Source organism: Spartinivicinus poritis (assembly GCF_028858535.1).
Classification (GTDB): domain Bacteria; phylum Pseudomonadota; class Gammaproteobacteria; order Pseudomonadales; family Zooshikellaceae; genus Spartinivicinus; species Spartinivicinus poritis.
In genome coordinates, this window is record NZ_JAPMOU010000003.1 from 57672 (window position 1) to 288357 (window position 230686).

208 protein-coding genes, 7 tRNA genes, 1 pseudogene and 1 riboswitch (2 of these 217 only partly in view) are annotated in these 230686 nt (G+C 41.4%); of the genes and pseudogenes, 72 read left to right on the forward strand and 144 right to left on the reverse strand.

Annotated features, from left to right (window positions below; genetic code table 11):
- The 7 genes from ORQ98_RS03230 to ORQ98_RS03260 all read right to left on the reverse strand — a co-directional run.
- Positions 1–323: the 5' portion of a CesT family type III secretion system chaperone gene (locus ORQ98_RS03230; RefSeq protein WP_274687347.1), read on the reverse strand. 142 nt of this gene lie to the left of the window's left edge; only the first 323 of its 465 coding nucleotides appear in the window; its start codon is at positions 321–323; its stop codon lies beyond the left edge, outside the window.
- A 176-nt stretch (positions 324–499) separates the two neighbouring features.
- Positions 500–2602, reverse strand: coding sequence for a type III secretion system export apparatus subunit SctV (sctV, locus tag ORQ98_RS03235; RefSeq protein WP_274687348.1), 2103 nt, complete (start codon positions 2600–2602; stop codon positions 500–502).
- Positions 2592–2942: a hypothetical protein gene (locus ORQ98_RS03240; protein WP_274687349.1), complete on the reverse strand. Its 351-nt coding sequence runs from the start codon at positions 2940–2942 to the stop codon at positions 2592–2594. The genes sctV and ORQ98_RS03240 overlap by 11 nt, the downstream gene beginning before the upstream one ends.
- Before the next feature lie 21 nt (positions 2943–2963).
- Positions 2964–3368, reverse strand: coding sequence for a hypothetical protein (locus ORQ98_RS03245; protein ID WP_274687350.1), 405 nt, complete (start codon positions 3366–3368; stop codon positions 2964–2966).
- A gap of 23 nt (positions 3369–3391) precedes the next feature.
- Entirely contained in the window at positions 3392–3766 is a 375-nt protein-coding gene (locus ORQ98_RS03250) for a type III secretion system chaperone family protein (RefSeq protein ID WP_274687351.1), read from the reverse strand.
- Positions 3763–4029: a TyeA family type III secretion system gatekeeper subunit gene (locus tag ORQ98_RS03255; RefSeq protein WP_274687352.1), complete on the reverse strand. Its 267-nt coding sequence runs from the start codon at positions 4027–4029 to the stop codon at positions 3763–3765. The genes ORQ98_RS03250 and ORQ98_RS03255 overlap by 4 nt, the downstream gene beginning before the upstream one ends.
- 66 nt (positions 4030–4095) lie before the next feature.
- Complete coding sequence (locus ORQ98_RS03260) at positions 4096–5031, reverse strand: HrpJ domain-containing protein (RefSeq protein WP_274687353.1); 936 nt, start codon at positions 5029–5031, stop codon at positions 4096–4098.
- Between the two features lie 584 nt (positions 5032–5615).
- On the opposite strand from ORQ98_RS03260, the gene sctN reads away from it, so the two are divergent.
- From sctN to sctU, 8 genes are read left to right on the forward strand one after another with little or no spacing between them, the layout of a single operon-like run.
- Positions 5616–6965, forward strand: a complete 1350-nt coding sequence (gene sctN, locus ORQ98_RS03265; protein ID WP_274687354.1) for a type III secretion system ATPase SctN — start codon at positions 5616–5618, stop codon at positions 6963–6965.
- A gap of 16 nt (positions 6966–6981) precedes the next feature.
- Positions 6982–7455: a type III secretion system stalk subunit SctO gene (gene sctO, locus ORQ98_RS03270; RefSeq protein WP_274687355.1), complete on the forward strand. Its 474-nt coding sequence runs from the start codon at positions 6982–6984 to the stop codon at positions 7453–7455.
- Between the two features lie 41 nt (positions 7456–7496).
- Positions 7497–8060, forward strand: a complete 564-nt coding sequence (locus ORQ98_RS03275) for a type III secretion HpaP family protein (protein WP_274687356.1) — start codon at positions 7497–7499, stop codon at positions 8058–8060.
- Positions 8057–9145, forward strand: coding sequence for a type III secretion system cytoplasmic ring protein SctQ (sctQ, locus tag ORQ98_RS03280; protein ID WP_274687357.1), 1089 nt, complete (start codon positions 8057–8059; stop codon positions 9143–9145). The genes ORQ98_RS03275 and sctQ overlap by 4 nt, the downstream gene beginning before the upstream one ends.
- Positions 9146–9153: 8 nt before the next feature.
- Positions 9154–9798, forward strand: coding sequence for a type III secretion system export apparatus subunit SctR (gene sctR / locus ORQ98_RS03285; RefSeq protein WP_274687358.1), 645 nt, complete (start codon positions 9154–9156; stop codon positions 9796–9798).
- 11 nt (positions 9799–9809) lie between these two features.
- Positions 9810–10073, forward strand: coding sequence for a type III secretion system export apparatus subunit SctS (gene sctS, locus ORQ98_RS03290; RefSeq protein ID WP_180568354.1), 264 nt, complete (start codon positions 9810–9812; stop codon positions 10071–10073).
- A gap of 24 nt (positions 10074–10097) precedes the next feature.
- Positions 10098–10895, forward strand: coding sequence for a type III secretion system export apparatus subunit SctT (sctT, locus tag ORQ98_RS03295; protein ID WP_274687359.1), 798 nt, complete (start codon positions 10098–10100; stop codon positions 10893–10895).
- The gene (gene sctU / locus ORQ98_RS03300; protein ID WP_274687360.1) at positions 10895–11944 is read left to right on the forward strand and encodes a type III secretion system export apparatus subunit SctU; all 1050 of its coding nucleotides are present in this window, start codon (positions 10895–10897) and stop codon (positions 11942–11944) included. Before sctT ends, sctU begins: the two co-directional genes overlap by 1 nt.
- Before the next feature lie 33 nt (positions 11945–11977).
- On the opposite strand, the gene ORQ98_RS03305 is transcribed toward sctU, so the two are convergent.
- Positions 11978–12214 carry a hypothetical protein gene (locus tag ORQ98_RS03305; RefSeq protein WP_274687361.1) on the reverse strand — a complete coding sequence of 79 codons (237 nt, stop codon included), beginning with the start codon at positions 12212–12214 and terminating at the stop codon, positions 11978–11980.
- A 208-nt stretch (positions 12215–12422) separates the two neighbouring features.
- Between ORQ98_RS03305 and ORQ98_RS03310 the strand changes: the two genes are divergently transcribed.
- Positions 12423–12620 carry a hypothetical protein gene (locus ORQ98_RS03310; RefSeq protein ID WP_274687362.1) on the forward strand — a complete coding sequence of 66 codons (198 nt, stop codon included), beginning with the start codon at positions 12423–12425 and terminating at the stop codon, positions 12618–12620.
- A gap of 138 nt (positions 12621–12758) precedes the next feature.
- Here ORQ98_RS03310 and fusA read toward each other — a convergent pair whose 3' ends face one another.
- Positions 12759–14810: an elongation factor G gene (gene fusA / locus ORQ98_RS03315; RefSeq protein ID WP_274687363.1), complete on the reverse strand. Its 2052-nt coding sequence runs from the start codon at positions 14808–14810 to the stop codon at positions 12759–12761.
- A 151-nt stretch (positions 14811–14961) separates the two neighbouring features.
- Here fusA and ORQ98_RS03320 point away from each other — a divergent pair, with 151 nt between their 5' ends.
- On the forward strand, positions 14962–15459 hold the full coding sequence (locus tag ORQ98_RS03320) for a hypothetical protein (RefSeq protein ID WP_274687364.1): 498 nt from the start codon (positions 14962–14964) through the stop codon (positions 15457–15459).
- Here the strand turns inward: ORQ98_RS03320 and sctL are convergent.
- The 16 genes from sctL to ORQ98_RS03400 form a co-directional block, all read right to left on the reverse strand.
- Complete coding sequence (sctL, locus tag ORQ98_RS03325) at positions 15428–16051, reverse strand: type III secretion system stator protein SctL (RefSeq protein WP_274687365.1); 624 nt, start codon at positions 16049–16051, stop codon at positions 15428–15430. The genes ORQ98_RS03320 and sctL overlap by 32 nt on opposite strands.
- Positions 16035–16694: a SctK family type III secretion system sorting platform protein gene (locus tag ORQ98_RS03330; RefSeq protein ID WP_274687366.1), complete on the reverse strand. Its 660-nt coding sequence runs from the start codon at positions 16692–16694 to the stop codon at positions 16035–16037. The genes sctL and ORQ98_RS03330 overlap by 17 nt, the downstream gene beginning before the upstream one ends.
- Before the next feature lie 67 nt (positions 16695–16761).
- Complete coding sequence (sctJ, locus tag ORQ98_RS03335; RefSeq protein WP_274687367.1) at positions 16762–17526, reverse strand: type III secretion system inner membrane ring lipoprotein SctJ; 765 nt, start codon at positions 17524–17526, stop codon at positions 16762–16764.
- A 66-nt stretch (positions 17527–17592) separates the two neighbouring features.
- Positions 17593–17940 carry a type III secretion system inner rod subunit SctI gene (gene sctI, locus ORQ98_RS03340; RefSeq protein WP_274687368.1) on the reverse strand — a complete coding sequence of 116 codons (348 nt, stop codon included), beginning with the start codon at positions 17938–17940 and terminating at the stop codon, positions 17593–17595.
- Entirely contained in the window at positions 17933–18301 is a 369-nt protein-coding gene (locus ORQ98_RS03345; RefSeq protein WP_274687369.1) for a tetratricopeptide repeat protein, read from the reverse strand. The genes sctI and ORQ98_RS03345 overlap by 8 nt, the downstream gene beginning before the upstream one ends.
- 47 nt (positions 18302–18348) lie before the next feature.
- A complete protein-coding gene (locus ORQ98_RS03350) occupies positions 18349–18573 on the reverse strand; it encodes an EscF/YscF/HrpA family type III secretion system needle major subunit (protein ID WP_274687370.1) in 225 nt (74 codons plus the stop codon).
- Entirely contained in the window at positions 18563–18820 is a 258-nt protein-coding gene (locus tag ORQ98_RS03355) for an EscE/YscE/SsaE family type III secretion system needle protein co-chaperone (protein WP_274687371.1), read from the reverse strand. Before ORQ98_RS03355 ends, ORQ98_RS03350 begins: the two co-directional genes overlap by 11 nt.
- Complete coding sequence (sctD, locus tag ORQ98_RS03360; protein ID WP_274687372.1) at positions 18810–20201, reverse strand: type III secretion system inner membrane ring subunit SctD; 1392 nt, start codon at positions 20199–20201, stop codon at positions 18810–18812. The genes ORQ98_RS03355 and sctD overlap by 11 nt, the downstream gene beginning before the upstream one ends.
- Positions 20202–20247: 46 nt before the next feature.
- Positions 20248–22095 (reverse strand): type III secretion system outer membrane ring subunit SctC, encoded by a 1848-nt coding sequence (sctC, locus tag ORQ98_RS03365; RefSeq protein WP_274687373.1) that lies wholly within the window; start codon positions 22093–22095, stop codon positions 20248–20250.
- Between the two features lie 8 nt (positions 22096–22103).
- Positions 22104–22535, reverse strand: coding sequence for a CesT family type III secretion system chaperone (locus ORQ98_RS03370; RefSeq protein WP_274687374.1), 432 nt, complete (start codon positions 22533–22535; stop codon positions 22104–22106).
- Positions 22536–23013: 478 nt separating this feature from the next.
- A complete protein-coding gene (locus ORQ98_RS03375) occupies positions 23014–23862 on the reverse strand; it encodes a helix-turn-helix transcriptional regulator (protein WP_274687375.1) in 849 nt (282 codons plus the stop codon).
- Positions 23863–24851: 989 nt separating this feature from the next.
- On the reverse strand, positions 24852–25757 hold the full coding sequence (locus ORQ98_RS03380; RefSeq protein WP_274687376.1) for a hypothetical protein: 906 nt from the start codon (positions 25755–25757) through the stop codon (positions 24852–24854).
- A gap of 15 nt (positions 25758–25772) precedes the next feature.
- On the reverse strand, positions 25773–26834 hold the full coding sequence (sctE, locus tag ORQ98_RS03385; protein ID WP_274687377.1) for a type III secretion system translocon subunit SseC family protein: 1062 nt from the start codon (positions 26832–26834) through the stop codon (positions 25773–25775).
- Positions 26831–27337, reverse strand: coding sequence for a SycD/LcrH family type III secretion system chaperone (locus ORQ98_RS03390; protein ID WP_274687378.1), 507 nt, complete (start codon positions 27335–27337; stop codon positions 26831–26833). The genes sctE and ORQ98_RS03390 overlap by 4 nt, the downstream gene beginning before the upstream one ends.
- A gap of 11 nt (positions 27338–27348) precedes the next feature.
- Positions 27349–27846 carry a hypothetical protein gene (locus ORQ98_RS03395; RefSeq protein WP_274687379.1) on the reverse strand — a complete coding sequence of 166 codons (498 nt, stop codon included), beginning with the start codon at positions 27844–27846 and terminating at the stop codon, positions 27349–27351.
- A 34-nt stretch (positions 27847–27880) separates the two neighbouring features.
- Positions 27881–28192, reverse strand: a complete 312-nt coding sequence (locus ORQ98_RS03400; protein ID WP_274687380.1) for a hypothetical protein — start codon at positions 28190–28192, stop codon at positions 27881–27883.
- 1365 nt (positions 28193–29557) lie between these two features.
- Here ORQ98_RS03400 and ORQ98_RS03405 point away from each other — a divergent pair.
- A complete protein-coding gene (locus tag ORQ98_RS03405; RefSeq protein WP_274687381.1) occupies positions 29558–30403 on the forward strand; it encodes an HDOD domain-containing protein in 846 nt (281 codons plus the stop codon).
- A gap of 112 nt (positions 30404–30515) precedes the next feature.
- Here the strand turns inward: ORQ98_RS03405 and ORQ98_RS03410 are convergent.
- The 6 genes from ORQ98_RS03410 to ORQ98_RS03435 all read right to left on the reverse strand — a co-directional run bounded on the left by ORQ98_RS03410 (position 30516) and on the right by ORQ98_RS03435 (position 37989).
- Positions 30516–30606: transfer RNA gene (locus ORQ98_RS03410), tRNA-Ser, on the reverse strand.
- Between the two features lie 295 nt (positions 30607–30901).
- Complete coding sequence (locus ORQ98_RS03415) at positions 30902–31090, reverse strand: hypothetical protein (protein WP_274687382.1); 189 nt, start codon at positions 31088–31090, stop codon at positions 30902–30904.
- Between the two features lie 194 nt (positions 31091–31284).
- Positions 31285–31986 (reverse strand): Sir2 family NAD+-dependent deacetylase, encoded by a 702-nt coding sequence (cobB, locus tag ORQ98_RS03420; RefSeq protein ID WP_274687383.1) that lies wholly within the window; start codon positions 31984–31986, stop codon positions 31285–31287.
- A 5-nt stretch (positions 31987–31991) separates the two neighbouring features.
- A complete protein-coding gene (locus tag ORQ98_RS03425) occupies positions 31992–33425 on the reverse strand; it encodes a DUF4139 domain-containing protein (protein WP_274687384.1) in 1434 nt (477 codons plus the stop codon).
- Positions 33426–33442: 17 nt separating this feature from the next.
- Complete coding sequence (locus ORQ98_RS03430; RefSeq protein ID WP_274687385.1) at positions 33443–36562, reverse strand: efflux RND transporter permease subunit; 3120 nt, start codon at positions 36560–36562, stop codon at positions 33443–33445.
- A gap of 32 nt (positions 36563–36594) precedes the next feature.
- Positions 36595–37989 carry an efflux RND transporter periplasmic adaptor subunit gene (locus ORQ98_RS03435; RefSeq protein WP_274687386.1) on the reverse strand — a complete coding sequence of 465 codons (1395 nt, stop codon included), beginning with the start codon at positions 37987–37989 and terminating at the stop codon, positions 36595–36597.
- 191 nt (positions 37990–38180) lie between these two features.
- Here ORQ98_RS03435 and ORQ98_RS03440 point away from each other — a divergent pair, with 191 nt between their 5' ends.
- From ORQ98_RS03440 to ORQ98_RS03450, 3 genes are all read left to right on the forward strand, one after another.
- Entirely contained in the window at positions 38181–38912 is a 732-nt protein-coding gene (locus ORQ98_RS03440; protein ID WP_274687387.1) for a glutathione peroxidase, read from the forward strand.
- Between the two features lie 220 nt (positions 38913–39132).
- The gene (locus ORQ98_RS03445; protein WP_274687388.1) at positions 39133–40584 is read left to right on the forward strand and encodes a dihydrolipoyl dehydrogenase; all 1452 of its coding nucleotides are present in this window, start codon (positions 39133–39135) and stop codon (positions 40582–40584) included.
- 99 nt (positions 40585–40683) lie between these two features.
- Entirely contained in the window at positions 40684–41094 is a 411-nt protein-coding gene (locus tag ORQ98_RS03450) for a CBS domain-containing protein (RefSeq protein ID WP_274687389.1), read from the forward strand.
- A gap of 63 nt (positions 41095–41157) precedes the next feature.
- On the opposite strand, the gene ORQ98_RS03455 is transcribed toward ORQ98_RS03450, so the two are convergent.
- Positions 41158–41364, reverse strand: a complete 207-nt coding sequence (locus tag ORQ98_RS03455) for a hypothetical protein (protein WP_274687390.1) — start codon at positions 41362–41364, stop codon at positions 41158–41160.
- A gap of 298 nt (positions 41365–41662) precedes the next feature.
- Between ORQ98_RS03455 and ORQ98_RS03460 the strand changes: the two genes are divergently transcribed.
- Both ORQ98_RS03460 and ORQ98_RS03465 read left to right on the forward strand, forming a co-directional pair.
- Positions 41663–42184, forward strand: coding sequence for an RNA polymerase sigma factor (locus ORQ98_RS03460; RefSeq protein WP_274687391.1), 522 nt, complete (start codon positions 41663–41665; stop codon positions 42182–42184).
- A complete protein-coding gene (locus ORQ98_RS03465; protein WP_274687392.1) occupies positions 42177–44195 on the forward strand; it encodes a vWA domain-containing protein in 2019 nt (672 codons plus the stop codon). Before ORQ98_RS03460 ends, ORQ98_RS03465 begins: the two co-directional genes overlap by 8 nt.
- 121 nt (positions 44196–44316) lie before the next feature.
- Here the strand turns inward: ORQ98_RS03465 and ORQ98_RS03470 are convergent, their stop codons facing one another.
- Positions 44317–44733, reverse strand: a complete 417-nt coding sequence (locus ORQ98_RS03470; protein ID WP_274687393.1) for a hypothetical protein — start codon at positions 44731–44733, stop codon at positions 44317–44319.
- Between the two features lie 629 nt (positions 44734–45362).
- Here ORQ98_RS03470 and ORQ98_RS03475 point away from each other — a divergent pair.
- The gene (locus ORQ98_RS03475) at positions 45363–45560 is read left to right on the forward strand and encodes a hypothetical protein (RefSeq protein ID WP_274687394.1); all 198 of its coding nucleotides are present in this window, start codon (positions 45363–45365) and stop codon (positions 45558–45560) included.
- Positions 45561–45595: 35 nt separating this feature from the next.
- On the opposite strand, the gene ORQ98_RS03480 is transcribed toward ORQ98_RS03475, so the two are convergent.
- The 7 genes from ORQ98_RS03480 to ORQ98_RS03510 form a co-directional block, all read right to left on the reverse strand.
- Positions 45596–45862, reverse strand: a complete 267-nt coding sequence (locus ORQ98_RS03480) for a hypothetical protein (protein ID WP_274687395.1) — start codon at positions 45860–45862, stop codon at positions 45596–45598.
- Positions 45863–45969: 107 nt separating this feature from the next.
- The gene (locus ORQ98_RS03485) at positions 45970–46449 is read right to left on the reverse strand and encodes a hypothetical protein (RefSeq protein ID WP_274687396.1); all 480 of its coding nucleotides are present in this window, start codon (positions 46447–46449) and stop codon (positions 45970–45972) included.
- Positions 46450–46486: 37 nt separating this feature from the next.
- Positions 46487–49306, reverse strand: coding sequence for an RHS repeat domain-containing protein (locus tag ORQ98_RS03490; RefSeq protein WP_274687397.1), 2820 nt, complete (start codon positions 49304–49306; stop codon positions 46487–46489).
- A gap of 91 nt (positions 49307–49397) precedes the next feature.
- Positions 49398–51884, reverse strand: a complete 2487-nt coding sequence (locus tag ORQ98_RS03495) for a hypothetical protein (protein ID WP_274687398.1) — start codon at positions 51882–51884, stop codon at positions 49398–49400.
- 610 nt (positions 51885–52494) lie between these two features.
- Positions 52495–52731 carry a hypothetical protein gene (locus ORQ98_RS03500; RefSeq protein WP_274687399.1) on the reverse strand — a complete coding sequence of 79 codons (237 nt, stop codon included), beginning with the start codon at positions 52729–52731 and terminating at the stop codon, positions 52495–52497.
- A 141-nt stretch (positions 52732–52872) separates the two neighbouring features.
- Positions 52873–53364 (reverse strand): protein-tyrosine phosphatase family protein, encoded by a 492-nt coding sequence (locus tag ORQ98_RS03505; protein WP_274687400.1) that lies wholly within the window; start codon positions 53362–53364, stop codon positions 52873–52875.
- 175 nt (positions 53365–53539) lie between these two features.
- Positions 53540–55384: a beta-ketoacyl synthase gene (locus ORQ98_RS03510; RefSeq protein WP_274687401.1), complete on the reverse strand. Its 1845-nt coding sequence runs from the start codon at positions 55382–55384 to the stop codon at positions 53540–53542.
- A gap of 287 nt (positions 55385–55671) precedes the next feature.
- Between ORQ98_RS03510 and ORQ98_RS03515 the strand changes: the two genes are divergently transcribed.
- Entirely contained in the window at positions 55672–56664 is a 993-nt protein-coding gene (locus ORQ98_RS03515) for a GlxA family transcriptional regulator (protein ID WP_274687402.1), read from the forward strand.
- Between the two features lie 67 nt (positions 56665–56731).
- Here the strand turns inward: ORQ98_RS03515 and yidD are convergent, their stop codons facing one another.
- Entirely contained in the window at positions 56732–57022 is a 291-nt protein-coding gene (yidD, locus tag ORQ98_RS03520; protein ID WP_274687403.1) for a membrane protein insertion efficiency factor YidD, read from the reverse strand.
- Positions 57023–57474: 452 nt separating this feature from the next.
- Between yidD and ORQ98_RS03525 the strand changes: the two genes are divergently transcribed.
- The gene (locus ORQ98_RS03525) at positions 57475–58044 is read left to right on the forward strand and encodes a hypothetical protein (protein WP_274687404.1); all 570 of its coding nucleotides are present in this window, start codon (positions 57475–57477) and stop codon (positions 58042–58044) included.
- 59 nt (positions 58045–58103) lie between these two features.
- Here the strand turns inward: ORQ98_RS03525 and ORQ98_RS03530 are convergent, their stop codons facing one another.
- From ORQ98_RS03530 to ORQ98_RS03545, 4 genes are all read right to left on the reverse strand, one after another.
- Positions 58104–58523 carry a ClpX C4-type zinc finger protein gene (locus ORQ98_RS03530; RefSeq protein WP_274687405.1) on the reverse strand — a complete coding sequence of 140 codons (420 nt, stop codon included), beginning with the start codon at positions 58521–58523 and terminating at the stop codon, positions 58104–58106.
- Positions 58524–58547: 24 nt separating this feature from the next.
- Positions 58548–59078 (reverse strand): DUF805 domain-containing protein, encoded by a 531-nt coding sequence (locus ORQ98_RS03535; RefSeq protein ID WP_274687406.1) that lies wholly within the window; start codon positions 59076–59078, stop codon positions 58548–58550.
- A gap of 148 nt (positions 59079–59226) precedes the next feature.
- Positions 59227–59730, reverse strand: coding sequence for a hypothetical protein (locus ORQ98_RS03540; RefSeq protein ID WP_274687407.1), 504 nt, complete (start codon positions 59728–59730; stop codon positions 59227–59229).
- A 233-nt stretch (positions 59731–59963) separates the two neighbouring features.
- Positions 59964–61274, reverse strand: a complete 1311-nt coding sequence (locus ORQ98_RS03545; protein ID WP_274687408.1) for a M20/M25/M40 family metallo-hydrolase — start codon at positions 61272–61274, stop codon at positions 59964–59966.
- A gap of 165 nt (positions 61275–61439) precedes the next feature.
- On the opposite strand from ORQ98_RS03545, the gene ORQ98_RS03550 reads away from it, so the two are divergent.
- On the forward strand, positions 61440–63110 hold the full coding sequence (locus ORQ98_RS03550) for an amidohydrolase (protein ID WP_274687409.1): 1671 nt from the start codon (positions 61440–61442) through the stop codon (positions 63108–63110).
- Positions 63111–63130: 20 nt separating this feature from the next.
- Here ORQ98_RS03550 and ORQ98_RS03555 read toward each other — a convergent pair whose 3' ends face one another.
- On the reverse strand, positions 63131–64111 hold the full coding sequence (locus ORQ98_RS03555) for a retention module-containing protein (RefSeq protein WP_274687410.1): 981 nt from the start codon (positions 64109–64111) through the stop codon (positions 63131–63133).
- A 319-nt stretch (positions 64112–64430) separates the two neighbouring features.
- Between ORQ98_RS03555 and ORQ98_RS03560 the strand changes: the two genes are divergently transcribed.
- Positions 64431–64880 (forward strand): universal stress protein, encoded by a 450-nt coding sequence (locus tag ORQ98_RS03560; protein ID WP_274687411.1) that lies wholly within the window; start codon positions 64431–64433, stop codon positions 64878–64880.
- Positions 64881–65005: 125 nt separating this feature from the next.
- Here the strand turns inward: ORQ98_RS03560 and ORQ98_RS03565 are convergent, their stop codons facing one another.
- A complete protein-coding gene (locus ORQ98_RS03565) occupies positions 65006–65773 on the reverse strand; it encodes a thioesterase II family protein (protein WP_274687412.1) in 768 nt (255 codons plus the stop codon).
- Between the two features lie 577 nt (positions 65774–66350).
- Here ORQ98_RS03565 and gbpA point away from each other — a divergent pair.
- Positions 66351–67832, forward strand: coding sequence for an N-acetylglucosamine-binding protein GbpA (gene gbpA, locus ORQ98_RS03570; RefSeq protein ID WP_274687413.1), 1482 nt, complete (start codon positions 66351–66353; stop codon positions 67830–67832).
- A 62-nt stretch (positions 67833–67894) separates the two neighbouring features.
- Here gbpA and ORQ98_RS03575 read toward each other — a convergent pair whose 3' ends face one another.
- The 15 genes from ORQ98_RS03575 to ORQ98_RS03640 form a co-directional block, all read right to left on the reverse strand.
- Positions 67895–77731, reverse strand: coding sequence for an anthrax toxin-like adenylyl cyclase domain-containing protein (locus tag ORQ98_RS03575; RefSeq protein WP_274687414.1), 9837 nt, complete (start codon positions 77729–77731; stop codon positions 67895–67897).
- Positions 77732–78012: 281 nt separating this feature from the next.
- Positions 78013–79035, reverse strand: a complete 1023-nt coding sequence (locus ORQ98_RS03580; RefSeq protein ID WP_274687415.1) for an LPP20 family lipoprotein — start codon at positions 79033–79035, stop codon at positions 78013–78015.
- A gap of 13 nt (positions 79036–79048) precedes the next feature.
- On the reverse strand, positions 79049–80458 hold the full coding sequence (locus tag ORQ98_RS03585; RefSeq protein WP_274687416.1) for a COG3014 family protein: 1410 nt from the start codon (positions 80456–80458) through the stop codon (positions 79049–79051).
- A gap of 10 nt (positions 80459–80468) precedes the next feature.
- Complete coding sequence (locus ORQ98_RS03590; protein ID WP_274687417.1) at positions 80469–81071, reverse strand: penicillin-binding protein activator LpoB; 603 nt, start codon at positions 81069–81071, stop codon at positions 80469–80471.
- A gap of 21 nt (positions 81072–81092) precedes the next feature.
- Positions 81093–81611, reverse strand: coding sequence for an LPP20 family lipoprotein (locus ORQ98_RS03595; RefSeq protein ID WP_274687418.1), 519 nt, complete (start codon positions 81609–81611; stop codon positions 81093–81095).
- Between the two features lie 216 nt (positions 81612–81827).
- Positions 81828–82256, reverse strand: a complete 429-nt coding sequence (locus ORQ98_RS29540) for a DUF6896 domain-containing protein (protein ID WP_425347661.1) — start codon at positions 82254–82256, stop codon at positions 81828–81830.
- Positions 82257–82290: 34 nt separating this feature from the next.
- Positions 82291–82443, reverse strand: a complete 153-nt coding sequence (locus tag ORQ98_RS03600) for a hypothetical protein (protein WP_274687419.1) — start codon at positions 82441–82443, stop codon at positions 82291–82293.
- A 525-nt stretch (positions 82444–82968) separates the two neighbouring features.
- Positions 82969–83313, reverse strand: a complete 345-nt coding sequence (locus tag ORQ98_RS03605; protein ID WP_274687420.1) for an Imm8 family immunity protein — start codon at positions 83311–83313, stop codon at positions 82969–82971.
- Between the two features lie 31 nt (positions 83314–83344).
- Positions 83345–83725, reverse strand: a complete 381-nt coding sequence (locus ORQ98_RS03610) for a hypothetical protein (RefSeq protein ID WP_274687421.1) — start codon at positions 83723–83725, stop codon at positions 83345–83347.
- Positions 83726–84101: 376 nt separating this feature from the next.
- The gene (locus tag ORQ98_RS03615) at positions 84102–85853 is read right to left on the reverse strand and encodes a calcium-binding protein (protein WP_274687422.1); all 1752 of its coding nucleotides are present in this window, start codon (positions 85851–85853) and stop codon (positions 84102–84104) included.
- 165 nt (positions 85854–86018) lie between these two features.
- Positions 86019–86633 (reverse strand): thiamine ABC transporter ATP-binding protein, encoded by a 615-nt coding sequence (locus tag ORQ98_RS03620; protein ID WP_274687423.1) that lies wholly within the window; start codon positions 86631–86633, stop codon positions 86019–86021.
- The gene (locus tag ORQ98_RS03625) at positions 86626–88218 is read right to left on the reverse strand and encodes a thiamine/thiamine pyrophosphate ABC transporter permease ThiP (protein WP_274687424.1); all 1593 of its coding nucleotides are present in this window, start codon (positions 88216–88218) and stop codon (positions 86626–86628) included. Before ORQ98_RS03625 ends, ORQ98_RS03620 begins: the two co-directional genes overlap by 8 nt.
- Before the next feature lie 31 nt (positions 88219–88249).
- On the reverse strand, positions 88250–89239 hold the full coding sequence (gene thiB, locus ORQ98_RS03630; RefSeq protein WP_274687425.1) for a thiamine ABC transporter substrate binding subunit: 990 nt from the start codon (positions 89237–89239) through the stop codon (positions 88250–88252).
- A gap of 127 nt (positions 89240–89366) precedes the next feature.
- A riboswitch (TPP riboswitch) is annotated at positions 89367–89467 on the reverse strand.
- A 190-nt stretch (positions 89468–89657) separates the two neighbouring features.
- Positions 89658–90722 carry a CheR family methyltransferase gene (locus ORQ98_RS03635; RefSeq protein ID WP_342455178.1) on the reverse strand — a complete coding sequence of 355 codons (1065 nt, stop codon included), beginning with the start codon at positions 90720–90722 and terminating at the stop codon, positions 89658–89660.
- 95 nt (positions 90723–90817) lie between these two features.
- Positions 90818–91759 carry a chemotaxis protein CheV gene (locus ORQ98_RS03640; protein WP_274687426.1) on the reverse strand — a complete coding sequence of 314 codons (942 nt, stop codon included), beginning with the start codon at positions 91757–91759 and terminating at the stop codon, positions 90818–90820.
- A 132-nt stretch (positions 91760–91891) separates the two neighbouring features.
- Here ORQ98_RS03640 and flgA point away from each other — a divergent pair, with 132 nt between their 5' ends.
- From flgA to ORQ98_RS03660, 4 genes are all read left to right on the forward strand, one after another.
- The gene (flgA, locus tag ORQ98_RS03645) at positions 91892–92614 is read left to right on the forward strand and encodes a flagellar basal body P-ring formation chaperone FlgA (protein WP_274687427.1); all 723 of its coding nucleotides are present in this window, start codon (positions 91892–91894) and stop codon (positions 92612–92614) included.
- Between the two features lie 84 nt (positions 92615–92698).
- Entirely contained in the window at positions 92699–93016 is a 318-nt protein-coding gene (gene flgM / locus ORQ98_RS03650; RefSeq protein ID WP_274687428.1) for a flagellar biosynthesis anti-sigma factor FlgM, read from the forward strand.
- Positions 93017–93045: 29 nt separating this feature from the next.
- A complete protein-coding gene (locus tag ORQ98_RS03655) occupies positions 93046–93525 on the forward strand; it encodes a flagella synthesis protein FlgN (protein WP_274687429.1) in 480 nt (159 codons plus the stop codon).
- Between the two features lie 158 nt (positions 93526–93683).
- Positions 93684–94427, forward strand: a complete 744-nt coding sequence (locus tag ORQ98_RS03660; RefSeq protein ID WP_274687430.1) for a flagellar brake protein — start codon at positions 93684–93686, stop codon at positions 94425–94427.
- Positions 94428–94447: 20 nt separating this feature from the next.
- Here the strand turns inward: ORQ98_RS03660 and ORQ98_RS03665 are convergent, their stop codons facing one another.
- The 3 genes from ORQ98_RS03665 to ORQ98_RS03675 all read right to left on the reverse strand — a co-directional run bounded on the left by ORQ98_RS03665 (position 94448) and on the right by ORQ98_RS03675 (position 96047).
- The gene (locus tag ORQ98_RS03665; protein ID WP_274687431.1) at positions 94448–95086 is read right to left on the reverse strand and encodes a TIGR04282 family arsenosugar biosynthesis glycosyltransferase; all 639 of its coding nucleotides are present in this window, start codon (positions 95084–95086) and stop codon (positions 94448–94450) included.
- Complete coding sequence (locus tag ORQ98_RS03670) at positions 95079–95780, reverse strand: TIGR04283 family arsenosugar biosynthesis glycosyltransferase (RefSeq protein WP_274687432.1); 702 nt, start codon at positions 95778–95780, stop codon at positions 95079–95081. Before ORQ98_RS03670 ends, ORQ98_RS03665 begins: the two co-directional genes overlap by 8 nt.
- Before the next feature lie 190 nt (positions 95781–95970).
- A tRNA-Arg gene (locus tag ORQ98_RS03675) sits at positions 95971–96047 on the reverse strand.
- A 221-nt stretch (positions 96048–96268) separates the two neighbouring features.
- Between ORQ98_RS03675 and ORQ98_RS03680 the strand changes: the two genes are divergently transcribed.
- Complete coding sequence (locus tag ORQ98_RS03680; protein ID WP_274687433.1) at positions 96269–96841, forward strand: opioid growth factor receptor-related protein; 573 nt, start codon at positions 96269–96271, stop codon at positions 96839–96841.
- Positions 96842–96887: 46 nt separating this feature from the next.
- Here ORQ98_RS03680 and ORQ98_RS03685 read toward each other — a convergent pair whose 3' ends face one another.
- Positions 96888–97838: an isoaspartyl peptidase/L-asparaginase family protein gene (locus tag ORQ98_RS03685; RefSeq protein ID WP_274687434.1), complete on the reverse strand. Its 951-nt coding sequence runs from the start codon at positions 97836–97838 to the stop codon at positions 96888–96890.
- 67 nt (positions 97839–97905) lie between these two features.
- Entirely contained in the window at positions 97906–99072 is a 1167-nt protein-coding gene (locus ORQ98_RS03690) for a tyrosine-type recombinase/integrase (protein WP_274687435.1), read from the reverse strand.
- 106 nt (positions 99073–99178) lie between these two features.
- On the opposite strand from ORQ98_RS03690, the gene ORQ98_RS03695 reads away from it, so the two are divergent.
- Positions 99179–99475, forward strand: coding sequence for a DUF2970 domain-containing protein (locus ORQ98_RS03695; RefSeq protein WP_274687436.1), 297 nt, complete (start codon positions 99179–99181; stop codon positions 99473–99475).
- Positions 99476–99491: 16 nt separating this feature from the next.
- Here ORQ98_RS03695 and ORQ98_RS03700 read toward each other — a convergent pair whose 3' ends face one another.
- Positions 99492–99638: a hypothetical protein gene (locus ORQ98_RS03700; RefSeq protein WP_274687437.1), complete on the reverse strand. Its 147-nt coding sequence runs from the start codon at positions 99636–99638 to the stop codon at positions 99492–99494.
- Positions 99639–100078: 440 nt separating this feature from the next.
- On the opposite strand from ORQ98_RS03700, the gene ORQ98_RS03705 reads away from it, so the two are divergent.
- From ORQ98_RS03705 to ORQ98_RS03715, 3 genes are all read left to right on the forward strand, one after another.
- Positions 100079–101737 carry a nitrite/sulfite reductase gene (locus ORQ98_RS03705; RefSeq protein WP_274687438.1) on the forward strand — a complete coding sequence of 553 codons (1659 nt, stop codon included), beginning with the start codon at positions 100079–100081 and terminating at the stop codon, positions 101735–101737.
- Positions 101721–102230 carry a DUF934 domain-containing protein gene (locus ORQ98_RS03710; RefSeq protein ID WP_274687439.1) on the forward strand — a complete coding sequence of 170 codons (510 nt, stop codon included), beginning with the start codon at positions 101721–101723 and terminating at the stop codon, positions 102228–102230. Before ORQ98_RS03705 ends, ORQ98_RS03710 begins: the two co-directional genes overlap by 17 nt.
- A 305-nt stretch (positions 102231–102535) precedes the next feature.
- Positions 102536–103702: a cation:proton antiporter gene (locus tag ORQ98_RS03715; RefSeq protein WP_274687440.1), complete on the forward strand. Its 1167-nt coding sequence runs from the start codon at positions 102536–102538 to the stop codon at positions 103700–103702.
- Positions 103703–103754: 52 nt separating this feature from the next.
- Here ORQ98_RS03715 and ORQ98_RS03720 read toward each other — a convergent pair whose 3' ends face one another.
- Both ORQ98_RS03720 and sohB read right to left on the reverse strand, forming a co-directional pair.
- Positions 103755–104753, reverse strand: a complete 999-nt coding sequence (locus tag ORQ98_RS03720; protein WP_274687441.1) for a YhdH/YhfP family quinone oxidoreductase — start codon at positions 104751–104753, stop codon at positions 103755–103757.
- A gap of 52 nt (positions 104754–104805) precedes the next feature.
- A complete protein-coding gene (gene sohB / locus ORQ98_RS03725; RefSeq protein WP_274687442.1) occupies positions 104806–105873 on the reverse strand; it encodes a protease SohB in 1068 nt (355 codons plus the stop codon).
- Positions 105874–106169: 296 nt separating this feature from the next.
- Between sohB and ORQ98_RS03730 the strand changes: the two genes are divergently transcribed.
- Positions 106170–106484, forward strand: coding sequence for an SCP2 sterol-binding domain-containing protein (locus ORQ98_RS03730; protein WP_274687443.1), 315 nt, complete (start codon positions 106170–106172; stop codon positions 106482–106484).
- Positions 106485–106587: 103 nt separating this feature from the next.
- Here ORQ98_RS03730 and ORQ98_RS03735 read toward each other — a convergent pair whose 3' ends face one another.
- The 3 genes from ORQ98_RS03735 to ORQ98_RS03745 all read right to left on the reverse strand — a co-directional run bounded on the left by ORQ98_RS03735 (position 106588) and on the right by ORQ98_RS03745 (position 109812).
- Complete coding sequence (locus tag ORQ98_RS03735) at positions 106588–107196, reverse strand: hypothetical protein (RefSeq protein ID WP_274687444.1); 609 nt, start codon at positions 107194–107196, stop codon at positions 106588–106590.
- 12 nt (positions 107197–107208) lie between these two features.
- A complete protein-coding gene (nudC, locus tag ORQ98_RS03740) occupies positions 107209–108036 on the reverse strand; it encodes an NAD(+) diphosphatase (RefSeq protein ID WP_274687445.1) in 828 nt (275 codons plus the stop codon).
- A 78-nt stretch (positions 108037–108114) separates the two neighbouring features.
- Positions 108115–109812 (reverse strand): FimL-related protein, encoded by a 1698-nt coding sequence (locus tag ORQ98_RS03745; RefSeq protein ID WP_274687446.1) that lies wholly within the window; start codon positions 109810–109812, stop codon positions 108115–108117.
- Positions 109813–110361: 549 nt separating this feature from the next.
- Between ORQ98_RS03745 and nhaB the strand changes: the two genes are divergently transcribed.
- Positions 110362–111867, forward strand: coding sequence for a sodium/proton antiporter NhaB (nhaB, locus tag ORQ98_RS03750; protein ID WP_274687447.1), 1506 nt, complete (start codon positions 110362–110364; stop codon positions 111865–111867).
- A gap of 85 nt (positions 111868–111952) precedes the next feature.
- On the opposite strand, the gene dnaQ is transcribed toward nhaB, so the two are convergent.
- From dnaQ to ORQ98_RS03765, 3 genes are all read right to left on the reverse strand, one after another.
- The gene (gene dnaQ, locus ORQ98_RS03755; RefSeq protein ID WP_274687448.1) at positions 111953–112681 is read right to left on the reverse strand and encodes a DNA polymerase III subunit epsilon; all 729 of its coding nucleotides are present in this window, start codon (positions 112679–112681) and stop codon (positions 111953–111955) included.
- Positions 112682–112842: 161 nt separating this feature from the next.
- Positions 112843–113283: a ribonuclease HI gene (gene rnhA, locus ORQ98_RS03760; protein ID WP_274687449.1), complete on the reverse strand. Its 441-nt coding sequence runs from the start codon at positions 113281–113283 to the stop codon at positions 112843–112845.
- 29 nt (positions 113284–113312) lie between these two features.
- Positions 113313–114089 carry a class I SAM-dependent methyltransferase gene (locus tag ORQ98_RS03765; RefSeq protein WP_274687450.1) on the reverse strand — a complete coding sequence of 259 codons (777 nt, stop codon included), beginning with the start codon at positions 114087–114089 and terminating at the stop codon, positions 113313–113315.
- A gap of 64 nt (positions 114090–114153) precedes the next feature.
- On the opposite strand from ORQ98_RS03765, the gene gloB reads away from it, so the two are divergent.
- The 7 genes from gloB to ORQ98_RS03800 all read left to right on the forward strand — a co-directional run bounded on the left by gloB (position 114154) and on the right by ORQ98_RS03800 (position 124662).
- Positions 114154–114933 carry a hydroxyacylglutathione hydrolase gene (gloB, locus tag ORQ98_RS03770; protein ID WP_274687451.1) on the forward strand — a complete coding sequence of 260 codons (780 nt, stop codon included), beginning with the start codon at positions 114154–114156 and terminating at the stop codon, positions 114931–114933.
- Positions 114934–115332: 399 nt separating this feature from the next.
- Entirely contained in the window at positions 115333–117018 is a 1686-nt protein-coding gene (locus ORQ98_RS03775) for a LysM peptidoglycan-binding domain-containing protein (RefSeq protein ID WP_274687452.1), read from the forward strand.
- A gap of 135 nt (positions 117019–117153) precedes the next feature.
- Positions 117154–119034, forward strand: coding sequence for an extracellular solute-binding protein (locus ORQ98_RS03780; protein ID WP_274687453.1), 1881 nt, complete (start codon positions 117154–117156; stop codon positions 119032–119034).
- A 29-nt stretch (positions 119035–119063) separates the two neighbouring features.
- Complete coding sequence (locus tag ORQ98_RS03785; RefSeq protein ID WP_274687454.1) at positions 119064–120935, forward strand: extracellular solute-binding protein; 1872 nt, start codon at positions 119064–119066, stop codon at positions 120933–120935.
- A gap of 18 nt (positions 120936–120953) precedes the next feature.
- Complete coding sequence (locus tag ORQ98_RS03790; RefSeq protein WP_274687455.1) at positions 120954–122036, forward strand: microcin C ABC transporter permease YejB; 1083 nt, start codon at positions 120954–120956, stop codon at positions 122034–122036.
- A 5-nt stretch (positions 122037–122041) separates the two neighbouring features.
- Positions 122042–123067, forward strand: coding sequence for an ABC transporter permease (locus ORQ98_RS03795; RefSeq protein WP_274687456.1), 1026 nt, complete (start codon positions 122042–122044; stop codon positions 123065–123067).
- Complete coding sequence (locus ORQ98_RS03800) at positions 123064–124662, forward strand: ABC transporter ATP-binding protein (RefSeq protein ID WP_274687457.1); 1599 nt, start codon at positions 123064–123066, stop codon at positions 124660–124662. The genes ORQ98_RS03795 and ORQ98_RS03800 overlap by 4 nt, the downstream gene beginning before the upstream one ends.
- Here ORQ98_RS03800 and ybaK read toward each other — a convergent pair.
- Entirely contained in the window at positions 124639–125139 is a 501-nt protein-coding gene (ybaK, locus tag ORQ98_RS03805; RefSeq protein ID WP_274687458.1) for a Cys-tRNA(Pro) deacylase, read from the reverse strand. The genes ORQ98_RS03800 and ybaK overlap by 24 nt on opposite strands.
- Before the next feature lie 411 nt (positions 125140–125550).
- On the opposite strand from ybaK, the gene fabI reads away from it, so the two are divergent.
- Positions 125551–126348, forward strand: coding sequence for an enoyl-ACP reductase FabI (gene fabI, locus ORQ98_RS03810; RefSeq protein ID WP_274687459.1), 798 nt, complete (start codon positions 125551–125553; stop codon positions 126346–126348).
- A 280-nt stretch (positions 126349–126628) separates the two neighbouring features.
- Here the strand turns inward: fabI and ORQ98_RS03815 are convergent, their stop codons facing one another.
- The 11 genes from ORQ98_RS03815 to ORQ98_RS03865 all read right to left on the reverse strand — a co-directional run bounded on the left by ORQ98_RS03815 (position 126629) and on the right by ORQ98_RS03865 (position 136350).
- On the reverse strand, positions 126629–128521 hold the full coding sequence (locus tag ORQ98_RS03815; RefSeq protein ID WP_274687460.1) for a SurA N-terminal domain-containing protein: 1893 nt from the start codon (positions 128519–128521) through the stop codon (positions 126629–126631).
- A gap of 190 nt (positions 128522–128711) precedes the next feature.
- A tRNA-Asp gene (locus tag ORQ98_RS03820) sits at positions 128712–128788 on the reverse strand.
- Positions 128789–128870: 82 nt separating this feature from the next.
- On the reverse strand, positions 128871–129143 hold the full coding sequence (hupB, locus tag ORQ98_RS03825; RefSeq protein WP_163834458.1) for a nucleoid-associated protein HU-beta: 273 nt from the start codon (positions 129141–129143) through the stop codon (positions 128871–128873).
- Between the two features lie 236 nt (positions 129144–129379).
- Positions 129380–131803 carry an endopeptidase La gene (gene lon / locus ORQ98_RS03830; RefSeq protein WP_274687461.1) on the reverse strand — a complete coding sequence of 808 codons (2424 nt, stop codon included), beginning with the start codon at positions 131801–131803 and terminating at the stop codon, positions 129380–129382.
- Between the two features lie 451 nt (positions 131804–132254).
- Positions 132255–133544: an ATP-dependent Clp protease ATP-binding subunit ClpX gene (gene clpX, locus ORQ98_RS03835; RefSeq protein ID WP_274687462.1), complete on the reverse strand. Its 1290-nt coding sequence runs from the start codon at positions 133542–133544 to the stop codon at positions 132255–132257.
- 121 nt (positions 133545–133665) lie between these two features.
- Positions 133666–134304 (reverse strand): ATP-dependent Clp endopeptidase proteolytic subunit ClpP, encoded by a 639-nt coding sequence (clpP, locus tag ORQ98_RS03840; protein WP_274687463.1) that lies wholly within the window; start codon positions 134302–134304, stop codon positions 133666–133668.
- 82 nt (positions 134305–134386) lie between these two features.
- Entirely contained in the window at positions 134387–135751 is a 1365-nt protein-coding gene (tig, locus tag ORQ98_RS03845) for a trigger factor (protein WP_274687464.1), read from the reverse strand.
- A gap of 152 nt (positions 135752–135903) precedes the next feature.
- Positions 135904–135988, reverse strand: a tRNA-Leu gene (locus ORQ98_RS03850).
- Between the two features lie 24 nt (positions 135989–136012).
- Positions 136013–136088: transfer RNA gene (locus ORQ98_RS03855), tRNA-His, on the reverse strand.
- Between the two features lie 75 nt (positions 136089–136163).
- Positions 136164–136240 (reverse strand) — tRNA-Arg (locus tag ORQ98_RS03860).
- A gap of 33 nt (positions 136241–136273) precedes the next feature.
- Positions 136274–136350 (reverse strand) — tRNA-Pro (locus tag ORQ98_RS03865).
- A 297-nt stretch (positions 136351–136647) separates the two neighbouring features.
- On the opposite strand from ORQ98_RS03865, the gene folD reads away from it, so the two are divergent.
- The gene (folD, locus tag ORQ98_RS03870; RefSeq protein WP_274687465.1) at positions 136648–137505 is read left to right on the forward strand and encodes a bifunctional methylenetetrahydrofolate dehydrogenase/methenyltetrahydrofolate cyclohydrolase FolD; all 858 of its coding nucleotides are present in this window, start codon (positions 136648–136650) and stop codon (positions 137503–137505) included.
- 257 nt (positions 137506–137762) lie between these two features.
- Here the strand turns inward: folD and cysS are convergent, their stop codons facing one another.
- Positions 137763–139145, reverse strand: a complete 1383-nt coding sequence (gene cysS, locus ORQ98_RS03875) for a cysteine--tRNA ligase (protein WP_274687575.1) — start codon at positions 139143–139145, stop codon at positions 137763–137765.
- A gap of 20 nt (positions 139146–139165) precedes the next feature.
- Complete coding sequence (locus tag ORQ98_RS03880; protein ID WP_274687466.1) at positions 139166–140869, reverse strand: glutamine--tRNA ligase/YqeY domain fusion protein; 1704 nt, start codon at positions 140867–140869, stop codon at positions 139166–139168.
- A gap of 301 nt (positions 140870–141170) precedes the next feature.
- Between ORQ98_RS03880 and ORQ98_RS03885 the strand changes: the two genes are divergently transcribed.
- Complete coding sequence (locus ORQ98_RS03885) at positions 141171–141668, forward strand: peptidylprolyl isomerase (protein ID WP_274687467.1); 498 nt, start codon at positions 141171–141173, stop codon at positions 141666–141668.
- Positions 141669–141670: 2 nt separating this feature from the next.
- Positions 141671–142402: a UDP-2,3-diacylglucosamine diphosphatase gene (locus tag ORQ98_RS03890; protein ID WP_274687468.1), complete on the forward strand. Its 732-nt coding sequence runs from the start codon at positions 141671–141673 to the stop codon at positions 142400–142402.
- A 442-nt stretch (positions 142403–142844) separates the two neighbouring features.
- Here ORQ98_RS03890 and ORQ98_RS03895 read toward each other — a convergent pair whose 3' ends face one another.
- Positions 142845–143465, reverse strand: coding sequence for a MiaE family protein (locus ORQ98_RS03895; protein ID WP_274687469.1), 621 nt, complete (start codon positions 143463–143465; stop codon positions 142845–142847).
- A gap of 176 nt (positions 143466–143641) precedes the next feature.
- Here ORQ98_RS03895 and ORQ98_RS03900 point away from each other — a divergent pair, with 176 nt between their 5' ends.
- Complete coding sequence (locus ORQ98_RS03900; protein ID WP_274687470.1) at positions 143642–144511, forward strand: universal stress protein; 870 nt, start codon at positions 143642–143644, stop codon at positions 144509–144511.
- A 448-nt stretch (positions 144512–144959) separates the two neighbouring features.
- The gene (acnB, locus tag ORQ98_RS03905) at positions 144960–147545 is read left to right on the forward strand and encodes a bifunctional aconitate hydratase 2/2-methylisocitrate dehydratase (RefSeq protein WP_274687471.1); all 2586 of its coding nucleotides are present in this window, start codon (positions 144960–144962) and stop codon (positions 147543–147545) included.
- 63 nt (positions 147546–147608) lie between these two features.
- Here the strand turns inward: acnB and ribA are convergent, their stop codons facing one another.
- The 3 genes and pseudogenes from ribA to ORQ98_RS03920 form a co-directional block, all read right to left on the reverse strand.
- A complete protein-coding gene (gene ribA / locus ORQ98_RS03910; RefSeq protein WP_274687576.1) occupies positions 147609–148244 on the reverse strand; it encodes a GTP cyclohydrolase II in 636 nt (211 codons plus the stop codon).
- A pseudogene (locus tag ORQ98_RS03915) lies at positions 148236–148655 on the reverse strand (NADAR family protein); the annotation flags it as partial. The gene ribA and the pseudogene ORQ98_RS03915, both read right to left, overlap by 9 nt.
- A gap of 428 nt (positions 148656–149083) precedes the next feature.
- Complete coding sequence (locus tag ORQ98_RS03920; RefSeq protein ID WP_274687472.1) at positions 149084–149575, reverse strand: hypothetical protein; 492 nt, start codon at positions 149573–149575, stop codon at positions 149084–149086.
- Between the two features lie 266 nt (positions 149576–149841).
- Here ORQ98_RS03920 and ORQ98_RS03925 point away from each other — a divergent pair, with 266 nt between their 5' ends.
- The 3 genes from ORQ98_RS03925 to moeB are packed head-to-tail and all read left to right on the forward strand — an operon-like array spanning position 149842 to position 152586.
- A complete protein-coding gene (locus ORQ98_RS03925) occupies positions 149842–150732 on the forward strand; it encodes a PLP-dependent cysteine synthase family protein (protein ID WP_274687473.1) in 891 nt (296 codons plus the stop codon).
- Positions 150729–151175 carry a M67 family metallopeptidase gene (locus tag ORQ98_RS03930; RefSeq protein WP_274687474.1) on the forward strand — a complete coding sequence of 149 codons (447 nt, stop codon included), beginning with the start codon at positions 150729–150731 and terminating at the stop codon, positions 151173–151175. Before ORQ98_RS03925 ends, ORQ98_RS03930 begins: the two co-directional genes overlap by 4 nt.
- A complete protein-coding gene (gene moeB, locus ORQ98_RS03935; protein ID WP_274687475.1) occupies positions 151159–152586 on the forward strand; it encodes a molybdopterin-synthase adenylyltransferase MoeB in 1428 nt (475 codons plus the stop codon). Before ORQ98_RS03930 ends, moeB begins: the two co-directional genes overlap by 17 nt.
- 124 nt (positions 152587–152710) lie before the next feature.
- On the opposite strand, the gene ORQ98_RS03940 is transcribed toward moeB, so the two are convergent.
- The 3 genes from ORQ98_RS03940 to ORQ98_RS03950 are packed head-to-tail and all read right to left on the reverse strand — an operon-like array spanning position 152711 to position 156662.
- The gene (locus ORQ98_RS03940; RefSeq protein WP_274687476.1) at positions 152711–154768 is read right to left on the reverse strand and encodes a transglutaminase TgpA family protein; all 2058 of its coding nucleotides are present in this window, start codon (positions 154766–154768) and stop codon (positions 152711–152713) included.
- 6 nt (positions 154769–154774) lie between these two features.
- A complete protein-coding gene (locus ORQ98_RS03945; RefSeq protein WP_274687477.1) occupies positions 154775–155728 on the reverse strand; it encodes a DUF58 domain-containing protein in 954 nt (317 codons plus the stop codon).
- Positions 155729–155741: 13 nt separating this feature from the next.
- The gene (locus ORQ98_RS03950) at positions 155742–156662 is read right to left on the reverse strand and encodes an AAA family ATPase (RefSeq protein ID WP_274687478.1); all 921 of its coding nucleotides are present in this window, start codon (positions 156660–156662) and stop codon (positions 155742–155744) included.
- 280 nt (positions 156663–156942) lie between these two features.
- On the opposite strand from ORQ98_RS03950, the gene ORQ98_RS03955 reads away from it, so the two are divergent.
- Positions 156943–157320: a hypothetical protein gene (locus ORQ98_RS03955; protein WP_274687479.1), complete on the forward strand. Its 378-nt coding sequence runs from the start codon at positions 156943–156945 to the stop codon at positions 157318–157320.
- Between the two features lie 69 nt (positions 157321–157389).
- Here the strand turns inward: ORQ98_RS03955 and ORQ98_RS03960 are convergent, their stop codons facing one another.
- A complete protein-coding gene (locus ORQ98_RS03960) occupies positions 157390–159204 on the reverse strand; it encodes a cellulase family glycosylhydrolase (RefSeq protein WP_425347662.1) in 1815 nt (604 codons plus the stop codon).
- A gap of 386 nt (positions 159205–159590) precedes the next feature.
- Between ORQ98_RS03960 and ORQ98_RS03965 the strand changes: the two genes are divergently transcribed.
- On the forward strand, positions 159591–159917 hold the full coding sequence (locus ORQ98_RS03965) for an antibiotic biosynthesis monooxygenase family protein (protein WP_274687481.1): 327 nt from the start codon (positions 159591–159593) through the stop codon (positions 159915–159917).
- Positions 159918–160125: 208 nt separating this feature from the next.
- On the opposite strand, the gene ORQ98_RS03970 is transcribed toward ORQ98_RS03965, so the two are convergent.
- The 5 genes from ORQ98_RS03970 to ORQ98_RS03990 all read right to left on the reverse strand — a co-directional run bounded on the left by ORQ98_RS03970 (position 160126) and on the right by ORQ98_RS03990 (position 166188).
- Positions 160126–160428 carry a hypothetical protein gene (locus ORQ98_RS03970; protein WP_274687482.1) on the reverse strand — a complete coding sequence of 101 codons (303 nt, stop codon included), beginning with the start codon at positions 160426–160428 and terminating at the stop codon, positions 160126–160128.
- 237 nt (positions 160429–160665) lie between these two features.
- Positions 160666–161886 carry an O-succinylhomoserine sulfhydrylase gene (locus tag ORQ98_RS03975; protein ID WP_274687483.1) on the reverse strand — a complete coding sequence of 407 codons (1221 nt, stop codon included), beginning with the start codon at positions 161884–161886 and terminating at the stop codon, positions 160666–160668.
- Positions 161887–161895: 9 nt separating this feature from the next.
- The gene (gene purF / locus ORQ98_RS03980; protein WP_274687484.1) at positions 161896–163410 is read right to left on the reverse strand and encodes an amidophosphoribosyltransferase; all 1515 of its coding nucleotides are present in this window, start codon (positions 163408–163410) and stop codon (positions 161896–161898) included.
- A gap of 133 nt (positions 163411–163543) precedes the next feature.
- Positions 163544–164047, reverse strand: a complete 504-nt coding sequence (locus ORQ98_RS03985; protein ID WP_274687485.1) for a CvpA family protein — start codon at positions 164045–164047, stop codon at positions 163544–163546.
- Positions 164048–164361: 314 nt separating this feature from the next.
- On the reverse strand, positions 164362–166188 hold the full coding sequence (locus tag ORQ98_RS03990) for a nitric oxide reductase activation protein NorD (RefSeq protein WP_274687486.1): 1827 nt from the start codon (positions 166186–166188) through the stop codon (positions 164362–164364).
- A gap of 455 nt (positions 166189–166643) precedes the next feature.
- On the opposite strand from ORQ98_RS03990, the gene ORQ98_RS03995 reads away from it, so the two are divergent.
- Complete coding sequence (locus ORQ98_RS03995) at positions 166644–166856, forward strand: hypothetical protein (RefSeq protein ID WP_274687487.1); 213 nt, start codon at positions 166644–166646, stop codon at positions 166854–166856.
- Positions 166857–166968: 112 nt separating this feature from the next.
- Here ORQ98_RS03995 and ORQ98_RS04000 read toward each other — a convergent pair whose 3' ends face one another.
- The 3 genes from ORQ98_RS04000 to ORQ98_RS04010 form a co-directional block, all read right to left on the reverse strand.
- Complete coding sequence (locus ORQ98_RS04000) at positions 166969–168387, reverse strand: cbb3-type cytochrome c oxidase subunit I (RefSeq protein ID WP_274687488.1); 1419 nt, start codon at positions 168385–168387, stop codon at positions 166969–166971.
- Positions 168388–168389: 2 nt separating this feature from the next.
- Entirely contained in the window at positions 168390–168830 is a 441-nt protein-coding gene (locus ORQ98_RS04005; protein WP_274687489.1) for a c-type cytochrome, read from the reverse strand.
- A gap of 232 nt (positions 168831–169062) precedes the next feature.
- Complete coding sequence (locus ORQ98_RS04010; protein ID WP_274687490.1) at positions 169063–169866, reverse strand: CbbQ/NirQ/NorQ/GpvN family protein; 804 nt, start codon at positions 169864–169866, stop codon at positions 169063–169065.
- A 266-nt stretch (positions 169867–170132) separates the two neighbouring features.
- Here ORQ98_RS04010 and ORQ98_RS04015 point away from each other — a divergent pair, with 266 nt between their 5' ends.
- The 10 genes from ORQ98_RS04015 to ORQ98_RS04060 all read left to right on the forward strand — a co-directional run bounded on the left by ORQ98_RS04015 (position 170133) and on the right by ORQ98_RS04060 (position 179032).
- A complete protein-coding gene (locus ORQ98_RS04015; protein ID WP_274687491.1) occupies positions 170133–170444 on the forward strand; it encodes a c-type cytochrome in 312 nt (103 codons plus the stop codon).
- A gap of 223 nt (positions 170445–170667) precedes the next feature.
- Positions 170668–172368: a nitrite reductase gene (locus ORQ98_RS04020; protein ID WP_274687492.1), complete on the forward strand. Its 1701-nt coding sequence runs from the start codon at positions 170668–170670 to the stop codon at positions 172366–172368.
- A 297-nt stretch (positions 172369–172665) separates the two neighbouring features.
- Positions 172666–173019: a c-type cytochrome gene (locus tag ORQ98_RS04025; RefSeq protein WP_274687493.1), complete on the forward strand. Its 354-nt coding sequence runs from the start codon at positions 172666–172668 to the stop codon at positions 173017–173019.
- The gene (locus ORQ98_RS04030) at positions 172980–174290 is read left to right on the forward strand and encodes a cytochrome D1 domain-containing protein (protein ID WP_274687494.1); all 1311 of its coding nucleotides are present in this window, start codon (positions 172980–172982) and stop codon (positions 174288–174290) included. The genes ORQ98_RS04025 and ORQ98_RS04030 overlap by 40 nt, the downstream gene beginning before the upstream one ends.
- Positions 174291–174303: 13 nt before the next feature.
- Complete coding sequence (locus tag ORQ98_RS04035; RefSeq protein ID WP_274687495.1) at positions 174304–174756, forward strand: Lrp/AsnC family transcriptional regulator; 453 nt, start codon at positions 174304–174306, stop codon at positions 174754–174756.
- Positions 174757–174758: 2 nt separating this feature from the next.
- A complete protein-coding gene (ahbB, locus tag ORQ98_RS04040) occupies positions 174759–175268 on the forward strand; it encodes a siroheme decarboxylase subunit beta (protein WP_274687496.1) in 510 nt (169 codons plus the stop codon).
- A gap of 11 nt (positions 175269–175279) precedes the next feature.
- Complete coding sequence (locus ORQ98_RS04045; RefSeq protein WP_274687497.1) at positions 175280–175723, forward strand: Lrp/AsnC family transcriptional regulator; 444 nt, start codon at positions 175280–175282, stop codon at positions 175721–175723.
- A complete protein-coding gene (gene ahbB, locus ORQ98_RS04050; RefSeq protein ID WP_274687498.1) occupies positions 175698–176228 on the forward strand; it encodes a siroheme decarboxylase subunit beta in 531 nt (176 codons plus the stop codon). Before ORQ98_RS04045 ends, ahbB (ORQ98_RS04050) begins: the two co-directional genes overlap by 26 nt.
- Positions 176229–176266: 38 nt before the next feature.
- Entirely contained in the window at positions 176267–177445 is a 1179-nt protein-coding gene (gene nirJ, locus ORQ98_RS04055) for a heme d1 biosynthesis radical SAM protein NirJ (protein ID WP_274687499.1), read from the forward strand.
- A gap of 18 nt (positions 177446–177463) precedes the next feature.
- Positions 177464–179032 (forward strand): nitrite reductase, encoded by a 1569-nt coding sequence (locus ORQ98_RS04060; protein WP_274687500.1) that lies wholly within the window; start codon positions 177464–177466, stop codon positions 179030–179032.
- A 111-nt stretch (positions 179033–179143) separates the two neighbouring features.
- Here the strand turns inward: ORQ98_RS04060 and ORQ98_RS04065 are convergent, their stop codons facing one another.
- Complete coding sequence (locus ORQ98_RS04065) at positions 179144–179929, reverse strand: type IV pili methyl-accepting chemotaxis transducer N-terminal domain-containing protein (protein ID WP_274687501.1); 786 nt, start codon at positions 179927–179929, stop codon at positions 179144–179146.
- A gap of 261 nt (positions 179930–180190) precedes the next feature.
- Here ORQ98_RS04065 and ORQ98_RS04070 point away from each other — a divergent pair, with 261 nt between their 5' ends.
- Both ORQ98_RS04070 and ORQ98_RS04075 read left to right on the forward strand, forming a co-directional pair.
- A complete protein-coding gene (locus ORQ98_RS04070) occupies positions 180191–180460 on the forward strand; it encodes a hypothetical protein (protein WP_274687502.1) in 270 nt (89 codons plus the stop codon).
- A 172-nt stretch (positions 180461–180632) separates the two neighbouring features.
- A complete protein-coding gene (locus ORQ98_RS04075; RefSeq protein WP_274687503.1) occupies positions 180633–181265 on the forward strand; it encodes a hypothetical protein in 633 nt (210 codons plus the stop codon).
- A gap of 83 nt (positions 181266–181348) precedes the next feature.
- Here ORQ98_RS04075 and ORQ98_RS04080 read toward each other — a convergent pair whose 3' ends face one another.
- The 13 genes from ORQ98_RS04080 to leuC all read right to left on the reverse strand — a co-directional run bounded on the left by ORQ98_RS04080 (position 181349) and on the right by leuC (position 198659).
- A complete protein-coding gene (locus ORQ98_RS04080) occupies positions 181349–183901 on the reverse strand; it encodes a hypothetical protein (RefSeq protein ID WP_274687504.1) in 2553 nt (850 codons plus the stop codon).
- Positions 183902–184242: 341 nt separating this feature from the next.
- Complete coding sequence (locus ORQ98_RS04085) at positions 184243–184887, reverse strand: SPOR domain-containing protein (protein ID WP_274687505.1); 645 nt, start codon at positions 184885–184887, stop codon at positions 184243–184245.
- A gap of 3 nt (positions 184888–184890) precedes the next feature.
- Positions 184891–186192: a bifunctional tetrahydrofolate synthase/dihydrofolate synthase gene (gene folC / locus ORQ98_RS04090; protein WP_274687506.1), complete on the reverse strand. Its 1302-nt coding sequence runs from the start codon at positions 186190–186192 to the stop codon at positions 184891–184893.
- On the reverse strand, positions 186182–187201 hold the full coding sequence (accD, locus tag ORQ98_RS04095) for an acetyl-CoA carboxylase, carboxyltransferase subunit beta (protein ID WP_274687507.1): 1020 nt from the start codon (positions 187199–187201) through the stop codon (positions 186182–186184). Before accD ends, folC begins: the two co-directional genes overlap by 11 nt.
- A 172-nt stretch (positions 187202–187373) precedes the next feature.
- Complete coding sequence (gene trpA / locus ORQ98_RS04100) at positions 187374–188171, reverse strand: tryptophan synthase subunit alpha (RefSeq protein ID WP_274687508.1); 798 nt, start codon at positions 188169–188171, stop codon at positions 187374–187376.
- An 11-nt stretch (positions 188172–188182) separates the two neighbouring features.
- Entirely contained in the window at positions 188183–189406 is a 1224-nt protein-coding gene (gene trpB, locus ORQ98_RS04105) for a tryptophan synthase subunit beta (RefSeq protein ID WP_274687509.1), read from the reverse strand.
- Positions 189384–190022 (reverse strand): phosphoribosylanthranilate isomerase, encoded by a 639-nt coding sequence (locus ORQ98_RS04110; RefSeq protein WP_274687510.1) that lies wholly within the window; start codon positions 190020–190022, stop codon positions 189384–189386. Before ORQ98_RS04110 ends, trpB begins: the two co-directional genes overlap by 23 nt.
- Positions 190023–190060: 38 nt before the next feature.
- Positions 190061–190921, reverse strand: coding sequence for a tRNA pseudouridine(38-40) synthase TruA (gene truA, locus ORQ98_RS04115; RefSeq protein WP_274687511.1), 861 nt, complete (start codon positions 190919–190921; stop codon positions 190061–190063).
- A 151-nt stretch (positions 190922–191072) separates the two neighbouring features.
- The gene (locus tag ORQ98_RS04120; RefSeq protein WP_274687512.1) at positions 191073–193970 is read right to left on the reverse strand and encodes a FimV/HubP family polar landmark protein; all 2898 of its coding nucleotides are present in this window, start codon (positions 193968–193970) and stop codon (positions 191073–191075) included.
- Positions 193971–194400: 430 nt separating this feature from the next.
- The gene (locus ORQ98_RS04125; RefSeq protein WP_274687513.1) at positions 194401–195423 is read right to left on the reverse strand and encodes an aspartate-semialdehyde dehydrogenase; all 1023 of its coding nucleotides are present in this window, start codon (positions 195421–195423) and stop codon (positions 194401–194403) included.
- Between the two features lie 67 nt (positions 195424–195490).
- On the reverse strand, positions 195491–196570 hold the full coding sequence (gene leuB, locus ORQ98_RS04130) for a 3-isopropylmalate dehydrogenase (RefSeq protein ID WP_274687514.1): 1080 nt from the start codon (positions 196568–196570) through the stop codon (positions 195491–195493).
- An 18-nt stretch (positions 196571–196588) separates the two neighbouring features.
- Complete coding sequence (gene leuD, locus ORQ98_RS04135) at positions 196589–197227, reverse strand: 3-isopropylmalate dehydratase small subunit (RefSeq protein ID WP_274687515.1); 639 nt, start codon at positions 197225–197227, stop codon at positions 196589–196591.
- Between the two features lie 10 nt (positions 197228–197237).
- Positions 197238–198659, reverse strand: a complete 1422-nt coding sequence (gene leuC / locus ORQ98_RS04140) for a 3-isopropylmalate dehydratase large subunit (protein ID WP_274687516.1) — start codon at positions 198657–198659, stop codon at positions 197238–197240.
- A gap of 358 nt (positions 198660–199017) precedes the next feature.
- Here leuC and ORQ98_RS04145 point away from each other — a divergent pair, with 358 nt between their 5' ends.
- The 3 genes from ORQ98_RS04145 (at position 199018) to ORQ98_RS04155 (ending at position 201855) form a co-directional block, all read left to right on the forward strand.
- Complete coding sequence (locus tag ORQ98_RS04145; protein ID WP_274687517.1) at positions 199018–199893, forward strand: LysR family transcriptional regulator; 876 nt, start codon at positions 199018–199020, stop codon at positions 199891–199893.
- Positions 199894–199896: 3 nt separating this feature from the next.
- Positions 199897–200403: a SixA phosphatase family protein gene (locus ORQ98_RS04150; protein WP_274687518.1), complete on the forward strand. Its 507-nt coding sequence runs from the start codon at positions 199897–199899 to the stop codon at positions 200401–200403.
- Between the two features lie 429 nt (positions 200404–200832).
- Complete coding sequence (locus tag ORQ98_RS04155) at positions 200833–201855, forward strand: sphingomyelin phosphodiesterase (RefSeq protein WP_274687519.1); 1023 nt, start codon at positions 200833–200835, stop codon at positions 201853–201855.
- A gap of 95 nt (positions 201856–201950) precedes the next feature.
- Here the strand turns inward: ORQ98_RS04155 and aroC are convergent, their stop codons facing one another.
- Positions 201951–203048, reverse strand: coding sequence for a chorismate synthase (gene aroC / locus ORQ98_RS04160; RefSeq protein WP_274687520.1), 1098 nt, complete (start codon positions 203046–203048; stop codon positions 201951–201953).
- A gap of 208 nt (positions 203049–203256) precedes the next feature.
- Positions 203257–204192 (reverse strand): 50S ribosomal protein L3 N(5)-glutamine methyltransferase, encoded by a 936-nt coding sequence (gene prmB / locus ORQ98_RS04165; RefSeq protein ID WP_274687521.1) that lies wholly within the window; start codon positions 204190–204192, stop codon positions 203257–203259.
- Between the two features lie 103 nt (positions 204193–204295).
- Here prmB and ORQ98_RS04170 point away from each other — a divergent pair, with 103 nt between their 5' ends.
- Positions 204296–204913 carry a Smr/MutS family protein gene (locus tag ORQ98_RS04170; RefSeq protein WP_274687522.1) on the forward strand — a complete coding sequence of 206 codons (618 nt, stop codon included), beginning with the start codon at positions 204296–204298 and terminating at the stop codon, positions 204911–204913.
- 42 nt (positions 204914–204955) lie between these two features.
- Entirely contained in the window at positions 204956–205498 is a 543-nt protein-coding gene (gene folE, locus ORQ98_RS04175) for a GTP cyclohydrolase I FolE (RefSeq protein ID WP_274687523.1), read from the forward strand.
- A 179-nt stretch (positions 205499–205677) separates the two neighbouring features.
- Here folE and ORQ98_RS04180 read toward each other — a convergent pair whose 3' ends face one another.
- The 6 genes from ORQ98_RS04180 to ORQ98_RS04205 form a co-directional block, all read right to left on the reverse strand.
- Positions 205678–206694, reverse strand: coding sequence for a patatin-like phospholipase family protein (locus ORQ98_RS04180; RefSeq protein ID WP_274687524.1), 1017 nt, complete (start codon positions 206692–206694; stop codon positions 205678–205680).
- Between the two features lie 33 nt (positions 206695–206727).
- The gene (locus ORQ98_RS04185) at positions 206728–207627 is read right to left on the reverse strand and encodes an alpha/beta hydrolase (RefSeq protein WP_274687525.1); all 900 of its coding nucleotides are present in this window, start codon (positions 207625–207627) and stop codon (positions 206728–206730) included.
- Entirely contained in the window at positions 207587–208384 is a 798-nt protein-coding gene (locus ORQ98_RS04190) for an alpha/beta fold hydrolase (RefSeq protein ID WP_274687526.1), read from the reverse strand. The genes ORQ98_RS04185 and ORQ98_RS04190 overlap by 41 nt, the downstream gene beginning before the upstream one ends.
- A gap of 132 nt (positions 208385–208516) precedes the next feature.
- Positions 208517–209002, reverse strand: a complete 486-nt coding sequence (gene sixA / locus ORQ98_RS04195; protein WP_274687527.1) for a phosphohistidine phosphatase SixA — start codon at positions 209000–209002, stop codon at positions 208517–208519.
- A 35-nt stretch (positions 209003–209037) separates the two neighbouring features.
- Positions 209038–209388 (reverse strand): DUF4389 domain-containing protein, encoded by a 351-nt coding sequence (locus ORQ98_RS04200; protein ID WP_274687528.1) that lies wholly within the window; start codon positions 209386–209388, stop codon positions 209038–209040.
- Positions 209389–210414, reverse strand: coding sequence for an NAD(P)H-dependent glycerol-3-phosphate dehydrogenase (locus tag ORQ98_RS04205; RefSeq protein ID WP_274687529.1), 1026 nt, complete (start codon positions 210412–210414; stop codon positions 209389–209391).
- A gap of 774 nt (positions 210415–211188) precedes the next feature.
- On the opposite strand from ORQ98_RS04205, the gene fabA reads away from it, so the two are divergent.
- Positions 211189–211704, forward strand: a complete 516-nt coding sequence (gene fabA / locus ORQ98_RS04210; RefSeq protein WP_274687530.1) for a 3-hydroxyacyl-[acyl-carrier-protein] dehydratase FabA — start codon at positions 211189–211191, stop codon at positions 211702–211704.
- Positions 211705–211716: 12 nt separating this feature from the next.
- Positions 211717–212931, forward strand: coding sequence for a beta-ketoacyl-ACP synthase I (gene fabB / locus ORQ98_RS04215; RefSeq protein ID WP_274687531.1), 1215 nt, complete (start codon positions 211717–211719; stop codon positions 212929–212931).
- Positions 212932–213032: 101 nt separating this feature from the next.
- Here the strand turns inward: fabB and ORQ98_RS04220 are convergent, their stop codons facing one another.
- Both ORQ98_RS04220 and ORQ98_RS04225 read right to left on the reverse strand, forming a co-directional pair.
- Positions 213033–213503, reverse strand: a complete 471-nt coding sequence (locus tag ORQ98_RS04220) for a hypothetical protein (RefSeq protein ID WP_274687532.1) — start codon at positions 213501–213503, stop codon at positions 213033–213035.
- A gap of 66 nt (positions 213504–213569) precedes the next feature.
- Positions 213570–214379 (reverse strand): substrate-binding periplasmic protein, encoded by an 810-nt coding sequence (locus ORQ98_RS04225; protein ID WP_274687533.1) that lies wholly within the window; start codon positions 214377–214379, stop codon positions 213570–213572.
- A gap of 174 nt (positions 214380–214553) precedes the next feature.
- Between ORQ98_RS04225 and ORQ98_RS04230 the strand changes: the two genes are divergently transcribed.
- Entirely contained in the window at positions 214554–215738 is a 1185-nt protein-coding gene (locus tag ORQ98_RS04230) for a hypothetical protein (protein WP_274687534.1), read from the forward strand.
- Between the two features lie 94 nt (positions 215739–215832).
- On the opposite strand, the gene ORQ98_RS04235 is transcribed toward ORQ98_RS04230, so the two are convergent.
- The 14 genes from ORQ98_RS04235 to ORQ98_RS04300 form a co-directional block, all read right to left on the reverse strand.
- Entirely contained in the window at positions 215833–216291 is a 459-nt protein-coding gene (locus ORQ98_RS04235; RefSeq protein WP_274687535.1) for a DoxX family protein, read from the reverse strand.
- Positions 216292–216418: 127 nt separating this feature from the next.
- Complete coding sequence (locus ORQ98_RS04240) at positions 216419–217195, reverse strand: HvfC/BufC N-terminal domain-containing protein (protein ID WP_274687536.1); 777 nt, start codon at positions 217193–217195, stop codon at positions 216419–216421.
- The gene (gene bufB / locus ORQ98_RS04245) at positions 217179–218051 is read right to left on the reverse strand and encodes an MNIO family bufferin maturase (protein ID WP_274687537.1); all 873 of its coding nucleotides are present in this window, start codon (positions 218049–218051) and stop codon (positions 217179–217181) included. Before bufB ends, ORQ98_RS04240 begins: the two co-directional genes overlap by 17 nt.
- A 21-nt stretch (positions 218052–218072) precedes the next feature.
- On the reverse strand, positions 218073–218324 hold the full coding sequence (locus ORQ98_RS04250; protein WP_274687538.1) for a BufA1 family periplasmic bufferin-type metallophore: 252 nt from the start codon (positions 218322–218324) through the stop codon (positions 218073–218075).
- A 373-nt stretch (positions 218325–218697) separates the two neighbouring features.
- Positions 218698–219597: a bile acid:sodium symporter family protein gene (locus ORQ98_RS04255; protein WP_274687539.1), complete on the reverse strand. Its 900-nt coding sequence runs from the start codon at positions 219595–219597 to the stop codon at positions 218698–218700.
- Between the two features lie 154 nt (positions 219598–219751).
- Entirely contained in the window at positions 219752–221668 is a 1917-nt protein-coding gene (gene htpG / locus ORQ98_RS04260; RefSeq protein WP_274687540.1) for a molecular chaperone HtpG, read from the reverse strand.
- 137 nt (positions 221669–221805) lie between these two features.
- Positions 221806–222522: a hypothetical protein gene (locus tag ORQ98_RS04265; protein WP_274687541.1), complete on the reverse strand. Its 717-nt coding sequence runs from the start codon at positions 222520–222522 to the stop codon at positions 221806–221808.
- A gap of 111 nt (positions 222523–222633) precedes the next feature.
- Complete coding sequence (locus ORQ98_RS04270; RefSeq protein ID WP_274687542.1) at positions 222634–223326, reverse strand: DUF599 domain-containing protein; 693 nt, start codon at positions 223324–223326, stop codon at positions 222634–222636.
- A 247-nt stretch (positions 223327–223573) separates the two neighbouring features.
- Complete coding sequence (ald, locus tag ORQ98_RS04275) at positions 223574–224695, reverse strand: alanine dehydrogenase (RefSeq protein ID WP_274687543.1); 1122 nt, start codon at positions 224693–224695, stop codon at positions 223574–223576.
- Between the two features lie 452 nt (positions 224696–225147).
- Positions 225148–226023, reverse strand: a complete 876-nt coding sequence (gene sucD, locus ORQ98_RS04280; RefSeq protein ID WP_274687544.1) for a succinate--CoA ligase subunit alpha — start codon at positions 226021–226023, stop codon at positions 225148–225150.
- 2 nt (positions 226024–226025) lie between these two features.
- Positions 226026–227192 (reverse strand): ADP-forming succinate--CoA ligase subunit beta, encoded by a 1167-nt coding sequence (sucC, locus tag ORQ98_RS04285; protein WP_274687545.1) that lies wholly within the window; start codon positions 227190–227192, stop codon positions 226026–226028.
- A 203-nt stretch (positions 227193–227395) separates the two neighbouring features.
- Complete coding sequence (lpdA, locus tag ORQ98_RS04290; RefSeq protein ID WP_274687546.1) at positions 227396–228838, reverse strand: dihydrolipoyl dehydrogenase; 1443 nt, start codon at positions 228836–228838, stop codon at positions 227396–227398.
- 113 nt (positions 228839–228951) lie between these two features.
- The gene (odhB, locus tag ORQ98_RS04295; RefSeq protein ID WP_274687547.1) at positions 228952–230172 is read right to left on the reverse strand and encodes a 2-oxoglutarate dehydrogenase complex dihydrolipoyllysine-residue succinyltransferase; all 1221 of its coding nucleotides are present in this window, start codon (positions 230170–230172) and stop codon (positions 228952–228954) included.
- Between the two features lie 80 nt (positions 230173–230252).
- A protein-coding gene (locus ORQ98_RS04300) for a 2-oxoglutarate dehydrogenase E1 component (protein ID WP_274687548.1) crosses the window boundary here: on the reverse strand, positions 230253–230686 show its end. 2404 nt of this gene lie beyond the right edge of the window; the window shows 434 of its 2838 coding nt (coding positions 2405–2838); its start codon lies beyond the right edge, outside the window; the stop codon is at positions 230253–230255.

Below are 230686 nucleotides of genomic sequence, written 5' to 3' on the forward strand. Positions count from 1 at the left end.
ATTTTCTCAACTGAGATAGCACGGGCCAACATCACATAACCCGTTCGTTTATCAAGCACCATACTAGAAACCGTATTATCCAACTGAAATAGGTTTAAATGTAATACCTCTTTTAATAGGTCAGCCTGTTGCTCTTTGGTTTCTGGCAATTGGACCAAAGGGGAGTAAAAATAGCCTCGATCCGATTCAGGTATTACCTCAATGATACATTGCGCGCCATTTTCACACTCAAGACAGCAGCACCCATCATCATCCAGTGTCAACTTAGCGTCACTGGTACTGATTTGTGCCAACCATTGGTTGATTGTCTTTACAACATCCATCCAGTTGTTCCCGATTTATTCATGATTTCAGTCGTATATACAACAGTATATATACGGCATATAACCCTTAGCGCCACCGAATGCCTTTCGTACAAGCTCTTTGGCTGGTATTGACGCTCCGGCGGCTCATTCTTGCAACAATTAACATTATTTAGTTGAACTATTACGCACAAACATTATAAAACAATTCGCCCTAAAGGTTGTACATTTATTTCTTCTGTTAACTCTTGAAACGACAGTACAGGCAGCGCATAAAGCTCCGCTTCAATAATTTTACGCACATAACGCCTTATATCCATCGCCACAATTAACACGGGTTTTTTTGCGGCAGTTTCAATGTCACCCACCTGCCGTTTAATACTTGTCAGCAAGTTATCTGTGACCGCTGGGTCTAGCGCTAAATAGCAGCCGGCAGAGGTCTGGCGAATGCCACCACGAATAGTATCTTCTACATACTGATCCAGCATATAACAGGGTAAAAACTGATGCCCGTTACTAAACTTATGGCTAATATAGCGTTTTAAGCTACTACGAACATACTCAGTCAGTTGTACAACATCTTTCTCTTTTTGCCCCCACTCGGCTAATGCTTCTAGCACCTTACGCACATCTCGAATAGAAATTTCTTCAGACACCAAGCGTTGTAATACTTCACTGATTTTTTGAATAGGCAGCAAACGCTGTACTTCTTTTACCAACTCAGCAAACCCCTTTTCCATTTCAGCCAGCAGGTAGCGAGTTTCCTGAATACCAATAAACTCTTCAGCATGTTTTTTAAGCACTAACGACAAATGGTAACTCACCAACTGATCAAGTTGTAAATAGCTCAAATCAGCTTGATCAAACTCAGCCGCATACTCTTCTGCCACCCAACAGGCTGAGGCGCCTGGTAAAAAGTTAATCGGATTATCTGCAGTCAAACCAAATAAGGCTAGCTGCTCAAATGGGCCGGTATACAGTATTTGGCCTTGCTGCCAGAGGCCTTTGGCAACAGGAATTTCTTGCAGGTAAATGGCATAGCTACCAGGCTCCAAATTATCAACGACGCGCACTTGAATACCAGGGAAAGGCACACCTAAATCTAAATAAAGGCTGCGTCTTATAGTAGCAAGCTGCTGTTTGACTTGGTCCAGGTTAACTAATGTTTGTAAATCACTTGCTAAGTCAATTAAGACTGGAACAGTTAAAGCAACCGTTTCTTGCTCAGCTAGTTGTTTGGCTGCAACAGGTGCACTTTCATTGGCTTTATTCGCAGGCATGCCAGGTACAGCATGTTTTTCTGTCAACTCGACGGTGTCTTCAGCTTTCATCAAACCATTAAGTAACCAACCTCCTCCACCAATCACGACGGCTAAACAAATAAACGTAAATGTAGGAAAACCTGGAATGAAAGCAAAAGCAAGCAATAAACCACCACCAATCAAGAGGGCCTTTGGCTGGTTTCCTACTTGTGAGCCAATATCTGCACCTAAGTTAGTGGCTTTTTCTGTCGTTACACGGGTAACAATCATCCCTGCAGTAATGGAGATAAACAGCGCCGGTATTTGCGAAATTAAGCCATCACCCACCGTTAGGATAGAATACACTTGCAGTGCTTCCCCTGCTGGCAACCCTCGCTGCATTACCCCAATGGTTACCCCACCTAGAATATTGACAATAATAATCACCAGCCCGGCTATCGCATCACCTTTCACAAACTTCATCGCCCCATCCATGGCACCATAAAGCTGACTTTCTTTTTCAATCAGAGCACGACGTTCCTTCGCTTCGTTTACATCAATCACTCCTGCACGCATATCTCCATCTATGCTCATTTGTTTACCAGGCATTGCATCCAGAGAAAATCGCGCACTGACTTCAGCCACCCGTTCTGATCCTTTCGTGATAACCAAAAATTGCACAATGGTAATGATTAAAAAGACAACAATACCAACAACTAAATTACCCCCCACCACAAAATTACCAAAGGTGTATACAATTTGTCCGGCATCGGCCTGCAACAAAATCAACCGGGTAGTGGTAATGGATAACGCCAGACGAAACAAGGTGGTTAATAACAATACTGAGGGAAATGCCGAAAATTCCAGCGGACTGCGAATATAGACTGCAATCATCAATAGGACGACAGATATTCCCATGTTAAATGCAATCAATACATCAACCAGTCCAGTTGGCAGTGGTAAAATCATCATAAATACCACTGCTACTAGCATTATCGCCAACAAAATATCATTACGCTGACTCAGCCGGTTTAACAATGATAACCAACTAGCTTGCATGACTATCCTCAAGAATTTTTTTAAGCTTTTGATAACGGGTTTTGGCGGCAGCAACGTGATTAGTTGCCACTAATGCTCGACACTGAATCAACCCCACTTGGTACTTTTCTTGTGGTGTTAATTCTGACTGCTGTAGTAATTTTTCTGCCAAATGGAAGCAGCTTTTAAAACGTTTACTTGCCCAATAAGCACGCAATAGCAACTTATTAGCCAGTAACCATTCAGGTTTCGCCAGTAAAGTCAGATGTAACAAGGGAATTGCTTTACCTGGGTGCTGATATTCGATTAAAAACTGTGCTTGAGCAAGCAAGTACTGCTGCTGTTGTTCAGTTAACTTCATTGATGCTGGATATACCCGTGGTTAAGGCTTCTGTAGTAGTCGAGCAAGCACTTCATACTCCCTACGCCATTTTTTTAACTCAACTAACACTTCATGAGCTTCACTCACTACCCGCTGAGAGGGAGCATTTTTAGTAGGATTTTCCAGTTTGATTGCCGCAGCCAGTTGCTCAATAAGCTGATCAGACAACTTACGTTGCTGGGAAGGCTCCAGCACACGGTTATCTAATTGAAAAGTCCCTAACGGTGCATCAAAAATTGTTTCTGTTGCATGATTTAACTGGCTACCTGCCAGCTCAACTGGCAGTTGCTGTGTAGAGGATGAGTCAGATGGACGCGGGTTTTGTAATGACTGACTGGCGGGGTTAATCGACTCACTGGGGGTTACAGCCGGGTTAGCGGTAATATCCGTCAATGGCTTAACCATACAACAATCCTCTTATACAGCGGTTAACTTGCTCGGCACTTGATGTGCAATTGAATTAGTGTATTAAATAACTGACTTAGTTGATTAATGGTCACTTGCTCTTCTTCTAATAAGCAAAAAAACACTAACTCAGTACTTCCCTTAAGCCCCACTTGAATAGGGAAAGCCATCCCCTGTTGATAATCACAAACTTGGCTAGCCGTTTGTAGCCAAGCATCTCCTAAGGGATAATGCTGACTTAGCAGCACCATAATGCCTGCAGGATGCTGCTCTATATGCAACTGGCCATTTTGTTCAAAATCAAGGCTTAAACAACCAGACTCAACCCAGCCTTGAGCATTAATACCAAACTGCCCAACGAACTCTACTACGGCTTGGTCTACCCACTGCTGAATCATTGCAGCTCATCTTCCTCTTTTTCAATGGCTATATCTAATGCTTCCTGAATAGCCTCCAACAAGTTAAAGCGATGATCCATGTCGTTAAATGCTTCCACTGGAATTTCTCGCACTAACTGTTTAAATTGCTGTAAAAAACCAATAATCTCCTCAGCGTCTTGTAAATTAAGCGCATTGACAAAGTTATCAATATCATTGGCTCTCACCCAGGATTTATCTTGCAATACCAACAGGTCTTTAAAAAACTGTTCTTTGTTATACATGCAACAGCCTAACCTTCACAATACGCCATAAAACCGTTTGTTTTGCACTCTTGTATTACTTTTATGTTAGCCGCCAGCCATTATCCCTTGAGGAGTGACCTGTTGTTGCGGCCGGGAAAATTTACTAAACAACCCGAGTGCCGACTCTCGGATAGTGGTTAGGGTTTTCAGTTTTTGCATTGATGACATAATCAATTGCAATTTAGGCTTTTCAATAGAAGAGTGCTGTGCATTATAATCAGCTGCCAGACCTCTCAGTAATAACTCAATACCTTGTTCTAACTGCCCTTCAGAGCAGTGATTCAGGATATGCTCATAGGCACTCAACAGGTTGTTCGTATCAAAAATAGTTTCCCGATAAAAGTCTTTTAAATTTTGGGCACTATTAAGGGCCTGTCCAGCAGGTGATGATACGACTTGGTTGATATTGATCCCAGCAATAATAGAGGCTTCAGCATTTTCACTACTATTTAAAAGCTGTTCGGCTAGCCCATCAAAATGGTCTTTAGCCATTTGCAATTGCTTTTTATTTTTCAGTTTATCTTTCGCTAGCTTGTCTCTTGCTAGCATTTCACCTGCCAACTGAGCAGCCAATTTCAAGATTAAATATTGATCACTAATATCAGAACTAAAGTTTTTAAGCTGCTGCATAGTTTGCTGTGGGTTTCTAAAGAAACCATCTAACAGGTTTTCAGCAAACCGCCTCATTGTCTCAGCTTGAGGTGTTTTTGCCACTAACTTCAAATAGTCTTCTGCCACTTGCTGTACTGCGGACTTACCGCCAAAACGATCATTAATCTTGCGATTACGCAAACTATCAGACTCACGCTTTTCACTAGCAGCAAATGACATTTCTTCAGCAACAGATGCAGTAAATGGCTTGGCATCTAATAATCGAACTTGTTGACCTTGGTAGTTACCTTGAGCACTACCTGACAAAGGTTGGCCTGAAGTGATAGTGTTACCAAGAGGCTGATTAGTTACTGATGATATATGATTCACTGTTTAAACACCTCTGGCAGTTGTTTTATACCCATTGCGGAGTACGTTACTAAGTGACTAGCCTGTCAGTTTTTTTTACCTTCAGACTATTCCTTTACAAAGGGTATACATCATCCACAGTAATGAGAGCATCGTAATATAACCACGCTCATAACCTTTTACAACTTTACTTAAATCATTTCGCTCAAATGCTATCGTTCAAGCAACCTAGCCAAAATCAATCCAATCTGTCGATTCTTTTTTTATACTCGCATAAAATAATTGATGTTATTTTCTTTCAATTTAAAAATAGGCTACATAATAATTAATCGCCTTAAATTAGCAGTCGCTTTTATTTCACCTAAATAGGTAAATATTTCCTTTTAAAACATCAACCTTTCATCGATTGTAAAAAACCACTTCCTCATATCCTTTAGCCACTGGCCGCGATTTTTTATCTCACTTAAAAGACCTGTTAATATATGTACAACCGTCAACTTAAGCTCAATATAAAAAATTACAACTAATCTAAACAAATCCATTTTTTTTGGACGATATATAATCATCATCTGATATCTACTATTCATGTGTTAAGGAGTCCACCGTTGAGCAGTCAGCGTTTGTTTGCAGAGCAATTCAGCGAAGGACTAAAGAAAACCATTGCCGAAGCCAGTCTAATCAAGACTCATGGCAAAGTTACCCATGTAACAGGCACAATTATTCGTGCCCATATGGCCAATGTGAAAGTTGGCGAGCTTTGCACTCTGTATTGCCCATCAACAGACCAACGTCAGTTAGCAGAAGTGGTTGGTTTTGAGCATCAGCAAGCTCTACTTACGCCGCTTGGAGAACTCACAGGTATTTCATCCAACACTCAAGTGATCGCCACAGGAAAAATGTTGGAAGTGGCAGTGGGAGATCATTTGCTGGGTCAGGTGCTAAATGGGCTTGGCCAGCCCCTGCAAACAGACACACTAAACCCCGCTACACAAGATAATACAAATGCTGTCTATTACCCTATATTAGCTGATGCTCCCGCGCCACTTGATCGACAGTTGATTAATACCCCTCTCAGTTTAGGCGTAAGAGCCCTTGATGGACTCCTTACTTGTGGCGCAGGCCAACGCCTGGGGATTTTTGCAGCCGCGGGCGGCGGCAAAAGTACGTTACTGTCAATGCTAGCTAAAGGCGCCAGTGTTGATGTCATCGTTATTGCTTTAATTGGTGAACGGGGCCGAGAAGTTAGAGAGTTTATTGAACATAGCTTAACCGAAGCGACCCGCCAACGAGCCGTATTAGTGGTAGCAACCTCTGATCGACCAGCAATGGAAAGAGCTAAAGCTGCCTTTGTCGCAACCACCATTGCTGAATTTTTTCGTGACCAAGGCAAACAAGTACTACTATTGATGGATTCTGTTACTCGGTTTGCCAGAGCCCAGCGGGAAATCGGCTTGGCTGCTGGAGAACCCCCTACTCGTCGCGGTTTTCCTCCCTCTGTTTTTGCAACATTACCTAAATTATTAGAGCGTGCAGGTCCTGCTGCCAAAGGCTCAATTACTGGCTTATATACAGTACTTGTAGAAGGTGATGATTTAAACGAGCCTGTGGCTGACGAAACCCGCTCTATTTTAGATGGCCATATTATTTTATCGAGAGAACTTGCGGCGGCTAACCACTACCCTGCCATTGATGTTTTGCAAAGCAGCAGCCGGGTAATGAACCATATTGTCAGCCAAGACCAGCAAATGGCAGCTGGCCAAATAAGACAATGGATGGCTAAGTATAAGTCTGCTGAGTTATTACTCAAAGTAGGAGAATACCAGCAGGGTACCGACCTAGAAACAGACCAGGCTATTGCTAAATGGCCTGCTATCCAAGCATTTTTACAGCAATCGCAAAATCAGCTAACAAGTGTTGAAGAAACCTTTGGTCAACTAATGGCGTTGGCTAATTAATGGAGTTATTTAAATAATGGACTTATCTCAATTACTTGTTATAAAACAGCAGCGACAACAACAGGCTGCTTTGGCTGTGACTCAACAACAACAGCAGGTTGATATTTATAACCAACGGCTTAATCATTGTCAGCAGCAATTTAACCAATACCACCAATGGCGCTTGGAAGAAGAGCAGCGAATTTGGCAAGAAGCAAGTACCCAAGTGATGAAGCGGTTTGAGCTAGACCGTTTAAAAATTCAAATTTCGTTATTACGAGATAAAGAAAATCAATTACAGGAAAAAATAACTGAAGCGGAACAAACCCTTGCTGAAGCAGAACAAACCTTGTCAATGCTAAAAACCAAGCGCCAGCAAGCCACTCAAGCAGAACAACGCTTTGAAGAATTGATTGAGCAATTGCAACAAACTAATGATAAAGTTGAGCAATACAAAGCTGAGCAGGAACAAGAAGAAGTGGCTGAATTACAACAGGCTTTTCAGTCATGAAAATAGCCCTTCATGGCAGCCGTTTTTTTAAATAATTGATTATGAAAATAGACAGTAGTAAATCCAATCGCTCAACAACCTCAGCGGAAAATGCCCGACAGCGTTCAAGCCAGGTGGATAAAGAGCACTTTGAAAAGCAGTTAAATAAGCAACCCAAACAATCCAGTCGCAAAGATGACCTAGAAAAGCAACCCGATACTCTGAGCAGCCTGCCAAACCCATTTATGCTAGCAGCTAGCATTAAACAAGCAGGACCTAGCCATAGCAGCCAAGTGATTGCAGAAGTCAGTCAGCAATTAACAGAGCTTATTACTGAATATAGAAGACAGTTGTCGAATCAATCTACCTTGCAAATTACCCTGAACCACCCCCTATTAAATAATACCCAATTAACCTTAAGCTTAACGAATAACCAGCTACAAATTGCTTTTGCTACTTCGGAAAAACAACAGTACGACTTACTCAATCAAGCATCGACCCAATTAAAAAACCAATTGGCTAAACGCTTTGGTCAAGTATCAGTTGAGCTTGGCCTATCCACAGATACGACTCATCAACAAGGTGCTAGGCCCGACGATATTGCCAAGCGGGAGGAGCATGAGTGACAACCTCAACGGTCGAATTACCCAGTATAGATCGCCACACAGCAACACTGTATCAATTGTTTGCAGGCAAGCAACAGCAGTTTTATTTTCAGTACAACACAGCAACTCACCATGACTACTCCGATCAAGTCGCCTGGTTAAGTGGTGAGCTGTCTTTAACCAATACTGCTGTAGGCATACATCATCCCATTAGCTTACAACTCACTCTTAATGATCAACCTTATCAATTAACGCTTTGCGCCAGCCAAATTGTAGACTGGCTACCCGTTAAACTGGCGCTAGAGCAATGGCGAGTCATGCCTGAAACCATTCAGCTAGGGTTAATTCAAAGCAGCTTAATGCAGTGGATTAATCAGTTGCATCAGCTAGGTGTCAACTTGATGATTGATCCAAGTGCTGTTCAATTTGATAGCGCTCAATGGCAGCCCTCTGCAACAACTGGCTTTTTAACAACGACCGATAACCTTTATTTAAAAGTCAACTGCCAAGAAAGCCGTCAGCTTAATCCCATTAATCTATATATAACTGCTGAACCACAAGCACTCTTGGACCTGCTTCAACAATTACCAAGTGGTGCCCCCTCCTCCACAGCCTCCGAATATATTCAGCAGTCGGTTCACTTACAGTTAGGTAAAACCAATTTAACTAAGCAGCTTCTGTCGACTATCGCACTGGGTGATATTTTATTATTTGACGAGTGCTACTTTACTGAGCAGCGCCTTAAACTGTTAGCTAATCAACAGCCTCTCGCCTGGCTTGCTTATGATGGACAACAAATCATGATTGAACAAATGATACATAACTCTGAACAGCCTTTAGCCGATGACTTAGCGATTAACTCACTTGATGCATTACCCGTAACTGTTTCAATAGAAGTCGGTGAAGTAGAATTAACCCTAGCACAATTACAAGCACTGCAGCCCGGACAAGTGCTTGACTTGCCCTCATTAAATACCCAACAAGTTAATATTAAAGCCAACGGCAAACTAATTGGCACCGGTGCTTTAGTTAACATCGCTAATCAACTAGGTTTGCAGGTACAGTCGTTAGCCTGGCAAAACCAGCAGGCAAACGAAGGAGTATAAAATAACCAATGACTTTACCTGAACCCTTTACGCTAGTCGTAGTTTTAGGGCTTGTATCGCTTATTCCTTTTATTGCTGTTATGGCTACGTCATTTGTTAAGCTAGCAGTGGTATTTTCACTGTTGCGAAATGCATTAGGTATCCAACAAATTCCACCTAATATGGCGCTATATGGTTTAGCACTGATTTTAACCCTTTATATTATGGCTCCGGTTGGTTTTGCTATCCATGATCACTTTATTGAAAACCCAATCAATCTTGAGGATAAACAAGCGATCAGCAAAATTGTTGACAGTGGGTTAAATCCTTACCGAGAGTTTTTGTTAGAACACAGTGATGAAAGCGAGCGTACTTTTTTTAAAGATGCTGCAGCCAATTTATGGCCAAGCAATTACAGTGAGCGACTCAGTGAAGATAGCCTGTTAATTTTAATGCCAGCATTTACCCTATCAGAACTCACTGATGCGTTTAAAATGGGTTTTTTACTGTATTTACCCTTTATTGCCATTGACTTGATTATATCGAATATTTTGTTGGCAATGGGTATGATGATGGTTTCTCCTGTCACTATTTCATTACCATTTAAGTTACTGTTATTTGTGTTACTAGATGGCTGGACTCGGCTTACTCACGGCCTGGTGTTATCTTATTAGAGAATGAACCAATGACCGAAGCAGAAATCGTTCAATATTCAGCCCAGGCTCTGTTATTAGTATTGATACTTTCGTTACCACCCATTATTGCTGCGTCATTAATTGGTACGCTGGTGAGCTTAATCCAAGCTCTCACCCAAATTCAAGAGCAAACCCTATCATTTACGCTTAAATTGATCGCGGTTATTGTGACTTTATTTATTACTGCTCGCTGGTTGGGTATAGAACTTTATAATTATGGGCTAAATATATTTGATGCGATGGTTAATGTGTAAGGCCAGCAACCAGGGAACCATTATATGAATGCACTGGCCCACCTGACCGATATTCAGGCAACCGTATTAAGCTATGCGCTTGCCCTGCCCAGACTCATTACCTTTTTTACTATTTTGCCTGTTTTTAGTAAAAAGTCATTAGGAGGCGGACTCATTCGTAACGGGGTTGCCTTGAGTTTTGCTTTGTTTGTTTTTCCATTAATGCCAGACTCAGCAGCCCTTGCAACAAAGCCTGACTACTGGCTACTTTCATTACTATTTAAAGAAGTCGCGCTCGGTTTGCTACTGGGCTACTGTGCTGCAATCCCATTCTGGGCAATAGAGGCAGCCGGTTTTTTTATAGACAACCAACGGGGAGCTACATTAGCCAGTGTGGTTAACCCTAGTTTAGGTACCCAAACATCGCCATTAGGCTTACTGCTTAGCCAGGCTATTATTACTTTATTTTTTGTCGGTGGTGCAGCCTTAGTATGCCTAAAAGGGTTATTTTTAAGTTATAAGCTTTGGCCTGTCGGTGCATTGCTACCTGCATTTACTACAGATGGCGTTTATTTTTTCCTGAAACAGCTAGACATAATAGGTTATGTGGCCGTGTTACTGGCTGCACCAGTTATTATAGGGATGTTTCTCAGCGAGTTTGGACTGGGTTTAATTAGCCGATTTGCCCCCCAACTCAATGTATTCTTTCTGGCAATGCCAGTTAAAAGCGCAGTGTCTCAAGCTATTTTAGTGGTTTACCTTGCAATACTAGTTGCCATTGCCGGTGAACAGTTAATAAATATCGATCTCGTGTTTGATAAGCTTTATTCCGTCATCCAATAATGAGTGAAAAAACAGAAAAGCCTACCCCAAAAAAAATTCGTGACGCACGAGAAAAGGGGCAAGTAGCCAAAAGTAAAGAAATCGTATCACTGGCATTGCTGGTCGTTATTGTGCTGTTGTTCTGGCTAATGAGTGACTACTATTTAAGCCATCTAACAGAGTTAATCACACTTCCTGCAAAATTTCTCGATGCTCCCTGGCAACTGGCGCTGAGTGAAGTAGGTAAAGGCATTTTAACCGAATCATTTTATTTACTTGCTCCAATTTTTACAGTGGTCTTTATTACTGGCATATTATCTAATAACCTGCAATTTGGTTGGCTGTTTTCTTTTACCCCCATTAAACCAGAGCTTAAAAAAATCAACCCCATTGAAGGAGCCAAGAAAATTTTTGCCAAAAAAAACCTGGTAGAATTTTTAAAGTCAGTCATTAAAATTCTGACTTTAAGTATTGCTATTTATTGGGTCATTCGCGCCAACATGCAAGACTTAGTTAAAATTGTGCATTGCGGCGTAGAATGCAGCATCCCATTATTAGGCGCACTATTGCTCCAGTTATTTATCGTTGTACTGGTTGTTTTTGTCATACTGGCAGTATTAGATATGGTGTATGAGAAGCATCACCATGAAAAAGAACTTAAAATGTCGAAGGATGAAGTAAAACGAGAATATAAAGAAACAGAAGGCAACCCTGAAATAAAACAGCAAAGAAAGCAAATCCATAAAGATTTACTGGCGTCTAATATTGTCGACAATGTCAATAATGCCAATTTACTGGTGACCAACCCTACCCACTTCGCCGTTGCTTTATATTACAAACGTGGAGAAACAGATTTACCCAAAGTGACAGCCAAAGGAACCGACTCTCTAGCTCAGCATATGATAAAACTTGCAGAAGAAGCCAATGTTCCTGTACTAAGACACGTCTGGTTAGCCCGTCAGTTATCAGCTAAAGTAGGCGAAAGTGAGTTTGTCGCCAGTGAGCTACTCGCCGCAGTTGCCGAAGTCATTAAATGGGCAGAGCAAATTAAAGAAACTACCGAACATTAGAGGCAGAAACACCGCTAATAATATTTTCACTCTTTACTGTACTTTATAACCCTGCTCTGCTCTCAACTCAATCAATTGTTGAAAACGATAAAATGCTTGATTAAAACTATTAAAGGCTTCGTATTTATCACAGGCTACTTGCTTTTGATGCTTTGCCAATCCAGATATCTGTCTAATTAACCAATGATTAGTCAGGTCGTGCTCCAGTTTTAAAATAACAAAAAGAGCGGGTATTTGATTAGGCGCTTCTTTGGTCAAGTATACGTACATAGCATCCATTCCTGAGCGGTTTCATTGATTCGCTTACTTGAATTATGGTCAATATCTCACAAAACTGTTAGATAAATTACGAATGGACTAATTACAAAAGATTGAGTCATTATTTTTATTAAATATTTATTGCCAAAATATTTAATAAAATCTCCAAACAAATAATAGTTTTATTTATAAAGTATTTTAATTAAGCAACCAGCTGCATATGGAAACAGCAACATTCAATGAAACTAAAGGCATTATTGTAGAAGATTGTTGTAACAACTACGCAGAAACTGTTATTACCCGCCATGATGGTTCTGAGTTTGTATTATATATTGATCAAACCAATCAAAGTAACAAGGTATTTTCAACAGAGCTGATGGAGTACTGGTCTTTAGCCCGTAAAGAGCAAACCAGTTAAATAGCGGCCAAATATACAAATATATTTGCTTTGACAAGTTGACTACTGTGAAACTTGTGGTAGCGCTTTCAATTGCTATAAAAGCGCTACTGGATCCATAGTAATAATGTCTATCATGGGTAACAAAGAATAACCTAACTAAGAGGCTTCTTTATGATGATGGTACTCTTTTATCAGCGATTGCTGTAAGTCACCTGGTACAACCCCATAGTGACTGAATGTCATTGAATAAAAGCCCTCGCCACCCGTTAATGATTTTAACCTGGACTGATAATCACTGATTTCCCTTAACGTCACTTGCGCTTTAATTTTGATTTTTCCACCAGGCAAGGCTTCAGTACCACTAATAATTCCTCTAAAGCTGGCAATATCCCCAGAAATATCCCCCATACATTGGGCTGGCGCCGTTATTTCCAAATTCACGGTTGGTTCTAATATAACCGGTTTTGCTTTATCAATTGCATCTAAAAAGGCCTTTTTACCAGCTGATACAAAGGCAATTTCTTTTGAGTCAACCGGGTGATGTTTACCATCATAAACAATCACTCTAACATCCTGTAGTGGATAACCTGCAATGGCTCCACCTTCCAACACCTGTTTTACTCCTTTTTCTACAGCAGGAATAAACTGCGAGGGAATAACCCCACCGGTAATTTGATTAACAAACTCAAAACCCACGCCCCGTTCTAGTGGCTCGACTTTAAGAAAAACTTCACCAAACTGCCCTGCTCCACCGGTCTGTTTTTTATGACGACTGTGGCCAGCAGCAGGCTGAGTAATAGTCTCTCGATAAGCAATACTAGGGGGCCGGGTTGCGACTGCCACATTCATTTGTTGGTGCATTTTTTCTAATATTATTTTTAAATGAAGTTCTCCTTGGCCACGAAGGACCATTTCATTCATAGCCACTCGCTGCTCCACAACCAACGTTGGATCTTCTGCCACAATTTTATGCAGAGCATCTGATAACTTTTGTTCATCACCTCTTCTGACCGGTTCTATTGCCAAACCATGCATAGGAGGAGGTAAATCAATCGGTATTAAATGGTAATGATCCTCATCATGAGAATCATGTAATACATTGTCGTATTCTATTTCATTCACTTTTGCCACTGCACAAATATCACCTGGTATTCCCTTACTGATTTCCTGACTTTTTTTACCTTGTAGTTTTAGTAGGTGAGATACCTTAAATGCTTTTCTATTATCACCGATAAAGAGTTGAGTATCTGGCTTAATGGTACCCTGATGAATACGAAACATGGCGAGTTTCCCCACATAGGGATCAACAGCAACCTTAAATACATGAGCAATCACATGCTTATCAGGGTCAGCAACCACTTTAACCTGTGTTACTTTTTCCCCCTCACCTTTAACAAACTGAGGTAAATTACTTTCTAGTGGGCTTGGCATTAATTGTTTAAATATTTGTAATAATTCGTTAATACCCGCACCTGTTTCAGCTGATGTAAAACAGATAGGGATAAGATGATTCTCTCGTAGTGCTTTTTCAAAAGGATCATGTAATTGACTAGGGCTGAGTGACTCCCCTTGCTCCAAATAAAGCTCCATTAATTGATCATCCACTTCCACAACCTGATCAATCAACTGGTTATGTGCATCCTCAACCGAGCTAAAGTCTGTCTGTTTACTTTCATCAGGAGAAAAATAGCAATCAGTTACCGCTTCGCCATTCTTCACAGGTAAGTTTAATGGTAAACACTCTTCACCAAATGTTGTTTGAATTTGTTCTATAAGTTCTTGGTAATTTATCTGCTGACTATCTATGTGATTAACAATAATCATCCTACATAGTTTAAAGTGCTTAGCAGATTCCATTAACCGCTCAGCCACCATTTCAACACCTTCAGCAGCATTAATCACCAGTGCAGCAGCATCAGCCGCAGCCAGTACACTCATCGCCCGAGCAGAAAAGTCAGGAAATCCTGGGGTATCTAATAAATTAATATGCGTATTTTGATAGTCAAGGCTACAAACTGCGGGGTAAAGTGAATGGCCTTGTGTTTTTTCTTGCTCGTCAAAATCACTAAGGGTTGAGCCACGGTTAATTGAGCCCATCGTATTGATAGCACCAGCGGTGCACAATAACCGCTCAGTTAATATTGTTTTACCTACCCCAGTATGACCAATAAGGGCAATATTTCTAATATCATTTGTAGTATATGTCATAATGACGCTCTTCCTGAGATGCCTGACCTTGTTTTCCTTAACATGCTACTCCTGTCAATACACTATTGACAAAACATTGTCAAACATTGAAATATAATGACTTACCCGTCACTATAACACTATGATGATTAGTCTTGGGAAATGACGACCTATGTTTGATCAACAAGATGTGCTCCCCAGTACACAAGATGTACTGTCAAAGCAGTTACAACAGCTCGGCTTTACTGTTGAACCTTACTATCTAAAAAACTCGTTTTTTGCTCTGGGTTATCAGGTAACCATCAATGACTTCCAGCTTGTTTATCGGTTAGAGGCCAACACCGTGGTCTTTATAATTTACCGGCGCTTATCGGCTCAGAGGGGTTTAAAAAATCCTTTCTTAGTTTTTCAAGCATTTATTTATTTACTAACATTAATTCCTGAAATTAAACATGTTACAGGCTCTGCAAACGCACTGAAAACTGATTTACGGCGCCCACTTTCTACTGAAAAATTAAAAATAGTGTACAAACAGTGGTTCAATGGCAGGACCAGCCATTGGGAAAACGGTCAAGAATGGTTTACCTTTGAATTGAAAAACTACCGCCCTTATTTTCAGTTAAAATCTCTACAGAAAGTTATTCATCAACATTTGCCAGCCAATCATTAACAGCTTTTTCCAATGCAGTCAGCTGATTATCAATAGTTGTGTCAATCACTTTAATGGGGGTTTCAATTTTACAGCCCATTCCTGTAATACTGCTATCAGGCAAAACATCCCACTGAATATCAGGGGCCATTTCCTTAATATCATCTAAGCGATCTTTAACGCTGGTTAGCATGGCAGGTGCCACTAATAAACTTAACTGTTGACAGTCAGCTGTTTGTGCAAGTGCTTGAGCAACACAGGCTTTTACCAATGCAATATCATCGTAGTCAGCGATAATTTTTTTAACCGACTGTAATACAACCTGAACTAACTCTGCCGCCAACTGCGATTTAAACTGCGCACACTCCATTAATGTACGATTCACTAATACTGTCTGTTGCTGTTGAGCCTCCACTAAACCTTGGTTAAACCCTTTTTCCATTTCCTGCTGCTGCAACATTTTAGCGTCTGCTACAATATCTACTGCCTGTTGCTTCGCTTGCTCAATCAACTGTTCTGCAGACAAAAACTTCGCATACTGTTCTCGCTTAATTAACTTAGTGCCTGGTGCTACTTGAAAGTCACCTTGTGTTAAGTCAGTGATCGAAAACATGCGGGCACACCTGATGAATCAGTTTTTCTAACATTTTGTTTAAAGTGATTAACGGCTCACCCAACTCAGGAAAAGGCGAAACTTTTTCCAGGGCAAGGTTAATTGGTAACTTCAACTGCAACCGCTGCCACCAACCATCAGTTGAATGTTCTAAACAGGCTTTCCACACAGCTAGACCAACAATTAATAGTTGCTCACAATAGTTTTCGTTGATGGTTAACTCTGTAAGCCACTGATCAACAGAAGCGATAGGCTGATGATATAAAAATAAGCCGTTAGTTAAAGCAAACTGATACCATTGCTCACCAATTTGCTCTTTAATTAATAGCTGTTGCTGACGCCAAATAGTTTGCTTAATGGTATGAGAGTGCAGAGTGACACCAATGGCCAATAACCATTGCTGAATATTCTCATGATCAAGTAGCGCAATGCGTTTCAGTGGTTGTTGAAAGTCATAATCAGGGCATTGGGACAAAGCTAAGCTGTTAAGTAAATATTGATCTACAATAGCTGTAAATCGGTGATCCACGGCTATCGTTTGCCACCAAGGTTCCTGCTCAAATACAGCTAGTTGGCTTGGATGCATGGTATTAAGTAGCGACCAGTTAAACTCGGCAATAGCTACCTCAAGTGTTGTACTCAACGATTACCTCATCAATACTCAATTATTCATAGCCAATACAAGAACAGTAATTACACAATTAAAACGGCTAGCTGGCTTTGGCTTGCTGGTTATTATTACCTTTTTTTAGCTTTAACCACCAGCCTACGTTACTAAGCAGTAGTAATAACAGCAGACCACTCAACCAGCCCCAAAATACCCCTTGAGAATTCTTTGCGAGACTAACGCCTAACACTGAAGTCATTTTTTCTTTTATTGATGATGTTTCCTGTTGAGCTGTAGGAAATAGCACAACACTGATCTTATCGTAATCAAGCCCTTCAATACTATTATTCACTAGCAGCTTAATTTGTGGAATATAAGATGATAAATCAACATCGGCGTGATGCTTAATAAATACAGCAACGGAGGAAGGTGCAACAGACTCAGTTTTACGTTGTTTTGCTTTAGGCAGTACGACATGCACTCTAGCAGTCACTACACCATCAATCTGCGTCAAAGTTTCTGCTAAGCCTTGAGACAGAGCATAAACTAGTCTGGCCTTTTCTTCAGTAGGCGATGAAATGAGCCCTTCTTGGGGGAAAATTTCTTTGATAGAGGCAAATTTTTCTTTAGGGTAACCTTTAGCTTTCAGTAAACTGATTGATTCAGCCACCTGACTTTCTGGAACCTTGATAACCACTGTTTGTTCTTTACCTGGTTGCTTTTCAGCAGCAATCCCCTCTGCCAATAAAATACCCAACATGTCGTTTGCTTCAGTTTCCGTTAAACCAGAATAAAGCTCAATTTTACAACCCGTTAAAATAACAGATAAAAACAAGATAAAACTCAGTCTTTTTAGCGTTACAAACACTATTTTACTACCTTACCGTTTACGCCTTACTCTTATTTTTGAAGAACCACTGCAGCTGATAAACCACTACTGTGCTTTCAAAAAAGTGTCGACATGTTGTGTTGACTTACTGGCTATTTTGGTAATTAGCTCTTCTTGCAAATGTTTTTTTGCAAGCTCAACCTGCATAGCCATAATCGCTTGCATTGACAGTGGATCATCTTGAGCTACCTCCATAGAACTAGACAGCTTTTGATCTGATTTTTCAATCGATGCTTTGACATTTTCCACTATTTCAACCGCTTGATCAGTAATACCACTTCCTTCTGCCATCATAGCGTCAAACTGCTGAACATCATCACCATTAGCAACCCCTCCTTCAGTTAGAGGGCTATCTATTGCCACAGTTATACTATGGAATACAGCTTCAGTCATCAGTGATCTCCTTAAGTAAGGATTGGGCAAAGGGAACAACTGTTGGCTCAGGACTATTGATGAGTTTTTTTAACAGCAGTTCTGCTTCACTGTTATGGCCTAGCTTCATTAAGCAAAGTGCTTGATATGCCTGTAACATATCCTGCTCTTTTACAGTAGAAAAGTTTTTTAAGGTTGCTAATGCTGCTTCAGGCTCATTTTGGTTTAGCTGCAATAAAGCGTACCCCAATACAGGCGCCAGCTGTTGTGGATACTGTTGCTGCATTGCAGTGAAAATACACTGCGCCTCGCTATTCATTCCCTGGCCAACCGCAATAAAGCCAAGTTCAACTAACATTTGTGGCAAGTGATTATTTGCCATACACTGCGCCTCATTAAACTGTATTATGAGCTACACCATATTACCGGCTATACCATATTGCGAATAGTGCTTTGCAATGTTTCTTTCATTGTTTTAATCGTGTTACTTTGCAAGTTAGTCACAAGGTTCCAACGATTCATCATATACTGAAACTTAAGTAAGTCTTGCTGACTATTAGGATCCATTGACCTCTGAAAAGCTCTCAACTCACTTTCAACTTTCGCTGTTTGACCACCTATTACATTGTTTACTTCTTCAATATTAAAAGCCATTGATCACCTCGTTTAAGTCTGGTTGACTTGCATTACGAACGTTAGCTACCACCTTTTCAGCTGCTTGCAAAGCCTCTAAATAGTGTTGCTGATAATGAAAGGCTTGCGGGTCTAGCCCCATGGCTATTTTTGCTTTTACTTGTTGCTGTTCTTCAGCCAGTTTGGTCAGTAGCAGACTGGCCAAGCTTTCACCTTGCGGGCCAGTTAACTGCATCTCTAAGTCAGTTAAAAGTAATTCAGTTTGCATAATTTTCTGGCTTGATAGTAATTTTTACCACTTGGTCTTGGTTACGAAGTTTAATAAAGTCATTATCAATTTTTGCAAGCCGATAGCCATTCGGCAGCCTGGCACCTACCATATATTTTTGATTATTTTTTAATACAATATAAGGAACACTGCCGATACTAATGCTTTTTACCGGGAGCTGTAGAGGATCATTAGCAAAAAGCGGCATATTACGCATTTTAACCAACCCTGACTGGCCAATCTTTGTTTCAAATTGCTCAACCAACTGATTAAGTTTATTTTCCAACGCCTGGTTAATTTCTCCACGAATTTCGATATAGCTGCCTACTGAAACAATTTGTAACTGGCCCAATAAATGGTTTTCTTCTAATATCTGAGTTAATGCTGCAATATGTTGGCGACTAGAATCAAAATCAACTTGATAGCCTTTCAAGCCAGGTACATCATGTTTAAGCATTTTTTCAACTCTAGCCCAACGCTTACCATTATCTAACAACCCCATTAATCTAACTTCACCAGCTGCTTTACCTGAAGTGACGTTAATATGCCCCAAACCGTTATTATCAAGAATAAATTGCACTGAGCGAATAATATCCGCTTCTACATAAAGGTTAATTCTATTAGCTAAAGACGCAGACTTTAGCTCATTTTTTAGCTGCAACTTGCTTTCTGTATCAGGTACATAGCCTGTGAATAACAGCCGCTGACGGGAAGCTTGCCAAGTGATCTTGACATTCTTAAGCATTAATTGTGTCACTACTTGCTGGGCTTTTTCTAAAGGTGACAGTTGTTTAGCTGGTTGCACACCTGAATCAACTTTTTGTGGCCAGGCAAAGCTAATAAACCAAACCAGTAAAATAGTGCCAGCAACGCTAGATAATAAAGCTAATCCACGAGAGTAATGAAACTTATTTGTCTTAGCCAATTTTTTCTTTGGTCGCTTTTTAGCTAAATTACTTGCCTGCTTATTTGCTGACTTCTGATTAGCCCGAGCAGGTACAGAGTCCGCAAGGGGTTCATCAGCGGTGATCGATTCATTATCCTTTGCTGCTTCTTCAGTTAATGCCCAAGGCTCATCGAACCGAGCAACAGCCATAAACAATTCACCTGCTTGTAACTGCTGTTGGGATGTCAAGCTAATAAGTAACTCTGTCTCTGGCTGCCCATCAACAAGTAAATCAAAAGGCTCCTCTCCACGCTGAAAGCTAAGATCTTCTGCGGTAACAATAAGCCGCCCCAGCAATGCAGGTACACCACTATCCTGAAAGACAAGATCTGCCGTATTAATGTCAGAGCCAAGCAGAAACTCCCCTTCAATGAGCTGTATTTCAGCACCTTGATGAGTGCCAGATAGTACTTTTATTTTCCACTGCGGCTTCATGCTAAGTTACCTTCAGCCAAATGGACTAAGTGTATTATTGTTCTTATCACAAGGTACCCTGTTGCACAGGTTTAATGTAGTAGCCAGACCGCCCATTCGTTAAATAGCAAACCTCAGTATGTACTTTTATTCGCTGTCGCTTTAATGCGCTCAAAATTGCGTGGGCCGATTTTTTTGAATGACAAAACCCAGCATCTGTTACTGTCTGGTTAGCTGATAAACGTTGATTAATTGATGGTAACTGAGACAGTGCCATAGCATTTTGGGTTAACTCATTAGCGACTTTTAACGGGTCAGCTACTATTCGTGGCTGGATTAAAAACAACCGCACTACTTTTCGCTTTGTAGTCGCTTTCGAACGAAATAGAGCACCGAGGAATGGAATATCTCCCAATACAGGCACCTTATTTTCTGTTTCTTCTTCACTGTCTCGATACAAACCACCAATCAATAAGCTTTGATTTTCACCTACTACCGCCTGAGTACTAATAGTTGCCTTCTTAATAGTCGGAATTCTATCTACTTCATCTTTAGTTTGATTGCCATCTTCAATATTGATATCCATATGTACTTTATTGGCACCTCGTTCAGCAACAATACGTGGCGTAACTTTTAATACTGTTCCCGATGTTACTGGCACCAAGTCTACTTCTTCTTGACCAGCCAAACGCACGTAAAAGGTGGTGCTTTGATCAAATACTGCTTCGACATTATTTAATGTTAAAACAGTAGGCTGAGATAACACTTGTGCTTTGCCATCTTCAGCCAACAAACGAATTTTAGCAAGAAAGAAATCTGATCCCCGGTTAATCAGAGTACTCAAAGACTGGTTTGGCAGAGCAAGTGTAGGCGCTGTACTTTGAGTAACCACCTCAACTACCCCATCACCTGCACTGGTTTGTGCGTACCAGTTAATTCCCAACTCATCAATATCATTACGACTAATATCAATAATAGATAGGCCAATTTCAACCTGACCCTGAGGCTGGTCCAGCTTGCGGATTAAATCTTGGTAGATTGGCATTTGTGCCCTGACATCTCTAATCAATACAGCATTCTGCCTTGGATCAGCTTCAATGGATGGTCCTTGCATCGCTGCGGGTAGTCCGTTGGTATTTATTGCTGGGTGGGTTGGTGAGGTAGACGACTGATGAGGAGTAGACTTAACTAACCCTTGCCCTTTCAGTTTGGTTAAGCCATAAGCATCACTTGTAGTATTTGATTTAGGTGGCTGATTCCCCCTGATCATTTGATTTAAAATAGTTGCAATACCTGGCATCACCACTTGCTTACCACGGAAGCTATATTCTCGATCAACTGCCCAAGCATACTTTAATGGGAATACCTCAACCACCATTTGATCTTGTTGCTGATTAACTATTTTTTTCTCCAGCGCTGCCACTGTTTCACTGACAAGCTCAACATAACGAGGTGGACCTGCCACATAAACTAAATCTTTACTTGGAATCACTCGCCAGTTAAAACGTCTATCCCAAATCCCTAGCTTATCTAAATACCTTTTTAATTGATTCGCATCCAAAAAGCTGGTGAGCTTAATCAACTTGCTTTTAGTTTCATTAGTTTTATAGATGTATAAAATATGCCCATCAAAATACCAAGTTAAATTATAAACTTTGGCAAGATAGTCCAAAAAAGCGATGGGGGTATCCTGTTTTAGCTCACCATTAACCGTATCATCCACCGCCTCACTAATGACTACTGGAATACTGTAACTTGAAGCAAAACTGGTCAAAATTTCACCTAGCGATTGACCGCGTGCCACATAACTAAATGGTTTTCCTGACCAGTTAGGTTGAGCAGAAAAAACAGTACCAGGATACCAAGCTATCCACGCTAAAATGAGCACTTTGCTGTATAGACGACTTAACTGCATTAACATGGCTAGGGAAACCACACATTACTATTAGTTAGTTTTTGCGAGTGTGACTGTTGAATAATCAACAATAACTCATCTGCATAATTAAGCTGAGCTGAAATGGCTGCTTCAAATTGGTCGTTTGTTAACCCATTTAAAGTCAATTGTCGCTGTAGTTGCATTTGTTTTTCATCAGTCATTATCAAGGCATCTTGGTAATCACTTGCTCTTAATAACGCTAGCTGGTAGATACGCGCTAACTGATGTGGGTATTCTATTGGGTCATCTTTCAACTGGCCAAATATTGAAATAATAAAAGCGCGCTGTTTTGCTGCAAAAAGTGTCAATGAAATCGAGCCATCAACATCAAGCTGATAAGTACTATCACCACTTATTTGCCATTGACTTATCTGCAATTTTTTAGTTAATGAGTCTACAAGTGCAGCTAAAGTAACCAACGATCAGCCTCAATATTACAAATGTTTACTTCACAGGATAGTAGCCTAAATGGTCACACTAAAAAAGAAGTATTTTTTAATATAAAAATTCCTATGTTTATTATATATCAGCAAATTGTGAACCAATTATTATTTTAGGCGCGTTACCCTAACTATTAATAGTTAACAATATAAAAGGATTCTTTTTAATACTTAAAATTAGTCGACACTAAGATACCGCTATTAATAGGTATGTCAGTATTTTCTATGTTAAAAACAACATAAGCTCAAACGCTTAGTACAATGCTTTTGCTGTTACCTAATAGCGTTTACATCATTGCTAGCTGTCGTCATAAAATCGCAGCTACCACCTTTATATTGATTACTTTGATTTTCTATCAGGCGACTTTCATTAAATAGTGTCAATTTAAATGCTAGCCTATTAACCAAAAAGTCAGTAACTGATCTGCTACTCAATAATTTGCTATTTTAGGTGTCATTACTGCATTTTCCGCGCTTGACTCGGCGTAATACCAAAGCGACGTCGATACGCTTGGGTGAAATAAGACTGACTGGAAAACCCAGCCTCAAAAGCCACATCAACAATCCCTACATTACTAGTTAGCAGCAACTCATGAGCATATTGCAGGCGTTTTTCATTAATCCAGGCACGAGGCGACATGCCAAACTCAGAGTCAAACATCTCTTTAAATGTAGTGAGGCTTGCGCCAAATTCTTTAGCATATTGCTCCAATGACCAGAGCTGCATAAAGTGAGTTTCCATAAACTGACGCAAACGAATGGCATTCTTGCTAGTTGATTGACGCAGAATCGCTGCAAACTCTCCTCCTTGAGGGCTATACAATAAAAGTAACAATAGCTCTTCAATTTTTAGTAAGCGGAGATTTTCTGGGTGGTCATATTGAAACAGACTACAAATTGAGGTAACGCTTTGCTCAATAAGCCCACCTGCATTAAAAATAATCACTGAGCTATTACTCGGTACAGAAGCTGAATACTGCTCTGCAACGGCTTTTCCATGCTTGCTGATAAAATGCTGCAATGACCACGAGCAAATAGAAATTTCTATGCTCTGAAAACGGCCATTATCTTCAGCTAAATGATTAGATACCAAGTAGCTGCCTGAACGTAAGTAAATCCCTTGCCCCGCATTTACAATATGTTGTTTATTAGCAATTTCTAACTCAAATTGACCAGAAATTACCAGTATTAACACATCTTTTTCATAAAATTTGGTACGATACCGAAGCTCATCGGTTACCACATTACTCACTAATAGGCTTTGTTCCCAAGACAACGCACTAGATACTGAAGAGCTCGCTTGCATAAAGGCAGTTCCCACAATGAGTTGTTAAGTGAAGTCATTGTTGTTGTGATTATTCCAATAGGCACGCATACTAACCGAATAAGTTAGCCATTATTACTTACCTGATTGGGTTACATTCAAAAATGAGAAAACCAAGGACGCTTCTAACAAAATGCCCGCCCAGTCAAACTATAATGTTATCCAACAAAGATCAAGCTTGCTTACAAAGCAGACATGCTAAAACTGTAATTATTTTTTTCATTAACTGTTTACTTTTTAAGCTAAAAAGCTGCTAGATATTCGCTGTAGTATATATATACCTACGACAAAAGCAGCGTTGGCTGGGATGACGAAAAAAGTTTAACCATGATTGATTTTAGACCTTCTGATTTTGCACGCCACACCAAATATTTCACCATACAGCCACCATATGACGATTTTTAAATAACTAAGCTGTTTTTTTAATCCGCATTAGTACTTAAATTTTCAACAACTTACTTAAAGACAACCTAACCATACAGATAATTTAAACGATCGTTCGCCTTAAATCCAACCACTCTTACCTAGTTTATTTAGCCTTCTTAGAAAGTGGCATTACTTTCGACCTACTAAACAATAAAGTATTAGCAATTTTCCTGGCAATGGTATACAACATGTCAATCTGAATCATTGACTCACTATTTTTCGTTAAAACTTCATAGCGCTTAGCACAGCACTTGTTGATTAACTATGAAAAAGTATGCTTAACAACCAAGCCCTATTTGACGATACTGACTCTTTTCCTGCTCTTGCAACAATCTTAAGTATTTTGTCTTTAGTTTTTTCATGAGCTACTTTTCAACATTTCTTGAACGTAACACCTTGACTGTGATTTTCCAAAGGCTAGAGTCAACAAACATTTATTAGGTGGGGACTTTAAGATTAAATAAATACCGTTAAACCTAAAAAAGGGGCTATACATAAGATAGCCCCTAAAGCACTAAACAGTTGTATTTAAAGAATTAATGGTATTATACCATCTTATTATAAATACTCTTTTGTGTTTGAATTTCATTATCACTGTTTGACTTGAAGTTCTGAATAAACTCCAATATTGCTTGAGACAGGCCTTTTCTTCTCTCATTACTATCCTCAGAAAGCGCTTGCTCCCTTTGCTGAATAGCCTGCTCTTCCGCTTTTTGCTCTTCAATAAAGCCCTGACTAAATTGGCCAGCAGACGATGTCGTTTGACCAAGCCCTTGCCCAGCCGCCTGGCGCATACTTGCACTTTGCAGATTTGCACTCAAGGACTGCTGTACTAACGGATTAGAGGAGTTTGCGAAAGGCGAGTTCTTCATGAATTTAAATGAGCTGGTTAATTTTTGCATCCCTGCAGCGTTGGCCCCGATCGATATTATTCCGCCACCGATTGCTAATGCTAACTGAGCTATAGCACCACTTTTCATGATTTGAGCTTGGGCAAGTATGGCATCAATTGCATTACTAAACTCATCCAAACGATCTTCTCTTGTTGACTTTTTCAGCTCTAAAAAAGCGTTAAATATTTCTAACAGTACGGCAGTAAAGTTAAGTTTACCGTTACTAGCAAAACCAGAATTTTCAATATCAGCAGCCTTTTCTGATGCAGCAGATAAAACTTTAAGTGCTCCAGAAGTAGCTTCATTATCACCTGGCGTGCGTAAAATTTCAGCTATTTTAACAGCAGCTTCTAAGTCTTCTGGAGCTAAAGTTGAATCAGCTGGGCGTACAGGTTTATCCAGGGCAGGTGTGCCTAGTCTATTAGCTACTTCTAACCCATTACTACCTGTGGCATAAACAACTTGGTCAACATTTCCCCCTTTATCATTAGAGACAAGGTTTTCACCATTAACTGTAGATGGCGTTGTTGGGGAACCAACTAAATTTGTATTTACCATATAGCGATACCTTATCTAAACCATATTTCTATTAACTACATCAGTTGAACTCTTGCTACTTTGTATTAAGTCAGAGCAGCCTTGCCAAATATCAGCTATCTCTTGAAACAACGATTTTAAAGACTCTGTATTGTCTTCTATTATCCTCTGTAAATCTTTTAATAAGCCTTGAAGCTTTTTAATGGCTGATTCTACTTGGGTTGTTTCATACTGTATTGCACCTTTAGCAATACCTGTAGCAGCTGTTCCAACGCCAACAGCAAATTCAATGGACTTCACAATACGTGGTAAATGCGTCATTACGGCTGAGATAATTTTTTGAGCCATCGAAGCTGCTTTTGCAGCAAATTGGGCAACCGTGCCAGCCAAACTCGCGCCACCCGTTACACATGCTGCAGCGATACTTGAACCAACTATCAACGCTACAACTAATACTTGTGCACAAACTTTAATAAAATCTTCTTCTTTAACACCAAACTTATCCAAAAGTTCTTTAACACCAGGCAACTCTAATATTACCTTAGCAATAGACTCCATTACACTGGTTAATGCTTTCATTCCTCCTTCGGTCAGCGACATAGCAGATAGTGCAGTCGCAGCAAAAAGAGCTACAGCAGCCCCTTGAAGACCAGGTGTTAGCAAGCAACCAATCGCCATAATTGCTGTAGCTATGGTGCCTAACCAACCAAACACTTTGCCCCAAACACCAGCTTTTTGAGCTTCCTTGTGTTTTTCTGCCGCCTCCGCGCGCTCCTCACGCCTCTTTTCGTGCAAATCCTTAGTTTCTTCTTTGGCATTAGCTATTGAGTCAAATTTGCTACGCTTTCGTTCTTCTGCTGACTTCTCTCGAAGTTCAGCCATTTGTACGTCATTTGGAACAATTGCAGGCTTATCAAGCTTATGTTTACAAGCACACTCGTGAGAGCTAGCTTGGTTTCCAGGTTCTGCTTTAACCCGGCCAAGGATTTCATCTGCCTGGCTCAATATTGCCTGAAATACACCTAAGACATCACCACTTCCTTTTACATCAACCAATGCTGGTTGTGCTGTAGTAGGAAAAGTTACTCTGTCATTCATAAATCAGTTTTCCTATTTTTTAATTTCAATAACATATTCAATTTATTTTCTGCTTCAATTTTTAAGTCGTGATACTCCTTATTACCTTTTGCAAACTCTATAGTTGCTCGGAAGCCACTTTCAGCTTCTTTTATGTTATTCAATGCTAAGTGACATTCGGCAGCATAAAATGGTGCACGAGGATCAGAAAACTCAAGCACTGAAACATAACTAAATGCATCAATAGCAGCCTGATATTCTTTTAGCATATGACGACAAGCACCTAAACCAATAAAAAATTTGGCTTGATAATGATCAAGAGAGCAAAGTAAATGGAACATTTTACTGGCTTCTTGATACTTACCACTCTCATAATACTGATATGCCACAGCATAAGCTGTCTCAATCGTTTCATCATCAAACGAAGTTAAGTCCCTAAGAGCGCCACCTTCCCCAAAAAAGGAAAACAGCTCTTCAAAATTAGGCTTATCTTGTTCACTTGTTGAGTTATTAGTTGCCGCCATGATAAAACCTATTATCCGTTGGTATTTCTGATAATATTGTCTTTGCTGCTAGCAGTTCCCTTCAGAATATTCGATAATAAGTCGAATGTACTGTCATATTTTTTCTTGTAATCTTGGAAACGTACATTTAATAACTGATTGGACTGAGATAAATCATCCTTTTTTCCATCTATATTTGCAATTAAGTCATTAAATTTTTCCTTATTTAAATCCTTACCATTATTTGGTATTTCTATTCCAAACTCCTTGAGGGTATTTATTTGATCTTGAGTTAAGCTCTTAGTCGCATCGTCATCCTTTAACTCACTTCGTAATTTTCTAATTTCTCCAGATAGATTATTAAGATTAGACAAACTGTTGTTAGTCTCCTGCATTTTCTCATAAATTTCTGTAAGGCGGCCGTGGTATACTTTCAATTGATCTAATAAAACTGTATATGCCATTGCATCAACAGAAGGCATAGCACTTGGTAGACTACTAATTGGACGAATCCCAGATGATTCAAGCATAAAGCAAACTCCCAGATAGGTTAAGTTATTAACATCAAATTCGAAGGCCGCGTGGCCTTCTATTAAAAACACGAGCCGATTTAGCCCGTGAATGACTCTTGATCATGGTTTCATCATGATCAAATTGTATACAAAAAGCAGCCATTTGCTTTTCGTACTCAACTCGTTGAACAGGTGTTAAGTCTTCTTTACCAGAAGGCAGACCAAGTTGCTTACCTTGCTGTTTTAATTGATCCAATTGCTCAAATTGTAGCTTAAGCAGCTCCTTAAGCTCGTCCATCACTTGTTCATTATTTCTAATCTCTTGCTGAAGGTTCTCTTCAACCTGCTTATCAAATGTACTCATATATTGAACAATCCATCGATAAAGTAATTCAGAAAATCTAAAAAGATGACGACTAAAAGTACCTATAAACAATTGACTTTCTTTGATAGTACGAGCCTTAGCCAACATCCACTGTCAAGAAAAGCCGGGACTTTTTATAGATTGAACTGTCTTCATTGATATCTATAGCCATTATATATCTCGACATAAAATCAGCGATAAATTAAGTTGATTCTGGCTATGGCTTATTACACTTATTCTGCCTTCAATCATCAGAGCCCATCACCCCAGCAAAAAGTATACTTATCGATAAAGCATAAGCATTCTCTAAAATAAACTACTGCCAATGCCTATTACCTATAAAACTTATCTAACCCAAAAGCCAGGAATATTTTCTGATGCATTTTCATACAGCACTAGTATTGCTATGCTTAATTCTGAATCATAATGCATTCGATATCTTGTTACCTATTTAATAAATATATCGAGCTTATTTGAATCGACAATTGTGACAAAGTACAACTTTTTAATTTAAAATAACCAATTTTTCATAGGGATCTATATATCTTTTCTAGCACTTATCCTTACCACACCTATCACCTGCTCAAAAAACAACCATGCTGGCGTACAATAAAATAACAAGACTATTTACCAACAGGCTTTATTTTATACAAACCAGGCAAAAGGTATTTTACCCAACCGTAAACAAGCAATATGCAAGGTTTAAAATGCTTTATACCTTGTTTGCTTTACCATTAAAAACAGTAGTTTTTTCATAAGAGTATCATACGAAATACTGTAAATATCAACAATCAGCAACTACTATTGATGAATAAAAGTATTTGCAGAACTAGAGTTCATTGTTAACACAACTATCGAGTAATACTACATTACTAGGGCAGCTATTATTGTACAGATAAATATTGCATTTATATTACATTAAACGACTATACGTTCTCTTGTACCAATTTAAGAGTGTACAAGCCCTTTTTTTTAAAGACCATTAAAATACCGAAATTAAAAGCTCAATAATCAATATATTAACTAACTAAAAATAGCTGCAAGCATTTTCTTTATAGCCAAATAACAAGCAATTTTATTCGCAAAAAATATTTTCAAAAAAAGATAGTTTTTTTATTTATCGTTATTATTTTTACCCACTTTTATTTATTGGAGTTGCAGCATTATTATCTCTGTCGAGAGTAAGGGTTTCGATTCATCATGTTACGGCAATCAAAAAACCATTGTTATATTTGTACGATGACGATATAGCGTATTTTATTAAGCCTTTTTAAGTGGTTTCACTACAAATATATTAATTTTTTTCGCTTGCCTAGCGAATGAAAAAATAGACTATCCTGTAAGCATATTGCTAGGGACAAAACTATGCTAGAGGACTATGCAATCTACCGCACTGTGATTGAGCAGGTACTTCGAGAAGAAGAGCAGCTACCCAGCTTACCTACAATTACAATGAAAATTCGTGCGGCGCTGACTCAACCTAATACAACGAACAGTCAGCTAGCTCAATTAATTAAAGCCGACCCCAGCCTAACCGCTCTTTTATTGAAATATGCCTGTAGTCCCCTCTATCGAACTCGGGTATCTCCCAAATCACTAACAGAGGTGATTGCCCATTTAGGCTGGGAGACTGTCGACCGCATCGTCATGAGCCACAGCATTAAAAGCTTATTCACCATGCAGTCACCCCAATTGAAAAAATTGTTTCATATTGCCTGGGAAAGACAAAAACTGAAGTCTGCGATCAGCTATACAATTGCCAAACACCTGTCTTATAAGCCCTTAGAGGAAGTCTTGATCGCTAGCCTGATTAGTGACCTGGGAACATTAGCAGTACTATCTGCCTTCAAAAGTAAAAAGGATGTACCGAGCGAAAAAACCTACTACACATTATGCCGGGAATACAGTAAATCATTAGGAATTGTTTTACTAAAGAAGTGGGGAGTCAATGAGCATTATATTGAAACCATTCGCTACTCTGGTAAGTGGCAAGGTGATACTGGTGATAACGTCACCCTAATTGACTTAATCAATCTTGGTTTATTCAGCGCTATTCGTATTCTTTCACCACAAGTAGAATTGCCTGCTATTAACTCTCTTACTGCCTTTCGTAAACTACCTGAAGAGCTTGCCGTCGTTACAAGCAGTAACGAACTACAGCTAATTAATCAATATAAGCAGGAAATTAGCTTAATAGTACAAAGCTTTTAAAAATAACGAAACGGCTTTTAAACTTAAGAAACAGCAGGAGAAATGAAATAGAACACTATCGTTGTTAGTAAATGATAAGGCAAGGGACTAAATGTAGTTCGGAATAATCAAATGGCGGTGAGGGAGGGATTCGAACCCTCGATACGCTATTAACGTATACACACTTTCCAGGCGTGCTCCTTCAACCACTCGGACACCTCACCAAAAAGACAGCTTTAGAGTTTATTTATAGCACTGATGCTTAATAAGAGAGCTTGAATAGACATACAAGCCGCCCCCCCCCTGTAGCTGAGGCGCGTTACTCTACCCCACTTTCACCAAGAAAACAATGCCTTAGCTTGAATATTTCATCAAGTACCAACGACTTTGGAGATTCTAACGAAACCTACTGCCATTCGTAATGCAAGCTAAGGAGATATAAGTGACTACATATCACTCTTTTATATAAGAGATAAGACAAGCACAAAAAAACAAACGTCTGTTTTTATTTTGATCTGATTAGTTGACTTTTTGAAAGTCATTAGAAGGAGAGTGTTTCAGCAGTCGGTAAACCACTCCCACAAGGCCGACCGCAGGTAACAATGCATAATATCCATAAAGATAAAAAAGCAGGGCAACAATGCCAATGGCTACAACACCCAAGTAAAACAAGCCTAACATGACAAGTGCTTCAAAAAACCGATTCATCACGCCTCTCCACTGGCAGTAAACCTATGGAGTTATGGTATGACTTTCTTTAATGAGCTCTCCACAAAAGCCATCACAATTTTGTCATATTTTAGCCAGCAGGCATTATCAACAAGTAATAAGCCGGGAGTACTTATGACAAAACATGATTTTTTTAGGGCAGATAGCCACCAACAATACAGCGGCATAAAGGCCTATTTAATTTCATTCAGAAATGCAGGTACCACTTCCGTTGCTAGGCCTTGTCGCTGAATATCAAAGCGAGTGCTTGACTGAGATGGATCTAAATTCAGCTCTACCGTAGTGGCACCATGGCTTTTTGCCTCTTGAAAAAAGCCGGCTGCAGGATAGACATTGCCAGAAGTCCCAATCGCAATAAAAAGATCACAACGGCTTAATGCTTGATAGATTTTATCCAAATAAAGCGGCATTTCATTAAACCAGACCACATGAGGCCTTAAGTAACCTGGCTGCTGGCAACAGGCACAATGAGAGTTAACTTGAATGTCAGTGGTTTGCTCATAAATCTGCCCTGTAGCAATACAGCGTGACTTTAGTAGCTCACCATGCATATGCAACAGGTGCTGACTACCACCCCGTTCATGTAAATTATCAATATTTTGCGTAACCAGTAAAAAGTCACCTGAAAAGCGCGCTTCAAACTCAGCTAGAGCTAGGTGTGCTGCATTGGGCTTTATTGCTTCAGACAAGAGTTGCTGACGCCGCTGGTTATAAAAATTCTGCACCAAGGCGGGGTTTGCAGCAAACCCTTCCGGGGTTGCTACATCTTCTACCCGATGATCCTCCCATAAGCCATCACTGGCACGAAAGGTTCGAATACCAGATTCTGCTGAAATGCCAGCACCCGTTAATACAACAATTGATTGATAATGCATGAAATTTACCGTTGATGGGTAGTGGTATAGTTAACTTTCACTGTTTTTTCAGCAGGCAATTCTATTGCAAGTGTATTCGTTCCCTTAAGTTTGGCCCCCGTAATTTTGCTAATTTCCAGCAAACTATGATCATTAGCAACCAACTCTAAGCTAACAGCTTCCTTTTTACTGTTGTGAATTTCTACTTCCCAGCTAATATTGGCATTATTAGAATCCAACTGCTGATAAGCTAACCGATTGCGTTTAATAGCAATATCAGCACTCGTTCCTAGCTGTAAATCCACCGACTGATTGGCGCCTGTGTCTCTCAATTGACTGGAGCCAATCCAGCGAGAATGCCCCTGCTTATCATCTTGAAATACTCTAACAGCTCCTCCTGGCATTGGAGTATCAGTTTTAAACCGATATAGGGTTACAGGATTTTCTTTTTGTGGCTGCCAGTTACGATCAAAGGCATAGGCGTACCAGTTTAGCCGGTAATATTTGCTATACGTCACTTGTTGCTTTTCGAATAATGGTAATTGCTGCTCAGAGTGCGCGGGAATGGAGAGGGGCTGATTAAAGTGATAAAAGTGTACATCACCAACCGCTTCAGGCTCAGAAACCGCTTTATCCATCATTGGTGCTGCCTGAGCCAGCATTTCTACTCGCCCCCCGCGAGGCATAGGCTCTTTGACATCCCCTACCCCTATAGTGACTTGCGCATCTGGATAGACGGTATTGGTCTTATTGGATAAGACAGTGGTAACAGCTAAATCCAAGGTTGTCTGATTAGGGTGCAGCTGAATACTGTAATTAGTATTAAATGACAACCCTCGGGTTAGATACTGAACAGACGCAGATTCTACTGGCTGTGATGCAGACACCTGAGCACTCAACCGTGGAGCAAAGCTAGCTTCTGCTAAGGTATTTTCAGGTAGTGCCAACCGTAAACCATTATTATCCTTCCAATTAACAACGACCTGCTCACCATGGTCCAGCGCTACAATACCTAATCGGTTTGAATAAGCCTGCAATATACCTTTCCCAGCTTTAGCTTGATATTTACCTGCTTGATACACTCTCACCGGTTTGCCCACTAACCGTTTAAATACTTCATCTACCGTCAGTGGTTTACGAATCATTTCCAAGGCATTAATCTGTCCGCCTGCTACTTGTACCTGCAAAGAATCTAATAATAATTGATCACTGATATTATGCAGCAATAATTGATAATCACCTTTTGGTAAGGACTTAGTAAACTGTTGCTTAACCAGTGTGGCTTGACGATAAAGAGTCAGCTGAGTGGATTTCGCTTCTTTACTAGCATCTAAAGTGGCTTCTTCAGCAGCCGCAGTTTGGAATGCAACTACAGGTAATAACATCGACAGTACAATAGATGGAAAGCTAATAGGTGAAAATATAATTGGCTTTAGAGCCCAGCGTACATCAGTTGTCATATTGTTCAGCCTCCAAATCAAATGTTGGCAATTAGACCACGCAAATGTCGTTTAGTTGTTAAAGATATATTTTCAACCACCACCAGCATGGCCGGTACCACTAACAAAATCAGTAGTGTGCCAAAGGCTAAACCAAATACAATAGAAGTAGCCATGGGGATTAAAAACTGTGCTTGCAGCGATGTTTCAAATAAAATAGGGGTTAGCCCGGCAACCGTAGTCAATGAAGTAAGCAGCACAGCTCTTAACCGCAGACACACAGCCTGCACAATCGCTTGTTCAATAATTAGGCCTTCAGCTCGTAAGCGGCGATAAACACTCACTAAAATAATCGAATCATTAATAACTATCCCTGTCAGGCCAAACAAGCCAAATAAAGATAAAATGGTTAGATTTAATCCCATAAAAAAATGACCAAAAATAGCGCCAGTGATACCAAATGGAATAACCAACATTACCGCAACTGGCCAGCTATAAGAAGCAAATACCCAGGCTAAAATAATATATATCAACGCTAGCGCAATAAACAACCCAAGCCGCATATTCGCTAGAGTTTCCTGTTGCTCAGCACTACGCCCTTCAAAGGCATAGCTAACCCCATAGCGAATTTTCAACTCTGGTAATACCGTTGCCTCTAGCTCTGCCACAATGTCATTCGCATTGGCCGTATCTGCATCCACATCACTACTGACCAACACCGCCAATTCGCCATCCACTCGATTTAATGTATCAATGCCCTGGCGTGTATCAAAAGAAGCCACATTAGCCAGTAATGCCGTATTGCCATTAGGCAAAACAATGGGTAATTGCATTAAGGGAGTTAAATAGTCGCGCTGGGCAGCAGGCAGTTCAATTCTAACCTCTACTTCTTCGTTACTATCATGAAATATCTGCACCACCTGACCATCTAAGGCACTTCTTAAGCGTTTCCCTACATTTTCCAAGGTTAAACCTAACGCTTGGCCTGCTGGGGTTAACTTATAAATCAACTGCTCTCGCCCATAGGGTAAATCGTCCTCAATATTACTCACCCCCGCATAGCCTTTAATGGCTTGTTGTAGCTGTAAAGCTGCTTCCTTTAATGCCAACACATCTGTACCAATTAATTTTATTTCAATGGGTTTACCGGGTGGGCCTGGGCGCCGCTGGGCGATAGCAAAACGCTCAATACCCGCAGGGCGCTGAATAGCTTGCTGCCAGGCTTTAACGATTTGCGCGTTGGTCACTGTTCGCTCATCTGCCGAAACAATTTGTACTTTTAAAGAACCAAATTCATCTCCTTTTACCCGAGTGCCTGAAAAGCTAGCAAAAGCAGCCTTTCGGTGAAGGGCAAAGACATTAACGACCACGTTCTCATCCAGTTTTTTTTCCGCTTCGTAAAGTGCACGCTCAAGTTCAATTAAAAATTCATCAACTGTTGCCGCAGGTGTGCCTGCACTAAATTGCACACTGGCATTAATCACTGTACTGTCAATGGAAGGAAAAAAAGTGAATTTTAAATGCCCAGTTACCAACATAGCCAAACTAAATACAAATAAACTGATAGCTGTCAAAATGGTGATAAACCGATATTCAATGGATAACTTAACGGTTTTTAAAAATACCCCCTCCCGAAACTGATTAAACAGTCGGTCCAGTGTTTGTCTTAGTTGCGTTTCTTTAACCGCTCGGCGGCGAAAACTATGATTTAAATGACCAGGTAAAATTAAAAAACATTCTGCCAGTGAGGCTACAATTACACAGATAACCACAATCGGAATATCAATTAAAATGTTGCCAATATTTCCTTCCAAAATTAATAGTGGTAAAAATGCAGCAATCGTGGTTAAAGACGATGCCGTAACCGGTGCTAACATCATATTTGCACCAGCGATTGCCGCATGCTCAGGGTTATCGCCTTGCTGAATTCTCATTAATGCATTTTCACCAACCACAATAGCATCATCAACAATAATGCCAAGGGTCATAATTAAGCCAAATAAACTGATCAGGTTGATAGTACCGCCAATTACGTACAGTATGGCAAGGGCAGTTAAAAATGAAATAGGAATACCCACGGTAACCCACCAGGCAACCCGCACATTTAAAAATAAAAATAACATGCCAATTACCAGGACTAAACCACCCACTCCATTTTTCAGCAATAATTGGATGCGTTCATTAAGGTATACCCAGGACTCATCATACACCACCAGCTGAATACCTTTGGGCAAAGTTGGCCTGATTTTTTCCAACCATTGGCGCATTATTTTTGCAGACCTAAGCGTGTCATCAGCCTCTGTTCGCAATAACCGCAACTCAATGCTAGGTTGGCCTTTATAGGTAATATACTCATCATCAGGGTCTGCCCCTTTCGTTATGTCGGCAATATCACCTAAACGAATTAGCCGCCCTTGTTCATCAGCTAAAATCACTAATTGTTGAAACCCTTCAACATCACGCTCCTGACTTAAACTCCGCACTTGTTTAGACCCCGCTTTGCGCCCTGCAGTACCAGCGGGTAAATCCAGACTATGCTGGCGAATTACCTCAGTCAGTTGGTTAAGGGTTAAACCCAGTTCGTGCAGTTGCTCTGGGGGAACAGCAATAGCAATTTCCAGCTCAGGCAAACCGGAAAATTCTACCTTACGAATGCCCTGTCTGAGTAAGTCTCGCTCTAACTCAAATGCCAGGGGCCTTAACTCAGCTAAGGTGACGGGGCCAGTTAATAAAATTTTGGCTATATTTTCAAACCGGGTAATTTTCAGTACTTCTGGCTTTTCAGAGTCAGACGGCAAGTTACGGACATTATCAACAGCCTGCTTGACTTCATCGAGTACTCCAGCAAGATCAGCTTCTGGCTGCACCTCTAAACGAATTCGACTGCTACCCGGTGCAGATGTGGCAAATACTTTATCAATGCCATTAATGCCTTTCAGAGCCTGTTCAATGGGGATGGTAATAGAAGATTGAATATCTTCTGCTGAAGCCCCACTCCAAACAACGGCCACTGTAATCACATCCACTTCAAAATTAGGAAAAAACTGAGTATTGAGTTTTTTTACTCCCCAGATACCTGCCAGAATAGCAATAAACATTAATAAATTAGCCGCCACACGATGACTAGCAAATAAATTAAGCAAACCTGGCTGAGCCATTTTCCCTATCCATCATTGATAAAGCTGCCATATTAGCTTCGACTATTTGACAGCAGGTTGGCTGGCTGCTTTTTTACCTGGTTAACCACCGTACTTGTCAGCTGAACCTTCATCCCAGTAATAGCATTGGGTATCTGAGTAGTCATCAACTGATCACCCACTTGCAATTGAGTCGAGCGAATTAAAGCCCATTCTTTACCTTCCCGCTTTAATTCGCCTACTTTTTCTACCGAAACTGATTGCAAAAAATTATCAACCACTTTAAATACACGCTGACTGTTGTAAATAGCGGTTACCGGTACAGCTACAGAGTCATCTACTGGCGGCAGCTGCAAATTAAGCACAACAGAGCGACCCAACTCCAGGTTAGGCAATGAATCAGAAGTAATCCGAAAGATACCATCCACACCGCCCTGCCCTTGGCTGACTGCAGCAGCAAACCGGTCTAGCTGAACGCTTAATCTGTTGTTTACTTGAGCCTCCGTTACTTCAGAAAGTGTACCTTGCAAAATACCTGCTAATGCCGTTGAGCGATTATCATCCACTGCCTGTGTAGTATGATCAGGCTGCATCTGTTGTCCAACCAACGGGAATTGTGTTTTTAAGCGTGGCAGCAATCGACTTGGGAGTTGTGCTCGCACTTCTAAATTAGCCACATCATACAAAGTCAACAATGACTCTCCCTCTTTAACCCTCGCGCCAGGTGCTACCTGTACTTGTGATATACGACCAGTTAAAGGCGCTTTTACCGTGGTTCGCTCAAGGTCAAGCAATGTCTCAGCAAGCAACGCCTCTGCCTGTTTGAGTTGTGCTTGTAACTGTTGCAGTTGGTTATCATGATCGGCAATAGCCAGCTCCATTTTATTAACATTCAGCGCTTGTTGAACCTCTCCTTGTTTCGCCTCTTCCAATTGAGTAACAGACGACAGATTACGTTGTTTAAGTGAGCTTTGCCGTGCAACCGCATTACGGGCAATCACCAATAGTTTTTTTTCTTCAACTAAAGAACGCTGGTCATATTGATAACGAGTATTTTGCGTTGCTATCTTTGCCTTAATATTAAGAATATCAGCTTCTCTTTGGCTTTTTTTCAGCAACAAGTCTCGTTGGTCAAGCTTGACGAGTACTTGCCCTTGTTGAACCAGCATCCCCTCCCTCGCTGGCACCGCTTCAATATAGGCTGTGGTGGCTGCCGTTAAGGTGGTTTCAAAAGGAGATTCTACACGCCCATATAAAGTCAACTCTGGTTGATAGTCTTGTTTAGCAACCGTCATCACCTCCACTTTCCAAGTGCGGTCTTGACTGGCTTTTCGCTCCGGTTGTTTGGCAGTTAGCCTTAGTACCCAAATAGCACTAGCTGTCACCATCACCAAAATAAATGCAATGAGTAGAGACAAACTTCGTTTAGATAACCTTGAATTCATCATCACCAAAAATTAACTAAAACTATCAACAAAAAAGATATTATCAATTTTCCAAATTACCCCTTCCCCCTCATAATCAGCCTCAGTTTCAAGGCAACAACATTCTATTTATCCAAAGCATAGGCTATATAGCGAACTTAGATGTATAGCCAAAATGAATGGTTTTTTAAGATTTGACACTAAGGTAAACCAGCATGTTCGAAAACCGCGAAGGCCAACAAGTTCCAGAAACCACTTTCCGCGTAAGAGAAAACAACGAGTGGGTAAGCATCACAACTCATGAGCTATTTACTAATAAAACTGTAATCGTATTCTCGTTGCCTGGTGCATTTACTCCCACTTGTTCCAGCAGCCACTTACCTCGCTACAATGAACTAGCAGATGTATTCAAGGCCAATGGGGTTGATAGCATTGTTTGTGTCTCGGTTAATGACACCTTTGTCATGAATGCTTGGGCTGAAGATCAACAGTCTGAAAATATTAGGTTAATTCCCGATGGTAATGGCGAATTTACCGAAGGCATGGGGATGCTGGTTGATAAAGCAGACCTTGGTTTTGGTGCTCGTAGCTGGCGCTACTCCATGCTGGTGAAAGATGGGGTGGTCGAAAAAATGTTTATCGAACCGAATAAGCCTGGCGACCCCTTTGAAGTGTCTGATGCTGACACGATGCTGAACTATATTAACCCTCAAGCAGAAGAGCCTGAATTCTACACTTTATTCAGTAAACCAGGCTGTCCGCACTGTGCCAGAGCCAAAGTATTGTTAACCGAAAAAGGTGCTAAATATGAGGAAATCCAAGTAGGTAGTGATGCATCCAGCCGTAGCCTTCGTGCAGTCACAGGAGCTGACACCGTACCGCAGGTGTTCCGCAGCGGCATTCGAATTGGCGGTGCTGACGATCTGGAAGCTTTTTTCGCCCAATAGCGACTATTCGTTTCATTATAAATCCAGTTCTGAAGGTCTTTTAGATTAACTCCCCTACTCAACCATTTAGCCACCTTATAGGTGGCTCTTTTTATTTGTCGCCAAGTTAATTAATTTTCTTAATTAGACGATTTTATTTAATCAATTTTACCTTTTTATAGCTTCTCACAATAATAAAGCCCATCTGAAATTCAAAACCATTAATTTAAGGAACCTGTCAATGAAGCAGTTAAACGTGGATGTAGCCGTTATTGGTGCTGGAACAGCTGGTCTAGGTGCTTATCGCACAGCTAAAGCCCATACTGATAATGTCGTATTAATTGAAGGTGGCCCTTATGGCACTACCTGTGCCCGAGTGGGTTGTATGCCGAGCAAACTGCTGATTGCTGCAGCTGAAGCAGTTCATCACATTGAGCAAGCACCTGGTTTTGGAGTAAAAGCCAGTGGGGAAATCCTTATTGATGGTAAAGCAGTTATGCAACGGGTACGTTCTGAGCGAGACCGCTTTGCAGGCTTTGTTGTGGAGTCTGTCGACAATATCCCTGCAGCCGATAAAATTCGTGGCTATGCCAGATTCCTAGACGACCACCGCATTCAAGTAGACGATCACATGGTTATCACCGCGCAACGATTTGTTATTGCTACAGGCTCCCGCCCCAGTTATCCCGCTATTTTTGCTGAAGCAGGTGATCGCTTAATAGTGAATGATGATGTGTTTGACTGGGAAGATTTGCCTAACTCCGTAGCGGTATTTGGCCCAGGTGTGATTGGTCTTGAGCTTGGGCAAGCGCTGAGTCGGTTAGGCGTTAACGTCAAATTATTTGGTATTGGTAATTTAGTAGGACCTCTGACGGACCCTGCAGTAATTGACTATGCTCGCAACCACTTTAAACAACAATTCCCTTTTATTGCAGATGCTAAATTAGAACGTATTGAACGTACCGAACAAGGGGTAAGTATTGAATATCAGGATGACGAAGGTAATTATCAGCAAGATACCTTTGACTATTTATTGGCTGCCACTGGGCGTACACCCAATATAGATAAATTAGGCTTGGAAAATACCACACTCACTTTATCAAAGCGGGGTATTCCAGAATACAACCGCTATACCTTGCAGTGCGGTGATAGCCATATTTTTATTGCAGGGGATGCTAATCATGAATTACCGTTACTCCATGAGGCAGCCGACGAAGGACGCATAGCTGGTGATAATGCAGGTCAATACCCAACCATTCGAAGTGGTCAGCGACGTACGCCTATCAGTGTCGTTTTTTCTGACCCCCAATTGGCCATGGTGGGCCAAACCTTCAAGCAGGTCGACCAGGAAAATCAAACCTGTGGCTGTTATGCAGTAGGAGAAGTATCGTTTGAAGACCAAGGCAGAAGCCGTGTAATGCTTAAAAATAAAGGCATTTTACGAGTATATGGCGCACAAGGGACTGGCCTGTTGTTAGGTGCAGAAATGATTGGTCCCGCCGCTGAACACCTCGCTCATTTATTAGCCTGGGTGATTCAACAGCGCTTAACTGTTAATGAAGTATTAGCATTACCCTTTTATCATCCAGTTATTGAAGAAGGTTTGCGCACTGCACTAAGAGACTTAAACAGCAAACTGAAACTAGGGCCTGAAATGATAAAGCACTGCCTTGATTGTGGGCCTGGCGCTTAAACTACCAAGCCCTGGTCCTTGATCTACACTAATGGATAAGTAGTGCACCACAAACAACATCTAAACACCGTGGTGCCTTTTTTGTTAAGAGTGACAGCAATGAAAGAAACGTCAATTCGTGTTGCAGATTATATGACTGAGCACCACCAACCCATTCACTGTGGCACACCATTAAACGAAGTAGTAGAACGATTGATCCATGACCACCTCACAGGTCTTCCGGTGGTCGATGAGCATAAACGAGTGATTGGCTTTGTGTCAGAACAAGACTGTGTCAAACAAGCTTTAGAGGATTCCTATTACTGCAACCAAAATGCCAGAGTCAATGAAGTTATGCGCAAAGACGTACTCACCGTGTCGCCTAATGATGATATTATCGACGTGGCACAGCGAATTATTAATCACCAACCCAAAATCTACCCAGTTGTAGAAAATGAAAAACTGGTGGGCATTATTACCCGGTCAGATATTTTGCGGGCATTAACCAAACATTCAACCCAGTGTTATTAACAAAAGATCCTCCCCTCGGTAAGTATGCATAAAAAATATTTCTGAGGGGACCTTCATTCTTAATTAAACTGACAAACCTTTATCAGCACTATTCGTTTTACCATGCTTTTTTGAGTAAAGGACTCTTCTACTAATTGTGTTATAAGTTGTATTAGGGTTAGCTCTTACATTTTCATTCATCATATTTAATGCTGCTTTGCATTTCCCCAACCCACTCAAGGCTGTCATTTTTGCTTGTTGAGCTTCTTGATTGTCACTTTCAATATTCAATACATTATTACTGATCTTCAGTGCTTTTTCATATTATTTAGAATATTGCTTTTTAGGATCAGCGCATCAATATGATTTCGATTCAACCTTATCGCTTTGCTCAATAGGGCTAACACTTAAGCTGCAAACTACCAAGGAATATTTCCAATCTCCCGTCTAATATAAGTAGAAGCTCGAAAGCACATAAAGCTATTAAAAGTTAATTTAGTATTACATTTTTGTGTTTACGAATAACCAAATTGGGATCTTTTCAAACAGCAAACCAAGGAAAAGTAGTCACAAAGCGTCTAACAAATATATGAATCAATCTGAAGAGCAAGCATTACTGCTACAAGCAACAGAGGGAGATGTACAAGCGTTTTCTGTTTTATTGGAGAAGTATTATACGATGATCTATAAAATGGCATTTAGGTGGCTAGGCAACCAACAAGATTCTGAGGATGTCGCGCAAGAAGTTTGTATAAAACTTGGTCGGTCAATTCACGGATTTCAAATCAATAGTAAGTTTTCCACTTGGGTTTATAAAATTGTTTTGAATACGGTAAGAGATTTTCAACGCAAACAACGTAATCATGACAATATTGAGGAAATACCAGCAGTAACTAATAGTAATACTTTGGAACAACAGGTGCAGAACACACAGTTATGGCAGTTAGTACATCAATTACCAGTTAAACAACGCGATGCTGTTCTATTGGTTTATGCAGAAGGTTTATCCCATAGTGAAGTAGCTGATGTTTTTGAATGTAAAGAAAGCACCGTATCCTGGTACATACACGAAGCTAAAAAACAATTGAAAACATTGATTCAACATGATTGAAGAAAACGAATTAAGTCAGTTGAGGCATATAGAACCTCCCCCACCGTCTAATGAGGCTAAGCAACAAGCTATTAATGCAGCTTGTGAAGTATTTACCGCAGCCAAAAACAGTCACGTAGAAAAAGAACAAAGAAATTTCCAAGGATTTGAGCGTGTGAAACGTATTATCCATGTTTTTAATCAAAAGCTATGGAGTTTCATAATGAAAAAACAAATCATTGGAGGCACAGTACTGACTAGTGTATTAGCAGTAGCGGTAACGACTTTCCTATGGCAGCAAAATGAACAGACTATGCCTGTAGATAGTCTTGCGTCCACATCACCGGAACAAACAAAACCTGACAGTAGCGGTGAACTTATGGTCGCTGGCAGAGAAGTGCGTCAAGTGCAGGGGGTTGCGCCACACGTTTCTGAACCCATTGCTCAAGCAACTACACCATCTGTTGTACAACCCACTGTAGAAGCAAAAGTGTATAAGCCAGCTGATATGCCAATGGCTATTATGCCGAATAGTTCTCCTCAAGCGCCATTACCCAGCTTCGCTTCTGAACAAGCACGAGTTGATGACTCAGGGGGACATTATGAAACCTATAGTGGAAGAGATCAATTTGAAAAATTCACTTCAAACCCAGTCAAAAAAGTGTCTGAAGAGCCCGTTTCCACCTTTTCAATTGATGTCGATACAGCGTCTTATGCATTTACACGCAGCGCTTTAAATAAAGGCAGGTTACCGCAGAAAAATGCTGTACGTGTTGAAGAATTAATTAACTACTTTGACTATGCCTACCCCTCGCCTAAAGCATTAAAAGAGCCTTTTAAGCCAACAGTAGCGGTTTACCCTACTCCTTGGAACCAGCACACCAAACTACTCCATATTGGTATTAAAGGCCATGAAATTACTCCAACAGAAAAACCACACTCTAATCTGGTATTTTTACTTGATGTGTCTGGGTCAATGAATCATCCAGATAAATTACCGCTTCTAAAAAACGCTTTCAGCCTACTGGTTGAAAACTTAAGTCCAGAAGATACCGTCGCCATCGTGACCTATGCAGGCCGAGCCGGCACAGTACTTGAGCCCACTCAAGCAAAACAAAAAGCAAAAATATTAGCTGCCCTCGATCAATTACAATCAGGCGGTTCGACCGCAGGTGCCCAAGGTATCAAGCAAGCCTATGCACTGGCTGAGCAAAATTTTAAAAAAGAGGGCGTTAACCGGGTTATTTTGGCAACTGATGGAGATTTCAATATAGGTATCACCAACCGCGAAGAGCTTAAAAGTTATATTGAACGTAAACGGAAAAGTGGTATTTTTCTTTCAGTGCTAGGCTTTGGTCAAGGTAATTATAATGATGCGTTAATGCAAACATTGGCGCAAAACGGTAATGGCAATGCCGCCTATATTGATACGTTAAATGAAGCCAGAAAAGTATTAGTCGACGAAGCTAGCTCCACCTTATACCCCATAGCAAAAGATGTAAAAATACAAATTGAATTTAACCCGAATAGGGTTTCAGAGTATCGACTCATTGGCTATGAAACTCGCCTATTAAATCGAGAAGACTTTAATAATGACAAGGTAGATGCTGGTGATATTGGCTCAGGCCATACTGTAACTGCCATTTATGAAATAACCCCTACTGACTCAAAGGGAGCACTCATTGATACTTTACGGTATCAACAAGAAGCTAAGCAAGAAACATCAGAAACAGAATACGCATTTCTTAAATTACGCTATAAACTGCCTGACTCAGATACCAGCCAACTCATTGAAATACCTATTAATAAAGAACTGGAAACAACTAGCATTACAGAAACCTCTACAGATATCCGCTTTGCTGCCAGTGTCGCTGCATTTGGACAATTATTACGCGGCGGCCAATACCTGGGTAACTTCTCCTACAATGACGTGATCGCATTGGCTGTAAATGCTCGTGGAGATGATGAATTTGGCTATCGAACTGAGTTTCTTAATTTAGTTCGACTGGCTAAATCTGCAAGAGCGATGTGACATATTATATAGCCAAGTAAATGATAAATAACCAGGCAGTATTGATAGATACTGCTTGGTGTACTTAAGGATATCATTTACTCTTAACGGCCAACTTAACAATAATTAAGGGCACCTCTAATCATACCCTCAGTTGAAAATTAGCTTCCAACTGTTTTGCTGTATAAATATCATATTTCCCATTAGAAAAGTAAAACGTTGTATTCGGTTTATTCACCTTAAATAAATACCAACCATTGAAGCGATTATCAGCGGGGTGTGCTCTGTATTCTGATGAATACCTTGCCTGACACTGAGCATTAACTTTCAAGTACTCTATCTCAGAAGCACTAAAATGCCTGAGATATTTTAAACCAGGTAAAGCACTTGCTCCCCAAAACCCGGTAATTTCAACTTGACTACCCTGTTCATCCTCTAGCCACTCCCAATGAGAACCATCTGAATTAGCACAAAATACACTTGTAGTATCTGCAAACACACAGGGTATATATACAATGAATACGGCTGCAGCTATTAACCAATTTTTATATGTTATCATACTCGCTATCTCTTATAATTTGAGGCTTGTTAGAACAGAAAATAGGTTGTGTCGCCAGAATCTTAAAGCCTAATGAAATATTCAGGCAAGCGCCAAGTATATATATTATCTGGCACAAATAAATAGAACAAATTAGATACCATCTTAATTAGAATTTATAAAATTTTGACACTCATAATTTATCACTCTTATCGAGCAAACAAATATCCGGCCATTAACTTGGTAAAAAATATAATAGTAATTTGGTGCGCTACATCTAAGGTATTAGGCTATAAAAACATTTTAAATGTTTAATCTAATCTCTTTTGAATTAAATCCATACATGGCACTCATCGCATCATACATAAACTTATTTCGATCTTACTGTTTTAAGGATGTAAAGCCATAGGGATTTTAGCGCGGTTATATTCGAAGAGATTAGGGACGATATGGTAAGGGTTTGGGACAAGCTGAAAGGGAGTGCTTGCATTTAAAGTAACCATCCAAGCCTCCTTGGTATTTTAGTTTAAATGCCTTTTAGAAAAGGCAGGTGTCAACTACCCTACCAAAACGGCGGGTGCTATTTCCATAGAGTGGTATTATATTTACTCCTCTATCCACCATAACAAACATGCTGGCAAAGCAGGATTGTGCACAAAAAAAACGCATTTGAGGGGCGGGAACCGCTTAATGTTTTGCGAGTGATGGATGGGTTGTCGATGTTCAGTAGTGCGGATAAGCCCGCTGATTTAACAGGGGCTTATCCGATAAATTTACCATCAAACTGTATGAACAATAATTTGGTTAAAAGTATGATGGTAATTCAGTGTACTACAGTAGAGTACTAGCTAATAGGAAAATTTTGTTTAATAGAGTTTTTCTATTACTCATACCCTAGCGGAAACCAAATCCCACGGACAGTCACATTACCCATATTAGGTAAAACGTGTCCAGTATCTAAAGTAGATACATCTACATCCTCTTCTACCGATTTAGGTGGAGGCACTATATCCTTGAATACTTTGCTTTTAAGGAGTTCCAGAGCATCATCATAATTATATGCAGTAACTCCACACCCCATTAATAAACCAGGAGGAGAACCATCATCTAGTTTAAAATCAAAACGAAACCAAAATCGATGTAATTTCATAGTATTAGCTACCTGGATTAAATACTGGTTTAGCGCCTAGTTCAAAACGGATGCCAGGGCCTTGAAAGGGGTTATGAGATCCAGGGACAATTTGTAGAAGGCTTGACTTAAACTTCACCAATATATAAGTAATGATCATCGGGATCATTTTTATTTACTAAATGATTAAAGATATATTCTTTTCCTCCTCGTGAAAAAATAAATAAAAACTGATCACTAGGAGAAATTGCTACTTGTTTGCCAATGAAACTATTAAATATAGCTTTCCAATTCCAAAAAACCTGATCCCCTGATGGAAACTCAAAAGAAATGTTACTTTGAAGGTTTAAGTCACTTATAGTTGGCTTCGTAAGTAAAACATCCCACTCAACTGAATTTATACCAGCAAAAACTTTTAAATAGTTACCATTATTAAATTCCAAAATTAGATTTAGTCCATCAAATTGGTAGTTAACAACAACCTTACCATTTATAAGACTAGCTTTATTTTTATCAATACTCTCTCTATCAGAAGCAGCAGTTGCTTCTGATAGAGAGTTATATTCATTTGCACGGATTTTTTGCGTTACTTGTATTACTTTTTTCATGCTAACCATAGTTTTTTATAAATTATTAATTCCTCTACTACCAATACTTATCATTTTGTGATGAACGATGTCCTCCAGTCCATTTTCCAGTCTTGGGATTCTTAAATGCAGTTTGAATCTCTCCATCAGAGTCTACACCAGACCACTTTTCTGTAAAGCCTTGCTCTCTCAGGCCAGGGTCTTTTGTTTTCCCTTCATACTCCACTTCATCTAATGGATTTACACTACCAACAGCAGCATCTAATGAATCATACTCCTCCTGAACAGTACCATCCTCATCATACATTGGTGGAGTAGTCACAGGAGTCAGTGGTATTCCATTAGGATACAGTTCCGCGCTCCTATCTCCAATAGGATCAGACCACGCTAAACATATAACCCCTAGAGTAAGAGGGTTCCTCAATAATGGAATTATTTTTGCGTAGCCCCAAGGCTTAATTCTACTACCACCACCTTCACTCCACCAAGTTGAATCCGCTGTGGCAGACTCCAGGCCAAATCGATCTATATAATTTAAAGGGTTACTTTCTACATAAGCATAAGTATTCAACCCACCAGCTAACCCAATCGGATCACTCTGAATATACCGCCCTAAGTTAGGGTCATAATCCCTAAAGTAGTTGTAGTGCAAACCTGACTCAACATCATAAACTTGCCCAGGAAAGCGCAGTGCAATAACCACCTTCTGGCCATCACCATCCACATCTTCATTCGCTAAGCCAACTCCAAACGCATCTGATTGCCATTGCCAAACAGCCTGGCCTGCTTTATTGGTAGCAACCTTCGGAGTGTTAAGATGATCACTGTGGATATACGCAACTTGCTGTTTAGTGCTTTGGCCTTTGTCGTTTAGCCATTGCTCTAACATGGTTATCGGTTGAGTACCTAACCACGCATAGTTACGGGTGTAGAATGGCTTGTTGCTAGCGTTGTAATAAGCTTCTTCTAACAGTTGCCCATTTTGGTCGTAGCTGTAAATAACGGTTTGGCTACCAAGCTCTTTAACAAGCCGCTCGCCAATCGCGTTATAACGGTATTTGGCTTGGGTAGTACCACCTTTAATAACCGCTTTTAAACGCCCTTTGCCATCATATTTAAAGCTAAGTCCTTGCCCATTGCGCGTCATATTACCCATACCATCATAGGTAAAAGGCCCTTCATCACGACGGACTACTTGGTTACTGTTGCTAGCATAAATTAATTGTTGGGTTTCAGTTTTACCGGCTTTTTCGGTTGTACGCTTGGTGCGGTTGCCTACAGGGTCATATTCATAGGTTTTACGACCGTAGTTGGCTTGGGCTTGCTCTTCGATTAAGCGGTCTAACGCATCATAATCATATGAGCTGTTGTTTTGCTGGGCTAATAAGTTATCAATACCGGTAATGTTTCCGTTAGGGTCATACTGGTAATTCAGCTCTTGAATCCCTTGTACCGTTTGCTGAATTAACTGTAAGTCCTGATCATATTGGCGGTTTAAAGTTTTACCATTACCCCACGTCAGTTGTTGTACAGGGCCAAACGGCACATAGCCAATAGTGTTGGCTAAATTAATGACCTGATCACTCCCCTTAAATTGACCTGTGACTTGGTTAACCTGACCATTGCTGTTGCGCTGGTAGCTGATGGTTAAACCAGAGGGGTATTGAATACGAGTCAACTGGTTAGCCAAGTTGTAGCCATAGGCCACACCAAAAAATTGATCCTTATCATTCAAGCTAACCGAGCGCATGGTTTTGGTGACATTGCCACGGTCATCGTAATGGTAAGCAATTAAGCCTGACTGATCCTGAATGCCAGTTAAGCGGCCAATGCCCTTGCTGCCATCGCTGGTGTCATCATAAAGATAAGTGACATTTAATGTGGGTGTAGATGGATAAATACGCAGGGTTAGCCGGTTCAATGCATCATAGCGATAACGAGTAATACGGCCTCGGCCATCGGTTTTTTCCGTTAAATTACCCGCCGCATCATGTAAATAATGTGTTGTACCACCGCTTGGGCTAACTTCCTTAACTAGTTGGCCTAAACCATTATAAACATAGGTCGTAGTTACCCCTCGCGGATCAGTGACTTGGGTTAAATTATCTTGCGAATCATATTTAAATTGCGTGCTTTGGTTTAAAGCATCAGTGCTAGTGACTAACCGATTTAACGCATCATATGCATTACCGCTTTTATAATTACGGGGGTTAGTAGCACCTGTTGTATTACTGTTTTTATCGTATTCAAACCGGCTGGTTTGACCATTAGCGCCCACGGTTTTTAATAGTCGGCTCATTTCATCATAAGCCTGGCTAAACTGACTCACTACTGCACCGGTCGAAGATTTAACGACCTGCTTGGTAATATTCCCCGCATTATCGTGCTGATACTCAATGCGTTCGCCTAAGCCATTTTGAATAGCCGTTAAACGTTTCGCTCCATCATATTCATAATGCAATTCACTACCATTGGGTAAATAAACCGCCGTCACTTGGCCAATGGCATCGTATTCAAAGCGCGTAGTGACATCACCAGATGCACTTTTAATAGTGGATTGAGTTAATTGACCTAGCTGATCATACGACAGGTTAGTCACCGTACCATTCGCATCGGTAATTTGTTGGGGATTACCAAAGGCATTGTGGTTGGATAATTGTGTGGAATGCCCCAGTGCATTAACAACTTCGGTTAACTGCCCTTTGTCGTTGTAGCTAAATTGGGTAATGTCTTGAACATCGGTACGCGGGCCATCAATTTGGGTGACATTGCCTTGGTTGTCGTATTGGTAACTGGTGGTACTGCTTGCACCTGATAGTGCTAACGGGGAAATAAATAACGATAATGCCCCGGCTAATAAAGTCTGTTTAAACTGCATAATATTACTACTCAAAATTCAATAAAAATCTGTAATGAGGCAGCTAATACTGCCTATTAAAAATTATTTGGGTTTTAATGATCGCCTGACTTTATTGGGCTTTAGTCACCATGCAGGTCCATCCCGTAGTATTTCTCACCATTCTTGATGCTTTATACTCAGGCTTTTCACTTAAACTGTTACAGTTATTGGTAAACTCGACAGACTCCTGGTGACCCGTGCGAAGCAGAATAAAACTATGGAAATACTCTATTTCTAGTTTTTCAGGATTTTCTTTAGCAACTAAATTAGCAGATAAAGCATTGATGATGATATGCAACTTAGCGCCGTCATAATTAATATTATGGCTGCCATCAAACCCTTCAGGGCTAACAGCAAAGTCTAAAATATCATTTTTATTAATGACTACCTGTAGTTTTCTGGTGCTACTCGCATCGCCTGTTGGAGAAATAAGCTTTTGATCGTATAGTTTACCATTAATATAAAACTTTCCGGTAAAACCATTACCTTGTGTATTTGAGTGTCTTTGTATTAGCCAACTTACTTCAACTGTACCATTATATGGGCTTACCCAACGTTTAACAGGCCAATGTTCAATTACCTGGTTTGAGCCAGAGTGAGGGCCACTTGGGTGAACAATTTCTTTTCCAACTTCCAACCATGGAGAAGTACCATTTGCTAAATCCCATTTTTCTTCTGTCCAATATTTGGTACTTAGTGAAGTAAATTCAGAAGTTTGATAGTTTTTATCTTCGTCTTGCGCATAGTCAAAATAACCATAATGCCAGTGTTGGGAACCCTGTTGCCCCTCTGATGGCCAATCCTTTAAAGAATCAGCCAATAAATGAGTTAGCTCTTCTTCTTTTTTATTAGGATTTCTACCCAATACTAGTTCTTGCGCATTGGTAAAACCATCATTATCTGTGTCAATTTTAGAGTTATTTGCTGAGGTAGCTTCATCATCAGTTACTCTATCACCATCAGTATTGGTTGCTGATGTTTCTCCCTGTTGACTTGATATTCCACCATAGTTACCCATCCCATTAGAAGTACTTGCACTTGCTGAGCCAGTTTCTGTAACTGATTGTAATTGCCCAGCTTCTGTGTATTGATAAGTAGTGAGTTTATCTGGTTCAGTAACCTGTATGGGTAAAGAGAATTGATTGTGCCACTGAGTTGTTATTGTGCGAACTTGTGGCGTACCTGCCGCTTCTGTTTTTTCAGTCACTAAACCACGGTCATTATATTGGTAAGTGGTTTTTACCCCTTGCCAGTCAGTTTTAGATTTTAGTAAGCCATTATCAAAATATTCGTAGTCTTTATTGGCTGCTAAGCAATTAGCAGAGGCATGGCCTTCAACGGATTTCACTTTACGGAAACCATTTATTTCCTCAAAACGATACGTGGTTTTCTTACCGAGAGGATTGGTAACTGTCGTTGAATTTTCATCAGGGTAGCTAAACGTAACTTTATCTACCTCACCCGCGTGTTTACTAACTGTAGCACGGCCCTTTTCATCATATTGCCAAGTAGCATAGCGTTGGTTGTTAGCATTGGTAATGCCCGTTAATAAGGTAGGGTACTGTTCATTCTCATAATGGTAGGTTTCCTTATATTTAGCATTAAAATCAGTACCAATTAGTCGGCCTTGCTCATCGTATTGATAGTTACGTACTAAACTACCGCTTTCAATACGGGTAATTTTCTGATCATCAGTTAAATGATAATTAACTAATAAATTGCCTTGACTAATAACTATCTTCTTATCCTCATAAGCCAATTCGATTGCCTGCTGTGAGGGAGACTCAACTTTAATTAAACGACCTTGATTATTGTATGTCTCTGTAGCATTTGAAGGTGTTAATAACTGATATTGCCCTCGGTCATCGAATGCTTTAACTTGGTAACCACTGGCATCATCATCCTGCCATACACCATCTTTTTGATATAAAATGACTTCCTGGCCATTGTCACGGGTTAGCTGGACAATAGACTGCTCAAAGTATTGAATAGTGTCTAATTTACGTTGAAAATTAAAGCGCCACGTCCCGTTAGTACCTGACTGAAAATACAGGCGATTAATAGTAATGCTTGGTAAGCTTAAATCACTAAACCATTGAACTTTACTACCAGTAGCAATATTAACTGGGTTTCCTTTTAGTATCTCACAGCTTTGTGGTTGTGCATTTTTATTAATACATGCACCAGCTTTAGCACTGAATATTTTCGGGAAAGGGCAACTATCTCCTTCCAAGTAATATTGAGTTGATTGATTAATATGCCATTGGTAATTAGAATAGAAATCAAAGTAACAATTACCTAATGTAATACTGCTACTTTGGTAAGTTATTTTCTCTTCTTTTCGTCTATATTTATCCTTAGGTAAATGTGGTAAGCGAACATGCTCTTTTTCTATTGTTTCAAGATACCAATTTTCCTGAGCATCACAAGCTGCATTTAGAGAAGACCACTCCCCCTGATATGTTCCATTAACTTTCCACATATATTCTTGGGCATATGATGATAACGATATAGATAACAATACAGATAAAGCTGATAGCCGTGAAACAGAAATCATTCAATCACCTTGATTACAACAAAAATAGGGGCTATAAAAAAGCTGCACAAGTTTTACTCAAATCGAGATCAATATCAAATTTAATTCGCGTTTATCAAACTTAATGATAAGCAAGCCAAACCACGATTAGCGCAAGTTATTTTTGCTCGATAAATACGTATAAAAAATTAGCAGTAAAATTGACTAAATTTATTTTTCTTTAGTGCATTATCACGTACCCTGATCATTCAAAATATCAATATTAGTGAGAACAGCTATTCGCACTGCCAATAGTTTCATTTCATTGCCCCCTATTTCAGTTTCTTGCACTTTATGAAAAGCCTTACCTACTCCCATAGTCTTTATACTGCAGAGGCTAGCGCCTCATTACTGCACCATTTTCAATTGCACAAAACACTTATGACGCAAAACCCGTAGGGGGGAGGATGAGTGCTTTTTTCTGCTCCTCTGGATTCCAGGTCAGATTTTTTTGTCGCAATGACAGCGGATGAGGAACAAGTTCGAGACATCACTAATGTAGGAGTAAAAAGCGGACTAACGCATCGTCATAGGATTAGGTAGTATTGAGCTTAAAGGTATTTAAATGTGTGGTTCAAAACTTATTAAATACTTATGCTTCTGTCTTGTTTATAAATATTGATTTCTTACCTTTAAAATACTCAATGTTGAATACAATTCGATTACTTTCGTAAGCAGCATTTTGTATCCAGCCTTCAGCACTCTCCTTGTTAGTTTCAATATAGTCAGGTAGCAAAATATACCCACCTGGATATTTTTCAATTAAATCATATAAGTCGTTCCAGGCCTCTACCCATACCATTTCTTTCTCAGTATTGCTAAGCGACATTATTTTCCTGACATTATCCCTTTTTCAAGATAACTTTAGTATTTAACACCGTACTCCAGTCTGAAGCATCCAAAATTCTCAACTGGATTTAGCATAATGCGCTAATAACCATAGTCACCAAATATCTGGTTTATTTACTTATTAGGTAAAATACCCCTTCTCATAATTACATATTAAATCATATTGCTCTTGAGTATCTGGTATACCAACACCTCGAGCAGCTGAGACCATATCAATAGCTGTTTGGGCATCATATTTATCTTTAATCAAAATACAGCTAGCCAAAGTACCGGTTCTACCTATACCTACCCGGCAATGAATCGCTAAATTATGACCATCACAGATATCTTTATATAAGGATTCCACTAATTCTGTAAATGGAGCCAGCTTTGGTAGCCCTCTATCTTGAATGGGAAAGTTTAGGTATTCAATGCCATGTTTTTGCAGCTCTTGCTCTTCCTTTTCCAATCCAAGCTCAAACGCTTCATGAACTTCTAACAACGACACAACCTTGGTAATGCCAAGCCCGAACAAATAATTGATGTCATCGCTCAGCCACATTGATGATGGCTTTGGCATGACAAATATAGCCCCCTTGCCTATTGCCGTTACTTCAAATACTTGTGGAATCATAAATTCTGTCCTCACCAGCCCGAATACGTCATCAGATATCAAAGGTTCTGGGCATCCTGGCTAAACAGTTTGCTTTATTTTCTGACAAGCCTTGGGGGTTCCAAGATTCGAAGAAAATGGAGCAAAATGTAACGCCAGAAAGTTCAGAAATTTGATAAACAGGCTTGGGTACAAATTACACCATATCGGGATAAGGGTTCTCTAAATCCAGGGAAACTTCGTGCTCAAACCCTGGCAGGCGGATTGCTTGGGGTTCAAACTGAATATTTTCACCTTCAATCACCCCTTCACCAAACTGGTAAATAGGTTGTTGTTGATTAGCAATACAACGTTGGTCGTATGCTTCAACATTGGCTTGCACTTGCTCATTAGATTTTAAATAATGCTGATAGACTGATTTACCGTGCTTTTTCTGTAGCATTTGCTGAGTGATGTGTGGTGCGATAATAAATGCTGTTGCATTATTTCCGCCAAACCCTTTCGCATTCAGCAATGCAATATCCAGTGCAGTTTTATCCACGGTTTGATGCTGGGTATTTATTTTTAAATGGGTTTGATATACATCAGCTGCTGGCTTATCAATCGTGGTAATACCTGGCAATACACCATACTGCCAAACACCCAAGGTGCTTGCTAACTGGTCCCCAGCGGCTGCGCCAATAGAGTGCCCAACAAAAGCTTTTACAGCAGTAATTGGCCAATCAGTAAGACCAAAGACTTCAGCGGCTTTATCCAAAATATGCGACTCTGTTACTCGGTTCTGCGGGGTACCGGTGCCATGGGCCTGAACAAAACTTCTTAACCGCAGCGCTTCTTCACCTAACACCGCACGGGCAGAGGCCATGGCTTTAGCCATGGTTAAATAATTACCCACGCCAGGGCCAGAAATAGATTTTTTAAAGCCATCAGCATTAACAAAGACATCACCTACAGCACCCAGTACATTGGCCCCTAGCTCTAACGCCAACTCATCATCGAATAGCACGACAAATTGAGCTGATTCAGCAAGGGTAAAACCACAGTTTTCACCAAATGGGCGACAGGCACGCTGATAATTCAGAGGCTGATCTGCTGCCAGTTGATCTAATGCCCGCAACTCGTTGTCTGTTGCCAAAGCACCCATTGTGCCATAGCCATCAAATACTTCAGGTAATAAAGGGGCCTCCGCATTACCGACAATGGCGACTCGACAGCGACCACTACGAATGTCGTCGATACCATTTTTCAGGTTATATAAGAAAGTGGCACAAGCACCCATGCTGGTACCGGTATTACCGACACTCCCCAGCAAGTAAGCATTGATAAAATCCGCTGGCATTTCCGCCATGCCTAAAGGACATTGCTTAGATGTTACCCGCTTGCCCAACAACTGGGCTTTTAACATGCCCCCATTGCCGTTGTAATCGAGCTGACTCATCCCACTACCAGCATATACAGCAACTTGATCAGGCTTCACCTGTTGCATAACCTGTTGCCAATCAACACCCATTGAGCCTAATGCATCAGAAGCCCCATAGACCGTTAACTGTAAGCCCCGCGGATGGTTACGAGATTGATAAAGCTGATCAGGCTGAAACCCACTGGGTAATTGCCCAGCTGCACGGACAGCCGCTTGCCGGCTAGCAGGCAATAACCAGGCTTGGTTATCCGTAAACGTGACTTTTACATGGCGTGCGTCAAACTCTTCTAGCTGCCAGTGGGAGGGTATATCGACAGGTAGCTTACGTTTTGCCAATACGACACTAGCCCCTGCTTGAAATTGCTCAGCTTGATGATACGGCAGTTGTTCTGTATCAAAATAACCAGACTCTATTTGGCGGATTAAGGTGTGCTGCTTGATGTAGTCCTGCTGATCAGCCCCATAATTAATCCCCATCAGCTGGGCCAGGCTTCGCCAGGTACTATCAGCCTCTGCTTGAGCAAGCTGATCAATCACTAAACGTTTGTAACCATGATGTAACGAGGTACGGCCAGCGGAGTTAATACCACCCATACCAACAATAACAGGAAGTCTAGACAAACCATTACTCCTTAAAGTTGATTTACCTATAACGGCGTTTCGGAGGCTAATAAAAAGAACAAGGAATACTTGAGAATTAACTTGAAAAAGCTCATGCTAATTTTCAAGTGTTCCTAAGCCAATGGTTTTGGAACGAGTCGTACGCTCTAAAGGCATCCAGGTGAACCAGATGCACCACTAACAACACTCTCTACAGTGTAATTTCGTTCTGACTAACAAGACTGGACATTTTCGCCAAATATTAGGACTATTCAGTCATTACCCACTGACGAAAAATCTGTAATGTGATGAACACGCGAATTACTCTGATTGCCATTGAGCATATGCTAGGCACCAGCCTAACCTTGCCAATGGAAATGTTGAATGCGGCCAATGCAACTTTTCAGGCTTATCATAAAACCCGCCACCACCCCTTGGAAATCATTGTGGGTAGTTGGGATGGCCAACCAGTCGCTATTACGGGTGGGTTAAGTATTACTCCCCACTGTTCACTGAAAGATATTGAAACAACCGATTTAATTATCATCCCTGGCTTATGGCGCAACCCACATACAACTATCCACAATCACCAACCATTGATTAAGTGGCTGCAACAGCAGTATCAACGACAAGCCACGATCTGTGCAGCTGGTACAGGGGTAGCCTTAATAGCAGAGGCAGGTTTACTAGATAATCAGCCAGCCACCACTCACTGGTATTATTTTGATGCATTCAGTCGCCGCTATCCCAAAATTGAGTTATGTCGCCACCACTTAATCACCCATAGTGAGCGCATTTATTGCGCAGGCAGTGTCAACTCTATTGCCGATTTAACTGTGCACTTAATCAGCAAGCTATTAGGTGAAAAAATTGCTACTCGGGTAGAACAGCAATTTTCTCGGGAAATACGCCGTCCTTATGAAACCTCTTTCTATTCATTTGAAGATACGCGAAACCATCAGGATGAAGCAATCATTGAAGCCCAACAGTGGATTTCCTCCAACCACAGCCAACCGATTGACTGGCAACAGTTGGCAGAACAGTTACAAATGAGTTTGCGAACGTTTAACCGTCGCTTTAAAGCAGCCACCCATCAAACACCCTCTAGTTATTTGCAAAAAATCAGAATTCAAGCAGCCAAGGAGTTACTGAACCATACCAACCTGACCATTGCAGAAATTTCCGATGCAGTAGGGTTTAATGACGAAAGTTATTTTGCCCGTACTTTTAAAAAACATACCTTGGCAAGCCCAAGTGATTACCGGCACCAGGTACGAGGGAAATTATTTTCGCTTGCTTAGGGTGTCGTACAAGACATATTTAGCTCCCTCTGGGAGAGGGCTGTGGTGAGGATGTCTTTACAAAACTTCAGCTTTTGGAGTGTATATTATTCGTCGCCGCTTGAGATTGATTATTATCAGTTTCAGCTTGTTCACAGCAATCAACCGTTCCTGGCACAGGATCATAGCCACCCGGATGCCAAGGATGACAACGCAATAACCGTCTGACAGCTAACCAACAACCTTTAATTGCACCGTATTGTTCTATAGCCTCAAGAGCATAGCTAGAGCAGCTGGGATAAAACCGACAGTTTCTGCCTAATAGCGGGCTAATTGCGAGCTGGTAGGCTCTGATAAGTAACATGAACAGCTTTTTCATGGGTAGATTGTATCGCCAACCTCGTACTAAAACCAGTTATACAAAAGGTCACCTCTAATAATCATTCGAGCAGATTATATAGCCAAAGCGAGTGGCTTTTAGGGAGCTGGCTTACTACTGTGAAGCTAGCGATAGCAGCACTAATTGAAATATAAAACGCTAGCTGGGCCGTCGAGCGATGAGGCCCATGAGTTTATGATTTAATAAATGATTGGGGTGAAGGCAGTTAAATGCTCCTGCTTAAACGGCATTCCCACCATCCTTGGTGGTCAGCGATGACAACAAACCCTAAAAGTCATTCGAGAAGGCTATAACAAAATGTACTTTAGTATAACGGCCACCCCTCTATATACTTCCATATAACTTCACTTTAATATTTTTTAATTATAAAACAGGACTTGCAGCAAAACCGAAAAATAAAGGAAATGATTACACCCTTCAAGGAAGAAAAAATGCTAAAAAAAAGCCTAATAATAGAAATATCGAAAAACGACTCTGCATTGGACGATTATTTGCAAATTGTTAGTATGGATGCAGCCTGTGTTGCTAAGCGCTATTGGAAAAACCCAGACCTTCATAGTTATAATGGTAATAAAATACACCCCATTACCCTGCTCAGCCATGCCAATAATCAAAACTTTATTACCGACTACAACAGCGGTGGTTATAAAGCTTATCAGCCAGGTAACGAAATTGCTAAACACATTGTTGCCTTAGGGCTCATTCCAACTCGCTTTAAGTTTTGTTTACTGGCAGGTTGCAAAGGGGCTGAAAGCAAAGATCAGGCAGGTCTATACATACAAATAGGAGATACATTCGCAATTCCAGTAGTAGCCTCTACCACTCCAGTCAAACTCGCCACCACCAACACCCAAATAACCTTAACCCCCCAAGATCAAGGGCAATGGAAAGTTTACTTTCCAGCAGAGTCATCAATTTACGACCTTGAAAACGAACGCTGTAAGGAAATTCATGAATATTTAATGGGGTATGTGTTTCAGTGTTTAACCGAAAAGTCGTAGTTTTATATAAGGTTTACTTTAGGGGTATCATGAGAAACTGATACTCCATTACTTTCTATTTATTCATTTTTTTCATTCTCAATCATACTGTAGCAAAGCTCTATACACTCATCACAGATATTACCTTTTTCACCACAGATAATTTTTAATACTTCCAAATTGCCTTTACCACAAAGTGAACAAAAAAGAGTACTTTCAGCTTCTTCATTTTCAGGTTCAGTATGATCGGTTATCTGGGTTGTTTCCGCTGAATCAGTTTTGGCTAGCTTAATCCTTACTTCATCACCAACCTCTAAATATTCATAAGCCCAGTGTAGGTATTTTTTTGGCTCATACGAGGTAGGTAAAAAAGCAGTCATTACCATGCCAATACCTTCATCGCCGACTAATTTGAAGACAGCTGTTTCTAGCTGATCACCAAATGCCACATCAGCTTCGGAATAAAGCTTATCAGTTATATAAACCTCAAATCTAACCATACTTACATTTTTGGCTAATCGACCTCATAATTGTTGTTGCTGCGCCCTTTCCACATAACTTTTATAAGCCGGAATTGAAATCGCCGCTAATATTCCAATAATAATAGGGAAAGCAAGTGCAATCACTATAACCTTGCGAGAATTTGGTGGTGGCTGGTTGCCATATTTATTTGAGCCTTGAGTACCTGGAATAAAATATAAAGCAAGATATACAATCGGAATAACTATAAACAAAATTGAAAACCAACCCGATATGTTAATATCATGGCAACGCTGGATAGTATAAATAACATAAAAGTAAAGCAAAGCAACATAGAAAATAATAGTTAAGCCACCACCAATAAATGTTCCAATACCTCCAATAGCAGTGAACAACACGTTAGCTATTGCTGTTAGCCCCACAAATAACAAGCCTACCGTAATGCCCCATGCAAGTAACCGAACTCGCCCAATTCTGCCTTTTGCATTTAGTACGTTCAGTTCACCATAAATCTCGTCTTGTCCTTCTTTATTTAAGTCACTACCAGGGCTTTGGTAGATATTGTCTTGCACCATAACAAAGTTCTCTTTTATTCAAATAAAGGCAATATAAACTTGAGTATTGTCTATGATTATTCATTCGTCGAGTATCACTCCGTTTCACTACTAGAAAAACCGAATCAAACCTTGTGATACTCTTTGAATTACGTTGAGCTAGCGTTTTTTAGTCATCCAAAGCCGTTAACGTTACTTGCCCTGTCTGTTTATTTACCAATAGCCAGCCATGGGCCATAAAGCCATCTAGAATATTCAGCTTTAAGTAGAATAAGTAGTACTGCTCTGGTGAAAAACTTTCCAGGCCAGCTTCACTATGATTTGGATATAGTGCAATAGTCGACTTACTCAAAAAAGTGCACAACAGTAAGTCTAACTCTCGAGGCGTAACAGCTACCCCTAAACTGTCTTCATATAATACCTTTAAGTAGGATAAAAAATTATCAACGTCGTATCCTTGCTCAGGTAATGGGGTGAAAACATAATTCATAACTCGGTGCAATGCACCTGAATAATTGAGTTGACCGGCCAAGTTGTTGTGAAGCGACTTAAGTGGCTCTGGAGTTTTATCTACCAGCCCACAGGTAATTTCTTCATGTAAATCTGCTGCCCAACTTAATTGACAACTAAGACTAATAACCACTAATGATTTAAATAACCCTTTTATTTTCATCGGATCTCCTTACGTCAGTATATCCTTTATATTCCCCTGTTTTTTAGCTTCTTCTAACAACTATAAACGCAGCTCTGATTTTTACCCAAAGCGTAGGGTTTTTAGTCGCGGCCGTCGAGCGATGAAGCCCCATGAGTTTATGTTTCTATAAATGAGTTGGGGTGAAGGCAGTTAAATGCTCCTGCTTAAACTGCATTCCCACCATCCATGGCAGTCAGCGACGACAACAAAGCCTAAAAATCATTCGAGAAGGGTATAGCAACTTCCACTACATAAGCGATGCCTAGTTTGGCAAATTTAAGCGCATGTAATGCATGACCACCCGATTGATCTATGGTGTCTTCTGTTGAATGTATTTTCTGATTCAACTTATCCATAGTCGCTTCAAAAGGGAAAGAAGCAGGATAACCATTGGCTGTCCAAGAGGCATGATCTGAACAGCCATAACCACACTTGGAATAACCAATTTGCATTTCAGGTAAATAAGTTCTGGCTAAGCGGGCTAAAAACTGATTTTGTGTTGGGTCGGTATAATCTTCCATTAGCACAATATCATTGGCACTTCCTTGGTAGTTAGTCATATCAAACTGTACTACACCTACAATCTTTTTATTCGCCTCTCGGTATTGTGCAGCAATGTCTGAAGAACCTAATAAGCCAATTTCCTCGGCTGCATACCCCATAAACTGGATAGTACGCTCAGGATAAAAGTCATTTTTTAATAACACTCGAATAATTTCAGTAATAGTAGCAATGCCAGAAGCATTATCATCAGCACCTGGGGCTAATGCGGTGAGTCGAGGATCTCCACCATTAATTGAATCTAAGTGGCCACCGACTACTATAATTTCATCAGGCTTGGTCTTACCTGGTATCGTCATAATCACCGATGACTGAGGGTACGAGTCATGGTTAAACAAGTTAACCTGTACATCATCTCGGTTTCGCGCTAAATGCGCCCACTGTCGCTTGATAAACTTAGCGGCATGTACTCCGGTTTCACTTAAATAGTAACGGTTTTGGTAGGCTGACAGCTTAGCAATCGTACGCCTGATTTTCGACTCCGTTATTTGTGGCAATAGTTGAGCTACTAACTGCCGTTGATTAATTGAGTAAACAGCCTCAGCAATATCACTGGCTGCACGATGTTTTGCTCGAGTTAAATAATGATGGGTTTGGTTTAAAAATTTCTGAGCTGACTGATAACTTGAATGTACCATAAACCCACCACAGCGGTTAAATAGTCGGTGCATATAAACTGATAACAGTTCAATACGCTTGCTGTTGATTGATCTGACGACTATTGTTTTTTGTTTATCAGGCGATATACTATCGTTATCACTTACTTCATTACTGATAACTGGCTGCTTGATAACTTTTCTTTCAGACAATAACCCTGGTACTAATTGCTCTATTTTGAGTGCCGCATCTTTACCTAATGTGATCCATTTATGCTCTATGTTACTCTCTTGTGCCAGAGTGATTTGAGCAAAACAAGTTGCAATCACACTTGACGCAAGTACTACCGTCCTTAACTTAATCATGTTGCATCCTTACTAATTATTAATGATTAGTTGATTTTATGGATGCTTTAATATAACTGCAATTAACTTTTGCTTTTTATATATCCTTTACTGTGAGTCTGTATCACTTTATTTTTAGGGCTATTGTCAGCTGCCTTATACTAACTAACAATAATGAAAAAAATTATGCCTAAAACACTTCTGCTTATTGCCACCCTTTTCTGGGCTTATTCCTCTCAAGCTGAGGAATTACTTATTTACAACCTTAATGGCTATTTATTGGAAAAAGACCAATGGCAATCCTTCAAAGCCATTCACATTAACGCTGGCAGAATCAAAAACATTTATAAAGCTTCAGCAGCTATTCCCTCCAGTTTTCAAGGTAAACGACTAGATGGTCAAGGCAAGACTATGCTACCTGGATTAATTGATGCTCACGGTCATATCAAAGGATACGCTTTAGCAAAGCTACAAATTCATTTACGCAATTCAGCCTCAGCAGCCGACTCAGTTAAACGAGTGGTTGCTTATCGTGACCGCCATCCAAAACTAAAATGGTTGCAAGGACGTGGCTGGAACCAAGTGCTTTGGCCAGGTAAGCAATTCCCAACAGCCGCTATGCTCGATAAACAAATTAAGGATCGTCCTGTTTGGTTAAGACGGGTTGATGGTCATGCTGGCTGGGCCAATTCTAAAGCAATGCAAATAGCCGGTATTAGTCGTACAACACCTGACCCAGAGGGTGGCCAAATTATTCGCGATAGCAAGGGCAACCCTACTGGTACTTTTATTGATAATGCAATGGAACTTATTAGTCAGCATATCCCTGAAATTTCGTTGCAGGAAGAATTAACGCTGCTGCCGAAAGCATTGAGCCGCTTAGCTGAATTAGGCTTAACCAGTGTCCATGATGCTGGGATCAATAGTCAGACAGTTGCCGCCTATAAAACTCTGGCTAATCAAGCACAGCTCCCCATCCGGGTATATGCCATGCTCTCTGGCAGCGACAAGAACTTTAGTCAATTGCTTAAAGCAGGCCCGTTTGTAACTGCCAACGACTACTTAACCATTCGTAGTGTCAAGTTATTTTTTGACGGTGCTTTGGGTAGTCGTGGCGCTGCGTTACACGACAGCTATAGCGACAAGCACAACCATAAGGGTTTACTGCTTTATCCACCCAAACAGTTATTGCAATTAGCAAAACAAGCACAAAGCCAAGGCTTTCAGGTAAATATTCATGCCATTGGTGACCGCGGTAACAGTGAAGCATTGAATATTTTTCAGCAACTTAATCAGCTAGCCTCAAAACAAGTCTTTAGGCATCGCATAGAACACTCACAAGTCATTCAACTTAACGATATTCCCCGTTTTGCCCAACTCAATATCATTCCTTCCATGCAACCTATCCATGCAACCAGTGATAAAAACATGGCAGAAGATCGTTTGGGACCACAGCGGATTAAAGGTGCCTATGCATGGCGTAAACTGATTAATCATAATGCTCGTATTGCAGGTGGCTCTGACTTTCCAGTCGAGCCAGCAAACCCCTTTTATGGTGTCCATGCCGCTGTTACTCGCCAAGATCATAATAACCATCCCCAAAAAGGCTGGTACCCTGAAGAAAAGTTAACGGTGGCAGAAGCACTTAAGTTGTTTACCTATAATGCTGCTTACGCAGCCCATCAGGAAAATAAATTAGGTAATTTACGCCCAGGACATTGGGCTGACTTTGTTTTATTAGATCAAGATCCTTTCACCGTAGATAAGCAATCACTTTGGCGAATTCAAGTGACTGCAACCTGGGTGGCAGGAAAACCAGTTTACCAACAACCAACTACACAGCTGGCAAAACAATAGCTACAGCGAGAGTGTGGTAATCAGGTAATTACCACACTCCCTTCATCAAGCAAATTGGTAACGATGGTGGCTGAATCAGCTGTACCAAAATCAACAGATAAATCAACGCCGCCCAGCAACACCTGTTGTGTGACAGCTCCAGAGCCATCAGGGCTGATATTAATTAGTGTGCTACCTCCAGCAAAATTAAGTTGTAAGAACTGATCTAAATTGCTGGCATCTTCTCCTATTAATAAATCACTAACATTTAAAAAATCGCCTTCACCTCGATTAAAATCAGTAATTGTATCAATCACAGGCGCTATGGCTGTACCATCATCTCCTGGGCTCAAAATAAAACCATCAGCCCCGCTATTACCAGTGATCGTGTCATTACCTGGACCCGCTTCAATTAAGTCATCACCAGGTGTACCAAAAATAATATCATCCGCTGCCGTCCCAATGATGCTAACCGGCGTTGAGGTTACAACAATTGCTTTATCAGGCTCGTCTACTTCAATTTCTGAAATTGTGCGCGACAGGCTCTCCCTCTGCTGTATTCCCGTGGTGGTAATTGATGGTAAAACCGCTTCTGATAAAGTTGTTTGAGGCTCACGCCCAACAATTGGAGGAGTAGAACCCAAATCTTCAATCGCGCCTTCTGTTTCAGGGCCGGCTGCTGTAGGTTGGGCAATGTCGGTAGGGTCTTTACCTGCAACTAATGCCTCTTGAATAAGTGCTACATCATCTGGTTCAATGTTCATTAAGGCAGTTAGTGCCTTCTTACCGAATAGACTTTCATTAAAAGTCATTTGGTCATAGGCTCCCATATCCATCCAACTACCATCAACAAACTCTACCATAATAAACCCAGAGTAAGTTTTAATGGTATCAAACCCATAAACCTCCTTGCCAGGCTTTAAAATTCGTTGCTGCCCACTTGCATCATAAGCATATACCTCGCCATAAGACTTTTTCACAAAACCAATTGCTGTTTTAGTTGCTTGAGTTGAAGTGGCCATTGCTATTTCTACCTGGTATGAAGCACTATAACTAACTACGAAACTAAAAAGGTTAAATATGCAAACCTTCTAATCAGTAGATTAGTCGACAACGATAGAAATGGTAGTCAGCGAATACTTTTATACCTAAAAATGATTCATATGATCTCACTAAATAAACAACAAGGGTAATGTTCTAGGCTGGATAGTTACTGAGTACTAGTGAAATATTCAAGTCAGATATCTCTTGTAAAATAATTGTTGATTCAAGTCATCTCATTGCTGTGACAGATCAAAGATACTAAAAGCAGGACAACAATAAATCGTTCGGAGCCCTCAAATGAGCTTACTTTCATTTAACTCAATCATTGTTCCCATTGATTTTTCAGAGGAGTGTGTTGGTGCAGTTAACACGGCATTAGAATTAGTAAACTCTCCTAAGCAGGTAACGCTTGTTCATGTGAAATGTCCAACCACTTACATTACTTGTGGTACTGCTTATGTACAGCTGGATGAGGCTGAGCATACAAAGCAAATAGAGGAGCACTTCCAGCAATTTATTCAAAACCACCAGTGGCAAGAGCTGAATTGGACATTACTTACTGGCAAGCCAGGTGAAGAAATTGTATCTTACGCTAAAGAAGTAAATGCCAGCCTAATTGTTATTCCTTCCCATGGCTACCATGGTATTAAACGACTCATGTTAGGTTCAGTTGCAGAACGGGTGGTCCGTTTAGCACACTGCCCAGTCACCGTGCTCAAACGGAGAGAAGATACTACACACCATTAATTGCAAAGCCTGTCATTCAGCACGCCCCTCTATCTCAGAGAACACTCACTATACCATATTCAGTGGGTATCTCTGAGAGCAGCTCAGCTACCTACTGTCACTTGTCCATAATTACCTATTGATAGTTACTGGCTGTAACCCAATAGACTGTTATTGATAATTTGACACATATCGTCTTTCATCTGATGAATGAAAAAATGATCTCCAGGTAGTTCATAGTAATCAAACTGATTATGAGTATGTTGATTCCAAGCAATGACATCAGATAAAGGAATATCAACATCACAAGTGCCTGTAAATGCTGTGATTGGGACAGTTAATGGAGCATGGCCTGTAAACTGATAAGTTTCTACCAATTTAAAGTCTGCCCGCACCACAGGCAACATCAACTCCATTAACTCATCTGAGTTCAATACGTCTTGTGGTGTACCATTAAGTTGTTTCAGCTCAACCTTTAACTCATTATCTGACAAGTGATGTATATTGTTCTTCTTCCGTGATAAATGTGGTGCTTGCCTACCTGATACAAATAAATGTTCGGGTTGTGTTAAACCCGCTTGACAAATTTTTTGAGTCAACTCATAGGCGATTAGTGCTCCCATACTATGTCCAAAAAATGCATAGGGACGATTTAGATAAGGGGTAATAGCAGATAGCAGCTTATTTGTTAAACAATCAAGCTGATCAATGGGAGTCTCGTCAAAACGTATTCCCCGACCAGGTAAATAAGCAGGACAAACCGCTATCTTCGCTTGCAGCAGCTGTGGCCAACGGTAATAAATTGCAGCACTGCCACCAGCATAGGGAAAGCAAAATAGTGTTAACTTGGCATTATGGCCGTTCACATCATCAAAGTAGCTTTTGGTTAGCCGTAATTGTTTATTATTTATCAACTCACTTCCTACCTAATTTTCCTATCAAGTTTTTTAATGTCCAAATAGTTAGAACCATTAACAGACCTTTTGTGTCATTTAACTGACTTTCAAACAACAAAATAAAGAACATATAAAAATATGGAAGCTATTTCAAAGAATCATTAACTAAAATAGCTAATACTTAAGGAAATACTAATACTTTATATACTGTATTATTATTTGTGATATTGCATTTTTGTTGATCGGCTAATTGATAACCAGCACAAGGTGAAGCCATCATCACTCACTTTGAGATGCAAATAGAAAGTCTCATTTTTAGCTATTTTCCACAAATATTTTTATACTTATTTCTGATTTTTTACTAAAAAATTTTCAAATTCAAACCACAGTTTTTTTATATTTTATGACCAAACACTTACAAATAAGCATGTCTTCCTATATAACCAAAGTGATCAAAATATATATCAACTTCAAAATTTAGCGACTTCTATTAATTTGAAGTACAACAGATTAAATCTATTCTGGTCTTCTATACTAAGATAATTAATTAGTTTCTATCTAAATATTCAATCAATAAATAAGTGAGGTATTTCCAGTGAAAGTACAACGCTCTAATATTATTCCTATTGGATTAACTCAAATTGCATTAATGTGCTCTGCAATTATTGCCCAGGGTGTTTTCGCTCATGGATATGTATCACAGCCTGAATCACGCTCACTTAAATGCAAACAAGGAGATAATGTAAAGTGTGGTCCAGTCCAATATGAGCCACAAAGTGTTGAAGGACCTGACGGTTTTCCTAATGGCGGTCCTGATGATGGCAAAATAGCTAGTGCTGGGCTCGCTCAGTTTTCTCAATTGAATGAACAAACGGTTGACCGCTGGAATAAAAACAATATAAAGCCTGGCAACAATACGTTTACTTGGACTTTCACAGCGAATCATGTCACAAAAGACTTTAAATACTATATTACTAAACAAGGGTGGAATAAAAATGCTACGCTCAAACGCAGCTCATTTGAGCTGACGCCATTCTGTAACATTCCCTATAATAAAAAGCCACCCAAAACAGTCTCCCACCAATGTAATGTACCTAACCGCCAAGGATATCATGTCATTCTAGCAGTATGGGATGTAGGCGATACAGTGATGAGCTTTTATCAGGCGATAGATGTCAACTTTAATGGCGGCACCGATCCAGACCCTAACCCAAACCCCGATCCAGCTAATAAATGGACTGATATAGGCGATATTAACCCTACCATTACACTTAAGCCAGGTGATAGTGTAAAAGCCAGAGTATTTGACGACCAAGGAGAGTTACCCGATATGGCAACTGAACTGGCAATCAATACAACCGATGATGGACGTAAAAATAATTGGCCTTACTTATTGGCCAAAGCGATTAATAATAAACAAACAAAGATTGCTGCAGGTCATGTAGATGCCAAAGGAAATGTTGTGCCAGCAATGGGTAAAAATAATATTTACGCCTTAAAAGACAGTGGAATAAAGCGTGTAGAAATCCAAATTAATAAAGACCAGCAGCCCGATCCACAAGTAGATGTAGGTGGGCTTCAAGATAAATATACTATTACCAATAATCAAGCTACGGTAGACTTTACGTTAACGACTCAAGCTAAATTGAAAATCGATTACACGATATATGGCCCTAATAATTCACAAGTGGCATTTGGTTCCGAGCCTATTGATAATGCTTCTAAAAATGTTCAGGCTAATATAACCAACGCAAAACCAGGCAAACACACTTTAGTCATCAAAGCTAAAGCACAGGGCATTGCTAGCAGTTTTATGCAACAGACTTACTCATTTGAGTTGGTAAAAGATGGTGGAGATAAACCAAACCCTGACCCTTCAGGTGATTACGATTTTAAATTCCCTGAAGGCGTATCCAGCTATAAAGCAGGTACTAAAGTATTACAACCGAAAGATGGAAAAATTTACCAATGTAAACCTTTTCCTTACAGTGGTTACTGTCAACAGTGGTCTAAGTATGCTAATCAGTTTGAGCCCGGTGTGGGTAGTGCCTGGCAATCAGCCTGGGAAGCAAAATAACGTCTAACCTATAAAACAAAAGGCCTATAAAGTAATTTTTATAGGCCTTTTTTATTTTATAACTAGGTGAATTGCATGTTTTCAACCTCTCTTCGCTTGGCTGCTAGCATTGTCAGATACGCAATATTACTTTCCCCAAAAGTAATTTTAGCATGAACCTCTTGGCCTGCTTCAAGTGCAGCCACCTGATCACCGTCCTGGGCATCATACATCTTTAAGGTGAGTTGTGGATTATTTTTCTCAAAGTCAGGAATAATTACCCGTAATTTTTTGCCACTTGCATTTGGGGCAAGTCCCTCAATAACAAAGCTGTCACCTCTAAAATAATAATCTGCCTTAGTACTAATATTGAAAGGTAACCACAAGACAGTTTCTTCATTTGAATTCAATTCTACCGTTTTGATGCCACTCGCCCTTGGGGTAAACCGCAATTGATTTTGACCAGCGTTTGGTTGCACACGGTCACTGCCTGCAGAAATAATCAATATATTATTCCCATCATTACCCCGTACCACATCGTTTTCTTCAGTGTCTTTGACTATAGGCTGTTCTGCAGTCGATTGAATGGGTTGATGTAATGAATTATCAACCGTGTGCTCACGAAAACCATCCTGACCAATTATAAAATGAAAATAAGCGAGTAACTGTGCTTTATTTGCATCCGCAGCATCTGGGTAGTAAAGCTCCCCTTTACTGATATCAGTTATAACACCTTTATCTTGAATAATGCGCTGAAATTCAGCTACGGAGACACCTTTCGTTTGATAATAAGTAAGACGATTTCCAGGGCCAGAGCCACTATCGACAACTAAATGCTGTCCCCTGGCGCCATCATATCGAAACCATACTCCTTTTAGTGGTTCACTATCTTCCGTGTCGGTGTATATTCGCCAAGTGCCTGGATCAACAATAAAAGACTGATGACTATCTGATCTTTCACCAAATAACCAACGACCGTCTTCCAACACAGTTGCTTCATAAGGTGCAATACGAGCATTCACTTGGCTCGGGTCTAAACGCTGCTTGCTATTATTTAAGGTATTATAAACGATCTCATTTTTGCTGCTGTCATATTTAGCATTAGCATAACGGTAGCCTTGTATATCATACACTTCACCGCTTAAAGGGCTAACAGCCAAGCCATTTCGAAAGAGCCATATCGGTCCATCCACATGGGCGAATCCCAGTTCTTCCTTGTTAATATTCAAAACACCTTCCGGTTTTGTTAAACCTTGCTGTGGTTTTGCCTCAAATTTATAGACTGATAATTTACCTTGAGCATCAGAGCGGAAACTCACTATACCATCATCAAACAGCGCAACAAACGATGTATAAGGAGAAAACTGTTTTATGCTCAATAATTCAAACTGACCGTTTTGTACCGATAATGTGTTACCAGATTGCTGAATATCAGAAAAATTAATTCCTTTAAAACGAAGCTGGCTACCTTCAAACATTGTATCTAAGCTAATACCTACTCCTTGATCAACATCCAGCCTACTTAACTGACTATTTTTTGTTTCAACTTGAAAAGTTCCCTTGCCTTTTACATCCAACTGACTTTGTGTAGTAGCTAAACTAATTTGCTGAGTACCACCAGCAATATAATAGGTATTTTGTGGCAGTAGCTTGGTTAATGGCTGTGCCTGCTGGCCAACCTGCAACAATTTATTTACATCTAACTTTACAGACGAGCCAGATTGACCTTGTACATTTATTGTAATAGAAGACCGATCTTCGATACGGATAAATCGACTATGGTTATTTTTATCACGAATACGAATCCCTTTGCCATCATTCGTAGCAAACGCTTCTAGGTTATCAAGTGGCACCCAGCCAGTTAAATCAATATTATTTGATTCACCTGAATCAAGGCCCCCATTGTTTATCCTCAACGATTGCACATCATCCGCAATATAAAATGTGTTATTATTTGCTTCTGACTTAATAACTGCTTTATTAGCCGCAATATGAAATGTATTATTTTCTCCTTTACCCGTTCTTAGCTTCAAGTTATCAGCGTTACCCAAAATAAACGTTTTATCAGCTATGAGTGGTTGATTAGCTGTTACTCTTAAATCAGCATCAATTTCTGACGTTTCAGTATTGCCTTGAATAAGTAGCGTCTCTGTTTCCCCAGCGGTTAGGCTTGATCCAGTAGCAGTTTCAGTTATTTTGACAAAGCTTTCCAGTTGATTTCTAATTTTCTGCTTTTGGTCGTAGTCATATACCCACTCATATTCAAAATCCAACGTAGGCCTAACTCGTATTACATTTGGGCTTGCCCCTGCGTGTTCATCAGAAGCAGCAGCTATACTAAAGGCCGCCGTATCCTGCCCATCACCGCCTAAGAAGTATAGTTTTTTATTGCGATGACGTGTAGTCTCCTGATTAACTTCAGGTTCTACTGCTGGAGCCACATAGCGAACCACATCTGACTTTTTACCCCCTACATAGCTTTGCTCAACCGCTTCATCCGTATAAAAAGTATTTTCTTTATTATGAAAGCCTTCTATCACTGGAATTAAACCATCGCCCCCAAGAGGGTAGTCAGATAAAAAAGTACGAGAGCCAGTGTTAATGGTTTTTGCCAGTCGATTATACTCCCAACCACTTAAATTTCCATGAGAGACATAACCTGTGGCATCAATTAATTCTATACCACTTCGATTAGGGTCAAAGCGTTCATTCAGATTAAAAAATGTCACTTGATTCCTATCACCAAAGCCGCGCTTTTCAGTTAAGACATGTGCTGGATTCATTCTCACCTGATGGACTTCCCCACCGTGCTCATCTTTTTCTTTTATTCTTAATGTATGCGGGTATTTTCCAAATAGAAATAACTCACTGGTAGGGAACAGAGCAGAAGTATCGGTAATTGAGTCACCTACTGTTCTGAAAACATGCTGAGAAATTTCATTTTGTTCAGCAATCAATGTTTTACGTGCTGCAATTGCTTTCTTTCTGCGAGTATCTTGTAATTCCTGATGCCATGGCGTTGTATCATCAACACCAAAAAAAGCAGCAGCACCATACTGGAATTTTTCCCACCCAGACAGAGGTCTCACTTCCTCTTCAAAGGTATTAACCGTCTTAGCTGCCTGTATTGCTTGACTAATTCCAGCAGCAACCAATGCAGCAATAGCAACAAAGGGTGCAGCAGGTGCTGTGGCAGGATTTAAAAACATAATGCCTGCCGCCGTACCCAGTGCACCACTGACAATATCAAAACTAGAGGAAGCTATACCATAATTGTCGCCTTCTTTAATCGCTCGATCTAAACCAATAGCACCAGAAACAATACTGATCCCCCCTGTCACAATGCCTAAAGGACCGGCTATTTTACCAGCGACATTACCCACTTTACTGGTACCCCCCAATAATTTACTTATTCCATTAACCCCAGACTTGGGTAACGCTAACTTAAATCGCTCCGCAATTTGACCTGCTGAAGCGACTCCTGAAATAACCTCTTCTACAGCCCCTAAAATAGTTGATGACGCATTAAGTTTTGAAAATGGATCATCGCCAATCCCAAATTTTGATAACAGTCGAATTCCATTCCATGCACCAAACGCGGAGTAAGCGCCCATTGCCTTTGACGATATCACTCTTGATGCACCATCAGATAAAGCTGAAACCACTTTTTGACGTGAAACCTGACGCTGTTGAATAGTATTAAACATTAATAGTTGACGTTTTTGTCCATCAGTTAATGTATTATTTAATTTTATTGACAACTCACCACTTTGATCCCCTGGTACTTGTATTGTACCATCCCCCCCAATACTGATATCTTTTACTTGATCATGATTAGATAAGCTTAAATTTACTGCTTGTAATAGCTTGGCTTGCTCTGTGTCAGCCCATTGTTTAAAGGAATTAATAAAGTCATCATAATTACCAGCAGAAGAAAGTGCTGCCTTAGCTTGTTTAATAAACTGCTGTTCCTCTGGCGAGGACTGATTCTGCTGGGTTCCATCCGCAAATACATGCATAAAGAGATGCTTATTTCGATTAAAGTTTTTTGGTGAAATAGCATTTGGCCGGCTAGCATCTAACTGTGTATCAAACAGCAGTACTAAAGAAGCTTTATCCATATCCCAACTCAATCGATTTCCCTTCATAAATAAGTCTGCTGTAAAATCTGTATCAGCGGTAATGTTTTTACCATCAACTTTTAAACCCAGACGATATGCCTCTGATTTACTAATCCCAATTCTATGACCATCCTTCGTTTCAAACCCAACTGTCACATCATTTGCCAGAATGTTAGTGTAATCTGATTTTATTTGTGTAGTAGGTAGTGATGGATTGTAAGCAGCTCCATCTACAATCGCTTGCCTATTAAACTGACTATCGAAACCCGACTTGGTAATACCTACTTTAAATGCAGACTCTCCGCCACTGGCAGCAACCATTTGGTTTATATATCCAGTTAATTGTGATTTTGTATTCAAATGGTCTATGTTATCAAATACTTTTATTAGCTGATTGTGCTGATTATATATACGCACTCTATTATCAGCTGCATGAGTCATTGTAAAAGCAGGGACTAATTCACCACCTACACTTTTTAATAGCACAGCACCAGCCAACTTATTTTCTGTCAATGTATCAATCGTTGTACTAACAACATTTTGCTCTTTTATCGCCAATAAATGACTGTTACCCGTTTTATCGATTGCACCCTGTTGACGTAAATACTGATCATGTTTATGTAGCTGTGCAATTTCAGCTGGAGAGGCCTCACCTACTGCCACCAACTCTCTTAGTTTGGCAACTTCTACTTCATTCGCTGCAAAGGTATTACGTTTACTCCCTGGTGCTGTTGCGAGATCATTATAAATCACTTGCAGGCTAATACCACGGTTCCGATCAGCATGACTGACGCCCTGCTGTTGAACAGTCGTTTCTGAAATACCATAAGTGGAAACCTGATCTTGATAAATTGTGGAAGTATCAGCCTTTCCTCCTTTTGAAAGTGCTTTAGCTACCGTTAGCTCAACTAACTGATAATTATTTTTTTCATTTACAATCGCCTGTACCTGCGCAATTTTATCTTGGGATAGCTCTATAACTGGTCTATTTTCAATTATCTGTGTAATTTGATTTTTAGCCTCCGATGTCAATTCAACCTTTAAGTGAAGGAAATTTTCACCTTCTCCACTATGGTGCTTTAATAAATTCTCAATCCTAAACTGGGCATCAGGGTCGCTAGCAAAAAATGAATTAAGCGCAGGGTGATCTTTCGTTAGCTGCGACAAACTGACTTCAGATAAAGGGATATTATTATATGAAAAAGGCTTATCAAATTGCGGTAACCTTACTCCAGATAGAGAAGGGTTAGCTAATTGGCCCGCTGTATTATACGTCAGTCTTGGTATTTCAACATCAGGGTGTGCCTCTTGGAATCGCTGTTGATAAAGTTCAGTACCTAACTTCCAAGGTTGTGTTGAGTTTGCTTCTTTATAAAAGAATCGTCCATCTTTACTAAACCAGCCATCAAATTGGTTACCATCAATAGAGAAAACTCTGAAATTTGTTGGATCAGCCGGTATTTCTTGAGATAACAACGGATGATTCTGAAATGATAAGGTAAGCTCTGGAGCATCAGCTGCACTACTGGTTGCTACATTTCGTGTTAGCCTATGATGGAGCCCCCATTCTCCAGTATTTTGATCATAATACAGAAATGCCACGCCGTTATATGATCTTGGCTGTTGGCCTACAGGTAGCCCGTCAGTAACATGACTTACAGCATAATGAGCATCATAAATCGATTCATCCAGTCTAACTAATATATCCTCATTAGAATAAGGTTTAGTTTCACCGGTTTTGAGATTGTTACCTTCCGGATCTGAGTCATGATATACCCTTAATTTCGTAGCATCTGTTGGATGCTTACAAACAATCACAGAGCAGCCGTTTAGGCCTCCTGTAAATAAAAAATTATGCTCCGGGTTTTGTTTAGGGATATCAACATAAGGCACATGTTGCCCTTGAGGCCCTGCTCCAGTGTATGGCAAGTAATATGCCCCAAATACTTCACCATTTTCAATTGAAGTGCTAGATGGGGTTGAAACCCACTTCAGTTGTAAACCATTACGATGTGATAAATCAAACTTAAAGTAACCAGATTTTCCTACCCTTTTTTCCTTTCCATCGATTCGTTCAAAACTAAACAACTGGCCTTCAGCCACTGATCGACTTTCTTTAGGAATAATGTGGGTAATATCGATAGGATTAGTTGTTGCAACCCCATTACTACCAACGGGTTGTGACTGAAACGCTTTTGTCATTACTTCAGCCAATTCAGCTTGACTGGGTCCATTGCTACCAGGCAATGCTTGAGTAGGTTTGGTATAAGCCAAATAAGGCTCATTAAGTCGTACTACACTTGCTTTTGTTTCGCCATGTTCAATTGAGTAGACAATTTTAGTGCGATACTGAGGTATCGTAGGGTCTTTAATGGGTTGCCCTTGAGCATTAACAGGATTATCACGAGGTTGGATATATTTTCGACCATTTTGATCTACATAAGTATACCCTGGCCTAGCACTGACTGTTGTGGTTACACCCTTTTCATCTAATCGTTTGACAAGTGCTGCCCCAAAACCATTAATATCTGATGGTTCTACATGGGCAGAATGGCATGACACAAGACTAATTCGTCCAACACTTTCCCCCTGATACTTATCACCCAATGCAGCTTTTATAGCCCCATTGGAATCAGTCAATGCAGATGCTAATTGCTCTGCAGATACAGTTGACTGAAGGTCATCACCAATTCCATTTACCTGACCATGCCCCACAATAAAGATACGACTATTCGTAGTGATTGCAGGCATATTTGTCATTGGAATGCCATCAACGGTAGTCACTTTGTGTGTCGTTGGATCCCACTTTAGCCGCGTAAAGTTATCAGCATATTTACCCGCTAGCCTTTCAGCACTCAGTGAAACTGCCTGGTCTGAACCCACTTCAATAATGACATTGTGATTATATTGTTGCTTTTCTGGTGCAGAAACAATCGTTGATTTTTGTAATTGAAAATGCGTTGAAGATTGTTTACTTAACGCTGGAGCCTGAACAGTTTGCTTTACAGCAGTAGCATAGTTCGGAAATGAAAATGCTGGATTGACTTCAACAGTAAAGCCTGTTTCTTTTAAGACCTGATAAGTATGTTTTAGCTCAGTATTATTATTTATTACATAAGGCTTACTTTCGCCTGGAATAAACAAAATAATGGGGTAGTCTTGCCCTGGGCTAAACGGATTACCTGTTTCATCCCCATGATGAAACAAATAACCACCTTGGTACCCTCCAGCAACTTCTACATTTTGATTTAATTGTCGAACTATTTGTTGTGTAAACGTAGCAATATTCCCCATATTAGGGTCTGCTTCACCTGGCCCTCGTATATGCTCAATATAACGATTTGCAACATTTCCATTTATGGGTCGAGGGGCAGTATTAATTTGCCGAGGATTATTGCTTCTGTTTTTGGTAGGCCAAACACCGAATAAATCATAGTCTGCTGTTACCACCGCTTTTGACCCTGCCGGACTTTTTGCCCCAGGTACAGGAGGATTAGTTAGCCCTTTCACCGGTATTTTACCACCGGGATTAGACGGTGATTGATAATTGGGGAGATGAAACAGTTTCCAAGTCCCTTCCGTTGTTTTATCTAGTTGAAAAAACTCATATGAGTTATTGCTGTAGTTTCCTCTTATAATTTTTGACGATTTATTGGAAGCAATTGTTGCTATTAACTGACTATTTTCCAGGTATTGAACTCTTGATTCTGACAGTTCAATTTGAACCTCTTGAGCTCCTTTTTGCTTTGCCTCATTAATTGTTTTCTGTTGTTTGGCAATAGCAGCATCACCTTGTCCCCTTACTTTGCTTAGCATGGGGTCAGTCACCACAAAACCTGCCGTTGGCCCACCCGAACTGGATTTTGCTTTAATATGGAAGTTCTTTGAAGCATACCCTTCTTGCAATAATCCTAGCGAATGTTCATTGGGAGCCCTAATAGCCAATACGGTATTATTTTTGTTTGCAACAGTTTGAATTTGCTCGCCATATAAAAAATTGTTTTTAGTGGGTAAACTCACTATAGTGCTATCAGAAGCAGTCAGATCAGGCTGAGCAACAGCAGGCGTATCCGTTTGTTGTTGTGATTTTTCTGTCGTCGCCTCAGTTGTACTTCTACTAGCTGATGAACTCGCTTGCCATAAATCATCAAATAATGACTTTTTCAGGGAGTGATCTTGTGTTTCTATCAGTAAAGCACTTTCACTGCTGCGGTAAATTGACTGTTGATCAAGATTATAAGTACCAGTAAGGATGATATCCCTATCGCCTTTTTCAAGGATATAGGTTTTGGCATGATCAAACTGAGGAGAAACCGGTAGCCCTCGGGCTTGCTTAAAGTCTTCATTGGGATCAGTTTTTACATAGGTTAAATCGCCAACATTCGGGTTTGTTGCTTTTAACGCTTTATGTTCGGCAAACACACGTTCTTTATTATCATTTTGCACCCATTGATAGTTGGATAACAGTTTAATATTCACCCCTTTGGCTAAAGCATCAATAATTAACTTTCGTGCAGCAGGGTCAAGAAACTGGTTACGAATTTTTATCGTGTCACCCGCAACCGCTTCATCAAAAAGCTGTTTTAATGCTAAGCCAATGGGTTTTGAATCAACGCTATTAACAATATGTGCAACTGGATTAGTAGAAGGTTTATTATGTAATAGTACAACTGATGATTCACTACTTTGCCCACCAAACGTAGCTTTTATTGCTTCTTTCACTACAGTTGTATCAGGATTGATCGGGTCACCTACAGGATGGGTCGTCAACTTTTGTTGTAGGTTTTGTTGGAATAAAGAAGGCTTAAGCTTAGTTAAACTCACAGTACCCTCTTCAACAGTCACCCTTGCTACTGCTTTAGCATGGTTCAAGGTTTTATCAGCAAAATAATGCAGTGCACTACTAGCCAAGTCTTGACTGGCCACTACCGCCCCACTATCTATTTGGTTTTCTTTTTTCAAATGGCCAAGACTGGCTCCTGTAACCCCCAACACACCACTATCATTTATTAGCTGTTTACTATGATGAGAACCTGCAGGGCCTGCCGGATCTAAGCCAACCAATATTAAATTTGCTTTTAAATTCCTAATCGGTGTCACACCCTCTAATTGGTTGTAGGCTTCAATAGCTTGTATCCAAGGGTTACGACTGGCATTGTTAGGATCAACTTTTTGAGTAGCAACCGTGCGTTTTTTATTAAGCCACCAGTTTTGAATCCCATGACTTTTATTATACGCCAGTACAAAGCTAAAATTTTCATCACCTTGTCTGGCTGCAATGCCATCTAACATTGCTTTTAAAGTGGGTGATAAATTACCATCAGGAATAATATTAATGGCATAAGTTGTTACAACAGCTAACTGGTCAGCTGTTTTAATCACTCCTCGGGTTGTGTCAGCCTGCTCTTGCTCGCTAACAAAACCTTGTCCAAATACCTGAGCTTGCTGATCTATCGAAATGCCTCTTTTACCCTTTGGATAATGCGTTATTACTTTTTCGGTAAAAGTGCTGCGATTGTTATTTGTATCCTGACTACCTTCACTATTTATTTGTGATGTTTTACCTTGTTGTTTTCGCTGTTGTCCATCATGTTTTCCTTCTTGTTTTTGTCCAATCGATAATGCGGTACTGGACGCTACCGATGAAAACACCTGGCTTGGAATGGTAGCTGCCGGTTTACGTTTTGCAGGTGCGCGAACTGGTCGCCTCCTCTGATTAGAAGAATGTACTATTTCCGGATTATCATCAAAGTTGTTAACCGATGTGTCAGAGGGAGAGGTATTTGAAGGGATATCCATTGACTTGGCCTTTGCTTAATTAATCAAATGCATAGAAATTCTTGAATGAGCAAATTATTAATCAAACTAAAAGCTATGAACCAGGCTCCCTTGATACCTTATTCAAATATAAATTAATATTATTTTTTTTAAGGTGGGTAATATTGATTAGCTTCAGTTAAAGAACAAACACAGTTCTCTGACACGCGAATAACTATAAAAACTAAACCACTAGAATATACAAAGCAAGCCGACTGACTTGCTTTGTATAGGGTATTTTTATAAATAGATTGATTATAAGGTTATTTCGAAGATTTAGTGGTTAGCAATGTATAAAAGTAACCAGGCAAATGTTCAGTTAAATGATCATATAATCGCTGCTCGGTTAAATCGGGCTCTTGTCCTGACACTTTAAATGGCCAGCGTTTTTTGACTATGGCGCCACTATCATTGTAGATAGTTAATTCAACAGATCCCCTTTGCCAATACCAGTTTTGTCGGTGTTTAATTGGTAATTTATCTAACTTCAAGTTAACCAGATAGGGGGCATTATCTGCAATTTGACTACCCACACCACCTAATGCCGCTGAAAGCAAATCAAATTCTTCTTGCGTATCAGCATCAACTTCAAAGCGTAAGTCGGCTATCAACTGGCGAATCATTTGTTCGATATCAGCACTACTGGTTTTTTCCTTTACCCCTCTACCAGACAAAACATGCAACTTACGATTATCGCTTGCTCGTTTCAGCTGCACCTGTTGTGCTTTATCTAAGGCAGTCAAGGCAAGAAAAGGATTAATGGTTTCTTGTTGTTTAGCAAATGCAATAGCGTTAGTGATTTCTCTATCAGCCACTAAAATAGATCGCCTTAGCGGACGACCCACATCCGATTTTTTAAGCACCGCCAAGCTGTGATATAAGCCATTTGTCCCTTTATAACGATCTGTTATTCGCGCCCCTTCCAATACCTGTCTTACTTCTGTATTAATTGAGCGACTTAGCTGTTGCTCTGTGGTTATTTTTCTACTGACACCATGACCTGACACACTTGATTGCACTAAATCAGTGGAATTATCAGCAATAGAGACTTCAAATATTTTTGCTAAATTGGCTAACGCTCGATTATCAGCCAGCGCCTGATTGTCAGCTTCACCCACAGCCACTAAATATCGTTTAGCTGGATAACTTGCTGGCTGAGACGTGAGCCATTCAGGTTGCTTCTTTGGCGTCGCACATCCTGAAACAAAGGCTAAAAATACTATTATTAAAGGAAAAAAAAACCAGCGCCTTTGCTTCACTATTTTTTTATGAAATGGATTATTCATATAGTCTGCCCACTTAATTATGTAAATATGTGCTATAAACACGATTACTGACCCTTGGCACAAACAACAACACCTTCTGGCCAGCCTTAATATCCAAAGTAAACTGATCTGGCCTTACCCCTTGCTTTATCGTGGCAGTCTCATGCTCAGTAGGTCCATTATTTTCCACAACCTCCCTATCATCATTTGCAAAGAACCAGTCAAGAAAACTACTAGCGTTAGTTCGTTGAGAGGCAGAAGCAAACTGATTAGGAAATAATTGATAGCGACCCGGTGCCAATTGAATAGTTGCCGCTTGAATAGAAGCAGGCAACATATTCCAGCTTCTGACATCGGCTGCCTCACTAAACACAGAAGCAATATTGAGTAACATCGTCAAATTGTCATTATTTTGGTTTTGACTAGCTTTAATTGCCAGGTGCTTTGTCACCATACGTGCCAAAGCAGTGGAGTATATTACAGTGCTTTGTGCATCAAGATCTTCTCGGGCAATTTTTTCCACACTTTCAATTGTAGCTGTATAATGGTTTTCATCATTAACACTTAATCTCAGTGAGTTAACTCTTTTATTATTTTCTGGATAATAAGGCAAAGCAATAGTGACATTATGCTCTAACTGAGGGACATACACAGTAAGGAATCGTTGTTTTTTCGCAGTTACCACTCCATCCCAATAAATAATCGTGACTTCACCTTGACTTTTATTAGGAAAACTCGCCGTTTTATTAAAGTGGCTGACATACCTTTTATACTCTGTATGTAAACCTAGTCTGCGGCTACAGCGCAATAAGTTATCCTGTAATAACACTGGAATAGGCATTGCTTTGCTTTCTAAAATACTTGCTGCATTTCGATAACTAATCATGGCATTATCTATTTCTCCTAATAATTCATAGATAAAGCCTGCTAAATATTCCATACTGGCTATGCGCCCGTTGACTTCATTAGCTTCTGCAAACTGTCGTGTTTTCACTTGGGCTTGAAGGACTTCCACCCGGGCTGCATCTACTTGCCCTAACATTAAATAATTGATTGCGAGTAATTCATAGAGCAACATTTGCTCGCCAGGGGTAGCAACATAGCTTTTTAACGTATCATTAACTGCTACAGCGCTAAGGTTTTCACTAATACTGATCGCTTCCAGCTGCTGAATTAACTGTTTGGCTTTTTGTAAGTCCTCAATAGAACCTGTAAAGTCACCCATTAAGCTTTTAAGCACGCCATAATCAAGCAAATACTGCACTCGATCTCTGTCGGAATAATCAATGGCTTTCAGTTCAGCTAATATTTGTTCTGGCGGAACAGCCTCTAAATCAGCAGCTAAATCATTGAGCCGCATAGAAGAAAACGCACAGCCCTGTAATAATAGGCACAACAACAGACATGGCACCCCTAAAGAGTGCCTTAGTAATGTTTCTATCATTGACTACATCTTAATAACGAAACTTACCGTTTTTAACCAGCTTTTTAATCTTTTTATGACCAATCCAGACTTTTCTATTATCAGCCATACTCACCATAGTTAAATCCACCTGGCAATAACGTACTTGCTTGTTGTCATTAACATCAAAAATGGTATTAATTTGCCCTTGCAACATAAAGTCGGCGCCACGCTCTTGACCTGCAGCATTTCGTGAATCTTCACTCGCATGTAAATCCTGATCCATTCGTTCTTCACGGACTTCATTACGGTCTGTGCGAGAGGCCACAAACTCTACTCGACCAGAATTGATTAACTCTCTTTCTAGTTCTGCTACAAAGGTTCTGACATTAATATGTTCATGGCTTAAGTTTCGTACTGTGCCCACAATAACCGCAGGCGTTTTTCCTCTTCTTGCCATAAAATTAGTAATCCAAGGCCTTGATAAGGAATCATTAATCATTTCCCTAGCCACTAACTGAGAATCAGTATCATTCCAGGCACCACTTAAATCAACGACCTCATCAGCGCCAATTCGAGTTACTTGAGTGGTATTACAGCCCGCTAACCCTAACGCCATTACTGCAGCAATCACTGACTTTTTAATCAACTTCACGAGTGACTTCCTTAGTTGCAATTAGTTACTTGAGAAAGGTAAATGTTTGATAAAACGGTTTTTAAACTGTTCGCTTAAGCGAGATGCTCTTTTTATTGACTTTTCTAATTTTTTTAAATCCAGCTGTGCAATTGCGTAAATATTTTGCGTATTCTGATCTTTCCAGTAACCAACGATCTTCACTCCATTCAGCGCCAACTGGGTATGAGAGTTAATTTCACGCTCAATATTGCTATCCACCTCTTCTCCATCACTGGCTATATAGTCAGCATGTAAAGCATCCATCGAAACAGACAACACTCTAGCCACTTCAGCCCTGGCACGATTGGCAGCAGTGGATTTTTGCAGTGATAAGTCTCCTACAACAGGCGCCATGCCTACACCATGAATAAAACGACCATCATCATTCTCAACCGCTTGCGAGCCTTCATTCACCCAGCTAGGCGCATCTTCAATACCTAAATCGCTTTTTACTTTAGGTGCACCTGAGCAACCAGCCAATAACAGTACACTTACTGTACATAACAGTAAGTACCTCACTTGCCCTACCATAATTCACCCACCCCTAAAACAATCTTTACAATTTTTAAAACTTGTCTTGTTAAAAAAGACTCGTTTTAGCTGAAGTCTACGACAATTGCAATGTAGGGATTATAACTATAGTGTAGCTTAAGCTAATGAAGTAATATCGAAGGGTTTTAGATGGTATGCTACTGACAACTGTTTTGCAAAAACATTAATTAGTAAAAACTAATATCATCGCATGTAGTCAGTAGAAATTATCAGTCTGTTTGAAACTGCTTCATCAAAGTACTTGATTTCATCAGCTGGAAAGCCTAGTTTATTTTCATAATGTAATGGCTCGTAAAAGACTTGATATAAATACCCTTCTTTTTTCATATAATCAATTAATTCTGAAAGTAAATTTCTCTTACTATTATTTATCGTTTCATTATTATTTCTTGCTTCCAACGCGTTTATTAGATTTTCACGCAAAGATAGTAAGACAGAATTTTGACTCTTAAACGATACAAAAAAATTATAAAATCCCCATTCAGTAAATGTATCAATTCGCCCTCCTGGTCCAAAGCCAACTCTTACATACTGACTTTTATCTTTACTTCGAATATCGCATTCGTAACCATGAAAAAAGTAAATATAACCTAGCTTTACTAGACAACATATTAAACAGCAATCACACTGCTAATAGCCAAGATATTTAGCTAAACAAAGCCAACGTTGTATCAACCACCAATTGATTACCAAGCCTCGAAGAATACCAAGTAAATGTTCTTTCATTGGTACTGAATGCCTGCCCAGTAACTAAGCTGGTGCTTAAACCCAACGCTAATACAGCTGCTTTATTCTTCATTATCTACTTTCTTATTTTTACTTATGTGTTAGGGAAGCAAATACTAATCTATCCTGCATTTAGCAACAATGACTAGCACATGGAGATAACCACTCAATATATAATACTTTAGTCGTATTGATTCTAAAAATCACTCACACATACCTATTACGTCTTATTTTCAGATAAAAAAATCACCATAACAACTAAAAAATCATATTTTAAATAGTATCTTCTTTAGCTTTTTATGATAATAATCAAAACTACTTTCATCTACTACTTTACACTCTCTATCCAAGACATACTTTGTAAATATATGACCTAACAAAAATGAACAAAATTCATCTTGAGTAATGAGTCCTGCATCATATGAAGCAGCAATTTATTTTTCTTCACATTTAGCTTCTATAAATTCTCTTATATCTGATATCGACCGCACTTCATCTAAGTAAAGCGCTATAAATGAAGAAAATAATTTCAAAATATCGGTTTCAAATGATAAAACAAACATTAATTTATCCAACTACTTTGCAGTCTTCATATTTATTAGTCATATTCCCAATCAAAATGTAACCTGAGCTTTTCAACTGAAGCATTCCAAGTATTCGATTCACATGACTTCACGGTTTTTACAAGCCATGCCCATAAATTATCATAATCATAGCTATCGATAATCAGCAATGGACGAGTTGCTATAACGCCTTCATGCACTTCCAAGTTTGACAACCCAGCTGGAGTTGCAACTCTAATAGAAAAGCTATCTGCCCTCTTTTTAGTGTCTGGGCCAATATCAATATAAACGGTCTCAGCAATAACATTGGGATTAATAGGCTCCCATGTTCTAATGTTTACATGATCCCAAGTAAAAACTGATTTTATAATGGGCTTCATAAGCTATCCGTGACAGAAGAGATTGTCCAACTTAATTATAAGTAAACTGCTCTATATTATTTTTATCATAAAGAGGATGGAAGCCTTCTTCATCACTTCCTAAAAGCCCACCACACCTATCCATTACAAGTTTTATAATACCTAAAATTCTCTTTAGTTCGTTTTTATTGTGACTAATACATAAGCAAGTCTTGATTTTAAATTTACTTATTGTAGCTATATCTTCTGCATCGCCAAAGTCTTTTTTAATATCAAGATATATAAATTGAATTTTTCTTGATTCAGTAATAGAAAGCTGCATAGCCTTACCATCTCTACTCAGCAGTGTGCTAAAACTAAATTTCAGGCTTATTAAGTTTTCTATATCTTCGAGTGAGACATCTGTATTTGTTAGGTAAAAAATATCATTCATAAAATATTTTAGAACATGTAAATAAGACTAAATTTCTATTCACTTCATCAAACAACTGCTGAAAGAAGCCAACTGAAAGCGGACTTTGTAAGTAGCCTGTTTGATAACTTGTGTTCAATAAATACCAAATTGTTAAAGAACAACAAACAACTGGTTAAAATTCCATCTCTCTTTGCCAATGCCTTATACACCATAAGACGGCAAAGGCCATGAAATCTATCACAAGCTGAATGCCAATTCAATTGACTCAAAGGAGGGGTTTGTAGTGTATTTGTTACAAGACGTGAGTTGACTAATAACCTACCTTTCCAACTGCTCCTATTGAAAAGTCAGAAGGGTAGGTCTTTTATTATTAGATGAAGATTAATTACCTTAACTAGCTTAAATTAACTGTAATAGCACTAGATACTTCAGCTGTTGCTGTAACTTCAGCTCTTGTGGTATTCAACTCACGCTCATTAGCAAAGCCACTCATTGCATGAATAAGTGATTCTACATTAGTAGTTGTATTTTCTAGTGAGAAGTCATCTGTTGTATTTGGATAAAGCTTAACCAGTGCTTCAAAAGCCTGACGGTTCATCGCAAACCCATCGCCTGGTTGGATTAGGCTAATAGCACTATCTCCCCCTTTAAAATGATTTAATACCCTGACTTGCTGGTTTTTATCATTATCTACAAGTACAACTAAATCCTTTTTATCCTGATAAAAAGACAGTCGGTTGCGGTTGATATCAATAAAAAATAATACGTCCCTACCACCACCGTTGTTATCAATGGTATCTTTACCTGTTCCTGTCTGATAATAATAATGGTCGTTACCAGTACCACCTTTTAGCAAATCATTGCCTTGTTCACCATAGAGAATATCGTTACCTTCGCCACCCTCTAAAATATCATCGCCGTCTGCTTGGTTTGCCCGACCATTGCCACCTAGTAAATGATCATCGCCTTTGCCGCCTTTTATATGATCATTTCCCATCATACCAAAGACGGTATCATCACCATCATTGGCCTCTACCCAGTCAGCAAAGCGTGTGGCTGAAAATCGATTGCTTTCATCAGTATCTTCTACAAATGCTTGATAAGATTCACCTTCAGGTATTTCATTGGCCCTTGCCAGTGCATTGATTTCTGTTAATGAATAAGCATAGCCTTCTGCTGGCTGGACTAAATCAATGGCATAATCACCACCTAAAAAGTGGTTAATTACCCTGATACCTTGCTGACTATTTCCATCGACAGTAATAATTAAATCATTATTATCTTTTGCAAAAGTGAGTCCTTCAGGCAACACATCATTGAATATAATGACGTCCTTACCACCACCTTCATTGTTAATAGTATCGAAACCTCCACCATACACATATTTATCATCACCTTTTCCACCAATTAATTGGTTATCCCCTGTTCCACCCATTAATTGGTCATTACCATCTCCACCCTCAATCTGATCATCACCTTCCTGACCATCAAGATAGTCATTACCTGTATTGCCTAACAATACATCATTATCTTCACCACCAAACAGCACATCGTTTCCAACACCTCCCACTAAATGATCGTTACCGGTTCCACCTGATAATTGGTCATCACCTTGATCACCATTAATGGAGTCATCGCCAGAACGCCCATATAAGACATCATTACCTAACCCACCAGTAATAGTGTCATTACCTGATCCACCATCCACGTAATCATTACCCGCTCCAGCATCAATGGTATCGTCTCCTCCTCGGCTAAATACTTTATCATCACCACCCTGCGCATGAATCGTTTCGTTCAAATCACGATAACCAATCAACTGTTCACTATTGTCTGTACCTTGATAAACAGCAATTGCTTCTACTTCAGCCAGGGTTAGCTTACTACCATTATTAAACTGTAATTGTTGGGTTTTGTAGTGGCTACTGGTATAAGTGTACCAATAATTAAACTCTATCTTTTCTCCAGTCGTTTTGTGCTCAATAATTAACTTATTACCTCGACGCCATACGGCCAGATCTTCTTTTTGAATATTCGCTGGAAAAGTGACTGTTTGATGGTTAGCGATCACATCAGCAAAATAACCATTAGCGGTAGTGGTGATAGTGATTGCATCAGTGGTATTTTCGTTTATATTATTACTCATTGCTAGTCCTTGCTAACGAGGGCAACACTAATAAATTTTATCTTTTTTAAGGTATATTTTTATAGCTTTACCCTACTACCTTATTATTCGAATTCATGCTTTCTTTTAGCAAAACCAGCTTATAAAACAGTATGATTTGTGTCTATTGTTTTTTTAGAAGGAAAGTTAGCTAATTTCAATCGTTTGAGTGGCCACCTGATCTAGCTCCTTTGGATGATGAGTGACCATTAGCACGGTTAAATTATATTGTTTTCGCATAGTATCAGTTAAGGCTATACAGTCTTCTCTGAGCTTTTTATCCAAAGCACTGAATGGTTCGTCTAACAATAGAATTGGTTTTTTATGAATAATAGCTCTTGCTAAAGCAGCTCGTTGCTGTTGACCACCTGATAATTGTGTTGGTTGCTTTTCTAGTTGGTCTACAATACCTAGCTGCACACAGAGTTGCTGAAGTTGCTGTCTTTCTTCCGCATTTAATCTAGCTGAAGGCCTTACACCTAAGGCAATATTCGTATAAACAGATAAATGGGCAAATAGATTATCCTGTTGAAACATCATCGACACCGGCCGACTTTCCGGCTTCTGATAAGTAAATGATTGCCCTTGCCAGCTGACTTCCCCTGCCACTATATGATTAAAACCTGCGATGGTTTCTAGCAGTGTGGTTTTGCCTGCACCACTTGGCCCTACTATACGGCAGAAAGCACCTTTACTAACCTGACTATTATAGGTAAATAAGTTATCACCTTGTTTGACTTGTACACTTAATAACTCAAGCATTATGGTGCCTAAACAACTTCTCAATTAAATAAAAACAAATAAAGCAGCTGACTAATAATATGACGGATAATACAGCGGCTTGTGGATACTGATAATTCGCTAAGTATTGATAAACTAATAAGGGCAAGGTAATAAAATCTGGGTCTCCTATGAGTGCAACAATCCCCATATCGCCTAAAGAAAGTACAAACGCTAACGCTGCAGCCTGACCAATAGCGCTTGATAATGCTGGCCATGCCACTACCCACCACCAATGCCAACCTGTGATCCCCAAATGCATTGACAACTGCTGATAGTGGTTTGCTACTTGAAAAAATGGCACTTTAATAATTCTAATAGCAAATGGCATTGCCATTAATACATTGATAATAATAACCAACCACAAGGTATATTGAAAAACATCAGTAAGCTGCCATAGTAAAATAAACCAGCCAGTTGCTAATACAATGGCTGGAAAGTATAAAATATTAGCAGTTACCCCTTCAGCGATAACTGCTCCAAACTGTCTTCTAATACGCTTTGAGTGGTTGTTTGCTTTGTAGTGACTGGAAAGATTAAATAACAATGCATTGATAACAAGCGCCATACATATGGTGAGAAATGATGTACTCACTGCGATGATAAATGACTTTATTCCAGCATTGATTAATGACTGTGAAAAAACCTTTATGACGGCCTGAAAATTAATTATTTCTTTCATTAGTGCAATAAAAGGGAGTAACACCCATACAGTTACTGCAATCAGTACTGGTATTAACAACCATTTATCTAATAAACTTGATGGCTTTTGATAACCTGTTTTTTTAGTTTGTTTTAATGCAGGCTGGTAATAAAACAACATTAATGCAATGGGTGCTGTTATTACTAATTGAAGTGTCGCTAGCAAAACAGCAAAACCAGGTTCATAGTCATAACGCAATGCCTGATAAATAGCCACTTCTAAAGTGGTACTTTGAGGACCACCCCCCATGGCGAGCACAATGGTAAAGCTATTAAAACACAGCAAAAAAATAAGACCCGATAATGGGAATAATTGACTTTTTATTGCATGCCACTCTAACCAATAAAACCGGTAAAAACGATTAAATCCTAATTGTTCAGCTACACGCCATTGGTTAACTGGAATCTGCTCGATTACATTCACCAATACCCGGGTAGCAAAAGGGAAATTAATAAAAACATGGCATAATAGAATGCCTGGTAACCCGTAAATTGAATGTTCACTATTGAGCCATTGATTAAGCCAACCAGAACGGCCATAAACAGATACGACTCCAAGCACAACGATAATAGTCGGTAATACAAAGCATAAATTAAAAGTGGTTAATAATCCCTGTTTACCTTTAAACTGCCGACATCCAATCAGCTTAGCAATAGGTATTGCACATAATAAACTAATAACAGTAGACAGTAATGCTTGCTTAAGCGAAAAACCTGTTATATGTAAAAGATAAGGATCCAGTAGCGCTTGCCAATTAAACTCTCCCCATCCTTCGCTTGCTAAAGCAATCAGAGCAGCTGTAGTAAAGCAAAAAATCAAACAGACAATAATAAAGCCAAACCAGGCGGCTGCTGTAAATAACATTTACGCTTTGCTATATAGTTACAAGAAGCAGCTATTTTACTACTGCCTGGCGCCACTGCTTAATCCACAGCTTTCTATTTTGAGCGACTTCCTCAGCAGTAAATGGCATCACCATTTTCGGTTTAATAATATTATTAAACCCTTCTGGTAACTTAGTATCAACCACTGGAAGCATCCAGTTATGAGTGGCTATCTGCTGCTGAGCACCTGGTGTTAATAAAAACTGTAAAAACTGTTTAGCCAGTGTTGCTTGTTGCGTTCCTTTAATAATACCTGCAACTTCTATCTGAGGATAATGCCCTTCTTTAAACTCTGCCGCTTTATAACGGGTATCTTGCTCAGCCACTTCATGATAGGCCTGAGATGTTGTATAGCTTAAGACTAAATCAGCTTCTCCCTTTAAAAACAAGCCATAAGCTTCTGTCCACCCCTTTGTCACTGTAACTGTTTTATCCGCCAACTGTTGCCATTGCAATTGCGCTTTTTCATTACCATAAATAGCATTTAACCATAACATCAACCCTTGGCCAGGCGTACTGGTACGGGGGTCTTGATAAATGATTTTCAGTTTTTTATCAGCAAGTAATTCGGCAAATGACAAAGGTGGTTGTTTAAGCCGTTCTTGATTATAGATAAACGCAAAAAAACCATAATCATAGGGAATAAACTGTTGGTTTTTCCAAACCACTGGTAGTGTTAATTTTGAAAGGTCCTGTTGGTGTTCGGCAAAAATACCCAGTTTGTTTGCTTCAACTAACAGGTTTTGATCTAGACCAATGACTACATCAGCTTTGGTTTTAGCTCGTTCAAGTTTTAATCGGTTTAGAATACTGACCCCATCATCTAAACCAACCCAGTTTATCTGACAACTGCATCGCTTTTCAAAGTTTTCCTGCAACTTAGGACCAGGCCCCCATTCTGAAACAAAGGACTGATAGGTGTACACAGTTAAAACATTTGCATTTACAAGAGAAGCAATACTTAGCAGTACTATGAATAGCCCAGTTTGTATGGTTTTCATTCAAATAACTCCCCCAATACGAATCAGTGGCCATCATTAGCAATAGCCTACAAAATACTTGTACTTTGGTTTAACTGACCAAACTGGGAGAGAAAATATTTAAGGAGGTAGCCACTATCGAATAGTTAGGCCATCTTAACCAACTCCCTACGCCAGCATTATCTGGATCAGGTTTTACGGGTATAATCTCAGCCACACTTAACAAGCCCAGCACCCCAACAACGCACCAATTGTAGCCTATACTCGCTCATGCCTGCAATCATTGTCCAAAGGGTATGATTGCTATTACACATCTAGCCAAATAAGGCAGCAAAATTACTGTTACAGTAATGAATAACCTAAAAGCAAAAAAAATAGGTGCTTTAGACGGGAAACCACCTGACATATTATCAAGTTGCTTTTTGTAGCTACCAGCGGATTAACGATCAGTGGACTTAGGCTTAGGTCTAGGTTTAAACGCCGAAGATTGACTAGTAGTGCTTGAGGTGGTTTTTGAGCTAATACCCGAACGGGTCGTTGATGATCTGGTTGTTGATGGTGTAGTAGTTGTAGACCTAGATGTAGATTTAGCCGATGCTGCAGAGCTGCCAAACGCAGAGGATTTAGCGCTGCTTCCTCTGGCAAATACATCCTCGCCTTTAGATACATACATAATACCCGGCCGACACTGAACCATCTCATATAAATCAGCTAACCCGTTTAGCGCTTCAGATGCACCTAAAAATAAATAGCCTCCAGGCTTCAACGTTTTATGAATACGAGATAAAATATCCCGTTTAAAATCAGCTGAAAAGTAAATAAGCACATTACGACAAAAAACCACATCAAACTTACCTAAAGATGCATAGCTCTCTTGTAAATTCAGCTCTTTAAATTCAATTCTTTTTTTTATCTCCGGCTTAACTTCCCAACGCTTACCCTGTAGTTCATTAAAATAACGTTTTAATCTTTCATCTGATAAGCCTCTTCCCAAGGCTAGTGAGTCATATTCACCTGTACGGCATTCAGCTAACACTTTATTAGACAAGTCAGTCGCGATTATTTGCAAGCCCGATTTTAGCTGACCAAGGCTGGTTCGTTCAAACTCATCAGTAGCCATACTGATAGAATACGGCTCTTGCCCACTGGAACAGGCTGCCGACCAAACGCGTAAACGCTGGTTTGGATAGCGCTTGCACAGCTCAGGTAAAATTGTATTTTTAAAAACTTCAAAAGGATAATTATCACGAAACCACAAGGTTTCGTTAGTTGTCATGGCATCAATTACTTTGCCCCGCAAAATATCACGAGGATTGCGTTCTATTGTTTTTACCAGCTCCGCTAGGGTATCGATTTTATTATCATTAAGTATTTTTCTTAGCCGACTTTTGACCAGGTATTCCTTATTTTTACCCAATACAATCCCACATGCTTTTTCAAGAAATTGGCTAAATATATCAAAGTCACTTACCGCTACCTTGGAACTAAGCCCGCTCTGAGTCAAATCTAGAACTCCACTATTACCATCAATAAAAAGTAACACATTTTTTAATGTGTGTTGTGCCTATCATTCAATTCATTGCGCTTCCTATCAAATAATTATCCCTCCTGTGCTGCTGCCGCATCTTCTAAACGAGAAATAACTGTACTGGCTAATAAGTCAGGATTAAATTTAGCAATAAAATCATTAGCGCCCACTTTTTCTACCATAGCTCTATTAAAAACCCCACTTAGTGAAGTATGGAGAATAATGTAGAGATCTTTCATTCGTGGGTCGCTCCTGACTTCAGTTGTCAGGGTATAGCCATCCATTTCTGGCATTTCTATATCTGATATCATTAATAATAACTCATTCGAAATATTCTTTTCTTCATCAGCCATGTTCTTGAGAAAATCTAAAGCCTCACGCCCATCACTTTTTGCTGTAACAGTTAAACCTAACGTTTCAAGACAACGTTGAACCTGCTTACGAGCAACCGCAGAGTCATCCACAATTAATACATGCTGAGAAACAGCTTTTTGCGTAATTTCTTCTGAAATAACGCCTTCACTGATTTCTTCAGTCATCGGTGACACTTCAGAAAGGATTTTTTCTACATCAATAATTTCGACAAGTTTATCATCTACTTTGGTCACTGCAGTTAGGTAGTGATCTCGCCCAGTCCCTTTGGGTGGAGGATGAATTTCTTCCCAGTTCATGTTAACGATGCGATCAACCATTCGCACCATAAACCCCTGCACCTTGTTGTTATATTCGGTAATAATGACAAAGCAATTTTCAACGTTATCTAATAAATCATGGCCAGTCGCTAAGTTCATATCCAATAAAGGAATCGTTCCTCCCCGAATATTAGCCACGCCACGTACCACAGGGCTGCTTTTTGGCATCAAGGTCATTTTCGGGCACTGCAAAACCTCTTTTACCTTGAATACATTGATACCATACAGCTGTGGACCTGCCAGCCGGAACAATAATAGCTCCAGCCTGTTCTGCCCCACTAACTGGGTTCGCTGATTGACACTGTCTAATACACCGGCCATGTAAAGTTACCTTGCCTCACTACAACATTATTTTCTGCCAGGCATGAGACTTGCCTGACTCTCTATAACTTTGACGCTAATGTTTTGGTTAGTGAAATACTTATAGACCATACTCTTAGCTTAGGACAAATTATGAACATTCATAGTGCGATTATGCGGTCATTGTTAGCTTTTGGGCTTGCTGTAACAACAATGGCCAGCTGGAGTAACCCTGTTCACCGTTCCATTCAGCAGCTGTTATATGGCTATCTTGAAAATCAGCTAAAAACCTATACGCAGCAATTAGGTAGCGGGCGTTATGAAATTCATATCAGCGCTATAGATCCAAGGCTTAAACTACAGCCTTGCGCAAACAAGTTAACGATTGAACCTAGCCAGCGTCGACAACACCTTATTGGCCGCGCCACCCATAAAATAAAATGCCTCCAATCACCTTATTGGAGCCTATATGTTGCCACCCAAGTCAAACTTTATCGGCAAGTCATTGCCGCTAGCCGGACCTTACAAAAAGGCCACGTTATTACCTCAAATGATTTAATACAGTTGGAACAGGATATCAGCAAATTAAGAGGGAGTTACTTTCCTGAACCATCAAAACTGCTAGGCAAAGTGGTTACCCGGCAAATTAAAATGGGTCAGCCAATTACACAAAATCACATTACCCAAGCATTGGCAATCAAGAAAGGCACACAAGTTGCTATCCATGCTAATACCAGCAATTTTAGCGTGCTCGCAAAAGGGATTGCACTTTCAGATGGTAAGCCAGGGCAATTAATTAAAGTACGCAATATTCGCTCTAAGCGTGTCATTCAGGCAGTGGTTAAAGATGCTTATACCGTTGAAGCAACTCTTTAACTAAACAACTTGAATTTGTCATTAAAGTTATTATTCAGTTGGCCGCTATACTAAGTTAGACGGTCAAACTAAAAGGGTTAATCGATGGTTAACGATGTTAATGGCGCATCTGGTCAACAGAGCAATCTCAAAAGCGCCCAGGCAAAGCCTGCTGAAAAAGCAACTAAAGGCACCCTGCAACCTCAATCCGAGCAAAATTCTCAGCCACCTAAACAAGTGTCTGTCGAGTTGAGTGCAGAAGCTAAACAGTTACAAAAGCTTCAACAAAAGGCTTCACAAGAGCCGCAAGTGGATGAGCAGAAAGTAGCCCGTATTAGAGCGGCACTCGCTGAGGGAAGCTACTCTGTCAATCCAGAAAAAATTGCAGACAAATTATTTGAACTAGAAAGCCTGTTACGTTAACGGAAAATTGTCGTTTAAGGTAGACCGTCATGATTAATCAAACCCTTCAACAACAGCTTTCCACTGACATATCTACGCTTAGCCAGTTAACTGAGCTATTAGAGCAAGAGCAACATGCCCTGCGTGATAGGAACCTTGATCAGCTTAATCAGCTGTTAACCATTAAAAATGATTGTCTTAATCGCCTAGGCCAAACAGCCCAACACCGGAGTGAACTACTCAAACAAGCGGGGTTTACTCCTAATGACGCTGGTTTGGAACAATGGTTACAAACATTACCTTCTCCCCAACAGGTTGAGTCTCGTAAATATTGGCAAACAGTAAAAAGCCATTTGGCCTACTGCCAAACCCTCAATGAAATCAATGGCTGTGTACTAAACCGACTACAACAAACGCTCCATCAGCTACTGGCCATCTATCGAGGTCAAAGCCAGGCTTCCATCAAACTATATGGCGCTCAAGGTGATACTTCCGCCTATCAAGACTCACAAATTCTAGGTACAGCATAATCCCCCCCAATGCCTGCCATTAGGTGAACTACCCTAATGTATACCATCTTTTTTCGGTGTATAGTCATTAGAAATAGTGACTTTTTCTTGTGAGAGAGTACTAGGACTTGTCAACAGGCCCTAGCCAAAAGCAATGGATTTGTAAGCAGGAAAACCGTATGAGCTATCTATCTGACGATTTAGATATAGAAGAAAAATACCAACTAAAGCGGACACCTCAAGAAGTCTCCGGTGTACTAATGGGCATTTTAAAAGCCAAAGTACCCATTAAAATTTATTTTCCCAGTCGTAACATCAGTTATAAAACATTCATTATTGGAGTTGACTTAGACAACCAAACCTTTGCTTTAGATGAGCTGAGTCCCATTGATGGTAATCCCCTGATTAAACAAGGCGAGCCATTTTCTGTCTATACCTTTTATGAAGGGGTTAAAGTCACTTTCGACAATGTTGTTTTAGAACAAATCAAACAGGATGAAGCTGGTATTCCCTATTACAACTTCAAACTTCCCAGCAAACTGTGGTATTTACAACGACGCAAAGCCTTTCGGGTTAGGTTACCGAGCCACCCTGCTGTAACAGCAACACTTAAATTAACAGAAGATTACCCAGCAGTGACTACCCAGGTCATTGATATTTCTGCCACAGGCTGTCAAGTGGCCGTTGCCAGTCAGCAATTACAAGAGAATTTGCCCGAAGTGGGTCAAGTTGCTGAAAACTTTTCAATGCCACTGCACAATCAACATGAGCTAGAATGCGCTGTTCAAATTCGCCAAATTCATAAAGATGAAGTAACAGGCGATCTACTTCTTGGTTTAATGTTTCTTCATGTTACTGGGCTTCAACAACGTTATGTAGAGCTTTATGTTAATCAGCTACAGCGCTCAGCATTAGTCAAATAAGTGAATAGTTTTACACAACTTTAATGATTACACCAACGTCGATAGTCTTCTGGTCGATCAACATCCCACAGTGTTGGAAATAACGCATAAGGTGCATTTTTAGACTGGAGTTGTCTAATCGTTTGCTGCAATACCTGCTCAGTACCCCACTGAATACCTTCAAATAAATAAGGAAGAAATTGACGCATAGCAATTAGCACATACCCTCCATCTTCTGCGGGTACTATGGCTACTTGATTAGAATCATATTCATAACAATCAGACGACTCAGCATTATTAAATAAACTCTTTAATACCTGCTTACATAATGATGCATTTAAAACCGGGCAATCTCCACCCACTAAGATAACAGGCTGGTTCTGCCTAATATAATGTTGAGCCACATTTGCCATCCGCTCACCTAAATCTTTGCCTTGTTGTAAATAGCGTTCCCAATGGTTAAAAGCAGAATCATTAAAAAAATCATGGTCTAACTGCTCAGCCAGTGCCAATACTCGCAGATAATGCTTAGGCAATTCATTTATCCATTTCGCAGTATACAACAGCAATTCTTTATAAATATTGGCTGCTTGCCCCGCCGAATAATAAGGCGTTAATCGTGTTTTCACCTTAGCTTCAATCGGGGGTTTAGCCATTAAAATAATTACCGGCTTAATCATTTTTTATTTTATTTCTCGGATAATAAATGTTAACTAAACGTTGTGGTGATACACCCATAAAAAATGCCAGCCGCAAACTCCACATTAATAAAATAGTGCGAATAATTCCACGTTGCTCCCAACGTCGACTAGAAGTCACTACCGGGTTAGCAATGCATAACGGCTTTGAAATCTTTTTCAGTCGTTTACAGATGTCAACATCCTCCATTAAAGGCATCAAACGATAACCGCCCACTTGCATAAAACACTCACGTTTTACAAAAATCACCTGATCACCCGTTGCAATTCCAGTTACACGAGAGCGCCAGTTCATTAGTTTTGCAGTTAATGCTAACAACCAGTGACTGCCTGATAATGTCACATCAAACCGCCCCCACTGCCAGCCATTTGTTTGGCCCAAACCATCAAGAATTAATGCAATAGCATTGTCAGGCAGGAAGGTATCAGCATGTAGAAACAGCAATACATCGCCTGTCGACTGCTCAGCTCCAGTTTGCATTTGTCGTGCTCGACTAGGCTCACTGATAATGACTTGATCCACCCAAGGTTTCGTAAGTGCTACGGTATTATCAGTACTCCCACCATCTACCATTATTATTTCATGACCACACTGACGCAGGGCTTGTAAAGGAACTAGGCTAGCAACAATATCATTAGACTCATTCAAGGTAGGAATAATAATTGAGCATCTCATATTGTCTTATCATTTTCACTCGTCATTTGTTAGAGAGTAAAGACAAACAGAAAGCATAAATTCTTTCAACCAGCCACTCACTAATTTACAACACACTTCAGATTAAGTACTTTTTAGGTGTTTATTAAATGTTAAGTGCTTTTTAAGACAGGTTGCTAGAAAGTGTATAGGAAAGTAATGGTTTTTAAACTGGCGTCCCTGAGTGGATTTGAACCACCGACCTAGCGCTTAGGAGGCGCTTGCTCTATCCTGCTGAGCTACAGGGACAGCAGCAGTTATAATACTGAATCGATCACTGATTGCAACCACTCTGAAGACACATCAAAATTAATCAGTCCAAAAAGTAGCTTGAACATTTTCTATTTCAACATGCTTATTTAACAGACACGATAAATGAGCACATCATTGTGACCAACAACTGTAATAGAAATAGCATTTATACCCCTCAGCCCCAATATTTTAGCTAAAATACATTCATAGATGCTGTAATGGCTGCCACCAAGTATGCCCATGCCATGACTGAACAGGCCAATCAATTACTGATCAACTTCTATAATCAAAAGGAGAAGGATAGTTATGGCCGTCAGTTAGATGAGATTTTGCTATGGTCAGATGATCAACTAGAAAACACCCATAACTACATTCAATGGTTGTTCCCGATTACTGATAGTGGCTTCAACTCTACGACCCCATTGTTGAATGCCGAGACTATTGAAGTATTCAAACAACAATCCAGCATCCAAACTAACCTGCTTCGCTCCTTAAACAAAATGCTGGATTTTTATGGACTTATACTCCATCACAATGAACCAGAGAAAATCATCATCGAACGTTCAGCAGAGCATTTTGCCTGTGCCAGCCGCTGCTGGCTCACCCCCGGCAATCATAACTACTTAAGATTTACGCGTATCATTAAATCACTTTGCCAACTGGGGCTAACTCGGTATGCAGAAGCCTTATTTAATTGTTTACAAGTGATATTCCAAGAACACAGTAGCACCATTGGCCTCGTCACCTATCAACACTGGCAGCAAGCACTTATAGACAACCGTGATAAATAGGCTTTAACAGTGCCTTTGCATAGTCATCAAAGATGTCGCCCCTAATTTATTTACCAATAAAGGCATGTAGCTGTTTAGGGGTAACAACTCCTCGAAACATATGGCTGGTATTAAAAGGCATCGTCCAGTAGCCATGGGCATCAACCGCAATCACACCACCTGTACCTGCAGGTAAGTTTTGATTGACTACCAGTTCAGCTGCTTCTGTAAGGCTTTGGTCAGCCAATGACATTCGGTAGTGAATTTCTGCTGCAACGGTATAACGAATAAAATATTCACCAATGCCTGTTCCCGAAATTGCACAGCTTCGTTGATCTGCTAAAGTACCTGCCCCAATAATTGGGCTGTCTCCCACGCGTCCAGGCAGCTGATTAGTGACACCACCGGTTGAGGTAGCAGCCGCCAACTCACCATGACTATCTAGCGCAACCGCCCCCACTGTGCCCATTGAGGGCTCCCCTGATGACTGGCTTAATAGTGCTTGTACCTGCCCATTATCACTGTGATCCAGCTGTACTTGTTGCTTTTCCCTAGCGTCTTGAAGTTGTTGCAACCGGTGTTCAGTTAAAAAGTAATCCTGTGGGGTCTGCTCAACCCCCTGAGCGAGTAACCAGGCATCTGCTTCAGGGCCAGCCAAAGTGTTATGTACACTATTATGCAACACTTGTTGGGCAGCAATAATGGGATTTTTACATTGTTTTACTGCCATCACAGCCCCTGACTGGCGATTTCCTAACATTAATGCAGCATCAAATTCAAAAGTGCCCGCATGGGTTAATACAGCACCACACCCCGCATTAAATAATGGCGAATCTTCCAATAATGCAACCGCCTCTACCACTACTTGCTCTGCATTAGCCCCAGCAGCTAATGCTTGTTGACCTTTACGCAATACCGTAGAAAGTTGCTGAATATACGCTTGTTCTCGCTCAGCAGTCAGAAAGTCTGTTGGTAGCTGGCCTGCCCCACCATGAATTAACAATACATAGTTACTCATATATACCTCCTTGACTTATTTGGTTTTAATCAACGCAGTTAGTTTTATAGTTAGGATGGTCTAATAATTACCACTGTATGTAATGATCTTGAATATACGTCTGCAATTCTTCCCGTTCTGTGAGGATATACAGTTTTGTTGTATTAATATCTTGATGGCCAGCAAATAGCCTGACTCGTTCAATCATTGCATTGGGCTGATTCGCCAAGTGAGTAATTGCCGTATGCCGATAAGTATGGAACCCTTTACTTAACATATTCGTTTTAAATTCTGCTGATATTTCAGCTCCCGACTGATCAATCAGTTTAGATAATAATTGTCGATGAAAAGTGCGTAACTGTCGGGTAGATAGATTCCCAGCAAACTGTGCCTGTTGTTTTACTGGCTTAATGGGAGAAGCAAATGGAAAAGCATCTGCTTTAAGGGTGTTTTCCAAACCATGATAATGCCGAAACCGACAAATGGCGTCTACTACTCCCTCATTGAGAGGAATCAACCGACGCATGGCACCTTTACCTAATATATTTAATTCATAACCCAAGTCAGTTTGAATAATCGCTTGATGAGTATGGGTTGCCAGCTCATGCTCACGTATTCCAGTACCGTAAGCGACTGCCACAATATAACGCGCCCGCTCAACAAAATTTCGCTGCCCTGAGGTCACCATAGGTAAACGTCGAATGCCGTCTATTACAAACTGCCACTCTTCTCGATTAAATGCTTTGGGTTGTTGGTGACCAAGTGCCGTATTTTCTCCTAAGGGTTTCAAGCGAAACGCAGGATTAATTTGAATATAGCCCTGAGCATGCAAATAACTCAGCAATGAGCCCACCACTTTCATTACTGCATCTACACTTTTACCGTTAGTTAATGCATTAGGGAAAGGAATAAATTCAGGCAACTCAGGAATCATTATTCCAGCTTGCTGCCAGGCTGATGTTGGCGCTTGCAAAAAGTATCGATAAGCTAAAATATCTTCTCGCTTTAAGCCGATTAATTGTTTATTAAGGTAGCGGTGCACCCAAGCAATAAATCGCAGGCACTCCCGCCGATAGCGTCGAAGTGTATGTTCAGACCCAACCCCTGCCTCTACTAAAAATGCTTGTATTGCAGCAACATCGTTATTGGCATGCAAAGCCGATGTAGCCAACTCATCAGCTGTGTTTACTGTTTCTGCCGTTTTTTGCAATCGCTCTGGAGCAACCTGAGAACCATGGAGGATAATATCTAACATGAACAAAACGCACTTTATTTATATAGCTTGAGTATTGGCAAGACCATCAGAATCATGGCAGTCTAGCTGAAAGCAAATAGGGAAGTCACTATAGGGAGAGGCCACTATGAAACCAGGTCAGCACTCCAGCGCAAAGAGTCAGCCAGAGCAGACAGTATCAAATTCTTCTAAACCTAATACTCCTCAGCCGCCTAGCGCCCAAAGTCAACCAGAAGGAACCGGTCTACTTGCTACAATACAAAGTGTTTTAGCCGCCGCATTTGGGGTTCAAAGCCAGAAAAATCGAGAGCGAGATTTTAAAAGCGGCAAATTTAGTCACTTTGTCATTGCCGGCCTTATTTTTACATTAATCTTTATTTTACTGGTCTATGCTGCCGTACAGCTGGCGTTACACCAGCTGTAGCAACAGCTCAACGTGCTTATTGCCCACTTACCCAAAAGACAGCCGTTACTACCGCAATTAAAATTAAACTCACTGCAGCAATCGCATCCACCCGGCTATCGTTGTCTGTTTGAGATTCATTGCTTTCAGAGTGATGGGTATTCGTCATTGCTTTTTCCGTCATCCTTGCCTCCTATTAATGATGTTGTTGTCTGTTTTTAATTATTATCACTTCAGTCACTGTCTACTGCTTCTTTAGTCACTTTCTACCCCTTTTCCCTACTATGAGCAATAGCCTACTCGTAATCCATATGTAAAATAAAGGTAATCGCTTCTTCTCTACTTACTCTTCTGGTTGTGTTATTTTTATAATTATCAATTCTAGATATATAGAAAAATATTCATTTATCGCATATAGATATCCTGCTATTTTTACCGCACAGAATGGCAAACGTCTGCCTATTCATAAATGCTGATGCTGCTGCAACTTAATGAATACACTGCCAGCAGCCTGCTAGCTCGAATATTTCATCAGATACTCCAAACTCTGGCATTCTGGCTAGCACTCAGAAATAGAAATAAGTGGGTAATATTACCAGGATTAGCAGTTGATCAGGACCCAGCATGTACATATATGATCAATACGACCAGACGATCGTTGATGAGCGCGTTACACAATTTAGAGAGCAAACCCAGCGTTACCTAGCTGGTGAGCTGGCTGATGCCGAATTCTTACCCTTAAGGTTACAAAATGGTCTGTATATTCAGCGGTTTGCTCCCATGCTTCGGGTTGCGATTCCTTATGGCATGGTATCGTCTAAGCAACTTCGCAAGCTGGCAGAAATTGCTCGAAAATACGATAAAGGGTATGTTCACTTCAGTACCCGGCAAAATGTTCAATATAACTGGCCACAGCTAGAACAAGTACCGGATATTCTAGCTGAGCTTGCCACCGTGCAAATGCATGCGATCCAAACCAGTGGTAACTGTATCCGCAATACCACCACTGACCAGTTTGCGGGTGTTGCTGCAGATGAAATTGTTGATCCACGTCCTTACTGTGAAATCATCCGACAATGGTCAACCTTCCATCCAGAATTTGCCTTTTTACCTCGTAAATTCAAAATTGCAGTTAATGCAGCCAAACAAGATCGCGCAGCGACTTTAGTCCATGATATTGGTTTATATCTGGTAAAAAACGAAGCGGGAGAAATCGGTTTTAAAGTGATTGTCGGTGGGGGACTGGGACGAACACCATTAATTGGGACAGTTATCCGTGAGTTTCTACCCGAGCAGCACTTACTGTCGTATTTAGATGCCGTTTTACGGGTATATAATCGCTATGGGCGTCGCGACAACAAATATAAAGCACGTATCAAAATTCTAGTTAAAGCCTTGGGCACTGAACTGTTTACCCAAAAAGTCGAAGCAGAATGGGAACACATTAAAGATGGCGCAACCACTTTAACTCAACAAGAAATTAATCGTGTTACCAGCCATTTTTCTGTCCCTACTTACGAAACCTTACCAGCGACTAGTCAGCAACTCGCCCAGCAACTGGCAGATGACCCTAACTTTAACCACTGGTACCAGCAAAATGTTAATGCGCATAAAGTGCCAGGCTACAGTATTGTCACCTTCTCACTAAAGCCCACTGGGGTTGCACCTGGAGATGTTACTGATAAGCAACTGGAAGCCGCTGCAGACTTGACCGATCAATATAGTTTTGGTGAAGCTAGAGTCAGCCACCAGCAAAACCTGGTGTTAGCTGATGTTAAGCAAGATGATTTATATCCATTATGGCAAGCCGCAATTCAGCATGGTTTTGCTACCCCCAACATTGGTTTGCTGACTGATATTATCTGCTGCCCCGGTGGTGACTTCTGCGCACTGGCCAATGCTAAATCCATTCCCATTGCCGAAGCTATTCAAAGCCGCTTTGATGACCTGGACTATTTACACGATATTGGAGAGTTAGATTTAAACATTTCTGGCTGCATGAATGCCTGCGGTCACCACCATGTAGGCCATATCGGCATTTTAGGTGTGGACAAAAAAGGTGAAGAATTTTATCAGGTACAGGTAGGTGGTAATGCCGGTAGTGATGCATCACTAGGAAAAATTCTAGGGCCTTCCTTTGCTAAAGAAGCTGTGCCAGGTGTTATCGCAAAACTATTAGCCGTTTATGTCAATCAACGAACCCCAGAAGAGCGGTTTATCGACACCTATCGTCGTATTGGTATTAAGCCTTTTAAGGAGCAAGTTTATGCCAAAGCTCATTAAAAATCAGGACATTATTGATGATAATTATCAGCTGCTAGAAACTGCGCCTGCAGCTGATCAACCACTTCCAGAAGGTAACCTGTTGGTGCCACTCACTGACTGGCTTGAAAACCAACAGCGTTATGTTAACCATCAAGGTAGTGTGGGTGTTTGGCTTGATAGCCATGAAGAGCCAGAATTATTGGCAGCACAAATCCAGTCACTACCGGTGATCGCAGTTAACTTCCCCCAGTTTACCGACGGTCGTGGCTATTCAATCGGGCGACTGTTACGAGAGCGTTTTGGCTTTCTTGGTGAACTAAGAGCGATCGGTGATGTACTTCGGGATCAACTGTTTTATATGGCCCGCTGCGGCTTTAATGCCTTTGCCATTCGTGCCGATCGCTGTATTGATGATGCTTTAAATGGCCTGAAAGATTTCAGTGAAACCTACCAAGCAGCCGTAGATCAGCCTCAGCCGCTGTTCAGACGACGGCAAATGCAAGCAGAGTAATTGTCTTCCTTCAGTGGCTTGATCAACGTCAAGCCACCCTATTCCTTATAAAAAAATCCAACTTCCTTAAGCCCACTAAAAATACAACTGCTGTATAATACAAACTCAGTTAATGACCGCTAAATTCCTTTAACGTATAGCCAAAGCGAAGGGCTTTTAGGGAAGGCCGTCGCGTTATGAGGCCCTATGAGTTTATATTACTAATAAATGATTAGGGCGAATAACGAAGACAACAAACCCTAATAGTCATTCGGGAAGGGTATATACTCCAAACTATAGCCAGCAAAATTACAGACACATATTCAATGGATAACGGCTCTTTAGTATTTTCGTTTTTTTTAATCTTCACAGGAGCCGCAGCGCTCGCTTCTATCGCTTTATATACTCGCCAACCGCTGCTCGTTGCCTATATTGTCCTGGGTGCCATCCTTGGCCCTTATGGACTCAAGTTAGTTTCTGATACCAAACTGCTAAGTGATATTTCCCATATTGGTATCATTTTTCTATTGTTTTTACTTGGGTTAGACATGCAGCCTGGTCATTTAGCCCATATGCTGAAAAAGACTGCATTAATTGGCTTAGTCAGCTCATTAGCTTTTGCTGCTTCTGGTTATGTAATTGCCTTAGCCTTTGGTTTCACTCAGCAGGAATGTTTAATTATTGGTGCTGCTATGATGTTTTCCAGCACCATTATTGGTATCAAGCTCTTACCTACTACTGTATTGCACCATAAGCATACAGGTGAGCTGGTAGTCAGTATTCTACTGTTGCAAGATTTAGTGGCTATTGTAGTACTGCTATTTCTTTATGGTGGAGAAAAAGAAGCCAGTGGCTCTGCTTTACTCTTAACCTTACTGGCATTACCTGCATTGGTCATACTCGCATTTGTATTAGTGAAATATGTATTACTACGACTCATGCAAAAGTTTGATCGTTTCCATGAGTATTTATTTTTGCTAGCTCTTGGTTGGTGTTTAGGCTTGGCAGAGTTAGCCAACTTATTAGGCCTATCAGCAGAGATTGGAGCTTTTATTGCCGGTGTTAGCGTCGCCACCAGCCCCATCGCCCTTTATATTGCCACCAGTCTGAAGCCATTACGTGATTTTTTCTTAATTCTGTTTTTCTTTTCGGTAGGTGCCAGCTTTAATCTTGGGCTGTTAGCTGATGTGATTGTGCCTGCTTGTTTACTCAGTTTGTTCGCCCTTACCTTAAAGCCAGCAATCTTCCGCAGCTTAATGCAATACTTAAAAGAAAAGAAAAGTACCGCTTGGGAAGTAGGGTTTCGTTTAGGGCAAGTCAGTGAGTTTTCTATTTTAATCGCTTATATCGCAGCCAATAGTGGCTTAATTGGTACTAAAGCCTCTCATGTAATCCAGGCGACGGCTATCATCACCTTTTTATTATCTTCCTATATTGTGGTCTTTAACTTTAAATCACCTATTGCGGTATCTGATCGATTACGGCGTGATTAATTTGAATATTTCACCAAACCATCAATCTTTGATAGCCGATAAGGTATTTGGGTTAATCCGTTAAATTAACGACCACTCGCCCCACTAAACGACCTTTAAACATAGACTCAATAAAGTGGGGCAGCTCTTCCAGTGCCACTTCATGTACTATTTTATCTAGTAAGGGAATACGCCATTCGTTGGCTAACTTGGTAAACATTTGCTGCTTGGTGTTAAGTGGTAGCTCTACTGAGTCAATGCCTAGCCAATTCACTCCCCGTAAAATAAATGGGAACACATTAGCTTGAAAGTTAGGGGATGCTACCAAGCCACAGCTGGCAACACTGCCACCGTATTTTAGTGATTTAATCACATTGAATAAAATATCCCCACCAACCGTATCAATTGCCCCGGCCCACTGTTCTGACAATAAAGGACGCTCAACCCCTTCAAAAGCCGTTTCACGATCAATTATTTTGGTCGCACCCAGCTGACTTAAATACTCTGCTTGCTCTAGTTTTCCTGTGCATGCTGCAATGGTGTAGCCCAACTTAGCCAGCAAGGCAATGCTTAAACTACCAACCCCACCACTGGCGCCAGTGACAAAAACTTCTCCTGAGTCAGGCATCACTCCCATTTGTTGCAATTTAGTTAAGGATAATGCCGCCGTCAGGCCTGCGGTGCCTAATGCCATCGCATCATAGAAGCTCATTCCCTCAGGTAATCGCAATACCCAGTTAGCCGGTACCCGAATATACTGGCCAAAACCTCCGGGTGTATCCATGCCCAAGTTATACCCTGTTACAATCACTTTCTCGCCTGGCTGCCAGTCTTCAACGACAGACTCAACTACTTCACCTGCTGCATCAATACCAGGTGTATGAGGATAATGCTTAGTGACACCTTTATTACCTTTTGCTGACAGAGCATCTTTATAATTTAATGAGGAATAATGAACCTTAACCAATACCTCTCCTGCTGGTAGCTGATCGGTTTGACGCTCGACTACTTCTTGAGTAAAAAACTTTGAAATAGCATTTTGCTGTACCCAAAGCGCCTTAAATGTCGTCATTATTTCCTCACTGTTAATCCATCAGCTGAACATTACTCGTAATAGCCACATATCATTGGTAAAAGCGTGTCTGATTAATCCGATCCCACCACTTAAGCAATAATCGATCAAGCGTGACATTAGCTGCCAACCCTAACTTTTCTGGCAGTGTTTTTTTCAGCTCATACGACACATGGAATACATCTGATTGATCAATCTGTTCCAAGATGTACTCATCACTGGTTTTAATCTCATCAATTAGCTGTTTATCTTTAGCTCGACGACCAAACCAGATCTCTCCAGTACCAATTTCTTCAATATTAATGACAGAGCGATGTTCAGTGACAAATTCTTTAAACAGCACATGCGTATCTTCCAAATCATCGATAAACTTTTGCCGCCCTTTTTGGGTATTTTCACCAAACATCGTTAAAGTACGCTTGTACTCACCCGCTGTTAATATTTCAACATCAATGTCATGTTTTTTTAGTAACCGGTGAAAGTTAGGTAATTGAGCAACCACGCCTATAGAGCCAAGAATAGCAAATGGTGCTGCAATTATTTTATCGGCAATACAGGCCATCATATAGCCACCACTGGCAGCTACTTTATCCACAGCAATCGTGAGTGGAATCCCACGCTCTTTAATTCGAGCCAGTTGAGATGCAGCTAACCCATAACTATGTACCATACCACCAGCACTCTCTAACCGAACAATCACCTCATCTAGTGGCTCAGCCATGCTTAATACAGCAGAAATCTCTTCGCGTAATGAGTCCACCGCTGATGCCTTAATATCACCGTCAAAATCAAGCACATAAACCCGTTTTGGGCGCTCAGTGTCACCTGTTGTCTGTTGCTCACTTTTAGCTAATGCTTTCTTGGCTTGCTTTTCTTCTTTTTCTTTTTGTTTTTCAGCCTTGGCTTCTTTTTTTAAGTCCTCTTTCTCCAATATGACTGACTTAATGTCTTTCACCAGCTCTTTAAAATCACTAGTCAGATTCTTCACTTCAATATGGCCTGAAGCACCCTTTTTTTGCTTACTGCTTAAGGCAATTACCCCAGCCACCAGGATTAGTACAGCAATAACCAGGGTAACTACCTTGGCTAAAAACAAACCAAAATCAGCTAAAAATTCCAAAGTATTGTTCTCCAGCAATTAATTCAGGGATTTAAAATACAGCTGCTAATGATAATCATATCATGCTGAATACGAAAATTGACATGCTGATTAAGCAGGAATACACAACACTTAAACAAGGCTCGCCAACCGATTATAGAGTATGTTAGACTCAAACAAACGTATGAAATATTAATACCCAAAGCATCTTTTTTGAGCAAATGTCAGGCAATTGATCTAAAAGCTTTTCAACACTGAAACTGAGCTATCATTAGCGGGTAACAAGCAACATAAAACTTAAAAGGAATCGATTAATTATGAGTAACGTAACTGAAACGTTGAACCAAATGAAAAGCAAGTTCAATGCTGATGCAGCGGCTGGTATGGATGTCGTTTTTCAATTACAAATCGAAGATGATTCTTACCATATTATTGTAAAAGACGGTAATTGTGACATGGTTGAAGGTTCTTATGATGAGCCATCAGTCACTCTTACTATGGATGGTGATACCTTTACTGGAATCATGAATGGTAGCGTGGACGGTATGCAAGCATTTATGGCTGGGCAGCTGCGTGCAGAAGGTGATGTAATGTTAGCAACTCGACTGTCTGAACTATTTCCTATTGGTTAAAGCCAGCCCGGAGACTCATATTGTTGAGTATCCGGGGCAACATCCAAAATGCAGCTATTGATAAAAAGACAGCTGATAAAATACTACCGTAGGTAAAATCTAATTACTGCTCTGTTTCAGTCGCTTCTATTTTTAAACCCGTTGCAGTGACTACCACCGAAAAACTCAACTTATCAGTTACTTCTAACCAATCACTGACATGATGAGCTGTGGTTACTGTAGGCTCTGTCCACTGAAGGTGATTCATCACTGCCCACAGATCAAAGCCATATTCACTGTCACGTATCCATTGAGTAGATAGCTTATCTCCCTGCTGAATCGCCAGCTTATCCAGTCGAAAGCCAGGAGACATACCAAACCCTAATAACTGGGGGCTGACTTGAAATACTCTTGCACTCAACTGCCACTTTTCCCCGAACACTACCTGAGTAAATAGCTTGGTATTTGGTTGTAACAGGGACATGCGATATTTGTTGTCCCCTTGTTTAATAAAATCAATGGTAGCTACCTGCTGATTATAACGAAGGGGCTGATAACTAAATAAATCTAAAGCACCCCAACCAAGCCCAATGCCCAGTGCAGTAACCAACAAAGCCAAATTACCCTTTAACCAACCGACTAACCAGTTACCTCCAACCAGCAGCTTGATCCCAAGCAGTACAATTAATAAGGCAAATAATAATATTGCACCACCCAGTAACATATACATCATTTGTGATAACTCCTAACTGGATTGGTTGTAACTTTCTTTTATGTAATCATCTATTAACCAACGAGCAATCGACATAGGCGATGGCAAAATAGGTAAATCATTAAGATTAAACCAGTCAGCGGCTTCAATTTCGTCTCCATCAACCTCAATTTCACCACTGTCGTATTCAGCATGAAATCCTATCATTAGTGAGTGGGGGAATGGCCAGGGTTGGCTGCCTTTGTACTGCAGGTTTTTTATGGTGATGCCTACTTCTTCTGCCACTTCACGAATAACGCCATGTTCAATAGTTTCGCCTGGCTCAATAAAACCAGCAATAGTGCTAAACACGCCTTCTGGAAAACGAGGTGAACGGGCCAGCAAAACCTGGTCACCACGGGTGATCAACACGATAATACAAGGGGAAATAGCAGGATAAAGAGGTGGGGCACCACACTCACATTGTTTTGCCCGCACAATGGGATGCCACTGTAACGGCCTAGCACAACGCCCACAATATTGGTGTTGCTCCATCCAACCAACCAAGTGACCAGCATAACCCAACAGTTGACGCTCATTAGTGGTTGCAGCCAACATTGCCCGACGCAAGCCAATTAGTTGGACAGACTCAACGGTTTCAATTGAATCTAATGTAGCCAAAAACAACGTTTGATCCTGATACCTGGCTAAAGGTACGACAGTTTGATGGTTAACCAAGTCTTTCGAAGGCCAAAGCCATTGCTGACTTTCGGTAGCCACTAACTGCTGCTGATAAAACAATAAATAACGATCAGCTTCAATATAGTTATCAGTATACCAGATCGGCTGGTAAGCCAGGTTATCCATTAAGTGAGCAAACATCGTTCCGATACTTCTTTGCTAAAAAGCGAATCAATCAGAGAATGAGTGGAGCCAATCTCTATAATGAGGTGCTACAAACTAAGCCACTTCTTTCGCCGGAAAACCTAAATCAGCTAGACTGGTTTCAGCCATTTCCAGCACTTCAGATGCAGTTTGCCTGGTACTCTCTACTCCCTCTAAAAAGTACTCTAAACCCGTTAATGCGTCAGCCAGGGTTTCTAACATTTCATTGGTTGGCGGTTCATTACCATGGATGATTCGCTGGTCAATAAAATTAGTGCAGGCTTCTAAAATATTGGCTGCACGCTCTAATCCCATAAAATACAACCCACCTCTTACCGCATGCAATGTGGTAGGTAGATTACCTAAGTGGGCTTTATCCCAGTTAGACTCCATATAAGCAGTAATTGCTCGCTTAGCCATTGCTAAGCCCGCTTGAGATTCTCCAACCACTACAATTTTTGCTTCAGCCAATTGGTTATTGGCCATCGTGGTTGATTCTTCACCAGGTGTCGCTGACTCTCGTTCTGATGAGCGTACCTGATTACTTTCCAGGCTTGAAACCATAGACTCAACATAAAGCACCGCATCAGCTAGCTTGAGCAGTTCTTTTTCGTCCTCTAACTTACCAGCTGCTTGCCACTTTTCTACCACTTTATACTGTGCCTGTAAGGAGCGCGCTGCAGACAATAAGCCTACTACAATCAAGGTCTTTTCTAATTTGCTGATACTGGCCAGCATATCAGTGTAATCATTATCTGTTTGGCCTGCTCCTCGTTCGACCAGATCCAGCATATCTTTAATGGTTGCCAGCTCTTCTTTGATCGCTGAAGACACGGATTTATAGACCGCATTACCTGGTCCAGCCAAAATGGATCGTTCTTCAGCCAGCGAATGATCGGTAAAAGGTAAAGCTACTATATTGTAGTGTTTTTTGACATTGACCAGTTTTGGGGTATCAGTATCGGCAAGAGCAACTAAATACAATAGTTCTTTTAGTAAGCCTTTTGGTGGTTCCAGTGAAGCGGTTTCTTGGCTATCACCTTGTAGGCGTTTAATTTGTCTATCAACTTTACCAAATAATAATTTTCTAGGTTTGGTAATCTGCATTTGTGTAGCACTAAAACCATCCAAGGCTGCTGCCGCTACCCATAACAGCTTACCTACTTTTAAATGCCCATATAAGCTGTACAAACGAGAAACTGCCCGTGACATCAGCCCTACGCTACTGTATGGCTGCTCATTCTTAAACAGCCCCAATAAGCCAATTTGATACATATGGCGAAGCCTACGAGTACTTTGTAACAGCTCATCCTGGGTAACTTCTGCTTTAGGCTGTAAATCTAGTGGCGTATCAAGGCGCACGGCAAAAAAGTGGCTTTCGGGTAAAGTAGGTTGATGCCTGGCCTCACGCATATCATTAATGGTAGGTATCAATAACTCAGGCAGCTCTGCTTTATTTAATAGCAAATATTCAAGATAGCGATTTAAAACAAATAAAGCATTTCCTAATGCACTTAACGTTTCGTCTTTTTCTTGCGAAGCGCCTGCGGGGATATCAGTCGCCAAGTTGACCATTTCCTGAGCGAGTAACTCAGCACCACTCATTTCAATTAAGCTGAGTGTTCCCCTAATCTGCTGAAGATAATCGACACAAGACTGAATGTGGCCACTATTTTCACGATCTTCTATAAAGCTCTCTAGACTACTCTCTGCATTCTGGATGGTTGCTTCCAACTCTTCCCGAACCAGATTAAGTGATGTAGCTCCAGCCATTCGTCGAAAACTCCAAACCTCAATAAATTAAACCAGCAGTGCCCGTTATCTTGATTAGTATAGTTAGTTGCTGAGCCAAGCTACACAGTAATATACCTATTGTTTTGTATAAGTGTAATTATGAACGAGTTCCTTGGCACAGCAAAACATGCACTCACTCTGTGGAAAGCTGACCACACTGATTGCTTATAGTCTAAACTAACCGCAACCATGGTCATAAAAAAAATACTTAACAAGCATTATAGTAATGAGAACACACAGAGTATGCCAACTATACCAAGCAATTAATAAAAAATCAGTTATTAACTATCTAAGAGAACCTCTCTTTTATATAGGAGGATTGACTGTTTGAGCTTCTAATCATAACCAAAAGCGATATAATGCGCTGCGATCAGGCCTCATGCCATGATCAAACTGTCATAGTGAGTAGCTTATTAGCCGACAGTTTTTGGTTAAATAAAGTTCATTTTTTAAGCTAAAAAAGTCAGCACCCAAACCAGGCTACAATCGCGCATAACAAAATAATGGATAAGTAAGTAGGTACCATTTATGCCAAGCACTCTTAAAAGTGCTTTTATGCACAATTTCTTGGGATATGCCGCCGACTGGTATAAATACACCATTATCGGTTTCCTAATTATTAACCCCTTTATTTTATATCTGATGGGACCCACTATAGCTGGCTGGGCGCTTGTTGCAGAGTTTATTTTCACTTTAGCCATGGCACTAAAGTGCTACCCTCTACAGCCAGGAGGCTTACTGGTTATCGAAGCCATTGTCTTGGGGATGACATCACCTGATGCACTTAAGCATGAAGTAGAACAAAACTTTCCCGTTATCCTGCTCCTGATGTTTATGGTTGCAGGGATCTACTTTATGAAAGATTTACTGCTGTTTACGTTTACCAAAATCCTGATTTCTGTTCGCTCAAAAATCATCCTATCTCTGCTGTTTTCCATTGTTGCTGCGGTTTTATCCGCATTTCTTGATGCGTTAACAGTGACCGCCGTTGTTATCAGTGTCGGCGTTGGCTTTTACTCTGTTTATCATAAAGTTGCTTCTGGCAAAAAATTTCAACACTCAGAGCATGACCCCCATGCTGATGACAGTATTGTGGATATTCACCGACGTGACTTAGAACAGTTTCGCGCTTTTTTGCGTAGTTTAATGATGCATGCTGCTGTTGGTACAGCCCTGGGTGGTGTGTGTACCATGGTCGGTGAGCCACAAAACCTGTTAATTGCAGAAAAAGTAGGCTGGGATTTCGTTGCTTTCTTCTTGGTCATGATGCCAGTCACTATGCCTGTTCTTGCCGCAGGTTTATTAACAGTCATTGTTTTAGAAAAAACCCACTGGTTTGGCTATGGGGAACAAATTCCTGAAAGTGTTAGAACTGTCTTGGTTGACTTTGCCAAAGAAGAAGCGGCACAACGAAATAAAAAGGATATTGCCAGCTTAATCATTCAAGCTATCGCGGGCATTCTACTGGTTTTAGGACTTGCCTTTCATGTAGCAGAAGTCGGCTTTATTGGGCTATTGGTGATTGTGGTAATTACCGCGTTCACTGGCATTATTGAAGAGCATCAAATTGGTAAAGCCTTTGAAGAGGCACTCCCATTTACCGCGCTACTTGTCGTATTTTTTGGGATCGTAGCAGTTATTCATGACCAACACCTGTTTTCCCCTATTATAAACTGGGTATTAGAAATGGATAAGTCTGCTCAGCCTGGTATGTTCTTTATTGCTAACGGTTTATTATCAATGATCAGCGACAACGTATTTGTTGCCACTGTTTATATTAACGAAGTGAAACAAGTATTTGATAATGGTCTAATTAGCAAGGAACATTTTGAAAAATTGGCGATTGCCATTAACACTGGCACCAACTTACCGAGTGTGGCTACGCCTAATGGTCAGGCTGCTTTCTTGTTCCTGCTAACTTCAGCCTTAGCCCCACTCATTCGGCTGTCCTATGGCAAAATGGTGGTTATGGCGTTTCCTTACACATTAGTGTTAGGTGGCGTAGGCTATGCCATGGTAACCCACTTTATTTAATAAACCGCAAACGATCATAAACCCTGAAAATCACTGCCCTCTAATGCCGCTAATTACGGCAGGGAGGGCTTTAAACTGTCTTCACTTAGTTACTGCTTTCATACTTATCTCGCCATACACACTGGCCTTGATTTGCAATGGCATCAAGCTTTGCCTCATGTGCCACTATTTCTTCGGCAGAAGCATTAATCACAGGTAGCGGTGAGCGATTGGCAGCCAGTCGCTTGATTTGACTCTGACCACTCTGCCCTCCCTCTTGATTTTGATTACTGCCACCAAAGGCAAGTGCTGTTTGCCCACCCGTCATTAGCAGATAAACATCTGCTAATATTTCCGCATCCAATAATGCACCATGATAAGTTCGGGCTGAGTTATCAACCCCATAACGTTTACACAGTGCATCCAAATTATTTTTAGCACCTGGATGCTTACTTCTTGCTAACACTAATGAATCTGTAATACGACAATAGTTTTCTATTGGGCCAGGGTTAGTAGCAGCCAACATGCCAAACTCATGATTAATAAACCCCACATCAAAGGGAGCATTATGAATAACTAACTCAGCCCCTTTGATAAACTCAAAAAACTCTGCCGCTACGGCAGCAAATACCGGTTTATCTGCCAGCATTTCATTGGTAATGCCATGAACTTCAATTGCTTCCTGTTCCACTTCACGCTGAGGGTTAATGTATTGGTGGTAGGAATTACCTGTCAATTTGCGATTAATGACCTCAACGCAGCCTATTTCGATAATTCGGTGACCTTGCTTAGGGTCGATACCTGTGGTTTCAGTATCCAGCACAATCGTGCGCATCGTGTTGCTACCTGATTTAATGTTGTGTTAATGAAAAATTTACGACAAAAGCCTTGTAATATACACAATATGAATGGTTTTTAGGTGCGGCCATTGAGTGACGAGGCCCCATGAGCCTATAAATAATAGGTGATTGGGGCGAGGAATGAAGATAACAAAATCTAGAAATCATTCGTGAAGGGTATACCCTGATTTGCTAGTTCATCCGCTCGTTCATTTTCAGGGTGTCCACTGTGGCCTTTTACCCAACACCATTGTACTTGATGCTTACTGGTTTGCTCTGCCAGCTGCTGCCATAAGTCCTGGTTTTTGACTGGTTGATTCGCTGATGTACGCCAGTTGCGGGCGACCCAACGAGGTAACCACTGGGTAATTCCCTGGCGAACATATTGCGAGTCAGTCGTAATACTCACATCACAAGAGCGTTTCAAAGCTTTCAGCCCTTCAATTGCAGCCATTAATTCCATCCGGTTATTGGTGGTATTTTCTTCACCACCAAATAACTCTTTTTCAACATTCCCATAACGGAGGAGAACCCCCCACCCTCCAGGTCCTGGATTACCTTTACAAGCACCATCAGTAAAAATTTCAACTTGCTTCATCAAACGCTCAATTATCCAATTAAAACAACTTATCGCCTGGTTGTTGGTTCAGCCAGGGGTAGTGTCACTACCTTAGGAGCTGTTGGTCGCCACAGTGGTTTTATTGGCGTCATCCCCACAGTCTCCTTGGTGGCCTGCATTATATAAAAACTACCAATGCCTAGCCCAATGGATTCACAGTAGCGATCCAACTTCGTGGGGTACTGGGTATCAGCCAGCTTCACTGCAGGATAACAGACCTTATCAAGAGCAAACCCAAGTAACTTAAACCAGTCTTGTAAGCGCCCAGGGTGAATAAAATGGGCTTGACGTAAAAATTTGTAATGAGGGAACCCAAGACCACGCCACAGGTTCAATAAGCTATAGGGGTTAAACCCAAGCACAATGAGCTTACCTCCTGGAATAATGGCTTTATTTGCTTCAGAAAGCAGCCGGTGAGGGTTTTCAAAAAACTCTAACGCATGATGGAGAAACACCATATCAACACTGTTAGGCTGTATCGGCCATTCAGTGAGGGAGCCTTGTAATTGCGAGCAGTTGGTTGTAATCAGGCGTGGCGTTAAAATGACTTTGTGGGCGATTCTACAGGCATCAACCAGCCGTAAATCTGGAGAAACCCCCACTTGCACGAGGTGATAACCAAAATTATAAGGCAACCAATGTTCTAGTTGCTGGGCTTGGATGGCGAGTAGTCGCACCCCCAAAGGTGAGGATAACCAACGGTGCAACTCTGGCAGCAGCCGGTAAAATGCCCGATGCTGGCCACTGAACCAGCGCTCAGGTTCTGTTGTATTATTAAACAGCATGGCAGGCTCTTTGTCTGTTGTAGTCAGTTGCTTTCATTTCTTTATTGACAGGATACGCCTAACAATGATTCACGTCAGCCCCATTTCAGCTTTTAATGATAACTATATTTGGCTACTCAGCTGTTCAGATACACATACAGCTTGGGTGGTAGATCCAGGAGATGCGGCGCCTGTTAACCAATACCTAAACCAGCACCAACTTACCCTGGCAGGCATTTTAATTACTCATCACCACTATGATCATGTGGGAGGCTTGAAGACTTTATTAAAGCAACACAACCCTGTCACATATGGCCCAGCTAATGAAAGCATTGAAGGGATTCAACACTCACTCTCAGCAAATGACTTACTAAATGTACTAGGCGCTGAATTTCAAGTCCTTGAAGTCGGCGGTCACACGCGGGGCCATATTGCCTATTATAGTGACCAATTACTGGCTCAGCCCACCCTGTTTTGTGGTGACACGTTGTTTGCTGGTGGGTGTGGCCGATTATTCGAAGGTACACCGAAACAAATGTACCAATCACTTAGCCAGATTGCGGCACTTCCAGCTAACACTCTCATATACTGTGCTCACGAATATACCAGTGCCAATCTTAGCTTTGCCAGTGCCGTTGAGCCCACTAACAACAAACTACAGCAACGCATTAACCAGGTAAAACAACTACGCTCACAGTCTCAACCCACTGTACCAAGCTTACTAGGAGATGAGCTGGCAACCAATCCCTTCCTTCGCTGCCAGCAAGCGGCTGTTAAAGAAGCAGCAAGTCAACATGCAGGTAAACCGCTAGATAGCCCAGTTGAAGTCTTTGCCATGATTCGCCAATGGAAAGATCACTTCTAGTCGAAGTAATATTTCAAACCATCGATTTTTAACTGCAGCCAATAAAAAATAAGACTCTTATAGCCCGTTACAATCTTTTCTCAAGTTTGCTAACCCAGTTTTAAGCACTCTGATAAGTTTTTCGGGCTAAAGTAATATGAGAGCAATAAAAGGTACACCCTAACTATCAAGCCCTACGCAGGCCTGCCGTTACTTACACAAAGTTTAAAAATATTACAGCATCTCACTTTTTTCATGATATGCTTTGCACTTTTTCTGAACAGATATTAGCCATTTGGTTTTATAAACTAAATAGCATAACGGCTGTCTTTACTATCAAGACAGTCAAGTTAGCCTAAACTAACTATCGAGAAATCTGTTTGAATGGTTGATTTAGTTGAAAATAAGTAGCGGGTTTTCATGCAGTTATATCAGTGGTTAAAGCATATTAAAGCGCCTCGGGCAATTTCGCAGCATCAACAGCTGAGTCGAAGTTCCCTTCCACTCGCAGGAAAGTCCGTCGCCATTGTTAGCTTACTGACTCTTGCTGGTTGCCAGCAAATGCCCACAGTATCCAAGCTGAATATATTCTCTGGTGATCACAACCCTAATAGCAGCCTACATAATAGTTTAACCTCCCCTATTTCCACCGACTCTATCAACAAGCCTGTTGAAGCCGTTTCAAAAGAGTTAGCCAGTAAAGAGTTAGCTGAAGATACGTCAACTGATTTATGGGACAGGCTGCGATCAGGACTAGCTTTAAATCTGGAGCAAAATCAACCCCGCCTGGCAGCTGAGGTAAAGTGGCTAAAAAAGCATCCACGCTATCTTCGCAAACTGTCTAATCGAGCTGAGCCCTACCTCTACTTTGTGCTCGCAGAGATAGAAAAGCGCCAGCTGCCTACCGAGCTGGCCTTACTACCCATGATTGAAAGTGCCTATGACCCGTTTGCTTACTCCCATGGCCGAGCATCGGGGCTTTGGCAGTTTATTCCTCAAACCGGCAAGCATTTTGGCCTAAAGCAAAATTGGTGGTATGACGGACGCCGCGATATCCCAGCCTCGACCAATGCTGCACTCAACTATTTAGAGCTGCTTTATAAGCGCTTTAATAACTGGGAGCTGGCATTAGCAGCCTATAATGCTGGCGGGGGCACTGTATCTAAAGCAATAAGACAGAACAAAGCAAAAGGCAAAGCAACAGATTTTTGGTCTCTGTCATTGCCCAAAGAAACCAGAAGCTACGTTCCCAAACTGATGGCATTAGCAAAGCTGGTGTCAGACCCTGCGGCTTACGGTCTAAAGCTCCCTCCTATAAATGATGAAAAACAGCTAGAAAAAGTAGCCATTGGCCAGCAAATTGACCTGGCACAAGCGGCCAAGCTAGCTGATATGGATTTAGACTCACTGTACCAATTGAACCCTGCCTTCAATCAGTGGGCTACCGATCCTAATGGCCCCCATTATCTCTTGTTGCCTGTTGCTAAAGCTAAACAATTTAAGGAAAAACTTGCGGAATTACCTGCTGACGCTCGCCTCCAATGGCATCGCTATCGCGTCAAACCAGGCGATAATCTCATCAAAATTGCTAAGCGCTTTAATACCCAGCCAAGCCTGATTAAGCGCACCAATAATTTATCGGGTTATTTTCTAAGAGCAGGCCAAACCTTACTTATCGCTAAGCCTTCCCGTTCGTTGGCTAGTTACTCTCTGTCAGCCGCTCAACGTAAGCAAATAAAACAACACCGGCAACGGCCAGGTCGAACCAAAAAAACACATACGGTTAAAATGGGTGATAGCTTCTGGTCTGTCGCCAGGGAGCACCGCGTTTCAATGCGCAAACTGGCAGCCTGGAATAACATGGCACCAGGCGACTTCTTAAAACCGGGTCAAACCTTGGTGATCTGGCAACCCGCCAAAAAAGGCAATAATGGTATTGTAAGAAAAGTACGCTACCGAGTTCGCCAGGGGGATTCGTTATATCACATCGCCAATAAATTTAATGTTAAAGTAAAACAAATCAAAGAGTGGAATCAGATTGAAAAACGTCACTTGAAGCCTGGTCAATTATTGACTTTGTTTGTAGATGTAACTAAAACTCGTTAACAAATCCATTTTCCCTCCCCTTTTTACAGCCTCTTCTTCAAGAGGCTGTAACATTCATATAAGCCTTTACAACATCTCAATGGTTCCCCAGCTCTCTTTGCTAGACTTACAGAAAGTCAAAGGGGGACAGTTGTCTTGCAATTTTTATTACAGAAAAGGCGTTCAGTAGCAGATACTACCTTATTATCACTGACTATCTTATTGTCACTGACCGCTGTCTTATACTGTCAGCTAAGTTACCCAAAAGAGCAGATAACGGTTAGCCATGGTCTCGCATTACATGGAGAGCTAAAGTATCCCGTTAATTTTAAGCATTTTGACTATGTTAACCCAACAGCCCCTAAAGCAGGTGAGATTAAGCTGATGGGTCATGGCAACTTTGATTCCCTAAATTACTATACATTGAAAGGAATCAGCCCGATGAACACACCTGGTTTTTTTCAGTATGGTATCAATGAGCTAAACGAAACCTTATTGATGGGTACATCTGAAACCAACCGTGTCGGCGATGAGCCTCAATCAGCCTACGGGCTTCTAGCAGAAACTATTGAGTATCCAGACGACTTCCGTTGGATTATTTTTAACCTCAATCCAAAAGCCCGTTTTCATGACAATAACTCAGTAACCGCAGCAGATGTGGTATTTTCCTATAATACCCTAATTAAGCATGGCCATCCTCGCTATCAAGCAGTTTATCAGGATATAAAGTCAGCAACTGTCATAGCCCCCCGCAAGGTAAAATTTACATTAGGCGGCACTAATCGTAAAAGCTTAGCCCTACGGGTAGGCGAACTACCCGTATTTTCTAAAAAATACTGGCAAGGTAAAGATTTTAAGCAAGCAAGCTTAACGCCCCCCTTAAATAGCGGGCCTTATCGGATCACTGATGTTAAAGCAGGTCATTACCTTATCTTTGAACGAGTAGCCAATTACTGGGGAAAAGATTTACCAGTAAATCGAGGGCGCTACAATTTTGATAAAATAAAGGTGGAGTTTTATCGAGACCTTACTGTCGCTTTCGAAGCATTTAAGGCAGGTCGTTATGACCTTTACTTTGAATCCATCGCTAAAAACTGGACACAAGGTTACGATTTTCAAGCTGTTCAATCTGGCAGCATTATAAAGGCAAAAATACCTCACCAACGCCCTGCTGGTTTACAAGCCTTTTTTTTCAATACTCGCCGGCCTTTTTTTCAAGACGTCCGAGTGCGTCAAGCCATCAGTATGGTTTTCGATTTCGAATGGATTAATAAACAATATTTTTATTCCGCTTACAAACGCACAAATAGTTATTTTGCAAACACAGACTTAGCCAGTCAACCATTACCCTCTATAGCTGAAAAACAATTATTGTCACAATATTCAGGGCTTGATAAAAAAATATTAACTTCACCATTTACACTCAGCAAAACCCAAGGTACGGGACATAACCGCAAACAGCAACGGCAAGCAATAAAACTACTAAAACAAGCAGGATGGCAACTACAACAAGGCAAATTAATAAGCCCTAACAATCGCGAACCGTTACAATTTGAAGCACTTGCTCGAAATCGTGGTTTATTAAAAGTATGGGAAGCATTTCAAAAAAACTTAAAGCGAATTGGTATACAAATGTCTATTCGACTAGTTGATAGCGCCGAGTTTAAACGTCGCCTGGATCAATTTGATTTTGACATGACCAGCTTAGCCTTCACACAATCACTCGCTCCCAACCAGAGTCTTAGAGATTTATTTCAGTCTCAGTTTGCCAATACTGAAGGCACGTTGAATTTTTCTGGTATTAAAAATCCTATTGTTGACGACTTGGTAGAAAAAGTCATTACAGCTAAAACCCGACCAGAACTCAGACTCTATACTCAAGCGCTTGACCGGGTTTTACTGTGGCAACACTATATTATTCCCAATTGGTATACTGATCATTACCGGGTAGCCTATTGGAATAAATTTAACAAACCTACTACCCAACCACCCTACTACTTCGGTTTAGAAAACTGGTGGTTTAAGACAGATAGGTAAAATAAAAAACGACCACAGGGACACACCTAATGAGGTTTAAGAATAAAAATATCAGTGCCTTTATTTTGATTATCAAGTTTATCTGGCTTCTTTGTTTTCAACAAGCGACTTTGGCAGCTGAAACTAAAAATCCCGTTTCTCATAAAGCCCATGCCATTGCGATGCATGGCCAGCCTAAATACCCAGCAAATTTTACCCATTTTGATTATGCGAATCCTGATGCCCCCAAAGGCGGTGTATTTAAACGTGCTATTGTCAGTAGCAGTGGCTTTGACAGTTTAAACCCCTTTATTGTCAAAGGTGTCCCTGCAGCAGGTATGGCCTATTTAGGAGGAGGGTATATTTATGACACTTTATTAGTTCAAAGTTATGATGAAGCGTTTACCAAGTATGGCGTACTAGCAGAATCCATGGAATGGCCCGAAGATCGTTCTTGGATCACTTTCAATTTAAGAAAAAATGCCAAGTTTCATGATGGTCACCCCATTACGGCTGAAGATGTAGTTTTCACTTTTAACTTATTAACCGAAAAAGGACACCCTCTTTATAAAACGTATTATCATAATGTCAAAACAGTGACTGCGCTTAATAGTTACTCTGTTAAATTTGAATTTGATACTAAAACTAATCGAGAGCTTATCCTCATTGTTGGCCAGTTTCCTATATTGCCCAAGCATTATTGGGAAACGCATGATTTCACGAAAACTACCCTAGAATTTCCTTTAGGCAGTGGCCCCTATAAAGTTTCAAAAGTAGAGCCTGGTCGTTCCATTCACTATGAACGAGTAAAAGACTACTGGGGACAAAATATAGCGGTGAATAAAGGCCACAACAATTTTGATACACTCGTGTTTGATTATTACCGAGAACCTTCCGTTGCCATTGAAGCAATTAAAGCTGGCAAGTATGATTTACGAGCAGAAAATAGTGCCAAAAGCTGGGCTACCGAATACAACACTCCTGCAGTAAAAGAGGGCCGTTTAATTAAAGCCAGTGTTACTGACTATACCCCTGCTGCTATGCAGTCTTTTATTTTTAATATCCGCCGCAGTAAATTTAAAGACCCCAAAGTTCGTGAAGCTATTGGTTATGCTTATGATTTTGAATGGCAAAATAAAACTATCTTTTATGATAGTTATACACGCATTGATAGCTACTTTGCTGGTTCAGAGCTTGCTGCAACCGGACTTCCCAGCGAAGCAGAGCTCCAACTATTGAAGCCGTTTAAAAGCCAATTACCAAGCGAGTTATTTACAAAACCATTCACCCTACCCAAAACAGATGGTAGTGGTAATGTACGCAACAACTTACGCCAAGCATTACGATTACTCAAACAGGCTGGCTGGCAGATTAAAAATAAGCAATTAGTTAACGAAAAGGGAGAACCTTTTGATTTTGAAATTTTACTCACCCAAGCCAATTTTGAACGAATTGTATTACCTTTTCAAAAAAACCTTAAGCGTATGGGTATAGAAGCGGCCATACGTAAAATCGATACTCAACAATATGTCGCTCGTCGCCGAGACTTTGACTTTGATATGATCATTAGTGGCTTCCCACAATCTAACTCTCCAGGTAACGAACAACGTGATTATTGGCATTCCAGTCAGGCCAAGATCAAGGGAAGCCGAAACTACATCGGCATTGAAAACCCTGTAGTTGATCAGTTAATTAGCAAGGTTATTCAAGCGCCAAGCCGAACAGCACTTATTACAAGTACTCAAGCACTTGACAGGGTACTGTTGTGGAATCATTACGTTATTCCACAGTACTATCTTAATCAAAATCGTTTGGTTTATTGGAATAAATTCAGCATGCCCAAACAACCACCTAAATATAGCGTAGGATTAAATACTTGGTGGTATGACCCCACTAAAGCTAAAAAGCTCTCTAAACAATAATGGTTGGTCATTAAATTTATGTTTGACTATATTATTCGTCGGCTGTTTCTCATAATCCCTACCCTACTAGGGATTATGGTAATTAATTTTATTATTATTCAAGCAGCCCCTGGCGGCCCGGTTGAGCAAATGATCGCTAAATTACAAGGCTTAGATACTGGCATCGGCAGCCGTTTAGGTGCTGGATCAGATAGCATTGCCAGCGGCCAGCCTTCCAGTGAGTACAGAGGAGCACAAGGACTCAACCCCGAGCTGATTGAAAATATTAAAAAACTCTATGGCTTTGACAAGCCTGCCCATGAACGATTTTTTATTATGCTAAAAAATTATGCACAATTTGATTTTGGCGAAAGTTTTTTTCATGATAAAAAAGTGATTGACCTGATAATTGAGAAACTGCCTGTTTCGATTTCATTAGGTTTATGGAGTACCCTGCTGGTTTACCTTATATCGATCCCCATGGGAATTAAAAAAGCGGTTAAAGATGGCTCTCACTTTGATATCTGGACCAGTACCGTGATCATCGTAGGCTATGCAATCCCCAGTTTTTTATTTGCTATTCTACTTATCGTATTTTTTGCAGGAGGTACCTATTTAGACTGGTTTCCACTACGTGGTTTAACGTCCGATAATTTTGATGAGATGAGCTTGCAACAACAAATCGTAGACTACCTATGGCATATTACATTACCCGTGATCTCGATTGTCATTGGTAGCTTTGCTACTTTAACCATGTTAACCAAAAACTCTTTTCTGGACGAAATTCACAAGCAGTACGTTACAACAGCAAGGGCAAAAGGGTTAGCCGAAAATAAAATTCTTTATGGTCATGTATTTCGTAATGCCATGTTAATCATTATTGCGCAAATTCCGGCCGCATTAGTGGGCATTTTCTTTACCAGCTCACTCCTGATTGAGGTTATTTTTTCACTAGATGGATTAGGTTTATTGGGATTTGAAGCTGCCATACAACGGGACTATCCCGTTGTCTTTGGCACCTTGTTTATCTTTACCTTGATTGGTCTTATTCTCAAACTTATTGGCGATATTAGTTATATGCTGGTAGATCCTAGAATTGACTTCGAAAGCCGTGAGGGTTAACCAGCATGCCTTTAAGCCCAATTAATCTACGCCGCTGGGAAGCCTTTAAAGCAAATAAGCGAGGCTATTATTCATTATGGATATTTTGTATATTATTTATTATTTGCTTGTTTGCTGAGTGGATTGCTAATGACAAGCCGGTGTTATTAAAATACCAAGATAATTATTACTTTCCCATTGTTGTAAGCTATGCTGAAACGGTTTTCGGTGGCGAATTTGAAACTGAAGCTGACTACAAAGACCCCTACATTCAAGAGCTAATTGATAAAAACGGCTGGATGCTATGGCCTCTGATCCCCTACAATTATGACACAATTGTTTATGAACTTCCTCAACCCGCACCATCACCGCCTGACAGCAACCACTGGTTAGGCAGCGATGATCAGGCTCGAGATGTATTATCACGAATCATCTACGGGTTTCGCATTTCAGTATTGTTTGCCTTAACTCTGACTATTATCAGTTCCATTATTGGTATTGCCGTTGGAGCCCTCCAAGGTTTCTATGGGGGTAAGTTTGATTTGATTGGCCAGCGGTTAATTGAAATTTTTCAAAACTTACCCGTACTGTTTTTACTTATCATCTTATCCAGCTTTGTTAACCCTAACTTCTGGTGGCTGTTGGGTATAATGTTGTTATTCAGCTGGATGCAACTAGTTGACTTAGTTAGGGCCGAGTTCTTACGAGCAAGAAATTTCGAATATGTCAGAGCCGCTAGAGCATTAGGCCTGGCTAACGGTTTAATTATTTTTCGTCATATTTTACCCAATGCCATGGTGGCAACATTAACCTTTATGCCATTTATTTTAACGTCAGGCATTACAGCATTAACCTCATTAGACTTCCTGGGCTTTGGTTTACCCGTCGGCTCACCCTCTTTAGGTGAATTAGTCGCTCAAGGAAAAAACAACCTACATGCTCCCTGGTTAGGCCTATCTGCATTTATCACCCTGGCACTTATGTTAACGCTATTAGTTTTTATTGGTGAAGCCGCTCGCGATGCATTTGATCCAAGGAAAATAAAACTGTGAGTGAGAGTTTATTACAAGTAAAAGAATTATCAGTTAGCTTTAATCAAGCTAACCAAACATTTACTGCTGTTAACAAGGTTAGTTTTGCTATCAATCACAGTGAAACATTGGCATTGGTTGGTGAAAGTGGTTCCGGCAAATCCGTGACAGCCCAGTCTATTCTTCAGCTGCTCCCTCCAGCACCGGCCTGCCAGACAAATGGCGAAGTGCTCTGGCAACGAGAAAATTTACTTACCGCCCCTACTGAAACCATACGAAAAGTCAGAGGCAATGACATTGCGATGATTTTTCAAGAACCTATGACTTCACTTAATCCACTCCATTCCATTGTTAAACAAATAGGTGAAATTATTCAATTGCACCAACCTGGCATTAGCAAAGCAGCCATCAGGCAACAGACCCTTGAGCTGCTAGAGCAAGTTGAAATTCATAATGCAAAACAACGTCTTAATGCTTACCCTCATGAATTATCGGGAGGACAGCGTCAAAGAGTAATGATTGCAATGGCACTGGCCAATAAACCAAAACTACTAATCGCTGATGAACCAACCACTGCACTGGATGTCACTGTTCAATTACAAATATTAAAGCTAATTGAACAATTACAAACTGACTTAGAGATGGCTATTTTATTAATTAGCCACGACCTCAATCTAGTACAACATGTTGCTCACAAAGTTGCTGTTATGAAAGATGGTAATATTGTTGAAAACGGGCCCTGTGATAAGCTGTTTAAACACCCTAATCACCCTTACACTCAGCTATTGATTAATGCGGAGCCTACAGGCACACCAGCCCCTATTGATAAAGAAGCGAAACCGATTCTAGCTGCAAAACAATTAAAAGTTTGGTTCCCTCTCACTGCAGGTATTTTTAAGCGTACTGTCGATTTTGTAAAAGCCCTTGAGCCCACTGATTTAACTATTAAACAAGGTGAAACGTTAGGAGTAGTTGGCGAAAGTGGCTCTGGTAAGTCAACCCTGGGTTTTGCGTTATTAAAATTAATACCCAGCGAAGGTGATATTCACTTTAATAATCAAGCCATCACCGCATTGAATCAACATGAATTTCGCCCGCTACGTCGCGATATTCAAATTGTTTTTCAAGACCCATTTGGTAGCTTAAATCCACGAATGTCCATTGGGCAAATAATCGGTGAAGGCCTTAATATCCACCAAAGCCAGCTGGCCGTCGAAGATATTGACCTGGAAATTTGCCAAACGCTGAGCGAAGTAGGACTAGACCCCAGTATTCGGCACCGCTATCCTCATGAGTTTTCAGGTGGTCAACGTCAACGAATAGCCATTGCCCGAGCGCTAGTGCTGAAACCCAAGCTCATTATTTTAGATGAACCCACTTCAGCACTAGACCGTACCGTACAAACCCAAATCGTCAGTTTATTACGCAACCTACAGCAAAAGTACCAGCTGAGTTATTTATTTATCAGTCATGATTTAGCCGTCGTTAAAGCCATGAGTCACCGCATTATGGTGATGCAAAAAGGCCAATGTATTGAGACAGGTAATACACACGATATATTTCACCAACCCAACCATCCCTACACCCAAGCGTTAATTGAAGCTGCTTTTTTGTAAAGCCTGTTTTTTAATCGCTGCTACTTTTCCACTGGTAAGTGAAAGCAAATCGTTTGGGTTGAGTTCCATCTCTAACCCTCGCTTGCCTCCACTAATAAAAATCGTCTTGCATATCATTGCGGACTGATCCAACAACAATGGCAGTGTCTTTTTCTGACCTAACGGGCTAATCCCACCGACTAAGTAACCCGTTGTACGCTCTGCTATTATAGGCTCTGCCATAACGGCTTGTTTTGCCTTAAAGTAACTTGCAACTGCTTTAATATTTAATTGGGAATTAACTGGCACTAATGCAACTACCAATGACTCTCTACTCGCCGATAGCTGTACAAGCAGTGTTTTATAAACTCTGTCAGCGTCTAAACCCAGGGCTTCTGCCGCTTCCACCCCATAAGATACTGCGGCAGGGTCATGACTATATTCATGAAGAAAAAAGTCTATCTTAGCTTGCTTAGCTACCATTACGGCCGGTGTCATAGAATCCTACTACCTTTTAGCTTATGATTATTCTTAATTTCTGCCGCTTTTATATCAATGCGATTAAATAATTTATATCAGCCTTTTTTCAAAATTAAAACGAGTAGTATAATTCCAATGAACCAACTATGGATGTTTTTTAGCACACTTGATAAAACACTTAACAGCTCTCCTCCAGTCGATCAGTCTGCTTACAAAGCACACAAGCCAAATAAACACGTAAACCAAACTTCTAACCAGTCTCACCAAGCTGATTTACATTCGCAATTTTGACCAGATTCCAATATACTTCCCACACTTTATTGTCTATTTTACAAACAAGTTAAACGGCTATTCTGGCATACCTAGCCAATACAAAGGGTATTCAGTCCAGTATAGTCATCGGCTAACTTAAAATTTAGGAAGATTATTATGGGTTTTTTAGCTGGAAAAAAGGCACTAATCGTCGGTGTTGCCAGTAAAAAATCAATTGCCTCTGGTATTGCTGCCGCTATGCATCGTGAAGGTGCTGAACTGGCTTTCACTTATCAAAATGACAAGCTGAAGTCACGGGTAGAAGAATACGCCCAAGAGTGGGGCTCAAACCCTGAGCTATGCTTTCCTTGTGATGTCACCAATGATGAAGAAATTACTAATGTCTTTACTGAATTAAATAAAAAGTGGGACGGTGTTGATATCATTGTGCACTCTGTCGGTTTTGCTCCTGGTGACCAACTAACAGGCAACTTTGTTGATGTGACTACCCGTGAGGGCTTTAGAATTGCTCATGATATCAGTGCCTATAGCTTTATTGCTTTAGCAAAAGCTGCTAAGCCCATGCTTGATGGGCGTAACGGAGCACTGCTTACCCTCTCTTATTTAGGCGCTGAGCGGACTATGCCTAATTACAATGTGATGGGCCTGGCTAAAGCAAGCTTAGAAGCTTCTGTCCGTTATTTAGCTACCAGCATGGGCCCAGATGGTACTCGGGTTAACGCCATCTCTGCTGGTCCTATTCGTACTTTGGCAGCTTCTGGCATTAAAAGCTTTAGAAAAATGCTGAACTACAACGAAAAGCAAACGCCTTTACGTCGCAATGTGACTATTGAAGAAGTGGGTAATGTAGCTGCATTCCTATGCTCAGATCTTGCTAGCGGCGTATCTGGCGAAATCACTTATGTAGATGGTGGCTTCAATATAACCGCAATGGGCGCTTTGGACGAAGAATAAGTTCCTGCTCGGAGAGTGTGCCTTAACGACACTCTCCAGACTAAACCTCTCCTGATTTACATCACTACTCAGACTAAAAACATTTCCCAACCACTCATTTTTCATGCGTAGCCCCTTCTTTTTCTAGCCTTCACAGCACAATACTCACTGTGAGTATTGCTATTTTAACTTTAGATTTTCTAACCTATTAACATAAAAGTCAGGGCAAAAAAAACGGGCTGCTTAATAATAAGCAGCCCGTTTTTTTAGTAGCATAGATTTTATCTTTGCTTAAGGTTTCTTAATTACGCTCAATTTCAGCACTTTCTCGTAAGTTCTGTTGCAATGAAGCCGTCATTTGTCTACCTTGCTGATCCGTCAGATAGCGAGCAATAAACTGTTTTTGCTGTCCATCTTCTTTCACTTTTTCTGGTGTTTTCACTGAATTTAAAGCAATGATTGCCATATTGCCACCTAATAATGTTGCTTGGCTAAAGCTTTGCTTATCTTCGCTTGGACGAGGCATTTTAAAGCTTTCTGCTATCAGTTGGCGGGGTAAATTAGCTGCGCTTCGTTTAATATTCTCTGCTTTTTTAAGCTCAAGTCCTGCTTCAGTTGCCACAGACTCTAAAGTTTTACCCTCTTTTAACTGTGCAAGTAGTTGCTCCACTTGCGCATTCATTTTTTCTTCAGCTTGTTTATTAGTGATGGCTGTTTTTACTGTCTCAGTTACTTGATCAAGGGGCTTAATTGCCGCAAGCTTACGGTCTTTCAAACGAACAACAACCCACTTGCCTTCATCGACCTCGATAGCTTTACTATTTTCTGAGTCTTGAACTACTTCTTCAGAAAATGCCTCATTCACTAACGCTTTATTAGCGAACAGCCCTTTGCCACCATTAGCATCAAAATAATCAGAAGTTTGAACAGCCAATTCAAACTCATCTGCTAGCGCTGTCAAAGAATCTGATTCATATGCTTTTAAACCAAACTCTTCTTTTTTCTCAGCAAAAGCCAGCTCAACCTTTTCCTGTTTTAAAGACTTTACTATTTCATCTTTCTTTTCAGCAATGCTTGGTATTTTCGCCTTATCAACTCCGGTAACCTTGATAATCTGATAACCAAAATCGTTTTTAACTGGCTCAGATACCTCTCCCTCTTTAAGGTCAGCCAACGCTAAATCAAACTCCTCACCAAAAAATCCTTTTTCAACAACGCCTAAATCACCACCTTTTTCTGCTGATACTTTATCACTGGAATAAGCTTTAGCCAGCTTAGCAAAGTCTTCACCATTGGCTAACTTTTGTTTCACTTCATCAGCTAGCGCTTTAGCTTTTTCTTCTGTTAAATCGTCATTGATCTCAAATAAGATATGCGCAACTTGGCGGCGTTTTTTAGCTTCTTTTTCCAAGTCAGCAACAAGTGCATCATAGCGTTCTTGTACTTCTTTATCAGAAACCTCTATAGCCTCCAAGTACTTTGCACGATCCAGCACCACATAGTCGACTTGTATTTGTTCTGGGGTTTTAAAGTCGTCTTTATTAGCTTCGTAATATGCCTTAATTTCATCTTCTGTTGGCTTAACTTCAGCCTTTATTTTATCCAACTGCAAAGTAAGATATTGGATACTACGAGTTTGTTGATCAAGCTTTAGTACGGTATTAATTTCATTATCCAGCACAAAGTCAGACGCACTAACACCTATTGTATATTGGTTAACCAATACTTGCTGACGTAAATACTGACGAAACTGTTGAGGAGATAGCCCTAATGAACTGATAGCTAGCTGAAACCGCTCTTTGCTGTATTTACCTTCCACCTGAAAGCTAGGGTTTTGCAAAATATACTCATTAATGACCTGGTCAGTAACATACATACCAGCCTCTTCAGCTGCCTGAACCAGTATTTGTTCATTAATTAATGATTCAATAGCACCTGAACGTAGTTCATCTTCATTAATTAATGAAGGATCAAAGTTATCCCCCATTTGTTGTATCAGCTGATTGCGCTGGAACGTCATTGCTCGTTGTACTTCTTGAGGCGATATATCTACGCCATTGACAGTAGCAACACCATTATTGGTAGCAACCAAACGAATGGACTCAAGCCCAAAAATAGCAAAAGAAAATATAATTAAGATAACAATAACCTTTGTTATCCAGCTTTGTGCATTATCCCTGATACCTTGCAGCATATTAACCTCGCACAACCGGGTGGCCAGTTGTCACTGTTACTTTGTTATGTTCAATGTGCCCTATTATGTAAAAAACCGGCTTATACAATAGTTAATGAAACATAGCCAGAAAAATATTTTTATTACTACCCTATAATTCAGGTTTATTACATATAAAAAAGGCGCATCAATTGATGCGCCTTTTAGTATTTGGCGGAGCGGACGGGACTCGAACCCGCGACCCCCGGCGTGACAGGCCGGTATTCTAACCAACTGAACTACCGCTCCAAATTCTGAGTAAATGTTATTATTAACACTTAACCCATAAATTACTAAGGGCAGCTAGACTCAACTGCCCCCTTGAAGGCGCTTAGTTTACGGCATCCTTCAATGCTTTACCAGCTTTAAAGCTTGGAATTTTTGCAGCAGGTATTTGAATTGGTTCGCCTGTCTGTGGGTTACGTCCAGTACGTGCTGCACGCTCTTTGACAGAAAAAGTACCAAATCCCACCAAAACAACTTGATCACCACCCTGTAAAGCTTTGGTGACTGAGTCGATCATTGCATCAAGAGCACGACCGGCAGCAGCTTTAGAAATATCAGCAGAAGCTGCAATTGCATCGATTAACTCTGATTTGTTCACTCTATTCCCCTTCTTTTGAGATATTTAGTAAACGCTTAACACAACATTCATTAAACTGTGTTTGGTAAGCGCGCATCAACACAAATCTGTTTGCCAGACCATGCTGCTAATTTACGCAATGTTTAATTTATTTTTTAACGAAGCAGCAAAACTCAACAAGACGCCTGACCCGTGGTGCCAAAGCGAGTGGGGATTTATACCAACTCGCTTTCAAGACTGTCAAGGTAAACCCCTAATTAGTGCGTATTAATACGCTCATTAGACTCATTAGTCTGTTGATCTTCAGATGTTTTTACTACTTGTTCAGTCTCAGGTAGAGGCTCTGGCATATATTGCAAAGCAATCCCTAGCACCTCGTCAATCCACTTCACAGGGCGGATTTCCAAGTCTTCCTTAATATTATCAGGAATTTCTTTTAAATCACGCTGATTTTCATCTGGAATTATCACTGTTTTAATTCCACCACGATGAGCTGCCAGTAATTTCTCCTTTAAACCACCAATAGGCAACACTTGACCTCGTAGCGTAATCTCACCTGTCATTGCTACCTCAGCTTTCACAGGGATACCTGTCAGCACAGAGACGAGAGCTGTACACATCCCGATGCCTGCACTGGGACCATCTTTCGGTGTAGCGCCTTCAGGGACATGAATATGAATATCATTTTTTTCATGAAAATTACTGGGAATACCCAACACTTGTGAACGACTACGCACCACTGTCAAGGCAGCCTGAATTGACTCCTGCATCACATCGCCCAGTGATCCCGTTTTGGTTATACGTCCTTTACCAGGCACAGCAATAGTTTCAATGGTTAGCAGCTCACCACCCACTTGCGTCCAGGCCAAGCCTGTTACTTGACCTACTTGGTCTTCTTCTTCAGCTAAGCCATACTTGAATTTTCTGACACCTGAATAATGCTCAAGTTGTTCAGGCAAGACAACATCAATACCTTCTTGCCCCAGTGCGTGCTCTTTAACTATTTTACGGCAAATTTTCGCAATTTCCCGCTCTAAACCACGCACCCCAGCTTCACGGGTATAGTAGCGAATCAGGCTACGCACGGTGTCTTTCGCAAACTCAACTTCTTTTTCCTTTAAACCATTAAGCTTTTTCTGCTTTGGTATTAAATACCGCAACGCAATATTCACTTTTTCATCTTCGGTGTAGCCTGGAATACGAATGACCTCCATTCGATCCAATAATGGCCCTGGAATATTCATTGAGTTAGAGGTACAGACAAACATAACATCCGACAAGTCGTAGTCTACCTCTAAATAATGGTCATTAAAGGTATTATTCTGCTCTGGATCAAGTACCTCCAATAAGGCAGAAGCCGGATCTCCACGCATATCTGAGCCAATTTTATCAATTTCATCCAGCAAAAATAGCGGATTCTTTACTCCAACTTTGGCCATTTTTTGCAATAACTTACCAGGCATTGAGCCAATATAGGTACGACGATGGCCGCGTATTTCCGCTTCATCACGCACCCCACCTAATGCCATCCGCACAAATTTACGATTAGTTGCTCTAGCAATCGACTCACCAAGCGAGGTTTTACCCACACCTGGCGGTCCTACTAGGCAAAGTACTGGCCCTTTCAGTTTACGCACACGTTGCTGAACCGCCAGGTACTCTAAAATGCGCTCTTTAACTTCTTCCAAACCATAGTGGTCTGTTTCTAAGATTTTCTCTGCCTGCTTGAGGTCATGACGTACTTTACTACGTTTTTTCCAAGGTAAATTCACCATCCAATCGATATAACTACGCACCACTGTAGCTTCTGCCGACATAGGTGACATCATCCGCAGCTTATTCAGCTCAGCACCGGCTTTTTCCTTAGCCTCTTTGGTCATGCCTGAAGAATCAATCCTAGCCTGCAGCTCATCAATCTCATTGGGCGCTTCATCCATATCCCCCAGCTCTTTTTGAATGGCTTTCATTTGCTCATTCAAGTAATACTCACGCTGGCTGCGTTCCATCTGTTTTTTCACTCGACCTCGAATGCGTTTTTCAACTTGCATCAGGTCAATTTCAGACTCCATGATCCCCATCAAATGCTCAATTCGTTTATGAAGATCACTGATTTCCAAAATCTTTTGCTTCTCATGTACCTTCAATGCCATGTGGGCAGCAATGGTATCAGTCAGTCGTTCTGCATCATCAATAGAAGATAGTGAGGTGAGCACCTCAGCAGGCACTTTTTTGCTGAGCTGTACATACTGTTCAAACTGAGAAATCAACGAACGGGTCAATACGTCAGACTCACGCTCCTTTGCCTCAATTGTTTTTAGTGGAGTAACCCAAGCACTGTAGTAGTCATCCTGGTCTCCAGATAGGCTTTCGATATGGGCTCGATGACCGCCTTCAACTAAAAGCTTAACCGTTCCATCAGGTAGTTTGAGTAGCTGTAAAATTGTGGAAACCGTTCCAATATCAAATATATCTGCCTGGTTAGGCTCATCATCTGAAGCATCTTTTTGGGCAACAAGCAGTACTTGCTTATCCTTTTCCATTGCTGCTTCCAATGCCTTGATCGATTTTTCACGACCCACAAACAATGGAATAACCATATGGGGATATACCACAACATCCCTTAAGGGCAATAACGGTAATTCAAAAACATCAGGTCGATCGGAGATATCGTATGTCTCCATAAGTAGCCCCCTAGTAACTACTTTTTGCTGCATACAACCATACAGCGAGTGAATTCATTATGTTAAGCCAGCCTGGTTAACACCTGTGCTAATAACAGACAAGCCTACTTGCAACATACTTTTACCACATGACAGCTGCTGTTTAGGCATTCAGTGCTGTTTACTGCGCTTCACTTGATTTAAGCAGGAAGCATCACTCAATAACTGTTTACTTAACGCTAGCCGATCAACATTAGCCTCTGGGTTCAGACTAGCTAGTTATACAACACTATTCTTAAATAAATAACAGACACCAGGCTATTACCAACAAACCTTGGTTATAACATGGGGACGAAGCAATGAAAAACAAGCTTATCCTTGATCTCACTGCAGCTCTGTACTCATACCGACAAGCAATGCGTTAATCCATAAAAAAATGGGGCCTTAAAGGCCCCATTTAATTATAGTTGATTTAATCATCTGGCAGCGCTTTTTGCTGCTCACTATTCTCATATATCAGTAGCGGCTCTGAATCCCCGTCAATTACTGATTTATCGATGACAACCTTGCTAACATCCTCCTGAGAAGGAATGTCGTACATGGTATCTAGCAGGACTGACTCTAAAATTGATCGCAATCCCCGTGCACCGGTTTTGCGCTCCATTGCCTTTTGAGCAATAGCACTCAACGCCTCTTCCCTAAAGTCAATCTCAACTTCTTCCATTTCAAACAACCTGCCATACTGCTTCACTAGCGAGTTCTTTGGCTCAGTCAATATTTGAATCAAAGCAGGTTCATCAAGCTCATCCAAAGTAGCAATCACTGGCAAACGCCCAACAAACTCAGGAATCAACCCATAACGCACCAAGTCTTCTGGCTCAACGTCTTTCAGGGTTTCACCCACTTTCTTGCTGGTGTCCTTACTCTTCACTTCAGCAGAGAACCCGATACCACCTTTTTCAGAGCGATCACGAATAACCTTATCTAACCCGGCAAATGCACCACCACAGATAAATAAAATATTCGAAGTATCTACCTGCAAGAACTCTTGCTGTGGATGCTTACGACCGCCTTGAGGTGGTACGGAAGCAACAGTACCTTCAATTAACTTCAACAGCGCTTGTTGAACACCTTCTCCAGACACATCACGAGTAATCGATGGGTTATCTGACTTACGGGAAATCTTGTCAATTTCATCAATGTAAACAATACCCATTTGGGCTTTGTCCACATCATAGTCACATTTTTGCAGTAACTTCTGAATAATGTTTTCTACATCTTCACCCACATAACCTGCTTCTGTCAGGGTAGTGGCATCTGCAATAGTAAAAGGCACATTCAACAACCGAGCCAAAGTCTCAGCGAGCAATGTCTTACCACTACCGGTTGGCCCAATCAGCAAGATGTTGCTTTTTCCCAACTCTACATCTTCTTTTTCTTTCTTGCCGCCCCGCTGTAAGCGTTTGTAGTGGTTATACACGGCAACTGAAAGAATTTTCTTGGCTCTCGATTGACCAATAACATATTCATCCAGTATTGCATTTATTTCTTTTGGTGTGGGCAATTTGTCGCTAGAACTATCTGGGCTACTCTCCTGCACCTCTTCACGAATAATATCGTTGCACAGATCTACACACTCATCACAGATAAATACAGAGGGCCCAGCGATAAGCTTCCTAACCTCATGCTGACTTTTGCCGCAAAAAGAACAGTAAAGCAGCTTGCCGCTATCTTCACCTTTGCCATTTTTTTCGTCAGTCATTCTAAATTTCCTACTGAGACAACTATTTCAGCTACATTCAAAGATGTAGCCTTTGCGCCTAGTTTTCAAGTAGAAGCGTGAAAAACAGAAGGCTTTCACCCTCTGCTACCTTAAGCTTAGATTATTCTGGTACAGCACGCTTTTCCAGTACTGCATCAACCAAGCCATACTCAACTGATTGAGAAGCACTCATGAAATTATCACGATCAGTATCTTTCTCAATCACCTCAAGTGGTTGACCAGTATGGTGTGCCAATACTTGGTTCAGCTTATTCTTAATAGACATGATTTCCTTGGCATGTATTTCAATATCCGAGGCCTGACCTTGGAAACCACCCAATGGCTGGTGAATCATGCATCTTGAGTGCGGTAATGCATAACGCTTACCTTTAGCACCACCTGTTAATAACAGTGCACCCATGCTGGCAGCCTGACCAATGCACATGGTGCTCACATCAGGCTTAATAAACTGCATCGTATCGTAAATAGACATCCCTGCTGTAACAGAACCACCAGGTGAATTAATATAAAGATGAATATCTTTATCAGGGTTTTCAGACTCTAAAAACAGCATTTGAGCCACTACCAAGTTGGCCATATGGTCTTCAACCTGCCCTATCAGGAAGATAACCCGCTCTTTTAATAGCCTTGAGTAGATATCATAGGAACGCTCACCACGTGCTGTCTGTTCAACAACAATAGGCACCAGTCCAGAGTTTACAATGGGATCGGCATATCCACCGGTAATGATTTTAGCCATTTCGTTGCATCACTCCCTATTTGACGGAGCTGAAATAAAATACCGGTCTAGTGGACCGGTACTTCAGGAAGGGTTTACAGGATTAAGCTTCTTCTGCGCCGTCTTCAGTGTTTGCTTCAGACTCTTTTTCAGCCGTATCTTCTTTAGCCTGTGCAGGCTTGATGGCTTCTTCATAGCCACAGCTTACTTCTGTTACTTCTGCTTCTTTGAGGATAGTATCAACCACCTGATCTTCCAAGACCAGTGAGCGAACTTCATTAAGCTGCTGCTCATTACCATAATACCAGTTAACCACTTGCTCTGGCTCTTGATAAGCAGAAGCAACATCTTCTATTGTTTCCCTTACCTTGTCTTCATCAACTTCAATATTGTTCGCTTTTACCAGTTCACCGACCAGCAAACCAAGTTTGACACGTTTTTCTGCTTGATCTTTAAATAGTTCTGCAGGTAAGTTCTTTGGATCAATTTGCTGATTACCGCCAAACTGTTGAACAGCTTGCTCACGTAACCGATCAATCTCACCATCAACCAGCGCCTTTGGTACATCAACTTGATTAGCTTCAAGCAAAGCATCCATCGCTTGGTTTTTCACTTTAGTCTTGATGGCATGACGAAGCTCTCGCTCCATATTCTTTTGCACTTCCTCACGGAATTTTTCAAGGCCACCTTCAGTAACACCAAACTTAGCAAATAACTCATCGTCCAGTTCTGGCTGCACAGACTCAGCAACTTTCTTTGCAGTAATATCAAACTCAGCAGACTTACCAGCTAATTGTTCTGCTTGGTAGTCTTCAGGGAAAGTCACTTGAATGGTTTTTTCTTCACCCGCTTTAATCCCCTCAACCTGCTCTTCGAAGCCAGGGATCATACTACCAGAGCCTAACTCTAGCTCATGGTTTTCTGCAGAGCCACCGTCAAAAACCTCTCCATCAATTTTACCAACAAAATCGATGGTTACTTGATCGCCACTCGCCGCTTGACGATCAACCTCTTTCCATACTTTATTCTGCTCACGCAAGTTTTCGAGCATTTTATCTAAGTCTGCTTCTGTTACCTCAGCAACAGGCTTTTCGACTTTAATATCAGCAAGTGAGGCTAGTTCTATGGCAGGATATACTTCAAACGTAGCAACAAACTCAAAGTCCTCACCAGGCTCCATTTTGGTAGGCTCAACAGAAGGCATACCGGCTGGATTAAGTGACTGTTGTTGAATAGCTTCAACAAATGAAGCTTGCATTACATCACCTACAACCTCATGACGAGTCGCTTTACCATAGCGGCGCTTAACCACACTTAAAGGGACTTTGCCTGGACGAAAGCCGTCAATGCGTACCCGCTTGGCAGTCTCTTTAAGCCGCTCCATAACTTTGCTTTCTACCTGCTCCGCAGGTACAACAATAGTCATGCGACGCTCTAAGCCAGAAGTTGTTTCAAGTGAGACTTGCATGATTGTTCCTCGTTAAACCTAAAAACTGTTAGAAGGGCGTAATAAAACAAATTCTCACTCGACTATCAATGGGATAGTCCTATTCCCCTCTAAAATTTCGCCTGTTAACACAAAAATGGGGATAAGCACGCTTATCCCCATTTCAAATTAATTGGTGCGGAAGGAGAGACTCGAACTCTCACGCCTCGCGGCACTGGAACCTAAATCCAGCGTGTCTACCAATTTCACCACTTCCGCAAAATCTTAACAAATTTTTAAATTTGGGGTGGACGATGGGATTCGAACCCACGACCGCAGGAGTCACAATCCTGAGCTCTACCAACTGAGCTACGCCCACCACTGCACTCGTACAAATCTTACTGCTTACTTACTTTATCTGCATAGCTTTTCAGCCATTGCCTTACTCATCTTATGGCGCGCCCGGCAGGACTCGAACCTGCGACCATCCGCTTAGAAGGCGGATGCTCTATCCAGCTGAGCTACGGGCGCCTAACTTACCAGGCTATAGTCTAGAGATCAAGCTGGTCGGGGTAGAGAGATTCGAACTCCCGACATCCTGCTCCCAAAGCAGGCGCGCTACCAGACTGCGCTATACCCCGGTTGACTCAAGTCATTTCGAAGCGCTAGCTTCTTGGTGAAGCCCGTGCTGCCCGACGAGTGGTGCGCATATTACTGAGACTCCCTGCTGCCGTCAATGCCTGATTTTACTTTTTTAATAAAAAATCCGTTTATGATCAGTACTTAAGCACCCCACCGACAATTGAGCATTTACCCAACAAGCGTCGACCACATAATTTTATTTTAGCTAATCCAACCCTTACTTTGCCTCTTTGTCGATTCATGCCACAATTATACCTCTATCATGCTTTCTAAACTGGTAATCTAGAAACCCTCCTATGACCGCACAAATCATTGATGGCCGTGCCATTGCCGCAGATGTAATTAACAAAGTTGCAGCGGGCGTTGCTGCTCGCACTTCTAAAGGAATTCGCCCCCCTGGGCTAGCTGTGATCCTGGTCGGCGATGACCCTGCTTCAACTGTATATGTTGGTAATAAAAAGAAAGCTTGCGAAAAAGCAGGCATTATTTCCAAGTCATTTAACCTGCCTAACTCAACCACTGAGCAGGACCTCATAGGCGTAATTGACCAACTCAATGAAGACCAAACCATTGATGGAATCTTGGTTCAGCTTCCCTTACCTGCCCATATTCAGCCAGAGAAAATCCTAGAGCGAATTCTCCCTGATAAAGATGTTGATGGTTTCCATCCCTACAACATGGGTCGTTTAGCAACTCGAATGCCTCTACTTAGACCCTGTACCCCCAAAGGGATTATGACTTTATTGGAAACAACAGGTGTCGGCTTACACGGCATGCATGCAGTTATAGTAGGTGCTTCTAATATTGTTGGCCGCCCCATGAGCTTAGAGCTTTTATTAGCTGGCAGCACAGTCACCACTTGCCACCGATTCACCAAAGACCTTGAAGCTGAAGTCCGTCGTGGTGATATTGTGGTAGTCGGTGTTGGCAAACCTGGCCTCGTTAAGGGGGAATGGATTAAGCCTGGCGCCATTGTTATTGATGTAGGGATTAACCGCCTTGATGATGGAAGCTTAGTGGGTGATGTGGAGTTTGCAGTAGCCAAGCAGCGAGCAGGTTGGATTACCCCTGTACCTGGTGGTGTTGGACAGATGACAGTCGCCACCCTGATTGAAAACACTTACTATGCAGCAACTGAATTACATGACTATTAATACCTAGCAGTCAACTTGCCCAATATATACCCATCATGAATCATTTTTAGGTGTAAAAATAAAGTGGTATATACTCACAGCGCAGGATTATTTAGGCGAGGCCACCGAGCGATGAAGCCCCAGGAGTTTAGATAAGCTAAATGACTGGGGTGAAGAGAGAAGGTAACAAAGCCTAAAAATCATTCGCGAAGAGTACAGATACAATAAAGGCCGTATAATACGGCCTTTATTTGTTTTGCAGAAAACCCTACCAGTATTTACCGATCAAGCTTCCAGGTAGTTCCTTCACGACTGTCTTCCAGCACCACACCCATCGCCTGCAGCTCATCACGAACCCGATCTGCTTCTGCCCAGTTTTTATCAGCTCTCGCTTGATTACGTTGGGCTATTAGCTGCTCAACTTGCTCAGCATCAACCGTTTTCTCATCATCACCTTTAAAGAAAGTGTCAGGCTCTTGCTGGAGAAGACCTAACATCCCCCCTAGCTGTTTCAGCTCACCAGCCAAAACAGTAGCCTGATCAAGCTGATCCGCTTTACGCATTCGGTTAATCTCACGAGCTAAATCATACATAACTGCTAACGCTTCTGGCGTATTAAAATCATCATCCATAGCCAAGTTAAAGCGCTCAGAAAACTGACTAGCAGTCACTTCAGACGACAAATCAAGTCCACGTAGTGCCGTATAAAGTCGCTCCAGTCCACTAAATGCTTCATTAATACTGGTTTCGGTATAATTCATTGGACTACGATAATGGCTAGCCAACAAATAAAACCGCATCAACTCAGCAGGATGCTTAGCCAAAATATCGCGGATAGTGAAGAAGTTACCAAGCGACTTGGACATTTTTTCATCGTTTAGACGTAAAGGACCAGCATGCATCCAAGTATTAGCGTATTTTTCACCCGTTGCTGCTTCCGATTGAGCAATTTCATTTTCATGATGAGGAAACTTAAGGTCAGGCCCGCCACCATGAATATCAAAGGTATTACCCAAACAGCAGGTAGACATTGCTGAACACTCAATATGCCAACCTGGCCGGCCTTTACCCCAAGGTGAATCCCAAGCGGGCTCCCCTGGTTTAGCCGACTTCCACAACACAAAATCCAGTGGGTTTCGTTTTGCTTCTCCCACTTCAACCCGAGCACCCGAGCGCAACTCGTCCAGCACCTTGCCAGAAAGCTGACCATAGTTGTCAAACTTTTCTACGACATAATAAACATCACCATTGTCAGCCGCATATGCCATACCGTTATTGATTAAGGTTTCCACCATAGCAATGATTTGATCAATATGCTCTGTTGCCTTGGGTTCAAGACTCGGTTTCTGAATACCCAATGCAGCAAAATCCTCATCCATTGCTCCAACAAAGCGATCAACCAGCAATCGCCAGTCTTCATTATTTTCCTGGGCACGGTGAATAATTTTGTCGTCAATATCCGTGATATTACGGATATAGTTAACGTTGTAACCTTTTGCTCGCAAGTAACGAGCAATGACATCAAAAGCAACGAATACCCGGCCATGGCCAAGGTGACAGTAATCGTATACTGTCATCCCACACACATACATGGATACTTTCCCAGGCACTAATGGCTGAAAAGGCTCTTTTTTTCGGGTAAGAGAGTTATAAATTTGCAACACGCTAATTTATCCTTCTTTTAGCTTTCACTGCTTTTTTCAATCTTTGCCCAGGAGTCACGCAAAGTGACCGTCCGGTTAAAGACACGCTGTCCAGACTTAACGGCTTTGCTATCCAGACAGAAATAACCTTCACGCTCAAACTGATAGGCTTGCTGCGGTGAGGCAGTTGCCAATCCAGGCTCCAAACGGCAGTTTTCTAATACGGTTAATGATTCTGGATTAAGAAAGTCTTTAAAATCTGCTTCTTTATGACCATCTGGATTAGGGTCATTAAACAGCCTGTCGTATAGTCGTACTTCAGCAGGAATAGAGTGCTCAACAGTCACCCAGTGAATCACGCCTTTTACTTTGCGTCCTTCTGGATCTTTACCTAATGTTTCAGCATCATAACTGCAACGCAGCTCAACTATATTGTCTGACTCGTCCTTAATCACTTCATCACACTTAATCACATAGGCATTGCGCAATCGTACTTCTTTGCCTAATACTAGGCGCTTAAACTTCTTGTTCGCCTGCTCTTTGAAATCGTCCTGATCGATATAAATTTCTCTAGCAAAAGGTAATTCGCGAGTACCCCGACTGTCATCTTGCGGATGAACAGGTGCCTTCAGCATTTCTACCTGCCCTTCTGGGTAATTTTCAATCACCACTTTTAATGGTCTTAATACCGCCATTGCCCGAGGTGCATGTTGGTTCAGGTCATCCCTTAACGCATGCTCTAACATAGCAACATCAACGACCCCATCGCTTTTAGTGACACCAATCGCTTCACAAAAGTTACGCACCGCTGTTGGGGTATAACCCCGTCTGCGCATCCCCGCAATGGTTGGCATTCTTGGATCATTCCAGCCATCAACAATTTGCTCATCTACCAGCTGCTTTAATTTACGCTTACTGGTGACGGTGTAGTTCAAGTTCAGCCGGGCAAACTCAATTTGTTGCGGATGAGTAGGCACATCCAGCTGATCTAAAAACCAGTCGTAAAGTGGCCGATGATCTTCAAACTCTAAGGTGCAAATAGAATGAGTAATACTTTCAATCGCATCAGAAAGACCATGAGCAAAATCATACATGGGATAAATACACCACTTATCACCTGTTTGATGGTGCTCAACCTTACGGATACGATAAATAATTGGGTCTCGCAAATTCATATTTGGCGAGGCCATATCAATCTTTGCCCGAAGCACATGAGAGCCTTCGTCAAACTCCCCCTGCTTCATTTGCTCAAACAGCGCTAGGTTTTCTTCAACAGAACGCTCCCGATAGGGGCTATTTCTGCCTGGCTCAGTCAAGGTACCACGATACGTACGTGCGTCATCAGCTGATAGACTACAAACATAGGCTTTACCTGCATTAATCAGGTCAATGGCATACTGATAAAACTGCTCAAAATAGCTAGAAGCAAACCGAGGTTCCCCCTGCCATTGGTACCCTAACCACTCAACATCCTGCTTGATTGACTCAATATATTCCTGCTCTTCTTTTTCTGGATTGGTGTCATCAAAGCGTAAATTACAGGCACCACCATTACGCTCAGCTAAGCCAAAGTTAAGACAGATAGACTTAGCATGACCAATATGCAGGTAACCATTTGGCTCTGGTGGAAAGCGTGTCTGCACCTGGCCATCATTTTTATTAGCCGCTAGATCACGCTCAACAATTTGTTGAATAAAGTTAGTTGGTTTCACCACATTATTTTCAGTGTCGTTTGTAGCCATAATAATTAAAAGCTTCACCTCACGGGGCTAACATTCGCCCGTAAATTTTGATTGATTGCTTTTCGCCACACATAGCACACTTATCGTTTGGATAAAATGTTCCGTAGCATAAGCAAAACAGTTATTATAACCGCCAATGAATCCAGATAAGAAGCAATCTTTAGGCTTTGCCTAAAAATTGCCTTATTATTAATTAAATATTGAGCAGTTGTAATTACAGTTTTTTTCAACATGAGCTGTGTAATAGATTGACTAAACAACTCGCAGCTCTTCATCCATTTAACCTGTTTAAGGCACTACCATGATCGTTCTTCACACCAATTTTGGTGACATTAAGCTAGAACTTAACCACGAGAAAGCCCCAAAAACAGCGGCTAACTTTGAAGAATATGTAACAAGTGGTCACTACAACGGCACTATTTTCCATCGCGTGATTAAAGACTTCATGATTCAAGGCGGTGGTTTTGAGCCAAGTATGAATCAAAAAGAGACCCGCGACCCGATTGAAAATGAAGCCGACAATGGTCTTACTAATAAAAAAGGGTCTATCGCAATGGCTAGAACTAATGACCCTCACTCAGCTTCTGCTCAATTTTTCATTAACACCGTTGATAACGACTTCCTTAACTTCCGTTCAAAGTCACCAGACGGATGGGGGTATGCAGTGTTTGGCGAAGTGGTTGACGGTATGGAGGTTGTGGAAAAAATTCGTGCCGTTGCCACTGGCTCTGCTGGATTTCACCAAGACGTCCCCAAAGAAGATGTGATTATTGAGTCAGCTGAAATCGTTGCAGAGTAACAATGTCAACGCTGTTTATTTCTGACTTACACTTACAAGCAGAGCGCCCGGAAATTGTTCGGGCGTTTTTGCAATTTCTTGCCCAGCAAACTCAAGGCATTGATAACCTCTATATTTTAGGGGACTTTTTTGAAGTATGGCTGGGTGATGATGCCATCCAGCCAGCTCATCAACCTATCTTAGCTAGCCTGAAAAATCTAAGCGAACAATTGCCTGTTTACTTTATGCATGGTAATCGTGACTTTTTAATCGGCGAGCAGTTTTGCCAATTAACTGGTTGTCAGCTACTTAATGACCCAACTGTTGTTGACTTATATGGCCAGCAAGTCTTGTTGATGCACGGCGATAGCCTCTGTACAAAAGACACTGAATACATGGCCTTTCGCCAGCAGTTTCGTCATCCAGAGATGATCAAAAAGCTACTCGCCATGTCAATTCCAGAGCGCATTGCACTCGGTCAACAGCTTCGCCAGCAAAGTCAAACAGCAGGGCAGCAAAAGTCGCTGGAGATAATGGATGTAACACCAGAAGAAGTACTTCAGGTGATGGCTGATCACCAAGTGGAAATCATGATTCATGGTCACACCCATCGTCCAAAGATTCATGATTTAACTAGGCTAAATGGAAAGCCTGGCAAACGGATAGTGCTTGGTGACTGGGATAAAAATGGCTGGGTATTACGTTGGCAGCCGGATGGTCAGTATCAGCTGGATTCTTTTCCTATCAATCCATAGAAGAATCGCAAAAGGTACTTCCCCCCCTTTAATAAAGGGGGGCTAGGGGGGATTTCAATGGATCAGGGTTATAAACCATCTTTGCCTTATTTGTATATAAAAATCCCCCTCAATCCCCCTTTTGCAAAGGGGGAAGTTCGATTGTGCTAAAGTTCTAAGCTACTGATTTCGGTAGCACTTATTTAGCAATTAAAGTTGCTATCGCTTGCTTTACAGTAGTAAGCAAGCCCTTCTCCCCCGCGGGGGAGAAGGGACTTGATTTGTGGTACTTTCGCGACACTTTGCAAAGGGGGAAGTCGCTTTAGCTCTTGATGAGCCAGGGATGGTACTTCAAGAGCGGTGGAAGAATATCCTGTTATTCCATATCGGACACTAGACTTATTTTCAGCACCCTTTTGCAACAGCAGACGAATAATTTACCCATCAGCCAATAAATAGCTTTTTATGACTCAGCGGTAACCGCTTCTAGTGGCCCACTATGAAAACGAAATTCGTCGTCTAAAGCCTGCACCAGTGCTTGCTCTTTTTCCGCAAATAAAGCCACTCGCTCATCAATCGGCTCACCCGCTGCTTCAATTGCCAGGGTTAAATAGTCTTGGAAATGTCGCGACTCTGATTTTAATAATGAGAGATAAAATTTAGTCAGCTCTTCATCAAGATACGGGGCTAGTTTTTCAAAGCGCTCACAAGAACGTGCCTCAATAAAGGCGCCCACGATAAGCGTATCAACTAGCCTGGCTGGCTCATGAGTCCTTACCAGCTTACGCAATTCTCCTGCATAACGTGAAGGGCTCAGGTGGGTGTATTCAATGCCCCGCTTCACCATAATAGCCAGCACCTGTTCAAAATGCCGTAACTCTTCCCTGGCTAACCGGGACATCTTATTCAGCAAATCCACTTTATCCACATAGCGGAACATCAAGTTTAATGCCGTAGCCGCTGCTTTTTTCTCGCAATGGGCATGATCAATCAGCAAAATTTCAGGATGCTGTAACGCAGCAGATACCCAACTATCTGGGGTTTCACACAATAAAAAATCTTTTAGCTCAGGCAACTGTTTCATAACAAACGCGATAGTAAAAAGTCATGCATTATACGGATGCGTTTACACTTACAACACCCCTAAGCTAACTTGTTTTGCAAATGAGCTTGATACAAATCAAACAGACGTTTAAATTAAGCTTTATTATCATAATCTGACTTGTACTTTGTGTTTTTAATATTCGCCAAGGAGCTCTTATGGAAGCGCTTAAACGAATGCTAGTAGTTGTCAATCCAGAAGCAACTGGCTCTTTTGCGTTAAAGCGGGCAAAGTTAATTGCCCAGGCTACAGGTGCCACAATTCATTTATTGGCTTGCAATAAGAGACCCAATAATCAATGGGAAGACTGGCTTAATGCCCAAGTCAGCACACTACACCAGGAAGGCCTAAATGCTGTACCTCACCAGGCCTGGCATGAGTCATTTCACGAAACGGTCATTCACTTTCAGCAAGCCGAACGCTGCCAGTTAATCATTAAAGAAGCGATTCAAGAAAATGAAGTTAAACGATTAATTAACATACCTGTAGACTGGAAGTTGCTTCGCTATACGACAGTACCGGTGCTTATTGTTAAGCAAACCAATAGTTGGCGTGATCAGCCTATTGTTGCAGCCATTGATGCTTATCCGCAGGATGATAACCACCAAATATTAAATGATGTGATTGTTAAATATGCACAAACAATTACTGAGTTTTCTGACAGCAACTGCCATATTATCAGTGCTTATCCCCCTCCAATGCTTTCATCACCTGATCCAGTCTTCCAGAATGCGGCTTTACTAGAAGACAAATATCGTCAAGCATGCCAGAAGTATCTGGATAAGTTTTCAATGTCACCACAACAAGTCCACATTGGAGAAGGCCCTGCTACCAGCCTAATCCCAACTCTGGTTAAAAAGTTAAATGCACCACTCATTGTATTGGGCACAGTTGCCCGCAAAGGGCTTAGTGGAGCAGTGATAGGAAACACCGCTGAATACCTGCTTGATGAGCTGGACTGTGACATTCTCACCTTAAGACCCAATCAATTTATGGATAGCTTGGAGTCTGTATTGGAAAATAAATAACTAAACTCGGAACAGAAAGTTAGCAACAACTGTCATCAAGGCGTTGGCTAATCCACTATTTTTTTAGTGAATAACGATTATGGCAACGCCAGTCTTATGATTACCTTAACTTTTTTGCGGCCGATGCGTTATACTCCTGGCGCAAAACAGGTTCGTTAAGGGGCTCTGCAAAGGGTATAGATGATTTTACACAAACCAATTTTGGTTAGGTCATCGCCAGAGGAATCAACTGCACATACAACATACACTAACTCTAGTCTTATCAGCGTAGTGTATACTCATTAGTAGTAATGGGTTGCAAGTGCCTTACAATCAACAGGCAACATTTTGAACGTTATTTAGCAACTTCATTACTTACACCTCTTAACCACATAGCCTCGATAACAACCGTGACCAATGATCTGCCAGTCAATAATAACAGGCAGGCCTAACTGATGAGGGTATTACAGTGCTCGAAGCCTATCGCAACCATGTAGAAGAACGCGCCGCACAAGGTATTGTGCCAAAACCTCTCAATGCCGAACAAGTTTCCAGTTTAATTGAGTTACTGAAAAATCCACCCGCAGGTGAAGCAGACTTCCTACTTGACTTGATTACTAACCGAGTACCTGCAGGGGTAGATGAGGCTGCTTATGTAAAGGCCGGATTTCTTTCTGCCGTTGCTAAAGGAGAAGCCAACTCTCCGTTAATTGACTCTGCCCATGCGACTAAACTGTTAGGCACCATGCTCGGTGGCTACAACATTGCCACCCTGGTTGAACTAGTAGAGCACGACCGTTTAGGAGAGCTTGCCGCAGAACAACTGTCGCATACCCTATTAATGTTCGATGCTTTTCATGATGTGGCAGACAAATGTAAGACAGGTAATGTCAATGCCCAAAAAGTTATGCAGTCTTGGGCTGATGCAGAATGGTTTCTTAAAAAGTCCTCTGTACCCGAAAAAATTACTTTAACTGTATTTAAAGTACCTGGGGAAACCAACACCGACGATTTATCCCCTGCTCCCGATGCCTGGTCTCGTCCTGACATTCCATTACATGCATTGGCTATGCTGAAAAACCCACGGCCTGGGTTAGAAGGTAATCCACTGGAAGTAATCGAGCAACTGAAAACCAAAGGTCACCCTGTGGCTTATGTTGGCGATGTTGTTGGTACTGGCTCTTCTAGAAAGTCAGCAACTAACTCCGTGCTTTGGTATATGGGCGATGATATTCCTTATATTCCAAACAAACGCGATGGCGGTTTTGTATTAGGTGGCAAAATTGCTCCTATTTTCTTTAATACCATGGAAGATGCGGGAGCCCTGCCTATTGAATGCGATGTCAACAGCCTGAATATGGGAGATGTCATCGATATCTATCCTTACGCAGGAAAAGTACAAAAGCATAATAGTGACGAGATAATCAGCGAATTCACTTTAAAAACAGACGTCATTTTAGACGAAGTACGCGCCGGTGGTCGTATTCCACTAATTATTGGCCGAGGCTTAACAGATAGGGCTCGCGAATTTTTAAACCTTGAGCCATCTGATGTATTTAAACGCCCAGCCGATGCTGCTGACACAGGCAAAGGTTATACCCTAGCACAAAAAATGGTGGGTCGTGCTTGCGGGGTAACAGGGGTAAGACCTGGTCAATACTGCGAACCTAAAATGACTACCGTGGGTTCACAAGATACCACTGGGCCAATGACCCGTGATGAACTGAAAGACTTGGCTTGCTTAGGTTTTTCTGCTGATTTAGTGATGCAGTCCTTCTGCCACACAGCCGCTTACCCCAAACCTGTCGATATCGATACCCAACACACCCTGCCCGATTTTATTAAAAACCGCGGCGGTGTTTCTTTGCGTCCAGGTGATGGCATTATTCATTCTTGGTTAAACCGTATGTTAATGCCCGATACCGTAGGTACTGGTGGTGATTCACATACCCGTTTTCCTATTGGTATTTCTTTCCCTGCTGGTTCTGGCTTAGTCGCTTTTGCTGCTGCCACTGGAGTGATGCCACTGGATATGCCCGAGTCAGTATTGGTTCGTTTTAAAGGTGAAATGCAGCCAGGGGTAACCTTACGCGACTTGGTTAATGCAATCCCCTACTACGCTATTAAGCAAGGTTTGCTCACCGTAGAGAAAAAAGGCAAGAAAAATATTTTCTCTGGCCGTATTTTAGAAATTGAAGGCCTGCCTGACCTGAAAGTAGAACAGGCTTTTGAGTTATCCGATGCCTCTGCTGAGCGCTCTGCAGCGGGCTGTACTATTAAGCTGGATAAAGCACCCATTATTGAGTATCTCACATCCAACATTACCCTGTTACGCTGGATGATTGCAGAGGGTTATGGCGATGCAAGAACCCTGGAGCGTCGTGCTCAAGCGATGGAAGCCTGGCTGGCTAACCCTGAATTGATGGAAGCGGATGCAGATGCTGATTACGCCGCTATTATTGATATTGATCTAGCAGAGGTAAAAGAGCCTATTTTAGCCTGCCCGAATGATCCAGACGATGTTAAACCATTATCAGAAGTGGCTGGCGATAAAATCGATGAAGTATTTATTGGCTCCTGTATGACCAATATTGGTCATTACCGTGCTGCCGGAAAATTACTGGACCAAATGAAAGGCCAAATGGCGACTCGATTGTGGATTGCACCACCGACTAAAATGGATGAGCACCAACTGATGGAAGAGGGCTATTACAATATTTATGGCCGGGCTGGTGCACGAACTGAAATGCCTGGTTGCTCGTTATGTATGGGTAACCAAGCGCGTGTTGCTCCTGGCGCCACGGTCGTTTCAACCTCAACGCGGAATTTTCCAAATAGACTAGGTGATGGTGCCAATGTGTATCTGGCTTCTGCAGAATTAGCAGCGATTGCATCCGTTATGGGTAAATTACCAACCGTTGAAGAGTATATGGATTATGCAAAAAATATTGATAGCATGGCTAAAGACATCTATCGCTATATGAACTTCAATGAGATTGAGTCGTTCCAACAAGCGGCTAATCAAATTATTGCAACGGATAAAGCGACAGCTTAATCCTTCACAACCAAAAAAAACCGGCAACTTTGCCGGTTTTTTGCTATCCACAAAAAGTTACTGCTAAACAATTTCATCCAACATATGGCCTAGCTTTCTTGCTTTAATATTTAAATAGTTATTATTGTAAGGATTACGCCCTTCTCTTAATGGCACTCTTTCCACGACATTAATGCTCGCTTTAGTTAATGAGTTGACTTTTCTCGGGTTATTCGTCATCAGTTTTACTTCATTAATCCCAAAATAGTGTAAAATCCCCTTGCAGAAGTCATAACTCCGCATATCAGCTGCAAAACCAAGCTTTTCATTAGCTTCAACAGTATCAGCACCTTCATCCTGTAAGTGATAGGCTCGAATTTTATTTAACAGGCCAATACCTCGCCCTTCTTGTCTTAAATAAAGTAATACACCGCTGCCATGTTCAACAATGTTTTTTAGTGCTTTATTTAATTGAAAACCACAATCACAGCGCAAGCTGAATAATGCATCACCTGTTAAACATTCAGAGTGTAAACGAATTAATACTGGTTTGTTGGTATCAATTTCACCGTAACTTAACGCGACATGCTCCTTACCTGTCTTCTTTTCAACAAAACCATGCATGGTAAAAGTGCCCATATCCATCGGTAATTGAGCAGACTCTACATAACGAACCAGTTGATGAGGATGCTGACTTGCCAACTCTTCACGTACCTGCATTAATAACTCACCTAATCGGTTAAGCCCACTGCCATCACCACCATCCCCCCAGTAACTATCTTTAAAAGAATGCTCGACCAGTATGTTATTTCCTGTAGCCACTAACCAATAAGCTAATTGATTGTGTTGTGAAAACTTACAACGTAATGCTCTCAACATCACACTGTCTTTAATTTGCTCCCAATCACTACGTACCTGACGGGAATACTCTCGGCTTAGTTGAAACGCCTCTGTTGGTGTTGCCGCATGATAAATTTGAGACGTAATATCCCTCGCCATAAATTTGCTGGCTTGGTAAAAGTGTTCACTGGTACGCCATTCCACACCATCGACAATAATAGGATTTTCAGCAAAATTAGATAAAAAGCCATACAACTGATCAGGCTCATAAAAGCGAATCATATTATTCATTTCTCTACTCCCTGCCAAACTTACTGGCCAGTTTATTAAGCAAATAAAGTGCTTTAACTCAATTTACCAAACAAATTGCAAAGGGTTAGCCAGCAGTAGAAGACAAATGAATTAATAAAAAAAAGAGAGTATTCAGTTACAGCCAAATGACTAAATACTCACATCATCATTCATCAATCAATGAAAATACTTTCTGACAAATCAACATATTATAAAAACTGGCAAAAGGTTATTTAACACCAAGAAAAAATATTAACTATCATATTAAGTTCATTTAAGGTATTGCATGCCAATTATTTTTTATAGGAGATAACCTGGTAAACAGCATAAACTGTATAAAACACAAACAGTAAAGCATAAGGCGCCTGATTTTATTATGTCTAATACAAGGAATACATTAGTGGGTACATTTAATGATACCCTAGCGTCTAGTATACTGACTGTTTATAATTATTTGTTTGATCCCTTAAAGACAAATACGTCAAACCTTGGCGGGGTAAATAGTAAAATATTGGTCGAGCCCTATTTTGTTCTGTCACTAGCATCACTGGTTTATTTAATTGTCGCCCTAGAGTGGACATTACCCGAAATACAACATTTGCATTTGCCTCACAATCTATCTGCGATGAACTAAATAGCAACTTAAGTATTGCCTTGCATTTTAAAATACCAAAAAGTTGAACTTTCCCTAAATCTATCGCTAGCAGACAATCATCTCCTACCAAATGGGCTAAGTCAGTCATATTATTAGGCTGAACCAGGGTTTTTCCTTTTTTAAATAAATGGAGTTTTGCTTTGGTTAAACTAAAAAACCTGATAGCTTTCCGCCAGTCCTGCAACGTCAAATTATTAATGCAAATCATCATTAATTGATTACACTGATTAAACTCCTGCTGGTAGTCTATCCACTTCCACTGCATTATCTAACCCTCAACGAGAAGAGTAATTAAGGCTATTTTAACGCTACTCAACCAAGAAATAAAAAATTTAACTATAACCAGCTCACTCTCCACCCTAGGTATAGATAAAAATCATATAAAAACACCAACTTTATTAACTCAAAAATTGTAGCCGTCTTAATAGATTACGCTAACACTTTATATACTCTTCACGATTATTTTTTAGATCCCTTCGCTGCGAGTATATACCGCTTTATTTTTATATCTAAAAACTGGAAGGAAACAATATGGAGTTGCTTGACTTAGTAGGCAATACCCCGCTGATCAACCTAAGCTACTTTAGCCCGGATAAAAAAAATATTTTTCTTTATGCAAAAGCAGAATGGGTTAATCCAGGTGGCTCTCTTAAAGATCGGCCAGTTAAATCCATGTTGCTTCATGCATTGAACAGCGGCCAGCTTCCAGAAAATAAAGTGATACTGGATTCCAGTAGTGGCAATGCAGGCATTTCTTATGCCATGTTGGGTCGAGCAATTAACCGCCATGTTTGTATTGTTATTCCAGGCAATGCCAGTGATGAACGCAAGAGTCGTCTTAAAGCTCATGGTGCCGAGTTAATCGAAACTGATCCCTTGGAAGGATATGACAAAGCGCTTCATCATGTCAGATCAGTATATCAACAATCACCCGATCAGTTTTTTTTCTGTAATCAATATGCCAACCCTTACAATGTTGAAGCCCATTATCAAGGCACCGGTTGTGAAATTATTAATCAAGTAAAACACCCAATTACCTACTTTATTGGTGGAGTGGGTACCGGCGGTTCACTTACAGGGATTGCTTGTCGCCTAAAAGAAATCTATCCAACTGTTAAAATCTGTGCTGTACTACCAGAGCGATGGCCTGGTATAGAGGGTTTAAAACCTTTAGGAGAGCTAACAGATATTGTTCCTGATATTTTTCAACAACAGTTAGTCGACGAGTGGATACCTATCAGCGCTGACGAAGCCAAAGAATATTGCTATGCCCTATCTCATCAAGGTTACTTTGTAGGCCAATCCTCCGGTGCCTATCTGGCTGCTAGCATTAAAATAATGAAGCAGGTATCTGCTGGTGTCTTTGTGACACTCTTGAACGATTTAGGCGAACGCTATTTCAGTGCAGGTCTCTGGTCATGACAATTTATATTACAACGGAAATAAACCATGCCATGTTGAACCACGCCCAGCAAAATTATCCAAGTGAAAGCTGTGGTTTGATTATTGGACACTCGCAAACTAACCACACGACAGGTTATTACTATTACTCGTGCAATAATCAAATAACAACCAATAGTCAACGGCGCTTTCTCATTGACCCTGCTACCTATCAAGAAGTTGAAGATAACGCTGATAAACAAGGCTTGACCATTATTAGTATTGTTCACTCTCACCCAGACCACCCTGCTGTACCTTCTGAATTTGACCGCCTGCATGCCTGGCCAGGCATCAGCTATATTATTATTTCAGTGGTTAACAGCAAAGTAGCCCGCTATCGCTCATGGCAACTCACTAACGACCGCAGTCAGTTTCTTCCTGAAACCATTCAAGTGGAAGGAAACACCCATGCAAGCAACTATTAATATTAAAATTCCCTCACCTTTACGTCGCTTTACCCAACAACAAAGCAGCCTCACACTTGAAGCAAATACGGTTGAAGAAGCGATACACAACTTGTGTAGCCAGTATCCCGAACTTAAATCACAATTATTTGATGAAGCAGGTCAACTACGTAATTTTGTCAATATATATCTGAATAAAGTAGATATTAAACAACAAAATGGCATGCAAACTCAATTACCTGAAAACAGTGAGCTACGCATCGTCCCTGCGATTGCCGGCGGTTCAATAGCCGAACAAGCCCTGTCACCTAAAGAATTAAGCCGTTATAGCCGTCATCTAATGCTGCCAGAAATAGGTGAAACCGGCCAATTAAAATTAAAGGCCGCTCGGGTATTAATTATTGGTGCAGGCGGTTTAGCTTCTCCTTTAAGTCTTTATTTAACCGCAGCAGGTATTGGCAAACTAGGCATTATTGACCATGATGTGGTTGAAGAATCCAACCTGCAAAGACAAATATTGTTTACCAATAATGACTTAGGCATGGCAAAAGTGTTACAAGCAAAAGCCAAGTTGGTAACGCTCAACCCTTATGTCAATATTGTTACTTACAACGAAGCATTCACTACAGATAACGCTCTGGATATTATAAAAGACTACGACTTAGTGATTGATGGTACTGATAACTTTCCTACCCGCTACCTGGTAAATGATGCCTGCATTTTATTAAATAAACCCAATATATACGGCAGTATCTTCCGCTTTGAAGGCCAGGCAACAGTATTTCATTACCAGGATGGCCCTTGTTATCGCTGTTTATACCCTGAGCCCCCACCTCCAGGAATGGTTCCTTCTTGTGCAGAAGGTGGGGTATTAGGGGTACTGCCTGGACTCATTGCCACTATTCAAGCCACAGAAGCCATTAAAATCATTACAGGTGCCGGCGAAAGCCTCAGCGGCCGCTTGGTACTATATGATGCATTAAGTATGCGCTTTGATGAGCTGGCAATACAAAAAGACAAAAACTGTTGTGTTTGTGGTAATAAACCTAGCATTACCAAGCTCATTGATTATCAACAGTTTTGTGGCATACCTAAGCATCCAGCCCAAAAACAATATCAGGAAATATCCGTCGCACAACTAAAGCAACGAATTGATGCAGGGGAAATACTAACCATTTTAGATGTACGAGAACAATACGAAGTCAATATTTGTCGTATCAAAAATAGTGTCCATATTCCTATGGCAGAAGTTGCCAGTCAATTAAATCAATTTGATAAAGCACAGGAAATAATCGTGCACTGTAAAACTGGTGGCCGTTCAGCTAAAGCCTGCGAATTACTGCTTCAGCATGGTTTTAAAAAACCGGTTAATTTGACCGGTGGTATTATTGCCTGGGCGAATGAGATCGAACCATCCATGGTGAAATATTAACTATACTCTTCGCGAATGATTTTTATACCCCTTCGCTGCGAGTAGTATGCACCACTTACTATTTACACTTAAAAATGACTCAAGATAGAGATATTATAACTAACAATCTAATATAATTCTTTTATTACAAACTCTTCACTGCACTTTTCATTTGCGCTAACTGCTCCTTGCGCTCTTGAGATGTTAATACCACAGGCTGATACATCAGTTTTACATAGAGTTTGGTGACTACCGTTGCTTTAGCTGATAATTTTGGCTGAAGCTGTTTTATTCGTGCTAAAAAGGTATGGGGTGGTTCATTGATATTTCGAGTCAGTCCATGTTTTTCCATGCGCTTGCAAAAAGCCAAATAGCACTGGCTTGCAGGGTCTTTAGCCTGTGGCCGTTGCCGCCAGATAATCCATAATGCCAGTAAGCCAATGAGGGCAAACATACTGCCTGCAATAGTAAACACAATAACATACCAGTTTTTGCCGCCAAACCAGCGCTCAAATAATTCCAGCTGAGCAGCTTGATCATAATTAAGCACCCAACGTTGCCACTGATATTCCAGCAGTTCCCATTGCATCCGTACATTATTTAAGAAAGGTACATTGCGAAATCGCAAGGGAGATAGTGGGCTCTCCGCTAAAAAGCTACCCTCTTCCGCCACCGCGGCTTCCAGGCCATCTTCGACTCGTTCTGGCGCTACTGCTGCCGTTGGGTCAACTCGCACCCAGCCTCGCTTCGGCACCCATACTTCTGCCCAAGCGTGGGCATCAAAATGTCTAACTTGCACATAATTACCGGCTTTATTAATTTCTCCTCCCTGATAACCAGCCACCATACGTGCCGGTATTCCAGCCGCACGCATTAGGAATACAAATGCACTGGCATAATGAGCACAAAAGCCTCTTTTACTATTGATTAAAAACTCATCAACACTATCACGTCCTAATAAAGGGGGTTTTAAGGTATAAAAATAAGGCTCTTGTCGAAAATGCACTAATATTTTTTCAACATAATTTTCAACGGATTTACCACTAGTCTCCCAGAACTGCTGAGCCATTACTCTTGCTTTTGGGTTACCAAAAGGCGGCAACTGCAAGTTCATTCGTTTTAGCCACACAGGTAGGTCTTTATCTTGATGGCTATCGGGGTATGATTTAACAGTATACTGCTTGCGTTGGGTAATAGGTTCGGCAGCCACTAGGCGAAAATCCCTGACTAACGCTATATTGCTATCAGTATTTTCTGGACTAGCCAAACTAAATAACCAATGTTGTTGAGTAGGCTCAATGATCACATCGTACTCATAGACTTTGCCTATTTTTTCCATGCGTCTTTCCCAGCTGGCAGGCTGGTTGGACCAACTCAGTAATGGTGACTCCAGCTGGGCAAGATTAGTAGATAATTTACTGGCTTGCCCTAATTCACGGCTCCCTTGGGTCCAGCGGCGACCATCAAAATGGCTCATCACCAAACCACGCCAATAAAGAAAATCTCTAGAAGGAATATCCCCTTTAAACGTTGCACGAAATGCCAACCCATCAGATTTGCTTAAATTGGCAATATCACCAGGGCTAATGGTTTCACTCACACCACTTTTAGCATTGGTTTGTGGAAACTCCACCCGCCACAATGGGCTAATTCTTGGTACAAACAGAAACAATAAAATCATTAATGGAATTGACTGAACAATCAATACCGCGCCTTTTCTGAAAGTGCGCCACGGTTGAAAACCCAGGTGAGGAGTATGCAACCCTACTAATGCAGAAGTAATAACCAGTAAGGTAAACAGCATATAGCTGGACACTAAAATACTTTGTGAGTATAAAAACTCAGTGACCACTACAAAGTAACTTAGAAAAATCACCAGGTAAGCATCCCGCAGATTTTTCATTTCCAACAATTTTAACAAAAAGGTGGTTACTAATAAGGCAACACCTGCCTCCAACCCAACGATCGTACCATAATGAAATAAGGTGCCAATCACTGCAGCCCCTACCACCAGGACTTTTATCCATAATTTAGGGTATGACCAACGGCTGCGGAAAATCATCACTCGCCACAAAGCACAAATAACGGCAACCACCACGACCCAAATAGGTAATCGAGCCAGCTGGGGTAAAATAACCAGTGCTTGAGTCAGTAATAACCAAATAAGACCGGAGCGGGGAATTTGTTGGTGGCCAATTTTCATGATGCACTACACCTGAAATAATGCTAATTCAGTCAGGCAACGGCGCAAATGCATTTGCCCTCGACCTGGCTCTATCGTGATACCAGGCAAACGTAACCCGTAGTCTTCCTGAAATTGCTCACAGCGCATACACCAATAGCAGAGATGAGATAGTTTTATTTCCAGGTCAGCCCCTGGGATATTCTCCCAGTCCAACCAACGCCGCCGATCAGTAAATGCAGAAAAATCCTTGGTTAATAGGGTGTCAGTTTTTGAATACTGTTTCCAGGCAATATGACGTAATCCATCTCCTGGATGATAGTCCCGCAGCCCAGCAAAGTCCTCCACCCCATCTTTAGCCAGGGTTTGCCCCTCAATACTGGCAGACTCAAAATAAGGCAGATGGCACTTAATCGGTTTTGGATAAATCAATGCTGTAATATCCAAATCTACCCAGGTCCAGCAGCGCAATAAACCCAATGGATAATAACTTTCAATACAAAGCCGCCCTGGTTTAAAATAGCCTCGTCGCTCAGCAGGCAAGAATACTTTTACATTAGTTTCACCTGCAGGTTCAATAGACGCCAGCTGAGGTATCCCTTGTGGCCAATATAAACGAACCGACTCATGGCCTTTTTTTGGTGTACTGGCTTTCAGTTTTAATTCAAACCCAACATCATCCCCTACATGTGCGGCTCCTCCATTCACACCTATCAACTCCATACCCGCTAAATTATTGTAAGTATGCAAAATCGCGACAACAAACAGACTGATTAACAAAAAAGCAACAGCAAAGCTCATGCTATTTTCATAATTAACCGCTGCCAGAAAAATCGCTAGCACCACAAATAACAGGATATAACCTGTACGACTGGGCAGGATAAAAAGCCGCTTTTGATTAAGTGTGACTTGATGACTGGGAGGAATACGCCGGTTTAGCCAACTACTGAAATACGCTTGCCACTGCTTTGCAATATTCATTAAGGCCTTCTCATCAAACAACCACAGGTACAGCCTGTAATAATCGCTGGCCTAAGGCTTCGCCGGTTCGACCTTGCATATCACTATGTTCACGAAGCCGATGCTCAACCACCGCTGGCAGTACCATTTGTACATCTTCCGGAATTAAATAATCACGACCAGCCATAAATGCCCAGCTTTGTGCACAGCGAAGCAATGCCAGACCTGCGCGGGGTGATAGGCCATAGGCAAAGTCTTCACTTTGGCGGGTGTGGGTTAACAAACGCTGTAAATAATCCAATACGGCATCTGCTGGCTTCACATCCACCACCTGCTGTTGAATTTGTTTCAACTGATCAGCACTCACAATATGCTTCACTCGGCTCAGCTGAACCCGACCACTGTTGCCTAATAATACATCACGCTCAGCAGCAGGATCAGGATACCCCAAAGAAATGCGCATTAAAAAGCGATCTAACTGAGACTCTGGTAAGGGAAAAGTGCCCGCCTGAGACATTGGGTTTTGAGTGGCAATCACAAAAAATGGCTCTGGTAATTGACGGGTTTCTCCTTCAATCGACACCTGTCGTTCTTCCATCGCCTCTAGCAATGCACTTTGGCTTTTGGGTGTGGCCCGGTTAATTTCATCTGCTAATACTACTTGCGCAAAAATCGGCCCTTGGTGAAACACAAACTGCCCAGACTTTTTCTCAAACACCGACACCCCCAAAATGTCAGCTGGCAGTAAGTCGCTGGTAAACTGTACCCGGCTATAACTAAACCCCATCACCTGTGCTAAAGCATGCGCAAAGGTCGTTTTGCCCATCCCAGGTAAGTCTTCAATCAGTAAATGGCCACCACTAAAAAGACAACATAATGACAAGCGAATCTGTTGCTCTTTACCAATCAGTGCTTTTTGAATTTCTGTAATACATGCTTCTATTAATTCTTGCATATTTTAATAATGCCCAGTTTAAAACAACGAGTGTAGCCAATTAACCAAATCTACCTGCTTGAGTGTCAAAATCAAGTGAATAAATGTTTATTAGTTTGCATTATCATTACAAAACAAACACAACCCATGAAAAAGAATCATAGTAAAAATATTCACAAGCCAACAATTACAAAATAGCTTTTGAGCTAATTTAAAGTTGTTTGCAATATCTAAATCTAAAAGCAGTAACAAACAGACCTAACCATCAAAGCTCACTTTTTATTCAAGGATAGGAGTATATATGTCAAAAGGACAAATCACTTTTTGGGAAGGCAATGGCGCAACACAAGATAGAGTTGGCGATATCTTAAGTGGTGGCGAAAGCTATGATATTGAGTGTAAAAACGGTGATTATAACTTTGTTAATGACGAAATTAGATCAATGAAGCTGGAAGGCATCCCTGGCCCAACGATTATCTGGGTGTATGATAGCCCTTCTGCTGAAAAAGATGACGACTGGGCCAAAGTGACCATCACAAATGACGTTAATGACTCCGTTATTGTGAGTAGCTTCAATAGTAGTGCAGACTTGGATAATGGCAATGTAAAGGTGGAGAGCTATTACAAAAATGGCCTTGACGGAAAAATATCCAGAATCATGATAGAATACCTAGGATAGAAATACACTAACTACTGACTATTATAGTTAGTCAGTAGTTAGTCCTTCAGCCCCAAAAAAACTAATATCTCAAAGCAGTACTAAAGGACTCAATTGACTGACAACTGTTTCTTGCAAGCGATTCTGAAGCAAAGGCCAGTCAATTAACATTGTATTCGCGCCGTGCTTAGGTATAACCAATAAAAACTGTTCTTTTGCTTTTTGACTTTTTACCACTAACCGTCCCCCTGCTGCTAATGGTCCTTTTGTTGAGGGTAGCCACTGAATATCTCTGTTTTTTTGCTCAGTCAGCTGATCAGAGGAAAGCAAATACTGCTCAGTCAACACGATAAAGCCGTTCTTGGCCATGTCTGTTGGTAAATAAAACCAGCTATCACCACTACCTTTACCTTGCCAGGTTGCCCAGAAAAAAAGCTTATCTTGCCATTTTACACTGTCACTTCCTAATGGTTTAATCCCAACCCAGTGCAACTGGCGACCTTTTTTATCTGAGGTTATGTCATTAAAATAACTATGCCATAACTGTCCAGCAATCCGTTCAGGATAAGCTCGTTGCAACAAAGGCGCTGGCAAATTAAAAGTATTACCATAGTTAGACACCACAGAAAAATTCTCATCATTCCAGGCATCCCACTTGGTAATCAACTTATCAGGATTGCCATTTTGATATTCATGATGATTGTTATAGTAAATATCCCAGTGCCATTGGGTAGCGGAAATAAAAGGAGAACAAAAAGCTGGCCGCTTATCGTCCGTTAACTTAGATAACGCCATTCCTTGACGCTGGCCTTTTAGCATTCGAATAGGATCCTTACTCCCTTTACCATGAAGCCACATACCAAATTCACTCACTAACAAGGGTAGCTGTAAAAAACTTGCCTCCTGTCTTATTTGATCAAAAGCATCTATATAACTACCAGACTTTACGGAAAGCAATCGCCAACTCATCCTTGCTGCATCATAATAGTGGCTATTAAATATAAAGCCTTTACCTGGTGGTTGGTTTAAATGATGACCACCGGTTGGTCTTACCACACCTGCATTGGTATTCCAAAAGACCAATGGCTCTGCATAGACATATTGCTGTTGCCAGCCAGCGTTATCCATTACTTGACGAACTCGCAGATAAAAAGGCCACAGTACCTGGTTATCCCACTCTTTGGGAGAAAGCCCTTCCATACCACCATCAACAGGCTCATTAAATGGGTCCACCCCCAGCATATACGACAGCTCATCACTTGAGAGCTGTTTACGAATATAATCAAGCGTAGCGGCCAGCTGATCTAAAAATGCAGTTTGGATTTTAATTGGACCCACTGTGGTTTCCACTGTGGCATCAGCCCAAAACCGACGAAAAGCCAATCGTACAGCCTTATCAGTAATATTATGCTGACTCCAGCTAAAACAAACAGGCCCGCAATATTCAGGGGGGTAATCTTCGTCTGGCACAACCCAAGCCGGTGCTCCATTGCCTGTATGCCATGACTTTTGATTAAACAAATGACGACTAAATAAATCCTGATGATAATCTAGAATGACATAAATGCCTTGATCAATCGCTTGCTTTAATTGTGCAGTAATATCAGCTAAATATTGATAATCAATAACGTTCGGCTCAGGCTGCACTCCTTCCCATGCTAGGGTAAAACGTACAATATTGGCGCCAGTTTGTTGTTTAATTTGTTGAAAGGTTTGCTGTGCATCTGCAAGATTTTTGAAAGGTTTAAACCCTGTTTCAGCTAGCTTGACACTGCCAGATACATTAAAACCCTGCCAATAAGCCTCACGACCGGACTCATCTGTCAGTGTCCAATACCGATCCACGCTGCCTTTTTGAGCTGGGCACATTTTTTCAGAGGGAGTGAAAGCCGCTTGGGATATCATGGCATTAGCATTGCCAGTCATTTCTGTCCCTGCCCCCGTCAATACAGCATTACTTTCTGATGACTCCACTGACATAAGAATCAGTAAAATCACTGCAGCAATTATTCCCCACTCCTCTACTAATCCCTGTAGACGATTCATGGCCATCTTATCCTATTGCTGTGTTGTCGTTTATAATTTTTTACTTGCCAGCCTAATACCAAAGCCACACAAGGTATACCTACAAAACGAAATTTAAAAGATTCGCCAAAAGTATACTGACAGAATGCTGTCAGGAGCCCCCTTTTAACATCTCACTCTCACTCAAGTATGACCCAATAAACAGGTGATATGAGTAATCTCACTTTAGTAGATCCGACTTAATAGTCAAAACAGGAGCAAAAAACATGTCTGAGTTTATCGAGCTATTCCGTTTTAAATTAAAAGCAGATGCCACTCAAGCTGAATTGGAGACCGCCAATCAGGCTTTGCAGCAATTTATTCTGCAACAACCAGGCTTCCTTTACCGGTCATTAAGTTTTAACAATACAGCTGAAGAGTGGCTAGGTATTAATTATTGGGAATCAGAAGCAGCTGCACAGGCTGCCGCTAATCAATTTATGGAAAGTAAGCTAACTCAGGCATATATGACCTTAATTGACAACACTAGCATTAACAAAGAACTGTCGACAGTTGTTGCTTGCCAAGCAGGAAGTAGCTGCGGAGGATCATAAGGATATTTGGGCACTGCTATAACAATATTTAAATAATGACAAACCGAACCCAAGGTGCCAAACCTCCTTGGGTTCATTAAAATACTTATTTAAACTAGAGAACCCAAGGTGCCAAACCTCCTTGGGTTCATTAAAATACTTATTTAAACTAGAGTTAGCGTAGGAAACCCTTTATAAGAGATTTGCATCACGCTAAAAAAATCAAATATCACTCAACTTTCATGGCTGCTTTTTCTAACAACTTTACTAAATTTTTATCAGAACTAGCACTACACATCAAACCAGCTAACATTTCAGCTTTTTCTGGCGAACTAAGATGCCCATACTCTTCCAATAATGTTTCTTTACAAGCTTTTTCGGCAAGCGGAACATCCATATAATAGGCTGCTTTTAATGACTGAGCTGCCGCATTAAATTGTTCAGACATCGCCGAAGTATTTTCAAACCATGGATTTGCATATACATTTATAGCGGATACAACAGCAACTGTGGCAATTAGTATTTTTTTCATCAATTGTTCCTTAATGTGATTAACACTCACTCCATCCTTATGAGCAAAAACATTGTTAATTTTTTTCTAATAAAGTGCAAGTATTATTTTTTGTTCTACTTTAGGATTTTGATTAATAAATAATACTAAAAGAAATGAGTTTACTATTTTTCCTAAAATTTATTCCTAAAATACAAAAAGCCAGAAGTTTTTCATTGCTTCTGGCTTTTTAGTTAAAGGTGATGATTGCAGTGCTTACTATTTATTAATTGCCGCTAACCCTCTCGCCATATCTGCTTTTAAATCGTCAATGGCTTCCAAGCCAACTGCTACTCGAATAAGCGAATCTTTTATACCGGCATTGGCACGATCTTCAGGAGATAATCGGCAGTGAGTTGTGGTAGCAGGATGGGTAATGGTTGTTTTGGCATCACCTAAATTGGCTGTAATTGACACAACTTTAGTGGCATCAATAAAACGCCAAGCTTCTGCTTTACCCCCTTTTACCTCAAAAGAAAGTACCCCACCAAACGCCTTTTGTTGACGCTTGGCTAACTCATGCTGTGGGTGGTCAATTAAGCCTGCATAATGGACGTTTTCAATACCAGGTTGTTGGGCTAACCACTCCGCCAGCTCAAGGGCATTGGCACAATGGCGTTCCATTCGTAATGCCAGTGTTTCCAAGCCTTTTAAAAATACCCAGGCATTGAACGGGCTCATGCAAGGGCCAGCAGTACGAATAACGCCCAGCACTTCATTCATTAACTCATTGCGCCCAACGGCTACACCCCCGACACAACGGCCCTGGCCATCTAAAAACTTAGTCGCGGAGTGCACGACAACATCGGCCCCTAGGGTGAGTGGCTGTTGCAAAGCCGGCGTACAAAAACAATTATCCACCACCAGCAGTGCATCATGTTGTTGGGCTAAATCCGCCAACTGTCGGATATCAGCTGTTTCACTTAAAGGATTAGAAGGCGTTTCTAAAAACAGCATTTTGGTATTGGGCTGAATGGCTGCTTGCCATGACTCAATATTCACCAAGTCGACAAACGTAGTATCAATAGCAAACTTACGCAGTACTTTATCGAAAATATTAGTCGTAGTGCCAAATACACTGCGAGAACAAACAACATGGTCACCGGCTTTTAACAGTGCCATACAAGTGGATAAAATAGCAGCCATTCCTGAAGCGGTTGCAACAGCTTGCTCCCCTTTTTCCAGCGCTGCAATTCGCTCTTCAAAGGTTCTTACCGTTGGGTTGGTGTAACGAGAATACACATTACCCGGTATGTCGCCAGCAAATCGTGCTGCTGCATCTGCTGCGCTTTTAAAAACGTAACTTGATGTTGTAAAAATAGGCTCAGCGTGTTCTGTTTCTGGGGTTCTCCGCTGGCCTGCTCGTACGGCTAATGTAGCAAACGCCGCTTCAGATAAATCGGAGCCATACCAATCGCTATCAAAAATTTGTTCTGACATTTTTATCCGTTACTCGTCGTTATGCAGGTCAATAATGGCATTATCAGACTTCACCCGAGCAGCCTTAGCCGCATCACTGCGATCATATTCAATGCGGTCCAGATACGCTTGATCAATATTACCCGTAATATATTTACCATCAAATACTGAACACTCAAAACCATCAAACTGGGTTTTGCAGCCTTCTGTAACTGAACCTATCAAGTCGTTTAAGTCTTGATAAACTAACCAGTCGGCACCAATTAATGTGCCTACCTCTTCATCGGTACGACCATGGGCAATTAGCTCACTAGCTGTCGGCATATCAATGCCGTATACATTAGGGTAGCGTACCGCCGGTGCCGCTGAGGCAAAATAAACTTTTTTCGCGCCCGCGTCCCTTGCCATTTCAATAATTTGTTTACACGTGGTTCCTCGTACAATCGAGTCATCCACCAGCATGACATTTTTACCACGAAACTCTAAATCAATGGCATTCAATTTTTGCTTGACTGATTTTTTCCGCTCGATTTGGCCAGGCATAATAAAGGTGCGACCAATGTAGCGATTTTTAATAAAGCCTTCTCTGAATTTCACACCCAACCGATTGGCTAACTGCAATGCTGATGTACGACTGGTGTCAGGAATTGGAATAACCACATCAATATCATGGTCAGGACGCTCACTAAGGATTTTATCTGCTAGTTTTTCCCCCATTTTCAACCGGGCTTTATAAACGGAGCTACCATCAATAATTGAATCAGGTCGAGCAAAATAAACAAACTCAAATACACAGGGTTGCAATTTAGAGGCAGGTGCACATTGCTGGCTATGCAGCTGACCTTCTGCATCAATAAAGATGGCTTCCCCCGGTGCTACATCCCGAATCACTTTATAACCCAGGGCATCCAACGCCACACTTTCAGACGCAATCATATACTCAGTGCCCGCTTCGGTTTGCCGCTCACCAAAAACCATTGGGCGAATGCCATTAGGGTCACGAAATCCAACAATACCATAACCCACTAACATAGCTATCACTGCATAGCCACCTTCACAGCGTTGATGAACTTTGCTAATAGCTTGAAAGATATGCTCAGGTGAGGGAGTTAACTGTTTTAATGCATGAAGCTCATGGGCAAATACATTCAATAGAACTTCTGAATCTGAGTTGGTATTAATATGACGCAGGTCGGCCTTGAATAAATCTTCTTTAATTTTTTCAACATTAGTCAAATTGCCATTATGCGCCAGGGTAATGCCATAAGGTGAGTTTACATAAAATGGTTGTGCCTCAGCTGAGCTGGAGCTACCTGCGGTTGGATAACGGATGTGGCCAATCCCCATATTACCAACCAGCCTTTTCATGTGACGAGTTCTGAATACATCGCGCACTAAACCATTGTCTTTTCTCAGGTAAAACCGAGTATCTGCACAGGTAACAATACCTGCTGCATCCTGTCCTCGATGCTGTAACACCGTTAATGCATCGTAGAGGGCCTGATTAACATTCGATTTTGCCGCTATTCCGACAATCCCACACATGAAGCTACCTCATTCAGTTTTTACAGCTAGACATTTAGAACTTGTGAGCCTGCCTGTTAGACCCATTTTAGTTTGCTTATGCACAAAGAAAAACACCTGTATTGTAGGTCAATACAGGTGTTTTTCAGATATTTTATTGTGCTTTCGTGTTTATGTAGGGAGCAATGAGCTCCATTAAATGGTGCCGGGACCAGTCAGCCACGGTTAAAAAGTGAGGAATCAACTGGGATTGCTGCCACCAGCTATCTTGCTGTACTGGTAGCAGACTTGCCACACCAACCAGTAATACGACACACAAAGCACCCCGGCCAGCCCCCAAAACCACACCTAAAAAACGATCAGTGCCCGTAAACCCAGTTGCTTTAACCAGCTCACCAAACAGCTTACTGACAATGGCACCTAATAATAAAGTCGCTAAAAATAATACAATACAAGCAAGGACCACCCGTACAGAGGGTGTCTCAACATAATCGGCAAACAACAGCGATAAACTGCCACCAAACATCCAGGCAACAATAATGGCTGCTAACCAAGCTAACATGGAAACCGCTTCTTGGAAAAAGCCACGCCGGATACTTAACAAACTGGAGATAACAATAATGCCAATAATTAGCCAGTCGACCCAGATTAAACTCACAACCACTATGGCCCCACATTAGTCAATTGCAAAACGCAGGGATTCTAACAAAGCTAATCCAATTACCCAAGCAGAAACCGTTTAGGGCACCTCTAATAATTGTTTAACGTGGCAACCAGTAAATCATCAATCCACAAAAAAGCCCCAATAAAATGAAGCCTAATTTAAACCACTTTTGCCTACTAGTTTTTTTCGAAAAACTTGACTGATTGGGCAAGGGCATACCACAAACCGGGCAGTCTGCCTTTTTATTAATTAATATCTCATTTACACAAGAATTACAGTACAAACAACGGTCATGCTGCGCCATTAAATTAACCCGTTAGCTGCTGATAAAGTTGGGGTAATTGGTGAGGTAATTGTGTTGGCTGACGAATAACGGTAAACCCATCAACACCAAAAATATAAGACAAATAATCCGCGGCTTGCTGGTCGATAGTAATACAAAAAGGTTTTATTTGTTGTCGTTTAGCTTCTCGAATCGCTTCCCGGGTATCTTCAATACCAAAACGGCCTTCATAATGATCAATATCATTGGGCTTGCCATCACTAATCAACAACAATAGTCGTTTCGACTCTGGTTGTGCAGCTAATACCTTGGTCATTTGCCGAATAGCCGCACCCATCCGGGTATAGTAGCCTGGCTGTAAAGCCAAAACACGCCCCCTTACTTGATGGTTATATTGCTCTTGAAAATTTTTAAGCATTAACAGCCGAACCTGCTGGCGCTTTACAGAAGAAAACCCATACATAGCAAACGGATCACGTACTGCCTGTAACGCTTCACCAAATAACAACAAACTGTCTTGTATTACATCAATCACCCGACCATCTTGCTGTAAATAGGCATCAGTAGACATAGATATGTCTGCTAGTAACAAGCAGCATAAATCCCGTTGCTGACGACGATAACTTTGGTAACACCCTTGCTCAGGGCTTTGAGCATGCTGAGTCTCTATATAAAAGTCCAGCCAAGCGGTTAAATCCAACTCCTCTCCTTGTGGTAAATGACGTTGCCAATACCGTAAGGTACGCAAGCGCTCAAAATGAGCTCGCAGTGTATTAGCAGTTCTTACCAGTTTCTTAGGTAACGCAGCAGCTTTTGCTAGCTTAGGCAACATAGGTTGAATACGACACTGGTTTGGCACTAGCTGCTGCCGACGATAATCCCATTCAGGCAGTAAAATACCATCCCCTATTGGAATATCATCCTGACTGGCTGCCGGTAGATCCAAGTCTACCCGTAGCTGTGCTGAGCGCGTCGGTTGCTGTTGAGCAATTGCAAGACAGTTTAAGTCATCAGCCACACGTTTCGCTTGATCATCATCTCCTTCATCTGAACAGCGATTTAGATGGCTGTATTCAGTCCAACTAAACAGATTTTCCAATCTAAACAACAATAATCCATCTCGCTCATTAGCATCATTAATTCGCTCTGCCCGTTTGCGAGCTGCTAGTTGCTGACACTGAGACACTGAACTGGTATTTGTTTCTGTAGGTGATTCCTGTGGTAATGGTTGGCAGAATGGTAGCTTAGCAGATGGATACAACCATAAAGGAATTGGCTGTGGTGCCACATCACAACGTGGAAATGTATCAATACTACCCGGCACCTGAAGTGCAGCTTGTACGGCTCGCTCCAGTGCAGCCTCTGCAGCAGGTAAATGATCGATGGGTGGCCGTAATGGTAATAATGCTTTGAGTAACTGCTGGTACAAACTGTTTAAACCAGAATAATTCACCAGCAATTGTTGTACAAGTTGTTGGTTATCCCAAGCCCAGTGCTTAAAAGGCTGTTTTTGATGGGCAGCCAATGCAGTTAGCCACAGATAAAGCGAGCGGTTTAATTCCACTGTTGGAAAGACGGCAATTGTTGGTGGTAAACGCAATGACTCATCATCTTGCCAGGCAACACAAGTTTGCAAGCAAGTACCTGCAATCTGTTGTATGAGTCGGCGTCGCTGTTGATATACTCTGGGGGTTGCCGCTTCAATACGCTTGCCTGGCTCTCCCCCTAATGCACGAAACAATACTCCAACTGAGCGCTTTACCTCAACTAAACTCACTTGTGCGGATGTAAACTCATCAACACTCTGGCGGGTAATAAAACGATGCCAAAGGCTGCCTACCCACTCCTCCATTTGCTCTCCATTAATTTATACTCTTCGCGAATGAATTTTATACCCCTTCACTGTGAGTATTCTTGCTGTTTGCTCTACACCTAAAAATGAATTGTGGATAATATATATGCTAATCCAACTAATTAGTATTAATATTCCCAAGAATTAGCCCAGTTACTTTTGACCAATATCAAGGTAATACAATGTAGATGTCTATTGGACCATGCACAAAAAAGGCAACAACTTTTCCCCATGCTCCTGCTCCCTCTGGCTATGTTACGTTTTCTTGAGGTGAGCCATCTATGCTTGCAAAAAAGCACCTTGTCAAAAGAGAATGACTTTGAAGACACTTACCCAAGCTTACACATTAACCACTAGTGTTAACTTAGATCAATTAAATTTGTGAAAATTTTGATAAAAATTTCCTTTTCTGTTATCGAGTATAATAAACACTATAACGTAACTGGATACTTAACATGCTCTACTCATTAACATTACCCAATCATTTAGTACAAGAAGCAAAATCTCTTATTGATAATAGTGATATATCACTAGACCAATTTTTTATGCGAGCTATTTTTAAGCGAATTTACGAGCTAAAAGCTCATAAACTGCTTGAGGATAATGTTGAACACTCCTCCGTTGAGGATGCGCTGGATATATTAGACCAATTATTAAATGTAGAATAAGTAATGCAACCGATATTCTTTTCAATGCTTTATACGCTTCGCGAATAATTTTTAGGCTTCGCTGTGTATCATGATTCGCAAGTGGTATGATAAAATATCGGTTGCATTTTTATTAGCTGTTAGCCGCCACTGCGACCTCAGTCACCTCACTTTTTTCACCAACAAAGAAGCTAACAAAATAGGTACCAACTCCAATCAAAAATACACCACCTGTAATTGAACGTAACCAGTAAAAAATAGCTATTTGATCTTGTGTTTGCATAAAGCTTAAAGCCTGCCCATCTTCTGGCAATCGTTGTAACCAAACTTGCAAAATGCCTGCGGCTGTTAGAAACAAGGTGATAAAAATCATCGCCAATGTCATTAACCAAAAACCCCACATTTCATATACTTGGGCGCGGTTACTATTCGACTCTCCAATCCCCCTTAGTTTAGGCATACTATAAGAGATAATAGTCAACACAATCATTACATAAGCGCCATAAAAAGCTAAATGGCCATGCGCAGCTGTAATTTGAGTGCCATGCGTATAGTAGTTAACAGGGGCTAACGTATGTAAAAAACCCCATACACCTGCACCTAAAAAAGCAACCAATGCTGTACCTAGAGCCCATAATGTAGCCGCCTTATTTGGATGCTCACGACGCCGTTTATTGACGATGTTAAAGGCAAATAGTGTCATTGCAAAAAAGGGCAATGGCTCCAAAGCAGAAAACACAGAACCTAACCATTTCCAATAAGGAGGTGGGCCAATCCAGTAATAATGATGTCCAGTGCCTATGATACCGGTAATTAATGCCATCCCCACTATAACATAAAGCCACTTTTCAACAACTTCACGGTCAATGCCAGTTATTTTTATTAAAACATAGGCTAATATTGCGCCCATAATTAATTCCCATACACCCTCAACCCAAAGGTGTACTACCCACCACCAAAAGTATTTATCTAAGGCAAGGTTCTCAGGGTTATAAAATGAAAATAGAAACATCACTGCCAAACCAATCAGTCCGGTCATAAGAATCATGTTAATAACCGTCTTGCGGCCTTTGAGTATTGTCATTCCAATATTATAGAGAAACCCTAATGCAACAATGACAATGCCTATTTTAGTGACTGTCGGCTGTTCTAAAAACTCTCGTCCCATCGTAGGCAATAGGCTGTTACCCGTTAACTTGGCCAAACTAGCATAAGGCACCATTAAATACCCTAAGATTGTTAGCACTCCAGCAACTGCAAATATCCAAAAAAGCCACATAGCCAGTTTTGGGCTATGTAATTCTACATCGGACTCTTCAGGAACCAGGTAGTACGCAGCCCCCATAAATCCGAACAATAACCATACTATGAGTAAATTAGTATGAACCATTCTAGCTACATTAAATGGAATAGCTGGAAATAGAAAGTCACCTATCACATACTGCAAACCAAGTATACTGCCGAATAATACTTGTCCTGCGAATAAAATTAAGGCAAAAATAAAATAGGGTTTTGCCACCACTTGTGATTGAAATTTCAATGTATGTAGCACTGTTAACCCTCCTGATTGGGTGGCCAGTCATTCACCTCAATTTTTGAGGTCCATTTAAGAAACTCAGCTAAATCATCTATTTCTTGATCACTTAAATTAAATTGTGGCATTTGTCTTCGACCAGGCACGTTCAGAGGCTGTGCTTTCATCCAGCCTTGAAAAAAAGCTTTAAAACTGTCTTCTCCGCCTCGACGATAAAATACATTTCCCAATTCAGGTGCATAATAAGCTCCCTCACCTAATAACGTATGACAGCCAATGCAATTATTTTCCTCCCATATCAGCTTACCGTTTGCTACCGCTTCAGTTAAATTTTCACGATGATCTCGTTGTGGTAACTCTCGTGTTGTATGAAATGTTAATGCCAAGAATAGTAATACAAAAAAAGCACTGCCTCCGTAATATATATTCCTGGCCATGCCTTTGGTAAATCGATCTGACATGGTTTCTCCCCTTTTGTATTATAGAGATGCCCAAACTGTCCTTTAACAAATAGCAACACAGCTTGTGTGGACACCAAGTGTTTTATCAGGCATGGTTAGTGTAATAAGGTGTAAACGAGTATCTATTGATAAAAATCAATGATTATCCAATTTGCTTTTTTAACCACTTTTTTTATGTGGGAATTTATGAGAGTATTTTCAACCTAAAGGTAACTCGCGAAAAAATAGCCATTTATTCAAAGTAAATACTGACAACATCCATTAACGCTTCTACTATCGCAATATCATCGGTTAATGGCTCTGCCAAACAAGCGCGACAAGCATGATGAGCAGGCATACCACTATCAATCATCTTCGCTGCATATATCAATAATCGAGTTGAAACCACTTCATCTAAATCATACTGCTCCAGTCGCCTTAAAGCAGTAGCCAGTTCCACTAAACGTCCTGCCAGCCCATCAGAAACATTAGCTTCATTAGTAACAATTTGTCGCTCAATACCTGCATTAGGGTAATCAAGACGGATTGATACAAAGCGCTGCTTAGTGCTCGGCTTCATCCCTTTTAATAAATTTTGATAACCAGGATTATAGGAAACAATAAGCATAAACTCAGGTGCAGCCACCAATTGCTCGCCTAATCGTTCTAATGGTAATACTCGTCTATCATCTGCCAGCGGGTGTAGTACAACGGTAGTATCCTTTCGTGCTTCCACCACCTCGTCCAAGTAACAAATTCCGCCCTGCCTTACTGCACAAGTTAACGGACCATCTTGCCACCATGTACCCTCAGGCCCAATTAAGTGCCGACCAACTAAATCAGCTGCAGTCAGGTCATCATGACATGCCACTGTAAACAGTGAACGTTTCAAGCGTTCTGCCATATGTGCAACAAAGCGCGTTTTACCACATCCTGTTGGCCCTTTAATCAATACTGGCAATTGATGTCGAAAAGCATACTCAAATAATTCAACTTCATTCGCTTGGGGCTGATAGTAAGGTAACATGGACTTTTGAAGGTTGTTGGCTAATGTCATTTTTTCGCATTCTCTTATGCTAAAAAAGCAATGATATACTCAAAGCGTAGGGTATGGATCAGCCTATCATCATTCCTAACAGCAACAAGCATGACCTCAAACTATGTTGATATTGATCAATTTTTATTTTTTTTATCGCGCTATTATCAAATTATAAGAAAAGTGCTGTTATTTTATTAACATCTGAAGCGTAAGTGTCTGCCTCAGTGTAACAATCAATAACCGTAAATAAAAAAAATATGCTGTATCCTGATTGAGGATGTAAAATGAAAATCCTACCTCTATTTTTAATCGGCTTTTCTTTACTATCAGCCACACTAACCACTACACAAGCCTCAGGAGACATTGAAGCAGGCAAGGCAAAAGCCTCTCTTTGCAATGGATGTCATGGTGTCAATGGAATCAGCCCTAATGACTTATGGCCAAACTTAGCTGGGCAAAAATCAGGCTATCTGATTAAACAGCTAAAAGCCTTTCGTGATAACCAACGTAATGATCCTATGATGGCAGGCATTACCAAGTCACTTAGTGATGATGATATTAACAATCTTGCTGCATACTATACTTCTTTAAAATGAGTAAGCAGTTAAAAAAAGGAAAACCTAACAGGTTATTTGCTCATTTACAGTAGTCATAGCATTATTATACCTTTTAAATTAGTTTAAGTATTTTTAATCTGTTACGACGAATTTAATCTTATTTCACAATTAATTTTATACGTGCGTAGCGGTCAATAACTACCGATACGAAGGGTATAATCGTTCACAGTAGGTATGAGCACTCTAAAGGAGAGCTGCAACTATGCATTATCCCTCATTTGTATTATCTATTTTTTTGGCAAGCTCATTGCCACTTTCAACCTCTCTTTTTGCAAAAGAATCAAACGCCCCCAAACAATATGAAGGTGCCTCGTCAACAGTACCACCAGCAAGTGCTCAAGTTGTACGAACCCCTGGTGCGCCAGATTTATCAGATACAGACTTTAGTAAAGCTAAACAAATTTATTTTGAACGTTGTGCTGGTTGCCATGGTGTACTTAGAAAAGGAGCAACGGGAAAAGCCTTAGTACCGAAGGAAACACAAGCAAAAGGCCAAATATATTTAGAAACTTTTATTAAATTTGGCTCTCCAGGCGGTATGCCTAGCTGGAAAGATGAGCTTAGCCCAGAAGAAATTACGCTCATGGCCAACTATATTCAGCACGCCCCACCCACCCCACCAGAGTTTGGTATGAAGGAGATGAAGGCAACCTGGAAAGTGGTTATCAAACCAAAAGACAGACCGACAAAGCAATTAAATAAGCTCAATTTATCCAATTTATTTTCAGTCACTTTACGGGATGCCGGACAAATCGCATTAATTGATGGAGACACTAAAGATATCATTAAAGTTATCAATACTGGCTATGCCGTTCATATTTCCCGCTTATCTTCATCTGGACGTTATTTATTTGTCATTGGTCGTGATGCTAAAATCAATATGATTGATTTATGGATGAAAGAACCTGCCAGTGTCGCTGAAATTAAAGTTGGCCTGGAAGCGCGCTCAGTAGAAACCTCTAAATATAAGGGATTTGAAGACAAGTATGCTATTGCAGGTTCATATTGGCCACCACAGTATGTCATCATGGACGGTGAATCTTTAGAGCCATTAAAAATAGTCTCTACTCGTGGTATGACCGTTGACACACAAGAATATCACCCAGAACCTCGTGTTGCAGCGATTATTGCCTCTCATGAAAAGCCAGAGTTTATTGTCAATGTTAAAGAAACAGGTAAAGTACTATTGGTTAACTATGAGGATATTAATAATCTTAAATCTACCTCAATAGATACAGCACGTTTTCTTCATGATGGTGGCTGGGATAATACTCACCGCTACTTCCTGGCTGCAGCAAATAAATCAAACCAAATTGTTGTTATTGATTCACGTAAAGGCAAGTTAGAAGCTATTGTCGATGTTGGTAAAATACCTCATCCGGGACGTGGTGCTAACTTTGAGCATCCTAAATTCGGGCCCGTTTGGGCTACAAGCCATCTTGGTGATGACTCAATTGCCCTTATTGGTACTGATCCTAAAAATCATCCTCAATACGCTTGGAAAAAAGTCACTACATTACAAGGCCAAGGTGGTGGTTCTCTCTTTATAAAAACCCACCCTAAATCTAAACACCTTTATGTTGACACACCACTTAACCCTGATGAAAAAATCAGTCAATCCGTTGCAGTCTTTACCCTCAAAAACCTGGATGCAGGGTATAAAGTATTACCTATCGCTGAATGGGCTAATTTAGGTGAAGGACCAAAACGAGTGACTCAACCTGAATATAATAAGGCCGGTGATGAAGTCTGGTTTTCTGTATGGAATGGTAAAGAGCAACGGTCAGCGCTTGTTGTGGTAGATGATAAGACATTAAAGCTGAAAAAAGTCATTGATGATAAACGTCTAGTGACACCTACTGGTAAATTTAACGTATACAATACTCGGTTCGATATTTATTAGGAGATATTTTTACAACCAATTTGATAAGCATTTACGCTCGCCTCCTCATACTAACCTTCTGCCAAAGAGGCTGTCGTAAAAGGGTGTTGAAAATAAGTCTAGTGTCCGATATGGAATAACAGGATATTCTTCCGCCGCTTTTGAAGGGCCTTCCATAGCCCATCAAGAGCTAAAGCGACATCCCTGTCGCAGCTACAGAACACCCTGTCACTCCATATTCGCTAAGTTTTGCGTCAGCTTCCTGTGGGGAGAAGGTTAGGATGAGGGGGAAGTCCTATAACAACCAGGTAAAAACCGATGGTACGACGATTTTCTTCATCATTTACTTTATTTTTTTCATTAACGTTAATGACTAATAGCTCCCTTTTCGCTTATGGTGAAACAAACCATCGTACTCCAAGCATAAAAAAGCAACAAGAACTGCTTCATCTCTTAAAACAGGACTGTGGGTCTTGTCATGGCATGTTGTTAAAGGGAGGTTTGGGACCACCACTATTAGTGAAAGATCTTGAAAACAAGCCTATTGAACTAATTATTAACACCATTCTATATGGTCGCCCAGGCACGGCTATGCCACCTTGGCAAGGCCTACTCTCAACCCAGGATGCCACATGGTTAGCACAACAGCTAAAAACTGGAGTCATCGAATGAGTCTTTCTACAACAGTAAAACAGTCAGACTTAATTCCTAAGGGTTTTACAAAATACTTTAAGCACAGCATTTACTCTCCCCTATTACTTACCTTTTTCATTATTTCGCTAAGTGCTTGTCAGTTACAAAATCATCAACTAAGACCAACAGGTGATTTAGGGGTAATCATTGAACGAGCAACTGGCTCTGTCCAAGTTGTGAATACAACACAACAAGAGCCCTTAGCAAAAGTCGACAAACTTGGTGACTTATCACACGCTTCTGTCGTATTTTCTCGTGATCAACGTTATGCCTATGTTTTTGCAAGAGATGGCGGACTCACTAAGGTTGATCTACTCCAAGATAAAATTGATCACCGAATTATTCAGTCAGGAAATAGTATTGGTGGAGCCATTAGTCAAAATGGTAAATGGATCGCCGTGTCTAACTACACCCCTGGAGGCATCAAAATATTTTCATCAGATACGTTAGAACTTGCCGCTGATATTACAGCCACACCATTGAATACAAGCACAGAAAAGAAAGCCATTTATAGTAAAGTGGTTGGACTGGTAGACGCACCTGGAAATCGTTTTGTTTTCAGTCTATTTGATACCAACGAAATTTGGGTGGCTGACTATATTAATCAAGACAATAACAAAAAATGGGAGATTCAAAAATTCACCAATATTGGTAAGCAGCCATACGATGCATTAATTACACCTAGTGGTCGCTACTATATTGCGGGATTATTTGGCGAGAGCGGTTTCGCTTTACTGGACTTATGGCACTTAGAAAAAGGGGTTCAACGGATTTTGCCAAATTATAATAACAATAAACAAACTCTGCCAGTTTATAAAATGCCACACTTAGAGGGCTGGGCTGTAGCCGGGCGTTATGCTTTTGTACCAGCAGTCGGGCAACATAGCATTTTAGTCATTGATACCGACAGTTGGCAACAGGTTGCTACCATTCCAGTACATGGTCAGCCTGTTTTTGCCGTTGCTAGGCCCGATGGACGCCAAGTATGGGTTAATTTTGCTTATCCTAATAACGATACCATACAAGTGATCAACACAGAAAACTACCATATTATACATCAATTTAAGCCAGGGCCCGCAGTCCTTCACATGTCCTTTACACCCAAAGGGGAGCAGTTATGGCTTTCAGTAAGGGACAATAATGAAGTACAGGTTTATGACCCTGCTACTTTTAAAAAATCAACCACATTTCCTGCAAACAGTCCAAGTGGTATTTTCTTTACCAGTCGAGCGCATCAAATTGGTTTATGAGTGGGAACTAATCATGCAAGCACTAGAAAAACAATTAATTAGTCAGTTCCAAAAATTAAGTGATATTAGCTTGACACCTTACCAAGCAATAGCAAACGAACTTAGTGTTACAGAATCTGATATTATTAACGCCCTCCAACAGCTAACAGATAACAATATTCTCTCTCGATTTGGTCCTGTTTTTAACCACTGCGCTGCCGGTGCTAGTACTTTAGCTGCTTTAGCGGTGTCAACGGATGAACTAGATACTGTAGCTAAAAAAGTTAATCAATATCCAGAAGTCAATCATAACTATGCCAGGGAACACTATTATAACCTCTGGTTTGTACTGACAGCCCATGATCAAGATCACTTAACCCAAGTAATCAATAAAATCACCAAAGATATTGGTCTTTCTCCTTTAATTTTACCCATGGAGGAAGCATTTTATATAGACTTAGCCTTTCCGATTAACTGGGATAGTTAATCATGATACCAGCTATAAATGATCAATTAACATTGAACCAACAAGAAAGACTAAAAGCATTTTTAGAACAAGGTCTACCATTAGAACATAGACCATTTAAAACATTGGCAAAACAGTTACAAACAACTGAACAGGCATTATTAGACGTTGTACAACAATGGCAGCAGCAAGGGCTTATCCGCCGATTTGGCTTAGTTATTCGTCATCACGCTTTAGGTTATCATGCCAATGCTATGGTGGTTTGGGATATTAATGATGAATATGTACAACAAGTTGGTGCTAAATTAGCCAATGAACCAGTTATTACTTTATGTTACCAACGTAAACGACAACGGCCGGAATGGCCCTATAATTTATTTTGTATGATTCATGGAAAGGAAAAACAACAGGTTTGTAATGAAATAAAACAAATTATTGCTCGGCATCAACTACAAAAAATACCTTATGAAATACTGTTTAGTAATAAAGTATATAAACAAAGAGGTGGGCGTTACAGCCTTCGCAAATCATAATATAGCCAATAATGGATAATGTAGACCGACAACTGCTTAACCGCTTACAAACAGGTATCCCCATTTGTGAACATCCATTTCAAGTCATTGCTAATGAGCTTTCTTGCACTGAGCAGCAGGTGATTGATAAATTGCAAAAGATGCTTGATTCCGGCTTATTAACACGATTTGGCCCATTATTTGATATTAATCAATTTGGTGGTGCTTTTACTCTGGCAGCCATGCAAGTACCCAATGAAGATTTTGATAGAGTCACGGATATTGTTAACCACTTTCCTCAAGTTGCTCATAATTATCAACGTCAACACCAGCTGAATATGTGGTTTGTCATAGCCACAGAACAAACTGATGAAATAGTCGATGTTATTACCCAAATAGAGTCTCTTACTGGCTTATGTGTTTATAATATGCCAAAACAGGAGGAGTTTTATGTCGGTTTATACCTCCCCGTTTAACCCCCATTCCGGCCAACCACTTAGCAATTCACTGACGCCTATTGAACGAAAACTAGTGGTTCTGACACAATCAGGATTACCTATCATACCGAAACCTTTTGAGTGGTTAGCAGAGCAATTGCAAGTATCAGTAGCTGAGACATTAGTTATTATAAAACAGTTGCAGCAGCGAGGAGTTATTCGCCGTATTGCAGCCGTACCTAATCACTATCGATTAGGCTATCGTTATAATGGTATGACAGTATGGGATATTATAGACTCTCAAGCTAAACCATTAGGTAAGCAAATTGCTCAATTACCTTTTGTTAGCCACTGTTATCTTCGTCCACGGCATTTACCAGAGTGGCCTTTTAATTTATTTGCTATGGTTCATGCTCGTAAACAAGCTACGCTAGAAAGTTATCGCAGTCAAATCCGTCATGTATTGGGCAATGCCTGTCAGTCAGATGATATACTGATCAGCAGTAAAATCTTAAAAAAAACAGGATTACGACTATTACCTTAAATGACTCTTTACAACTATAAATTAAAAGTGCACCCACTATGTTTCGTATCAGTCAATTTATGCGTTGCTTAACGCAGGAGTCACCTCCTCCTTTTCCATCACCCCCTAAAGCACCTGTCATTATCTGGAATCTCACACGACGCTGTAATTTAACTTGTCGCCACTGTTACTCTACCTCTGCCAACACCCATTTTCACAGCGAACTAACCACTACAGAAGCAAAGCAAGTGATGGACGATTTACGTGCAGCTAATGTCTCTGTATTAATATTATCTGGCGGCGAACCACTATTAAGGTCTGATATATACGAATTAACAGCTTACGCACGTACCTTAGGTTTTTTTATTGCTTTATCTACTAATGGTACACTAATCAATAAAAGCAATATTCAACAGGTTGCCAATGCTCAATTTAATTATGTTGGCATTAGTTTAGATGGTCTGGAAACAACCCATGATCTATTTCGACAACAAATAGGAAGTTACCAGGCTTCTCTCGCAGCGATTAACTACTGTAAGCAGGCTAATATTAAAGTCGGTATTCGCTTTACGTTAACTGAACAAAATGCCATTGAATTGCCTCAGCTGCTTGACTTAATGGAAGATTTAAATGTAGATAAATTTTACCTATCGCACCTAAACTACTCTGGCCGTGGCAAACGTAGTGTTAAATTAGACGCTTCAACACAAGTTACTCGTAATGCCGTTAAGTTATTATTTGCACGAAGTTATCAACACCTTATTGAACAGCGTAATACTGACTTTGTAACCGGCAATAATGATGCAGATGGTCCTTTTTTACTTCAATGGGCCAAGCAGCACTTAGCCACTCGGTCATTAAAAAATACTGAACGAAAGCAGAAACTTAAACTGTTAGAGCAGCATCTTAAACAATGGGGTGGTAATGCTACAGGCGTCCATATTGCCAATATTGATAATATGGGTAATGTCCATCCAGATAGCTACTGGTGGAGTTATAGTTTAGGAAATATTAAAGATAAATCCTTTAAAAAAATTTGGTTTAATAATAATGATCAGTTGTTAGCTGGATTACGCGAGCAACCAAGGAAAATAACCGGGAGATGTTCCCATTGTCAACAGTTCTCAATTTGTGGGGGTAATACTCGCACCCGTGCCTATGCACTTACTGGTGATGTTTGGGGTGAAGATCCAGGTTGTTATTTAAATGATAATGAAATTGCAGTGGTACAAATATGAATAAAGGAGTAGACATCAGTGAACAAAATAGTTGTTTTTGCCACTTATTTTTTGGTTACATTATCACAACTAAACAACCTAGGGTATGCTCAAACAAAACCAGTAACAGATGGAAGAGTACTTTATCAACAACACTGCCAAACTTGCCATGGTAAAAGCCGTTTAGGCGGCCATGGACCTGCCCTCTTACCTGGCAATCTATCTCGTCTAAAGCCTGCTGCAGCAGAAAACGTTATTAATGATGGCAGGCCCGCCACTCAAATGCCGGGCTTTTCCTCTGTTTTGAATCAACAACAGGTAACTGCTTTAGTTGATTTTATTTATCAGTCTCCAACTAAAGTGCCTCAATGGACACTAACAGAAATTAACAACTCTCATCGTATTCTTGTTTCAACGCACCAATTACCAAAACAGCCGACATATCAGGCAGATATGATGAACCTATTTGTGGTTGTGGAAAGTGGCGATCACCATGTCACCATTTTAGATGGTGATACGTTTAAACCAATACATCGATTCAAAAGTCATTATGCCTTACATGGCGGCCCTAAATTTTCTCCCAATGGACGATTTGTTTACTTTGCCTCACGGGATGGCTGGGTGAGTAAGTTTGATCTCTATAGTTTGCAAATAACTGCCGAGATTCGAGTCGGATTAAATACTCGCAATCTAGCAGCCAGTGCAGATGGTCATTATCTTATGGCAGCCAATTATTTACCGAATACTCTGGTATTACTCAACAGCCAGGATCTTTCTGTAGCAGATATTATTCCCGTATATGATAGCCATGGTAAATCATCAAGAGCCAGCGCTGTTTATACTGCCCCTCCTCGTAATAGCTTTATTGTTGCTCTCAAGGATGTTAAAGAAGTTTGGGAAATTCCATATAATCAACAGGGCGCCAACCAACTTAGGCAGTTATCAGTACTACCAGAACAGTCTTTATTATTACCACCACCTCCTTTTACCATCAAACGAATTCCTGTGACAGACTATCTCGATGATTTTTTCTTTGATGCAAACTATCAACACTTGGTTGGTAGCAGTCGGGAAACCCATACTGGCAATGTCATTCAACTTGATCAAGGTAAAAAAATTGCATCTATCCCATTAGCCGGTCTTCCACATCTAGGCTCAGGTATTTATTGGGATATTAACAACCAATCAGTGATGGCCACGCCAAATATTCAAAAAGGTATCATATCTATTATTGATATAAACACTTGGCAAGTGATTAAAGAAATCCCAACTGAAGGCCCTGGCTTTTTTATTCGCAGCCATAAGAACTCTCCTTATGCTTGGGCTGACGTATTTTTTGGGCCAAACAAAGAAAAAGTACATATTATTGATAAACAGCAATTGAAAATAATCAAAACGCTAGCCCCTATGCCAGGGAAAAATGCTGCTCACGTCGAGTTCAGTAAAGATGGCCGCTATGCACTGTTGAGTGTATGGGATATGGATGGCGCGCTTATTATTTACGATGCTAAAACACTCAAGGAAGTTAAACGATTACCTATGAAAAAACCTTCAGGTAAATATAATGTATATAATAAAACACATTATGCTGAAGGAACAAGCCATTAACCTGCCAACTAAATACTAAAAATACTTGCCTTTCCGTCAACTATATTGATGCCTGTCGGCATCAATATGAGGGTACTTCTAGTAACTGTTTATGGCTATATAAAACCGCTTCTAATTAATAGCCTCATACTGGCTAGTAATACGCTCCATTTTTTTTAACATAGACTCGGTTGTAGCAGCAATAACAAAAGGCACATATTGATTGTTTTTCATAAAGTTAAAACCAGACCGAGAAAACCGCCACTGTGAAATGACTTTATCCAAGGCCGAATTAAGTAATCCATTATTAACAGCAGAGTCTCTTAAAATAACTAATGCTCGATCATATTCATCAACGGCTATTTGCAATTGTTTTTGTAGATCACTTTCCTTTACCCCCCAACTTAAACCTGCGTATAACATAGCAATTCTTTGCGACAACATCCGCTGACGACCTGCCAGATTAATTAACTGACCTTTTTTACCTTTTGCCTGTTGTTCAAGCGTTACTACTAACTGATCGCATACTGCCAGTAAGCGATCAGCCTCCTTTATAACCTTTCCAGCTTGGTTAAGTAGTGGCTTCTGTGTTATCAGCAGATTGAATGTAGACCACTGTATCTGTATTGGTACTAACAATGCGTCCTGTTTTTGTTTGTTAAGGAAATTTGCTAACTGAGCCAATTGCTTCTCAAATAACTGCTGCCCAGCCTGCAGCTGTTGTTTGAACTTGCCAGTGGCGACACCTTGCCCAATAAGCAAATAAGATTTTGTTAGTCTCTGCGTAAGCATTCGCTGACGACCAGCAATATTAATAGCTCCATCTATTGATAGTTCTGTGGCACTCACAACAGGCTCAAACGGCTGTAGAAGTAAGCAGGTCAAAATCATAGTTAACAGAGAGCGTTTTACACACATAAACTAAACACCAGAACAGATAAATAATTCTACACCGTTATACATAATATGAGATATAAAGTGTTGTTTAAGGTCAACTAAGCAAGCATCACAAGTAATCATGCACAAAATAAAGTGTGCACTTTTCTTTGTGCTACCAACAACGGCTAGCATCCACGTTGCAATTAAGTCGTGTTACTTATTTTTTCAAGTAACCATCTTCACCCATAACATTTTTTACATCCTATTTCAGAAAATAATAGGTAAAGTATTAAAAACAGAATGATAGTTTTAATCACAGCATCTATTAATGCGAGCCAGCAACTTGACTCTAAGGTTTGCATTGAACAGCCCTCTACCCACTACGCTCAACAAAATGGCTGGACTTCACAATTAACTCATAGCATCTGTCAAGAAGTTATATGCTACATAGAAGCTGATATTTCCTGTATAGATGCAATATTATTTACTGTAGATTCAAGAAACATGGGTATTTCAGTAATACGGAAAATACCTATTGAAGTGCTATATAAAGCAGGCTGCACTGAGTAAATAAATTTTATTCTCAAGTCATGCTTACCAACTGTTCACTTATTAAGCAAAAAATAGTATTTAAATAATCGATGTCCAGCTACTTCTGTATATTGAATGTTTATTAATTGATTAATTAATAGTAATATGTCACGATTTAGAGATAACTTGGATTATAGGCAGGATGTTAACTTTGAAAAAAACGATAGTAATGACTGTTATTGCAAGTACCGCTCTAGTGGGATGTGGTACACGGAAGATTGCTGTTTTTCCTGAAGCCAAAACCATTAAAGCCATGACACCTCAAGAAGTCACTAGGAAGTCAGAGTGTCAGTTTGTAGGTACCCACACTATCACCAAAGCTCACCCTAATAATGTTTCTCGTGAATTAAAAAATGTTACCTACCAAAAAGGTGGTAACCGCTACTTTATTTCTAAAGTTTTATCTACATCTAAAAAGTCTAGACCAACCGGGGTTGTCGCTGAGCTGTACAGCTGTGATCTGACAACAGGAGCCGCTGTTTATCCACCTTCATCAGCACCAGCCGTTATCAACGATAGCGCTAGAACCTCATTGATTCCTGGAGCTCACTCAGTACGTGCGATTTCCTTTGCAGAAATAGAAAACAATTTGTGTAAAGTGCTCGGCACCCATACTGTACCTAAAACCCACCCCGATAATATTGAGCCTGAATTGGCTAACCAAAGTTACATGATGGGTGGCAACCGCTATCATATTACCAAAATTATTTCGACCAAAAATGCAAAACCAACTTCAGTAATTGCTGATGTATACAGATGTAAGCATCAGTCTGTGCATTTTTAATCATAGTCATAAAAGTAGCACTGTAAAAAAGGTGTAACCTGCTATATATAGGGTTACACCTTTTTTGTTAAAAGCAACGTATATTAAACATTACCTGTTTTATCAGTCCACTGCGGCTTATTCTTCGCTTTATACACCTCCTGCTGTTCAAATAAAAACGTATTAAAGGCTTCATTCGCTAGCTCAAAATTCACTTGAGTCGGTTGTTGTTTATAGTCTGCTACCGCTTTTTCAAGACGAGCTTTTAACTCATCATTGCCAATCTGCGTTAATAAACGCTGCACTTCTTGATGGACCGTAGTCTTACTCGTAGCAATATTGCGGAAAATTTTACCAAATGCCGACTGATGACGCTGTATAAAAGCATCCCAGCGGTCTGCTTGATTAGTTCCCTGCAAGGTATTAAATATCGGTAAAATATAGCTTAATGTATTACTACCCAGCCACTCACCACGCACGGTATTTTGACTGGCATTTACTTTAACCTTCCCTCCCACTTCCACACCAGGCGTCACGGGAGCAGAAGCGCCTCCACCTATATTAATGCCAGATTGGGTACCTAAACGAACAAACTGCAATGCCCACTTATTATTTTCAGAACGTCTTAGACGGATATTGACACTAGCACCTGCTTCTAAACCAAGATCACCAGCAAAACTTAAACTATCACCCACTTGTTTAGAAAGCTCTTCAGCAGAAATACTGGCATCACTACCATTAGCTTGAAAAATACTGTTTAACCCACTAAATGCAGCCCGTTCAGATGCCATTAAACTGGTAAGGTCATTCAAGCCTAACTGTCCTTTAAGGGTAATATTAAACTCTACAAACTCCCCTTGCCGATAATGGTTAGGATGCTTAATCGTATTAAAATAATTAACATTAATGCCTAAGGCGGCATGTTCTGCAGGCAAGGAAATAGCTAAAGTACCACTCTCATAATTACGTTTAAATTCACCATCCACCTTAAAACTTAATTTTTCTAAAAAGGTTTTATCAGATACATGAAAAAGAGGTCGTTTTAAGCGGTTTTCAAAATGAGTAAAGCTTTCTGTCTGTTGACTCACCTGGGTAGCTGAAGCACTGGCTTGATAAACTTGCTGAAGTGCAGAGTAAGCAACCATGACTGCTTTAGTAAATTCACCACGCCCTTTAGTGCCTCGATTGGCCTCAATTGAAGCTTTTACTTGTCTAGCTTGCTTAAGTTGCTGTTTATCCACTTGCTGTGGGTGCTGCTTAGCATAATCACAAAACTGGACAACCTGGCTGTAATACTCAAACTCGGCAGCAAGCTCATCAATCACTTGCTTGGCTCGATCAGACAATGCTAATTGTGTATTATTTTTTTCATTGATTTCAGCTAGCCGATTAATACTCGGCATATAATATTGCTTTTTAAAACGCTGAATACGACTACTATCGTCTTTTAGACTATCCAGCAGCCTATCATACTTATGTACATTACCTGCAAAATTTATGCGGGAGTATGTTCCCTGGAATACTCGATGAAATAACTGCAAGCCCGCATTAAATTGTTTTTTAATAATGGGAATTCGTAACGGTATTTCTTTAGGCTGTACAACTTGGCTTTCAACTTGACTGGCCAAGCCATGTTTTAGCAACAAATTATTTAATCGATGCTGCCCGGCTAATGCCTGTTGCTGCAAGCCAGCAAACTGACGATTTTCTTGCCACCCTTTGAGGTGCTTAACGCCTTTTCCTGCGCCAGCTGTAAATAAGGCTCCCATCATATTATCAACATGTCGGTCAATAAAATCACTTAAGGCGTTATCATTATAAATCACGCCTTTTGTTACCTTGACATCACCTGACGCCTGCATGATTTTCTTTTCACCTGCAGTGATACCTAACTGCAGGCCACCGGTACGAAACTCTAAAATACCTGTATCATCATCAGCCTCTACATATAAGCCAACATCAATACCTACATTGCCTTTTAACAAGTCAAGACCAAATAAGCCAGCCCCTGCTGTCAGTTGCAATGATAAATTGATTTGTGAGTTATTACCGGGCTGCTCAAAACGTCTCAATTGCTGATACATTTGGGCTTTTAGTTCATCTCTGGCAATTAGCAGCCCTTTCACTCTCACTTGAACGGCCAACAACTGAATTAATTCTTTTAAATCCCCTTTTGGTAAGGCTTGAGATAAATTTGCTAATCCCTGTTGCAAACTCTCCACTTCAGCCACCGTCAAGTTAGCTTGATCTTTGTGATTAAATAAGGTTTGCAATGCTTGAAGTTGTTCAAAAGCATGACTTAATAACTGTTGCCGCTTTGGATTACTAAGTTCAAGGGGCCGGAACTTCTGTTGCAATAAAATCTGCAACAGTTGCTGGGTATCCTGTCGAGAAAACTGCCCGTGCGGATCAGTCCAACGAAATGGAGCCTGCCTACTTGGCACTTCCACTTGTTTTGGCTGCCATTGTGCAGGCACACTTAGGCTGCGCTGAAATAAGCCAGCCATTTGCTGCTGTTCTGAAGAGGTTGCAGGAGCTAAACTAAGCCGTCGGCCACGGTGGCTAGCTGTACACTGCTCCCTCTCACTTACTGTACGATTACTGTCATCCAGTTGACTTAAACGACTGAGGCCATCCAGGCGATCCATTGAAGACATAAGACAACTCCTCACCTGTTAATTTATCTGGGTGATTTTTATTATTATTAAATTCTTTAAAACAGCCTTCCCGTGGCTATATTAGCTATATTTAAAAAATGCTTATATTAATTACATATCAACACATTAGTATTAGTCCAGCAAAAAAATAGTTCTTTAGTGCAGAGACTTTTTAGTTTAGTTTTTCGGCTATAAAAATTAATAATGCAGGGGTTTTTGGCAAGTTTGCCAAAACACAAAAAAGGGGAGACAGGTATTTTATTTGCCACCATCCATGGTGGTCATAGCTAACTTTAAGCAACAAGCAAAAAGAGAGATCAGCTCGTTTAATAACAATCAATTTAGGGTTTAAAGCGCATCACCAATCCTGATAATGACCAACGTTTGGCAATAGACTGCTGCTGTTGAATAACACTGTCTTTGGATAAAGATGGGCCTACAAATACTCGGGTTAACCCCTTTTGGCCATTCGAGACTTGTTTACTATAAGCCTTATATCCCGCTGCTCTTAATTCACTTAATAGCTTATCTGCATTGGTCTGATTACCGAATGTGGCCAACTGCAATGTCCAGGTAACAGGCACTCCTTGCTCATCTAAACTAGGAATTATCTGCTGGGCATTAACAGATTCGGTAGGCTCAATTTTCTCTTCTAACTGCGGGGCTGTTTTTTTCTCATCAGCAACTATATCCCTATCATCAGTTATCAGCTCAACAGGTACTTGCTCCTCAACGATAGGCTGAGTGTTGTCTTGTGGTTCATTTTCTTCACTCTTATTACTGACCAGCTCTTTTTGACGCTCAGCTACCCGCTGACGCTGCTGCTCAATATAAGCAGGTTCAACAACGGCTGTCGGCGGCTGTGGAATAGGCACTTTCACCACTTGATAAGGGGTTTCCTGGTCAAATAATTGCGGCAAAAAAATCACGGCTAATGCCACCAGAACAATCGCCCCAACCAACCGTTGTTTTAAGCCGTCATCCATTATTTATTTCTGCTCCTCAACCCAACATGGAATAAACGCTAATGTTTCTGCAACAGTATAGAATGAGCCTAGCACGATAATTTCTTCATTGGGCTCTGCTTCTTTGACAGCTTGCTCAATTGCCAATCTAACTTGCTTAAATGGCTGCACATTTTCTATTGCTTGGCCAGCAAAAACTGCTTTCAACGCCTCAACGGACAAAGCTCGTTCAGCATCAACCTGGCTGATATACCAATGATCAATGACTGGAGTCATCGCTGCTACAATGCCCTCAACATCTTTATCAGCCAATACAGCAAAAACCGCTCGCCTTGCTTGATAAGTTTGTTGCAAACGCTGTGCGATCATTTCTGCCGCAGCGGGGTTATGGGCAACATCTAAAATCAATCGAACCGGCTTACCTTTAATCCTGACTTGCTCTACTTGCAAGCGGCCTAATAGTCTAGCACTCATTAAGCCATTCACTATGGCTTCATACGGTATTGATAAAGGCAACTGTTGCAGGGTTTGCAAGACAGTTAGTGCATTGGTAAAGGGCAGCGAAGGATAAGGCAAACCAGGTATTTCACAATCAACGACTTTTCCAGCCCTATCGATATTTGTTTTACCTTTAAATACCCAGGTATTAGCTTGTTGTTCAGCAATAAAGTCCTTACCTTTAACCAACAGCTGAAACTGCTCGGCTTCAGCTCGCTGGATAACTGACGGGTAAAGGGTTTCATCACCATAGATCAATGGCGCATCTGGCCGAGCGATACCGGTTTTTTCCCAGGCAATTGTATTTAAGTCATTACCTAAAAAGCTTTCATGGTCCAGGCCAATACTAGTCACTACAGCAATATCCGGATCAATAATATTGACTGCATCCAACCGCCCCCCTAACCCCACTTCAAGCAATACAACATCTAACGGCTGTTGCTGAAACAACCAAAAAGCTGCCAAAGTGCCAAACTCAAAGTAAGTTAGAGAAGTCTCTTTCCTGGCTAAGTCAACCGCATGGAATGCTTCTATTAACTGGCTATCGGATACCGGCTGCCCCTCAATCACCACTCGTTCGTTATAGTGTAAAAAGTGAGGAGAGGTATATACCCCAACTCGGTAACCCGCCTGTTGTAAAATCGCCTGCAACATGGCAATAGTACTGCCTTTGCCATTAGTACCTGCAACCGTAATCACCCATTTGCCAAGTTTAGCTGGATTAAGTTGGGTAAAAACCTGTTGAATGCGCGTTAAACCAAGATCAATTTCGGTAGGGTGAAGGCTCTCTAACCAAGAGAGCCACTCAGTTAATTGTTTACACCTCATTTTTTGGTTCTGTTGCAGGTGGCTGCTCTTCAGTATTCTCTGTATTTGCTTCAGCAGCTGGCTCGCTGGTTTCACTCGCGTCATCACTCTGCGCCTGATCGGCAACAGCTGTCGTCTCTTCTTCTGCCACCTCATTCGCAGCAATTTCTGCAGTAAAATAAAAGGTCATTTTTTCCAGTAAGGAAGCAATCCGGTCACGAAGCTGGCTTCGTTGTAAAATCATATCAACGGTGCCATGTTCTAATAAAAACTCACTGCGTTGAAAGCCTTCAGGTAATTTTTCCCGAACCGTTTGCTCAATGACTCGAGGACCAGCAAAGCCAATCAGTGCATTTGGCTCAGCAATATTAATATCACCCAACATGGCTAAACTGGCAGAAACCCCACCATAAACTGGATCAGTCAAAACAGAAATAAAAGGCAGGCCTGCGGCTTTCAGTTTTTCAAGCGCAGCACTGGTTTTTGCCATTTGCATTAAAGAAAATAACGCTTCCTGCATCCGCGCCCCACCGCTGGCCGCAAAACACACTAAAGCGCAACGTTGCTCCAAACAGACATTCACCGCTTGAACAAATTTCTCTCCCACTACTGACCCCATTGAGCCGCCCATAAAGGAAAACTCAAAGGCTACTGTAGCCACGGGTACACCTTTAACAGTACCTTTCATGGCTAATAACGCATCTTTTTGCCCGGTTTGTTTTTGTGCAGCATTTAACCGGTCTTTATATTTTTTGCTATCTCTGAATTTCAGGCGATCTTCCGGCTCTAAATCTGCCGCAATTTCCTCACGATTTTCTGGATCTAAAAAGTAATCTAAACGCGTTCTAGCAGAAATCCGCATATGGTGGTCACATTTTGGACACACATCGAGATTTTCTTCAAGCTTTGGCTGATACAAAATTGCCCCACACTTGACGCACTTTTTCCACAGCCCTTCTGGTACATTACTGTGTTTTTTCGAACCAGACAAAGACGGCAGATTAAATTTATCTAATAACCAATTAGCCATAAGTTGCTACCTAAAATAACAAAGCGGAGGTGCTAATGCAGAACCCCTATGAATATTCTGGGGCAATACCCTAGCACTTCCGCTACAAACAAAAAATACGATAAAACCCTATATAAGATCTATTGACGTTTGCTCCAAGATTCTGCTAAGGGCAAACACCAAACAAAACCTATTAATCAATTGCCTGACGAATAGAGCCTAGTAGCTCTTTAACCGCAGCAATGGTAGTTTGATCATTATTGCCAGCAGCAATTTTTTTCACAATTGCACTGCCCACCACCACTGCATCAGCCGTTTGAGCAATCGCCCTGGCCGTTTCCGCATCTCGAATACCAAACCCAACACCCACAGGTAACTGAGTATATTGTCGAATCCTTGCTAGTTGACTGTTGACCGCATCGACATCAAGGGTAGCAGCCCCAGTGACACCTTTTAAGGACACATAATAAATAAACCCAGAGGCACTATCACAAATGGTTTTAATTCTGGCTTCTGCTGTCGTAGGGGCTAATAGATAAATAGTATCTATATCTTTTGCTTTTAGCTGTTCAGCCAACGGGCCAGCCTCTTCTGGTGGTAAGTCCACGGTTAAGACGCCATCGACACCCGCTTCAGCAGCAGCTTCAGCAAATACTTGATAGCCCATCACTTCAACTGGATTGAGATATCCCATTAATACAACAGGCGTTTGATTATCCTGTTGGCGAAACTCAGCCACCATTGCCAACACGTTTGACAGCGTAACGCCATGGGATAGTGCTCTCTCGCAAGCCTGCTGAATAACAGGCCCATCAGCCATGGGGTCAGAAAAGGGGACCCCAAGCTCAATAATGTTAGCCCCCGCTTCCACCATTGCATGCATTAACGGCACAGTCAGCTGGGGTGAATTATCACCAGCGGTCACATAAGGAATCAACGCCTTCCGCTGTGTGTTTTTCAGTTGTTCAAAACAAGATTGTATTCGACTCATTGTTCGCCCCGTTAGCTCCAGTCCACGCCATCAATTGCCGCTACGGTATGAATATCTTTATCGCCACGGCCTGATAAATTGACCACAATGACTTGATCATTTGCCATCGTGGGTGCTAGCTTTTCGACATAAGCTAACGCATGACTACTTTCTAAAGCAGGGATAATCCCTTCCATACGAGTCAAACTATGAAATGCGGCTAATGCCTCCTGGTCAGTAACCGCCACATATTCTGCTCGGCCAGTATCTTTTAACCAAGCATGCTCAGGCCCTACGCCAGGATAGTCTAAACCTGCCGAAATAGAGTGAGTGTGAATGATCTGGCCTGCATCATCTTCCATTAAATATGTGCGGTTGCCGTGCAATACCCCTGGTTTACCAGCACATAAAGGTGCTGCATGACGACCAGTGGCCAAGCCTTCACCAGCTGCCTCTACTCCAATAATATTAACGGAGGTATCACCAATAAAGGGATAAAACAACCCAATCGCATTAGAGCCACCCCCGACACAAGCCACAATGCTATCGGGTAATTTACCTGTTTGCTCAAGACATTGACTACGCGCTTCACGGCCAATGACTGACTGAAAATCACGGACCATTTGAGGATAAGGGTGGGGCCCGGCCACAGTACCAATAATATAAAAGGTATTATCTACATTGGTCACCCAGTCACGCATGGCTTCATTTAAAGCATCTTTTAGGGTACGAGAGCCAGACTCAACAGGAATCACTTCAGCACCCAGTAGCGACATCCGATACACATTCAACGATTGTCGTTTAACGTCTTCAGCACCCATATAGACATGACACTCTAAGCCCAGGCGAGCAGCTACGGTTGCTGAAGCAACGCCATGCTGGCCAGCTCCGGTTTCAGCAATCACCCGAGGCTTCCCCATATGCTTAGCCAGTAGTGCCTGGCCAATGGTGTTATTCACCTTATGGGCACCAGTATGATTTAAGTCTTCACGCTTTAAATAAATTTGCGCACCACCCAGGTGCTTGGACCATCGCTCAGCAAAATACAGTGGAGATGGACGACCAACATAGTGAGCTAGGTCTTTATCAAACTCTGCCTGAAAGTCTGGGTCTCGCCACAATTTGTGGTAAGTTTCTTCTAACTCAGCTAATGCCGCCATCAAGGTTTCAGATACAAAACGACCACCGTAAGGCCCAAAATGACCACGGCTGTCGGGTAGTTTTAATAGATCTTCAACACTGTATTGTTGAGACACTGGCAACCTCTCGAATAAACGCATTAATTTTGGCAGGATCCTTAATACCTTTTGCTTGCTCCACCCCGCCACTCACATCCACAGCAAAAGGTTTTACCTGTTGAATAGCCATTGCCACATTATCAGCGGATAAGCCACCGGCAAGAATAATCGGTTTGCTGGGATGAGCAGGAATACACTGCCAATTAAAAGTTTCACCGGTTCCACCTGGAATACCGGGGCGGTAACTATCTAATAAGATACCTGCCGCCGACTTATACTGCCCGATAATACGGTTAATATCCATCCCTTCTCGCACTCGAAGGGCTTTTATATAAGGTTTATTGAATTGCTGACAAAAAGCTTCTGACTCATCACCATGAAATTGCAGTAATCCCAATGGCACTTCAGTTAACACTTGTTGTACAAATTCTGTTGCTGCATTCACAAACAGGCCAACTGTCGTAATAAATGGAGACAAGCTCGCTGCGATTGCAGCCGCCTGTTGGATATTCACCGCTCTTGGGCTTTGCTCATAAAACACTAGGCCTATGGCATCAGCACCGGCATTCACCACGGCCTCAGCATCCACCACCCGAGTGATACCACAAATTTTTACCCGTACACGTTGATTCATATACAACTCAAAACCAAGTTATTCAAAACTAAGCTAGATTAGTCTGCTAGCCAGGGTGATAGAAAGTATGGGCCTAAGGGAGGGGAAGGTAAATCAAATTGTTCTGGATAGCCTACATCAACAAAATATAAGCCATAGGGTGGCGCAGTGACTCCCCCCTGAGTTCGATCACGGGCGGTTAATACCTCTTCAACCCAACCAACAGGACGTTTGCCACAACCAATAGCCATGAGTACCCCGGCAATATTACGCACCATATGGTGTAAAAATGCATTGGCTTTTACATCAATAACAATTAAGTCACCAAAGCGCTCCACCCGAAAATGCTGAATCGTCTTCACCGGAGACTTGGCCTGACAGCCGATAGCCCGAAACGAGCTAAAGTCATGCTCGCCTTTTAAAGCTTGAGCAGCCTCACTCATCAAGGTCACATCGAGCGGCCGATAGTTCCAGGTCACCCCTTTGGGTAAGTGGGCAGGTCGCACTGGGGTATTTAGAATGACATAGCGATAGCGGCGATACACTGCACTAAAACGGGCATGGAAACTATCATCCACCGGTTTAACCCAGCGTACTGAGATATCATTAGGAAGGTTACTATTGGCGCCAAATACCCAGCTCCGTTCAGAGCGCTTCGCCGAGCTGTCAAAGTGGATGATTTGATTACAACCATGTACTCCAGTATCCGTCCGTCCTGCACAGATCACCGTTAGTGGATGATCAGCCACTTCGCTGATAGCAGCCTCTACTGCACGTTGAACGGTTTTGATACCTGAGCGCTGGGCTTGCCAGCCATGATAATGGGAACCATCGTATTCGATGCTGGCAGCAAAGCGTTGAACCGCTTCAGTCGCTGGCTGCCGATCAGCGGCTGAATCATGGGATTGCACCTGAGTCATTACTCCCTACTATCTGATTTACTACCCACCATCTATTTTTAACCCCCTCATCCTAACCTTCTCCCCCACGGGGGAGAAGGGACTTGATTTGAAGCACTTTTGCGACACCCTGGGAGAGGGCTGGGGTGAGGGGAAATAGTAATGGTTATTGCTAGTCCATGCTATCCAAAAGTCCCTGCGCTTCTTTTTTCTGCACATCATTACCTTCAGACATGACCTCATCCAAAATATCCCGAGCACCATCCTGGTCACCCATATCAATATAGGCACGGGCTAAGTCAAGCTTAGTAGCCGCTTCGTCAGCATCAGCCAAGAACTCATAATCCTGTTCTTGGCCAGCAGCAGGCGCTTTTGCGACTGCCGGCTTCGCTTGTACTTTAGGCTCAGCGACAGCTGTTGCAGTACCATGATCCTCCACAGGTGCAGGCCTTGTAACTGGAGCTTCAGCAGTTACATCCATATCATCATCCATATCCAAATCATCAATTGCCAACTCAGCTGCCAGGCTTTCAGTGGCTGCATCTAAATCAGCCAGGTTATCTTCCATTGCATCAGAGTCTAAGATAAAGGCTTCCTCTTCTTCAGAAAGCTCTACATTTTCAGCCTTAGTTAGCGTTTCTGGTGGGGCTGACTGCTCAACAGGAGGCTCAGGTGCTTTTGCTACCTCCGCTGCAGGCTCTTCTATTGCTGCAGGCTCCTCCAGATCAAGTGCATCCTCACTCAAATCAAGCTCGAGATCATCCAGTGAGGTTTCCAAACTCTCTTCCAGCTCAGTTGAGGTTGACTCCATATCCAGGCTCAACTCATCATCCAAGCTAAACTCTTCTTCTGTAGGCAGCTCTTCTTCCAAGTCACTCAGATCAAGCTCTAAGGCTTTTTCGAGATCTTCTGTCTCAGCTTCAGCTTCCGCTGTTGACTCCAAATCTAAAGACAGCTCATCAAGACTCTCTGCCACCTCTTCAGAGGCAACTTCATCATCTAGGCTTAATTCAAGATCAAGCTCTTCTTCAAGTGCAGCTGGCTCTTCCATGCCTTCTTCCAGGCTGCCAAGGTCTAAACCAAACTCTTCACTTTCAAGCTCTGCATCTAGACTCGTTTCTAAATCATCCAGACTTAGCTCATCTGCCTCAGCAGTAACAGACTGTTGATTAAGCTCACCCTCCAAGTCCAAATCATCAAGGGATAAGCTTTCATCAAGATCATCCATTGTTAAGGTGTCATCAGTCAGCTCTTGCTCTAAGCCAGCAAACTCATCTACTTCCTCAGCCGCAATTCTGGGTGCTGCTGGTGCCAGCGCATCACCAAACTTTGCTTTTAGTGCTTCTGCCTGCTGAATAGCCCCTTGATCAGCCAGCTCATGCAACTCCTGTAGCTCTTGGCTAAACGCATTAGCATCTTGCATTTCGGCATAGACTTCCAGCAGCTTCACCCGTAAGTCACTACGAGAAGGCTCATCATTGATTGCATTGCGTAACAACTGCTCTGCTTCAGAGAAGCGCCCGTAGGCAATATAAATATCAGCTTCACCCATAGGATCTGCTGTTTGCGGTGTTACAGGTTCTGTCGGCTCTTCCTCTGCCACTTCCAATGCTTCTTCAGCACCACCGCCGCTCACTCCGCTAACGACGGTTTGGTCCTCCCCCAGGCCTTCCTCCTCAAACTCCTCGTAAAACTCTTCATCTTCTTGTGCTCGCCGCCTAGACCAGAGGAATAGCCCTCCAACTAATGCGACAATAACGCCACCCACAGTTCCCAATAACACAGGGCTCGCAAGTACCTGGTCAATAATACCCTGCTCAGGCTTAGGTTCAGGCTTGGTTTCTGGTGTAGTGGTGGGTTGCACAGGCTGTTTATCAACTACAACCTCAGGGGTAACTGCTTTTGTTGCTTGCTCAGCTTGTTCTTGGGCTTCTGACAACTGGGTTTGCAAAGCAGCCAACTGCTCATCTTTCAGACTCAATAGACGTTGCAAGGTGCCAATCTGGTCTTCCAACTCTTGCAACCTTGCGCCCTGCTCTTCAATCTCACGCTGTGATTTATCAAGATTTTCCTGAGCAAGTGACAACTCATTTTTAAGCTCACTCACTTGTGCATCAGAAGCACCTTCGGGCTGGCCTGTATCAGCACCCGTTTCATCTGGCTGACTAGCTGTTGATGTGACAATGGTTAGCTTGCCATCTTGAGTGGTTTCCGTTACCACTGGCTCAACATCCGTTCGAGGTGTCGCATCAATTTGTGGTGCAGCTAAGTCAGTTGCCCCTTGTTTCCACGCTTGGTTTTGCTGCTTAATCTGAGTCACTGCGTCACTAACAGACACATTTCTAACTCGCTGCTCATCAGGCAGTCGTAATACCTTGCCTTTCTTCAACAGATTAATATTGTTGTTGATAAAGGCATCAGGGTTATCCTGCTGCAAAGCCAACATCGTTTGCTGAACAGTAACTTGATTAGAAGGCTTAACTTTGGCAGCAATTTCATACAGAGTATCGTTTGCTTGAACCTGATAAGTATCTCCGCCCTGGAAGCCTGTATCAGTTGGGGTTGTTGTAACCGTGGTCGGTTCAGCTGTAGTCGTTGTGGCTACTGGAGCTGGACGCTCAGCCACTGGCTCAGCCGTCGCTGGTGCCTCAACAGCCGTGGGTGCTTGCTCAGTAAATGTTGGTGGGTCTAGCAGTACGGTGTACTCACGCAGCAATCGACCGCTGGGCCAGTGCACTTCGACTAAGAAGTTTAAATAAGGCTCTCGAACCGGTTTATTACTGGAAACTTTGATATAGGCAGAGCCATTAGGGCGAACTACCGTCTCAAACTTCATGTTGTTTAGAAAGAAGATTCTTTCTACACCCGCTCGGTTAAAATCTTCACGGGTAGCTAAATTAGGTAATATTTCATTGGCGTTCAGGTCTCTAATCTGGATGAGTTCAATTTCAGCATTCAAAGGCTGGTTGAGGGCGGATTTGAGGGCAATATCCCCAAGGCCCAGGGCATTCACTACCCCAGATGACAAGGCCCCGGTTGCAGCCATTGCCACTACAAGCTTGCGCACCATAATTCTCAATCCTTTATTATCATTTAGTCTTGCGATTTCTAAGGAGTCGGGTCTTTCTGCCATACACTTCACGACCAATTATTTGTTTCCCAGTTCCACTTGTTTTAGCTACTTGCCACTTGCTTTGGTAACCGCCTTAAAAACAAGCAAGTCAATACATTTCCCCTCGCGATCCGTAAATTGATCCCAAACGATGAATACATAGACTTCCTGTGAATGCTGGGCGAGCTTGTAGAAGAGCAAGCTTTCTAACAAACTCAGCCTGAACGCGATTGGTCAATCTGTATATAACTATAAGACACAATGAGCAGGTAAGTAGCCCGCTTACCCACTCTATTCTTATCTTAGATTTGCAAATACAACAAAATGCTAGCCTTAATCGGTTAGACTAAAGCTAGAAATAAGGTTCAAATCGTTAAGTAAGTATCAATTATATATAGTCTTTTATCAATATCTCGGCAATTTGTACACTGTTAAGAGCGGCACCCTTCCTTACATTATCCGCTACAACCCATAAATTGAGACCTCTGTCACAGGATATATCTTCTCTGACACGCCCGACGTAGACCGGATCTTCACCAGCCGCCTCAGTAACTGGCGTTGGATAGCCGCCATCCTGATGCTCATCCAACAGAACGACACCTGGTGCCTTTTTCAACAACTCCTGTGCCTGAGCCGCTGTAATTTTTTCCTTGGTTTCAATATGGACTGCTTCAGAATGGCCATAGAAAACAGGCACTCTCACACAGGTTGGGTTAACCAAGATATTTTCATCGCCAAATATCTTTTTGGTTTCCCACACCATTTTCATCTCTTCTTTGGTGTAGCCATTTTCTTGAAAAACATCAATCTGTGGCAGCAAATTAAATGCAATTTGCTTTGGATAAACCTTAGCCTCTGCACCTTTAGCGTTCAATAAAGTGGCTGTTTGTGATGCCAGCTCATTAATAGCGTCTTTACCTGTACCTGAGACAGCTTGATAGGTCGCAACGTTTATACGACTAATACCAACTGCATCATAAAATGGCTTTAAAGCTACCAACATCTGAATTGTAGAACAGTTTGGATTAGCGATAATTCCACAATTAGTATAGTCCGCCACCTTTTCAGGGTTAACTTCTGGCACTATTAATGGCACATTAGGGTCATAGCGGAAGTGGGAGGTATTATCAATTACCACACAACCAGCCGCTGCTGCTTTTGGGGCATACTCTGCCGATACACTTCCCCCAGCTGAAAATAAGCCAATTTGTACTTTGCTAAAATCAAAGGTGGCTAAATCTTCTACTACAACTGGCTTATTTTTAAATAAAATCGTGCTCCCGGCAGAACGACTGCTGGCTAAAGGGTATATCTTACCCACAGGAAAATCCCGCTGTTCCAATATCGACAGCATAGTTTCACCGACTGCACCTGTAGCCCCAACTACAGCCACATCATATGTTTTGCTCATACTTGCTTACTTCCTATTAATTAGGTAATTAATTTTGAATAGGTGTTAATTTTTTACTGAGAAAAGGTTACAACGCTGCCACCACAGCATCTCCCATTGTTTTAGTCGACACTTGGCGGGTATCTGCTTCTTCTGTGTAAATATCAGCTGTCCGTAAGCCATCAGCTAACACCTGCTTAACAGCTACCTCAATGGCATCAGCCGGCTCTGGATACCCTAGTGAATAGCGCAACATCATAGCAATGGATAAAATCGTTGCCAGCGGGTTAGCCACGCCCTTGCCGGCAATATCAGGCGCAGAGCCGTGGATTGGCTCATACATACCCTTACTTTCAGCGTTCAGTGATGCGGAAGGTAACATACCAATAGAGCCTGTCAGCATTGCCGCCGCATCCGATAAAATATCACCAAACATATTACCAGTGACAATTACATCAAATTGTTTTGGTGCTCTTACCAGCTGCATCGCTGCGTTGTCTACATACATGTGGCTTAGCTCAACATCAGGGTAATCCTTGGCGACTTCTTCCATCACTTCTCGCCATAAGACAGTTGCTTCCAGTACATTGGCTTTATCCACTGAGCAAAGTCTGCCCTGACGCTTTTGAGCGGCTTCAAATGCGACTTTAGCAATCCGACGAATTTCAGACTCACTGTACACATAGGTGTTAAAACCTTGGCGCTCACCATTTTCTAAGGTTTTAATACCCCGAGGCTGACCAAAATAGATACCACCCGTCAGCTCTCGTACAATTAAAATATCCAGGCCAGCCACGACTTCTGGCTTTAAAGTGGAAGCATTTGCCAGTTGAGGATAAAGAATAGCTGGACGCAAGTTACCAAACAGTTGTAGTTCAGCCCGTAAACCCAGCAAACCTTTTTCAGGCCGTTTAGCCATTTCGAGTTGATCCCATTTAGGGCCACCCACAGCACCTAATAAAATAGCATCGGCTGCTTTAGCTTGAGCCAAGGTCGATTCAGGTAATGGTAACCCCTCTGCGTCAATGGCAGCACCCCCCACCAAACCTTCTTGCCAGTCAATCGCTAGCTGATATTTATCTTTTACCGCCGCCAATACTTTAATGGCCTCAGCAACAATTTCTGGTCCAATTCCATCACCAGGTAATACTAAAATTTGTTTACTCATCTAAATACCTACTTACCTTTAACTAAATAACCAAGGATTTTGCTGTTTATATTTCGCTTCAAATGCTTTAATTTTATCAGACTTCGCTAATGTAAGACCTATTTCATCTAAACCTTTCAGCAAGCATTCACGGCGAAAGTCGTCTACTTCAAAGATAATGACACCACCATCAGATTTGGTAATGGTCTGTTGCTCCAAATCAACCGTCAGTTGGTAGCCTTCCTGTGCAGCTACCCCCTGGAATAATTGATCAACTTCGTCATCCTCAACCACGATGGGCAAAATGCCATTTTTAAAACAGTTGTTGTAAAAAATATCCGCGAAGCTTGGCGCGATTACACAGCGAAAGCCGTAATCTAATAAAGCCCAAGGCGCATGCTCACGACTGGAGCCACAACCAAAATTTTCCCGCGCCAATAAAATGCTCGATTTTTGGTAACGAGGCTGATTTAGCATAAAGTCCGGATTCAACGGGCGGTTGCTGCAATCCTGGTCGGGCTTGCCCTCATCCAGATAGCGCAACTCGTCAAACAGGTTAGGACCAAACCCAGAGCGCTTAATTGACTTTAAGAACTGCTTGGGGATGATCATGTCGGTATCGACATTAGCCCGATCTAAAGGAGCCACCACACCAGTTAATTGGGTAAATGCTTCCATGGGTTACTCCTTAGTCAATCGCTCTGATATCAACAAAATGGCCATAAATAGCCGCAGCGGCAGCCATTGCAGGGCTCACCAAATGAGTACGCCCACCAAACCCTTGCCTGCCTTCAAAGTTACGATTTGAAGTCGATGCACAATGTTCACCACGGCCCAGCTTGTCGGCATTCATGGCTAAGCACATTGAACAACCTGGTTCACGCCATTCCAAACCAGCTTCAATAAAAACTTTATCTAATCCTTCCTGCTCAGCTTGCGCTTTCACCAGCCCAGACCCAGGCACCACCATTGCCTGCTTCACATTGGCAGCGACTTTTTTACCTTGAACAACTTTGGCGGCTTCTCGTAAATCTTCAATACGCGAGTTAGTGCAAGAACCAATAAACACACGGTCCAGCTTGATATCAGTGATTGGCATTCCTGCGGTTAACCCCATGTATTCCAGGGCGCGCTGAATACCTTCTTTGCGGGTAGGGTCTGTTTCATCTTTTGGATCAGGGACACGACTGACAACTGGCGCCACCATTTCCGGTGATGTACCCCAAGTGACTTGTGGTTGAATCTCTGCTGCCGCTAGCTCTACCACCTTGTCGAAATGAGCTTCATCATCAGACACCAACTGTCGCCAGCAGGCTATGGCTTGTTCCCATTGCTCAGCGCTAGGGGCAAATGGCCGGCCTTTTACGTAATCGATAGTGGTTTGGTCGACAGCAACTATACCTGCCCGAGCCCCTGCTTCAATGGCCATATTACAAATGGTCATCCGCCCTTCCATTGATAACGAGCGAATCGCAGACCCACCAAACTCGATAGCATAGCCTGTACCACCTGCGGTACCAATCTCACCGATAATGGCCAGCACGATATCTTTCGCCGTAACAAAAGGAGACAGCTTGCCCTCAACCTTCACCAGCATGTTTTTCATTTTTTTCGCCACTAAACACTGAGTGGCCAATACATGCTCTACTTCTGAAGTACCAATTCCATGAGCCAAAGCTCCAAAAGCCCCGTGGGTGGAGGTATGAGAGTCACCACAAACCACCGTCATCCCAGGCAGTGTTGCCCCCTGTTCTGGCCCCACCACATGAACAATGCCTTGGCGGCGATCTTTCATGGCAAACTCGGTAATACCAAATGACTGGCAGTTGTCATCCAGGGTTTTCACCTGAATTTTTGATACTGGATCGAGAATGCCATCAATCCCTGCTTGGCGTTCTGCAACTGTCGTAGGTACATTGTGATCTGGGGTCGCCAGGTTAGCATCTCGTCGCCAGGGCAGACGGCCAGCCAACCTGAGTCCTTCAAAAGCCTGAGGCGAGGTCACTTCGTGTAATAAATGGCGGTCAATGTATATCAGCGCTGAACCATCATCTTGTTCAGCCACCAAATGCATCTCCCACAACTTGTCGTATAGGGTTTTAGCAGTCATTTTTCGTTATCCTCATCAGAGCCATCAGGGTATTTTTGTAATTGTCTTGCTTTAATTTCACTGCATTTACATCGGGCAAGTTTGATTTTTTGCAATGGGGTAACAGGGTATTCTGTCACTAAGGCAGGGATGCCTTTTTAGCGCTTGATGGGCCTGGAATGGCACTTCAAGAGCGGTGAAGAATGGTCTGTTGCCCCATACTGACTTACTTTTAGGGCTTACATACCCTGAATGCTTTTCATATACCTGTTATATGCTAGGCTTAGCAGTCAAATAAAACAAATTAATAATTTTTAGATAGTCTATAAAAATTTGGAATACACTGTTTCTTCACACTCAGTCACTTATTTAACAACCTATGGATACACACTCCCTAAATGCATTTCTTGCTGTTGCTGAAACCGGCTCATTTTCAGTTGCCGCAGAAAAACTGCACCTCACTCAGCCAGCAGTGAGCAAACGTATTGCTGTGCTTGAACAAATGCTCGATGCTAAATTATTTGACCGCGTTGGCCGCACAATTAGCCTGACAGAAGCAGGAAAAGCGTTATTACCCAAGGCTTATCAGATAATCAGCACCATTGCAGATACACAACGCGAGATTCAAAACTTAACCGGCAGCATCTCAGGCACCCTGACCCTGGCCACCAGCCACCATATTGGCCTGCACCGCCTACCCCCGTTGCTAAAGCAATTTACCAGTCAGTTCACGGATGTTGCTTTGGATATTAACTTTATTGACTCTGAATGGGCCTACGAGGGTATTCAGCAAGGGCAAGTAGAGCTAGCAGTTATTACCTTGGCTCCTACCCCCACCACAAATGTCACTTCAGAACAAATTTGGGATGACCCATTGGTGTTTGTTGCTGCATCTGACCACCCGTTGGCCAGCGAAACTCAACTAGAACTAAAGGATCTCATTAATTACAGTGCAATTTTTCCTGGCAGTAATACTTTCACTCACCATATCGTGAAATCATTATTTAACGAAGCGGGTTTAAACCTAAACATTGCCATGGCCACTAACTATTTAGAGACCATTAAAATGATGGTTGCGGTGGGACTGGCCTGGAGTGTATTGCCGCAAGCAATGGTAGATGAGAATCTGAGAGTACTGCCCATTAACACCCTGCCTATTAGCCGGCAGCTGGGCTATATTCATCACCCAGAACGAACACTATCTAACGCGGCCAAAGCATTTATCGATCTATTACAAGCAGCTAAAGGAACATAATAAATGAAGGAATTATTACTAGTACGTCATGCCAAATCCAGTTGGAAAGATGACTCACTGGCTGACTTTGATCGACCTTTAAATAAACGGGGTAAAAAAACCGCGCCATTAATGGGGCAACTATTAGCCGACAAACATTGGCAGCCTGATCGTGTATTTGCCAGCCCAGCAGCCCGAACCAAAGCCACCGCCGAATTATTATTACCTGCGTTAGCTATTCCCCCCGACCAGATTGACTGGTACCCATCACTTTATGATGCCTCAGTAAAAGCCATTTTTAATGCCATTAAACAAGCACCTGCTGCTTGCCAGCGATTAATGATTATTGGCCATAACCCCGGCATTGAAGAAACCATTGAAGCCCTAGATCCCAAATTCAGCGAAATGATTCCCACCTGCTGTGTTACTCGTATTCGCTGTAATATTAAAAACTGGCAAGAAATCACTAAAAAATGCGGAGAGGTAATGGACTGTTTAAAACCCAAAGAGGTGCTAGTAGAGCTTATTTGAATGCTTCATTAATTTTGAATAATGTCTATTGGGGAGTGAAAGCCAGCCTAAAAATAACCAAATAACCAAATAACCAAAGATAGAGGCTGAAAAAGTGAAATATCAGTTGTGTCGCTGGCATCTATCTTTGGTTAGTAAAGACCACAAACTTTTGGATAACACTAAAAACTCTTTAATAGCACGTTCAATCAAATAACGCTAACCCTTTGATGCAACACCAAACCCTGACTTTTTTATATTGTTTTTCGCGAAAAAATACAGCAAACAACGAAAACCGAATAAATAACAACCCGACCTAATGGGATTCATTTTATTTATTCCAAACCAATATGAGAGGTACGTTTACACAAAAAAGTGATCTGTATAGTATCTAACCTTCACAGTGCGCACTTAATTAAATAAATAATACAACTGGTTTGAAGGTGTACCATGGCTTTATTTAATATTAAAAAGCGCATTGCTTTTTTTGTTTTATTAGTACCACTTTCTCTTTTATTTTCCTCCGTTTCCAGTGCTGCCAACTCACTTCGAGTGATGACTTTTAATATCATGCAATTAGGTTATCAAGACTGGGACCAAAGTAATCGGCTTCAACATACACCCAATGCTATTCGACAATTAAGCAACTTACCTGATGTCATTATTTTTAATGAAGCGTTTACTGATAGTGCTTATTCAACCATTACCTCTCATTTAGCAGACCTATACCCCTATAGCACCCCGGTAGTCGGACAAAATTGCTCTGGCTATGGTTGGAATTCCTTGAATGGCAATTGCTCCAATGGTGTCGTTGTGATTAGAGGCGGCGTATTCATTATGAGTCGCTATCCAATTACGGAGCAACATGCTTATGTCTATCGAACCTCCCATTCTAAAACCTGGGACTATTGGGCTAATAAAGGCGCTGCGTTAGTTAAAATTAATAAAAATGGCATGACATATAATGTGGTTGGTACCCATTTACAAGCCGATGAAAATGATGCACCAGATGCCCATACTTATCGCATGAATCAACTAAAAGAAATGAATAGCTGGATTAAAAATACATTGCGGGTACCTGCATACCAGCCAGTAATTATTGCCGGGGATCTAAATGTAGAATTTAGTAAGTCCCACCATGTCAATGAGATGAAGGCAGCTTGCCAATGTCAACTTAATTATACTCAATCAAACTATGGCTCTTTTTCTTCCAGCACCAACTGGGTAGCAAAAGCCAATGCTTATTCCAGTGGGTTCAGTCTGTTTTACAATGACACCTTAGATTATGTGATGAGTCATAACGACTATCGGCAGCCTCGTAGCACCACCAATATGGAAGTCATCCCATTAAAGTCTAACCAAAGCTGGTACTGGAGCTATTTAAGAGGTAGCTGGGGACATGGTATTTACAGTAATGGTTACTATAGCGACCTATCAGACCATTACCCTGTTGTTAGCACTTTTCACTTTTAATGAAGCTTTTAATAATCACTTTCAGCAAAAAAGCCACCTTATAATAAGGGTGGCTTTTTTTGTAAAATAAATTCAAATACACACAAAACGTCTTATTATTTAATCTCTCCAGAAATTACCGGCGTTGGCGATACAACATCGGCATTTTGAGCCCGATGGCGCAGCCAGTGATCCATTAATACCAGCGCCAACATAGCTTCAGCAATGGGTGTCGCTCGGATACCAACACAAGGGTCATGACGCCCTTTGGTCACGACTTCAATGGGTTGACCATGAATATCGACACTTTTCCCAGGCAAATGCAAGCTGGACGTCGGTTTTAAAGCCATCCGGGCTACAATGGTTTGCCCAGTGGAAATACCGCCCAATACGCCACCCGCATGATTTGATAAAAAGCCTTCTGGGGTTATTTCATCCCGATGTTCAGTGCCTTTTTGATTGACCACGGCAAAGCCATCACCTATTTCCACCCCTTTAACGGCATTAATACTCATTAAAGCATGGGCAATATCCGCATCTAGCCGGTCGAAAATAGGTTCCCCTAAACCGGGAATTAACCCTGACGCCATTACAGTGACTTCTGCACCGATGGAATCCCCCGACTTTCTTAGCGCTTGCATATAGTCTTCAAGCTGAGGGATTTTGTCAGGGTCAGCGGAAAAAAACGGGTTTTGGTTAACCCCACTCATATCCACACAATTCAGCGCAATTGGACCTAATTGAGATAAGTAGCCCTGAACAATAACCCCTTGCTGGGCCAGGTATTTTTTGGCAATAGCCCCCGCAGCAACTCGCATGGCTGTTTCTCTGGCAGACGAGCGACCACCCCCCCGGTAATCACGAAAGCCATATTTTTGGGTATAGGTATAGTCTGCATGGCCAGGGCGAAATTGATCTTTAATATTGGAATAGTCTTTTGAACGCTGATCGGTATTTTCAATCACCAGCCCAATCGGCGTGCCTGTGGTTTTACCCTCAAACACCCCCGATAGAATTTTTACCTGATCGGGCTCCCGACGCTGAGTAGTAAATTTAGACGTACCCGGCTTACGGCGATCCAGTTCCAATTGCAAATCGGCTTCACTGATTGGCAGCCCTGGAGGACAACCATCAACTATACAGCCCAAAGCAGGGCCATGACTTTCACCAAAGGTAGTAACCGTAAATAACTTACCAAATGTGTTTCCTGACATTTTTTATACCTAAACTGCCTTCTTATTAACTAAAATAAACATAGCCAAAGCGAGTGGCTTTTAGGGAGCTAACCTGCTACTGCAAGGTTAGCGATAGCAACACTAACTGTTTTAAAGAGCGCTAGCTGGGCCGTCAAGCAACGAGGCCCCATGAGCCTATGCATAATAGGTAATTGGGGCGAGGAGTGACGACAACAAACCTTAAAAGTCATTCGGGCAGGATAGCTTGAAATACTGGCTGATACTGCTTGCAGTCTGCAGCACTTAATACAAAAACACCATGCCCACCCTGTTCAAACTCCACCCAGGTAAACGGCACCTGTGGAAACTGTTCTTCTAACGCCCACTGGCTGTTACCCACTTCTACCACTAATAGCCCATCATCCGTTAAATAATCAGCCGCTTTTGCTAAAATGTGTTTGGCTAAGTCTAACCCATCGGCACCCGCTTCTAACCCTAATGCTGGCTCATGATGGAATTCAGCAGGCATATCTGCCATATCTTCAGCATCCACATAAGGGGGGTTGCTCACGATCAGTTGATAACGCTGCTGAGATAATGCTTGATATAAATCAGATTGCACCAATGATACCCGATGGTTTAACTCATGCTGGTCAACATTAACGGTCGCCACCTGTAGTGCATCTGTTGAAATATCCACTATATCCACTTGCGCGTCTGGAAACGCATAGGCACTGGCAATACCAATACAGCCACTGCCTGCACATAAATCCAGCACTCGATCAACAGAGTTAGCGACCAGCCAAGGGCGAAACTGATTGTTAATTAATTCAGCGATGGGTGAGCGCGGCACCAATACCCGCTCATCGACATAAAAAGGTAGCCCACAAAACCAAGCCTGATTAACCAAATAGGCTGTTGGAGTTCGCTGCTCAATTCGCTGGTGAATTAAAGAAGCGACATGCTGCTTTTCATCATCGGTTAAATGACAGTCAAATAGTGGCTGCTCTATATCCCATGGCAGTGCCAAACTTTGTAGCACCAAATGCACAGCTTCATCCCAACTGTTATCTGCACCATGACCATAAAACAAATCGGCCTGATTAAAACGGCTATAGGCCCAGCGGATAAAATCTCGGATGGTAGATAACCCTTGAAACGATGGGGCTTGTTGTAGCTGCACAAAAATACTCCAGCAAAAAATGATCTATTTTAAAAGGTAGCCTTGAGCGAAAGCATTAGAGCCGCTATTGTAGCGCAATTTAGATATCTTGTATTAAAGCAGTATGCCAAAGCAGCCGAAAAATCCCTCAGCCCCTTCTTTACCAGCCAATGAAATTGCAGAGTTTTTGGCAGCGGTGCATGATGTAGATATTGTTTTTCAGCCAGCTACTGTCGCTATTCCCTCAGCACTACCAGAACCTTCAGATACTCAGCAAGCTAAACAGCAAGCAGCAACCATCGACACCAATGGCGTCGCTGTAGATGGCTTGTCTGAGGGTTATGTGCCATTAATTGGGCCAGAGGAAAAGGTAGAGTATTACCAGCCAGGTATCCAGCTTGGTCACTTTCAACAATTGAAGCAAGGTAAGTTTTCAGTTGACTATCAGCTCGACTTACACGGCTATCGTATTGATGAAGCCCGCAAGCTTGTCGTTGAGTTTTTGCAGTTTTGCCAGCGGCAAGGCTATCGTTGTGTCAAAGTCATTCATGGTAAATCCCATCGCAACTTTGGTAAACGTCCTACTTTAAAAAGCTACCTGAATACCTGGCTCAGGCAGTTACCCAATGTAATTGCTTTTTGTACCACCCCTGCTCATGCGGGTGGCAATGGTTCAATGTTCGTTCTCCTTAAAAAAAGAGGAGGCCGTAAAAGCCAAAAAAACACTTTACCCGCTAGTTAGCTTAACGTAGGGTATGCCTTCAAATTTAGGCAAGGTTACATCATGGAACAGGCATTTAGTAAAATTATCGAAGCCATTGGCGAAGATGTCAGCCGCCCCGGTTTAAAAGACACTCCAGCGCGTGCTGCCAAAGCAATGCAGTTTTTAACTCGCGGCTATCAACAAAGTCTTGAAGAAGTCGTTAATAACGCATTGTTTCCTTCTGATAACGATGAAATGGTGTTAGTAAAAGACATCGAGCTTTATTCTCTTTGTGAACATCACCTGTTGCCTTTTATTGGCAAGTGCCATGTCGCCTACTTACCAACGGGCAACGTCTTAGGTTTATCTAAAGTTGCCCGCATTGTTGATATGTTTGCCCGCCGCCTGCAAATTCAAGAAAACATGACCCGGCAAATTGCCGAAACCATCGCGCAAGTGACTAATGCCAAAGGGGTTGCCGTGGTAATTGAAGCCAAGCATATGTGTATGATGATGCGAGGCGTTGAAAAACAAAACTCTGTGATGAAAACATCTGTGATGCTGGGACAATTCAGAAAAAGTGAAAATACCCGCTTTGAGTTTTTATCGCTGATTAAAGATTAAGTAAGACGAAATATTTTCGCAAAAGCTATTCCCCCTTTTGATAAGAGGGTGTCGCAAAACTACTATAAATCAAGTCCCTTCTCCCCAGCCCTCTCCCAGAGGGAGAGGGCGCTAAATATAACTTTCGCGACGCCAACAGAAGAAGAAGGCACTAGCAGTGTAGTTTTACCTCCCCCTAACTACCGAATCACCACTTTGCAGCCATTTCCATTATTCTTCCCACCATTTTCCCGTTGATGAGCTTCAAACCGATCCAGCGCATCCCTAGCAATCACCTGTCCCATTTGAATTAACTCTGGCCCTTTATGAAACTCATAAAAACGGCAAATACTTTTGGGAATACCAATTAAAATATCCGGTGGGTGTGCAGCCAGTTTATAGCGGGTTAATGCACCCTGCATGGTTTCTAGCGATTCATTAATAATATCCAACATACCCCGCTTTAACACTGGCTCATCAGCCCCTTCTACTACACTGGTAAACTCATCTTTACGCGATTCACGAAACCCTTGAGTACGCAACTTTAACTGGGCAAACCAGCGGTCAAGTGCGGTAGGTGCCTGGGGCTGAACCACTACCTGTTTATTAGTGGGCAGATCAAGCTCATTATCAGCAGCGCTTAAGTCAACTGCAACAATTAAGTCACTATGGGCAGATACCGTCGGGGCAATAGGCAACGGGTTTAATACGCCACCATCGACAAACAGTCGCGATCCAATGCGAACGGGAGTAAAAATACTGGGTATGGCAATGGAAGCACGTATAGCTTCAAGCAAGGGGCCAGACTGAAACCACACCTCACGTTGTGCTTCTAAGTCGGTAGCAACTGCCGTATAAAGAATGGGCAGTGATTCAATGGTGCAGTCACCCACCATGTCCCGCAATACATCAAATACCTTATTGCCTTTTAAAGCCCCCTGACCTTTTAAGCGCAAATCCAGCAACCTCACCACATCAAGCGTATTTAACTCACTTACCCAGGCTTCAAAATCAGGCAATTTGCCAGCGGCATAAATACCACCCACTAATGCCCCCATTGAACAGCCAGCGATACATTGAATCTGATAACCTCGACTGGTCAATTCTTCTATTACACCAATATGGGCATAACCTCTTGCTCCACCACTACCCAACACTAAAGAAACAGTTTTTTGCGTATTAGCGATGGTAACGATTTCTTGTCTACTACTACTCATAGGGGTTTACATTGTTTCATAAGATAGCTGTTGTTATTCACTCAACCAGTGACGGACTTCATCAGCAATTTTTCCTACGGTTTCCTGCTCTAGATGAAAATGATGATGACCTGGAACCACTATACAGGCTGCTTCAGCCAGCCAGTGATTAGCACATTGTTGTAGCTTATCGGGAAATAGCCCTTGTTCTGCCACCAGTAATAAAAGTTTAGCCTGAATTGCCTGAATAAAAGCACCCGCTTGCTTTTCTGTTAAGCGCCAACGTGAAGGTAATTTTAAACGGGAATCATAACGCCAGCGATAACTTCCCCCTGTCACCGGCTCAAGTCCATAAGCGGTTAACAGCCAGGCTGCTTCAAAAGATAATTTGCCTTGCAACTGTCTTACTTTTACCGCTTGCCTGATCGATTCATAGCTACGGCTTGATTTTACTAAAATAGGCTCTTGCTCTAGGGTTTTACGCAACTGTTGAGGTGTATCTTCATCACGGCAGGTAAATGGGATCAGCCCATCTAATAAGATTAGCCGCGTTACTTTTTCCGGGTAACAGCCTGCATACATAGCTGAGACAATAGCACCTAATGAGTGTCCCATTAATGAGGCCTGCTCAATATTCAACCCCGTTAATATAGAGCGAATATCAGCCACATAATCCCACAATAAATAGGCACCTTCTCCCGTTCTGAAATGGCTCTTGCCATGCCCAGTTAAATCCACGGCAATAATATGCTGGTCTGGTAGCTGGGTGGCTAACTGGGCAAAACTGGCTGCATTATCCAACCAGCCATGAAAAGCCAGCCAAGGCGCTTTATCGGCTGGCCCCCATGCTAACCCTGCCCAAGTCTGTCCTTGGTGTTTTATGGTTATCGGTCGTGCTGAATTTAGCGTCGCCTCAATTAACGGGGATACCAGGCCTGAGCTGTTGTATTGCATGAATGATTTGTCCTGCTGTGCCAGTAGGGTCTTCCAAGGGAAACATGTGGCTACCTGCCACTTCACGTACGTAAAAATTTCGCTGCCGACGCATCATAGACACTTGATGTCGTCTTATGACATCGCTTTGTTTTCCATAAAGCAACGCGGTTGGCACTTTATAGTGTTTGCTGAGCTTAATATGGGGAATAGTCCGATAGATAGAGACTTCTATTTCAGGGTCGTACCTTAAGGTAACACCTGTATTATGATCAACCAACCCATGTTCAACATAATCATCCAGGCACTGCTCTGTAAACTGGGCAAATAAAGACCGCTCTGTAAAATACTGCTTGGCTTCTTCCCTGTTCAGCCAAAGACTTTTTCTACCTTTGGTTCGCCCCGCCGGCGTAATCTTATCAATCAGCCCCAGCCGTTTTGCCAGATTAACGATTGAGCAGTCCAGGGCGGTTAATACCGGTGAGTCTAATAAAATCACTGCCTTAAATAAGTGGGGCTGTTGCTCTGCAGCAAAAGCAGATAACACCCCACCTAATGAGTGGCCAACCGCTATCACTGGCCGCTGATGGCGTTGCTTGATGGTTTCAATTAGCTCATCCACCAGCCCCAGCCAGTTATCGGCAACAGGAAAGCGTGGGTTATGGCCATGCAAAGACAAATAACCAACACTAAAACCTAGTTGTTCTAGTGCTTGAAATAACGCTTGATAGGTTTCACCAGGGAAACCATTCGCATGAGAAAAGTGAATAGGAGTCAAAATGCTGCTCCGCTAACATACAATCATTTAAAACACATGTTAGCTTACTACAAATCAAGCTTGCTTTATCTATTTTTGACTCACTAGTGCTATATCCCTCACTAAAGCTACATCTTAACACTGCAATAGGTACTACACCCGAAGCTGTTTGAGCAAGCGACAACACCCAGCAGCTATCACTTCAGCTTCAAGGGCCACTACATCAGCTGTCATATAAGTAAAAGTGCGCTGCTGATGTCCCTCAACCAGTAAGCTGGTCAATACAGCCACGAGCGGCAAATGACTCACCACTAATAAACAGCCTGTGTCGAGCATGAGTTCACCCGATTTTGCTTTTGCATCAAGTGTTTGTAGTACAACCTGAGGAGAGTCATTTGGGGTTAACGAGTCCAGTGTGTTTACCCTAACCTCTGGCGCTATTGCTTGTGCCACTAGTTCCGCGGTTTGCTGAGCACGTTGCAAAGGGCTGGCGATAATTTGATCTGGAATAAACTGTGTCTGCAACAACTGACTTGCCTGTTGTTGTACTTGTTGTACTCCTTGCGGAGTCAATGCTCTTTCGTCATCAGGCAAAGTCATGACGGCATCACCATGCCGCATAATCAATAGTTGTATCATTATTTATATATCAGTTCTGCCTACCAGTTGTTCTGCTATCTATCAGCGGCTGGCTTTTCGCTATCAACTAAAGGTTGTTTTAAATGAGCTGAAGGCTGCTCTAATTCAGCTGAAAGCTCCGGCCAATCCTGAAAAGGAAAAGGCTTCTCATCGGTTTTGTAAGTAATAAACTGCAGAATTTGCAAGATAAACCGATTAACACCATCAGCAAACTGGATCAGCTTTTGGTTGGGCTCGCCGGTAAACAGTGCAAATAGTATTTGAATTATCACTACAAATAGCACTACCAACTCTGCTACTTGATAGGCTATCCCATAAAGTACGATAAACAACACCCGTAGCCATTGAGAGTCTGACTTAATATTCTGTTTTACCGATTGATCCATTTATTGCCTCGCTAATAGTTCTGTGACACTAAAGTCAACATCTGTCTTTTGCTCGCCCAGCATTAAGCTACGAACCACTTTTTCAACCGGTTGCTTCATCACCACCACCTCATAAAGACCCGACACCAGTGGCATATAAACCCCTACTTGATCCGCTTTATCCTTCACCAACTGTAGCGTATTGACACCTTCTGCTACTTGGCCTAATGCGGTTTCCGCCTCTTCCAATGATTTGCCCTGACCTAATGCCATACCCACCTGAAAATTTCGACTGAGTGGCGACATACAAGTCACTATTAAATCGCCTACTCCAGCCAAGCCAATAAAGGTCATGGGATTTGCCCCCATGTTCACAGCAAATCGACTCATTTCAGCCAACGCCCGGGTAATCAACATGCTTTTGGTATTCGCCCCCATTCCCATTGCTTCGGCCATACCTGCCACAATGGCATAAATATTTTTCAACGCTCCACCTAGCTCTACCCCAAACATGTCGTCATTACCATACACCCGAAAATAGTCGCAATGTAATACTGACTGAACCAACTGACGTAGCTCGTTATCTGCACTGGCAATTACTGTCGCCGTTAGGCCCTTTGCCATGATTTCTTTTGCCAGGTTAGGTCCACTCAACACACCGACCCGCGCGGTGGGAATTTCCTGCTGAAGAATTTGGCTCATCAACATAAAGCTGTCAGCCTCAATACCTTTGGTAGTACTGACAATGTACTTACCCGCCAGTTGTTGCTGAATTGGATGAATAGTGTTACGAAATGCTTTACTAGGCGTTGCAATAAACACCAGTTCAGCATCTGCCACTGTTTGAACAGGATCTGTCGTCGCAATTAGCGCAGGGTGTAATGGGTAATCAGGAAAATAACGATTATTCACATGTTGATGATTAATATGATCGGCTAATTGTTGATCACGCAACCACAACTTGACCTGATGACCGTTATGACACAGGATATTTGCAATGGCAGTACCAAAACTACCACCACCTAATACTGCAAGTATTCGCTTCATCTGCCGTTCTCTTTAGCGCTTTCGTTAGGGCTTCTTTATACCGCTTGAAAATATCTCAAGCATAACACAGTTGAGGCCTGCTTTTTAGCAAGGCCAACATACAAGAAGTAGTTAATCACCTATCGTCCATTTTTCTCCACTCCACCTTGCCTAGCAAGTGCCGTAATCCAACTAGCGAAACCCATGCTAGCTTCATAAATAAGACCTCTGTTTCCCCTGCCGACCCTCTCTACTCAACTTACTTCCTTCAGGCTCTATATAGACAATTGATTATTTATCAAGCATCTGCAACAAAAATTAAAACAGCTGTTTTCATTCCAATCTGGCGCTAACTGGATAATTATTATAAATTGCAGCCCCAAATCACTATTCATTACAGGTAGAAACGACTTATTCATTATGAAAGACTATTTGCTGTCACAACTTAATCGTGCTGAATGTTAAAAAATGATCAAATATACAGCTTATAATAAGTAATATATGTGACAACCAATGGCCTGGCTAAACCAAGATAATCATGATGTCAGAATCATTAATTGTGTTTTAGTTAGATTAAAAAGTTGCAAACCCCATTAATTCCATAGGCATTTAGTGATATACTGGCACCCCATGAGGAAAATGATGAATAGTGACTCCCCTACAATATGCATATCATTATTTGAGTTAACCATCCCACTTAAACTACCCTTTAAGCCCCGTGGATTAGCCTAACTTATTGCCAGATAACCCCAAATAAACATTGTTGTTGTATTGAACTTAGCTTAGGTATAGCGAATGACCCGTAAACATGCTTTTACCCGTGAAGAACTACTCCAATGTGGCCGTGGCGAATTATTCGGTCCGGGTAATGCACAATTACCAACCCCCAATATGCTGATGATTGATCGAATCACCCATATTGATGAAGTCGGTGGCGCCTATGGCAAGGGTGAAATTATTGCCGAACTCGACATTAATCCCGACTTATGGTTTTTTTCCTGCCATTTCCCAGGTGATCCCGTCATGCCCGGTTGCTTAGGGTTAGATGCCATGTGGCAGCTGGTGGGTTTTTTCTTAGGTTGGAAAGGTTTTCCAGGTCGTGGCAGAGCGCTTGGCAGCGGTGAAGTCAAGTTTACTGGCCAAATTTTACCCACCCATAAAAAAGTGACTTACCATATTAATCTGAAGCGGGTTATTTCTCGTAAATTGATTCTTGGTATCGCTGACGGTAGTGTAAGCGTTGATGGTGAACAAATTTACACAGCCGACACTTTGCGAGTAGGCTTGTTTACATCCACTGACTCATTTTAAGGCTAGCAAAACATGAAACGAGTAGTGATTACTGGCTTAGGCATTACATCTTGTTTAGGTAATGATAAAGAAGCGGTCCTTAAGTCTTTAAAAGAAGGTCGCTCAGGTATTAAATTCAACCCTGCATACGAAGAGATGGGCTTTCGCAGTCATGTTTCTGGCAGTGTAGATCTTGACCTAAGTGCTCATATTGATAGAAAACAAATCCGCTTTATGGGTAAAGCAGCTGCTTATGCTTATTTAGCAATGAAACAAGCCATCGAAGATGCAGGTTTATCTGAAGAGCAAGTATCCAACCACCGTACTGGATTAATTGCAGGTTCAGGCGGAGCATCTTCTGAAAATATCGTTGAAGCAGCTGATATTTTACGTGAAAAAGGCATAAAGCGAGTCGGTCCCTACCGAGTCCCTAGAACCATGGGTTCAACCGTTTCTGCCTGCTTGGCTACCCCTTTCAAAATTAAAGGTATCAACTACTCAATTACCTCCGCTTGTGCTACCAGTGCTCACTGTATTGGTAATGCGGTTGAGCAAATCCAGATGGGCAAGCAAGACATTGTCTTTGCTGGCGGTGGTGAAGAAGAGCACTGGTCTCAAACTGCCTTATTTGATGCCATGGGTGCCCTTTCAACTAAATATAATGCAACACCAGAAAAAGCATCACGCCCTTATGATGCCAGTCGCGATGGTTTTGTTATTGCAGGTGGTGGCGGTATGGTCGTGGTTGAAGAGCTTGAGCATGCCTTGGCCCGTGGTGCCAAAATTTATGCTGAAGTGGTTGGCTATGGTGCAACATCTGACGGCTATGACATGGTTGCTCCATCAGGAGAAGGCGCCATTCGTTGTATGCAACAAGCATTAGCTACCGTTGATACGCCAATTGATTACATTAACGTACACGGTACCAGTACTCCAGTAGGCGATATCACCGAAGTTAACGGTATGAAAACCGTATTTGGTGATCAACTACCTAAGTTTAGCTCCACTAAATCTTTATCTGGTCACTCATTAGGTGCTGCTGGTGTCCATGAAGCCATTTATAGCTTGTTGATGATGGAAAATAACTTCATTACAGGCTCTGCTAATGTCGAAACTCCCGATGAAGGGGTTAACGGCTTGCCATTAGTCACTAAAGCAGAGGCAGCCACGTTAAATACGGTGATGTCCAATAGCTTTGGCTTTGGCGGCACTAATGCCTCGCTTATTTTGCGTCGCTATGAAAAGTAAACAGTGAAAAATAATTAACTACCGGTTAATACTAAAAAGGCAAACCTATTGGGTTTGCCTTTTTTATTGCCTGCTTAAATAGGCTACAGCCAGATTATTGCTTATTTTTTAGCTGTTAATACCTGCTGACTAGACTGTCCACAAAACGCAAAAGACGACAGTTTTGCTTTTGCCTCTCTTAGCGCTTTTGCACACTTACCAAGCGAGCTATATTCAGTGGCAACCAACTGATTATCTGTTACATCCACTAAATAAACGTAGCGCATCCGGCCACCTGTTCCCCGCCAGTGACTAAACTGATAATCACTCATCGCACAACGATAATCTGCGGTATAACTAGCCCCCCGTACTGGTCTTAGCACATGATACACTTTATCCCACTGCCCTCTTCGACCTTTCTCCAACTCTTCTTCACAAGCCGCATAATCCTTCATTTTTTTACTACTCAAAAAAGCCGCCTGAGCATAACTGGTTCCCTGCAATTGAAATTTACCAACCACATACACTTGCTGCTCTGCAGCAGCCGCCACACTCAAGCAACTACTAAAAAACCCTACTAAACACCAACGCATAACTCAATATATCACTTATCAACCAATACAAGTGGCAACATTATAACGTAAACTCTACTTGTTAAGTTACTTCAACCACTTATCCATAATCACCTGATATTGACCACTGGTTTTTAATGCCTTCAATCGCTTCTCAAACTCCATTGCCACTTTTTCAATATTGGGATACTTGGATTTTTTCACAAATGGCATGGGGTAAGGCTTTGAGTACAGAGCCACATCATAAAAACTAATTTTCTTATTAAGCCCCAGTAATTTTGCTGTAAATTGCCCAATCACCTTGTCTGCAGCAAATACATCAATTCTATTAGAAGCAAGCTTTTTAAAATTGACTTTTATATCAACGGCCCCTTTTAATTGCTTATTTAATTGCGATATTTTGTCTTCATTGTACTCAGTAGAGCCATCCTGATAAGGAAACGCTTGCCAAAAGCTGGGATGATAAGAATTACCGTTGATAATTCCTACTTTTAGATCCTTTTCCACAACGGTTTTATAGCCTTCAAATTGGCTCAGTCGATTAGCGGCATTATTGAAAAATACAAACTCACTCATCCACATATGTTCTTTAGGATAAATTAGATAAGGCACCCTTTTTTCCTTAAAGCTCGTCGAGAAAACAGCATCTGCTTTTCCCTCTTCCACCATACTCCAAGCACGCTTCCATGGCAGCATTTTAAAGGTTACGGGGATATTCATCTCCTTAAAAATATGGGTGACAATATCTACATCAATACCTACCACCTCTTCTCCATCTTTAAACTCGAAAGGAGGCCACTCCTCACCGACAATGAGGAACTCCTGCTGCGCACTTGCCTGCTGCAGAAAACCAGCAGTAGCCACTATGACAAACCATAATAAGATTAACCTAAGCATTTTCTTCACCTTGCTATAATCATGTAATCCATTATAGTCAAGCAAGTTCACCCCGTGATTGATTTCTATAGAGCAACTCTACACTCTAGTCGATTGCTATTTGAAGCGATACTGCTACTTTTACCTTAATAAGCGTTACACCTTACAATCCATTGATAAAATCTATAATAACAAATGACAGAAGAAAGTGATGAAGAAACCAAACAGGATGTTGAGCGACTAAAGGAGGAAGTCTCTAAACTGATTGATGATATCGACCACTCTTATTATCGAATTCCTAAAGAAGAATTCGAAAGCATTACTGTTTCAAAAATTACTAAAGATGTAAGCGATCAGCTGCATGGACGAATTTCAACCTGGCGTAATTGGATTGGCATTACAATTGTCGTGCTATCTTTTTTTGGAATCAACCAAATACCTAAACTTATCACAGAAGTAAAAGAAGACATAAAAAAGGAAGTGGAAGAAAATATGGATGACTATATTAAAAAATCCATTCAACCATTAGAAGACCGTTTAAGCTATAAGCTTGATACTCTAAATGAACAATACAAAGCGTTACACCGCGCCCAAGAAAATATCTTTCCCAAAGTCATCAGCACAGTGCAAGAGACAGCGAAAACAGCTACCAATAAAGAGTTTGAAAATATCAAGTCACAACTGCTCAGCTTACAAAAATCAGCATTAGAAATTGAAGTCGAAAAAATATTGAAAAACATAAAAGCAAAAAAAATCAGTTACTCAACAGCCGCTAAACAGTTTAAAAGCCTGGTAAACAGAGCATTAGAGACAAAAGACAAACACTTTTTTCCCAAGTTTTTAGATAGCTATGTAAAAGTCTTAGTTAATGCTGAAAGATGGCTAGAGGTACACAAACTGCAAACCGAATTCGAAAAAGACTTTAATTTTTCCTATTACACTTGGGTCAATATTGCAATAGCAGATATGTCACTTTATGAAAAAAGCCACTCGCCCCTATACAAAGAAAGAGCCGTTTATGCCTACCATCAAGCACTCAATTTACTACCAGACTATGGCACCCCTTATGCAGTGCGACTTATTCTTCATATGATTGATTATAATCGATCAAATAATAATAACGTCAAAGAGAATGAAAAGGCAGCTGCATTGAAACTGATTAACAATATCAATGCCGGTCGAGACGTAATTACCTCCTACGAAACTTATAATTACTTAAACCGCATGAAAAGCGACCGATACTTAAAAGAGTTTATTTTATCCTTGGAAGGTCTCTTTCCTAACGAAATGATAATAATGAAGAGCCGCTATCAACAGGAGCTGGATTACATTAATAAGAAAAATAAAAAGCCTAAAGCCAAACAAAAAATACCATCATAAATGCAAAAAAGCCTTAGCAACCTATATAGCTACGTAAACCTTAAAACAAAAAACCGGCTTTCAGCCGGTTTTTTTTATTTTAAGCTAACTCTTATTAAACTATCCCCTGCTTCCATTTTTTCCATAAAAAATAATCAACCGAAATAGCGCCACCACCCCTTATCCATAAGCTGCCTAGTATCATCAGCCAGAAATAGTGATCGGTTGAGTGGCCTTCCGATCCATAGGGAAATACGAATAACTCAATAACCAGTGTCATTAAAAATAATCCTGCTGCGGCAAAGCGGGTACCCAACCCAACAATAAGCAGCACAGATAAACCCAGCTCAGCAGCTGTTGCCATGTAGGCGGCTATAGTATGAGAGATAACTGGCACATTATATTCGTGCTCAAACAGCAATAGCGTCGTATCCCAGCTATCCAACTTGGTATCACCTGAGCGCCAGAATACCAAACCAACATAGATACGCATGATTAAATCAACAACCGGCGCGAACCATACATTTGATATACAAGTCAGCTGCTGCCAGCCTTTTAAAATATTTTGCCACATAACTTAACCTCTCCAACAAAGCCTCTATTTGTTACTTCCTATACCCTTCACGAATAATTTCTAGGCTCATGGAACTTCGTCACTCGATGGCCTCACCAAAAAACCAATTCGTATTGGGGATACAAAACTAAGCCCGTACCGGTTCTATTTCACTGAATACCCCCTGCAGGATATATTGCTGAAGAACCTCGCCAATATTAATGCTTTCATCCTCTACCAAAGCAGCTTGAATACTGTCATTAAAGTAAGCGCCCGTCTGAATATTTTTCAGTAGTACATATTCTGCCTTGTTAATAGGTTGTATAGAAAAAATATCCTGTTCTCGCATCACTAACAGGTAGCTATCAGATTGACGAATGTTCAACATCTGACTTGCTGCACCTGGTTGATTCGCTTGCCAGATATCAAGGACAGGATATTCGGAATAAACTAATACGACGGATGGCGCTAAGCTGATTCTTAAGTCTACTGTTGCTTCATCAGCCAAAGTGCCCAAAACAGTTATATCTAATGGCTTAACTAAAGGGCTCAAAAATGCAGTATGTGCTGCCCACTCCAACTTAGCCACTTCTGATAAATAAGGATAACCCTGCAGTGAGGGTTCCTCTTTCAGAAATAGCGCAAACGTTTCACCATAGCGATTAATATTAGCTTCTTTTGGTGGATGCTGTTTGATATAGTTGTGAGCAATGCTTTTAAACCGTCCTTCTCCCATTATTTCATTAAGCACCTGGTAAGTACTTTGTAGTGCTTGTGTAATATTACCAAAATGATTTTGCTGATAAATCGCTAATTTTTCAGCTATATTGCTTATAGATGACTGTTCAGAAAATTTTTTTATTGCTGCATCATTTTCTCGAATACTATCTGAAAATAGGTGCAGCCAATTATGCAGCGTACTCATGATTAAGTTTTAAATATTTATTTGCTTTTTCAGCTTCAGCTAATAACACAGGTAATTCCGGTAATTGGGTATCCCACTCTATCAGTGTAGGTATATTTCCCAGTAAATTCAGCGTCTTTTGATATAGCTGCCACACTTCATCAAGGACTTTATCGCCATGATGATCTAGCAATAACGTTTCATCACCTGCTTGAATTTGTTGATGACCAGCCAAATGAATTTCTTCAACCAGTTGTTTAGGAATATTTTCGATATACTCCCAAGCAGAAAACTTATGATTGAAAGCATTAATATAAATATTATTGACATCTAATAAAATACCACAACCACTGCGTTTTGCTACTTCAGCTAAAAATACCCATTCTGGCATCTCATTATGCGGGTAGTTTAAATAGCAAGAGACATTTTCAATTAATATTTTCCTGCCTAAATAATTTTGCACACTATCAATACGTTCAACCACATGTTTTATTGCAGCTTCTGTTTGCGGTAATGGTAGCAAGTCCTGCAAATAAACATTATTTTCTGACACCCAACATAAGTGTTCAGATACTAAGCCTGGCTGAAAAATATCAATTATTGCTTTTAATTGCTGGAGATGACTTTTATTTAAAGGATCAGTAGATCCTATAGATAACCCTACACCATGTAAACTAAGTGCATAGTTTTCTCTCACCTTCAATAAAAAATCAAAAGGTGGCGTATTCATTTCAAAATAATTTTCTGAGTGCACCTCAACCCAATCAATTCCTGGTTTACTATCAGCAAATGCTTGATGATGAGGTTGCCTCAACCCTATGCCAGCCGTTGCCGGGATATCCCGGCAACGGCTAAATACTTGTTTCTCAGTTTGCATTTTGAGAATCAACCTGCATGCTTAGCTTTTAGGCTTACCAATACTTCCACCTAATTTTTCACACTCTGTTTTAGCCATGTATTTCCACTCATTTGGATCATTATCGACTTTAGCTTGACCTGCACAGGAATGACCATTAGCAGCACAGTCATTCTTACCCGCTTCAATCACGCCATAACATTTCACTTTATCGCCAGCAAGGGCAACATTTGAAGCAGCAGATAGAGCAACTAAAGTTCCTAAAGCGACAGACAAGGCTGCTGTTTTTTTCATGATAAACTCCTAAATTTCATATTTGCGTAAAGGGATGGTAATTCTCACACTCGTATTAGTCACACATGCGTCTAATCTCTACAATAGTAGATCACTATTACCATCTCGTACTTTAAGACCTCCCCCTTTTGGATTTACTTTCAAAATTATTTTAGAGTGTTACTGGAATCACAAAGCAGCCATTAATAACTAAAAAGAATAATTACCCTACATGTCGCCAGATTTACTCACAAAAAAACATTAAATAGACAACATTACTCTTTCAATGGCATAACAGACCCCTTACTTTTTTAAAAACAATGATCCCCAAAAATTAATTGCGAAGAGTCTATTTAAGCTGATATTTATTATTTTAAAAATTACAGGTGCCCTTTTATGAACTCCTTTTAAAATCGATGGGCTCATTAATGCCCCATTTCGAACGCTGATTAACCAACCAACCGAATACGCCTCCAGTAATAAACATCAGTAAACTATATGTTACCGCCGGAATGGTCATTACCGTATTACCCAGTAAAGTGCCTGCAACCAAAAGCGCTAATGTACCATTTTGAATTCCAACCTCTATACCAATAGAGATTGCTTCCCGCTTCTCTAGTCGGCAAAGCTTTGCAGTCCAATAACCTAGTGTCAGAGTTAATATATTTAAACTTAAACTGGCAGCACCTGTTTGCACAAAAAAACCTGCCATATTGTCCCAGTTTTTCGCCACAATGCCGGCAATAATTATAAATAGAATCAACACTGAAAATACTTTCACAGGCTTCTCAGCCCGTGCCGAAAAAACTGGAAATTTATTATGAATAATCATACCAATAGCCACAGGCACAATAGATATGACAATAAGCTGTAAAATGGTTTTAACAATGGGAATTGAAAATGCCTGTGACTGATCCATTAGCATCGTCATCATAAATGCAGTAAGCAATGGAATGGTAAAGGGGGTTACTAGACTGACAACAGCAGTCAAACTAATGGATAGTGCTACATCACCGCGAGACAAATAGGTGATCATATTTGATGTTGCCCCACCGGGACAAAACGCCAGTATCATCAACCCTACAGCTAACTCTGGCGATAAACTGAAGACTTTGGCTACCACAAACCCCATCACAGGTAGCATTATCATTTGGCATACAACACCAATAGCAACTGCCTTTGGGTCTTTGAGTACATGGGTAAAATCTGCCGCTGTTAGAGATAGCCCCATCCCTAACATGATCAAGAAGAGCGATAGCGGTAACACCACCTGAGTTAAGAAATCTACTTCCATATAGCTACCCTTAATAGGACTTAACAGTTATTTAAACTTGCAATTTTATAGGATAGTTTGTTTTTTATTATTACTACGGTTTTAGCCAATTATCTTTTCACGTTGACAAAAAAACGGCCCTCATAAGGGCCGTTTTTTATTAAATTACTGCTAACTAATTAGATAGCTCCAACAACAGTTTATTTAGCTTATGCACATACTGAGCGGGATCATCTAAATGACCGCCTGCTGCTAAGTTCGCTTGATCAAACAGAACCTCTGTTAAATCATTAAAGCGATCCACATCGGCTTCATTATGTAACTTTTCAACCAGTGGGTGGTCAGGGTTGATTTCAAAGGTAGGCTTGGTTTCAGGTACTGCTTGGCCAGCCGCTTCCAATACCCGACGCATTTGCGCCCCCATATCGTACTGACCAACAACCAAACAAGCAGGCGAGTCAGTTAAACGATGAGATATTCTCACTTCAGCAACTTTATCACCCAAGGCTTCTTTTACTTTTTCAACTAGGTCAGCTTTTTCCTTAGCAACTTCTTCATGAACTTTTTTCTCTTCTTCAGTATCCAGCTTGCCTAAGTCAAGCTCACCTTTAGCCACATCGACTAGCTGCTTACCATCAAACTCACCTAGTTGCTGCATTAACCACTCATCAATACGATCGTGCAGTATCAAGACTTCCAAGCCTTTTTTACGGAAGACTTCTAAATGAGGACTATTGCTAGCTGCATTAAACGATTCACCCGTAATGAAGTATACCTTGTCCTGCCCCTCTTTCATCCGGCTTACGTAGTCTTCTAGTGACTGGTCTTGCTCAGCTTTATTGGTGTGAGTAGTGCTAAAACGCAACAGCTTGGCAATTTTTTCACGATTAGTGAAATCTTCTGCCGGGCCTTCTTTTAATACCTGGCCAAAAGCTTTCCAGAAAGTAGCATATTTTTCTGCATCTTTTTTCGCCAGCTTTTCCAGCATATCCAGTACCCGCTTACTCAAGGCGCTGCGGATAGAATCAATTTTGCTGTCTTTTTGTAGAATTTCACGAGATACGTTCAATGGTAGATCGTTAGTATCCAGCACACCTTTAACAAACCGTAGATACAGCGGTAAGAACTGTTCCGCCTCATCCATGATATAAACCCGTTGTACATAAAGCTTCAGGCCATGCTGGGCTTCCCGGTTCCACATATCAAATGGCGGGTTGGTAGGAATATATAAAAGGCTAGTGTAGTCTAGCTTACCCTCAACCTTATTGTGACTCCATGCTAACGGCTCACCAAAGTCATGGCTGATATGCTTATAAAACTCTTTGTACTCCTCATCCGAGATGTCTGTACGAGGGCGAGTCCACATTGCCTTAGCGGTATTGATCGTTTCGTCTTTTGGCTCTTCTTTAGCCTTTTCTTGATCTTTTTCTTCATCACCTGTTGGCGCTGCTTCTTCTTTCATCACCACAGGGATAGCAATATGGTCAGAGTATTTACGAATCACACTGCGTAACCGATAGCCATCAGCAAAATCGGTTTCTTCCGGCTTTAAATGCAAGGTTACTTCCGTACCACGAGCCGCTTTTTCGACTTCTTCAATAGTGAACTCACCTTCCCCAGCCGACTCCCAGCATACCCCAGCTTGATCGCCAGCACGTCGGGTCACCAAAGTCACTTTATCCGCAACAATAAAAGCAGAGTAAAAACCAACCCCAAATTGACCAATTAACTGAGCATCTTTTTGCTGATCACCCGTTAATGACTTAAGAAACTGAGCGGTACCAGACTTAGCGATTGTTCCCAGGTTTTCAATCACCTCTTCGCGGGTCATACCAATACCATTATCACTAATGGTAACGGTCTTAGCCTCTTTGTCGTAGCTCACCCGCACTTTCAGATCAGAGTCACCCTCATACAGATCGGCATTGGATAACGCCTCAAAGCGCAATTTATCAGCTGCATCGGAAGCATTAGAAATCAGCTCACGAAGAAAAATTTCCTTATTGGAGTAAAGCGAATGAATCATCAAGTGAAGCAGCTGCTTTACTTCAGTTTGAAAGCCTAACGTTTCTTTTTTAGTTTCCACTGTCATGCTGACTATTACCTATTTTTACCATACAAAAGATAATTACTAACAGGACTCTACCAGCTGTTAGTAAATGACTTAGTTAATGGCTAAATGGGGATAGTTATGGATTTTTCAATAACTAAAAAAGGAAAAGAGATTTGCTAGCGATATTCTGCATAGCCAAATAGCTGACTGATATCATCAAGTTGCAGGTCAAAAGCCAATTGATGATTATTAAAGCGTATCAGTTTAAGCCGCTTAATACCTACCAGCTCTTCCCAAGCGGCATTATCTTTAGTATTGCTGTACCAGCTTACGGCAAAAGGTGCGTCGACCAAGTTCAGCTCCCCCTGACGATGAAGCAACAGCCAATGCTTCTTAGGTAAATTAATACTAAGCGACATTTCAGGCAAGTCGTTAGCTTTCCCCAACTGGTTAAATACCAGCTGCTCATTGGTATAAATAACCTGGTTGGGATTAAACGGCTCTCCTGCTAATAAACCAGCTAATTGCTGCTCAGTAGGATTTTTCTCAAACTGAGCAAGTAACGTTTGGTACTGCTCTTTGACAGGCAGCTGCCTCAACTGAAACACCGTCTGAAATACAACCGTATAAGTGCGATCAGACCAATGCTGCCAAATATCTGGATGCTCATGTTTAACGACTGTTAACCCACAACAGCAACTAACCACTCCAATTAACTGAGTCAACCAAGCAAACCGAGCCTGCTCCCAGTGACGAAGCCCAAGCCAAACAGCAACAGGCGGCACAATACACAAAACACCTAAGATTGAGTGCCGCTGATAGGCAAGCCAAAAAAAGTAGCCTCCCCCACTCACAAATAAAGCAAGCCCCAGAGCCAGCAATGCAAACGCCATACTTTACCAATCAATTTCAAAAAAGGGCAAAGATTAGCGAACACCCACTCAATTAACAAATACTTGCCGATAAACTGTTGTTTTTTTACTGACTAGAGTTAGAAACAGCCATTATTTCTCGGTATAGAGCATGGTTTTTAATACGGAAGAGTGAAACTCTCGTTGATAGAGCACCAACACAACAATGGTGGTTGCAACCATATACAACCAGGGTGTTATAAACCAAGCCAGGGTGGCTAAGCCAAAGTAGAAAGAGCGAAGCCCATAGTTAAACTGATTGCCAGCCATAGATAATACTCTGGCTGACCGAATCGCAAAGCTGTCTCGCTCCTGCTCTGATACATCATTTTCATCTTGCCGCGGGGCACTGCCAATCAGTACTGAGCTGAAATTGTACTGCCGCAAACTCCAGGTAAAAGAGAAAAATGCGTAGACAAAAATAATGATCATAATCAGAATTTTGTATTCCCATAACTGCAGGGAAGTAGAAGACACCAGCGGCATATTACTTAAAAAGCCAATCGCCTCATCTGTTGCAGCTAAGGTAGTGACTAAGCCAGCCACAATTAAAATGGCTGTTGATGCAAAAAAAGACACATTACGCTCTAAATTGGCAATAATACTGGTATCGGCTATGAGGTTTTCTCTACTCAGCACTCGCCTCATCCAATCTTCCCGGTAAAGATGCAACACCGAGGCTAAACAAGGGGTCACCTTGCCATAATACCAGGCAAACCAACTGTAGCCAGTCCAACAACAGAAAAACCAAGCCACTGCCAACACATCCAACCACTGCCCAAACATGCCATACCTCAGTATTACTACAAAAAACCAGTGCTGCGCTCGATAACAGCTTTCAGTTTCTATAACTACCTAATAACAACTTTCGGGTAAATAAGCAGAAATCCCAACGACAAGAAAAGTAACCATTAACTATTGCAGTCTTATTGCAGGCAAACTACCAACAATAAAAAAATAAAAGGCAAAAAAAAGCCGCAACAAACGTTGCGGCAAGTCGGGGTAACAAACAACCGGAAATCGAAAAGTCTATCTATAAAACACTCAGCATTTCAGAAGCAGGCACATAGCCTAACCCTTGGGCCACTGAAACGCTTTCACAAGTCACCTTGCCACGACAAACATTCAAGCCATTCAATAAGTGAGGATTTTCTGCCATCGCTTGCTTGGCACCTTTATTAGCCAGTTCAATGACGAAAGGTAAGGTGGCATTGTTTAAAGCCATTGTTGATGTACGAGCCACTGCACCTGGCATATTAGCCACACAGTAATGGACTATATCGTCCACAATATAAATTGGATCAGCATGGGTCGTTGGCTTGGACGTTTCCACACAGCCACCTTGGTCAATCGCAACATCAACAATCGCCGCACCAGGTTTCATGGCTTTAATGTGTTCGCGAGTAATCAACTTAGGTGCTGCAGCACCAGGAATCAAAATACCACCAATCACCAGGTCAGCACTCAATACATGATCAGTAATCGCTTGCTCAGTTGAATAAACCGTTTTAATTCGATTGCCATACACCAGATCCAACTGACGTAATACATCAACTGACTTATCCAGAACTACGACATCAGCGCCCAAGCCAACCGCCATAGCAGTAGCATTCTTACCAACAACACCACCACCCAATACAACAACCTTGGCAGGCTCTACACCCGGTACACCAGCTAATAAAACACCACGACCACCGCGGTACTTTTCTAAACAGTGAGCACCCGCTTGAATAGACATCCGTCCAGCCACCTCAGACATTGGTGCTAACAGAGGTAAACGTCCAGCCGCATCAGTCACGGTTTCATAGGCAATGCAAGTAGCGCCAGAAGCAATTAAGTCTTCTGTTTGTGGTACATCAGGAGCCAAGTGAAGGTAAGTAAATAACGTATGTTTTTCAGTCAAACGCTTTCTTTCGACTGCTTGAGGTTCTTTCACCTTCACAATCATTTCTGCTTTTTCAAATACAGCTTCTGCTGTATCCAGGATAGTAGCGCCTACTGCTTGATAATCAGCATCAGAAAAACCAACGCCATCACCAGCTGTGGTTTCAATAAACACTTGGTGGTTATGGTTAACTAATTCTTTAACCGCTGCCGGTGTCAGACCAACCCGATATTCGTGGTTTTTAATCTCTTTAGGTACACCAATTAACATAGCAACAGACCCCCTATCGTTATAATGGTTACTACTTCGTTATACCCTTTTTAGGTATAAATTATTTGCATACTGCTACAAAGCGGATGCGGGGCATCCATTGGCTTGCAGCGATTTTATTTAGAAAGTTTATACATACCCGGCGAAGGGTATGCAGGACTATTTGCTCAGTATAGCGACAGATTTACAGAATTTCACTTCAAATTTTAGCTTTAATTAGTTTATTTATCTAAAAATAATATCATTAAAAGAAATAACATCTATTCATTACAGCCACAAAAAAAGCAGCCTAAAAAGACTGCTTTTTTTATGATTGTGCTTAAATCAATACGCAAAACGAAGGTGCTTTAGGGTAGGCCGTCAAACAACGAAGCCCTAGGAGCCTATAATACATAGGTGACTAGGGTGAGTTGTGCAGACAACACCCCCTAAAGTGCATTCGTGAAGCGTATTTATTTCCAGCCAGTGAGTTCTGCTAATGCATCCCCAATCTCAGCCAAGCTGCGAACGGTTTTAACGCCAGCATCTTCTAATGCAGCAAACTTCTCGTCAGCGGTACCTTTACCACCAGAAATGATCGCACCAGCGTGGCCCATCCGCTTTCCTGGAGGTGCAGTGACACCTGCAATGTAAGAAACCACTGGCTTAGTAACATTGGCTTTAATGTAGGCAGCCGCTTCTTCTTCAGCGGTACCACCGATTTCACCAATCATCACAATCGCTTCAGTTTGTGGGTCTTTTTCGAACATTTCTAAAATGTCGATAAAGTTGCTGCCTGGGATTGGATCACCACCAATACCGACACAAGTAGATTGACCAAAGCCATGATCAGTAGTTTGTTTAACCGCTTCATAAGTCAAAGTACCAGAGCGAGAAACAATACCCACTTTACCTGGCTTATGAATATGACCTGGCATAATACCGATCTTACATTCACCCGGAGTGATGACACCTGGGCAGTTAGGGCCGATTAAGCGTGCACCTAACTCGTCGCATTTTACTTTGGCATCCAACATATCTAACGTTGGAATACCTTCAGTAATACAAACGATCAGTTTGATCCCAGCATTAGCCGCTTCCAAAATAGAGTCTTTACAGAAAGGCGCTGGTACATAAATAACAGAAGCTTCTGCTCCCGTTTGCTCAACGGCTTCTTTAACGGTATTGAAAACAGGCAGGCCTAAGTGAGTTTGACCACCTTTACCAGGAGTCACTCCACCAACCATGTTAGTGCCGTATTCAATGGCTTGTTCTGAGTGGAAAGTCCCCTGAGAACCTGTAAAACCTTGGCAAATAACTTTAGTGCCTTTATTAATTAAGATACTCATTATTATTTACCCTCCGCGGCTTTAACTACTTGCTGAGCAGCATCGGTCAGGCTGGTAGCAGCAATAATATCCAGGCCACTCTCAGCCAGGCGCTTAGCACCTAACTCAGCATTGTTACCTTCAAGGCGCACGACAACTGGCACGCTGACACCAACATCTTTAACTGCGCCAATAATACCGTCAGCGATCAGGTCACAACGTACAATACCGCCAAAAATATTCACTAAAACCGCTTTTACATTATCGTCAGACAAGATAATTTTGAATGCTTCAGCAACCCGCTCTTCAGTAGCACCACCACCCACGTCTAGGAAGTTAGCTGGGGCTCCACCGTGTAGTTTAACGATGTCCATGGTACCCATCGCCAGACCAGCACCATTAACCATACAACCAATGTTGCCATCTAATGCAACATAGTTAAGCTCCCAAGAAGCGGCATGGGCTTCACGGGCATCTTCCTGTGAAGGGTCGTGCATTTCTTTTAGCTTAGGCTGACGGTACATAGCATTACCATCGATATTAATTTTGCCATCTAAGCAGTGCAGGTTACCTTCAGAGGTAATAACCAGCGGGTTAATTTCAAGCAGCGCTAAATCGTAGTCTTGGAATAGTTTCGCCAAGCCTAAAAAGATTTTGGTGAACTGCTTAATTTGGGCTGGATTTAAACCCAATTGGAAAGCAATTTCACGGGCTTGATAAGGCTGCGCACCCACTAATGGGTCAATAATTGCCTTCAGAATTTTTTCTGGGGTTTCTTCAGCAACTTTCTCAATCTCTACGCCACCTTCAGTGGAAGCCATGAAAACAATACGGCGAGTTGAGCGGTCAACTACTGCGCCTAAATACAGTTCCTGATCAATATCAGTGCAAGACTCAACCAAAATTTTACTGACTGGCTGGCCTTTTTCGTCTGTTTGGTAAGTGACTAAGTTCTTACCTAACCAATTAGCTGCAAAGGCTTTTACTTCGTCTTTAGAGCTAACCAGCTTAACGCCGCCGGCTTTACCGCGTCCACCTGCGTGAACTTGCGCTTTCACCACCCACTTGTCACCACCGATTTTATCAGCGGCTTCAGCAGCTGCTTCGGGGGTATCTACCGCATAGCCTTTGGAGACAGGCAGGCCATACTCAGCAAATAATTGCTTCGCCTGATACTCATGAAGATTCATGCTTCTTCTACCGTTTGTTGTGCTGTAATTCGAGTTGCACTTAACTCAATCAACAGTACTCTATGTCATTTACATAATGTAAATGCTAAAGCTCTGTTAACCCCATTAAAAACTATAGCAATCGACATTTAGAGTAGCCTAAATTCGCATTGCTATAGCAAAAAGGCAGCTTGGCTTTATGAAAACCGAGCTACCAAACCTAATTACTTACGACGCTTTTTATTGGCGATGTGAATAGCATGGCCATCAACCGCTAATGCAGCTTCATGCAATGCTTCAGATAAGGTTGGATGTGAGAATACAGTTAAGCCCAAGTCCTCTGCACTAGAGCCGAACTCCATAGCAATAGCACCCTGTTGCACCAGCTCAGCTGCGCTTGGTCCAACAACGTGAACGCCTAAGATACGATCAGTTTTTTCGTGGGCAATCACTTTCACGGTACCTGCTGTATCGTTAGCAGCCATCGCACGACCACTGGCAGCAAATGGGAAAGTACCCACTTTGTAGGGTTCGCCAGACGCTTTCACTTCTTCTTCAGTTTTACCGACCCAAGCCACTTCTGGGTGAGTATAAATAACAGAAGGAATTAAATCGTAGTTCATTTGAGCAGCCTGGCCAGCAATTAATTCAGCTACCATAATGCCCTCTTCTGAGCCTTTATGGGCTAACATTGGACCACGCACTACGTCACCCACTGCATAAACACCAGGCACTTCTGTACGACACTGGTCGTCAACAAAAATAAAGCCGCGCTCGTCCATCTTAACACCAGAGTCATCTGCTAACAGATTTTCAGTGTAAGGACGACGGCCTACGGCAACGATGACTTTATCGAAAATTTCTTCGCACTCTTCGCCTTTCTCATCAGTGTATTTAACCGCGACTTCTTTACCACGAACTTCAGAGCCTGTTACTCGGCAGTTTAAGCGAATGTCTAGCTTTTGCTTTTTGAAAATCTTGGCCGCTTCTTTGGCAATTTGCTGGTCAGCTGCAGCCAAGAAGGTATCCATCGCTTCAAGTACGATCACTTCAGCACCCAATCGGCCCCAAACACTACCTAACTCTAAACCAATTACACCTGCACCAATGACACCTAAACGTTTAGGCACTTCTTGGAATTCTAGGGCACCTGTTGAGTCAACAATTAACCCTTCCGTTAATGGCGTTGGTGGAATTTCAATTGGACTAGAACCGGTAGCAATAATAATATTTTCAGCATTCAATAGCTCAACACTGCCGTCATGCTTAGTCACTTCCACTTGCTTACCTGCCAGTACTTTACCAGCACCTTCGTAAGCCGTGACGCCATTAGCTTTAAATAAACCTGCGACACCACCCGTTAAATTTTTAACAATCTGGTCTTTACGCTTAATCATGGCAGGGACATCAATATCAACGTTGCCTACACTGATGCCATGCACTTTAAAATGGTCTTTTGCTTCTTCGTATTTATGGGAACTATCTAATAAGGCTTTTGAAGGAATACAGCCGACATTAAGGCAAGTGCCGCCTAAAGCCACTTTACCGTCTTTACCAATCCACTTTTCAATACAAGCCGTTTTTAAACCCAATTGTGCAGCACGAATAGCAGCAACATAACCAGCAGGGCCTGCACCAACTACCACAACATCAAATTTTTGAGCCATGTTCAATGTCCTAAATCAATTTTGCGCTTGGCAAATAAACCTGGAGGTTGCTGCATTTAATTAGTTAAAAGAGCGATGCAGCAACCTCATTATTCTGAGAATAAATTAGGTGCTTAGATTTCCAGTAAAATACGAGCAGGATCTTCCAGCATTTCCTTGATAGCGACTAAGAAAGTCACTGCTTCTTTACCATCAAGTAAACGATGGTCATAAGACAGGGCTAAGTACATCATCGGTAGTATTTCTACTTTGCCATTCACTGCCATTGGCCGCTCTTGAATTTTGTGCATGCCTAAAATAGCAGTTTGTGGTGGGTTCAAAATAGGGGTAGAAATAAGTGAACCAAATACACCGCCGTTAGAAATAGTGAAAGTACCACCAGTCATTTCATCAATCGATAGCTTGCCATCGCGCGCTTTTAAGCCATACTCACGAATTTTCGCTTCAACTTCAGCCAGCCCCATATTTTCAGCATTACGTAAGACAGGCACGACCAGACCACGATCAGACGAAACAGCGACACCGACATCTTGATAGCCGTGGTAAACAATATCATTACCGTCAATAGAGGCATTTACGGCTGGATAACGCTTCAGCGCTTCCACGGCAGCCTTGACGAAAAATGACATAAAACCTAAGCGAGTGCCATTATGCGACTTTTCAAACACATCTTTGTACTTGTTGCGCAAGTCCATAATAGGCTTCATGTTAACTTCGTTAAACGTTGTTAACATCGCTGCAGTTTGCTGGGCTTGGACTAAACGCTCTGCTACACGCGCACGTAAACGGCTCATGGGTACGCGTTTTTCTTCACGAGGGCCACCACTAGCAACCGGTGCTTGTGCCGCGGCTGGTTGAGGCGCAGCGGCTGGCGCTGACTGCCCTGCTTGCTTAGCATGCGCTAACGCATCTTCTTTAGTGACTCGACCACCTTTACCTGTGCCTTTAATTGCACTGGGGTCAAGGCCATGTTCATCAGCAATTCGACGAGCAGCTGGGCTTAAAATAGCGTCACCTTCGGCTACCTGACTAGCGGCTGGTACTGCTGCTTCTGCAGCCGGTGCAGTTTCTGCGGCTGGCGCTGCAGATGCGGCAGCGCCTTCTTCAAATACGCCAATAATCGCTTCACTTTCAACCACATCGCCTTCAGCAGCGACAATTTCTTTTAACACACCATCAGCAGGTGCAACGACTTCTAAAACCACTTTATCAGTTTCAATATCTACTAATAATTCGTCGCGGCTGCAGGCTTCTCCCACTTTTTTGTGCCAAGTGGCGACGGTGCCGTCAGCAACCGATTCAGGGAAAGTAGGTGCTTTTATTTCAGTGGCCATGTTGTTTCCTTAAAAACCTTTAATGTTTACTGCTTGTTACCCAATCTTTAAATAAGGCGCTGTTACACGCCCTTCAATCATTAAATAGTGAAAGCGTCATCTACCAGCTTTTGCTGCTCTTCCACATGCACTGACATATAGCCACAGGCAGGGGCTGCAGAGGCTTCCCGACCTGCATATTCTAAATACAGCTGCTTGTTAGGATGTTCTGCTATCACCCGGCGCATATGATGCTGGCTAGAGTACCAAGCCCCCTGGTTCATAGGCTCTTCCTGACACCACACCACACGCTCTAAATTTGGGTACTGTGCAAACACAGCTTCCAAATCTTCGTGGGGGAATGGGTAAAGTTGTTCAATACGTATAATTGCTGCATCGTTAAGATTTTCTGCACGACGCTTTTGCAGTAAGTCGTAATAAACCTTACCACTACACATAATTAAACGCTTAACGTTAGCTGGCTCAATATCATCCACTTCTGGTAATACCGTATGGAAGCTACCTTCTGCCAGTT

Coding starts and splice junctions, on each gene's coding strand:
- sctV (WP_274687348.1), bottom strand. CDS start 2,602: ATGCAAGCTAGTTGGTTATCATTGTTAAACCGGCTGAGTCAGCGTAAT.
- ORQ98_RS03240 (WP_274687349.1), bottom strand. CDS start 2,942: ATGAAGTTAACTGAACAACAGCAGCAGTACTTGCTTGCTCAAGCACAG.
- ORQ98_RS03245 (WP_274687350.1), bottom strand. CDS start 3,368: ATGGTTAAGCCATTGACGGATATTACCGCTAACCCGGCTGTAACCCCC.
- ORQ98_RS03250 (WP_274687351.1), bottom strand. CDS start 3,766: ATGATTCAGCAGTGGGTAGACCAAGCCGTAGTAGAGTTCGTTGGGCAG.
- ORQ98_RS03255 (WP_274687352.1), bottom strand. CDS start 4,029: ATGTATAACAAAGAACAGTTTTTTAAAGACCTGTTGGTATTGCAAGAT.
- sctO (WP_274687355.1), top strand. CDS start 6,982: ATGGACTTATCTCAATTACTTGTTATAAAACAGCAGCGACAACAACAG.
- ORQ98_RS03275 (WP_274687356.1), top strand. CDS start 7,497: ATGAAAATAGACAGTAGTAAATCCAATCGCTCAACAACCTCAGCGGAA.
- sctR (WP_274687358.1), top strand. CDS start 9,154: ATGACTTTACCTGAACCCTTTACGCTAGTCGTAGTTTTAGGGCTTGTA.
- sctS (WP_180568354.1), top strand. CDS start 9,810: ATGACCGAAGCAGAAATCGTTCAATATTCAGCCCAGGCTCTGTTATTA.
- sctT (WP_274687359.1), top strand. CDS start 10,098: ATGAATGCACTGGCCCACCTGACCGATATTCAGGCAACCGTATTAAGC.
- sctU (WP_274687360.1), top strand. CDS start 10,895: ATGAGTGAAAAAACAGAAAAGCCTACCCCAAAAAAAATTCGTGACGCA.
- ORQ98_RS03305 (WP_274687361.1), bottom strand. CDS start 12,214: ATGTACGTATACTTGACCAAAGAAGCGCCTAATCAAATACCCGCTCTT.
- ORQ98_RS03310 (WP_274687362.1), top strand. CDS start 12,423: ATGGAAACAGCAACATTCAATGAAACTAAAGGCATTATTGTAGAAGAT.
- fusA (WP_274687363.1), bottom strand. CDS start 14,810: ATGACATATACTACAAATGATATTAGAAATATTGCCCTTATTGGTCAT.
- ORQ98_RS03320 (WP_274687364.1), top strand. CDS start 14,962: ATGTTTGATCAACAAGATGTGCTCCCCAGTACACAAGATGTACTGTCA.
- sctL (WP_274687365.1), bottom strand. CDS start 16,051: ATGTTTTCGATCACTGACTTAACACAAGGTGACTTTCAAGTAGCACCA.
- sctI (WP_274687368.1), bottom strand. CDS start 17,940: ATGACTGAAGCTGTATTCCATAGTATAACTGTGGCAATAGATAGCCCT.
- ORQ98_RS03345 (WP_274687369.1), bottom strand. CDS start 18,301: ATGGCAAATAATCACTTGCCACAAATGTTAGTTGAACTTGGCTTTATT.
- ORQ98_RS03350 (WP_274687370.1), bottom strand. CDS start 18,573: ATGGCTTTTAATATTGAAGAAGTAAACAATGTAATAGGTGGTCAAACA.
- ORQ98_RS03355 (WP_274687371.1), bottom strand. CDS start 18,820: ATGCAAACTGAATTACTTTTAACTGACTTAGAGATGCAGTTAACTGGC.
- sctD (WP_274687372.1), bottom strand. CDS start 20,201: ATGAAGCCGCAGTGGAAAATAAAAGTACTATCTGGCACTCATCAAGGT.
- sctC (WP_274687373.1), bottom strand. CDS start 22,095: ATGCAGTTAAGTCGTCTATACAGCAAAGTGCTCATTTTAGCGTGGATA.
- ORQ98_RS03375 (WP_274687375.1), bottom strand. CDS start 23,862: ATGCAAGCGAGCTCTTCAGTATCTAGTGCGTTGTCTTGGGAACAAAGC.
- ORQ98_RS03380 (WP_274687376.1), bottom strand. CDS start 25,757: ATGGTAAATACAAATTTAGTTGGTTCCCCAACAACGCCATCTACAGTT.
- sctE (WP_274687377.1), bottom strand. CDS start 26,834: ATGAATGACAGAGTAACTTTTCCTACTACAGCACAACCAGCATTGGTT.
- ORQ98_RS03390 (WP_274687378.1), bottom strand. CDS start 27,337: ATGGCGGCAACTAATAACTCAACAAGTGAACAAGATAAGCCTAATTTT.
- ORQ98_RS03395 (WP_274687379.1), bottom strand. CDS start 27,846: ATGCTTGAATCATCTGGGATTCGTCCAATTAGTAGTCTACCAAGTGCT.
- ORQ98_RS03400 (WP_274687380.1), bottom strand. CDS start 28,192: ATGAGTACATTTGATAAGCAGGTTGAAGAGAACCTTCAGCAAGAGATT.
- ORQ98_RS03405 (WP_274687381.1), top strand. CDS start 29,558: ATGCTAGAGGACTATGCAATCTACCGCACTGTGATTGAGCAGGTACTT.
- ORQ98_RS03415 (WP_274687382.1), bottom strand. CDS start 31,090: ATGAATCGGTTTTTTGAAGCACTTGTCATGTTAGGCTTGTTTTACTTG.
- cobB (WP_274687383.1), bottom strand. CDS start 31,986: ATGCATTATCAATCAATTGTTGTATTAACGGGTGCTGGCATTTCAGCA.
- ORQ98_RS03425 (WP_274687384.1), bottom strand. CDS start 33,425: ATGACAACTGATGTACGCTGGGCTCTAAAGCCAATTATATTTTCACCT.
- ORQ98_RS03430 (WP_274687385.1), bottom strand. CDS start 36,562: ATGGCTCAGCCAGGTTTGCTTAATTTATTTGCTAGTCATCGTGTGGCG.
- ORQ98_RS03435 (WP_274687386.1), bottom strand. CDS start 37,989: ATGATGAATTCAAGGTTATCTAAACGAAGTTTGTCTCTACTCATTGCA.
- ORQ98_RS03440 (WP_274687387.1), top strand. CDS start 38,181: ATGTTCGAAAACCGCGAAGGCCAACAAGTTCCAGAAACCACTTTCCGC.
- ORQ98_RS03445 (WP_274687388.1), top strand. CDS start 39,133: ATGAAGCAGTTAAACGTGGATGTAGCCGTTATTGGTGCTGGAACAGCT.
- ORQ98_RS03450 (WP_274687389.1), top strand. CDS start 40,684: ATGAAAGAAACGTCAATTCGTGTTGCAGATTATATGACTGAGCACCAC.
- ORQ98_RS03460 (WP_274687391.1), top strand. CDS start 41,663: ATGAATCAATCTGAAGAGCAAGCATTACTGCTACAAGCAACAGAGGGA.
- ORQ98_RS03465 (WP_274687392.1), top strand. CDS start 42,177: ATGATTGAAGAAAACGAATTAAGTCAGTTGAGGCATATAGAACCTCCC.
- ORQ98_RS03470 (WP_274687393.1), bottom strand. CDS start 44,733: ATGATAACATATAAAAATTGGTTAATAGCTGCAGCCGTATTCATTGTA.
- ORQ98_RS03480 (WP_274687395.1), bottom strand. CDS start 45,862: ATGAAATTACATCGATTTTGGTTTCGTTTTGATTTTAAACTAGATGAT.
- ORQ98_RS03485 (WP_274687396.1), bottom strand. CDS start 46,449: ATGAAAAAAGTAATACAAGTAACGCAAAAAATCCGTGCAAATGAATAT.
- ORQ98_RS03490 (WP_274687397.1), bottom strand. CDS start 49,306: ATGCAGTTTAAACAGACTTTATTAGCCGGGGCATTATCGTTATTTATT.
- ORQ98_RS03495 (WP_274687398.1), bottom strand. CDS start 51,884: ATGATTTCTGTTTCACGGCTATCAGCTTTATCTGTATTGTTATCTATA.
- ORQ98_RS03500 (WP_274687399.1), bottom strand. CDS start 52,731: ATGTCGCTTAGCAATACTGAGAAAGAAATGGTATGGGTAGAGGCCTGG.
- ORQ98_RS03505 (WP_274687400.1), bottom strand. CDS start 53,364: ATGATTCCACAAGTATTTGAAGTAACGGCAATAGGCAAGGGGGCTATA.
- ORQ98_RS03515 (WP_274687402.1), top strand. CDS start 55,672: ATGAACACGCGAATTACTCTGATTGCCATTGAGCATATGCTAGGCACC.
- yidD (WP_274687403.1), bottom strand. CDS start 57,022: ATGAAAAAGCTGTTCATGTTACTTATCAGAGCCTACCAGCTCGCAATT.
- ORQ98_RS03525 (WP_274687404.1), top strand. CDS start 57,475: ATGCTAAAAAAAAGCCTAATAATAGAAATATCGAAAAACGACTCTGCA.
- ORQ98_RS03530 (WP_274687405.1), bottom strand. CDS start 58,523: ATGGTTAGATTTGAGGTTTATATAACTGATAAGCTTTATTCCGAAGCT.
- ORQ98_RS03535 (WP_274687406.1), bottom strand. CDS start 59,078: ATGGTGCAAGACAATATCTACCAAAGCCCTGGTAGTGACTTAAATAAA.
- ORQ98_RS03540 (WP_274687407.1), bottom strand. CDS start 59,730: ATGAAAATAAAAGGGTTATTTAAATCATTAGTGGTTATTAGTCTTAGT.
- ORQ98_RS03545 (WP_274687408.1), bottom strand. CDS start 61,274: ATGATTAAGTTAAGGACGGTAGTACTTGCGTCAAGTGTGATTGCAACT.
- ORQ98_RS03550 (WP_274687409.1), top strand. CDS start 61,440: ATGCCTAAAACACTTCTGCTTATTGCCACCCTTTTCTGGGCTTATTCC.
- ORQ98_RS03555 (WP_274687410.1), bottom strand. CDS start 64,111: ATGGCCACTTCAACTCAAGCAACTAAAACAGCAATTGGTTTTGTGAAA.
- ORQ98_RS03560 (WP_274687411.1), top strand. CDS start 64,431: ATGAGCTTACTTTCATTTAACTCAATCATTGTTCCCATTGATTTTTCA.
- ORQ98_RS03575 (WP_274687414.1), bottom strand. CDS start 77,731: ATGGATATCCCTTCAAATACCTCTCCCTCTGACACATCGGTTAACAAC.
- ORQ98_RS03580 (WP_274687415.1), bottom strand. CDS start 79,035: ATGAATAATCCATTTCATAAAAAAATAGTGAAGCAAAGGCGCTGGTTT.
- ORQ98_RS03585 (WP_274687416.1), bottom strand. CDS start 80,458: ATGATAGAAACATTACTAAGGCACTCTTTAGGGGTGCCATGTCTGTTG.
- ORQ98_RS03600 (WP_274687419.1), bottom strand. CDS start 82,443: ATGAAGAATAAAGCAGCTGTATTAGCGTTGGGTTTAAGCACCAGCTTA.
- ORQ98_RS03605 (WP_274687420.1), bottom strand. CDS start 83,313: ATGAAGCCCATTATAAAATCAGTTTTTACTTGGGATCATGTAAACATT.
- ORQ98_RS03610 (WP_274687421.1), bottom strand. CDS start 83,725: ATGAATGATATTTTTTACCTAACAAATACAGATGTCTCACTCGAAGAT.
- ORQ98_RS03615 (WP_274687422.1), bottom strand. CDS start 85,853: ATGAGTAATAATATAAACGAAAATACCACTGATGCAATCACTATCACC.
- ORQ98_RS03620 (WP_274687423.1), bottom strand. CDS start 86,633: ATGCTTGAGTTATTAAGTGTACAAGTCAAACAAGGTGATAACTTATTT.
- ORQ98_RS03625 (WP_274687424.1), bottom strand. CDS start 88,218: ATGTTATTTACAGCAGCCGCCTGGTTTGGCTTTATTATTGTCTGTTTG.
- thiB (WP_274687425.1), bottom strand. CDS start 89,239: ATGAAAACCATACAAACTGGGCTATTCATAGTACTGCTAAGTATTGCT.
- ORQ98_RS03640 (WP_274687426.1), bottom strand. CDS start 91,759: ATGGCCGGTGTATTAGACAGTGTCAATCAGCGAACCCAGTTAGTGGGG.
- flgA (WP_274687427.1), top strand. CDS start 91,892: ATGAACATTCATAGTGCGATTATGCGGTCATTGTTAGCTTTTGGGCTT.
- flgM (WP_274687428.1), top strand. CDS start 92,699: ATGGTTAACGATGTTAATGGCGCATCTGGTCAACAGAGCAATCTCAAA.
- ORQ98_RS03655 (WP_274687429.1), top strand. CDS start 93,046: ATGATTAATCAAACCCTTCAACAACAGCTTTCCACTGACATATCTACG.
- ORQ98_RS03660 (WP_274687430.1), top strand. CDS start 93,684: ATGAGCTATCTATCTGACGATTTAGATATAGAAGAAAAATACCAACTA.
- ORQ98_RS03665 (WP_274687431.1), bottom strand. CDS start 95,086: ATGATTAAGCCGGTAATTATTTTAATGGCTAAACCCCCGATTGAAGCT.
- ORQ98_RS03670 (WP_274687432.1), bottom strand. CDS start 95,780: ATGAGATGCTCAATTATTATTCCTACCTTGAATGAGTCTAATGATATT.
- ORQ98_RS03680 (WP_274687433.1), top strand. CDS start 96,269: ATGGCTGCCACCAAGTATGCCCATGCCATGACTGAACAGGCCAATCAA.
- ORQ98_RS03685 (WP_274687434.1), bottom strand. CDS start 97,838: ATGAGTAACTATGTATTGTTAATTCATGGTGGGGCAGGCCAGCTACCA.
- ORQ98_RS03690 (WP_274687435.1), bottom strand. CDS start 99,072: ATGTTAGATATTATCCTCCATGGTTCTCAGGTTGCTCCAGAGCGATTG.
- ORQ98_RS03695 (WP_274687436.1), top strand. CDS start 99,179: ATGAAACCAGGTCAGCACTCCAGCGCAAAGAGTCAGCCAGAGCAGACA.
- ORQ98_RS03700 (WP_274687437.1), bottom strand. CDS start 99,638: ATGACGGAAAAAGCAATGACGAATACCCATCACTCTGAAAGCAATGAA.
- ORQ98_RS03705 (WP_274687438.1), top strand. CDS start 100,079: ATGTACATATATGATCAATACGACCAGACGATCGTTGATGAGCGCGTT.
- ORQ98_RS03710 (WP_274687439.1), top strand. CDS start 101,721: ATGCCAAAGCTCATTAAAAATCAGGACATTATTGATGATAATTATCAG.
- ORQ98_RS03715 (WP_274687440.1), top strand. CDS start 102,536: ATGGATAACGGCTCTTTAGTATTTTCGTTTTTTTTAATCTTCACAGGA.
- ORQ98_RS03720 (WP_274687441.1), bottom strand. CDS start 104,753: ATGACGACATTTAAGGCGCTTTGGGTACAGCAAAATGCTATTTCAAAG.
- ORQ98_RS03730 (WP_274687443.1), top strand. CDS start 106,170: ATGAGTAACGTAACTGAAACGTTGAACCAAATGAAAAGCAAGTTCAAT.
- ORQ98_RS03735 (WP_274687444.1), bottom strand. CDS start 107,196: ATGATGTATATGTTACTGGGTGGTGCAATATTATTATTTGCCTTATTA.
- nudC (WP_274687445.1), bottom strand. CDS start 108,036: ATGTTTGCTCACTTAATGGATAACCTGGCTTACCAGCCGATCTGGTAT.
- ORQ98_RS03745 (WP_274687446.1), bottom strand. CDS start 109,812: ATGGCTGGAGCTACATCACTTAATCTGGTTCGGGAAGAGTTGGAAGCA.
- nhaB (WP_274687447.1), top strand. CDS start 110,362: ATGCCAAGCACTCTTAAAAGTGCTTTTATGCACAATTTCTTGGGATAT.
- dnaQ (WP_274687448.1), bottom strand. CDS start 112,681: ATGCGCACGATTGTGCTGGATACTGAAACCACAGGTATCGACCCTAAG.
- rnhA (WP_274687449.1), bottom strand. CDS start 113,283: ATGAAGCAAGTTGAAATTTTTACTGATGGTGCTTGTAAAGGTAATCCA.
- ORQ98_RS03765 (WP_274687450.1), bottom strand. CDS start 114,089: ATGCTGTTTAATAATACAACAGAACCTGAGCGCTGGTTCAGTGGCCAG.
- gloB (WP_274687451.1), top strand. CDS start 114,154: ATGATTCACGTCAGCCCCATTTCAGCTTTTAATGATAACTATATTTGG.
- ORQ98_RS03775 (WP_274687452.1), top strand. CDS start 115,333: ATGCAGTTATATCAGTGGTTAAAGCATATTAAAGCGCCTCGGGCAATT.
- ORQ98_RS03785 (WP_274687454.1), top strand. CDS start 119,064: ATGAGGTTTAAGAATAAAAATATCAGTGCCTTTATTTTGATTATCAAG.
- ORQ98_RS03790 (WP_274687455.1), top strand. CDS start 120,954: ATGTTTGACTATATTATTCGTCGGCTGTTTCTCATAATCCCTACCCTA.
- ORQ98_RS03795 (WP_274687456.1), top strand. CDS start 122,042: ATGCCTTTAAGCCCAATTAATCTACGCCGCTGGGAAGCCTTTAAAGCA.
- ybaK (WP_274687458.1), bottom strand. CDS start 125,139: ATGACACCGGCCGTAATGGTAGCTAAGCAAGCTAAGATAGACTTTTTT.
- fabI (WP_274687459.1), top strand. CDS start 125,551: ATGGGTTTTTTAGCTGGAAAAAAGGCACTAATCGTCGGTGTTGCCAGT.
- ORQ98_RS03815 (WP_274687460.1), bottom strand. CDS start 128,521: ATGCTGCAAGGTATCAGGGATAATGCACAAAGCTGGATAACAAAGGTT.
- lon (WP_274687461.1), bottom strand. CDS start 131,803: ATGGAGACATACGATATCTCCGATCGACCTGATGTTTTTGAATTACCG.
- clpX (WP_274687462.1), bottom strand. CDS start 133,544: ATGACTGACGAAAAAAATGGCAAAGGTGAAGATAGCGGCAAGCTGCTT.
- clpP (WP_274687463.1), bottom strand. CDS start 134,304: ATGGCTAAAATCATTACCGGTGGATATGCCGATCCCATTGTAAACTCT.
- tig (WP_274687464.1), bottom strand. CDS start 135,751: ATGCAAGTCTCACTTGAAACAACTTCTGGCTTAGAGCGTCGCATGACT.
- folD (WP_274687465.1), top strand. CDS start 136,648: ATGACCGCACAAATCATTGATGGCCGTGCCATTGCCGCAGATGTAATT.
- ORQ98_RS03880 (WP_274687466.1), bottom strand. CDS start 140,869: ATGGCTACAAACGACACTGAAAATAATGTGGTGAAACCAACTAACTTT.
- ORQ98_RS03885 (WP_274687467.1), top strand. CDS start 141,171: ATGATCGTTCTTCACACCAATTTTGGTGACATTAAGCTAGAACTTAAC.
- ORQ98_RS03890 (WP_274687468.1), top strand. CDS start 141,671: ATGTCAACGCTGTTTATTTCTGACTTACACTTACAAGCAGAGCGCCCG.
- ORQ98_RS03895 (WP_274687469.1), bottom strand. CDS start 143,465: ATGAAACAGTTGCCTGAGCTAAAAGATTTTTTATTGTGTGAAACCCCA.
- ORQ98_RS03900 (WP_274687470.1), top strand. CDS start 143,642: ATGGAAGCGCTTAAACGAATGCTAGTAGTTGTCAATCCAGAAGCAACT.
- ribA (WP_274687576.1), bottom strand. CDS start 148,244: ATGCAGGTACGTGAAGAGTTGGCAAGTCAGCATCCTCATCAACTGGTT.
- ORQ98_RS03920 (WP_274687472.1), bottom strand. CDS start 149,575: ATGCAGTGGAAGTGGATAGACTACCAGCAGGAGTTTAATCAGTGTAAT.
- ORQ98_RS03925 (WP_274687473.1), top strand. CDS start 149,842: ATGGAGTTGCTTGACTTAGTAGGCAATACCCCGCTGATCAACCTAAGC.
- ORQ98_RS03930 (WP_274687474.1), top strand. CDS start 150,729: ATGACAATTTATATTACAACGGAAATAAACCATGCCATGTTGAACCAC.
- moeB (WP_274687475.1), top strand. CDS start 151,159: ATGCAAGCAACTATTAATATTAAAATTCCCTCACCTTTACGTCGCTTT.
- ORQ98_RS03940 (WP_274687476.1), bottom strand. CDS start 154,768: ATGAAAATTGGCCACCAACAAATTCCCCGCTCCGGTCTTATTTGGTTA.
- ORQ98_RS03945 (WP_274687477.1), bottom strand. CDS start 155,728: ATGAATATTGCAAAGCAGTGGCAAGCGTATTTCAGTAGTTGGCTAAAC.
- ORQ98_RS03950 (WP_274687478.1), bottom strand. CDS start 156,662: ATGCAAGAATTAATAGAAGCATGTATTACAGAAATTCAAAAAGCACTG.
- ORQ98_RS03955 (WP_274687479.1), top strand. CDS start 156,943: ATGTCAAAAGGACAAATCACTTTTTGGGAAGGCAATGGCGCAACACAA.
- ORQ98_RS03960 (WP_425347662.1), bottom strand. CDS start 159,204: ATGATATCCCAAGCGGCTTTCACTCCCTCTGAAAAAATGTGCCCAGCT.
- ORQ98_RS03965 (WP_274687481.1), top strand. CDS start 159,591: ATGTCTGAGTTTATCGAGCTATTCCGTTTTAAATTAAAAGCAGATGCC.
- ORQ98_RS03970 (WP_274687482.1), bottom strand. CDS start 160,428: ATGAAAAAAATACTAATTGCCACAGTTGCTGTTGTATCCGCTATAAAT.
- ORQ98_RS03975 (WP_274687483.1), bottom strand. CDS start 161,886: ATGTCAGAACAAATTTTTGATAGCGATTGGTATGGCTCCGATTTATCT.
- purF (WP_274687484.1), bottom strand. CDS start 163,410: ATGTGTGGGATTGTCGGAATAGCGGCAAAATCGAATGTTAATCAGGCC.
- ORQ98_RS03990 (WP_274687486.1), bottom strand. CDS start 166,188: ATGGAGGAGTGGGTAGGCAGCCTTTGGCATCGTTTTATTACCCGCCAG.
- ORQ98_RS03995 (WP_274687487.1), top strand. CDS start 166,644: ATGCTCTACTCATTAACATTACCCAATCATTTAGTACAAGAAGCAAAA.
- ORQ98_RS04005 (WP_274687489.1), bottom strand. CDS start 168,830: ATGTCAGATCGATTTACCAAAGGCATGGCCAGGAATATATATTACGGA.
- ORQ98_RS04010 (WP_274687490.1), bottom strand. CDS start 169,866: ATGACATTAGCCAACAACCTTCAAAAGTCCATGTTACCTTACTATCAG.
- ORQ98_RS04015 (WP_274687491.1), top strand. CDS start 170,133: ATGAAAATCCTACCTCTATTTTTAATCGGCTTTTCTTTACTATCAGCC.
- ORQ98_RS04020 (WP_274687492.1), top strand. CDS start 170,668: ATGCATTATCCCTCATTTGTATTATCTATTTTTTTGGCAAGCTCATTG.
- ORQ98_RS04025 (WP_274687493.1), top strand. CDS start 172,666: ATGGTACGACGATTTTCTTCATCATTTACTTTATTTTTTTCATTAACG.
- ORQ98_RS04030 (WP_274687494.1), top strand. CDS start 172,980: ATGGTTAGCACAACAGCTAAAAACTGGAGTCATCGAATGAGTCTTTCT.
- ORQ98_RS04035 (WP_274687495.1), top strand. CDS start 174,304: ATGCAAGCACTAGAAAAACAATTAATTAGTCAGTTCCAAAAATTAAGT.
- ahbB (WP_274687496.1), top strand. CDS start 174,759: ATGATACCAGCTATAAATGATCAATTAACATTGAACCAACAAGAAAGA.
- ORQ98_RS04045 (WP_274687497.1), top strand. CDS start 175,280: ATGGATAATGTAGACCGACAACTGCTTAACCGCTTACAAACAGGTATC.
- ahbB (WP_274687498.1), top strand. CDS start 175,698: ATGTCGGTTTATACCTCCCCGTTTAACCCCCATTCCGGCCAACCACTT.
- nirJ (WP_274687499.1), top strand. CDS start 176,267: ATGTTTCGTATCAGTCAATTTATGCGTTGCTTAACGCAGGAGTCACCT.
- ORQ98_RS04065 (WP_274687501.1), bottom strand. CDS start 179,929: ATGTGTGTAAAACGCTCTCTGTTAACTATGATTTTGACCTGCTTACTT.
- ORQ98_RS04070 (WP_274687502.1), top strand. CDS start 180,191: ATGATAGTTTTAATCACAGCATCTATTAATGCGAGCCAGCAACTTGAC.
- ORQ98_RS04080 (WP_274687504.1), bottom strand. CDS start 183,901: ATGTCTTCAATGGATCGCCTGGATGGCCTCAGTCGTTTAAGTCAACTG.
- ORQ98_RS04085 (WP_274687505.1), bottom strand. CDS start 184,887: ATGGATGACGGCTTAAAACAACGGTTGGTTGGGGCGATTGTTCTGGTG.
- folC (WP_274687506.1), bottom strand. CDS start 186,192: ATGAGGTGTAAACAATTAACTGAGTGGCTCTCTTGGTTAGAGAGCCTT.
- accD (WP_274687507.1), bottom strand. CDS start 187,201: ATGGCTAATTGGTTATTAGATAAATTTAATCTGCCGTCTTTGTCTGGT.
- trpA (WP_274687508.1), bottom strand. CDS start 188,171: ATGAGTCGAATACAATCTTGTTTTGAACAACTGAAAAACACACAGCGG.
- ORQ98_RS04110 (WP_274687510.1), bottom strand. CDS start 190,022: ATGAATCAACGTGTACGGGTAAAAATTTGTGGTATCACTCGGGTGGTG.
- truA (WP_274687511.1), bottom strand. CDS start 190,921: ATGACTCAGGTGCAATCCCATGATTCAGCCGCTGATCGGCAGCCAGCG.
- ORQ98_RS04120 (WP_274687512.1), bottom strand. CDS start 193,970: ATGGTGCGCAAGCTTGTAGTGGCAATGGCTGCAACCGGGGCCTTGTCA.
- ORQ98_RS04125 (WP_274687513.1), bottom strand. CDS start 195,423: ATGAGCAAAACATATGATGTGGCTGTAGTTGGGGCTACAGGTGCAGTC.
- leuB (WP_274687514.1), bottom strand. CDS start 196,570: ATGAGTAAACAAATTTTAGTATTACCTGGTGATGGAATTGGACCAGAA.
- leuD (WP_274687515.1), bottom strand. CDS start 197,227: ATGGAAGCATTTACCCAATTAACTGGTGTGGTGGCTCCTTTAGATCGG.
- leuC (WP_274687516.1), bottom strand. CDS start 198,659: ATGACTGCTAAAACCCTATACGACAAGTTGTGGGAGATGCATTTGGTG.
- ORQ98_RS04145 (WP_274687517.1), top strand. CDS start 199,018: ATGGATACACACTCCCTAAATGCATTTCTTGCTGTTGCTGAAACCGGC.
- ORQ98_RS04150 (WP_274687518.1), top strand. CDS start 199,897: ATGAAGGAATTATTACTAGTACGTCATGCCAAATCCAGTTGGAAAGAT.
- ORQ98_RS04155 (WP_274687519.1), top strand. CDS start 200,833: ATGGCTTTATTTAATATTAAAAAGCGCATTGCTTTTTTTGTTTTATTA.
- aroC (WP_274687520.1), bottom strand. CDS start 203,048: ATGTCAGGAAACACATTTGGTAAGTTATTTACGGTTACTACCTTTGGT.
- ORQ98_RS04170 (WP_274687522.1), top strand. CDS start 204,296: ATGCCAAAGCAGCCGAAAAATCCCTCAGCCCCTTCTTTACCAGCCAAT.
- folE (WP_274687523.1), top strand. CDS start 204,956: ATGGAACAGGCATTTAGTAAAATTATCGAAGCCATTGGCGAAGATGTC.
- ORQ98_RS04180 (WP_274687524.1), bottom strand. CDS start 206,694: ATGAGTAGTAGTAGACAAGAAATCGTTACCATCGCTAATACGCAAAAA.
- ORQ98_RS04185 (WP_274687525.1), bottom strand. CDS start 207,627: ATGCAATACAACAGCTCAGGCCTGGTATCCCCGTTAATTGAGGCGACG.
- sixA (WP_274687527.1), bottom strand. CDS start 209,002: ATGATACAACTATTGATTATGCGGCATGGTGATGCCGTCATGACTTTG.
- ORQ98_RS04200 (WP_274687528.1), bottom strand. CDS start 209,388: ATGGATCAATCGGTAAAACAGAATATTAAGTCAGACTCTCAATGGCTA.
- ORQ98_RS04205 (WP_274687529.1), bottom strand. CDS start 210,414: ATGAAGCGAATACTTGCAGTATTAGGTGGTGGTAGTTTTGGTACTGCC.
- fabA (WP_274687530.1), top strand. CDS start 211,189: ATGACCCGTAAACATGCTTTTACCCGTGAAGAACTACTCCAATGTGGC.
- fabB (WP_274687531.1), top strand. CDS start 211,717: ATGAAACGAGTAGTGATTACTGGCTTAGGCATTACATCTTGTTTAGGT.
- ORQ98_RS04220 (WP_274687532.1), bottom strand. CDS start 213,503: ATGCGTTGGTGTTTAGTAGGGTTTTTTAGTAGTTGCTTGAGTGTGGCG.
- ORQ98_RS04225 (WP_274687533.1), bottom strand. CDS start 214,379: ATGCTTAGGTTAATCTTATTATGGTTTGTCATAGTGGCTACTGCTGGT.
- ORQ98_RS04230 (WP_274687534.1), top strand. CDS start 214,554: ATGACAGAAGAAAGTGATGAAGAAACCAAACAGGATGTTGAGCGACTA.
- ORQ98_RS04235 (WP_274687535.1), bottom strand. CDS start 216,291: ATGTGGCAAAATATTTTAAAAGGCTGGCAGCAGCTGACTTGTATATCA.
- ORQ98_RS04240 (WP_274687536.1), bottom strand. CDS start 217,195: ATGAGTACGCTGCATAATTGGCTGCACCTATTTTCAGATAGTATTCGA.
- bufB (WP_274687537.1), bottom strand. CDS start 218,051: ATGCAAACTGAGAAACAAGTATTTAGCCGTTGCCGGGATATCCCGGCA.
- ORQ98_RS04250 (WP_274687538.1), bottom strand. CDS start 218,324: ATGAAAAAAACAGCAGCCTTGTCTGTCGCTTTAGGAACTTTAGTTGCT.
- ORQ98_RS04255 (WP_274687539.1), bottom strand. CDS start 219,597: ATGGAAGTAGATTTCTTAACTCAGGTGGTGTTACCGCTATCGCTCTTC.
- htpG (WP_274687540.1), bottom strand. CDS start 221,668: ATGACAGTGGAAACTAAAAAAGAAACGTTAGGCTTTCAAACTGAAGTA.
- ORQ98_RS04265 (WP_274687541.1), bottom strand. CDS start 222,522: ATGGCGTTTGCATTGCTGGCTCTGGGGCTTGCTTTATTTGTGAGTGGG.
- ORQ98_RS04270 (WP_274687542.1), bottom strand. CDS start 223,326: ATGTTTGGGCAGTGGTTGGATGTGTTGGCAGTGGCTTGGTTTTTCTGT.
- ald (WP_274687543.1), bottom strand. CDS start 224,695: ATGTTAATTGGTGTACCTAAAGAGATTAAAAACCACGAATATCGGGTT.
- sucD (WP_274687544.1), bottom strand. CDS start 226,023: ATGAGTATCTTAATTAATAAAGGCACTAAAGTTATTTGCCAAGGTTTT.
- sucC (WP_274687545.1), bottom strand. CDS start 227,192: ATGAATCTTCATGAGTATCAGGCGAAGCAATTATTTGCTGAGTATGGC.
- lpdA (WP_274687546.1), bottom strand. CDS start 228,838: ATGGCTCAAAAATTTGATGTTGTGGTAGTTGGTGCAGGCCCTGCTGGT.
- odhB (WP_274687547.1), bottom strand. CDS start 230,172: ATGGCCACTGAAATAAAAGCACCTACTTTCCCTGAATCGGTTGCTGAC.